Below are 230,686 nucleotides of genomic sequence, written 5' to 3'. Positions count from 1 at the left end.
GAGGCGGTATGAACCGTGGACGCAAGGATTGGATGATGGATCTGTTCCGTGGGCGCATTCAGGTCATGATTGCCACCGAAGCGGGTGGTGAAGGCATTAACCTGCAATTTTGTCACCATATGATTAACTTCGATTTACCGTGGAACCCCATGCGCGTGGAGCAGCGGATCGGACGGGTGCATCGACTTGGACAGACGCATGATGTTAATATTTTCAACTTGTCCACAACCGGAACGATTGAGGAGCATATCCTACATCTGCTGCATGAAAAAATAAATATGTTTGAGATGGTCATTGGCGGATTGGACGTTATTCTGGAGAAGTTTGAGAAGAAAGAATCCATTGAAAAAAGTTTGTATAAAATCATGCTTGAATCCAGTAGCGATGATGAAATTCGCAAAAAAATGCAAAAGCTGGGCCACTCGCTGGATTCCATCAAACAGGAAATGGAACAACTGCGCACAGACCAGCCAAACACCGAGAACTTATTAGGCTTAGCAGGCAATACGGTTCCTCCGGGTAAAGCTCGACGCAGTGTGAAGGGAGGTCGCTAGTTTGACCATGGATGCACAGCAAGTCCAGCGTTTTGTCCACACCTATCTGGAAGCTACCGGATGCAGTGTCATTGAGAGGTCACCCCACCATGTAACCGTCAAGCTTTCTCCAGAAGCGGATAAAGCCTTAACAAACCGGCCCTACTATTGGGGATACGTAGAGCGTACTGGCGTTCCAGCGCAGACAATGTCCTTCACCTTCATCTTTGATGGGGAAGCCTATCGCACAGAACAGGAACGTTTAGCAGACCATACACCCCCAACTCCAGCATCAGGCAACGCAGCACAAGATCAGGTCATGGGGCGTTTCTTCGGTCATGTACCGACGTTACCACAATTGGGACCTGGACGTATTTTGCAGGAGGAGCTTCGATATGGGAGCCGTCGGCTGCACCAAATTTTTGAAGCCGCACGGGATGGAGGAAAATATGTTTATTTGTTTGAGCAGCCTGATGCCCGTCAATTGTCTGCCCGCTCTCCCGTAGTCTATGAAGCTTGGCTCAGCATCTGCTATAAAATTGAATTCGCTTGCGATTTGAAGCGTGAGGAACTTCATTGGCTAGGTATTTCGCTCAAAAGCGGCACCATTGTAACCGATTTTGGCGCCATGCTCGAAACTCGGCAGCTCAGCCCGCTGCTGGCGGGCAATATGCATGTACAGCCTGCCAAGCTATCTGTCCCGGAAGCTTCCACCTCGCTTGAAAGCTACCTCACTGAACAACTCCGTCAGCAAGACTATGGTTGGGCTGAGCAGGCGAAGGAACGATTGCGCGAGGAATTGGAGGTCATTGACCACTACTACGAAGATCTAATCAAGGAGCAGAAAGAGGAAGAGGAAAAAAAAGAAGCCATATCCGAGCAGCATCAAGCCCGCCGTAAAGAAATGGTATGGCAATATGAGCCAAAGGTACTCGTATCCGCCATTAACTGCGGGATATTTCATCTGCGGTAACCGATATCTCTCGCTCCTTCGCAGGAAAGTTGCAGAGATATCGTCAGCTTGTAACATCTTGCTTCAGCCTACATCAGTTTCCGCTGCTGTAACCACAAGTTTGGTTAAACATGTCCCCTATGTATCGACAGCAAAAAGCGAACCTGGATATGACATTTACGCCGACAAGGTGCAGCAGTCTTTTTATGGGACAGGCTGTATGCTGGATAAAAAAGAATGCCTCCGTCGGGCAATCAAGCCGACAGAAAGGTGGATACCATTGAAGAAGAGTCATTCCGGGCACTATAGCATAGGTATGATCGCAGCTGTTCTGATCGGCCTGTCCGCAGTCTGTCCGCTCACTTCCATTCATGCGGCTCCCTCAGTCGCTCAAGACAACAATTTAAACTCGGAGTCTCTTTACAACGATAGCTCGCGGGTTCCTCCATTGGAATCCGCGAGTCCTGCTACTCCTTCCCCGGGTGACGTTTCTGCAAGTTTTCCTACTGAGGAGCAAGGCGTGCCCGCAGACGTAAAACAGGCTGCAAACAACACAGTACAATCCCTATCGTCGCAGCCCCCTTTTGCCTCGTGGAAAGATGCAGAGCTTAGCTATCATCCGCTCGGACCTGGAACCCATAGTTGGCTCGTTCAAGTAAACCGCGCAGGAGAATACATCGGCTACCTGATTATCGGATCAGACTCAAATGGCGCATATCAACTCAACGAATATGGGAATGGTCCAGGTGGACCTTATAGTATGGATGTACTTCGCCAATCTCTGGTGTCGCTCACAGAAACCGATCTTTCATCTATCGACAAGCTGCAAATCACACCTATGTATGAGGAACCGCTACTAGCCTACTGGCTGGTGCGTTCCTCTACAGGCAGCCAAATATGTATTGATGCTCTAACTGGCGATCCGTTACCTGTAGAAGTGGCAGATGGGAGTTGGAAACATAAGCTCCAAAACAACGCATTCTCTTCATCTGTACCCTTTTTGAAAACACAGGCGCAGGCGGTTACGGTCTTGTCTGCTCCTTTCGATCCCTATGACGACCTGGGGTGGCTTCAACCCAAACAAAAGCTTTTCGTCCGTAACACAGGCCAATTTATGGATACACTGAGTATTTCGCCGCGTATTATATTTTCTGCCACAGGTATCAATTTTGCCTTTGGGGGTCCCTTATCTATTAGTGGGTATCAGTCCTGGATATCCCCAGATCATCCGTCCCAATCCAATTTATATGCGTTAACCTACCATCATGGACTTTCCCGATTTGTACCATTAAAAAAGTTATTATCAGCTGGCGAATTCTATCGTTTGGACTCCTAGTTATAAAGAAACATGATAATGATTCGGAATGATCTCTACAACATAAAAAGAGACCTCAAAATGGCATACCCTATGCCTCTTGTGGTCTCTTTGGCGAGTTTAATGTCGCTCCCTTCGCCCTCTGCGTGTGGATTTCATCCACATTTTCAGAGCGAGAGGCAACATGCCAAACCATTTGCTCCCCCACGGCTCTCTGGCTTGTTTTTGACTGCGCCGAACATCACGCGGCGTTTCCATATAGCGAACAATCCGCTGCGTAATATACGTCACCAGTTCGTCACTCTTCGCCATCCTCCATGACCTCCTTCAATCTGCGCCCATCCTTTCCATTTACGTTGCTTGGAAATATCGGATTTACACGTTAGGTGCAGATACAACTAGCTTGCTCATTTTCCAAAAGGTCTAACCCCTGTGGGAATAACTATGCATGGTTTCCCTTAAATGGAACATACTATCTTCAATCAGTAAATAATTAATTCGTCCACTGGAGGAATAGAACGTGCGGAATAAAAAGTTAAACAAGATAGGGCTGACAAGGCTGGGATTGAGTCTATGCATCCTTTGCAGTGCTGTATTTGCCCCATTTACCTATATAGCTGCTCAGCCCGACGATAAAAGTAACGAACCGAACAAGTATACAGATGTTCCGCCCAACGTACATTCGTCCTATCACGCTTTTGCCAAGCCCGTTGTCCTGATTGATGTAGGCCATGGTGGTGTGGATGGTGGAACAAGTCACAAAGGAATTTTGGAAAAAGACATCAATCTCGCCATTGCTCAAAAGCTGTACTTGATTTTACGATCCCAGGGATATCCTGCTGTTCTGAATCGGGACAAGGATTACGCACTGAGTGACGACAACCGTTGGCTACAGTCCAAATCCCGGCATCTTAAAGACCTCGCCCAACGTAAAAGCCTAACAGAACAACTGCCCACCGCTTTGGTTGTAAGCCTGCATGTCAATTGGACCAAACGTGCCGAAAAACGGGGACCCATTGTGCTGTATCAGGATGAAGGCAGCAGCTATCTGTTAGCTGAACGAATTCAGCATTCATTAAACCGCTTATTTTGCATGAATAGAAAAACAGTGTACGGAAAACCCTTTTATCTTTTGAATAAAATCCAGCACCCTGCTGTCATTGTGGAAACCGGATTTATAAGTAACGAACAGGACAGAGCTATGCTTTCCGAGGATCGTGGTCAAAAAAGCATTGCAGGAGCTATTGCCGAAGGCATTATTGCGCATCTGACGGCCTGGTAGTGTTGGTGGCTGGGTCTCCCGTCCATCCCCATACAGCTCGCACCAAATCGCTAATACCCACAAATTTGGCCTGCTCCTTTAGCTTGGGAACCGACGAATGAAGAGCGGAGGACGTGTACATGCCCGACACGCCGACATGCCCAATTGTTACGCAGGTGTTGTGCTCATCCAGCCATTCAACCACTTTTGTAAGTTGCCGATTCACATGGGCGAGGGTATGAACATCATCCAGAAAAACATTATTGCGTACCGGAGGCATTCCCTTTTTAGCGGCAAGCTCAGGCACCACTGACCAATAATTAGTACGGCTATCGACAAAAAATAGTCCATGCTCCTTACAAACATCAAGAACTATGGACATAATACGCTTATCTGAAGTAATCTTGGAACCCATGTGGTTGTTCATCCCTATCGCATAAGGAACATCCTTAATTGCTGCTGTCACCTTAGCGCGTACTTCATCATCCGTCATATTAGCCTTAATTGCTCCGGGTCCGAGCCATTCGGGCTTTCCCTGTCTTGGCTCCATTGGAAGATGAACAATGACGTCATGACCACGCTTGTGCGCTTCCATAGCGTCCTGTTTGGTTGTAGGCAGGAAAGGCATCACAGCAACGGTAATCTTAACGGGTAAATTTAAAATTCGCTCAGTCCCTTTCATATTGTTTCCCAGATCGTCAATAATGACAGCAACCATCCTTTGCGACTCGTCCTGTTTGTCTATTGCTTCTGCAACACCAGTACTACAGACCATGAATAACATGCATACCGAAATACAGAGTACTACGGTTCTTCGCATTTTGGAGCTTGAATGGAATACAGGTACATAAGCTGGCTCTTTCCGACCGCGAGATGCCTTTAAAGCCTTTTTTATTATATTTCTCATGTGCAGCTTCCGTCGTGTACTCATTGCGGGTCAGCCTCCTTCTCTGTCCCTTCATTGTGTGAGTAACCTCGTCTAAATATGTATAAGGCAGACCATGGAATACTCCCTAATCTGCCTTATCGTGCGTAAAAACGTATGTTAAAGCCGCTTACCAGTTCTTATCAATAAATTCATCACGGCCCGATTGAGCCCGATCTTCCTTATAGTGCTTCACGTTTTTCTTGTGGTAATCCTGATGATAATCCTCTGCTGGATAAAAAATCGAAGCCGGAAGGATCTCCGTTGCAATTGGCTTATCAAAGCGTCCACTTTGTGCCAACTGCTCCTTGGACTGTTGCGCTAGCTCACGTTGCTGCTCTGTATGATAAAAAATTGCGGGTTTATACTGTGTGCCCCGGTCCTGAAATTGACCTTCCCCGTCGGTAGGGTCTGTTTGTGGCCAATATAATTCGAGCAGCTTTTCATAAGGAAACAGCTCAGGCTCAAACGTAATCTGCACCACCTCGTAGTGACCTGTAGTTCCTGTTTTAACCTGCTCATAGGTGGGATTGGGAATCGTTCCTCCAGTGTATCCTGACACAATGCCATGAATGCCCGGCTGCTCTTCAAACGGAGTCACCATACACCAGAAGCACCCACCTGCAAAAGTTGCTTTCTCCATCTTACATCCAACCTTTCAATAACTTCATCATAAAATTTTCTATCATATCTGGAAATCCATAGTTTGCGTGAAGACAAGAAACGTGTTCAGCTTAAACTATGAGCAAATCCCCAGAAATATAAGAAAAAGGTCTCTAAAACTGCTACGAGAGCAATTCTATAGACCTTTTCTAATGGATGCGGTCGAGAGGACTCGAACCTCCACGGGGGGTTAGCCCACACGGACCTGAACCGTGCGCGTCTGCCAATTCCGCCACGACCGCATATAAATTATCGTTTATCCTCGAAAGATCAATCTTTCTTAGCGACAAGATAGATCATACCATGCATATATCAAGATGTCAAACCTTTTATGTTCGTTAATTTCCTCTTGATAAAAAAGGAATAATAAACTAAAATAAGAACATAGGTTCTAGGGAATGAATGTTCCTTTTCTTCAATCGTTTATGAATTATCATCACATTTTCCTAAGGCGGTGAATGGTAATGACCTCTTTAGATACTACTCAGCATGAATGGTCTCTTGTGAAAAGTTATCTGCTCCTTACCTTTATTCAAAAAGTATTTGAGCGGGACAGCCTAATTCTTGAAGAAAGCGGTATGCTGAAAACCCCTGATCTTTATGTCGAAATGGTTAACGCAGGTGTAGATCGTACCGGAATCCTACTGTCTGAAGTAAAACATGAATTTAATAAATATCACATTCATGTTCTGGACATACAACAAAACCACTCCGGCGTTCACGCCACCTATATAAGTAAAGGCAATAAAGAGCAGTTCAGTATGGCAATGCCAGCATTCCGCAAAGAAATGTATGAGCGGATGCGAGCATATCTGGGGCTCTCAACCTCTATGCCCCATACAGCTGCCCTTCCTTTACTAGAGAAACATCGCCCCGAATTACCAAACAATTCAACTTCCAACCCCCTACGCATCGTTGATCGAAGTTTGGTTACATCCTCTTTGGCTTATAAGCGTAAAACGTCTCGCCCTGCTGCTGTTGCCGCAAGCAGAAGAGCATAATTCCCGCACAATAAACACGCAAAAAAAAAGCTTCCGCAGACACCAACTGTGCTCGGAAGCTCCTTTCCATATCCATCATATCTCCAAATCGATCTATAACCACTAAGATGAAGCATAAGCATATCTATTAATGATTCGCTTTATTGCAACGCCTTCTGTACACGCGTAACCCCTTGACTTAGAGCATGTCCTCCACCTACCGCTGCGGCTACAGCAATGGTCTCCATAATTTCCTGATCACTAGCTCCTTTGGACCGCGCCTCGTCTACGTGATAAAACGTGCATACTTCATTGTTGGCAAATAAGCCAATGCCTAGTGCAATCAGTTGCTTGGTTTTCTCATCTAAGCTTCCGGCTTCAAAGCACTCTCCGGTAAAGCGATGATATGCATGAACTACCTCGGGCAACTGATCTTCCAAATGGCTGATTTGATCCTTATATGCATGTACTTTTTCGTCCATAACCGTCATTGACACAGCACGTCCTCTCTGTTGGATTTTCCTTCATTACTGTGTCCGATTTAGAGTTTCTGTATGCCTAATGAATCACCCAGTTATTTTTATCCAACACCCATTTGGAACCCATTCCTAATCCAGATCTATCGGATTGTGACGTGGCTCGCTGAACGGCTGATATGTATAGCTGCGATCCAATTTGACCACACGTCGATTCTGGCGCCGAATAAGCACCTGTTCATCATCCCATGCCAGTACAATGCCAACAACATCGTTGGTCTCCAATCCATCGCGTACGACACGCACCTTTTCACCGGAGAGTCGATAAGCATCCAATTCTTCGTCCATAATCATCCTTGTCCCCTCCTTATACACTTTTTTTAATAACACAGCGACCATGATTCTATGCATGAAAAAGTTTAAAAAGAGACCTAAATGAATCATTTAGGTCTCTTCTCACTTACTACTTATATGGATTGCCAACAGAACGACAAATTATCCCGACTGATTTACACTGTGATCATGTTCTTTTGTATCGTTCTTCTCGTACCAGAAGTCCAGCACTTGTGCAGACAACACTCGCTGATCTACATACTCCACTTGGTGAGCAGTAAATTCTTCTTTCCAAGAGAAGGACAATTCTTCGCATAGGTTAACCAACGTCAACAACTCAGACCAGGCCACATAGCGTTTATACCAAAAAAACTGAGGATGTTCAATCATATAGGGATACAAATCGTCAAATTCCGTATGCTTACAATCCAAGGCACGCTCAAAGTGTACTTTAGCCGCTGCCAGTTTTTCCAGAAAAAACTGTTCGGTCAATTGTTCTTTCCCCATGTTGCTGCCTCCTCTCCAAAACCTTAACTATATTATAAGCGAAATTGAAGCTCATGCAAAGGTTATTATTAGAAATAAGGAACAGGAGTTTTGAATTGTTACTATTCAGCAAACTCAATCTTACCGTCCGCTAACGACGAAATTTTGACCAATGACTCTACACGAATACCCTGCTCACGGATGGTTCTCGCTCCGGCCTGAAAGCTTTTTTCCACCGCGACACCGAATCCAACCAACTCAGCTCCGGAGCGTTGAATGATTTTAACCATGCCTCGCGCCGCATCACCATTAGCGATAATATCATCAATGAAAAGAACACGATCATCTTCGTGAATAAATTGACGAGACAGCATAATATCCGTAACAATACCTTTAGTAAACGAAGGTACGCGTTCACACAGCGCGTCTGGATCAGCTAGTAGGGTCTTTTTACGACGAGCGAATACCAACGGGACACCCAATTCCAAAGCTGTCGCAAACCCGATGGCAATGCCTGAGGACTCCACGGTCACTACTCTGGTAATCTTCTCTTCTCGGAAACGTGCTGCGAACTCTCGTCCCATTGCCATTGTCAATTCCGGATCAACTTGGTGATTAAGCAAACCATCCAGCTTCAGTACCTGATCTGATGCAATCACGCCTTCATTTATAATTCGTTCCTTTAATACTTCCATTACATGACCTCCCACGGCATTCCTATGCGGTAAAAGTACCATACTTCACCCGCCGCTTTCAAGCTATAGCTGCTTTCCATGCGGTCATGTGACATTTTTTTTACGCTTATTCCAGAACCATACGGTGATTCCTCCCACAACAATTAAAAGAATAACGACCAGCCCTACCCGATGCGTCACCTTCTCCATTAGCTTCGCCACCTGCTCCCAATGCATGCCCACCGCATGTCCAATCCCCAAAAATGTACCGCACCACAGCAAAGCTCCTGCTGATGCATAACAGATATAGCGAAAAACGCTTAGACGGGTTGTACCTGCCAGATATGAGGATACATGTCTCAAGCCGGGGACAAAATATCCGAACAGGATTCCCCAGGTACCATAGCGCCCAAACCAATTTTCAGAAGAGGCAATCCTAGAAGGCGTAAGCCTCACCCATTTTCCGTATCGATGCAAAAGTGGTTTTCCCAGCAGACGCCCTAGTGTGTAGCTAAGCATCATACCCGTCATACTACCGAAAAATGTGACTGCCAGTGCAGCAATGAAGTTGTAGTGCCCTTGAGACACGAGTCCGCCGAAGGCGATCATTAGCACTTCGTCGGGTATCGGCATACCCGCTACTCCAAGTGCAAGTAAGCCGAACATTGCCAAATATCCGTATTCTAGTATCCATGCAAGGATTTGACCCATAAATTACGCTCCCGTCAAGCTATTCATTAAATTCACTTTAATTATTTTCAGTCTCATCCAGTCATGTCCTATTTCAGTTGAACATAGTTTGTATTATATGCTCGCTGCAGCGTTATTCAAGCAGGCAAGGAGGGACTGGGGATGAAACGTAATATTCATGTTTTTCAGATTGCTTTTACATACATCGGCACAATCGTCGGTGCCGGATTTGCTACCGGACAAGAAATTCTGCAATTTTTTACGCAGTACGGTCGTTGGGCTACTCTCACTATTATGCTGTCCACAATCATATTTGTATGGTTGGGTACGAAAATGATGCTGATCGCTCATGATATTTCAGCCAAATCTTACGAGGACCTGAACAAACATCTTTTTGGCGCCAATGCCGGGAAATGGATTAGCTGGTTCACGCTCATCGTGCTGATTGGCGTAAACAGCGTCATGTTGGCAGGAGCCGGCTCTGTTTTTGTAGAGCACCTTCACCTGCATTACCAAACCGGACTGCTTATTACACTGATTGGTACTTATTTGCTGCTAAGTAAAGGCATTAAAGCAATCTTACACATGAACACCGTGGTTGTCCCTCTGATGATCATCATGTCTCTTCTGCTCGTTCACAGCACGCTCTCCATGCCCAATCCTCAGAGTTTTATTACGAATACGACAGATCACAGTACATTTCGAACCTTGCTCTCTCCACTGCTGTACACGTCCTTCAACCTAACTATGGCCCAAGCCGTGCTTGTACCACTTGGCAGCCAAACCTTTTCCCGAAGAACCATCCGCTGGGGCGGAGTTTTGGGCGGAGTTGGTGTCGGGTTTATGCTGATGGCTGCACACTTTGCCATGTCAGCACATATGCCGGGTATTCAGCAATTTGAAATCCCTATGGGAAGCATTGCTTATCGTCTGGGTGCCTTCGTCGAAATCATATACATTCTACTCATTTTCATGGAAATCTTCAGTACCTTTGTGGCCGACATTTACGGAGTCAGTCTGCAAATTCGTCAACATGTCCAAATTTCGCCCAAGCTCATCACACTATTCATTATGCTCACCTGTTTTTTAATCAGTCAGTTCGGCTTTAGCTCACTGTTATCTGTTCTTTATCCTATTTTCGGGATGCTCAGTCTGATGTGGGTTAGTAAACTGATCATGGCAGGACGCGGGAGACCTTTCCGTTCCTCACGTCCTCACTCCAGCCTTCGGCATTCTGATCCCAAATCAGGTGATACTCGTCATGGTTAGTGTGGAAATTTCAAATACATTTTCTTCAACTCGTTAACCGCTCGACTCAAAGAATAGCTTGATTTAGCCTTATCGCAGGCAGATCTAGCCAACTCATAACGATAGGCAGGATCAGCGATGACCTTTTCTAATGCGTCTGCTAGTGCCTTCGGATGGTCGGGTGGCACGAGCAGACCATTGACCCCATCCTCAATCTGTTCCGGTATTCCTCCCACTTCTGTGCCTACCAATGCCAGACAACTCAACGCTGCTTCCGCAAATACCGAACCAAAGGCCTCCGCTCGAGAAGGCAAAACAAATACATCAAAGAAAGGCATAAACTCTTCTGGATGAAGGGTATATCCATAAAAAATCGTCTCATGGTATATATCAAGCTCTCGCGCCATCTCTTCCAGCTCAGGGCGAACCGGGCCATCTCCAATAATATGAAGCACAAATTCCATATTTCTTTTTTTAAGTTCAGCACAGGCCCGCAATAAAATATCCAATCCTTTCGCCGGAACAAGGCGGCAAACGGTTATGAGCTGTGTCACTTCATTTTCGTGTGGAATGGGCTTGAAGCGCTTCTCATCATATCCATTCGGAATGACTGCAATGTCTTGCGGATTCTGAACGTAAGGAGTTAAATAATGCTGAAAAGAATGAGATACCGCTATCAGGCGATCCGCCTTCTGCTCCATTTCCCCGTACAGTGATACCAAGAATTGGTGTTCAGGCCCGTTCTCCTCTATTTTCCCGTTTAGGATTAACTCCTTCTCATAGGAAGAGTGAATCGTCTGTACAAGCGGAATGTCAGGAAAAACAGTTTTCATGGCGATTCCGGCAATCGGATGATGAGCATGAATGAGGTCATAGGGCTTCTGAATACGAAGCCGGGTCCACCACAAATAGTCACGGTACGTCTGAATATATTTTTGAACGATTGGATATTGTTCATATCTCGTCCAGTCAAAGGTATCAAAAATTACTTCGTCCCTACCCTTGTTACGAATCCGTTTAGGGATTGAAAATAGCTCCATTTCCCAACGGGGGGATGTAAATCGCTCTTGCAGATATGGAATCATGGATGAAACACCTCCCGGTTGCTCGGGTGGGAAAAAGAGAGCCTGTAGCAATTTCATGACGTGCTTCCCCTTTCAAGCATTAAACTGCCCGGACCACAGATGTATGTATAGGTTTCCGGATTTTCTGAAAGATGATATATTGAGAATAAATGTTAGTCACAAAAGAAAATTATAACATTTTAAATGGGATAAATCCTGTCTATTGTATCGGAACGATATCAACCGTTCAATAGATTGACTATTTTTGCAAATGGAGTCGGTGATGTTGACGTTGTTGTCCTTATCGGGAACCTTGGGTCCCCCATCTCTGGCCGAGGCCGTAAGTGCAGCCTGCGGTTTGTATATTATACTCATGATGGCACTGATGTGCGTGATCATATATAGCAGACAACGAAAAAAAGCCTATATCCTTTTTTCAGTTGCCGCTATTATTATTATGACATATGAAGCCATGAATCTCTATTCAGCAGGCGGAGGCAAGATGCAACTCCAAGGAATCGTGTGGAAAAATGTACTGGAGGCGTCTGCCTTCGTACTCATCAATGCCGCCGTATTTCAACTATACCGGAAGCTGAAACGTGTGCAGACATGGACCTTGCTACTGCTGGGTGCGTTATTGATATTGCCGGTTACTGCCTGGACAGCAGGTTTGTTGCCCGCTTGGATCAGCGCAGCGAAACTGGTTGGGTTCACTCTATTTTATCGAGTACTGGTGCTTATACTGAGCCTTGTGTTTATCACCCCACGAATCGGACAGCCAAAGAAGTATGTAGCGGGCTTATTCATGTATTTGCTCTGGCTCGGCTATTTGTGGCTGGGAAATGACATCCCTGAAGAAGCTGGCAGGTCAAACACAGTCCTATATATGTCATTTTTACCATTGCTGTACTACACTACGTTATTCCTCATCCTGTTTGAACGGATTGTGGAGCTGCTCCAAAGGATTTACCGTTCTTCCATCACCGATGGTCTGACCGGGCTATATAACCGTAAATATTTTTCAGGACGACTACGGCGATATATGGATCAAGGAATCCGCGTGTCGGTCATTTTTTGCGATATTGACAATTTCAAAAAGTTGAATGATACGCAGGGCCATGCTCGTGCGGATGAAGTACTCAAACAGGTGGCACAGATTATGGAGGATGAACTGGATGAAATCGGACTGACCGGACGATACGGTGGCGAGGAACTGGTCGCAATGGTTGTGGATCGACGTGCCAAGGTTGGACATGTCGCAGAACGTATCCGCGAGCGGGTCGCGGAGGAAAGCATTGTCACAATCAGTGTCGGACACAGTACAGTGAAGAAGGAAATGAACCCGGATGAACTGGTCAAACAGGCCGATCAAGCGATGTACATATCCAAAACTACAGGTAAAAACAAGGTTACAGCTTATAAAGCAGCCGAAGTGAAAAAAAGTCGGGCAGCACGCGCACAATAAATTGTAAACTGCGATTCGTTGTTAAAAGTTGAGTTTGAATAATTCTCTGTCTGGTTGTCTATACCCTAAAATGACGCACAGGAATCTTATAAGAGCCTGTGCGTCATTTAAATTTAATCTGCCCATCAAACTTCTGACGTTGTAGATGCTATATCCCGGCCGATCCATGCCAGTTCTTCACTAGTCAGCTCTCGATAGCTGCCCAGTGGAAGCTGTTCATCCAGCTTCAATGGTCCCATGGCCGTTCTTTTCAAATAGGTCACCTTTTTACCAACCGCCTCGAACATACGCTTCACTTGATGAAATTTACCCTCATGGATGACAAGCGAAATATAGGAAATGACTTCTTCATCATCTGCCTGGTACGGATGTTCGTGGCGAAGAATGGTCAACTGCGCGGGAAGGGTAACATACCCATCATCCAGTTCCACTCCTGCTGTAAATTGATGAATATCCTCCTCCGTGACATGACCCGACACGGTAGCTTCATACGTTTTAGGGACATGCCGCCGTGGAGAAAGTAGTTCGTGCGCTAGCTTACCGTCGTTGGTCAATAACAATAGTCCTTCTGTATCTTTATCTAAACGTCCTACTGGAAAAGGCTCAAAATGTCGTTCCTCCGCACTCAGTAAATCCAGTACCGTCCGCTCCCTTGTATCTTCAGTTGCAGAGATGACACCCGGTGGCTTGTGCAGCATGATATAAATATACTCCCGAAAAATAACACGTTCCCCGTTCACTTCAATCTGATCCTGGTATGGATGAACCTGTAAGCCGCTATCCTTGGTGGTCTTCCCGTTTACCGTGATTATCCCTTGCTTCACCTGTCGCTTGATATCACTACGGGTGCCATATCCCATATGGGTTAAAACTTTATCCAAACGTTGCGTTTGTCTCCCTTTTCCACTCATACCGATGTCCACCTCCAGCCTGTAGGGTATTCATTTTTGAGCATGCCATCCTGCCATTTGCCCCACCCAGCCGAATAACCATCAATGCACACGAGAGTATGGCCTTTGGGCTGGACTTCGTTCCGCAGTGCCATTCTCTCAACGGGGATGGACAAGGTCTCCCCTTTCAAATACCGGATGGCCTCAGCATCTGAACTGGAGAGATTGATGCTTCTAACCGCCTCTGAAGAGCGTAATGCCACCGCCAGCGGGTGTGAAGGCACAAAGCGACCATTCTTGTCAGTACCCATAAACCAGCCTGGTCGCACCACTTTAAGGCCGTCCAAACGATGTGATGCCAGTGGCGACTGATAAATGCGATCTCCATAAACCACCGTATAGCCTGTAAAAGACACTTCCAGCTGCTCCTTCACAAATTGGTGATAGGATTCCAGCACATCCTGTGGGGAGCGTACAGCGGATTTTACATTCTCTTTGCCAGATCGGGACTTAATGCCACCCAAGCCGCGCGCGGACTTTCCTTTACCGGATTTCCCGTCCATTCCTCTTCCACTTCGTTTAGGCTCACCAGTTCCATGTCTTCCTTGACGGCTTGGCGTCTGCGCTTCCCTGACGGACAAAAACGGCTTCTTCCGTGGATACGCTGCATCTATGTTCAATGCCCTAACATCTTTGTCCTCAAATGGAGTCAAATCCTCCGATTCAGTGTGATCTTCTATCGCAGCGGCATGCCCCCCCTGATGCTGCAATACAGCGATAAAATGGCCTTCTCCCTCTACGAGATGCGGCCAAAGGCGTGCTGTTCCCCGCAGCTCGGGGTATGCTGACGCGACCTCTTCACTCATCCATTCCGGGTGGCCTGGTGCAAAGCCTGCTTCTGATGAAACAGGGACTACGTCAAAATCGGGGTGAGCCTCCAGAAATTCTGCGATCATTCCTTCATTTTCTTCTGGCGCAAAGGTGCAGGTCGAATAGACAATTCTCCCTCCTGCGCTCAGCATTGAGGCCGCTACACGCAAAATGTCCCGTTGCATGACTACACATTTATCTACCGAATGCGTTTCCCATTGTTTTGCCATGTCCTCATCCTTGCGGAACATACCTTCTCCCGAGCAAGGTGCATCAATTAGTATCTTGTCAAAAAAATGTGGAAAGGCATCGGCGATTCGATCCGGGCTTTCATTCAGTACCACGGCATTACGCACACCGTACAATTCCACATTTTTAGCCAACGCTTTGGTTCGGTCCGCGCTAATATCATTTGTCACCAATACGCCGCTTCCTTGTAATTTAGCAGCTATTTGGGTTGATTTCCCGCCCGGTGCAGCACATAAGTCCAATACAGCTTCGTCCTGAGCTACATTGAGCAGCTCAACCGGAGACATTGCACTCGGTTCCTGTACATAGTACAGCCCCGCATGGTAGTAAGGGTGTAATCCCGGCTTTGTACCGTGCGGAATATAAAAACCCGTGGCACACCACGGAATCGGCCGCAGTTCGAACGGAGAACGTTTCTTAAAGTCCTCTACCGGAATTTTTAATGTATTGACGCGAATCCCGGCATGGGGCGTGTGGTCATAGGCAGTCATAAATGCTTCAAATTCTTCGCCGAGCAATTGCTCCATGCGCTTTACAAATGCTGTGGGGAGCTGTACACCCATAATCGTAATCATCCTGTCCTTTTAAAATAAATTTTATTGTACCATATTCAACCTGTTATCCCGCAATATCCGTGTGATTTACAAACTTTCACTACAAGATGTAATGTTGTATAATAATAAGATTCATAGCTGCATATTTTGAATTTTGATAGGAGAGATTGCATTGAACGCACAAAAATCCAACAAAAAAAAGCTTATACCTGTCATCGGCTTTTTTGTTGTGCTGGTCATTTTGATTGGTGTGCTGCTCGCTTTAAATTCAGGCACTAAAAACAAGCTGTATGGCGTTTCCACAGCCTCGTTAAATCCTGCTACTCAAGAGCTGCTGAATGACCCGAACTATCAGCAAATTATTAAGCCGGAAGATTTACAGAGCAAAATTGACAAAAAGGAAAACTTTTTCGTCTATCATTTCGCCTCCGACTGTGTGCATTGCCGCGCCACTACTCCCAAGCTCTTGCCTTTGAGCAAGCAGGAGAACATCACGATGCACGAATTTAACCTGCGTGAGTATGAGGATGGCTGGGACAAGTATAAGATTGAGTATACCCCTACGCTCATTTATTACGAAAAAGGCGTGGAAAAGGAACGTATGGTAGGCGGGTTGAAGGAAAATCCTTCGGACAATGGATACACACTCGACGATTTCAAAGCCTTCTTTGAGAAATATAAAAAGAACGTAACCTCCTAGGCAAACCTTCACACACCTGAAAACGATAAAGCAGCCCGATCCTCATGAAACGGATCGGGCTGCTTGCTTATCATGCGCTTCAAACTCAAGGTGCATCCTTCGTTTCCGCTGAGACAGAACCTGAGCCGCCAGCGGCCTGTCTTCGCCTAATAGAAGCTTCCAGCGCCTGCTGACGCTGCTCATGCTTTTCCCCACGCCGAGGACCTCTTTGCTGCGGAATGTTGACCGGAATAGACGACGATGCCTTCTCCACGGCCCGGCGCAACCCGGGCTCGACGATTTCAATCGTCATATCCCGATAAACCGGCGGTTCTTGCTGAAGCTCTTCCGTGCCGGTCATAACAGCTTCAGCAAGCTGACGAGCGCAAATGCTCGCCTCTTCCACCAGCTTCACCATATTAATGCCCAGCGCCTGCGAAGGAGCATGCTCCAACCGGTGGACCGCACTATCCAGCATCATATGTCCACCACGATAGTTACCATTCCGAAAATGATACAGCCCTACAGCAACTTGCAGCAAACCTTTATATACAGGGTCACGGTCCAGCTTAAGCCACAGCTCTTCCAGTACCTCATGACATTCAAAGTAATCCCGATCCCGATTGAAGTATACCAAATAAGTCACGTACAGCGGTTCGTAGGAAAGGTGTGCCATTTAATACTCATCCCTGTCTTCTTCCTTGGTAGAGGCTTCTAGCATCTCCTTGACCTCATCGTGAAGCAGCTTGATTCCTTCCATGTCGTGCCGTTCCCACAGTTCATTGAATCTGCGCTGCGCATCAATCGTTTCACTGATCTTATGGTAGAAATACAGCCGATGCATGCCTGTTAGCACTTTGGAAACGATATTGGCTTCATCCTCGAATTTTTTCTGCGCTTCCAATATTTCAAGACGCATGGAAGACATCTCATTATCCAATACAAAGGCTGCCTCAGCTGCCTTTTTCAACCGTGTACGCATATTATCAGGCAAGCTTTCACGATACTTATAGCTAAGAGAATGCTCTATGGTTGCCCAAAAATTCATAGCCAAAGTACGAATTTGAATTTCTGCCAGCACGATTTTCAGCCCGACTGCTGTCTGAACCGGATACTCCACAATCATATGAAAGCTGCGATAGCCACTGTCTTTATAATTGGTGATATAGTCCTTTTCATACAGTACGGTCAAATCCTTACGTCTTCTGATATATTCGGCCACCCGCCGAATATCCTCTACAAATTGACACATAATGCGAATACCTGCAATATCCTCGATTCCCGTCTCCAGCTGATCAGAAGGAACCTGTAATCTCTTCGCCTTATCGAGGATGCTTGATATTTTTTTAACCCGTCCGGTTACGAATTCGATAGGAGCGTATTCCTCGCGCTTTTTCAGCTCCGCACGCATTGTTTTGAACTTGACCTTAAGCTCTTCCACCGCCTGATCGTATGGCAGTAAAAATGTTCCCCAGTCTCTTCCGTCCATCCCCGTACCTCCTGTCTCTTCCGACAACACTTTTTTATCTGTGATCTGCACCAACAGCCTCGGTAATGTGTCTAAAGCCGTCCTTTCGAAGCAGCTCACGCAGGCCAGCATGTATAGCTCTATTTACTTCCGGCCCTTCGTAGATCAATGCTGTATAAATTTCAATCAGACTTGCGCCTGCTTTAATTTTGTCATAGGCATCACGGCTCGTGAATATACCGCCTGATCCGATAATAGGAAGCTTACCTTCCGTCTGGCGATACACCCGTCCGATGACCTCTGTGGAACGGTCACGCAGCGGCTTACCACTCAGCCCTCCTGTTTCACTCGCATTTCGGTGCGTTAAACCAGCTCTGGATATCGTTGTATTGGTCGCAATAATGCCGTCTACTCCACTGGCAGCAATCGCATCTGTCATATATTCCAATTCCTCATCCGATACATCTGGCGCAATTTTAACCAGTACAGACTTGGCATTGCCATACTTTTTCGCCTGGACTCCCATCTCTGCCCGAACCGCTTCCAATAACGACTTCAGTTCATCACCATGCTGGAGCTTTCGTAAATCCGGCGTATTCGGCGAGCTAATATTCACTACAAAGAAGTCCGCATACGGATACAGTGCGGAAATACACTTTTCATAGTCCTTATGAGCATCCTCATTGGGCGTGATTTTATTTTTGCCGATATTAACTGCGACCGGAACAGGTCGATGTTTGAGTGCAGCCAGACGCTTGGCCATGCTCTCAGCACCCAGATTGTTAAAGCCCATCCGATTGACTAATGCCTCATCGGGAGGCAGTCGGAACAAACGTGGCCGATCGTTACCGGGCTGTCCCACAGGTGTCACCGTTCCCACTTCCATAAATCCAAACCCGATGGAAGAAAAACCAGTAACCGCTTCTGCATTTTTATCCAGTCCTGCAGCCAGTCCAATCGGGTTGGGAAAATGAATGCCAAACAGATCAACGGCAAGATCCTCCGTTTCCTTGACTCCGTACATTCCTCGCAGTGTCGCTGCTCCACCAGGAAGTGAGCCCGCATGTTTTAAACCGTCAATGACTACATGATGGGCCGTCTCTGGACTCATTTTAAAAAAAACAGGTTTCGCAATCCTTCGATACAACACGATTCATCCACTCCGTTCTATGCCCTTGCACAATCCTAAAAAAACATCTCTACAAAATAGTTTAGCTTTTTCCATACCAAAAAGAAAGTAATTTGCGAGGTCCAACATCAGAACAATTCAGTTGTCATGGAGATGTCATTGAAAATGTATAATCAAACCATTTACAATGGACATAGTAAGACAAGACCTTAGCTCGTTAGAAAAGAGGGATTGCTGATATGAAGACCAAGCGCAAGCCGCCCAGTCTGCAAAAGAAAAAGGATGAGGTGAACAAGAAAGCGATTGTATGGACCGCCGTCAGCTTTGTTCTCCTCATCATTGTAATTATTCTGGTCATTGTTTTAGCACAAGCAGGAAATCGTTAAACACCAAGTAGCAATAGCATCAAAATTTTAATTTAGCCAGTGATAGGTTTTGCGGGGATTCGTCTGGTCATGCTGCGGCTCACTTGTAAATCGAGAACCAGGCACAAGCACTTGATCAGGCAATCCCCCGTTACCAATGACTACCTCCGTACCCGAAGGTACGAGTGCAAACAATTCCTCCACATCCTCTTTACCCATTCGGACGCAACCCAAAGACTCATTTTTGCCAATGCTGTCCGGCTCGTTCGTGCCATGAATGGCATAATTCGTTGCAGACAGTTGCATTCCACGGCTGCCAAACTCACCGTTGGATTTGCCGTTCGGATTTACTACTTTATCGGTAATCACAAATTTCCCTTCTGGTGTTCTTTCTCCACCCAAACCGATAGGATAATTACGAATAAGTACATTGCCACTTACCAGGGCAAGCCTATGCTTGGATTTGTCCACCACAATTCGCAGCGGTTGCCCCAAAAAAGGCCGTCCGTGCAATGACGATGCCAGTAATGGACTGGTTCCGGCCGACGAGTCAGCGTCTAAATCTACTGCCTTCCCTGTTCCCTTTCCTGGTGAAGCAAGTAAATTACGCATAGGTGTAAAAGCCTTCTTCATCCCGTCTGTCGTACCATACATCGTGTTAGCGGGAAAGTCTCGAGTCAGTTCATCAAGACTCTGGGGAAGACGTTGATGCTGTGAGCGAAAAGCACGCATGGAGCTATTCAGCACAGCTAATTCCTCCTGTCCAGCAGCCCATTTTAGACCTGCTTTGCGAAGATTTTCACTGTCTGACGGCTTACAAGCACACGCAGCTGCGTCGTAAGACTGAACAGCTAATCCGCCGTTTCCTTTGTTCTGTACACTAAGTAATGGTTTCATGCCCTCTCTCCAGAGCAGCCACGAGCCCCCTTGCTCCATGCCCATTACCGTAGTCTTGGATGGCAGTCGGCTAGTCTTAGCCAACATATCAGTAAGCCCCGTTCCAGCTTCACTCCCTTTTCGAGCTTGAGCCGTAAACACACCACCAACCACACCGATCTGGGCCATCTCCTTCGGATCAGCAGTGGCCACTTTCGTAACTTCAATATTATCAATTGCTGCCTGCTCAGTTCCGGATGGATCAATTGTATTCTCATTTGAAGGTCTCGGTGAATTAGCTGAAGGAACCCATATGAGCAGTAGTACCATTAACGCAGTTAACAGGTGACGTGTTCGAGCCGTTCTTCGCTCCTTCTCCTTGGACATCTGAACCAGTTTATCCTGATATTCCATCCATACGTCTGCCGGAATCTGTTTATGCTCGAAGGCTTCGAACACTTCTCCTGCGCGATTAAAGCAATAATTTGCTTTGCCCTCCTGACCGCTGCTCTCATACTCTTTGCCGAGTAAATACCAGGCCATTTTATTATCAGGGTGTTTTTTCACATACGATTTAAGATGAGGCGAATGGTTCATCGGATCCTCCTGATCGTGTAATCTTGCATACTTCCTATTATGTATATCGGCAAAAATAGACTTGATGGACAGCACATAGGAAAAACGTCTATCGGCGTACTTTCACAGAAGCCAGACCGCGCTTGCAGAAGTTTTTCTTGCGGTTATAGAATGGTTCAGCTCCGCTGAACCATTCTATAACCTAAAAAAACAGCACCGACAGCTTACTTTCACCGTTATACGGCGAAGGGAGCTGTCGGTGCTGTGCCTATCAAAGAAGCCTACGCTTAACCTTCTTTATTGAACGGCTCGTCTGCTACTTTAATGGAATCCGTAGGGCAACCATCACAAGCATCCTGCATATCATCAAACAGATCTTCTGAGATCGCCTTGATGCCTTGGTTTGCATCCCCTTCAAAGATCACTTCAGCCAAACCTTCATCATCATAATCATAAATGTCTGGTGCTGTAGCGCCACAGGCTCCGCAAGCAATGCATGTATCTTTTTCTACCCAAGTGTATTTAGCCATAACTTTTCTCTTCCTCCTATACAATCAAACAAACCAGCTTTTGCATTCTATTCACATATTAATACAAACCCAATATTATTACAAATTATTTTCCTTTATCCTTCATGTAAAAAATGCTTATAACGTAAGCTTCTGCTTGCACTAATCTATCCAAAAGTTCACTCCGGAGTTGGTAGATTGTCTTTTTGCAGCGAAGTTCCGCGCAACTTGGAGTTGCGAAGAAGTACCGAAGGATCATCTCCCAGCATCCCAGCGGTCAAAATTGCATTTTCGCCAAACTTGTCGCGAAGTGCATCCATCGTCTTCAATAAGCTTTCTTTCTTGGGCTGATCCTGGTATTCAAATAGATCCATTTGAACGGCCGCTTCCTCCTTTGGAATAAGCTGCTGTAGCGTAATCCCCAGCAAGCGCACAGGCTTATCTTCTCCCCAATGGCGACGATATAACGCACAAGCTTCCTTATATATATCCTCTGCACTTTCCGTAGGAGTGCTCCTGACTTGAGAACGCGTAAAGGTCTTCATATCCGGCGTCCGAATCGTCAATTGTATACCTCCTGCCAGCATACCGTGTCGTCGAAGCCGCCGGGCTACCTGATCACTAATGTTAAGAAGTACCCGTTGGGCTTCTTCCAGTTTGACCACATCCATAGGTAAGGTGGTCGTGTGGCCGATAGACTTGTTTGGCTCCCGCTCAGTGCTGACTGGAGAATGATTAATCCCGTTAGCAGCCAATTTTAACCACGAACCCGTCACACCAAATACCCCAACCAGCATATGTTCATCAGCCTTAGCCAGTTGCCCAATGGTGCGAATGTTCATTTGTAGAAGCTTATCTGCCGTTTTGCGGCCCACACCAAACAATTGACCACAAGGTAGGTTCCACAAAATGTTGGGTACATCACGCAAACGTAGAACAGAAATCCCGCGCGGTTTTTTCAGATCGGAGGCCATTTTGGCCAGCAACTTGTTGGGAGCAACTCCAATGGAACAGGGCAGGCCTAGTTCGTCTTCTACTCTGCGCTGGATTTCCTCAGCAATTTCCATAGGTGTTCCAAACTGTTTGGATCCAGAAATATCCAGATAACACTCATCAATTGAAGTTGCTTCCAGCATAGGCGTATACGAATATGCAATGCTCATAAACGCTTTGGAATAACGACGATACAAGTGAAAATCAGGCTGTATTACGATGAGCTGTGGACAGATCCGACGAGCCTGCTGAACGACCATTCCTGTTGAAATGCCCAATCGTCGGGCTTCATAAGAGCAGGTTACAATTACACCTTTGCGCAACTCACTACTGCCTGCCACCGCGGTAGGTAGTCCCTCATATTTCTCCGGCTCCTCCGCGGCATGAACGGAACAATAAAATGCGTTCATATCCACATGCAGAATAACTCGCCCGCCAACCGGATAATAAGCACTGACATCTTTCATGCTCAACCCTTCTTTTAACTGTAAATTCACCCGTCATCGCGGGAATATGTGTTTTGATTTTACACTTGAGATACCCTTAAGTACCATTTCTATTTTACATAAAAAATAAAGGTTTTGCGGCTAAAAATGATAATTATATATTACAATTGAAGTCATAAGTTGATATAATCGACTAACATACGAACACGACAAACTAACGCTTTCCTGTTTTTAAGCGTTAAACAACTAAATTAATGTGCTTAAAAAAGCAGAGCATCACCAATCTGAGCAATCCGCAAAGGAGGAGTCCCTCATGTCCACCGCTATTTCTATCTTTGACACAACGCTGCGAGACGGCACTCAAGGAGAAGGAATTAGCTTGTCTGCTGATGACAAATTGAAAATCGCCAAAAAACTCGATGATCTCGGTGTTCATTATATTGAAGGCGGGATTCCCGGAAGCAACAGCAAGGATATCGAATTTTTCAAACGGGTACAAGAGCTAGGCCTTCAGGCAAAGATTGTCGCCTTCGGCAGCACGCGCCGCAAAGATAGCATCGCAGCACAGGATGTCAATCTACAACGAATTCTGGAATCCGGCGCTCAGGCTGCTACACTTGTCGGTAAATCTTGGGATTTTCATGTATACACAGCCCTACAGACGACACTGGAGGAAAATCTGTCTATGATTTACGACTCCATCGCCTTTTTAAAGCAAGGGGGCATGGAGGTTATTTTTGATGCTGAACATTTTTTTGACGGATATAAAAACAATCCCGAGTATGCAATGGCCGTTATGAAAAAAGCAGAAGAAGCAGGCGCGGATTGGCTCGTGATGTGCGATACAAACGGCGGTACCCTACCGCATGAGATTCAGGAAATTGTCACTATGCTGCAGAGCCAAATAACGAGGTCGCAGTTGGGTATTCATACACACAATGACTGCGAATTGGCTGTAGCGAACTCTTTAAGTGCTGTACAAGCAGGCGCAAGGCAGGTTCAGGGTACCATCAACGGCTACGGTGAACGGTGTGGTAACGCTAACCTATGCTCCGTCATTCCTAATTTGCAGCTCAAGCTGGGTTACGACTGTCTAGATACCGAGAAGTTAAGTCAACTCCACAATACAGCCCGCTTTGTGAGTGAAGTCGCCAACGTCAATATGCCTGTGAACCAGCCTTATGTTGGCAATGCAGCTTTTGCCCATAAGGGGGGCATTCATGTGTCAGCCATTCTGCGCGACTCGCGAACTTATGAGCACATCGCTCCTGAACTTGTGGGGAACAAGCAGCGGGTCTTGGTCTCCGAACTGGCCGGGCAAAGCAACGTGGTATCCAAAGCGCAAGAGCTGGGCATCACCCTTGACCCATCCAGTGATGAGGCACGTGGCGTAATTAGCCGCATCAAGGAACTGGAGCATCAGGGATACCAGTTTGAAGGCGCGGACGCTTCGCTGGAACTGCTCATTCGTGAAGCAGGTGGTGAAGTGAAGGAAATGTTCTCTTTTGAATCCTTCAAAGTGCTGGTAGAGAAAACAGCCGGCCGCCCGGTCGTATCCGAGGCATTCTTGAAACTGAATGTCGCAGGGACGAGTGTCTATACTGCAGCTGAAGGCAACGGTCCTGTCAACGCGCTCGATAACGCACTCCGCAAGGCTCTTTCTCAATATTTCCCTGCTTTGCGGGACATGCATTTGGCCGACTACAAGGTACGTGTGCTTGACGAAAAGGATGCCACCGCCGCCAAGGTACGTGTGCTCATTGAGTCTAAAAATTACGAGGACGTCTGGAGTAACGTAGGCGTATCCGAAAATGTAATTGAAGCCAGCTGGGAAGCTCTCTTGGACAGCTTCCGTTACGCATTGTTGGAAGCACCAACTCCAACAAACGATCAGTCAGAGCTTACTCATCATGGATTAGTTAATCATTAATCAGTTGCTCGCATGAGCTTATAAGGTGCCTTTGGCGGTCTACTCGGCTCCCAAAGACACCTTCTTTTTTTGAAGAGTTTCTATTTTGCGTTCCAACTCCTGCTCACTGAGCATGCCGATGATGATTTCGCTGACCTGTCCATGAGGATCAACCATTACATGAGTTGGAAAAGCCACCCCTCCAACTCGTTCAAACAATGCTCCTTGCTCATCAAGTAAAATGGGAAACTGGAGATCCAAAGAGCGGGAAAACTTCTGTACATCCTCCAATCGATCATAACGAGTTACATTGATACCATACACATCTACATCATCTTTGTACTTACTATACAACTCATTCAGCATAGGCGCTTCTAATCGGCACGGATCGCACCATGAAGCCCAAAAGCTAATAACCAAAGCTTTATTGCGCGGGGCCCCTACATCGTAGGTCTTGCCGTTTAACCCCTTTAAAATCATAGAAGGAAGCCGTTGACCAGGCTTTAGCTTTTTCAATACCTCTACCGCATGTGTTTCAGCCTCTACCTCTTTCTTAGCTTCAAGTTTTTCTCTACCATTCCCCTCTTTTAAGGGTGCATTTTTCATGGACAGGGTTGCTGCATAAGTTGTGTTTGCAATAACTCCCCATGAAGCCCCAACCACAACCAGTATAACCATCGCTCTGATGAAAAGAATTTTTTTCACAGTCTTATCACCTGTCTTTCGTCTAAATGACCCTTACCTTCTCCATAGGATGCCCATACTGTCCCCACCTCTAACCTTCTAAATCTGAATAGGACGCAAAAAAACAGCAAACCCACGAAATCGCGAACTTGCTGTTTTGATGTGTATATGAATGCTATGCCTTGTACTGAATCAGGCATGACTTAAATGCGCGTAGACATCTGCCAAATTGGTCACATTACGCTTCAACATTTCCTGAACATAAGCAACCCACAGCTTAGCCGTCATTTTCGCATCCTCTAACGCATGGTGCCGCCCTTCAATCGGAATGGATTGATAGGTCAACAATTCATCCAAACTGTAGGTTTGATGTTGCTGTGGCTCAAGCCATTTGGCAAGCATCATCGTATCCAGAACACGATGAGTCAATTGAACTTTAGATGTTTTCCATAACGCAGCATTCAAAAAGGCCTTATCATGAGCGCTAGCATGTGCTACAAGTACTCGCCCACCTACAAAGGACATAAAGTCGTGCAGTCCATTCATAAGTGGTGGAGCTTCATCCGTCATTTCCCGGGTAATCCCAGTTAGTTCGGTAATGTACTCAGGAATCACAGTCCGTGGATTAACAAGCGTATAAAACTGCTCTTTTTCCATAATCATGTCCCCGACAACCCGAATCGCCCCGAACGATAAAATCTCATCTCCATGCTGTGCTGAAAATCCCGTTGTCTCCAGATCAAAAACTACCGTCTCCAAACGATCCAGCGGGGTCCGCAATACTTCAGAACGCCGTTGCTCCCGGGTTAAGGAGCGAATAAACGCCATCTGTTGAGCCGTAGGAGCCCCCATTACAGATGCGATCGCAGACGGCACTCCTCCTCTGCGGAGAGCGCTCCAGAAGCCACTTCCCTGCGCTGGTTCCTTCATGACCTTCTCCCTTCCATAAATCGCAACTGCCTTTGCAACGCACGATGCAACCGTCGTACCGTCGAAAGCGCCTCGCGCAACTCATGCCAGCCTTTACCTTGTTTCAGCGGCTTTACAGCCAGGTAGCCATTGCTGACCAGCAATCCATCATTCTCCTTCACTGGTGTAGCCATTCGTAGCTGAAGCGCAATCCGAAAGGCACGCTCGCAAGCATCGAGTAAAGGCAACGGTGCCGCTTCCAGTGATGCGAGACGACTGAGCCTTTTGAAGGTGGAGGTTTCCTCTACACCATGTTGCAACGCCAAAAAACGGACTGCGTTCACCAGCGGAATGTACAACCCGTATTTCACATCAAAATCGCCCGCATGCTCACCGAAGCGCTCGGTAACAACCTGACCTAAAATGTTAAGTGTCGCTTTATGCCTCACCGTGTTCCTAAGTACCGCCGAGGGTAAATCAGGATGTATTCGGAACAACTCATAAAAACTTCGTTTCCAGTTTGCAGATAGTCGTTCATCTCCAGCGATATGCCTCATATCAGACGAGATAATCAGATAACGGATCGGCTCCCAAGCAAAATCGTCCGACCATTTTGTTAGCTGTTTTTGCCATTCAGATAATGTTTGACGCCACAACGGCTCCGAGCACATTACTTTCCCCTCACATTTGGGATATCCCAAATACTCTAACATCGCAGACACTTTGCGACCAAACTCTCTAAAATATAATTCTTTGTCGGCAGATATCGTGTCACTGATAATCATACCGTTATCCTGGTCACTCCACAGCGTTGATTCCGAGCGCCCCATGCTTCCGAAGGCTATAAATGCGTAAGGGACGGGAGGAGGGCCGAAGCCATCCTCAACCATCCCTTTTTCGCACATTTGTACAGCTCTGGCCGCGATGCGGTCATGCATTTCATTCGCCGTTTGTAACCAGTCTGATAACGGAGCGGAGGCTTGAGAAGCCAGCAACCATTTTTGAGAGTCGACCCTGGCCCGCCTTAGCGATTCAGGTGTATCTGCATGATCAATCGCTTCGGCGGAACTCACCCAAGGGGCCATATTTTGCAGTTCCATACTTCCATCTCCTCCGCTCATCCATACTGGTTCTTTATATTTTACATATTAGTTCACAATTCCAGAACGCTTTTCAGCCTCAGCAACCAACTTCATTTGCTCAGGATAGCCGTACGTACCGTGTTCACTGATATCCAATCCCATTGTTTCTTCCTCTTCTGTAACGCGAATACCCATAATCGCTTTCATCGCACCCAGAATAATGAAGGAAATGACAAACACGAAAGCCAAAGTGCCAATCAGTCCAAGCAGCTGTACTCCTAATTGGGTAAATCCACCACCATAGAACAGACCCGCTTGACCTACACCAGTTATTTTTACAAGCTCAGGAGTAGCGAAGAACCCTGTGGACACTGCGCCCCACATCCCTGCAACACCGTGCACGGAGAAAGCATATACCGGGTCGTCTACTCTTGCACGCTCGAACCATTGCGCTGTGAAGAAAGTAACGATCCCTGCAACTGCACCAATGACCAATGCCGCCCAAGGTGCTACAAAGGCACAAGAACCAGTAATAGCAACCAAAGCCGCCAGCACACCGTTTAGCATAGCAGGAATATCTGCTTTTCCATATACCATCCAGGATACGAGCAAAGCGAAAACCCCACCTGCCGCAGCAGCAATATTGGTAGTCAAGGCCACATATCCAAAGAATCCGTCGTTCATAGCTGATACAGCACTACCCGGGTTAAACCCAAACCAACCAAACCAGAGAATAATAACACCCAAGATAGAGTACACCTGGTTATGACCAGGGATAATGTTCGGCTTGCCATCTTTATTAAACTTGCCCAGACGCGGTTTGAGCAGCAGGGTAGCGACGAGTGCTGCCGTAGCGCCTGTCAAATGGACTACCGTCGAACCGGCATAATCCTGCATCCCCAACTTACCAAGCCATCCACCGCCCCACACCCAGTGAGCTACAACCGGATAGATCACGATGGAGAACAAAATACCGAAAATAATGTATACACTTAATTTTGCACGCTCTGCCATCCCTCCACATGCGATAGAAAGTGATACCGCAGCGAAAGCAAAGTGGAACAAAAACATAATTGTAATCGGAACATCCAAACCTGAGAGAGCATCAAACGATGCAGCCGCATCCGTACCACTCATGAAGAAACCCGTCAGTCCCATAAATCCGTTTCCGCCATCATTACCAAAGCCGAATCCAAATCCAAGTGCCCAGAAGGACAAAGCCGCAACACCCGTGGTGAGAATCGTTTTACCAGCGACATGACCCGCATTCTTCATTCGAGTCGAGCCTGCCTCCAGCAATGCAAATCCCGCTTGCATAAAAAATACAAGTATAAATGCCAAGAACGTAAAGGCCGTGTTTAGCCCGGCTTGAAGTTGAATATTTGTCGGACCGTCAGCAGCAAACGCACCTACCGGAAAAGCTAATACTGTCAGCATGGCCAATAATACAACTAACCACTTTTTTCTCATGAAGCCCACTCCCTCGAATGTTAAGTTTCTTTACATTTCATGAAATTCTTATTGTCATTATAATCAGAATACATGAAAGTTGACAAGATTTTATTTATTATGTTAAAAAAATATGGTTTCAAACACTCCATGTCATATTTACTAACTATAAAAGTAGCTTGTTTCTGTTCAAAAAAAGCATAACGTTTGACTGTATGGTTGGGAATCATGTAAAATATTCTTTATAAATACTCCGTTTGCAAATGCTAATATTGAAGGTTGAACGAAGAGCGCGAGGTGAAGACAGATGGGGATATGAAGCTGTATCGAATTGGTGAGCTAGCCAAGACGGCTGGTGTCAGCGAACGAACTATTGATTATTACACAAAGCTTGGTTTGATCACACCTGAAGAACGATCATTGAAAAATTATCGGCTCTATAATGATGAAACCTTAAACAGGCTTGAACGTATTAACCAAATGAAACAAGAGAAGTATAGCCTAGAGGAAATCAGACAGACACTGATTAAATGGAACTCGGTTGCGGGGGAAGAGCACGTCACTGACAAACTAACGAGTCTGGAGATGCACATGCAGCGTCTAGAACGTGAAGTCAATGAACTACAACCTCTCTTGGGGCAGCTCAAGCCCGTTCAAGCGCGCAAGTTGCTTACTGGTCTACTACCACAAAGCGCCGCTTGTATCGAAGCTCTGAAGTATCTGCTGGAGCATAGTTCTATGATGTAGATACCCGGGCTAGTATGATGAACAATATTGGAGGGTTGCTTTATGATGGGTATGTATATATTGATTATTCTTGCGTTCGGATTATCCTTATGGGCGCAATTCCGTGTAAAAGGTACTTTTAATAAATGGTCTGATGTCCCAAATGAAAATGGGTTGACCGGTTATGATGCAGCTCGGCATATGCTAGATCGCAATGGTTTGCATGATGTGCCTATTGAACCAGTACCTGGTGCGTTATCTGACCATTATGATCCAATGCAAAGAGTCGTACGGCTGTCCGAGCCCGTTTATTATGAAAAATCCATTTCCGCAGTTGCCGTAGCTTGTCACGAGGTTGGTCATGCCATTCAGCATAAAGAGCATTACCCCATGCTGGCACTCCGTCACCGGATCTTTCCAATCGTAAACTTCGCTTCCGGGATTGCACCGTTTCTGCTGATTGCCGGTTTCTTATTCAGCTACACGAACCTGATTGGCTTGGGTATTATCTTTTTCTCGGCTACTGTTGCTTTTCAATTAATTACATTACCGGTTGAATTTAATGCTTCCAACCGGGCCCGAGAAATTATGGTTTCCGAAGGGTTTATCCGTAGTGATGAAGAACGGGGTATAGCCAAAGTATTAAATGCTGCTGCATTAACTTATGTGGCTGCAGCTCTTGTCTCCTTGTTGGAACTAATCCGCTTAATCGGTATCTTTAACAGCCGGGATTAATTGCTTGTGTTGCAAAAAAGGTTGTTCCTCTACCAAGTTAACGGTAGGGAACAACCTTTTTCTTTATCTAAAACCAATCAGCTATACTCACTGTCCTAAATCCGCTTTTGCACTTCCACTCGGAGTAGCAACACTACCTTTAAGGCCAAAATATTGCAACAAAAAAGTCCGGAATGACTTTGCAACTAATGGTAGCTTGTCATCTTTGCGATGAATCAAGCCTATAGTTCTAGTGACTTCTGGATCAACAATTGACACTCTTGCAGGTTGAAGCGGGTTGGTCTGAAACAACGCCATTTCAGGCAAAAGGCTAACGCCCATACCAGCCGCAACTAATCCGCGTATCGTATCTGTCTCTTCACCTTCAAAAGCAATATCTGGGGTAAATCCTGCCTCCAGACAAGCCTGCCAGACAATCGGGCGTAACGAATATCCATCTCTGAACAGAATAAATTTTTCTCCTTTAAGCTGACTCAGCGTGATATGTTTGGCCGTAGCTAAAGGATGATTGGGCGGGAGAACAGCAAACAACTCCTCGGTCAGCACCACATCCCCCTCCACATGATCATGACGATCCGGAAAAGGAGATACAAAAGCCAAGTCCACCTCACCCGCTAACACATCACGAATTAAACTCGGATACATCCCCTGTTTAAATCTAAATTTAACATTGGGATACCGCTTTCGGAATTCAGCCACTACCGTAGGAATAAGATGAATCCCCAAACTGTGCGGAAAACCGATGCGGATTTCGCCCCCCTCAGGATCCAAAAACTCATGAACCTCCAAAACAGCTCGCTCCAGATCTTTTATTATCGTCTCAACCCGTTTGCAAAATAGCTGTCCCACTGGCGTAAGCTGCAAATTGCGACCCTTTTGCATAAAAAGATTAACTCCCAGCTCCTCTTCAAGCTGATGAATTTGCCGACTTACCGCAGATTGCGCCACATGTAGCTCCTCGGCTGCCTGAGTGACATGTTCTTTCTGCGCTACCTTCATGAAGTATTGCAACTGTCGTAATTCCACTCCGATATTCGCTCCAATCTGTTTTTCAACATCCGGAAGAAGACGTCAATCGAACATCATCCTCTTTCTTCCCTGCTAACTTACGGTAAAACTGTCTTTAGTGGCGTTTGCGCTGGCCAGTCAATCTAATTAATAATCCATACATGAAAAATCCACTGAGTAATCCCCCAAAGTGAGCGGTCCAATTAATGTTCGCTACAGCAAAAGAAAACAGAATGCCAAACCCAAGCAGCGTGTACAGCGTTTTGCGCGAAGCATCATCCATCAAGGAACGTTGGAACAAGGCAACGTACAGAAACGCCCCATAGATGCCATAAATCGCTCCTGAGGCTCCTACAGAGACTGTCGTTTCCGCCACCATGTTGTAATGGGCAATGGACAGTATGTTCCCTACAATACCCGTGATCAGATACAATAGCACATAGCGGAAGGACCCCAGCAAACGCTCCAGCGGAGGAGCGAAGACGAGTATGGCAAAGGAATTGAACAGAAGATGATCAAACCCTGCATGTAAAAACATGGCTGATACATATCGCCACAGTTGATCGGTGAATGGCGCCTCATTAATCAAAGCTCCATATCGGATCAGCGTCAAACTATTTTCCGATCCACCCTGTACGGTGAGTACAATAAACATCACAATATTGATGAGCAAAATCAGACAGGTTACTGGGTAAAACCGCAAATAACTTTTCCAGTTCTCATAACGTAAAAAAATCAAGGCAATCCTTCCTTCATGGGTGTCTCCACCTTATTCAAATTGGACAATGTCTTTTATAAAAGATTATAATAGATTTCGGCAACGATAACCAATGCTAAAAACCAAGGAGGCTATTACATATGGCACAAGAACGTACAGGAGCTGCTACTTTTAAAGGCAATCCTTTGACTCTCTTAGGTCCTGAACTGAAAATTGGAGATCAGGCACCTGATTTCAAATTACAGAAAAACCTGTTAGAAGCAGCTACGCTCCAAGACTTTGCAGGCAAAGTCAAACTGATCAGTGTTGTTCCTTCTTTGGATACAGGTGTGTGTGACGCACAGACTCGACGTTTTAACCAGGAAGCTGATTCCCTTGGGGATCAAGTCGTGGTGCTAACTGTCAGCGTCGATCTGCCTTTCGCTCAAGCTCGTTGGTGCGGTGCTGCCGGTATTGACCGCGTATTAACACTGTCCGACTATAAGGATCATTCCTTTGGCGAAGCTTATGGTGTGTTCATTAAGGAATTCCATTTGGATCATAGAGCTATTTTTGTGATTGATCAAAATGACAAAATTGCTTACGTAGAATACTTGAGCGAAATGTCCGAACACCCTGACTATGACCAAGCGATTGCAGCAGTGAAAAAACTCGTCTAAATCAAGACTGCATATTAAAAAAGCGAGTGAAGGGTTGCCTTCCTCGCTTTTTTTGACGTTTGTCTGCCACATCACTGCTCACACATCTACAATCACTGCACAACCTTATGAGCAGACAGCTTCTTGTCAATCACAGCGAACAGTTGCAAAATGATGCGGTAATTCGCGCCCAAGTCCCCTAGCGATCCGCGTGAAGCAGAATAAATATCCACCGCACTCCGAACTGGTGAGACAGACAATATGGAAACGGTAATGTCGACGGTTCTACCGAACGCCGTTCGCTTCTCTAACGTAATTTCACCTACGGATGCTACCTCATGAAGAACCTTGTAGCCAGGAATTTTTTTTAGAATAGATGATACTTCTTCCCAAGCCTTGTCTCTCGATAAGTTATAATAGCGTGTCTTCATTTGGGGGTCCTTGACCCGGTCGCTTGTACCTTCTTGGCTGCGCACAATCCCTACCAGAGTCCTCTTCAACGACAAGACATTTCCTCCTTCACGATAATCGTTGCCATAATGCAGCACATCGGTTTTTTTGCTGCAAGCGCTTTATAAAACGTTAAACAACAAAAAGTTAACCGACCATACCTGTGGTATGCGACCTTAGTACCTCATGTCTTAGTTTAACATTGTTGCATACAAAAAACACCCTGTTTCTGCAAGAAGCATGAACAGAGTGTATTCATTATCTTTGGAGTACCCGCCGATGCCGTCCGACCATAGCGTCTTCTGAACCTGCTTTAGCAGGTGGGTGACCGCAGAATAAACTTTTGAAGTCCCCTTGTCAGGAATTGACAGGGCTTTTCAGCTATTCATCCGTATAGATCTCCCTAGACATTGTCATTGGTTCAAAACAACAAATGACCGTAACGTGCATCGCAGGATATGACCTTATTATAGCGCTTCTCACTCAGAAAGTAAATGCTAGGAGAAATATGTTTTATTTTTAGAGGTTATCACTTTTCTTGTCTTCAATGCTTGCCGTATCTTCATCTTTCTGCTTCATCTTTTCCATTTGATCCTGCATTTTAAGGAATGTTCCATAAAAATTAAAGAAAGCGAACCAGGCAACTACACTACCGATGAAGAATAAGAAAAGCACAGGATATTTGACTCCGATAAATATAACAACGGCGCTACCGAGCATGGTAGAAAATACACGGAATGGTCGAATCAGCGTCAGTAAAACCGCATTTTTGATAATTTGTCCGGTAGACATATGATAATGAGCCACCATCGAAAAGAAGTTAAACATAGACACAAGCAAAATAATGATAAGAATGAGCATAATTACGCCCACGATTTGCAAGTTGCTGAGTTGTGTCATATATACGGTATAATCCACATACATGATGACAAACAGTAACGTGTAAAAGATACCCCCGATCAGACTCTGCTTATAGTTCTCTTTGTACCCTTTAAAAAAGGTACGAAACACGCCTGTATCGGTATCCCCCATTACCCATTTGCGAACCACTGTGAACATAGCCGATGTGGCTGGAAATAAAGTAAGCGGTGCCAAAACAGCCATCGCCCAATTCATTTGTAAAGATTCATTAGCCAAATTCTGATTCATTACAAGTAGTTTCAGTATGAGGCAGAACACAAAAGGCGACGAACATAACACCCATAACAAATTTGTAGCCGCCAGTCGGGTAATCCACTCGGTCAGGCGGTAAATACCACCCATAGCTCCTTTAAACTCCAATGTCAGTCTCTCCCTCCGCAAGCCTTGGCAGTTCCAAGACTCATGTTGCTATGCCTATAAATTCCGGCTCTTGGCTATATCATACCGTATTTCAGCCCTAATGCGCCAGTGAAATCAATAAGTGCCTCATTAAAGCAGATTGCTAAAAGGTTCATACATACTGATTCAATCATAACAAAAAAGCCGAAGCTTCATCTGCTTCGACTTTTCATTATTTCATCTCTTATTCGGAAGAGGAATCTTCACGTCTTGCAGGACGACGAGTTTCCCCATTGCTGCTCGGGCGTGGTTTGCGATCTCCACTGTAACGGCTTCCGGAATCACGGTTGTAGCCACCGCCTTCTTTGCCACGGTTGTAACCGCCATATCCACCTTTGCTGCCACTACCGCCGCTACCACCGGAACGGTTGGAATTGTAACCACCGTTGCTGCGACCGCTGTAGTTGGAAGGCTTGCGACCGCCAGAACGCACGTCAGGTTTACGACGTTTTGCACGGATCGGATCTTCTGGAGTCAGCTCAATCGATGCTTCTCTCTTCTCACCAGTCATTAGTTTCAGAGCTGCGGAGAGAAGTTGTACAGAATCATATTGCTCCAGCATTTGAATAGCCAAACCTTTGTACTCGTTCAGCTCACCGCTTTCTACAGCCTCTAGGAGACGTTCAGCAATGATACGTTGTTTGCCTTCCAGAGCTTCAGCCAACGTTGGAAGCGGCTTGCGTGGAATGCGATGACGAGTTACACGTTCGATAAAGTGCAAATGGTCAATTTCACGAGGCGTTACGAAAGACCAAGCTTCCCCTTCTTTACCTGCACGTCCAGTACGTCCAATACGGTGAACATAGCTTTCTGGATCTTGCGGAAGGTCAAAGTTCACAACGTGAGTTACACCGGAAACGTCCAAGCCACGGGCAGCTACATCAGTCGCTACGAGCACATCGATGCTTCCGTCACGGAATTTACGCATTACAGCATCACGTTGGTTTTGAGACAAGTCACCATGCAAACCGTCTGCAGAATATCCGCGTTTTTGCAGAGCTTCAGCCAACTCGTCTACCCGACGCTTGGTACGGCCAAATACGATAGCAAGTTCTGGGGATTCCATGTCGATCAAACGGCTCAATGCTTCGAATTTTTGACGCTCAGGAACTTCGATATAGGCCTGATCAATCAGTGGAGCACTAACTTGTTTAGGAATAACTGAAACATGCTCAGGATTTTTGAGGAATTGTTCAGCCAATCTTTTAATATTAGGAGGCATTGTAGCCGAGAAAAGCATCGTTTGACGCTCGTCTGGAACTTGCTTCAGAATGGATTGAATATCTTCCATAAAACCCATATCCAACATTTCATCTGCTTCATCCAAAACAACTGTGTTTACATCTTCCAGCTTGATGGTTTTACGATTAATATGGTCAAGCAAGCGTCCTGGCGTACCAATAATAATTTGAGGTTTCTTTTTCAAAGCGCGAATCTGGCGTACGATATCTTGTCCACCATAGATTGGCAAAGTACGAAGACCTTTGAAACGGGAGAGTTTTTCGATTTCTTCAGCTACCTGGATAGCAAGCTCACGTGTTGGTGCCATGATCAGAGCTCTGATTTTTTCGTCGCTTCTAGAAATTTTGTTGATCAGCGGAATACCAAACGCAGCAGTTTTACCAGTACCTGTTTGGGCTTGGCCAATCATGTCTCTGCCTTGTAGTGCAATCGGGATGGATTGCGATTGAATTGGTGTTGCTTCTTCAAAACCCAGTTCTGTAATCGCCTGAATTACTTTCGGTTCAAGATCAAATTCTGCAAATGTCGTCAAATTTATTCAAACTCCTTCTTAATGGTGGATGTGGTGGACAATCCACAATGTTGTCTGTATTCTTAAGTAGCGATATTATTGTATAAGTTTTCCCCAATACAGTGACAGTTTATTTAGACCTATAACTGCATCTTTCTGTAATGAATTTGGGGAACCTATCCGATACATCTTAAACGAATTTATCCTTTTTAAAACAGTTTAAATTTTAAGTGTTTCTCTGGACATAGGTCCCTACTCAAGAATATCCACATCGCATTATAGCACAGAACAATTCATGAATACCAGCAAGTTGCTTCCCGTATAATTTAAATGAGGTGAAAATAAGTTGTTAAAAATGGTGTTAAACTGCTTAACTGTCATTCTTGGAGCCGCTGCCATTGCATGCGGTTTTAATCTGTTTCTCGTGCCACACCACTTGCTGAGCGGAGGAGTAGCTGGGCTTTCCATGTTAATCGGCTACTTCACAAAATTTGATATCAGCGCGATGTATTTTATTATCAATATCCCGATGCTTATTACAGGCTGGTTTATTTTAGGCAAGCGTTTTATTAGCCTGAGCATTTTATCCGTTGTCGTTACAACATGGATTTTGGCCTTGGTGCCGGTGCGATCTGTCGTGTCGGACCCCCTGCTAGCCTCCGTTTTTGGAGGAGTGATGATCGGCGTTGGAGCAGGAATTTCCTTTCGGGTAGGGGGGTCTACGGGCGGTTTTGACATTATCGGTTCCATCGTCACTCGTTATCGTGACTTCCCCGTAGGAACTGTACTTGTTGGCATGAATGGACTGGTCATTCTTGCAGCAGGATATTTGAACGATGATTGGAATATTGCACTTGCGTCGATGCTATCTATTTTTGTGACTGGCAAAGTGTTAGATCAAATCTATGTCAGTCACACGAAGATTACCGTCTACATTATTACAGAACACACCGACAAGCTACTGGAGCGGATGTTAACCACACCACGCGGTGTTAGCAAAATAAAAATTGAAGGCGCATTTTCACATACTGAAAAAGACATGCTGATGACTGTCACGACACGCTACGAGCTAGTTGAATTAAAACGGATCATTAAAGAAGTGGACCCTTCTGCTTTTGTCAATATTGTGGAAACGGTTGGGGTGATGGGTTCATTTCGCCGAAGATAAGCACAAACCCAAGTGTCAAAATACAGTTTCTGTGGTACACTATATGTGCGCTGTTCCCATAGTATATAAAGACCAGCTTTACCTGCTATTTCACAGGCACTTTGCTTTTCCGAATCGTATTGAATGATTCTTTTGGAATGATTCCGAGCAGGAAAGGGTGATTTTTGTGGAAATGGAAACGGTAAAACTGTCCGACATTGTCTTAAGATGGTATCCGGAAATGCTCCCTTCTCTCAAAAAGGATGAGCTGAACTCGATGATTGTGCTTCGGGACGGGATGTCCATACTCAAGCCAACGGATGCGCTAGAAATTATTCAGTACAGTATTTGCGAGCATCAAGACAATAATTATCTTCAATAAATTTCTTTACCAAGTGCCGCTTCTTCCGGTTGCATCTACAACTGCGAAGAGAGCGGCATTATTTATGCATTTTTATGGATTCAATAAACATAAGTTGGGTTAATCATGTAAGACTGTGCCTGATGATTCCAGTATTGGTTACAAGCGTGTTTTTTTTCGATACATAACTTTACGTATAATCAGGTAAGCGACATCCATAAGGGAGAGAGTTAGGAAATGAATATGATTTGGGCAATTATGCTATTGGCGATGGGGATAGGCGGAAACGGGGACCAGTCAGCCAACACTCCAAATGTAAAAGATACGGTGGCAACAACAATTAGCAGCGCCATGATTCAGGCTCAGCACAATAAGATGAAGGTGGATGCCTCCAATCCTCCGGTTAAAATTGACCCACAACCGACGACTCCTGCTATCAAGGGCATCTATGTCACAGCTTATAGCGCAGGCGGTTCGCGTATGACCCAGCTGCTTGAACTGCTTGATAAGACAGAGCTCAATTCCATGGTTATTGATATTAAAGACGATGCAGGTTATATCACTTATCCAACGTCCAATCCCGAGCTGCTCAAATTGGGCAAGCCGCAAAAATTCATTCGGGATATTTCCGGTTTGATGGACCGATTGAAAAAGCATAATGTTTACCCGATTGCTCGTATTGTCGTATTTAAAGATACGGTACTGGCCAACAAAAATCCCGAGATGTCTTTCCGTAATCCTGACGGCTCTGTCTGGAAAAACGGCAAGGGAGACGGGTTCGTCAATCCCTATAATAAAGAAGTATGGGATTATAATATAGCCATCGCTAAGGAAGCAGCCAAACTTGGTTTTAAGGAAATTCAATTTGACTATGTACGTTTCCCCGAAGGCTTTGAGAAAAGAGCAGACAAGCTGAAATATACCAAATCAGATCAATCCCGCTCGGATGCAGTCGCTGAATTCGTACAATATGCCCGCAGAGAGCTTGCTCCATTAGGTGTACGAGTATCCGTAGATATTTTTGGATATGCCGCATCCGTTCCTGCTGCGGAGGGAATCGGACAGGATTTCACTAAAATTTCCGAAAATGTGGATGTCATTTCACCCATGGTTTATCCAAGTCACTACACCACAGGCTGGTTCGGTGTAAAAGACCCTGATAAGAATCCCTACCAGACGATTAAAGGCTCCATGGCCGATACACACAAAAAGCTAGATCCGACAGGCAAGCTAAAGCCAATTATTCGTCCTTGGATCCAGGATTTTACTGCAAGTTGGTTAGGAAGCGGACATTATGCTAAGTATGGAAAAACTCAAGTAGAGGACCAAATTCGAGCGCTTAAGGATATGAAAGTGGATGAATATTTACTCTGGAATGCCACAAACCGCTATTCAAGCGGAGTAACTTACAAATAATTTATCCCTCCGGACTTCTCGTTATCTAATACGAAATTTAGAAATTATATAATTTTTTTCGAAGGCTGTCCCGTTGTTTGGCGAACGGGTGCAGTCTTTTTTATTACTGTTCAAATGTGGCGGTATCCCTTACAATAAATACTTACATGTTATGATACATACGAATATTCAATCCCTAGTAAATGAGGAAAACAAAAATGCAATTGACTTCAACAACGGGGCAGAAATGGAAGCAGCTTTTATACATTTTGCTCCCTATCCTGATTACCCAGCTTGCACTATCTGCCATGACTTTTTTCGATACGAATATGTCGGGACACTTTTCCCCTGCCGATCTGGCTGGAGTAGCCATCGGAGTAAGTCTGTGGATTCCTGTACAAACAGGCCTTAACGGAATACTTATGGCTATCACACCTATTGTATCTCAATTAGTGGGAGCACAGCGCAAAGATAAAGTCTCCTACTATGTCATTCAAGCACTTTGGCTCTCTCTTGCCCTATCCATGGTCGTTTTGATTGCTGGCATCATTTTGGTCAAGCCTGTTCTAAATGGTATGAATCTGGAATTGAGAGTTCATAATGTGGCCCTGTACTATCTTTGTGCGATGGCCTTCGGTATTGTTCCTCTATTTGCCTACACGGTGCTCCGAAGCTTTATGGATGCATTGGGACAAACCCGCTTTACGATGTTAATCACGCTCATGTCGTTACCCATCAATGTCTTGTTGAACTATCTACTTATTTATGGGAACTGGGGTTTTCCGCGTCTGGGAGGTGTAGGCTCCGGGGTGGCGACGGCAACCACCTACTGGATCATTATGCTGGTCGCTGGTATCACTGCGCATCGGGGAAAAATATTTGCCGAATACCGAATCTTCAGCAAAATATACGGGATTGCTGCTAGTGCTTTGAAAGAGCTCATCAAGATTGGAGTACCGATTGGATTTGCAATATTTTTTGAGACTGCCGTCTTTTCAGCCGTCACTCTCTTCATGAGTAGCTATAATACAGCTACCATAGCCGCACATCAGGCAGCGATGAACTTTGCATCTACGTTGTATATGATTCCACTCAGCATTTGTATGGCACTTACGATTCTGGTTGGCTATGAAACAGGAGCTACTCGGCCGCGGGATGCCAAAGCTTATAGTGTAATGGGCATCAGCAGCGCAGTAGGTCTATCACTGATTACAGCTATTGTACTGCTTATCTGGAGTGAACAGGTCGCTCGACTTTACTCCACCGATCTGCAGGTCATTCAGTTGGCACAGCATTTTCTAATCTATGCGATTTTCTTTCAGATATCTGATGCTGTCGCTACACCTACACAAGGAGCGCTACGCGGGTATAAAGACGTCAATCCAGCCTTTTTGCTCACATTCCTCTCCTATTGGGTCATTGGGCTTCCTGTAGGATATATACTGGCACGCTGGACTTCATTGGGGCCCTACGGCTACTGGATCGGTTTGATTACAGGGTTGGCGGTAGGCGCTATTTTACTTCTCTGGCGTCTGGTGAAAGTACAACGTCGTTTCTCCGAAAAAAAACAACACGCAGAGGTTATTTAGCCTTTGCGTGTCTCGATTACATATGCTGCGCCTAAAGTTATTCGTTTTTTCTCCACAATAGCCACTTCGTTCAGCTTGGGAGGATATAGAAAGTGTCTCTCCACATGTTGTTCAATCTCTTCAAATGCCTGTTCTTCATTTTCAGCAGCGAGAATGACAGTCAGCGCTCCTTCCGAACTATCCACTTCGATTTTGAATAGGTACATGTATGACTACCTCCTGATAGGACTCAAAGCTAAAAAATAGCGGATGACTCGGGTCATCCGCATAATTTTGATCTTTTCCAATATCAGAACCGATCTACTGTACGTAGAAGGCTCTTATTATTGGGACAAACGCAAAGCAAGCTCATAAAGCTCCATGTTGAAATCTTTTTTAGTATTTACAACCTTGTCAATATCTGTAGCTACCAACTTACCGTCGATCGTTCCGCAAGCCTTATCAGATATGCCCTCGATCAATTGGCGAACAGCAAAGTCACCCAAACGGCTCGCCAGGTTGCGGTCAAACGCGGTTGGTGTGCCTCCACGTTGGATGTGTCCAAGCACTGTAACACGAGGCTCATAATCCGGACAGTTTTCTTGGATTACCTTTGCTACATCTTCACCTTTGCCTACGCCTTCCGCAACGATAATAATACTGTGGCGCTTGCCATGCTTGAAATTTTGTTTCATACGATCAGATACTTCGTTCAGGTCAAATTCTACCTCAGGCACCAAAATTGTTTCTGCGCCAGAAGCCAGACCCGCATGCAAAGCAATATCACCACAATGACGTCCCATAACTTCAACAATGGAAGAACGTTCATGAGATGACATTGTATCACGCAGCTTGTTGATTGCGTCCACTACGATACTAACCGCTGTATCAAAACCAATCGTGTAGTCCGTGAAGGAAATGTCATTGTCAATCGTACCCGGAAGACACATGGTTTTAATGCCTTGCTTGGTCAGTTTGTTAGCTCCTTGGTAGGAACCGTCTCCACCAATCACGACTACGCCGTCAATCCCACGGTCACGCAAAATTTGCGCGCCTTTTTTCTGCCCTTCTTCAGTCGTAAATTCCAGGCATCTTGCAGATTGAAGTACAGTACCCCCACGTTGGATAATATCTCCGACGCTTCTCAGATCCATTGGAAAAATATCGTCGTTCAAAAGGCCTTGATAACCACGTTGAATCCCGAATACTTCCAGTCCGAAATACAATCCGCTACGTACGACGGCGCGAACTGCCGCGTTCATCCCTTGTGAATCTCCACCACTTGTTAATACTGCAATTTTCTTAACTGCTGTCATGGTTTATGACCTCCTCAAAATAATCATATAAGCCTTCTTATCCATCGACTGTTTAATAAGAAAAACAAACGCATGAGCGGACTATTTTTCATTAAACGTCTCGAAACAGCGCGAACGTCTTGCTGCTCGCTAACTTTAGGGTCGGATAAATATAAAGCCAGCAATCCCTCGATAATCATCCGGTGAAAGGAGCTGGCAGGGACATCTGCAATATCAGCCCGCGCCCGATTCACAACGTAGGCGATCCGGTTTAGCATCATGTCGGTATCTTCATAATAATTGCAAAAGTTAAGATCTCCGCCCTTCCGGTCTTCGTCTTGATCGATTAGATAATCCAGCAAAATATGAAGACTGCACACATGTGGAAAATACGATGCATGTATTGAGGCAGCCCCCGCATCTGTCAGATGCTGGTCGCTGGCAGCAAGAAACAGCATAAAGACCCCCAGAGTTGAACCGGTAGCCGCAGCAAACTCATTCCAGCGCAACTCTGGTGTACGGTCTTTATGAAGCGACCACCAGTCCAAAAGCGCTTGTTCCCGCAGCTCGGGTTTAATATGCTTGTATACTTGCAAATCCGTGTATAATCGCGCCAAATCCTGAACGTAAGGCATTGCCGCCTCATAGCCCGGAAGCCTGCTTACACAAGACTGACAGGTTGTCACCAGCCCAGTCAAATAACCGCCATCCTCCTGCTCACGACGCAACTCATAATAATTCACTGGCCTAGCCGTCGGATTAATCGCATCCAGCATAGCCTGATGCAACAGCCTAAAATCATCCGGGTCCATGGATGTACTGCGATCACACAGGTTGTCCAGATAATCACTAATGGTCTGATACGCTACGATCAGCGGAATTAACGTCTGCCGGGCAGACATATTAGCTGCGGCATAAACCGCTCCACCCACGCAGTGAAATGTCTTATCCGCTATGCTCGCAAGCGCCTGGCTTCGCAGTTCAGGGTCCGGAATTTGTTCGGCCTTGCTCTTCCAGTAACTCAATTCTTGTTTCGTTTCAGGGAGAATGTGCTTGTACATTCGGCTCATTAGACCTATGGGGCCTCTCGGTACTTGATAACGTCCTTGCTCAACATAACTCAAATGACGGTGCCTCCACATTGTTGTCTACGTAATTATACCTATCCAAACCATATCCATTATAATATGATCGTCCTTTTAGCACAAATGAACAACCTCACTTTTTTCTTTAAAATTCAAGAAAAATGAGCTGTTCTCATTAAAAGACTTTATACCTGTAATGTTTTATTAGTCGAAAATAGTATAAAGGGCCTACCTCTCCTTGTCCTCTGCTGGCTTCACGCCTTGGATTCCCTCTCCCATACTTGCCTGCTTCCATTCCCCGAAAGCATAATAGAAAATGACTGCTACGGCAGAGATAGCAAAACCAACAGGAAAGCTCCACCATACAGCATCTAGACCATACTCATCAATAAATACATAGGCCAAAGGTATACGAATGCCCCATAATGAAATAATGGTAATTAAAAGCGGTATCATTACGGAACCCGTTGATCGAACAACCCCTGTAATGACATTGGTAACACCGAATATAACAAAAGACCACAAGGTGATCATATTAATCCGCATTCCCAATTCCAATGCACCCCCTGTAGAAGGAAGAAACATGAGCAAGGCCTGACGGTTAAACACGTAAATTAATACCACAGCTCCACCAGTCAATACAAAATTATACACAATCCCAATCCAGGTTGTCGTGCGCACTCGATCCCAACGTCCGGCTCCAATATTTTGAGCGGCAAAGGAAGATACAGCTGCACCTAACGCCATTGCCGGCATCTGTACATAGCTGGACAAATTATTAGCTGCTGTATAAGCTGCAGCTGCAACTGTCCCGTAGCCGTTAATCAGATTCATTAAAGCAATCGCGCTGGTAGAGACAGCAATCATTTGCAACCCCATCGGCACTCCCTTACGGACTAGGGTCCAAATAATCTTCCAATCAAATCTAAGTAAGTGAAGCTCTGAAGATGTAATGCGCAAAAAATATTTTACACGATATAGATAAATGAGAATCAACACAAAGCTGATCCCTTGAGCAATCAGGGTAGCAGTAGCGGAACCTCCAATGCCCATAGCAGGAATCGGTCCCCATCCGAATATGAACAGCGGGTTGAGTAGTACATCCAGTACGACGGAAACGATCAGAAAATAAAATGGTGTTTTGGAATCTCCAGCCCCTCTCATTACAGTCATGATGTAATTATAGCCGTACAAAAAGGGCATGCCTGCGAAAATAATACGCGTATACGTGATCGCCATATCTACCGATTCAGCAGGGGTATTGAGTACATGAAGTATCCAAGGCGCACTCAAAAATCCGATAATACCTATAGCAAAAGCGAGCACCAGAAAAAAGACTGCACTTGTACCTACTACACGCTTGGTTTCAGCTACGTCTCCTGCTCCGATATTTTGTCCAATCATAATAGTGGCAGCCATAGTGACACCAAAAATGGAACTGATAAGAAAAAACATTATAATATTTCCGTTGGAAGCGGCAGTCAAGGCGGCCTCTCCCAGAAATTTCCCAACCCATATCGAATTAATCGTTCCATTCAGGGACTGCAGAATATTGCCGAACAGCATCGGCAAAGAGAACATAAACAACGTTTTAGCAATAGGACCTTCAATCAAGGAAGGCTTACGACTAGCCTCTGCTGCACTCATTTTCTCAACTCCTTCAATCTATAACGTCTTCTGCCTAGTTTTATTACGTATAATACCCTATTCCTGCTCAATCTTCTCATATCATAAACGTATTTACGCAAAAAAGCGCAGTCCCTTAAAATAAAGGAACTGCGCTCTCAATTCATAGTTTAACCGTAATATATAAGACATCCGTAGAAACGGAACCATTCTTACAATTCAGTTACACTTACAGTTTGATTACGTTAGCTGCTTGGGGTCCACGGTTACCTTCAGTAATTTCGAATTCAACCGCTTGACCTTCTTCCAAAGTTTTAAAGCCGTCGCCTTGGATTGCGGAGAAATGTACGAATACGTCCTCGCCACCATCCATTTGAATGAAGCCATAACCTTTTTCTGCGTTAAACCATTTAACTGTACCTTTCAAGTGAACAACCTCCTAAAAATACCGCCATCTATGGCGAATATCCATATTATACTTCATGCTTTTTCACAATGCAATTGATGTTTTTCCGGGTTTTTTGGGCTGGAATGATTTGCTTTTGCGGCGGAAACTGCGGTATCATGAACCAAAACATCTATAAAATCGGAGACATGCATATGATGAAAAAACACGAAATATACAAAAAAGACAATTGGAACATGATGACTGTCGAGGTGCAGGGCCGTTACATCGTTCTACGGGAAATATCCGATGATTGGGGCGAGGAAGCCCACACGTTTTTAAGCCGCCCGGCGCTGATGCATTGGGCTCAAAATCGGTTTCCCAAGCAGTCCTTTCAAGATAATGAGGAAGAATGGCAGCGGATCATGAACGCTTTCAAACAGGTCTAGCCTATTCATGGTGTCCAACAGCTATCTCATCTTCATTATTCTGGCCTTCACGCTGGGCGGAGTGCTGATCATGAAGCGTGATACGATACCGACTCCTCTCAAAAAGTGGATGGCCCTCACTGCTGTAATCATGGTTTGCTTTGCCTTTTATCTCATTGTATACAGCTTATTAAATATAGGTTCCAACCCACAGTAAGGAAAATTATACTTTCGGGCGTAAGAGGTCATACTATGGCATAACAAGCCATGGTATAAGGAGGATCTGCCGTTACATGCATCCTGTAAAACCTCTTGCCCTGCTGCTTACGGTAAGCGTGGCGGTTTCTTCGTTTTGGCCGTCCCTTACTGCCGCAGCCCTACCCCACATTACGTTCGATCAGAGGAGGCTCTCCATGAGTGAAATTGTAAAACGCGCTGATGCGCCAGTGGAAAATACATGGAAATTGGAAGATCTGTTTCCCAACCGCAAAGCATGGGATCAAGAATACGAAGAAGTCAAACAACTAGCCAAAAAGGCTGAACAATTCCAAGGCAAGCTCAATTCAGCAGAATCGATTGGCAACTGCTTTAAATTGGAAGATGAATTGTCGCTCAAAACCGAGCGTGTATATGTGTACGCACATCTGCATCATGATGAGGATACAGCTGAACCTACATACCAGGGTCTTTCGCAAAAAGCCAAAAAATTAGGCGTTGAGGTTAGCGAGTCTCTTTCTTTTGTGACACCTGAAATTTTGGCACTGCCAGATCATCAGCTCGATGCCTTCATTGAAGATCCGAAGCTTGCAGATTATCGGTTCACCCTTCAAGAAATGAAGCGGGAAAAAGCACATATTTTGGGCAAGACAGAAGAAGCGCTGCTCGCTCAGGTTGGCAATCTGGCTCAAGCCCCGCAAACGATTTTCGGCATGCTCAACAATGCTGATCTGAAGTTTCCAAAAATTAAGGATGAGAACGGCAAAGAGGTTGAGCTGACTCATGGCAGCTACATTCAATTCCTCGAAAGTCCACACCGCGAAGTACGCGAACGTGCTTTTAAAGCGGTGTATGACACGTATGCCAAAAATAAAAATACAATTGCTTCTACACTAAGTGCCAATGTGAACAAAAATATTTTTTATTCTCGTGTTCGCAAATACCCTTCTGTACTGGAAATGTCACTATACGGTGACAATATTCCGAAGGAAGTGTATACGAATCTCATTGACACCATTCATGAAAGCTTGCCCCTGCTCCATCGTTACATGAAGTTGCGTAAGAAGTTGTTAGGTGTGGATGAGCTCCATATGTATGATTTGTTCGCTCCACTTGTGGACGAATACAAGATGGACATTACGTATGAAGACGCCAAAAAACAAACAAAGGAAGGCCTTAAGCCACTGGGCGCGGACTATCTGGCTTCGTTGCAAAAAGGCTATGATGAGCGCTGGATCGACGTATACGAGAATGAAAACAAACGTACGGGTGCATACAGTTGGGGAGCTTATGGTACCCACCCCTATGTGTTGCTGAATCATAAAAATAACCTGAACAGCATGTTCACACTTGCTCATGAAATGGGGCATGCGTTGCATTCGTACTATTCAGACAACGCATTGAAGTATAGAGATGCACAGTACACCATTTTCCTGGCTGAAGTGGCATCCACAACCAATGAAGCGTTGCTAATGGACTACCTGCTGAACAAATCAACCGATCCAAAAGAGAAAATGTACCTTCTCACCTATTATGCAGATCAATTCCGCACAACGGTATTCCGTCAAACCATGTTTGCGGAATTTGAGAAAATTGTACATGAACGCGCTGAACAGGGGGAATCCCTCACACCGCAGCTTTTATCAGAGATTTACTATGATCTGAATGTGAAATACCACGGACCAGGCATGAAGGTAGATAAAGACATTGAAATGGAATGGGCACGAATCCCCCATTTTTATAACAGTTTTTATGTCTACAAATATGCTACTGGCTTCTCGGCAGCAACCAGTTTCTCGAAACAGATTCTGGAAGAAGGCCAGCCAGCCGTTGACCGTTACTTGGGCTTCTTGAAGAGTGGCGGCAGTGATTATTCAATCAATATTTTGAAAAAAGCTGGCGTTGACATGTCCTCTCCGCAGCCGATTCGCGAAGCGATGAGCGTATTCGAAGAAGTCATTACAGAAATGGAAAAGCTAACTGAAGGAAAGTAAAACCGTGCGCACTTAAAATCCAGCATTGAAATGATGCACGGATAAATCCCTTGTCCATGGCGGGCAAGGGATTTTATAATGTAACGGGAGGAGGTGGCATTTTGAAAACACAATGGTCTTTGATCGCAGCTCTTGTTATTGCTTTGTTAACAGCTGTATTTGCTGTTATTAATGTGAATTCGGTTCAAGTGAACCTTCTATTCAGTATGGTCAGCATTCCTTTGATTCTGCTTATTCTCGGTTGCACTCTTCTAGGTGGACTTATTGTCGGTTCTTTCGGTATTTTCCGCCAATATAGGCTTCAGAGGGAGATTAAACGTCTGACGACTCAGCTTCATACACTACAAGAAGAGCACACATCCACGGTAGAAGCAAACGCGGATGTGACCTATGACACGACTGGTTCTTCCAGCACAGGGTCTACATCCGACCAAGATATAGAGCAACCGTCCTCTAACTCTGATCGGTTGTCCAAATGAGGAGGAGCAACAAATGACGATTCAATTAAATGAGAATTATATGATGAACTTTTTAAATCAGCTACTGAACACACCCAGTCCCAGTGGATATACACACCATGTGATGGAGCTGATTCGTCAAGAAGCGGAAAGCCTCGGGGTACAAATCGAATGGAATGCAAAAGGCGGTGCCATCTTGACTCTGGAAGGTCAGGAAACGGACCATACGGTGGCGCTGAGCGCACATGTGGATACATTGGGCGCAATGGTGCGTTCCATTACAGCACAAGGCACCCTACGTCTGACATCCGTCGGCGGCTTCATGATGAACAGTATTGAGAATGAATACTGCCTTATTCATACCAGAAGCGGACAAACGTATACAGGCACTATTCTGTCCAGCCATCCATCTGTGCACGTCTATGATGATGCACGGAGCTTTGAGCGCAAGGAGAGCCATATGGAGGTACGGATTGACGAGCTTGTCGAGTCAAAAGAAGACGTGCTTCAGCTCGGTATTGCAGTGGGCGATTTTATTTCGTTCGATGCGCGTCCAGTCGTAACACCAAGTGGATTTATCAAGTCACGGCATCTGGATGATAAAGCTAGTGTAGCTGCGCTGTTTGGTTTACTGGAATCTGCTGTACATGGAAACTGGAAGCCTCGACATACCGTTAAATTGCTCATTTCTAACTACGAGGAAGTGGGGCACGGAGCGGCTTACATACCTGAAGGAATCAGTGAGATGATAGCTGTCGATATGGGCTGCATGGGTGAAGATCTGAGCTGCAAGGAAACGGATGTTTCTATCTGTGCCAAAGATTCCTCCGGGCCTTACGACTATACTATGACAACCCGTCTAATTAAGCTGGCCAAAGAGCTGAATATTCCGCATGCGGTAGATATTTATCCACACTACGGTTCGGACGCTTCGGCTGCACTACGAGCAGGTAATAACATCCGTGCTGCGTTGATCGGCCCTGGCGTACACGCCTCCCATGCTATGGAGCGCACGCACAAGCAGGCCGTGGTGAACACTGCCCATCTGCTTGCAGCTTATGTGACAGTTTAATTCGAATAACGACAATCAGCCTGTTACATCGTCGAATAGATCAGTAAATAAAAAAGCAAGTCTTCCGGTTTTTCGGATACTTGCTTTTTTAGTCTGAGCAACATGAAGAAATAGCTCTGGCAGAATGCTATTAATGTGGCTTTATCATTGCTTAAGATTTACTTTGTTCAATCTGCTCGGCCAGCTCATTAAGGTAGGTCCAGCGTTCCATTTGGTGCTCCAAATGCTGTTCTGCCTTCGCTTGCTCAGCCATGAGCTCCTGTAGTCGTGCTGAATCACTAAAAGACTCTTCCATCTGCCGCTGAATGTCGGCCAACTTCTGTTCGGCTTGTTCAATCAGCTCATCAATTTGCTCATATTCCCGCTGTTCCTTAAAGGTGAATTTAAGCTTGGTTTTACTTGTCTCCTTGACTGACTCGGAAGGACCCGCAGACTTAGGCGTGGAAGAGCGATTCGAGGAATCCGTACTCGTCGAGACAGACGTATTCACAGAAGATTGAGCATTTTTACTAATCCATTCTGCATACTCGCTATAGTCGCCCACATGTACACGTACCTGTCCATCCCCTTCAAACGCCAGTATTTTGTCCACTGTTCGATCCAGGAAATAGCGATCATGAGAAACAATAAACACCACGCCCGGGAATTCATCCAGATAGTCTTCCAAAACGGAAAGGGTTTGAATATCCAGATCATTTGTTGGTTCATCCAGCAATAGCACATTCGGTGCCGACATCAGAATACGAAGCAGATACAAGCGCCGTTTTTCACCCCCGGACAGCCTGGAAATAACCGTCCATTGCGCGCTTGGTGCGAACAGGAAACGCTCCAGCATTTGTGCAGCTGTAATCGTCGAACCGTCTGCTGTACGAATCACTTCGGCTTCTTCCTTAATATATTCAATAACACGTAAAGACTCGTTCATTTCCTGATGTTCCTGAGTAAAATAGCCAAGCTTCACCGTCGGTCCCAGCACAACGTTGCCGGAATCCGGTTCTATATGCTGGGCAATTATTTGGAGCAAAGTGGATTTCCCACTACCGTTAGGACCTAGGATACCAACACGATCACCAGGAACCGCAATGTAGCTCAAATCCTGTATCAGCTTACGAGAATCTACCGATTTGGACAGATGCTCGATCTCCAATATTTTTTTACCCAGACGTGTGGAGGCGACGGACATATCTACAGATCCAGAACGAGCTTCCGGTTGCTGGTCCCTAAGCTGCTCATATCGGTCAATACGCGCTTTCTGCTTGGTGGAACGAGCCTTTGCTCCACGGCGAATCCAAGCCAGCTCATTACGCAGCAGGTTCTTCCTTTTTTGTTCCGTAGACGCTTCCCGCTCCTCGCGTTCTGCCTTCAGCTCCAGAAAACGGGTATAGTTAGCCTCATAACGGAAAAGGCGACCATGATCCAGCTCCAGCATGACATTTGCAACTCTATCCAGAAAATAGCGATCATGCGTGATCATTAACAACGCACCACGTCTTTTTTGCAAATACTGCTCCAACCATTCAACGGACTCATTATCAATATGGTTTGTGGGCTCGTCCAGAATGAGCAGCTCGCAGGGTTGGATCAAAGCCGCCGCCAAAGCCACCCGCTTACGTTGCCCACCGGATAGAACGCCCATACGAGACTCAAACTGGGTGATCCCCAGTCGGGTAAGTATATTTTTGGCCTCACTCTCCAGCTGCCATGCCTGGAACGTATCCATTTGCTGACTTGCTCGCAATAGACGTTTTTGAAGCTCCTCGCTACCCGGATTTAATTCCAACAACTCCATGGTTTCTGTGTATTCACGGACCGCTTTCATCTCAGGCTGACTGCCATGAAAAATATGCTGGAGTACCTTCATTTCAGGATCAAACTCCGGATTTTGTGCTAGATACTGAATTCGCACATCGTTGTTCACTGCAATATTGCCATCATCCGGCGGCTCTAAGCCGGAAATCACGCGTAAAAATGTTGATTTACCGGTGCCATTTACACCAACGACTCCTATTTTGTCACGTTCATCCATACCAAAGGAAGCATCCTCAAACAACATTTTCTCGCCATAGCTTTTCGTTATATGTTCAACGGTCATAATATTCATACGGATTCCCTACTCTTCCCCAATTTTGTGATGCATCCTGTTTATTTTAACACAGACACAGCCAATGATTAAAAAAACCGTTATCTGAATGAATTCAGTACGGTTTCTTAGCAATAAGATGTCAGGATTTTTGTATTCCGGCTTTACAGCCATGCATAAATAAGTTCGCTGCTAGTTCAGCCGTCTGATCCACGTCACATTCTCGGAAATCTTTATTTAATAAAATATCCATTTTTAGGCGCTCCAACATCCCAATGAATGCCTTCGCATGAAACTCGGACTGCTGTACACCCTCTGACGCCAGTTTATTTTTGACCAAATCAGTATAGTCCTGAATAAATCCCCGCATAAACTCCATTAGATCGGGGTCACTGTTGGGGGTCATAAAAAATAATTTCGTATGCTGCTTGCGCTTGAAATAGTAGTGCAGATGCAAATTTGCCATCCGCAGCAGACCTTCTCCCAAAGTACGATTGATTAATGCGCCTTGCATTTCGGCTAGGTATTGCTCGCAATCTCTACGTGTGACTGCTGTAAATAGCTGCTCTTTGCTTTTAAAGTACAAGTATACTGTGCCTTTGGCAACTCCCGCTTGTTCTGCAATCTCGGAAATTTTGCTTTCATAAAAGCCTTTGGTGCCAAAGACTGTGTAAGCGGCGTCCAAAATGGCTTCATATTTATCTCCGTGTATATCGCCCATCTTAGCACCTCCTTATACAAGGATCGAAACACCGTCAATTCTTATAATAATTATTCCCTTGTAACGATCCCCAGCTCCGTGTTCAGAGTATAAGAAAAATACCTGCAAGAGCGACCAATCCTCCGAAAATAGAACTAATGCTATTCACCCGATCATTACTCATCCAACGCCAGCCTCGTACATAGACCGTCGTTTGTCCACAATGTGAGTCTACTTCTACTTCCCGTCCACAAACCGTGCAGGAACGCATCATTTGCACCGTAGCACCAAGATAGGAATCAGCAAAGGCTCCAGCACTACCGGATATACCTCCAACCAGTGCCCACAGCCATAACGGCAAACTCTGCGTTCCTATGGCGTGTCCAAAGCCCCATGCACCTATGCCAATCAGTAGACCCCCAGCCAAGGCCGCAGCCGTTCCCAATACAGATACTCCTCCTGAGGTTCCAGGTGCCAGCACCTTCCCGTTAAGCACTGAACGGGGTGGCTTACGACTCAGACTGCCAAATTCCGTTGCCCACGTATCGGAAGTGACCGTAGCCATGACACCGACAAAAGCCAGCTGCCACGTAACATGGGGCCATATCGCATAACCCAGGCATAACAGCATACCTAATCCCCCATTAGCCCATACTTGGCCTGCATCCCGGTTGCCGGTTTTGGCATACGACTTTTCCAGCTCAGCCTTGCGCTCCTTTTTGAACCTCGACAGGAGGGTTGACGTGATAAAGAACAAGAGCAATGTGCCGAACCAGAACAGGTTACCCGCCCCATAATATACGGTTCCCATCAGTACAGCCGCAGCAAAGCCAGATAAGGTTAAGGATTTTTTATAAAATGCAGCTCCCGCCACCACAGCAGCACAAAGCAATCCGATGATCCAGTCCATGATATACCCCCGCTTTTGAAATGAATCTCCGTTTTTCTTTATTCGTTCTGTATATTATTGTACAACGCTCCACGCTTATATAAAAGCCGTGTCCCATGCTTTGGCACAGGACACGGCCTTCAAAACATTCCCTTTTTTAATCCTCTTCTGTGGATTCCGTTCACAAATTTATGCGATGGTGAAGCTTCCCTGACGCTCACTCCCCCAGAAAAGCTCAAAGCGATCCCCGCTTGCTGTAGGCCCTACTCCTGCTGGAGTACCTGTAAAAATAATATCTCCCTCGCCCAGTCCATAATGAGTAGCTATATATTCAACGATGTGCTGGATAGAAAAAATCATATTTTTGACATGTCCACGCTGCACTTCCTGTCCATTTTTGAGCAAGGAAAAATCCTGCAGCTCCAGCATGTCCAATTGTTCTAAAGGCAGGAATGGTGTCACGGGAGCAGACGATTTAAAGCCTTTGGCGGCGGTCCATGGATGGCCTTTTTTCTTGAGAACACTTTGTACATCACGCAGGGTAAAATCGATGCCGAATGCAAATGCGTTCAGACACGTATCTGCGGACATGCCCGGTTCGTATTTACGTCCTACAGCTACAACCAGCTCAGTCTCAAAATGAATATCTCCCTGCCCCTGCGGAAGCTCCAGCGTGGCGCCATCCAGCGGCACAACCGCATGAGACGGCTTCAAAAAAATCATTGGTTCTGCGGGAACCTCATTACCCAGCTCCTCCGCATGCAGTTTATAATTGCGCCCAACACAATAAACATTACGAATTTCCACGTTCATTACGACCCTTCACCCTTCCCGCGTATGTAGTCCAATTATTAACGTATAAGTTTACGTATATAGTGCCACATCCGATGCTTGGAAAGCAAAAAAACCCGTTCCCAGCGATCCGGCCAATTGGTGCAAATCATCAATTCAGGATGCAATGAGGCCAATTTCCGCATTATACGGCGGTCATCCACCGTCCACGCCATGACAGTAATACCGCGTCCAGTGAGATCTTTCATCAAGTTTCGATCCAAACGCGGATAGCCTATAGATAAAAAAGTGCATTGTAGCTGTTCCAGTTGCTTTGCCAAGTCATCTGGACGCGCGTCAATAATCAATCCGGTACGGATCTCAGGACACAGCTCCTTAGCCCGGCGTAATGCAGCACGCTCAAAAGAGGTTAATACCACCTCTCCCTCCATCCCTCTCATCGCAATTTCACGGAGTACGGCTTTCTCCAGTCCTGGATACATATCTCCCGCTGTTTTAAGCTCAATATTGAGCGATACGCGGCCACGACATAAATCCAGCACCTGTGCGAGGGAGGGGATTATTTCTCCACGGTATTCTGCACTTTTCCAGCTACCAGCATCAAGTTGTTGCAATGCTTTCCAGTCCGAATCCTTTACTCTCCCTGTACCATTCGTCGTTCGCTCCAGTGTAAAATCATGAATTACCACCGGAACACCGTCCTTTGACAGCTGTACATCCAGCTCAATCCAGTGTACAAATGGTTGCTCCAACGCAAGCTGAAAGGCTGCCATCGTGTTCTCAGGAGCAATCCCCGAAAAACCGCGGTGAGCCACACACAAATTATTCATCTTGTTATGACCTCCATCCACAAAGGAGTCCCTCATACGCTCATTCCGTCAATTCCTATATTAACAATTTCTTTCGAAATTCTATTGAGCACTTACTGTACCATCCGTCCCAATCGAGACATTTCCCGGTGACAGTGCCGCCACTCTCTGCAAAATTTTGCTGGCCTCCGTATCCTTCAATGGGATCGGCTGACCCAGCTCCGCCCGATAAGGAGTCAGCTTCATCTCGCAAGCCCCTTTACGGGTACATGTTGCCTGAAATATCGCTGTATCCCAAGTGGCTGGCACCGTTGATTTAGAAAAAATAAAATTGCCTGTGCTGTATGCAATCCATTTACCTTTATATTGCTCCATCCCTTGAAGCACATGTGGATGACCGCCAATGACAAGATCAGCTCCAGCATCAATAAAAGCGTGCGATAACTCGGTTTGATGGGGCTCAAGTGCAGTTGCGCGCTCCTTCCCCCAATGGGTAATGACAATCACCAGATCGGCCTGCATTCGTGCCTCACGGATAGACTTTACGATAGCGGTCGAATCATAGGCTCCTGCTACACCGGGCTGTTTGGCGCCCGCATTCCAGTTGGCTTCAGGCATAACACGTGTAGTCCCCAACAAGGCAATTTTGATCCCTTTACGTTCAAAATAATGCGGTGCATATGCTTCTTTTGCATTACGTCCGGCTCCAGCATGGGCTATACCCTTTTCATCCAGGTATTTCAGTGTATCCAGTAATCCGCCTGTGCCCTGATCCAAAATGTGATTGTTGGCCAAATTGACAGCGTCTATCCCTGCCGCAGCCAACGCAGTTAACGCTTTGGGCGAAGATTTATACACATACGTTTTATTTAACGCACCCACACCATTCGTTGTCACGGGCGTTTCCAGATTGGCAATCGTCAAATCGTCTTTATGAAACAAGTTTCCGAGATATTGATACGGAAAATCAAACCCATTCTGCTCCAAACGCTGCTCAACTTTACCGGAAAACTGCACATCCCCTACAAAGTGAAGCGTGACTGTCGGAGAGTCTGCACCGTCTGTTTTGGATTTCTTTATATCCTCCGTTCCTCCCTTATCGGTGGATGGATTACCGTCGTATATATCCTTATTGGACGTATCGTTCTGTGCTTGCCCGTCTTTCCCCGAGGACAATTTTGCTCCTGTGGAACTGCCTTCGGGAGCATTTGTGTCAGACGTTGTCGCGGGACGATTGCTTGTGTCTGAAGCAGCAGATTGCTTTGTTTCATCGTCGACAAATTTATTTTCTGCATGGGGGCCTTCATCCAGCTGTTTATTTGACAAGGCTGTAACATTTTCACTGACCGAGGAAGTAGACCGATCTGCACTAGCAGATCCTGTTTGGATTTTCTTCTCCGTTTGCGAATACCCGGCATTTTCCGCAAGAGAGCCACTGTTGTCGTGTTCAAATATGTAATAATAACCGAAAAGACCTACAATCATAAGCAGTAGGACCAGATTTGTAATGATCCAAGCCTTGCCTATTTTTGGTTTTCTTGCTTTTTTGCGACCTTCATTTCGCTGTGATCTGGGAGGGTACATTCTTCACTCCTTCTATGCTATTGCATTTGCATAACTTCTTTATTAGCTGGCGAACTTTACACCTTCTCCATTATATATCAAATTTCAATATAAATAGAACCCCTCGCCTGGATCGCGAAGGGTTCATTATCGAACATTTACACCTGTACCTTGACTGCTTCCTGTTGTGTCGTTTGGACGGCATTGGAGGCCCATTCCTTAGCCTGACGGATGCAATCCGGTAAGCCAATTGCATCATAGCCAGCGCCCAACACATACACTCCCGGCATCTCAGTGCGTAACTCTTCACGCAAATCAGCTATAGCCTGCGGGTGCCCTACCGGATATTGCGGCATGGAATTGCGAAGACGTGTAATTTCCGTGAACAACGGAGTCGCTGTAACTCCCATCATCTCTTTCAGATCCTTACGTACCAGTCCAATCAACTCATCATCCGGTAACTCTACAGTGTCTTCAGCTCCTGCTCGCCCTACATAACAGCGCAACAGCACCTTATCATCTGGGCTGGTATGAAGCCACTTGGCAGACGTCCATGTACAAGCGGTCACGCTGCGTCCTTCTTTACGAGGAACCAGAAAACCAGAACCGTCAAAGACGTTCTCAATATCTGTTTTATCGAAGGCTAGGACCACGTTTGCTACGGAGACGTAATTAACAGCTTCCAGTGCAGCCACATTGACATGATCTCGCAATAGCGGCGCAGCAGCAAAGTTGGGAGTCGTTACAAAAATATCATCCGCCTCCAGCATCTCTCCATTGTCCAGCATAACGCGATATGGGCTGCCTTCACTTGGCGGTGTCTTTGTGAATTTTGTAACAGCAATACCGGTGCGTAAATCACAGTCATACAAATCATTCAGTAACGCATGCACCAAACTTTGCAAGCCTTGACGGAAGGTCAAAAAGGCGCTTTTTTTCGTACCCGTATGTGTTTCAGCTGGTTTTCGACCTGTCATCATTCCGTGAATGAGACTTCCGTATTGCTTCTCTACCTCAGCAAATTGTGGGAAGGTCGCTTGCAAACTTAGTGTCTTCATGTTGGCAGCATAAATCCCTGCCAGTAGTGGTTCGGTTACATTTTCTAGCACTTCTTTGCCAAGTCGGCGTTCAATAAAATCACCCAACGCCTCATCTCCCGGTACACGGCGAGGCGGAATGACAAAATCCATCATAGCCCGCATTTTCCCGCCTAAAGAGATCAAGCCGCTGCGCAAAAAGGGTTTCAGCTCCGTTGGAATCCCCAGCACCAGTCCAGGGGGCATCGGATGAAGCTGTCCTTCATGCAAAATGTATGTCTTTTTAGCCTCAGGATTCGTGCTCACCAGTTCATGATCCAACTCCAGCTCTTTTGCCAGGTCTATCATGGCCGTTTTACGGGCCAGAAAGGAATCTGGCCCCTTTTCAATCACAAAACCATCTTTATGCAGTGTTTCAATTTTTCCGCCCAGCACGGATGCTTTCTCCACCAGCGTAATTCGAGGTGTGTAGCCAGCTTCTTTGTACATTTTTCGTGTATAAAAAGCAGTGCTAAGCCCGGTCAAGCCTCCGCCTACAATTACAATATTACGTAACCTTTGCTCCATTATGTCCTCATCCCTTTTTCCATTGGTCTATGATGACATCACTAAGCGTCTCCATATACAGTGGATCACTGTTGAGTGAATCAATACGCTGAAAACGCATATCCAATTCCTTCGCCAAAGCCTGTGCTTCAATATCCAGATCGTATAACACCTCTAAGTGATCAGAAACAAAGCCAACTGGTGCAGCCAGCACATACTCCACTTGCTCCTCTTTAAGACTGTGCATGGTATCCAAAATGTCTGGCCCCAGCCATGGTTCTGCTGTACGACCGGCGCTTTGCCACGTAAACTGCCAGTTGGTAATCCCCGCCTTGTCCGCAACAGCCTGCGAAGTAGCCATTAATTGCTCTACATAAGGATCACCCATAGCCAAAATCCGCTCAGGCAAGCTGTGCGCACTAAATAGAACACGAACCTCATCCCGCTTGGCTCCAGCTTCTTCAAAAAGCGCCAGCTTGGCGTTCACACGCTCAGTTAGCGTCTTAATCAACTTTGGATGAAGATAATAGCTCTCCACAAATGATATGGCCAGATCCAGTTCCTGTGCCTTAGCCTGTGCGCGCTTAATATAAGTGCCTACACTCATAACGGAATAATGCGGAGCCAGCACGACACCCACCGCAGCACGAATGCCATCTTGCACCATGGCTTCCACACCGTCCTCAATAAACGGTTTCGCATGTTTGAGTCCCTGATAACAGGCAAATTCAATGTCCGGGTTGCGATTTTCCCGATTTAGGGTTTCCTGCAGGTTTTGAACCTGCCGATCCGTATTCTGACGCAGCGGAAACACACCGCCCACAATAGTTTCATAACGATCCTTTAATTCCTTTAGCTGCTCCGGCGAGGGAGCATTACCGCGACGGATATGTGTATAGTAGGCTTCCACCTGATCCAGACTTTCTGGCGTCCCGTAGGACATAACCAGTACACCCACTTTGGTTTTCATTAGCAGATCACCTCTTAACATTTCTAATGGTTTAATTCTTTGACAAAATCGAGTGGGAATACTCATGTACATAATCAGTAAGCTCTCTTAGCTTATCTAGCGAGGCTTCAGGAAATAAACCGTGACCGAGATTGAAAATGTAACCCGGCTCCAAGATACCTTCATCTACAATGGTTTTCGCATACTGCTTGATAACATCGATTGGCGCAGTAAGCACATAAGGATCCAGATTTCCCTGTACACCAAAACCGTTGCCCAAGCGACGACGTCCTTCAGGTATACTTACCCGCCAGTCCAGTCCAATCACATCGGCTTTTAACCCATTCAAGTGTGGGAGCAATTCACCAGAGCTTACGCCCGGAAAATAAATTTTAGGTACATCCAGATCAGATAATTCATGAAAAATACGTGTGATAGTCGGCAGCACAAAAGTTTGAAAATCATAGGGCGAGAGCGCACCTACCCAACTATCAAACAATTGAAAAGCCTTACCGCCATTAGCGATATGAGCTCGCACGTATGTAATAACCATGTCCCCTAGCTTATCCATCAGGCGATGCCACAACTCAGGCTCTCCATACATCATCGCTTTGGTGCGAATATATCCTTTGGAGGGTCTTCCTTCTATTAAATAGCTTGCAATGGTAAAAGGCGCTCCAGCGAACGTAATCAATGGCACGTTCAGTTCACGGTCCAAAATGCGGATCGTTTCCAAAATATGACCCAAATCGCGTTCCACATCAATTGGACGCAACTTGTCTACGTCTGCAGCTGACCGGATCGGATTATCAATAACCGGTCCAATATTTTTGACAATATCAAAATCAACCCCTAGCGAGGCCACCGGATTCATAATATCAGAATATAAAATTGCAGCGTCCACCCCGAGCTTGCGCACGGGCATTAAAGTCACTTCTGCGGCCAACTCGGGCTGGCGGCATATCTCAAGCAACGTGTATTTTTCTTTAATTTTGCGATACTCAGGGTCATACCTTCCGGCCTGCCGCATGTACCATACGGGAATATGATCCACAGCTTGCTTGCGGCAAGCGCGGATAAAAGTATCATTGTAGGTCATGACTTCAGCCTCCAGTTCGAATCATAAATACTATATTTTAATTATGCCCTTTTTCAAGAGTCGTAACAACCGTAGCTCTCGAACAAACCATGACAAACCCATGACATTTGGATAAAGTTTCAATGAAGTGTGCTATACTAGAGAAATGGCTTTTTTTAAAGCTCCGGAGAAGTTATGCGTTGATACGTAGGATTTACAACAGGATGAGAATGGGCAGAAAGGAAGTGAAAGCACATTGAAAACGTGGGAGACGTGGAAAATCAATCTCATTGTGCTTTGGTTCGGTCAGTTTCTGGTCAATGCGGGTATTACGATGATTACTCCGTTCCTCGCCCTGTATCTGGCTCAGGACCTTCATGTGAAGGGAGAGCACGATATTGGTCTATGGGCTGGAGTTATTTTTGCCGCTAACTTTTTGACCTCATTTATGTTCCAGCCTTTGTGGGGCAAGCTGGCTGACCGATATGGACGTAAAGTCATGCTGCTTCGCTCAGGCTTTGGTATGGCTTTGGTCATCGGATGTATGGGTTTGGTCACCCATCCGTGGCAACTGCTGGCGCTTCGCCTGCTGAACGGTACGATTTCGGGTTTCAATCCGGCATCGATTTCCCTAGTATCGGGTACCACTCCCAAAGAGCGAACCGGATTCGCTATGGGGATTATGCAATCCGGTCAGATGGCCGGCACGATTCTCGGTCCTCTGCTAGGCGGATTTTTGGCTGATTGGGTCGGATTCAGACCGATTTTTTATATTACAGGCGCTCTGATTTTTATAGCCTCACTCATTGCAATGTTTCTGGTTAAAGAAAATTTCAGTAAAGCGGAAGCCGCACGCACACCGCAAATTTCGGTTCTTGCCGGATTAAAGGAGCTAAGCCATACGCCCCAGCTTCCGGCTTTGTTCACCGTAACGTTTCTGCTCCAATTTGCCATGATCAGTACGGTATCTCTGCTGCCGTTATATGTGCAAAAACTGTATGGGTCGGCAGAAGGAATTGCGCTGATTGCCGGGTTCGTTACAGCTATAACAGGCGTATCCAATATGATTGCTGCACCGCTCCTTGGAAGATTGAGTGACAAGATAGGAGCGCACAAGATCTTGACCATTGCACTGCTCGGAACGGCGGTTATGCTCATTCCGCAGGCTTTTGTCAATGAAGTGTGGCAACTTGTCATTATCCGTTTTTTCATGGGTGTATTTATGGGCGGTCTGCTACCAAGCGTAAATGCGCTGATTCGCACGTATACACCGGAAGGAATGGAAAGTCGTTCTTTCGGCTTCAATACCAGCTCGCTCGCGCTTGGGAATATGCTGGGTGCTGTCATTGGCGGGGTGCTATCCGGGTTTATCGGCATCGAAGGACTGTTTATCATGTCAGGTGTCCTGTTAATCGTCAACATATTCTGGGTACGCATGAAGCTTTTTGATCGTAAGGCTACGCCTGATTTCAGGTAAGAAACCTTCAGGTAAGACAAGCCCACCTTAACAGACAAGAACCTCCTTGCCCACGCTATAGTGGACAAGGAGGTTCTTTTTTGTATAGATAGCTATACATGGGGAATGAACGCTATTTAACTCGAGCTAGCGCCAATCCATCGTAAGCTGGCAAAAGCGTGCTGACCAGCCGCGGATCTGTTGCTATCGTTTCGTTAAAACGTCTCACGGCCTGAACGGCAGGGCCGTTCTTATCCGTATTCAGCGTCCGTCCGCGAAGGAAACAGTTGTCTCCCGCAATAATGGCACCTGGATTCGCCAGAGCAATCGCATATTCCAGATATACTGGGTAATTTTCCTTATCTGCATCAATGAAGAAAAAATCGAAAGTTCTTCCCTCTTCCTGAAGTTCTTTCAAGCTGTCCGCTGCGGGTCCAATACGATATTCGACACGGTCACCGTAGCCATTGTTTTCCATATGTCGATGTGCCAGCGCTGCGTACGCTTCTTTCAGCTCCAGTGACACAATACGGCCCTTTTCTCCCAGCCCACGGGCCAGACATAATCCACTGTAGCCGCCTAATGCGCCGATTTCCAGTACATGCTGTGCGCCAGATACTTCAATTAGAAAGGTCAACAGTTTTCCATAAGGATGGGCAACGGATACTTCCGGCATACCTTCTTTAACGATAGCCTCCCTAATACTGCGAAGTGCTTCATCCTCTTGTACCAGCTGGTCTACATATTGTTCAGGCGTCATATTGGGTGTAATTTCCACGGTTCATCTCTCCTTATTGCTTAATCATAACGCAGGTAGGACGTGGTGTCCTTCGTAAATTTTTTACCTTAATGATTTGTCTCTTCGAGTACAATGACCTATACTATAGGGATTGAACCAAGCTTACATGATTATGGGGACGGAGTGAATACGTTTAATGACTCAACTGCAACTAATTGCGACTGCGCCAATGGGACTTGAAGCCGTCGTGGCCCGAGAACTCAGAGAACTCGGGTACGAAGATCTAACCGTTGAAAACGGCCGCGTCGTTTTTACCGGAGATTATATGGATATATGCCGGTGTAACCTGTGGCTTCGCACATCAGACCGCGTACTTATTAAAATGGGTGAATTTGCTGCAACAACCTTCGATGAGCTGTTCGAGGGTACCAAAGCATTACCCTGGCAGGATTGGATTCCTGTAGATGGTGAATTCCCCGTAGAGGGACGTTCGCACAAATCACAGCTTAGTAGCGTACCAGCCAGTCAAGGAATCGTCAAGAAGGCGATTGTAGAGAAGCTCAAGGAAACCTACCACACAGATTGGTTTGCTGAAGATGGCCCTCGTTACGTCATTGAGGTCATTCTATTGAATGATCGTGCGTTGCTGACGCTTGATACAACCGGTCCAGGACTGCACAAACGCGGCTACCGTAAGCTCGTTACAGAGGCGCCCCTCAAAGAAACGATGGCTTCTGCTCTTATTCAGCTTAGTCGCTGGAGCCCGGACCGCCCCTTCTATGACCCATGCTGCGGTTCCGGTACTTTATTGGTCGAAGCTGCCATGCAAGCCTGGAATATTGCGCCAGGACTGAGACGTACCTTTAACTCGGAAGACTGGCCTGTCATTGGCAGAGAATTATGGGATCAGGCTCGCGACGAGGCGATGGATTTGACCCGCGATGACATTCCTTTTGAAATTGCAGGTAGCGATATCGATCCAAATGCCATACAAGTTGCTGAGGCAGCTGTAAAAGCAGCAGGCTTTGCTAAAGACATCCCTCTTAAGGTGATGCCTGTAACTAAAGTCAGACTCGAAGGACAATATGGTGTGATGATTACAAACCCACCTTATGGCGAGAGACTGAGCGAACAATCCGAGGTGGAAAAGCTGATCCGTTCACTCGCACGCACGGCAGCCGAAATGAAGACCTGGTCCTTCTTTGCCATCAGCTCCACCAAGCAATTTGAGCATTATTGGGGCCGTAAAGCAGACAAGCGCCGGAAGTTGTTTAACGGCCGGATCGAATGCCAATACTATCAGTATCTAGGCCCTCTGCCTCCGCGCCGCAAAGATACTTCGCCGTTGCAGCCTTAAATAAGATGAAGCCTAGGCCAGGAAACGAACTCTCCGTTCGTTGTTCTGGCCTGATTTGTGCTGTATTTTCTTTACTTAATCATTGAAATGCGCGAGATGAGCGCTATAATAATTAAAGGCATTTCGGTTTTAACATTACGTTAATATGTAATTTATACTAGCCGAACATTTCTGCCAGAGGGGGTAAAGTGTTGGTTATTCGCACGTCCAGTGCAAGTCGCACTGGTAACACGTTCAGCAGAATGCTGCTGTCTCGATATTTTGGACTAGGTCTGTTTTTTGTGCTTATGATCGGCAAGCTCGTACTGATTCACTATAACTTGCATGCCCAAAATATTGACATGAATCCGCTGGATTATGTCATCGCTATTGGTTCGCTTTTACTTGTGAGCTTCTGGACCTTATGGCTGCCACGTCGCGGACGTTTGATTGCTCTTGTGGTGCTCGATATGTTGCTCACCGCGCTCATTTATTCCGACATGGTTTATTATCGGTATTTCCAGGATTTCATTACGATTCCCGTCTTACTTCAAGCTGGACAAGTTGATTCTCTGGGCGGAAGTATCGCATCCCTTATGTACTGGGGGGACATTCTCTTTTTTGCAGACTGGATTCTATTCATTCCGTATGTCATATTTGTGGCTTCCTTACGACGTCGATTTACCACGAATGATACTTATTTAAAAGCATCCCGAAGCTCCTACACAAAGAGGTTCCTGCTTCGCTTCTCTAAAGGAGCATTGGCCTTCCTGATTGGCTATGTATTAACATTTGGGCCGATCAAATATTATACCTCCACGTGGGCAACTGGCATATTTGTCGGCAACTGGTGGTCGATGGCCTTGTACAATGTAACAGGGTTGATCGGATTTCATGGATATGACATCTACCGCTATGGTCAGGATCACCTTGGTCCTCAGCCTACATTGGCTCAAGCGGAATCCGATAAGGATAAGGAATGGTTTAATCAGCACCAAAAGTTGCTTCAGGTAAAAAATGATCTATCTGGCAAGTATAAGGGCAAAAACGTGATGGTCATTCAAGCTGAAGCGTTCATGAACTTTTTTATCGGCAAACAGATCAACGGTGCAGCGATTACGCCTAACTTTGACAAACTGACGAAGGAAAGCATGTATTTCAACAATTATTTTCACCAGACTGCGCAGGGCCGTACTTCGGACGCGGACTTCTCTACACATGCTTCGCTGCATCCGCTCCCTACAGGCTCCGTATTTATCCGTTATGCGGACCATAAATTCGATACGCTCCCTTCCATTTTGAAGGATACTGGATATAGTCCCAATGCGTTTCACGTGTATGACAGCAGCTTCTGGAACCGCTACACTATGTATAAGGCAATGAACTATGACAAGTTCTACAGTAAAAAAGATTTTAAAATTGATGAGCCATTGGGCTGGTCCCTGGGAGACAAATCCTTTTTCCGTCAAACGCTCAATGATCTCACTACCGAAGTTAAGCAGCCGTTCTACGCCTATATGGTCGGTATTTCGAGCCATCATCCGTACAACCTGTCACCTGACGCGGTAGATTTAGACGTTGGCGAGTTTGAAGGTACCATGTTCGGAGACTATCTAAAATCTGTCCATTATGTAGATGAAGCACTAGGCGAATTGGTAGATCAGATGAAGAAAGACGGACTGTGGGATGATACGATCCTGATGTTTTATGGGGATCATGATAATTCTATTAAAGACAAAGCACTGTATGAGAAATTTTTAGGCAAGCCACTTACGGATCTGGACATGCAGAAAATCATGAATCAGGTGCCATTGCTTGTGCATCTTCCTGACGGAAGTCAGGCGGGCACGTATACAGAACCGGCAGGTCAGTTGGATCTGACTCCTTCCGTAATGCACCTGCTTGGGATTTCTACAAAACCATATCATTTTATGGGAAACGATCTGTTTAGCGGGAAGCCTCGTATGGTTGTGCTACGTACTGGTGCTTTCACGGATGGACGAGTGTACTACATTCCATCTGAGGACGGTACATTCTCCAAAGGGACCTGTTACAACCTGAGTACAGGCCAGCCTACAGACGTAAACGCCTGCGGACCGGGATATACCGAAGCTCTCAATCGGTTGAACATATCCGATCAGGTTATCACATACGATCTTATTCGCGAATGGGAACCACAAACAAAGAAGTAACTCCTTCTGTATCTGTATCTAATAGACTTTATGTGGGAGGTTGCTGATACAGCATCTTCCCAAACCCCTTTAACGATGTCGCCGCATAACTACTCTGTATATAACAAAAAAGCACGATCCATCGGCTTGTAAGTGCTGTGGATCGTGCTTTTTTATGGATTGTCACTCGACTGCGCTCGTTGTTACCAGTCACAAATGCTTAGGAACGCAACGTTTTTTTGGCCTGTTCAAGCCGTTGTACCTCTTCACCAAGCATATCCTCCGCAACTTCTACTGAGTCGTCACCAAGGCTATCCTTCGCCTGCTGTATGGCATGTTCAGCATGAGTGCGAGACTGCTCCGCCTGTTCAATCAGTTGCTCAGCTGGATGTGACAATGCCTGAGAGACGGCATTGTGGAGCCTGTCCACTGAGTTTTGTGTTTGAGCCTCAACACTGTGATTGTCGAGATTGGAATCATATTGGGCCATGAGTCACTCCTCCTTCTGGGCAGTGGTCTACATCCATTAGCATGGATCAGAAGAAGGGGAACTATTCAAAAATTGCGAATGCTGCGTACTGGAACTATTTGATAAAGCGCGCAGCCTTCTCCAATACTTCATCCTCCGTGGCCGCACTCACATAACGTCCGTTCACATACACAAACGCCCGTTTCCCACAAGGACCGCAATACGATTTGCAGCCGATTTTGATCTCGGCATCTGGTGCCATCTTTTGCAACTTGGGCAAGATTGTTTTCAAGCGAATATGATTGCATTCATCACATACGCGAATATCGTTGGCCATCTGTCATCCCTCCGAGCTCCGGCTTAGTGGTCGCCGTGATTACCTTGGGAAGGGTTAGTAATGACAAATCCTTCTTCGGGGAAGTACAAGTAATCAATTTTCACACCATCCAGCAGCGGCTGGCCGCTTTCCAAAATTACGTCAATGCCTTTATCTGTAGATACGACAGTATCTGTTTCTTTAGGCGTGTCCAAATCCAGCCCGTAATGAGCATGATCTCCATGAGCATGAGTAATAACAACGCGCAGGCTCTTCCCTTGGTTCTCTTCCTTATCCAGTTCAAGTTTCAATACTTTAGCTGCGTTACGAGTAATTTTGCAGTTCATCAAACTTCATCTCCTTCATATTCATTAAATGAAATGTGGTTTATTGGATAAATCACAATTATGTTTAGCATAGCAAAAGGCAATATTCCTATTGTAAAGAAAATCGCGAAAAATCGCAATCACGAAATTCATAAGCTTATCTACCGAACACGTACATGTTGCTTTTCAAGCACATCTGGATATTTTCGTTCGGCACGGGTGACAAACCAATTCATAAGCAATAGCGTAACACCAATATCGTCGATGGGCATAAATGGCATGACATCAGGTAATACCCAATAGAGCAACACAGGCACCGCAAAGAGTAATTTTTCTCCCAGCGGAATCCTTGATGAAGTAATCAATCGGGGCATACGACGAAATACATGTGACCATTGACGGAGAGATAGTAATCTTTTCCACTTCATAGGTTGTTCACTCCATTTCCAATGCTCCTAAGTATATATACCCCATTGAAGGGACATGTAAAGAGGAACACTTATAAAAAACGTGTTCCTCCTAATACGTGCAAATGATTCGATACGTTTCAGTAGGCCGAATTTTTTACCATGACAGCACTGTTGCCATTAACATGCCCACTTCTGCTGCAATATCATCGTAATCACGCATGGGCAGCGGATTTACGCCTAGACCGACTTCAACGGTAAACCCCGGTTTACCAAATCGCTGTATAAACCAATCCTTGTACCCTGCATCGCTCCCACCCAGCTTTACCGCCCGGTAACCTGTTGCGGCAGCTAGCCGTAAGGCCCAATCTCGGCTCTCCTTAGGCTCTAGATCCCGATAATTCCAATAGATCTCCTGTCCCTGACTGTGTATGGATAACACCATGTCGAACTGTTCGCGCTCCGTTAGATCGGCAAGCGCCTTAGACTCTGGTTCAGACAAAGGTGCAGGCCCTGCATAGTCTCGTCGAGACGGACCTGTTTTACCGCGTCTGCGCACCTCTTCTTCCCAATATGCCGGAAATTGATCGTTGAGGTCGACACCACGAATATTGGCCTTCCAACCGCGATAATCAGCACGTCCTTCATTCCACTTTTTGAGGTCATGATACAACGGATGAGTTGGGAGTATACCTTGTTGCACCAGCTCTACCCCATCCGGGTTGACCATCGGAACCACCCATAAGGATGTATGCTCCAGCAAATCCCGCGGAGAACCTCCATACACCCATTGAGTGGCCCCTACATGTTCTTCAGTCCCACCGATCCCTTGTGCATATTGCTCTATAAAACGCAGCAAACAAGGCGTCGTCAGCCATTCATTAGCATGAACTGAAGCATTGGCGTGAATTTTACGCGTTCCCTGCCCAATACGTACATAAGGAATATCCTTCCCCATGACACTGGTTCCAATGCTACCAACTTCAATAAACGGATATCTGCGGGCCAAGGCCGCTAGGTCTTCCTTTAAATCTTCGTATCCATATTCTCCACGTAATCGTACAATCTGATCCTGATGGTCCTCAGGAATAACAATAGTTTTTCCTTCCATAAAATCATGCTCCGCAAGTCCGGGGTTGGCTAGCCGTAACTCATCAAGCTCCACACCAAACTGCTTGGCAATCTGTCTTGCATACTCACCAGGCTGAATAACGTATTTACGATCCGTAGACGGACGAATATATAACACTTGACCACTAATCAGATAGGGTTGTGTGGCGGCCCACGGATTATCCACGATCAAAGTATCCGCCGATAGTTTAAAAGCCGAGGCGACCCGGTGCAATGTATCTCCTTTTTGAACGATATATTCCCTCATCTTCTACGCCCCTTCCATCTGCCTTACTGCATGTTATGCAAACGCGGCGTGTCTTGATGTAGCGAAAAGCAAAACAGCCGACTTCTTTTGTCCAATGACAAAAAGTCGGCTGTCTCGTTAATCCAAATTGGTGACTTGCCAGACGACAGGCGTTTGGCGAATTTGCTCCCCGAGCCACTGTGCGGCAATGCGCTGGAACAATTCAGGATCGCCGGAACAAAAAAGCTGATGTACCGGCGTTTCGTCCCCAGCTTCCAACTTGTCTTTGTTATACAAAATGGTACTCGTCTCACGCGCCGTTTCATCTGCCGAGCTAATGAGCTTTACTGCAGGCCCCATGACTTCTTGAATCGTTTCCTTCAAAAAAGGATAATGCGTACAACCAAGAATCAGACAATCAATCGGATACGTTTGAATAGGCCTCAATGTCTCCTCCACAACCTGCGATGTCGTCTTAGAGCGAAATAACCCTTGCTCCACCAATGGAACAAGCGCAGGACAAGCATGGCTCACCACGTCTACGTAAGGAGACAATTGCTTGAGCGCAGCTGTATACGCTCCGCTTCGAATCGTACCGACAGTCCCAATCACCCCGACATGCCCGGTAGCAGTCGCGCTAATCGCAGCACGAGCCCCGGGGTGAATGACTCCGATCACCGGAATGGATACCTTTTGGCTTATATAGTCCAATGCCGCGGCAGTAGCCGTGTTACAAGCAATAATAATGACTTTCGGATCAAATTGAATCAGAAAATCAACCATTTGCTCTGTAAATTTTTTAACCTCTTCCGATGGTCGGGGGCCATACGGAGTGCGCGCAGTGTCTCCAAAATAAATGATTTTTTCCCGTGGAAGCTGACGCATGACTTCTTTTACAACCGTCAAACCTCCTACACCGGAATCCAATATTGCAATCGCTTGCTGCACGTACACACCGCTTCCTTTTTTGTTCAAATATGAGTTATTTCATCTCGGAAAGCTATCCGTTGCTACATACCTTATGTCGTATCAGTGTAAAAGGTACCCCAAAAGATTACCCTAAAACGAGGAAGTGATCAATAAAAAGGCTCCATCCCAACGGGAGAAGCCACGAATTCAAACTGTATTCAGTGTTTCACCTATTTTTTACAGACCGTTACAGCGTATCTTTTTCCGTATCTTCTTGAGCAGTCGCTGATGAAATACTAACCTCAGGAATCATTTCACCTTTTTTACGCCATTGCCCAATTTCATGAATGACGGCTGAGGCTGTCTCCTTAATTTTGTCAGTATACTCAATTGAGGTGTCTGAAATTTTCCCCGCTAGCTCCTGTCCCTTATCACTTACGTTGCGCGCCTGATCTGTAATATTCTGACGCAGCTCACGACCTGACTTAGGGGCAAATAATAAAGCAGCAACCGAACCAACAATGCTGCCTGCCAACGCGCCTCGGATAAAACTTTTGCAGTTCTCCTTCATCATCATCTCTCCCTTGTGCCCGGGCGAATGCCCATCTGTTAGTGCATTATAAGCATGGGGAGCTTGTCATGATACAGAAAACAAGCCTGAAAAGTTTTACTTTTTTTTAGAGCGGATACGATACAGGCAGCAACGGCCCCCATCTGCCAAACAATCCTCACGAACAACCTCGGCATCAAGTAGCTCCTCAAACATTTGCTGCTCGCATTCACAAGCCTTGCGGTAACGGCCTGCAATTTGAGAGATAGGACAATTGTATTCCACAATAGAGTAGCTACCATCCTCTTCCTCGCGCCACTCTGCCATATATCCGGAAGCATTCTGGATGCCCGAAAGCTTTTCCACACGTGAAGCCAGTGTAGTCTCCCCCTCTATATGAGGGGCGTAACGCTTCATCATTTTACGTTTTCTACCATCAAACAGCGAGTAAACAGCTTCCATTCCCTGTTCTTCATCGAGTTCCTCTAACAGTTCCAGTAACAAATGATCATAATTACGTGGAAACTGCTCGCTTCCCTGCTCGCTCAGGCTGTACAAAAACGTCGGGCGTCCCATCGCCTGTCTCACGATTGTAGCCACGATCAGGCCATCCTGCTCCATCAATTTGAGATGCCTACGCACTCCCATTTCGGTAATGCCTAATTGAGCTGCCAAGCTTCCGACGCCCACAGGTCCCTGGGTTTTCAATAGTGTCATGATCATGCGCCTAGTGGGCATTTCGGGTACGATATACTTATCCGTCACTTTTGCCTTTACACTCCCTCGGGCTGGGGACCCAATTCCTTATTTAAATAATCATGCACGTTAGATGCAAAAAGCTCCAGCAACCCAGGCAGCTTTGTTGTAAGCGGGTGAAGGCTTGTCCGGTCCCAATGGAAATACTCCTGCACTAAGGGTTTACGTAAGCCTACCAGCTCTACTAGCGAATGAAATACGGTATCATCCAGTACACCTTCCTCATGAATGATACCGATAATATCCTCATAGCTACTGGCGTCACGCATAATAAATCCGTCGATGATATAGCTTCCTACGTCCGTTACCGTCTCAATGGCCAGATGAAGACAGCGCTCCTGCACTAGCCCCTGCAACAGATCGCCGTTCCAGGAAGCAGAAGTCTGGCGAAGTCCGGCGACAATGTCGGGAACAGCCCCTAGTCGAAGCTCAATTTGTTCCCGGTTGACATAATACAAGGTCCTGCACCTCCAGTACCGCTTTAGATTTCATAATCAACTGCGATAGATACATCCTTCACTTCATTCATGTGTACAATAATTTCCTGGTGCACAGGGTGTACCTGATACGTTTGCAAATCCTCCAGTGTTTCGACAACAGCGGTAAGGGAAATATCATAAGAACGTTCCGAACGAATCACATCCGTACCTACTTCGAGTGACAGCAGCTCTTTGATTTTGCCGTTCATGCTGCGCAAAATGGATGCTGTGTGCTCAATGCTTTCGGGGGAGCGGTCTTTCAATTTGAACAAAACAATATGTTTAATCATGCGTATAGGCTCCTTATCTTAAAATGTTCTCTTGAAAATTTTATCATAACGCCCCACATACGGAAAGAAACTTTGTAATTCTAGCGATCTTTTCCACCATTTTTTCCATCAGACTCCTTGTCCTTTAATAGGGCAAAAAAATTCTTGAGCTTCGGTGGGAGCGGTAAACCCATTCGTGAACAGTTTTCCGTAATAGAGATCAATTCATTGGATAAATAAAAGTACGTTGCCGCCCCTTTCATGATTTCGGTACCCATCAGGAGGTCCACATGATGCGCCAAAGAAATTACCATTAGCATTAAAGCCTTTCTCGCCAACCCCCAAAAGCCGGCTTTACTGCTTAAACCTTGCCCAGTCTTAATTGCTGCGGCGACTCCAGTCACATAATCGACAGCCATTGCAACCGTGAATAGCACCATTAGCTGATTCCAGCCGCCAAAGGCAAACGTAATAAAGGCTCCTGCGGTAGCACAAATCATACTAAACATACTCGGATTAATATTCATACCTTCCTCCTCTCGGGACGGTTACTGTAATATATGCAGCGACATGATAACCCGTAAAGTCATATGACCTGTGCATAGACATGAATTCATAGATTCATATAAACCATGCTGCAAACTTCACATTTTCGAGCAAATACAACAAAAAGACACCTTCCAAACCACTATACAAATGGTTGAAAAGGTGCCTTTTCTTTCATGCTATTCAATTAACGATGATCATTCCAAAAATTAAGCGGAGTCAGGTTATCATTCAACGGCTCGAACGAATATCCTTCTTTCTGCAAGGCCGCCATGATTTGTGGAAGCACCTTGATCGTAGATGGCTTATCATGCATAAGAACGACTGGTGTTCTGCCTTGCTTTTTCAGTCTCTTAATATCACTGAGGACTGTCTGTACAAAATGCTGCGGATTTTTAGTATAACGCCAATCATTCGAATCGATGTTCCAGTCCCAAATATGATAGCCTGCACCCGTCAGTTGATCACGATATGCTTTCTTCAAATACGGTTTGCTGCCATAAGGTGTACGAATCAAAGAAGTGCGTTTCCCTGTGGCCTTAAATAAAATGTCGTTATCCTGATTCATCTCTGCCAATGCTGCTGCCGGGGATGCATAGATCTTTTTCACCTGGTGTGTCATCCCATGGAGGCCCAAACCATGCCCTGCGTCTACCATTCTCTTCATCACTGCGCTATGTTGGCGAATTTCAGGTCCCAGCATGAAGAAAGTAGCCTTCGCATTATATTTATCTAAAATATCCAGCAGCTGCGACGTATGCGCCGTAGGACCATCATCGAAGCTCAAATAAATCGTACGGCTGGATGATGAGGCAGTTCCCTTGTTGCCTGTATTGCTGGCTTTGCCCGGTTCGACAGCTGCATACTGTTTAATTTCTGCCGCGAATGTATTCAAAAACTGAGCATCAGACAAACTAGCGTTTGCATTCTGAATTCGATACAGATTACTTGTAGGAACCGTAATAGTGAAGCCGAATGCATTGGTCAAAGTGCGAATTGGCACCATCGTGCGTCCTCCACGCTCGAACACATCCCCCTTGTTCAAATCCAGCGTAAAGCTGCGATTATGTCCAGTCAGCACCAATGTATTTCCATTGGCAGAAGTAGAAATGCCCATCTTTTGCCCCAATGTAACGATGGGTACATACAACTTATCATTTTCCATTACAGGTTTAATCGTATTCGAATCTAGCAACACATCATTGACCCCCAGCAAAGGAGCCTTCGCTTGTGCACTTGCTGTATTCGTATGTATACCTAGCAAACCCAAACAACAGATTACCATCAAGCATACAGCCATCCATTTTACTTTTAAAAGCTTCATTCATTACACCATCCTGTGCTGTATTTTATAATGTGCGGGAGCTATCTCTAGCTTGTCTATGAAGTTATACAGACATGACGATATAGACATGGCAATATAGACATTCACTCAACATATAGAACATAAACGCATATAAACCGACTGAACCGGACGTCTTTTCGTTCCCCCTATATATATTAATAGATTACCAGACTATAGTAGGTAAATATAGTAAAACAATTTGAAAACAATCTCGCAACCCCCCTGCCAGAGAAAGTTACAAAGTTGTGAATAAATTAGTAGGAGTTAAGAAGGGTACAAGCGGGTAGTAGATTCTTTTGGCGGAACTAGAACCTACCGGAAGAAAATGAAGATGAGGTACTTTTGAGCAAGATACAGTGGTATCTGAAGATTTTGGGTTTCTAATTGACTATGGGATTGTCATTCAACCATTTACTTGGTACTAGGTATTAATATAAAGAAAGACCTTGAGGATTGCAGCCCTCAAGATCATTCAAGAAAATATTTCATCGATTTTATTTCGGTCATAATCCAATATCCAATGATTATACTGCTCATAAACAATCCTTAGAGTCTCCTTGTTTTCCGCTACAATATCCAAGCCTCTATCGTCATAAAGATGAAAAATTGTTTTGTTCGTGTCATTTATTAAATATATGTCACCATCTACACTAGGTTCTAAACCAAGTGTTCGATTGGCAATCGCCTCTATCAGACTATCAATCTTCAAATCTTGGGATTTCACATTTATACAATATCTAATAGTTACTATATCATCAGTTTCGTCGGAATCTTTATATCGGTACTCCTGTTCTTGTTTAAATACATGTCCAAAATCTATCTTACTAATATAATTATTGAATTCTTTAAAGACATCATTCTCAATGGCATTAATTGACTCATTACTCCATTTATCTACGAATAGTACAAAGTAAACATCGTCATCATAACTATTTAATGCGTCAAATAAAGCAACCGCTCTCTGTTTCACCTGCTCTACTCTTTTTCCAGGCGTATCTGTCCCTCCCCCCATTTCAAACCTAATAGCAATTGAAGCATTATAAAACAAAGGTTTCTTTAAATAAATTCCTTCAAAGTATCGCAACAAAAAATCATTTAAATTTTGATTATGTTCCATTCAATCATCCCCATCATGTAGCCGTAAAGGGAAATCTATGTTCCCTTTACGGCGTTTTTTTAACTATATTTATTTTAGCTTTATGACTGTACCTGTTGTACTCTTGTGTTTCCCTGTTATGAAATTTCCATATTCATCTGCATCAGTAATCCAATGAAGTGAATTTCCTTTCTTTTCAAATACCTTATACGCTGAACCGCCGTGTCCAGTTGTGTCTTTCGCCCACCAATAACCTTTCTTTGTGTTATCTTGGTAAGCTGTAATTGTATCTCCGTGGAATTTGTAAGTGACTTTTCCTTTTGCATTCATTTTTATATCCCATTTTGTTGTTTTATTCGGGATATCGCAAGCGTTATGAGTCCACACACCCAAATTTGATACAAAATAAGTATGAAAATCTTTGACCTTAAAATTGTATACAGTGTCATGTCCCTTTTTAACTTCAATCTTCTCAATGGCTAATTCCTTACCATCCGAAGTTGTCAGAACATCTCCCACCTCGAGGTCTTTAGACTTGACCCAACCTTTGCCGACAATCCAAAACGGATGCTCATCAGTTGTCGTTATGACTTCTCCACCAACAGTAATATTATACGTTTCTTCCACATCACGTTGGTAGAGCCATTCGACTTCCTTATAAGCCATCTCACCTGTCTCATCGTCTTTGGCTAGAACCTTGTCACCTACCTCGACTTCCTCGATAGGTTTCTCCCCTTCGTCTGTTTGAACCTTAGTCCCCGCCGTAAAGCAATTACAAGGGAGTGCCTTGGCTGATTTTAGATTTTTTTCTGTCAATTCAACAGAACGTTCAACATATCTTCCCTCCTTACTCGTCAGCTGTATGATCAATTTTCCACCTTTAACAAACTTACCAACAGGTATAAATCCTGCTAGAGCAAGTGTTTTGTCATATGCGGACGATTTGGGATCAAGTATCGTGTTTATATCATCTACAATCAAGAAATTGGCTACAGCCGTGGATGCCTGAATAGTTCCTGCTTTAAACTCATTCCAGCATGTCCCCATGCCTACTCTTTGATAATGAATAATCGTCTTCTGGTTAGTATAAAATATTCCGCCTTTAGTCGTAGGCATAAGTTCATGCCCGCTAGGGTCTACATATCCGAGTGGATTATTGGCCACATACGCATACCAGTTCAAACTCTGCGGATCACTAATCTCGCCCTGATACGTATCCTCGCCCATAAAACGGGCTGTGCCTGGATCGTACCAGCGAGCCCGCAGGTACTGGAGCCCCGTCGTATCATCCCAATACTCGCCAGCATAACGCAGCACGTTCGGAACGGTCTCTTTGACCGTCTCCGGGCCGCCCCAGATATCGTAACTATAGCTATTCAGTTCCTTGCCCGAACTATCACTTAGGACCACCACATCACCGTGACCGTTGAGCTGATAATATTGTAGCTGTCCGCTTGCCTTGTCTTGTCTGGCCCACAGTTGACCGGACAAGTCATACAACACGTAAGCGTATGTAATCTTCACTGCCCTACCTTCGAAGCTTCGGTTTCCTTTTGAAACGTAGTTGTAAGTCTTATCCTTTGTACCTGCAGATTCAGTAACCAGCCCGTGTAGCACAGTATCGAGAATATTTAGCTATTTATTATTAGTTCAGAACTAATAATAAATAAAGACCACAATACGAAACTATCTCGTATTGTGGTTAAATAATTCAAATTCTACTTCAATACTTGTGCAGTTCCAGCTTTTACATCAATTAAAAAAACTCTCGGATCCATGCCATACATACCGTTGTTATACTCATCCAATGTAGACAACTCGTATTGATTTGGTACTTTTGTTGGTTTTAAAATACCCCAAGCCCAATTATCTCCATCACCACCTGAGTAGCCACTATTTTCCTTTCTAATTGAAATAGGGATATTCTTTTCTTCTCCTGTTGAAATATTTTTCAAGTGCAATTGTTCTCTACTATTCCTCTGGAAAGGATTAATTAAATCTATACGGTATTCATATTTTTGATCTGAAGTTAACCGTACAGGATCACTATCAACGTTATCATACAACCATCCACGTGTAGGAGTCCCGTCAACCAAATAATAAGAACAAAATAATAAAGATCCCATCAATATTGCTGATACTAAATATTTCACACCATTAAATGGTGGCCATCCTTGCCATATATATGTTAATGATATTAATACAATAATAATAGACGGGACTCCAAATATGACTAATGTAGCAGTTGCCAAGATATCATGTCCACGTTGAAAGCCCCCTGTTGAGCCTAAAATAAACCATATGAACGCCGCTATATTAATAACAATAGGAATCATCCATATGATTTTAAACCAAATGGGCATTTTCATTTTCTTCCCTCCAGTCTCACTGAAATGTTTACTCACATTTCAAAAACTGATACTTCACTATTTCGAATACTAACTTTATCCTAAAATACATAATAAACCAATTATTTCTAGTGATTAGTACCTACTCTGATTCTTTTTATAACTTTCATATCTGGCTTTAGAAAAGTTGTGCCACAGCACTCGTGGTTTTACGTATTTATCCAAAATATTGGGATTATTGTGCATTACAGAATGAGCTTCAATTGGATGTTTAAAATAATATGGGGATAATTTAACTTCAACATTCTCAGCACCAGGGTATTTGCGTTTTGCTTCTCCTAAACCCCAAAACCCTCCGTTAACTTGAATAATATCATTATGGTTGTATACATTGATATGTTGACCGACCTTCGTTTTCAGTCTATATTCCCTTACTGGTGTTGCAATAGTGATAAGAGTATCTACATGTACCCCACGTTTAGCCAACATATTAGTTGCCATGATGGAAACATTACCTCCGTGACTATGCCCCATGATTCGTATCGGTTCTGTTGGATGAGCTTTGTGATAATTATAAATTTGATTCGCTACAATTTCTGCACCTTCAACTCGGGCTCCATCATTATTCTTACCGCTCCATCGCGGAGTATCAGTCGGTTCATTAAAAAGCTCATTTTTAATATACGTTTTACTATTATCCCATGTACTTGGATCAACAAAAGTACCGTGAACTAGCCAAACTTTATGCCCACTTGGATCAATATACTTTAACGGATTATTATTTGCATACGTATACCAGTTCAAGCTTTGCGGATCGCTGATCTCGCCCTGGTACGTATCCTCGCCCATAAAACGGGCTGTGCCCGGATCATACCAGCGAGCCCGCAAGTACTGGAGTCCAGCCGTGTCATCCCAATACTCGCCAGCATAACGCAGCACGTTCGGAACGTTCTCTTTGACCTTCTCCGGGCCGCCCCAGATATCGTAGCTGTAGCTATTCAGTTCCTTGCCCGAACTATCACTTAGTCCTACCACATCACCGTGGCCATTCAACTGATAGTATTGCAACTGTCCGCTTGCCTTGTCCTGTCTAGCCCACAGTTGACCGGATAAGTCATATACGTAAGCGTACGTGATCTTCGCTGTTCCACCTTGGACCTCGGCTTCCGCAATCAGCTTCGCTTCTTCGTCATAGTAATACCGAGTCGTTTTTCCGCCCTCTGTACGCTCGTACAGTAGACCGTCTCCGTTATAGCTGTACCCGACCTCTTTGCCTTCACCGCTCACCTTTGTCAGACGGCTGACAGAATCATACGTATATTCAGCGTTCTTCATACCGAACACTTTGCCACTGCCTTCGGCGCTTCGGTTTCCATTCGGATCGTAGCCATAGGTCTTATTCTTCTCACTTGCGGTTGCGCTGGCAATTCGGTTTGACGGGTCATATCCAAACTGGTCTGTTGTTCCGTTTTGTGTACGTCCGATGATGTTTTTATTCCCATCCCGTTCATACCCAAATTGATGTAGCGACGTACCACCGTGCTCCACCGTAACCCCGGATAAATCCAGTCCGTTGTAGCTGAATCGCGTACTCAGCCCTCTGCTCGAAGACTGGCTTTTCAGCAAACCATTAGGAGCATAATCGAACGTCATTCGATCCAATGATCCGCCCCCAGCAGCACTCGCTTCTCCCAAGCTCTGTACATTTGCCGCACCTGTCCCAGCGCTAATGTCCATTTGGGTAACTCGGCCCACACTGTCCAGCTTGGATTGAACGTGCATAGACGTGCCAGCAGCATCTGTTAGCACATAGCCTGTACGAGACTGCTTGTTGTATTCATAGCTGATGTGCGTACCATCAGGGTACTTCAGCCCAGTCAACGACCCATCTGATGGATCATAGGCATAGGTGGTCGTTCCCTGACCATCTGTCATGCTGGTTCGGCGTCCCGCAAGGTCATAGGTATAATTGGTTTTAAAATCCGGTCCCGCCGCTTCGGTAACCAGCCCGTACGAGTTATATTGAAAGGTAATCGCTTGCGATTTTCCTGTCAGCATACGAGTGATGGTTCCATCCGTATCATAAATATTGAGCGTTGTTCCTCCGCTTGATTTTTCCAGTAACATACGTCTGCCCAGCTCATCATAGGAATACATATTCTTTTGCCCATCAGGATACTGAACGGTCTTCAAATTTCCGGCCAGATCATACATATAGCTGGTCTTTTGTCCAGATGGATCTGTGACGGAGGTCATTTGTCCCAGTGCATCGTAATCATAGGTCATACGTTGGCCGTTACCGTCTGTACGGCTAGTAACCATATCCGCATAATTATAAGCTAACGATTCCAGCGGCTGAAATGATCCATTTTTAGCCTCTTGTGTAGAGGTCACACGACCTAAAGCATCCGATACTTCACGTATACGGTAGCCAGAGGCATCCGTCTGAGTAACGGTACGATCCACCGCGTTATACGCCACTGTATCTGTTGTTCCATCCGCATAGGTCGTCTTCACAGGTCGTCCAAAGGCATCATAGGCATAGCGAGTGGTTGCTTGTTCGGCATCCGTGCTTTCTACCAAATCCCCATGATCATCATAACTATAACCATAGATTGCATCACCCACTTGCTGCTGGAGCATCTGTCCGAACGGATTATACAATCTTTCGGCGCTGACACCATCGGGTCCGGTAACAGTGACATCATTCGTATCATCCTTGTACACCACGACAGTTTGAGTTCCATTTGGATAAGTAACCTTCGTTACACGTCCCAAAGCGTCATATACATAGGACTCTGTTTTGCGCTTGGCATCTGTTTGGGACTTGATTTCTCCAGTCGGATAATAATCATACGTGTACTCAACACCTTTAGGCAAAAGCTGCCTTGTTGGGAGCTGTGAACCATATGGCGATTTATAATCAATAGAAACATCTGTATAGTTTCTGTCATCAATAAGAACTTTCTGACCACTTACATTCCCTTTTGCATTGTAAAAAGTATAGGTATGTGATAAAAGCTTCCCTTGCTCTGTACCTTCATAGTTTTTCAGTTCATACAATGTACCCTCTGCTTTATAAGTTCGAACTGTCGTTCCAGTTTTTCCTTCACTTATTTTAGTAACCGTCTGGGTAGGTTGAATCCAGAAAAAAGGCTCACTAGAGGTTTTATACGTATGAACAGTCTCCAATCCAGTACTTTGGGATACTTTTAGTGGAAGACCATATTCATTGTAGTCATAGGAGGTGGTTACAGGTTCTGACGAAGAACCTCCCTCCGTATACGACTCTTGCATTTGCACAGGCAAATTCCAGTCCATGGCAACATTATACTTGTAATCTATATGATAGCCGGTAGAATCACCCTCTTGATCATAGCTGTTTAGAACAAGCTTGTCCGGTGCGTTATCTCCTCTAAAGACTTTACCAAAATGGAAGGTTTCCGCTGTACGTGTCCCTTTGGCAACTACCGTCCATTCAGCGTTTTTCCCATAGTTGGCTAGATCTTCTCCGGAATAGGTGAAATCAATTTTATTTAAAAAACGATTGCCTGCGGTTGTACTGTACATATCAGCGCGTGAAACCACCTTAAACACGCCTTGTGTACCGTATACACCTATCTGCTTGTTAAATGCTTCATAACGAATGTCTGTGATCGATGAAGTAGGTCGTACAATTCGTGTAAGCAACGCCGATGCATTTTGCTGTAGGGCTCCAGTCTTTCCTTCACCATCTACGACCACATTAAAAGGAGCGTCCATGAATGTATACGCATAGCTTGTGCTTCTGGAAAGAGAATCCAACACTTCTGACAGCACCTTGCTGCTTCCCTCGCCACTTTGGCGATAGGTGTACTGATGGTCCGTGCCCTGCTCTTTAACAACAATTTGCCCGGCATTGTAAGTGAAGTCAAGCTCTTTGCCATCACTGTTTCGAATCGATCGAATAAGCTTTACTCCACCAGAACTTGTATAATCAAACTCCACCCGATTCTTATACGCATCCTGGATTAAAATCAAATAACCGTCCTGATCGATATAATAGTCATTTCCATTCAACACTGCTATTTTGTATGCACTGCTTACTCCCTGCACACTTGCGCTTTGATCTGCACTGATCTTCAGATCTTTGTATGCATATCCTTCTAGCTGCAAATCATCTCTCAGTTCATAGGAGCCTGTTCCCGGAATATACAAATACCGTTTACCATCCTGTTTCTGCATATGAGGAAGATCCCATTTCCAGCCTCTCCCCAGACCAGAAGCTGCTTCTTCCTCGCGGATCGCACTTGTGTTTGTATACAACCCTTCATTTTGCTGCACACCAAGCTGGTTACTTGCCAATGAACTGTTATACACACGAGTAAGTGCAAAGGGCAATGACCCCGGCAGTACCAAATCCGTATTTTGAACAACGAGCTGTCCTGAAGCGGTGGACACACTGTTGTCACCATAATCCATTCCATAACGCGACGTATCATCACTCAACCTGCTTTGTGCAATCGCCACCTGATCAAAAGGAGCATAGACATCTGTTGTAGCAGATACCTGCAATAAACTTTGTTTAAGTAAATCCTGCCCGATCAGTCCATTTTCTCCTAGAGTCGGAGCATATACGGAATCATTTACTCGGGGTATAGATGGGATATCCATCTCAGTCGTGTTTGGAGCCGGCTCTTTACCCTCTTCCTTATCTAGTGGATGTTGAGTTGCCTTTTCATCCTGGGTAGCCTGAGCGGGCTTTTCACCCTCCTTCAGCGCAGCCGACTCATCGGAAGGCTCCACCTTTGCATTTATGCCCAATGTCAGTTCATTCTGCTGTACCCACAAGCTTGGACTTTGTTCTGGTAATGAATTTTCTCCACCATCTTTTTGCCATGCTTTATAAATATCATATAAGGTATAGCCTTTGGATAACTGTGCATTGACCCAAGCCTGATCCTTACCTGTTTGCTGTGCAAGCCATGCTCTGGTAATAATCTGCGGAGTAGAAGACGAAGAAGATTGAGAAGCTGCTGCCTCTCCGTGTCCTTCTTCTCCATATGCCCATGTGCTCCATGGACCCAGCAACATCAGCACACATAGTAGACTACAAATATAACGTTTAAACACTCGCTCACCCCTATTAATAATGCCTATACATCTAATGATCTGTTATATTTTTTCGAAGCCAAGACATCCTTTTAATCTGTAAAAGGAAATACCTTTTTTGTCCGTTTAATGACGTTTCCGTTTAAATCATAATCCAATTGAATTTGATCACCGGTGAATAAAATAACTTTATTCAGTCGGTTTCCTTTGCCGTATTCGTATGAAGTATCTTTGCCAAGCGCCATATGGGCTGCCTTAATTACAGTTTGTAATGCACCGCTATTAATTTCTGACAGCTTCACATAAACCGTTTGACCTGCCTTCATCTCATACTCTAAGACCGTGTAATCCCAACCATATATTTGTGCTTGCTCAGTTGAGGAGACAAGCTGACTACTAAAATCAGGGTCCGTAAACAAGGCTAGAATTGGCTGCTGCGCAGCAAAGTTGGATTTCTCCTTCACCGCAAAACGGTAAATCCCGTCTTCTTTGGGTGTAAACCGATATTTCCCTTGTTGGCCTACCGTAAAGTCAGCTTCCTTATCTATAAGCTCAATTAGCTCGTCCAGCTTGCTGTCATCGTTATTTTTTACAGCAAACACACGATAAGGCGCTCCAAAGTTAACAGCAGGAGTAGTTGCAGCTACGGAAAGATGAATATTTGCGTTAGCTGGCACTTGCTGTTGAGTATCTGTCGCCTCTTTATGTTCTCTAATCACTTTTCCAGCACGATCTGCAACAGTGAACTGATATGTTCCACCCGTTGCTTTCGCATTCGTCAAAACAGGTGCTTCCTGGCTCCCGCGATTGATCCATACTTCCTGCTTGCCGCCAGACAAAGACGTTTTTAATAATGCTGGTTCTGTGCTTGGATCTGCTTTAATGTCATTGTTGAAATGAATGGTTACAGCTTGCGGCGAAGTGACGGTTACAACAAGCGTACCTCCTGCTCCAAGTGAGATTTCAGGTAGAGAAGCATCCATACCTGCCCTATCCACCTTGGAATTCACACCGCTACCTTCTCCATACATGGCATAGTCATAGAGACGGCTTTCGTTTGAAGCATCTGTGGTTAATGAGGAAGCCTGTGAGCCAACATTATGGAATACATAGCTTTCTCCCTGCTTGATGGTAACCTGATTGCCTGTTGGCACCTCGGCATCCTCAACGTCGAATATTCCTAACACAGCTCCATAAGTCACGGGTACATCCGAGACCGTCGTTACAATGGCATAACCTCCAGCCTGTACCAACGGCAATTGAGTCGTATCACTGGCCTGACTGTATACCGTCCCGTCTGCCTTGTAATTCATGTAATTCCACTTCATACCGCTGACTGAAATGACGTCTAGGGCCTTGTCCAAAGTGCTTACATTTATAAATTTCCGGCTTTCACCGCGTTTTAGTGTAATTCGATGGAAGGCAGCCTGCCCGCTAAGCAAAGCCTCCACCTTATTGCTATAGGTAAAGGTAATTGGCCGATCGGATACATTGGTGACAATGGCTTTACCGCCAGCGACAATCTCTGGGTCCACTGTATTGTTGAAATGATCTGATGTCAGTAATCGAAGTACTTTATAACTTGCAGCATCAAAGTGTGCATTGCCACTGCTTTTGTCATGCCGCAATGAATTCGATTGACTATCATGATTACGAAACTCATACGAATCTCCCGGCTCCAGCGTCGTTTGCCCGATACCATTATCATCTTCGCTGGCCTTAAAGCTCCGATAGATACCCCCAAACGTGATTGGCGTGTCACTGGTTACCGTCACACTAGCCTTTTTACCTGCACCAACCAAAAAGGTTGAGTTCCCGGTATTGCGCCTGGATTGCTCTGTATCATCTGCTTTATACAGGACCACATCAAATTTTCCTTTAACAGTTTTGGCTGTGCTGTGCAGATTCCTCAAATGATCACTAATATTGGTAAAAGCATAACTTTCACCTTTCGAAAGTGTTACCCGCAAGAAAGCAGGATGGCTACTCGTTTCCCAGGAAAAATCATCTGTATAATCAAAGATAATAGGATTCGGACCGATCACAGTCACAATGGCATATCCCGAAGGCGGGATCATGGGACCAGACTGGCTGTTAAAACCAGAGGAATTTACCGTTCCATCCGGCTTGTAAATAGCATAGTCGAACAAGCTTCCTACCTTTTTGGAGTTATTGTAGATCGGATTCATCAGCGTACCATTGTTGTGGAAAACGTAGCTCTTGCCTACCTCAAGCTCCACACGGCTGATTGCATCTCCACCCACTGGACGGGCAATAAAATTGCGATATGGAGCCCCATATGTCACCGGGTTTGCAGTGACCTGGGTAATTACCGCGTATCTGTCCACAGCAATCTGCGGCTTCGCCGTAGTGCCACTGCCGCGGGAGGCCTCTGTTCCGTTTGCCAAATAAACAACATAGTCAAGTTTGTCTTTAGATGTACCGTCACTTTCCACCGTATCCAATCGGGTTCCCACATTGATAAATTGGTAGCTTTCCCCCTGATTTAGGGTAACCCGCGCATAAGCCGGCTCGCCGGTGCTTTCTATACTGTATTTGCCGTATGGAAATCCGAAGGTCACCGCATTGGTAGTGGAACCTGTAATAATCAGTTCCTCGCCATCACCCAAAGTGGGATGAGCAATACTATTAAGGGCGGAAGCGGATAAAGTTCCGTCTGCCTTGTATTTTGCATAATCAAAACGACGATTGTCTGCATTTGACCCATCATGCTGAATGGAACGGGCTGTCCATCCTTCATTCACAATCCGGTAGCTTTCATTCTTAGAGACCGTAACTCGCTCTAGTGCCGGGTCCTCTGATGTACTGTAGGTGAAGACGTCCGTTACTTTTACGGTTAATGCTGCTGTTCCTGTATTCGTAATAAAAGCTGTGCCTCCTCCAGGAACACCAATGGGGCTAATGCCGTAGTCCATATGGACAGTACTGATGTCTCCATCCTCTTTGTAACTTACACTATCATACAGAATGCCTTTAGATTGAGAAGCGTTACTGTATATAGATTTGCTAACTGTATCTGTATTCTGAAATTCATAACTTTCCCCAGGATCAATAATGATCGACGTATACTCCACTACTGCCAAACTCATCATAAGTGCGTCATAAACACTGTTTGTCGCAGAAGTGGGCGGTTTGAAAGAAACCGTTCCATCAGAAAGCTGTTCCTCCTGTACCAAACCTGCATGGTCTTGTTGTATCCCGCCCGTTGCATCTTGTTTTTCTGCCCTTGCTACAACAGGCAGACACAGCAAGGTGTTAATCGCTAAAATCGCCGTCAGAAACCATACCACTACCTTTTTACAAATCATCTAGCTGTATAACCTCCTTTTTTCTCGTCAAAAAAATCCATGTCGGGCTGCAAGGACCCACTTTTATCTCTGTACATCCTTACAATTGTAAGAGAAGAACATATTACCTCCATTTCCATTAATAATACTACAATTTAATATATCGACACCTTAAACTTCCATTTTTATAGGCCAAATGGACCTTATTTTCCATAAACCGGTTAAGCCCATGGGATTAAAAGAAAATCAGGAGAGGAGCCACTTGCAAACCCCCCTTCGGGTATAGTAGTATGTGTTTAAAAAAATCGGAGGGTATATGCCTAAACAACAAGATAAACATTCCATTCAGGCGTGGTCTCTGATCAATCGCAAATATTTGGGAAAAGGCGTGCGTGTCAAACGTTTTCGTAAACCAACACGCTGTCAGGTGCGCAATCGCGTTTTGCTTGCCGTTTTGATGGCTAATGACATTAAACTGTCCCAACTTGCCGAGGAGCTTTCCATTTCCTCCCGTAGTGTCAGTGCGTGGGTATATGAAGGTCGCATTCCCGGCAACACTAATCTGGAAAAGACGTGTAATACACTTGGTTATCCGCACCATATCCTATTTAATGAAGAGGTTGTCCGGCGTTCACCACTCATCTGTCAACCAGCGCCGTCCCGTTTTATGAAACGGACTGTGACTCGTTCTCCGGTTAAAAATCGGATTTTGGCGGGTCTATGCATGGTACATGATATTTCGGTGACCGATGTGAGTCATTGGATTGGAGTTCACCCCGGTACATTTCGGAAATGGTTGCATCAGGGTACCGTTCCTTCGCAAACTTTCCAGGATCAGGCGGAACAGTTTTTCCGTATTCCAAAATCCATTTTGTTTGCTGATGCCATGCTGAAAAAGTAAAAATGTCCGTAAAAGAGAAATGATTGTAATTTTCATGAAAGTCTTTGAAAGGAACGCATTACCATCTTTCATTCGCTGAGACTTTCACATCATGTAATTTCACAGAATATAAAATGCAAAAAGCACAGTCTACCGATTCCTCGGTGTACTGTGCTTTTTAGATAACAGAGCATTTAAATATTTCTTGCTTATATTTTATCAGTATCTTAAGAATGAATGCTTACCGCTTCAGTTGAACGTCCCGCTTCTTCCTTAATGGACTTTAGCTTTTTCATCACAGGGTTGCTCCACGTCCAAAGTAGTCATGAAGACGGCAGTATTCCTCGTACAGCTTATCATACACGGCCGCGTTCTCAGGGATCGGTTTGAAGCTCTCGTCCCGTACACGTGCCATATGACGCGCTGCTTCGATGATATCATTGTATCCTCCAGTTTCAGCTCCCGCAGCCACTGCTGCGAACATGGCCGCACCCAGCGCAGGAGTTTGGGTGGAAGCTGCAACCTTAAATAAATTCCCGTCCGGTTACGTCAGCAACGTATACCCGACAATAAGCCCTGTCAGGTTAGTGTCGACCAACAGAGAACGGTTACAGACCGATTGCATTGACCCTTTATTCTTGGTTCTGCTTTCATTATATAGTTGTACGTACAACTTAGCTAACCTTTTTATGTTTTTTCGATAGATTTATGTACTTATTTTCAGAAAAGATATAACAATAACAGTCTATTTCTGCAATCCAGAAAACAGACTGTTCGGTATGGCGAGAACCATGCCCATCAAATATGAAGCGTTACAGCTGTATACTTACTAACCTGTCCTTACATGTTAAGTAATAAAAGTGACTGATCTCCCAGCCTAGTGTTCTCCAGGCATGACCTGGACAGGCCCTGTAGATTCACGAACGATGAGCTCAGGCGGTAGAATTAACTGACGATCTTCTTCATGGTACCCCTTCTCTTCAATCATCGACAGCATGGTATCGGCAGCACGTAACCCCAATTCTTCCTTTGGATGCCGAATTGTCGTTAGCTTGATTTCTGTTGCTGTCGCCAAAAACGAATCATCAAACCCAACCAGCGATAGATCATTGGGTATATTCAGACCCGCCGAACGTACAATATCCAGGAGTCGAACAGCCAACTCATCATTATAGGTCATCCATCCAGTAGGACGCTCCCCCGCCTCCATCGCCAGCAGCCTCGACGCACGTTGTAGCGGAATCTCATTTTTTTCTTCTGTCCGGTAAGTCGTTACTGCGTTCGGGTGTAATGTCACTCCGTATTTGCGGTGAGCGGCAACAAATCCCTTCATACGAAGAATCCCCTGCATATCATCGGTTTTGAAAAATCCGGCCAAGCGTCGATGTCCCAGCTTAATCAGATGCTCGGCCGCCAAAAAACCACCCTTTTCATCATCTACTCGCAGACATGGCGCATCCATTTCTTCATAACGCGCATTGATCATCAAATAAGGGATTTGGCGATTTTCCACGGTTAAATAATAGTTCAGATTGGGGTTACGCTCTCCACTTTTGGTCGGTTCAATAATAATTCCGCTCAGCGGTTGACTTAACAGCATTTCCAGGCACTGACTTTCTTGCTCAGGGTCATTACCTGTACTTGACAGCAGCATCTTGTAGCCCTGGCGACTCAATTTGGATTCAATTCCCTGTACAATGGATGGGAAAATATAATCCGAAATATAGGTTGTAATGACTCCAATAATCTTTGGATCTTCGGGCTGTTTACTGTCACGTGTCGCAACAAAGGTTCCCTTGCCCTGCATCCGAAACAGCCAGCCTTCCTGCACCAGCTCACCCAGCGCCTGACGCACCGTTTGCCGACTAACGGCAAAACGTTCAGACATTTCATGCTCAGATGGAAGCTGACTTTGCGGCTCAAGTCTGGATGAATGAATCCAGGACAAAATTTCCTGTTTAACTTGTATATATTTTGGCGCCATAATTTCCTCCGTACTCGCAATATCGTGTACCTGTTTATATTCCACGATTATAGCATACCGTTCATTTGTACATACAAATGTCACAGGAGCAGGATATCCTCGTATTGCTGCCGGAGGTGTAAACCCATTCGCTTATCCCTTCCTTGCCACACAAGATTGGCTGAATATCTAAGGACAATTTACGTAGATGTTGCACATTACGAACGAAGCAATTGATGTTCGTTCATATACTTGAGCCCAGTATAGCGATCACGCAAGGTATGAGCCGTGCGCAATGCACGAGCGAGCTGTTCCTCCGTAACTCCTAGCTCGGCAATGGTAGATGGGCCTCCGACCTGAGCCAGCCATGCACGCATCTGCTCCGACGTAGGCAAAGCCTGATACACCTTAAAAGCCTCTACATCTTGACTGGATGCTAAATCCCTGTACAGGTCAGACAGCAATGCGGATGCTACGCCTACTTTAGCACCATGCAAAACTTGCTTGCGTCCCTCTGCAATAAAATCCATTTCAATTCGATGGGAAATATGGTGCTCTCCCCCTGACGCTGGACGGGAATGATCTATCATCAGCATCGAAATACCGGATGCAATCAGCGCATTCATCAATACCTCGACACCAGCCTTGCTGCCTGCTGCAATCTCATCGACATGCTCTACACAGGCACGCAAAGCCTCCTCGGTAATGCGATTAGCCACAGGCGAATACGGCTCGTTTCCCAAATCTCTGGAAACATGCCAGTCCGCTAGTGAGGTGAACTTACCAAGCATATCGCCAAAACCTGCGGCAGTCATCGTCTGTGGCGCATTTGCCAGCACGGACAAATCAGCAAAGATCGCCTCTGGCGGAACTGCTTGGAATGTCTGCTTGCTACCGTCCACAATCAGTGGTGCGCCTGCGGAGGTAAAACCATCCACCGAAGCAGCCGTCGGTACTGACAAGAAGGGACGATTCATTTTATAACATACGAAGCGAACCAGATCATGAATCGTGCCAGAACCTACAGCAAGTACAGCCTGACTCTTATCCGCCACACCCAGCAGCACCTTCATAATGTAGGTTTCATCAGCGATGACATCCCCTACAGCATTCGGAGGTAAACGGACTACATCAACTGTCAAACCTGCCTCACGGATCAGCTCAGCCACTCTTTTTCCTGCCGCAACCGAAGTATGCTCATCTTCTACCAGAGTTACATGACGATAATCCTGTTGGTTCAAATAAGGAACAACAGCCTCCAATGCTCCATCTCGTACCTCGATAAACAATTCAACCTTTCGGTGAGGATGATCAGCGTTACTAGCCTGCGCCTCTTCGTTCCACAGCTTGATCTGTTCATTCATATTCATTTCATCAGCCTCCTGAAAAAGGAATAATTTGCACAAGAATGATACATAATGATTAATAGACTCCGTTTGAAAACGATTACTATTTAATTGTACGCACAAGTGTGTGTCTAAGTCCAGAGAAAAAGTACAAGTTACTTTTTAATTTATACATTTGAAAGGAACATGTTTATGAAATTTGGAACGGATATTGCCTGCGCACTTGGGTTACTGGCAGGTACAACGTTTGGCAGTGGTATTGCATTTTTGTTCGGCTGGCAAGCTTACCGGGCCCTGACTTCTGTTGCAATCTTTGGCATTGCGGGGATTATCATTACCATTGCCGTTTTTCGCTTGCTGCACCGTAAGTCGCTTTCCACGTCTAATTCTCGATAAATGCTGTTAGTGAAACGAGTGCAACTTGTATTTTGCTAGAATATAAAAAAACGGCCTCTTAAGCCAATTGCATCGCTTGAGAGTACCCGTTTTTATTTTACACATATTCACTTATGAAGTCGTGTCTACCTCTGGGTTAACATCTAATTCATAATCAATTTCATCAAACCCGAATCCAAATAATTGGAGGAAATCCAGACGGTATTGTTCGAGATCGCCCAATTCAGATACATTTTCTGTAGTGATTTCAGACCAAGCTACTTTGACAGCCTGCTGCACATCGTCTCTCATTTCCCAGTTATCCAGACGGATGCGTCCTTCTTCATCCGTTTCCACAGTGGACCCACTGTATAGCGTCTCGAACAGACGTTGTGCCTGCTCAATACATCCCTCGTGCAGTCCCTTTTCCTTCATGACCTTAAACAGCAAAGAAATATACAATGGTACGACTGGAATAGCCGAACTGGATTGTGTAACCAAAGCTTTATTCACAGAAACGTAGGCTTTTCCATGATAACGTTCCAGTTGCTTTGTTAGAGTATGTGCTGTAGCTTCCAAATCATTTTTAGCTTGGCCAATGGTTCCTTTACGATAGATAGCCTCCGTAATTTCGGGACCAATATACGAGTAAGCCAGTGTGGTTACCCCTTCAGCCAGCAGATCAGCTTCTTCCAACGCTTTTAGCCACAAGGACCAATCTTCGCCACCCATTACCGTAATGGTGTTCTCAATTTCCTCCTGCGTAGCCGGTTCCAGCGTAATTTCTGATACGACACCTGTATTCGTATTCACTGTTTTATTAGAAAAAGACTGTCCGATAGGCTTGAGAACGGAATTAAAGGTTTCACCCGTATCGGGATGTGTCCGTCGCGGTGAAGCGACACTATACACAATCAGGTCTACCTTGCCCAGCTTTTCCTTTACCAGCTTCAATGTCTCCTGCTTAATTTCATGAGAAAAAGCATCTCCATTAATGCTTTCTGCTATGTAGCCAGCTGCTCTGGCCGCTCTTTCAAAGGCTACTGTATTATACCAGCCTGCTGAAGCCGTGCGCCCCTCTGATGCGGGACGTTCATAGGATACCCCTACGGTATCCGCTCCCAGCCCAAAGCTCGCAGCAATACGAGAAGCCAGCCCATATCCAGTAGATGCTCCGATCACAAGTACCTTTTTAGCTCCTTGTATTGATGTACTGTCTTTGATGTAGTTGATCTGACGATTAACATGAGCCGCACATCCTGCAGGATGTGCAGTCGTACATATGAAACCACGAATTTTCGGTTTAATAATCATTGTAAATGGTCCCCCTACTTTGGCATTCATTTAATATGGATGGAATGGTTGTCCAGTCATTACTATATAGCAAATCAGCTTGTGGCTCAACATATAACATAGTCTTGAAGGTAACCGTTCATATACTACGACAACAGACATCCCCGAACTACCGACTCTATGAAAAAAAAGAAAATCGCCGTAAACATCATAGTCTACAGCGCTCTTTCACTCCACTATTCATTTTGGCTCACTTTCTAGCAACATTACATCTTCTCCTTGCTGTTGTCTTTTTTTGATATTCGCTCTTCCCCAGGTACACATTAAATCAATTATTTCATTTGCTGTTATACCATATTCCGTTATATAATACTCCACTTTTGGAGGCATCTGATTATACACATGTCTGCCAATGATGCCATCCTTCTCAAGTTCACGGAGCTGCTGTATAAGAACCTTTTGAGAAACGCCTGGAATACTGCGCTGTAATTCACTCGTCCTTTTTTTACCAGACATTAATAAACATATGATTAATGATTTCCATTTACCTCCGATGATCTCAAGTGTTGCTTCTATGCCTAAATTATATTGTTTCATAGTACCACCTTTTCAACGCTAAAAATAACAAAGTTTATCTAATCTATAATTGTATATCATCACTCTAAGTCCAATGCACACTTTCAAGTAACTATCTTACTTTATTGTGTGTATTTACTTTTTTTGAAGCATACAGAATAATAATAGAGATCTACAAAGGCAAATATGTTACGTAAGAAAGGTGATTTATGATGAAGACTCTCGTGATTTTAGCACATCCGAATATTGAAGATTCCAGAGTAAATCAAAGATGGAAACAAGAATCACTTCAGTATACCAATGAAATTACAATTCATGAGATTTATAAAGAGTATCCAAACTGGAGCATTGATGTTTTGAGAGAGCAAAAGTTACTTGAAACACATAGTAATATCATATTTCAATTCCCTTTATATTGGTATAGTTACCCACCTTTATTAAAAAAGTGGTTTGATGATGTTTTTACTCACGGATGGGCTTATGGTTCACAAGGTGATAAGTTAAAAGGAAAGAAGCTAGGGATAGCCATGTCCATCGGCGATAAAAAAGAAAATTACTTACCTACTGGTTCCGTTTCTTTCACTGTTGATGAAGTTATAGCACCTTTTAAAGCAAGCGCAGTCCATGTTGGCGCCATAACATTACCCTATTTCGCTGTCTTTGGAGCCTCGTTTCAAGCAAGCGACGAAGACATTAATCAGAGTGCAAAGGATTATATTAAATATATATTTCAGTATAAATAAAATAGTTATAATAGTACACGCATCTTAACCATATAAAAACAGGCTCTTGGTGGCATCCAGCCAATCCAAGAACCTGTAAATGTTAGGCAATGATGCGGTCGAGAGGACTCGAACCTCCACGGGGGGTTAGCCCACACGGACCTGAACCGTGCGCGTCTGCCAATTCCGCCACGACCGCATATTATGTATTCACACCGATGTTTTTCAATCACGGTAATTTAGATTATATCTTCCATAGAACATAAAATCAAGCTATTTTTATCTTATATTTTCTATGAATCATTCCCGTCAATATAAGAAAATCACTGGATATCACAAACCAGATATGGTAAAATGGGTTCATCAGGAAAGGAGGTGCGTCAACATCAATAATCACATGTTGAACGTATCCCTTACCCGGTCCGTTATTCTCTAATTTACAGAGTTAACGGAGGCGCGGGATACGGATCAAAGCTTTAATTAAGCGCCACGGGTAAAAAGACCGTCCTCGGACGGTCTTTTTTATTTCAACATCATCTATAAGATTACATACTGTACTGTGAAGAGGTGACACGATGTCGATTAGACCCGCAAATGTGGAAGAGCTCAACGAGTTGGCAGCCATCTGGCTAGATGCTTCCATAGAAGCCCATCATTTTATTGCTCCGCAATATTGGACATCTCAAGTTACCGAGATGGAAAACAGGTACCTTCCTCTCGCTCAAAACTACGTTATCATACAAGATGATCATAGCATTGGCGGCTTCGTTTCCATGTTGGATGAATACTTGGCGGCTCTGTTTATACGTGTTGATTCTCAAAGGAAAGGCTATGGCAAGCTGCTATTAGATTGGGTGAAGAAGCAGCATGACGAAATTCAATTAAAGGTGTATCAGTCAAACACGAAAGCATTTAACTTTTATACTAAAAATGGATTTACCGTTCAAGCAGAATCTGTGGATGCCGAAACTGACGAGAAAGAATTTGTAATGGTATGGACAAAACATGAACGATAATGAAGTACCTTTAGCTATATAGTCTTCTTATTTAACCCATAGACCTCGGTATATAAAATCTCTTTACACGGAGCAAAATCCTGTTCAGCCAACGTACCCGGATAGCTCATAATTTGAAGCCGCAGATCAGCCTGTCCTTTTCTTAAAGGGGGCTGTACATAGTCAAAATGGTTCAGATGAAACCCCAAACGTTCATAAAAACCAATTCTTCTCCGAGTCCATTCATCCACTGGTGGCTCAACCTCCAGCACTACCGGTTTACCAGACTGTAAAATAAACTTGCTCATAAGCTCTTTACCTAACCCGCCACCTCGTATAGCCGAATCTACGGCAATATGCTCTACAAACCGAAAATCTGTAAACTCCCAGCCCGCCAAAAAAGCTATTGTTTGCCCTTGTTCGTCTTTTTTGGTAAGTAAACGATAACACGGATGATGAAGAAGAGCCCTCTGTGACTCGAATGTCCTGCATTCCGTTTCGGGAAAAGAAGCCTCCATAATCGCATATACTTGAGAGAATTCAAGTTCATTCATTTATACTTTCAACTCCTCTAACGTTAACTTGTTGGTCTACTAATGTGATTTACATTACGGTCCTAACCCTTTAGACCTTGTTTAATTCCATAAGCGTCAGCAATATGTGTTCCAACAGCTCTGGAATGTCTTCCATCTGGTCTTCGTTAATTTGTCTGGAAAATCGGAGTTCAATCCTGTTTTGGTATGTAGATGTCCTCTCTCCGTAAATCTGACTAAGCGTTTGTACCGGTCGAAGATCGGGCTTCCAAATTTCGGTCAGTATATTTTCAATCCGGCTGCATTGTGACTCAATATCACGAATTTCCATGTAAAAACTCAACAACAAGACACATCCCGGAATTTGATCTTTGATTTCCAAAATTTCCGCAGCCAAGTTGTTTAAATCCGCCTTTAGTTGAACCTCTGCTGTCACACTCGGGTGTTCTCTCAGTCTGAATTGGACAGCAAATTCACGTGACATCACAGACATTTCCAATCTGTCGATCCGCTGTGTAATGTCAATACGTGAATCCAAATTATCCAGATCGTAAACAGCATTTTCTATAGCCACTTTTAAATTATCAAAAACGGTCGGGTCGAACATGTGCAATTCACCTCTGCCTATCGTTACAATTTATTTCCCAAGTCATGTCCAAGTTTGTTCCTAATCTAAAGAGTATACCATATATATTTTCCTCCAAGAAATGTGACCTTTAAACGGAACTCCTGGGACAAACTTGTGAACATGCAAAATGAAATTCTGTAACAAAATATTCTATTATATTTACTTTATTGATAAATATTCCTTTTTATTATTCCAATTTCCTGGTGATTGATATACAATTAACTCAGAAACAGTTACTAATATATTCATATAAATGAATATAAATCCCAAAAAAGAGAGGGCTCTTATTCATGAAAAAAGCGTTGTTGGCTTCATTAGGTTTTGCACTTATGCTAAGTACTTCTGCTGGTGTCGCATTAGCGGAAGAAACAAATTCCGTACCAGCCGCAAAGGAATCAACTCTCACCTCTGCACTTGAATATCATGAACAGGAACCAAATGATAGTTTTGAACAGGCTAACTACTATTTTATAGGTGATGCTGTTATCGGAAGACTTGGTGCAGAGGGAGTGCCTGGAGTCTGGGAAGCCTACGATGTATATAAAATCAAGGCTTTTGAATCACAAAAAGCTCATTTTACAATTCAGGGAGACAGATATTCAGATTCCTGGTTGCAGATGACTGTTTACGATAATACTGGTAGTAAAATGAAACGTTCAAGAGATGGTCAATATTCTTTAGATGTAGAACTTGAAAAAGGTAAAGAATACTACCTAGCCGTCGAGGTTTTTCCAGGACTTCAACCTGGAGGACATATATTTGACTATAAAGTCTCTTCTGAAGCTGTAAGGTAGACTAATTAAATTTATGTAACTTTTCAAGTAGTGAATCATTATTTAATGCCCGTTGTCGTATTGGATACATGCAACAGGCACATATAAAAACTAAAAAATCCTAACTACACCAAAAAGCCTCACCCCTTTCTCAAGGGGCGAGGCTTTTGTAGTTCATTCATTCTTCGGTACAGTCATTTAGATCACATCTATTTCTTACGACAAACGAGAACTAAAGTCCTCGTAGGAGAACTGACGGATTACCTTAATGCCTTCTTCGTCGTTGTAGCTGGCGATGGCTGGCAGGTTGACTCCGTTGAACATGTGGTTTTTGACCATCGTGTAATGGGCCATGTCGCAGAATACAAGCTTGTCTCCCGGCTTCAATGGCTCTTTAAAGGAATAGTCTCCAATTACATCTCCGGCCAAGCACGTAAGCCCACCAAGTCTATAAGTATGTGCATACTCACCAGGTTTGCCTGCATCAATGATATTCGGGCGGTAAGGCATAGCCAGCACATCAGGCATATGACATTCAGCCGAAGTATCCAGAATGGCAATATCCATTCCGTTCTTCATCGTATCCAATACAGTAGCCACCAGATATCCAGTATTCAAAGCAATAGCTTCGCCCGGCTCCAGATAAACCTGCACACCATATTTATCCTGAAAATATTGAATACAGCGTACCAGCGTGTCCAGATCATAGTCTTCTCTGGTAATATGGTGACCGCCGCCGAAATTGAGCCATTTCATGTTCTTAATGTATGGCCCGAATTTCTCATCCACGACTTTAATGGTGCGCTCTAGCGTATCTGAATTCTGTTCACACATCGTATGAAAATGAATACCGTCCACGCCATCCAGATCCTCAGGTCTAAAGTTAGCCAGAGTCACACCCATTCTGGAGTTGTTGTAGCAAGGATCATACAACGGCGTTTCGATTTCCGAATATTCCGGATTCACCCGAATGCCGATGTCGATTTTTTTGGAAGTTACGCCTTGCACTCTGCTTTTGTAGCGTTTCAGTTGATCAAAGGAGTTGAAAACAATATGGTCAACATACTCCAATAGCTCATCAAATTCACTGTCAACATAAGCAGGTGCGTATACGTGAACTTCCTTGTCCATTTTTTCGCGACCAAGTCTAGCCTCAAACAACGAACTGGAGGTTACCCCTTTTAAGTATTTGCCAACCAGAGGAAAGGTCGAAAACATCGAAAATCCCTTAAGAGCGAGCAAAATACTGCAGCCTGTCCGTTCTTGAACGGAATTTAAAACCTCAAGGTTTTTGACAAGAAGTCTTTCGTCAACAAGATAACAAGGTGATGGAAGTCCTGTAATATCAATATTCATCGCAGACCTCAATCAAGCAACGTTGGCGTAAAGTTCTCTTGCCATGGCAATCCGTGTTTATTTAGGGCTTCCATAAATGGATCTGGATCAAATTCCTCAACGTTGTAAACGCCTGGCTTTTTCCAGAGACCTTTGATGATAAGCATGGCGCCGATCATGGCAGGAACACCAGTTGTGTAAGAAATGGCTTGGGAGCCAACCTCTGCATAACATTCCTCATGATCACAAACATTGTAAACATAATACGTTTTTGGTTTTCCATCTTTCACACCTTGGATGATGCAACCAATGTTTGTTTTGCCTTTTGTTCTTGGACCCAGAGAAGCCGGATCTGGCAAAATAGCCTTCAGGAATTGCAGTGGAATGATTTGTTGTCCTTCGTAATCAATAGGCTCGATCGAAGTCATGCCTACGTTTTGAAGTACATTCAAATGATTCAGATAATTGTCCGAGAACGTCATCCAGAAGCGGATTTTTTTCACGCCTTTAATATTCACTGCAAGAGATTCCAGTTCTTCATGGTACAAAAGATATATATTTTTCGGTCCAATTTCAGGAAGGTCGTATACCTTTTTCTCAGAAAGTGGCTCAGTTTCAATCCATTCTCCGTTTTCAAAGTAACGGCCCTTCGCCGTAATTTCACGAATATTGATTTCCGGATTAAAATTAGTTGCAAAAGGATATCCGTGGTCCCCTGCATTCGCATCCACAATATCAATCGTATGAATTTCATCAAAGTAGTGCTTTTGAGCATAAGCCGTAAATACTCCAGTCACGCCTGGATCAAAACCGCTGCCCAGCAGAGCTGTAATTCCTGCTTTTTCGAATCTTTCTTTGTAGGCCCATTGCCAGCTGTATTCAAACTTCGGCGTATCCGGCGGTTCATAGTTCGCCGTATCAACGTAATGAACACCTGTCTCAAGGCAAGCATCCATTATCGTCAAATCCTGATAAGGGAGAGCCACATTGATAACTACATCCGGTTGAAAGCTTCGAATCAAGTCAATGACCATGTCGGTGTTGTCAGCATCAAGCTGAGCCGTTTGAATCTTCGTACGACCTCCACCCAGCTTCTCTTTAAGCGCATCGCATTTCTCAACAGTTCTGCTTGCGATACAAATTTCTTCAAATACATCTGGGTTTTGGCAACATTTATGCACCACAACGCTGGCCACGCCACCGGCGCCAATAATCAATGCTTTTCCCAAAATAAATAACCTCCTTATTCCATACGCTAATCGCTAATCATTCTTGCAAACAAAATGATTATAAAGACATCCCACCAAATAATCAAGAAAAACGATAATTTGCTGTGTCAAAATTCACAGGAGCATGTCACAAAAACTTTACAAAACCCAAAATTAGGCATAAAACTCCGTAAAGTGAACAGAAAACAACTATTACCCCATACACCCCAGGGAAGTCAGCACACGTTTAACGGAAGTTTTTTTGAATATAATGCGCATAGCCCTAAAGAATTAATACTATCTTATTTCTAAACAAAAGACCACCCCTCCACATCCTATGGAGAAGATTCATGGGGTGGTAAAATGATGGGCTGATAGCGTAATGCCTCATCTACGATCTCTGCCGCACTCAAATCACGATCATCCCAGTAGATCAAATTACTGATCCCCGGATGGGGCGTATTTTGCTTCACTATGGTCAGCATACTGTCGATTTCCTCTTCTGTTCCCTCATCTCTGATGATTTTTTCCACTAACTCTATAAGCTCACTTCGTTCTAAACGGTCTAAATTTTGGAGTTCCTGGTTGGCTTGATCCAGACTCATATAATTGCCCTCCTTTGTATTGAGTATGATCGGCAATGTGTGGGCCCATCCCTTCTTCTGTAAGCGCTATATGGTCTATCATGAAGCTTTAGGAAACGTTTATGATAAATAAAGCCGCTCCCAGTACGGGAACGGCTCTATATAGTAATAAAGCTTGTTAAACCATGATTTTGCAAATATCGTTCGTGAATTCAACCGGATCTTGCAGCGGCAAGCCTTCGATCAGCAAAGCCTGATTATACAGTAATGCCGTATAGAGGTTTACTTTCTCCTTATCCTCGGCAAAAGCTTCTTTCAAAGAGTTGAACACCGCATGGTTTACGTTAATTTCCAGCACTTTATTCGCTTTGACATCAGCGTTATTAGGCATGGCGTTCAAGATTTTTTCCATCTCAATCGTCACTTCGCCGTCTGCGGATAGACATACCGGATGTGTCTTCAAGCGCTTAGAGGCTTTAACACTGGATACCTTGCCTTCCAGCAAGCCCTTCATGTACTCGAACAGCTCTTTGTTGTCGTTTTGTTCTGCTTCTGTTTCTTTCTCGGTTTCGTCAGGCTCAATGCCCAGATCACCGCTTGATACAGATTTGAATTCTTTCTCTTTGTAGCTTAAGAGCATTTTAATAGCGAACTCATCAATATCATCAGTGAAGTACAGAATTTCGTAGCCTTTGTCGGCCACCATTTCGGTTTGCGGCAGTTTTTCAATACGCTCGTTGGACTCGCCGGAAGCATAATAGATATACTTTTGATCTTCTGGCATACGTGATACGTATTCGTCCAAAGTAACCTGCTTTTTCTCTGTAGAAGAGTAGAACATGAGCAGATCCTGCAGAGTTTCTTTATGTCTGCCGTAATCGTTGTAGACACCAAATTTCAATTGTCTGCCAAATGATTTGTAGAATTGATCATATTTCTCCCGGTCATTTTTGAGCAAGGTCAGCAATTGGCCTTTGATTTTGCTTTCGATATTTTTGGCAATCAGCTTCAGCTGACGGTCATGCTGCAGCATTTCTCTGGAAATGTTGAGTGACAGGCTTTCGGAGTCAACCATACCTTTGACAAAGCTAAAATAATCCGGCAGCAGATCAGGGGATTTTTCCATAATCAGCACACCGTTGGCATACAACTCCAGCCCTTTTTCATATTCCTTGGAGTAGAAATCAAACGGGATATTCTCAGGAATAAACAGAATAGCTTGGTACACTACCGCGCCGTCCGCGCTGACATGGATATGCTGGAGCGGCTTGTCGTAGCCATAGCGTTTTTCCGCATAGAAATTTTGATAATCCTCGTCGGTCAGCTCGCTTTTGTTTTTTCTCCAGATCGGAACCATGCTGTTGATACGCTGTTCTTCCTCGTAATCCTCAAACTCGTTGTCGCTTCCCTCTTTCAACCGCTTGCCTGTAATATCCATTTTAATCGGATAGCGGATAAAGTCGGAGTATTTTTTAATCAGTGCTTTTAAACGATACTCGTCCAAATATTCGTCGTAGGACTCATCTTCGGTGTTTGCTTTGATTTTCAGAACAATCTCGGTTCCGACCTCGTCCTTCTCAGCTGCCTCAATGGTATACCCGTCCGCACCTGTGGATTCCCATTTATATGCAGTATCGCTTCCCAAAGCCTTGGTAGTCACTGTAACCACATCTGCTACCATGAAAGCTGAATAGAAGCCGACGCCGAATTGACCGATGATGTCATGACCATCCTTGGATTCATTTTCATTTTTGAATGCCAGTGAGCCGCTTTTAGCAATAACACCCAGGTTATTTTCTAGTTCTTCCTTAGTCATACCAATCCCGGTATCACGCAGGGTTAGCGTTCTATTATCCTTATTGGCAGTTACTTTGATATAATAATTTTCTTTGTCAAAGACCAGTTGATCATCCGTCAATGCTTTATAATAAATTTTGTCAATCGCATCACTTGCATTGGAGATCAGCTCTCTTAGAAAAATTTCCTTTTGCGTGTAAATCGAGTTAATCATCATTTCGAGCAGACGCTTGGACTCAGCCTGAAACTGTTTTTTCTCCATTCGGATATCTCCTTTCAGATGTAAACCTATGTAAGGCCAGCAGATATGAGCTATGCAAACGATTCTACTTTGTTAGCACTCCCATCTTTCGAGTGCTAGCCTACCTTTTTTATAACATTCCTCATTTTTTATGTCAATATCTCGGTTGGCTGAGCAGTAAAATTACATTTTAGGAAATCGCTAGTGTCTAATGTGTTTAAACATCACGTTAAACATTTCGACAGAGGAGGGAAACAGCCCTTGTACATGGGGAAGCAGATTACTCCTGATCCGCAGCTCATCCTCATCCAAATGCTGTAGGTCCTCATGAAAGAACCAAACAATAGGATAATCGCCGTCCTTATGTCTGCTGCCTACATTTAAACAAACGGGACCTTGGTCGTCCTCTGCTATTGCAAAAGGAATGTAGCCTGCTGACAGCAGAGGTGACCATTGATCGAGCAAATCATAAAATGCCTTTAAGCCTTGACCTACAGGCAGACGTGGAAACTCAACAAACGTACAATCGCTCCAGTACACTCCCGGAATGGACTCATTATCGAATTGTAAAGATACATAATGGTAGGACATGATAAAACTCCTTAGCAGGGGCGGCAGCTCAAAATGGTATTTTTCCTCCATCTCCCGAATTTCCTGTTCAGTAATCTGTGAAGGGAGAGGCTTCCACTTGATCCATCCCTCCTCGTCGACATTCCCATCACGCATTTCAATCGGTACATTTTCTTCCACATCCATAAAAAAGGCTTCATCCATCTGTGCAAATAGTTCCTTCATAGATGTACGAATATCCGCTTTCTTGTCCATGTCCTCACACCTCTTTCCTCTCTATTCGCATTTTGCATCATGGGTTTATGCCAAATGCTCTCTATATGAAAATAGCATTGTATTCATGTGTTACTGCACTTTTAAGTTCAGCTTATCAGAACTTGCTTTTATCACCATTTGCGGAATATTAGTATTACCAGCGCAACGGCTCATAGTTACGCCAGATCATCCAACGTTCTGTCTCGTGAATTAGAGCGGTGCCAATGCTATATTCGTCCTTCGTGCTGCTCTGCAAATCAATCAAATGAAGCATACCACCATACGTTCCAACCGCCAACATGCCTTCATCGGGTGTAACTGCCAGCCCGGATATCGTACTGCCGACAAAATAGCGCCAAAGTTCACGCCCCTCCCTGTCAATCAGACGGAGATAACCGTAGGCATCACCCAAAATAGATCCTTGCGTCAGTGCTGTTGCAGCGTATACTCGCATTTCTTCATTTATCATCGGCCACTCTTCCTTATTCTGAGCAAGACCCTGATCCACCTCAGCAATCGACACTTGAATGGTGGCGCCGTTGTAGAAATGACAGGCATTGTACCAGACATTCAAATCATCTTTGGAAAATACAGCATAATGCGGATAACTAGAATTTGGCTCCAATGTATGCACCGTCTTATCGGACAGATCCATAAGCATATGCTCACTCATCTGGCTACCGTAAGCGATCCAGCGTCCATCCCTCGACACAGCTCCATGGGCCATATCCACAATCGTGTCTTCCAGCTCTAGTTCTCTTCGTTCAGACGTCTTGGGATGGATCAAATCCACCTGATCACCAGCCAACAAATAAACGCCATAACCGCATACCAGCAGAACTCGCTGTCCATCGCCAAACGGAATCACTTCATCTAATATATCCTCTGGATGCTCTTCATCTCCCAAGCACTCCAAATCAGGAATGGATGCTTTTAAGCGTCCTTGTATATCCTTCCACTGAAAATGTGCTGTCTCTTCTCCTTGCAGATTTAAGTCCGGTTGACGAACAATACGAATCCCCTGTCCATCCACCAACGCAAAATAAGTCCCGTCCGGCGAACAACCTACTCGGTGCATTCCAGGGATTTGCCTGATTCCATCTTTTCCCGTCACATAGATCTGTCCGCGTTCCCGAGGATTGCCCGCATGTAGAATGACTTCATTGCCTCCATTCATAAAGGCTATCGGCCTAACGGCTTGCAAAGCCTCCTCAAACGCTGCTGTAAGCGGCCAGGATGCAGCCGGAATTTCCCGACGTAACTGCTCTGTTTCCTCTGCCTGATTTGCGTCCTGAATCATACGAAAAATATCTTCAGCCAGTTTGGAGCGTTCGTCTTGCTTTGGCTCTGGCTGCTCCTGCTGCCACTGGCTTTCCATACCGATTCTGACAAATTCATTCACATCTGCAGCATACCTTTTTCCTTCCTGTCGCCACTTTGCTGCCATTTCATGATCCAACCAACTCATTCGCTTCCCCCATCCAGTGTATGTATGCCCCGTTTGATCTACAGGCTTGTTCATTCTGCTAGGTGGTTTCTCACCTTTGTCAGCACAGACCACAGGTCTGTCACTGCCTTCACCTCTTCATAGTCCAGATAGGCATCGTGCTTGTCATAGTATTTTACCGCTATAATCACCATCTGAAGCGTCACTGGCTGTCCAGCAGCCTTAAGGACTTCCACAATACTTTCGAAGGTCGCCAACTCAAACCAGGTTTGAACCTGACGATCTGGCACCCACTTGGGAATAGACTCGTCATGTTCGTTGGTTACGGCTGTACCCTCCTCTGCACATTCCTCTAGCCAATGCTCATCCCAATAATAAATCGGTGTGTGAACAGGGTCCTGATCCAATTGATCTACATTCACATATAACCAGTTATTATGCAGTTGCCCCACGCTATGCACCAATTCCTGCAATCCTTCAAACACACGATAAGACGGGCGCTCTCTGCGACGGTAATCCTCAAGTCTCGTCTCATACCTGCTCATCCCCAGCCACCCCGCTTCCTATATCAGTTAAACACTCAACATTCGTATAACATACATTTACAACTCACAAAATCCGATATAACTACAAGCACCTCGTAAAGTGTCAAGACTACATAAGGAGATTGATCTATTCATGAAAAGAATCACCGCACTTGTTATCCTGTCCTTGCTATTACTTGTAACCCCGATCTACGCTGCTGCCCCAGCACCTATGCTGGTCTATGTGGATCAAAGTAACCACTCCTTCATCCCGCTCCGTCTCCTGAACAGCTATGAAGGGATCACACTCAACATGACTGCCGCGGACAAAAAAATAGAAATCGCGCAAGGCAATACCCGGATCACATTATTCACCGGACAATCTACCGCCAAAGTGAATGACCAGACGGTCCGTTTGCAAAACGCTCCTTTTACCGATAATGGTTCGACCTATGTACCCTTGCAGTTCGTCAGCCAATATCTAAACCTGCAAGTCTCATGGCAAAAGGAAACCTCAGCTGTACGCATTAAGCAGGGTACAACGTCCGTCACGCTTCCGGTACTTACTGGTAAGCTACCCGGAAATACTCCCCCCATTACAACGGCTCATAAAAGCTTCAAGGTCGGGTCTCGTACCTTTTCCGCTAAGGTGGTCACCATCTCTATGCTCCATCCCAAGGTAAGCCTAGACGTGGCTCTAGCAGGCGATACCATTGGTAAAGTGGAAGACTTAAGCAGTCTCGCTAAACGTAATCAAGCGGTTGTAGCCATAAACGGTACATTCTTTGATGCCTATACCAAAAGCTCCTACAAAACGCCTTACGGCTACCTGGTCAGCCATGGAAAGATGTTGAAAAAGAGCTCCGGCGACCAACGGACGGTCTTCACCTACGATGCTAACCATTTATCCGAGCTGGTGTCAGGTTCTGCCTTTGAACAACGCTTAAGTCAAGGCAGCGTCGAAGGTGCTCTTCAAGCTGGACCTCGTCTGGTTACGAACGGTCAGGTTTCCCTAAATGTCAAAGCCGAAGGCTTCAAGGACCCTAAAATATTAACAGGCGGCGGCGCCCGCAGCGCACTCGGAATGAGTCGGGATCATAAGCTGATCCTCCTGACCACAAGCGGAGCGACCATTCCGCAGCTCGCCCAAATGATGAAGCAGGCCGGCGCTTATCAGGCCATGAATCTGGACGGCGGTGCTTCCAGCGGGCTGTATTACAACGGCTCCTATCTCACCACACCCGGCCGCCAAATCAGCAATGCCATTATTGTAAAGTATCAATAGACGGATTAAGGGCTGTCTTCACGGATCTGTAAGCCGTGGGGATAGCCTTTTTCCATTTCCTCTAGCTTCGGTTGTTCCTGCTTCCACCTGTTCAAGCGGCATGTATGGCCGTCACGTATTGATCCTGCAATCTACAATCGAATCAGATCTGTAAAGCTATTGCTGCCTTCGCTTCCTTTTTTTATAGAAAGGTAAATACGGTTGTCTTCTCTGCTTGCCATGCATTCATAAAGTCCCGGTTGCAAAGAAAGGAACATCCCTCCCCATACACACTCAGGCTCCAGCCCACCACTTGTGGCTTCCTCCCCTGCTCCAATAAATAGGTTGCCTGAGGGAACCTTCAAAAACAGCCGCACAGCAGGCTTGTCGATATGATCTGTCATCACAACCTCATACGTTCCGTCCGCTCCCAGATTCAAAAAAGCTACATTTCCTTTGTTCAACTCGCCCAGCTCGTCCTCTTCAATGGACCACCAATCCGGCTCATCGTTCAAGCGATGCTTCAGAGCTTGCGTATCAAATAGGCAAAGAGTCGCCGTGTCTGTCGTAAATTGAAATGGACTGATTGCCATGTTCATCATACAATCCTCCTGATAATAGTCAGCGAATTTCCGTTTTCCCACGTCTTCCGCTATCCGTATTGCTATAGATTTGAGGGAAATTATCCCTGTATGTAAAGTATAACAATGCTTGCAGGGCCAGACAACATGTTGGACTAACACCCATTCTGCATAAAAAGCCCTCCCTCACGATGTCGTGAAAGAAGGCCGATTTGTGATTTAAGCGATGCTAACCTGCTGTTAGATCAGAAAAGACTTAGTAATAATTACCAACAAAATGAACAATACCAAAATCGCTCCTGTGGATGTCCATGCTCCACCGTAACCTACTTCACCCATGTCTGAATCCCTCCTTGCATTAAAGCTTACTCTTATCGTATGTAGAAAAGTGGATAACGACAGGGCGAATCGGCAAGTTTATTGCCATAGAAGGGCTACTCAAAAAATGTACTGATACGTTTGAGATAGATCGCTAATGACTCTGGATGACAACTGGCAGAGAATATCGTTAGTTCTGCGCAACAGCCTGCTCACATCCTTGTGCCTCATCATTTGAAGGAGCGGGGTTTCTAACTGGGATGAAAGAAATTGAGTGGTACCTATAAATACGACAACATCTAATCCAGGGTGGTTTCGGTATGTAATAAGTGCAGCAGGTCAGTCATAGACAGGAATCCGGGAGGAAAAAGGCTGTTGTTTTCTTTCATATATAGAGCTTTTAACATGGAAGTTAACGCCCAGTCACATAGGATAATGCAGCATTGGACTTGATTGTGCTTGTACAGGATTTGGGCTAGTTTCATGTGGTATTGAGATAGAGTGTGGAAATCGGTTATTGAATTATGTAGGTGTTGTGAGGGTCTGGACGGTTGAGGGGGACTTGGAATAAAGGTAGAAGGGCTTCTTTCATATCTATTCCTCCAGAGAATTTCAATATTAGTCTTATTATACTCCAAAATAATACTTATAGATATTATTATAATTTATTATATTCATTATTCAATGTTTTCGTTTGGATATCTTGTCTACACTTTTAGAATAGTGAGGTGTAGACGATGGAAGATAAAGAAGTTCTTAAATTAGTGGGTGCCAGAATACGTGCTTTGCGAAAAGAAAAAGGATTGTCTCAGGAGTCGCTTGGGGAAAAAGGTGGATTCCATTTTTCATACATAGGGCAGATTGAGCGTGGAGAAAAAAACGTATCTTTAATAAATATAGCTAAAATTGCTAATGCACTGGATGTTAATTTGATTCAGCTTTTTGCTTATGTAAATGAGGATATTAAGGTTACAAAACATGAAACTGATATACAAGAAATCGTAAAAATACTCCAAAAATCGAGTCCAGAGAAAGTACGCTTGGCGAGGAATGTGATACGGGAGATTACAAAATAAAAGGATTTTTTAGCAAAAATAAAGGAGCCACCTTTAGTTAACAAGGCAGTTCCTATTGCACTATTGTTTTACGTAAGTTCAATACCCTATCGAACATTAAAATAACATATATATATCCAGTATTATCTTAATTTCAAGTTTCTTATATAAAAGCGCGAACCGAATCGAATACGAAATTGCAAAGGATTTCCCGCCATTATGAAATTATTGGCTTCTAGGTAGTTTCTTGCGGTCATTCAATTTAAATTTTCTTTTTACCCTTTTTGTGGGCAATACCATACGAACATTTTTTAGCTTCGCTTTTCTTTGAGCACTATTTGTAATAAGGTTGACTGTAAAGTTCACGAAACCGCGTTGGATGTTAAGTGTTTTAAAACCAACTCTTCTGCAATTATTGCATAGATTACCATTAATATTCCAGATCCAACATCCACTGAAGTTATAATTAGGAACATGTATGGGGAAACTACCTGACCACACAAGATTTCTTGATACGCTCTCAGCGTAATAATATATTGTTCTATCCCCTACGTTGCCAGTAACAACTTCCCTCGTTTGACCAGGCGCCAAACGGTACCAGGTAGACAATATACCAGTTTGTCCCACAAAGACAAACCCACACCTACTCGCGTGATAGAAAATGGCTACCTGTACGGTAGAATTGGTGCTGTTTCGAAAATAAAGACTCATTTTTTTGTCACTCCCTCTTAATACCATTCTACAATCCATTGTATGCAAGAGTTGTAAATAGGAAGTGGACAAACATAAAAGAGTCTTAGCCTTTTTTAGGATACTCAGAGATTATGCTTTTTTAGAGTTTCCCGCCATCAGTTTGGCGAAACCATATGACCATGTTGTTAATGTTATAGAATTCAATCAAAAGAAAACCACCACCTAATCTTGTAAAGATCAAAAAACACGTCCATATATGACGTGTTTTTCAATAAAATATCTTTAACTAATAGAACCTTTTAAATATCCTAAACCAAACCTTACTTCCAAATCTCGTCCGCAATCTCTTTAATGAAAGCAAGCTTTTTCCACTGCTGCTCTTCTGTCAGAATATTGCCCTCTTCTGTCGAAGCAAAGCCGCATTGTGGGCTGAGGCAGATGTGGTTGATGTCGACGAATTGAGTCGCTTCCTTAATGCGATTAATGACCGTCTGCTTGTCTTCCAGTTCACCCGTTTTGGAGGAAACGAGACCCAGTACGACCTGCTTTTGATCTTTCAGATGCTTAAGCGGTGTGAAATCGCCTGCACGGTCGGTATCGAATTCGAGATAGTAGCCGTCGATGTTGTCGATGCCGAACAGGGTTTCGGCTACAGGCTCATAGCCGCCAGAAGATGCCCAGGTGGAATGGTAGTTACCACGGCATACATGGGTCGTAACGACCAAATCGGCTGGAAGATCCTTCACCGTTTCCTGATTCACACGGGCGAACAGCTTTTTGGTATCTTCCACATTTTCACCCGCATGCTGTCTAGCTTCCCAATAGTTTTTATCACAGAGCATACCCCATGTGCAATCATCCAGTTGCAAGCTGCGGCAACCCTCATTGTACAACGCTTGAATCACGGATTTGTAGGCTTTGGCGATATCCGTCACCAGTTCATCCAGATTGCTGTAATACGTATCGGTTGTTTCTTTATTCTCTCCGCGCAATAGCTCGGCCAGGAACTGTGCAGGTGCCGGGATCGTTTGGCGTGCGATCGCATCCTCACCTGCTACTTGCTTCAGGAATTTGAAATCTTCAATGAAAGGATGACGGGAATGTCCGATTTTACCGGACAAGCGTGCAGTTTCCGCTCTTGTTTCCACACCTTGGAATTGGTAGCCGTTCAAAAGCTGTACCTTTTCCACACCGTCCAGACCCCACATAAAATCAAGATGCCACCAGGAGCGTCTGAATTCACCGTCCGTCACGGCTTGAAGTCCTACGGATTTTTGCTTTTCCACTAGCTTGATAATTTCGTTATCTTCAATCTTTCTCAGCTCGTCCGCAGAGATTTCATTATTTTGAAATTGAATTCTGGCGTCTTTAATCGCTTGCGGGCGCAAAAAGCTGCCGACCATATCATGTCTAAAAGGGGTCACTTTACGTTGGGATGCATTATCAAGGATGCTGCTCATTAGGGTTATCTCCTTTTTCGCTTCTATAGTGAAGTTCTTGTAAGAAAGATAACATACATTTTCAGTTATAAGGTAACTCTAATAAACTATAGCTAGTTATAGCCTAAGGCTATACCCAATCTTTTATTCCCCTATCGCCTCATGCAGTGCTTCTACATAGACAGTGGCCAGCTTGGAGAGCGCAGCGTTTTTATGGCAAATCCATCCCACATTAATAGACTCATCACATTCCAGAGGGACGGAAATAATGTCGTTACCGTTCAGATCCGCACTGATCACCCCGGTAGAAATGGTATAGCCGTTCAAGCCAATGAGCAGATTAAAAAGGGTCGCCCGATCATGGACGCGAATGCTTTTGGGATGCGATAACGTACTGAGAATCTCCTCGGAAAAGTGAAAGGAATTGTACTCCCCTTGCTCAAAGGACAAATACGGATACGGATAAAGCTGGTCAATGGTCACGATGGACTGTTGGGATAGCGGATTATTGGCACTGATAAAAATATGTGGCTTGGCCGTAAACAGGCTGTTGAATTGTAGATTCGCATCTTTTAGCAGCTTGTTAATGACCTTGGCGTTAAATTCGTTCAGATACAGGATTCCGATCTCACTGCGCAGGCTTTTGACATCCTGTATGATTTCATGGGTTTTGGTCTCTCGCAAAGCCAATTCATACTCTTCTTGACCATATTGATTCACCAGATTCACAAATGCATTTACGGCAAAAGCGTAATGCTGCGTGGACACAGCAAAATGCTGTGGTGTAGGCTTGGCATCCAGATAGCGACTTTCCAGCAGCTCCGCCTGCTCAACGACCTGACGTGCATAACCGAGGAATTCCACGCCTTCCTTGGACAAAGAAATCCCCTTATTGGTACGCTCAAAAATGGTGATATGAATTTCTTCCTCCAGATCACGAATCGCGTTCGACAGACTGGGCTGGGAAATGAACAACCGCTTTGCCGCCTCATTCATGGAACCGCGATTGGCAACCTCAATGACATATTTTAATTGTTGTAGGGTCAATGCATGATGTCCTTTCCGTTTGTGTTTCTTCTATTATATAATACATGCCCATGCTCCTGAAAAAGGGAATTAAAAAATACCCCCTCAAAATGGTAACATCCATTTCAAGGAGGTGCTTTTCACTACTGTATTAATTAACGGACTTCGCCGTTTGTGGCAATCAGCTTTTGATACCAATAAAAGCTTTGTTTACGAATACGACGCAGATCCTTGAGATCAAACTCCTCACGATCCACATAGATAAACCCGTAACGCTTGCTGGAGCCTTGATGGGTACTCACCAGATCAATTGCAGACCACGGACAGAAGCCGAACACTTCTACACCATCTGTAATAGCCAGTTGAATCTGCTCGATATGTTTGTTGAAAAAGTCAATGCGGTAAGGATCATTCACTACATCCCCTTCTTCAAGCTTGTCAAAAGCGCCCAAGCCATTCTCTGTCACAATCAAAGGCAAGTGGTAGCGAGAATAAATTTGGCGTAACGTGGATCTAAAACCGACCGGATCAATCTCCCAACCAAACTCCGTCGTTTGCAGGTTGGGGTTGACGGAACCTCGATATGCTCCGGGTTCACCCACAATTTCATGCTGATCTCCTGTATGTGAAAAATCATTCCCGTCATCTAAACTTTCTCCTACGGTTTGAGAGGTATAATAATTAAATGCGATAAAGTCCGGGTTCCCCTTCGCTAATATATCCATATCCCCTTCTTCAATGACAGGCTCATAGCCTTTCTCGACCAAATAGCTCCAGGCAATATGGTTGTATCGGCCAAACACAGCCATATCCAGATAGAGCCAGTTGCGAATGGCTGCATAGTTGTCCGCCGCCAGCGTATCTTCAGGCTTGGAACTGGCTGGATAGATAACCCCAATATTCGGTGCTGGTCCAATTTTCGCGTCAGGCAGCATCTCGTGGCACAATACCATCGCCTTCGCCTGTGCGACTAACATATGATGATTTTGTTGGTACAGTACCTTTTGCGGATTTTCCAGACTTGTATCTAATGTGCCAATAGAACCGGGATGGAGAATCAGCATGTTCTGCTCATTAATGGTTAACCAATATTTCACCCTGTCTCCAAAGTTCTCAAACAATGTTTTGGCATACTGTTCGAAGGCATCAATCGTCTCCCTTTTCGACCAACCGCCTTGTTGTTCAAGAGCATAAGGCAGATCAAAATGATACATGGTAACAATCGGTTCAATCCCGTATTTAATTAGTTCGTCAATTAATAAGCTGTAAAACGCGATTCCCTTCTGATTCACTTCACCTGCCCCCAGGGGATAAATACGTGTCCAAGCAATCGAGAAACGATATGCTTTAAAGCCCATTTCAGCCATCAGGGCTACGTCTTCTTTGAACATATGGTAATGATCACTGGTTACCTTAAAATCAGTGACCCCTTCGACGTGATTAGCCATGTCAATGACAGAAGGTCCTTTTCCATCTTCGTCCCATGCACCCTCTACTTGATAAGCGGAAGTGGAACCTCCCCAGAAAAAATTTTCAGGAAATGCCTTCAATTGATTATGTTTCATGCTATAGTCCCTCCAGTTATCGTTATATCCTTCTGATTTTGCAATTCATGAATGTGATGATAGGCTTTCCTGTATCACACAACCAACGTTAGCAATACTTCATTTTTTTGAATTTGCTCCTGATTTGTCTCAAACACATCCACTTTATTTTTTGTAAGCGTGACGATGACAGGGGTCACGATTTCGTATCCTGCTTCAATAATCTGCTCTCTGTCAAACTGGATTAGCAAATCGCCCTGTTTCACGCTGTCGCCTTCTTTAACCACTGGATTAAAATGCTTCCCTTTCAGCGCAACGGTGTTAATTCCGATATGAATTAATATCTCCGTACCCGCCTTTGAAGTCAAGCCGATGGCGTGTCCTGTGGGAAACAGCGAGGTTACAACTCCATCTATAGGCGCTACGACCTCACCGACAGACGGCTCAATGGCTAAGCCTTTTCCCATCGCCCCTGTAGAAAATGCCGAATCATTCACTTGGCTCAATGGTATCGTCTTGCCTGTGATCGGGCTGTAGATCGTTTCTTTCTTGATGTCAACAGCCTTGGTTGCTGTAACAACAGGTTCTGGTTCTGCTGTTTTCACGGATTCAACTGTTTCTGGGGTCTCCTCCTTCACCTTGCTTTCATACCCAAAAATAAGGGTTAGTGCGGTTGCTGCCGCGAATGAGCAGGCAATGGCAATCACGTATAACAAGGTTGGCGTATACACTGGAATCGCAAAAATGTTGTGAAACACATACGCCGTCATTTTCACTCCAAAATGTCCATTGATGGCACCGCCTAGAGCACCTGCGATAATGACAATCGGAATGACACGTTTATAGCGAAGCACCAGACCATACACAATCGGCTCTGTCACACCAGCCAGCAATCCTGTAATACTCGTGGAACCGGCAAGAGTTCTAAGTATTTTATCTTTTCTCGCCTTCAGGAAGATACCAAATGCGACCCCAATTTGAGCAAATACAGCTGCTGCAGCCATCGCCTCAATCGGATCACCGCCAACACCGATATTTTGAATCGTGATCGGGGTAAAACCCCAGTGAAGTCCGAAGACGACCATAAAGGTCATAAAACCGCCAAGAACAATCCCTGACAAAATGCCACTTACACCGATTAACCATGTCACACCTGAAGAAATCCAATCTCCTACCCCTGTACCGAAAGGTCCAAAAGCCATCGCAGATAGCGGAACCATAATCATTAAAGCCAGCATCGGAACTAAAAATAGCTGTAAATCCTTAAGAATGATCTTCTTCAAAAACTTATCTACCAACGCATAGATGCTAATGGATATAAAAATCGGGAAAACACTGGCGGAGTAGTTCATCATGACCACCGGTATTCCTAAAAACGATACATCAGAGCCTTTGTCCATCAGCCCCGTAAAGTTGGGTTCCATGAGAGCCGCACCGATCACACCAGCTACATAAGGATTCGCCTTCAGCTTTATACCAAGCGTAATCCCTAGTAAAATCGGCAAGAAGTAAAACACAGCATTCCCTGCAGCAGACAGGATCATATAAGTATCACTTGTTGCAGACATCCATCCTAGCAAGGTCAAAACCGTCAGGAGTGCTTTTATCATTCCCGAGCCCGCCATCGCTGGAATCAATGGGGAGAAACTACCGGAAATGACTTCAAAGATTGTGGATATGACCGATGTTTTTTTCCCACTGGATTCACTGGCTGCAGGGGAATTCGATCCAAAATCCCTGTTTTTCATGATCTCTGCATATACATAGGCAACATGGCTGCCAATAACAACTTGGAATTGTCCTCCGCTTTCAACAACGGTAATGATTCCCTCATGCTTCTCAAGCGCTTCTCTTTCGGCTTTTCGTGAATCCTTCAGGTCAAATCGGAGTCGTGTAGCACAATGGACAAGTCCATTGATATTTTCTTCTCCTCCAACGAGACGTACGATGTCTTCGCCCATTTTCTTATGATCCATGTTCATTCTCCTCTTGGGCAGATTGCCTGGAAACAAAAAAACACCTAAACGAAAGGCCTGTATGATCAAAGAAAATGATCACTGCCATTCATTTAGGTATCGCCTGCTTAACCAGTAACAATCCTTATATTTAAGTTGTGAGCCTACTATAAATCACTTAGAAATCGTTTGCAAGCTTTTTTTCTAAGAACTAGCTATATCATTTCTGGAGGTTACACGCTGTATATGAATCGTCAAATACACTTTTTCATCAATCGACATAGCACTTTCATGCTTTAACTCTAAATATTGATTGATTAATTGGGTGCATTGAAAAGCCTTCTCGTATTTATCTTTGACTTGGTCATACAAGAAATTATCCCCTGAAGCTAGTTGTTCTTGTTCATTGCTCAGCAATCGTTGGGCAAAGTACTGCAAATGAGTAATAAAACGGGAATAATTGAACGAAGTTTCATCCAGTGTAATCTCGTAGTAATCGGTTACAATGTTGAAAATGTCATCAATAATCTCGGTAATCTCAACCGTTTGTTTCATTCCCTGACCGTCTTGTCTTGCATTTACAAAATGCATAGCAATAAAGCTTGCTTCATGCTCATCCATTTGGATGCCAAATTGAGCATGGATGATGTCCAATGCGTTCATTCCGATCATAAATTCTTTTTTGTAAAATTTTTTAATTTGCCATAACAGTGAATTTTTAAGTCCTACGGATTTTCTGTATCGAGAGATGGCAAATTGAATATGGTCAATCAGAGAAATATAGATATTGTCACTAAAAATATCTCCCATTTCCTTTTTTGCGCTGCCTACAATTTCATCCGCCACCTTTAAATACTCTACAGATGTTTCCCCAATAAGATCTATTAATTTTTGTGGAATTTTATCGGACTTTAATACAAAGGTTTTTTCTATTTTGTCTTCATCGACCCTCTGGCCATTTTTCTTTTTAAAGCCTAGACCATTCCCTATGACAACAAATTCATGACCCACCTGATTTTCGACTCGGATAACATTGTTGTTAAAAATTTGCCGGATGATCATTTATCTGCTCACCTCATTGATGTAATGACAAAGTTTGTAATAACAAAAAAAAACCAAATAACGACTAAATCAATTAGTCATTATTTGGGTATCGCCTGCTCACCAGTAACAATCCCGAAGGGCACTTCACCCCTCATTCAATTACTCTTACTATACCGCTTTCAATGCAGAATAACAATACAATCATGCCAAAAAACCGCCAAACACTCGGAATCCTTTGTGCTTAGCAGTTTTTTAGGTTCATGCTTAACTTTCTTGCTCTTTGCAAAACACCTCTTTGGCAACCTGAATGGCTGAGGCTGCCCGGGGCCATCCTACATAAAAGGCAAGCTGTGTAATGACTTCAACCAGTTCTTCCTCCGAAATCCCGTTTTCCTTGGCCAGGTTCAGATGATAAGGAAGTTGATTCACATGCTCACCCGCTACCAGAGCGGCAACTGTAATGAGACTCCGTTCCCTTAGAGATAGCTCACCTCTTCTCCATACATCTCCAAAAAGGACATCCTCCGTATAACCTACAAAAGCGGGAGCAAAATCACCGATCGTTTCCCGAACACTCGATCTAATCAATTTATGCTTCATACAATCATCTGGGCAAGTCCATTGCCAAAGGACCAATCCTCTAATTCAGTCTCTACCAGTGTCACAAAAACATCCTCCGGTCGGACTTTACATTCAATAGAGATGAGTTCGGCTAATCTTTGGTAAAAATCCTTTTTTTGTTCCGTAGTTCTACCCGATCCCATCGTAATTTGGATGTACAGCAGCTTGTCTGTTCTGGATACATTCAAATAATCGGGACTATAATAAAACTCGCTTTGCTTATGAGCATGAAAAGCCTGAAAGTAATCTTTTTCCGGAACCTGAAAATGTTCGATCAAAGCATTCATGATACAGCAGCTAATGTCAGACAGCTCTTGCTCTGTGTATTGTTGCTCCATGTAGCCAACTCGTACAAATGGCATGTTCATCTCTCCTATCCGTTGGGATAAGATGATTGTACTCCCCTTACTTTCATCTGTATAATTGAAAATAATCATAAATATATTCAATTTCATCGATGGAGATGAGCAAGCGTGGATCTGAAAGAATTAACTACATTTCGTACCATAATCGAAGAAGGAACGTTTTCAAAAGCTGCTGTCAAATTAAACTACGCTCAGTCTACAGTCACGAACCAAATCCAGAGGCTTGAAAAAGAGCTGGGATTTCAACTTTTTAAAAGGGGTTGGGATGCGGAGTTAACGTCCCCGGGCAAACTATATGCCGAGGAGATAGACGGACTTATTCAGCATTGGAATTTTGTAATGGACCAGGCGAAGTCGCTGAAAAAGGAGGAGATCGGCACGCTCCATATCGGTGTGCTTGAAACGGTAGCGGCTACCTTACTCCCCTTGGCTCTGCAGCAGTTTCGAGAGCATAAACCGAATATTACATGTCATTTTACAGTTGGAAACACGGATGCACTCGCACATGCTTTGGTGGATGGTAAGCTGGATTTTGCTATCTCTGGGGAACCTCACTCCATTCCTTCTTTACACTTTGAATCCATATTTCACGAACACATCGCCTTTATTGTGTCCCGTAATCATCCCTTCGCGGCAAAAAGTGAGCTTCAGCTCGAAGATCTGTACGCGTATCCGCTTATCGTCGGAGGTAAGAACTGCTTGTACCATATACGACTGGAGAAAGAGCTTTCACACTTCCCGTCGATGCCGTTTTTTTATACTGTCAGTCAAATCTCGTCGATCCCCACGTTCGTAAAAACGATTCCTTCAGTTGGAGTGGTTCTATCGTCAATGCCTTTGCCGGAGGAACTGGTCACCGTCCCCCTCCAGTTAACAGACCCTAATATTGCCATTGGACTATTACAAAACAACCATCACCAGCAGTATATGTCTTCGGCCCGAAAGCTATTTATACAGCTGGTTAAGGAGCTTTGCAGGCTATAGCATCTATGCAAGACTACTAATAAGTTATATCATCTTTGCATAAAGAAAAAGCCGCTAAACACTCAGAAACCTGGTGTTTAGCGGCTTTACTATTTTGAAGGCCTAAGAAAATGTGGCCCTCTCTTTATTTTTATACTCTTGTTGTCATACCTGTTATTTCGCTTCAAGCGGTTTTTTCCACAGTCCCAGAATGAGCGCGGAAATTACGGAACCAATCACCACTGCAAGCAAGAACAGCAAAGCATGATTGGCAAGAGCTGCTACAAAAATTCCGCCATGTGGAGCTGGAAGATTGATTTGCCAGAACTGCGTCAGACCACCAGCAATCGCTGAACCTACAATACAAGAGGTTAAGACACGCAGAGGATCAGCAGCTGCGAATGGAATGGCTCCTTCCGTAATGAAGGACAATCCAAGTACATAGTTCGTCAAGCCAGACTTGCGCTCTTGCTCAGTAAACTTATTTTTGAAGAACGTCGAAGCTAATGCGATTGCCAGCGGAGGTACCATGCCGCCCGCCATAACAGCCGCCATCATAGCTCCGTTCGTGTTACCACTGGAAGTAAAGACACCGATCGAAAATGCGTAAGCTGCCTTGTTGAAAGGTCCACCCATGTCAATCGACATCATTCCGCCCAGGATCAGACCCAAAATAACTGCATTACCTGTTCCTAAATTGTTCAGAACGTTGACAAGCCACGTATTAATACCACCGAAAATTGGATCAAACAGGTAGAACATAATCGCGCCTGTAATTAGGAGTCCGAATACCGGGTATAACAAGATTGGTTTTAAACCATCCAGCGTTTTTGGTAGACCTGCAAAAGCTTTACGCAGGAAGATCACCACATAACCAGCCAGAAAACCTGCTGCCAGACCGCCAAGGAAACCTGCATTGGAGTTTACAGCCATCAGACCCCCAACCATACCTGGCATCAGTGCCGGGCGGTCTCCAATACTCATCGCGATAAATCCGGCCAGTATCGGAATCAGGAAGTGGAACGCACCTGTTCCGCCGCCAATCGTTTGTAACAGTTGGAAGAATACATTATCTTCTCCCGCTACCTGTTCAATCAAGAAGGAAATGGCTAGCAAGATCCCCCCGCCTACAACGAATGGTAGCATATGAGAAATACCGTTCATTAAATCCTTGTAGATTTTGCTGCCTACGCTGCTCTTCTCCGCTTTCGACTCTTCAGCGCTGCCTTTACCTTCACTACGATAAATTGGCGCATCGCCGTTCAGCGCTTTGCGGATCAGTTCCTCAGATTTACGAATACCGTCACTTACCGGTCTTTGTAATACAGGTTTACCGTCAAATCTGGCCATTTCAACCTTCTTGTCAGCTGCGACGATTACTCCTTTGGCACGACGAATTTCATCCGCTGTCAGTACGTTTTGTGCGCCTTCCGAGCCATTCGTCTCTACACGGATATTCACACCCATTTCTTTCGCTTTCTTAATAAGAGCATCTTCAGCCATAAACGTGTGTGCAATGCCTGTAGGACAAGCGGTCACTGCAACCACAAACTCGTCAGAATTCGGATTGCCAACGATAACGTCTGGCGTTTGCTGCGCTTTGGCTGCCTCTTTCTTAGCCTCTTTTGCTTTTTTGGCAGCTTCTTCTTCCGCCTGCTTGGTATCAAACAACACAGATACTTCATCCGGTGTTTGCGTTTTCATAAGGTTCCCGATAAAATCGGTATCAATTAAGAGCCGGGAAAGGGCTGCCAGTGTGCGAAGATGCGTATTTGCTGCCCCCTCTGGAGCCGCAATCATAAAGAACACTTTTGCCGGCTCACCGTCCAACGATTCGAATTCTACGCCTTTACTGCTTTTGGCGAAAACGACAGTCGCTTCATTCACAGCTTTGGTCTTGGCATGCGGCATCGCAATGCCGCCGCCGATTCCAGTGCTGGACTCTGCTTCACGTTTGTAAATCATTTCTTTAAACAAGGCACGGTCATTAATACGTCCACTTGCTTCAAGGCTAGCAATGAGCTCCTCAATCGCCTCGTCCTTTGTCGTCGCCTGCAGGTCCATGATCATCGTTTCTTTAATCATCAGGTCTGTTATTCTCATTTTTCACACTCTCCTAAGTTCGGTCAGCGTGTCGATACACGCATAATAAGCTCATGATGCAGCCGGATTACCGTTTTGAAATCGTGACTTGCGGCCGTAATTGTTCAATTTTCTCTCTAGTAGCCAGATCATCGGAAAACGCAGTTGCGCTTCCGGATGCCACTCCTGCACGGAATGCTTCGATCGGATCGCCATGAAGAGCCAGCGTACCCACGAATCCAGCAATCATTGAATCACCTGCGCCTACAGAATTTTTAACCGTTCCTGCTGGTACATTTGCGTGATACACTTCATCTGCCGTAATGAACAAAGCCCCTTCTCCTGCCATGGAAATCAGTACATTTTTTGCACCTGCTTCCAGCAGCTTACGACCGTAAGTGACGATCTCCTCCTTTGAGTGAATAGTTACGCCAAACAACTCAGCCAACTCGTGGTGATTTGGCTTGATGAGCAGCGGTTTATGAACCAGTGCCTTCATCAGCGCCTCACCTGTGGTGTCGATGACGAATTCAGCCCCAGTTTGCTGGCATACGCTAATCAGCCGATCATAGAAGTCTCCTCCAAGTGACGGCGGGATACTTCCCGACAAGACGACAATGTCATTTTTCTGGAGTGCGGCCAGCTTTTGCACCAACGCATCGGCCTCTTGCTCACGAATCACAGGTCCCAAACCGTTAATTTCCGTTTCATCGCCATGCTTGAGTTTAATGTTAATCCGTGTGTCATCTTCGATCATTACAAAATCAGTTTTAATGGATTCTTCCCGCAATGTATCGTCGATAAACCTGCCTGTGAATCCTCCTAGAAAGCCGATCGCCGTGCTATCTGCTCCCAGCTGGTTTAGTACACGTGATACATTAATTCCTTTACCACCTGGCAATTTCAAATCACGTTTCATCCGGTTCAAATCACCAAGCTCCAAATCGTCAACTTCCACGATATAATCAATGGAAGGGTTCAGCGTTACTGTATATATCATTGTTATCCCTCGATTATCTTAGTTTTCTGAGCGATGGATCGGCGTGAGCGTTCTGGCATCGATTCGGTAATAAGTATAGCTTCCTTGAGCTCGAACAGTTTGGCGAAGGTTACTTCTCCAATTTTGCTGGAATCGGCCAACACATACGTTTTGCCTGACAACTGATGGGCTCGCCGCTTGATTAGCGCCTCTTCAGGATCAGGAGTCGTATACCCCATTTCCATATCCACCCCGTTCGTTCCTAGAAAGCACTTGTCGAATCGAAAATTGTCCAAATTTTGTAGGGCAATACTGCCAATTACGGCTTTGGTATGAATTTTCATCATCCCTCCCAGTAGATAGCTTCTGATTCTTTTACTTACCAGTGCTTCTACGTGGGATAGACCATTCGTCACGACCGTCACGTCTTTAGCTTCAATGTAAGGAATCATCGCCATCGTTGTTGTTCCCGCATCCAGATAAATACATTCGCCATCCAAAATTTCTTTGGCTGCCATGCGGGCGACTGCGTTTTTTTGTTGAACGTTTTTGAATGTTTTTTCTTCCATGCCAGGTTCCTGACTTTTCTGATTCAGTAAGGTTGCCCCACCATGAATCCGTTTTAGCAACTGACGGCCCTCAAGATCTATCAAATCGCGCCGAATTGTTGATTCAGAAGCTCCCAACAGATCAGCCAATTCCTGCAACTTTACAACACCACGTTCTTGTAAGCGCTGTATTATTAACTTGTATCTTTCCTCCGTCAGCATCTTCATTCCCCCAACTGTTTATATCGTACCACAAACCTGATAAAAAACAATCATTTTTCTCCAAAAAGATTCAAAAAAATTCATTCCAACTTCATTTTTTTACAAAATGGTGAATTCCCGCTCCAATCGACATGATTGCGTTTACATTTTAAAGAAAATTCATCTACTTTTATGTAAATTCATTCTTCTTACATAGGAATTCAGCAGTAAACGTTCAAAAACGTTCTAAAGCTTCCATCAGTACTATTTTACCATTATGCGCACAATTCGTCCCAATTTCCCTGAAACCTCATTAAGCTCATACGTAACCATTCCTGATGAGCATTAGGCACCTGTGTACACTAGCGCTGTATTTTAAAATAACAAGAGCCATGACTGCGTGCATACCGCATTCATGGCTCACCTTGTTATGATACATATTCACCCTCAATAATCTTCTCCAGATAATCTTCCGGCTGTGCAAGAAACTCAGCAAAGCTGCACACATCCGCATATTCCTGATGCTCCTCGTCATAATAACCCAGGCACTTCTGCTTTGGATTCCACACCAATATAATATCCGAGTAATTATCTACGTTTAGAGACAGACGCAATAGCTTTTGCCGATCTACCTTCATCTCAACCGTATCGATAAATGAAAAGAAATCAACAAATTGAATATTAAGATCATTTTCTGGCAGGTTCACACGGAGCTGATCCCCCATCAGAAAGGCTATTAAATCCTTCGGAAGCTTGTAGCTTTTCAAAGCATGTCGTTTATTTTCCAGATTATGGAATACCTGTGGCTCTACAGACTTTAAATACTCAGCCATTTCTACGTTTTTAATACTTAGTGCAATTGTATATGCCCGTTCTCCATCTTTTTCTGCCAGCGTCACATCAGCGCCTAGCTGAACCAAATACTTCACCATCGAAAAATCGTTGTTGCGCGCCGCCACTGTCAAAGGCGTGGCTTTATATGGATATACCATATTAGGGGCATTGAAATTAATATCTACGCCATGTTCCAATAGTAAAGCTACTGTTTTCAAGTCATGCTCACTAACTGCGTTGCGGAGTGTTGCTCCAGCATGCTGCTTCATATCGAGGCCCAGCTCATGGATAAGCAGCATATTACTTTTGTTACCGTAGTAGGCTTGCTCATAAGCACCAGATTTGACATGATTTTTACCGTCCAGCTTGGCGCCATGGGCGACCACATAACGGACAATCTCTTCGGTACCATAGCGAACAGCCGTCAGGAATGCGGGATTATCCTTCACATTAAGTTGGACCCCCTCATCGACCAGTAGCTTCAAGACTTCCATTTGCCCAGTGATGAGTGTAATATCCAGTGGACTTAATGTCGTATATTTGCTGAGTACGATCCCTTGTTCTATATCCCAGCCTTCGGTCAGCGCCTGGCGTAAAGCGGGTATATTGCCTTGAACGATATGCATCGCTATCTCAGGAAGAACCTTGAAATTGCCTACATCTTTTAATTTAATCATGGTTATTACCTCACTCTTTATGTATCTACTATTAATCATGTATATCTATTTTATACCAACCTCTCTTTTATATAAATCCAACAGATTCCCCAAAATTCATTATTCACTCTATCGCAAACAAGTGAGTAATAGAGGTCAATATACCTTATAGAAGCTATAATTGTATTATGATTCTGTATACCCTGTGCAACCGAAAAGGAGAACATATGAATAGCATTCAATATTTGTCCCAATTTAATTTGCTTCATAGTCTCTCATTAGAAGATTTAATTGAAATGGATCAAATGACCTCCATTACGACTATACCGAAAAAAAACTTTATACAAACTCCAGAGACCTTTTCCGAGGGACTTTATTTTGTGAAAAAGGGCAAAGTACGTCTATATAAGCTAAATGCTGACGGGAAGCAATTTACTTTGGATATCCTCCGCGAGGGAAATGTATTTGGTGAAATGGATATGATTTCACTAGGAACAAGGGAGATGTATATAGAAACGATAGAAGAATGCGATATCTGCCGTATGGACAAAGACCGATTCGAGCATTTTTTAATAGAACATCCCAGGTTCATGATGAACATGATCAAGGTGTTAAGTGACCGAATTTCAGGAATGAGCAGTCTGGCCCAGCATTTAGCTTTGGGAAATTTACAGGATAAAATTTTGTATATTCTTCTGAAATTGTCCGATCAGTTCCCCCTCCAAAGCCGTGATGAGTATTGCAAAATCAATTTTCCTCTCTCTCATCAAGAAATTGCGAATCTGGTCGGGGCCACCCGTGAGGCTGTAACAGCTGCTCTTCAGGAGCTTGTCAAAGAAAAGGTCATTAAAACCGGCTTTAAGACGATTTACATCCATCGCGAAAAGTTAGTGAAGTTGTAAACTACATTACATCTATACTCCAACCCAAAAAAGTATCGTATACCTATCAGACAATTTACGATATGGAGTGGATGAAATGTTACAACGAAAAGGTGCTCGCAAAGGGTCAGATATTCCTAGTGATGTGCTTCAGCTGCTACAGCAAGGGCGGCTTCAGACGGTGAATCTCACCGAATGGCTGGCTGTCGATCATGTTGTACTATTGCAAAATACTCTTGATGAATTTGGCTTGCAGCAATCATCCGATGTCTTCCTGACCGAATTGAATGAGCTGAAGGAAAAGAAGATCATGAAAATGATACCCGCAATCGCGCGAGCGTGGCTTCATGTGTTTGAGCAACAAGCGATAGAAGAACGTATTCGCATCTTTGATGCGATGGCCTCGCATCTTTCAGACAGCATTCGCTGCTGGGCTGCCTACATCATCGGGGTTGATCCCTGTTTAAGTGTAGAGGAAAAATTGGCTGGCATTCGCCCCTTTGCAGCGGATTCCCATTTCGGAGTACGTGAAATAGCCTGGATGGCCGTGAGAGAATCCATATCCTTGCAACTGCTTGAAGGGCTTGCCCTGTTAGACAGTTGGGTGCGAGATGAGGATGCTAACATACGTCGTTTTGCCATTGAATTAACCCGGCCACAAGGCGTTTGGGCCAAGCACATCCCTGAACTAAAAGAACATCCCGAGTTGGCTCTTCCGCTCTTGGAGGCTGTTCAGTCCGATCCGGTCAAATATGTCCAGGACTCCGTTGGCAATTGGTTGAATGATGCCAGCAAAACCAACCCGGAATGGGTTCTTCAAGTTTGTAATGCATGGCTGATGGCTTCGGATACTAAAGAAACGAAGCGAATAGTAACCCGGGCCCAAAGAAGCTTGAACAAAGAGAAATAATTAGAAGACTCCTCCCCATCCAATCCATATCTAGAGTATTCACATAAACTATTATATTTATCTGGAGTATTAGGAATGAGGAATTCCTATGTCTATTATTCAAATCTATCTGGAAGCAGACAGTATCGTATCTGGAAACATTGCTATCACAACAAGTATCAATGTCACTCCAGTGGTTAATCGTTACACAGCTATTGTCGTGCTTGGTAATATATTAGGTGGAGTGACCACTATCCCAGCACAAAATTTCACGAATGATAGTGGTACTTCAGTCGCGGCAAATAGTCTTGTTGTTCCGACCAGTAGCGGATACTACAATGTATTTGTAAATGGGACGTTGCAGCGAGGCGGCTTAACAACGCTTTCTGCTACAAACCTAATTATAAATACAGGCCTGATTGTTGGCGCGACAGTAGTCGTTGAAGTTATTAATTTCAACTCTAGTGCCTCCTCAACCTCTGTCAACAATGTTCAGTAACGACTACCATAAGCGACTGAGCTACGTAAAACAGGACAAACGCCTCTTTTTTATAATTTTATAAAAGGGTAAAATTTCCTTTGTAAATATGAAACAGAGGGAGTTATTTCCATGAAATTCAATTTTGCGCATTTCCGATTTTATGTTATTGCACTGATCGCAGTGCTCATGCTTACCAGCTGCACCTCAAAAAATGCTGCAACTGCAGTCCAAACAAATTCTGATGTAGACAATGCGACTCATAGTACAACAGTTGTAGACAAAGAAAGTCAGCCTGTTCTACCCGTCACAGAGTCGCTGCCTCATACCGTTACCTCGGATAAGGATCTTGTGGCTCTTACCATTCCCGCTGGCTGGCGTAAATTTAAACAGGGACAACTGGATTCGGTGCTTAGTGTTTGTGACAAAGAAAAAAAGAATGTAGGTCTGGTTTTCCGTGTCCCCAAGTCAGCTTTTGCAAATAATATGACGCTCGACGAATTCGTACAGCAACGTGAAGAAATCTCCGCATTGGGCCTAGAAAACTTTAAGGCTGTGGATACTACCCCAATCCAGATTGATTCCACAACCGCCAGAACAGCCGATTATAGCGGGAAATACAATGGCCAACAGGTCTATTACTTCAGTGCCATGTTAGAGAGTAAGCAGCACTATCTTCAAGTATTAATCTATTCAAGGGGAGGCTCTGCAGTAGAACAACATCACGAATTTGCAACTATAGCCAGCTCCTTGAAAGTCTTAAGCGACTCACAAGTTAAGCCAGACCTTCGCTCAACAACTATTTTGAAAACATTTAAAAGTGAAGATGCCACGCAACAAATTCGTCTCCCTTATATATGGAAGACTGGTTTAATTCTTAATCCAGATGCGTTAATTCAAGCTTGGTATGAAAAAAACGATGCATACATGACGATCATCAAGGATTGGAAATCCGAACTGCCGTATGAGAAATCCTCAATGATCACATTAAAAGATTACGCTGAGTTTTCAGCTCAATTAGTACTCAAAAGGTCTGGAAAAGGGATTATTTCGACGGGACCAGTAAAGGTCAATATAAACGGGAATCAAGGCTTGCAATACGAAGTATGGGTAGAGAGTGATAAAGTAAAAATTGTATATCTAATCACTTATTTGGAACATTCCGACTCATTCTCTCAAATTATTTTTTGGACGAGAGCTGATTATTACGATAATCAAAAATCTGAATTTCAAAGATACACCAAAACATACAGAGAAGAAGAAATATAGACATGATAAAATCCGCCAAACACTTAGGAATCTTTGTGTTAAGCGGATTTTGTCTATATGACTATCACAGCTTGAAATTCTAAAAGCTTCCCCTTGTTTAGATAGGAGATGTTACTTGTACATCCTTTTATTTTTTGTGGGCTAATAAGAGATTAACTATGGTATCCAGCTGAAGGCCTTTCCATAGCTCACTATGCAGAATCTGATTAGCCCCTTCATCTTCTGAACCGTATACAAAGATGTGATCTCCCATATACTCGGGTAAAACCTCAAGTGAAATATTTTCAAATCCTTCTTTCATATTCAATGCCTTCTTGGTAGGTGGCAGCTTTAGCATCTGATAAATGGTCGGACTTCCGTAATTGCCGCCTTTCGCTGCCAAAACATATATCGATTTATTGGCGACTTGTACAATTGAAACCGTCTCTCCGTCCTTAACGATACCTTGAATTTTCATTCTGGCCTCTGCAGCTTTCTTCTCGTATTCAGTAATCCACTGTTCGGCTTCTTTCTGCTTGCCAAAGATTTCACTGATTCTACGGAATTTATCCAGTGGCCCCGCTGTAGATTCGCCCTCCCAATACGGCAAGAACACGGTCGTTCCTACCTTTTGGTAGCTGTCGATGTTCTTTTCGATTGAGCCGATAATTAAATCCGGTTGCAGAACGGTCAGTTCCTCCAAATCCATAGGAAAATCACCGAGATCCTTGATTCCGGCCAACTTCTCTTTGGGATATCCCGATCGATCAATCCAAGCCTCATTCAGCATATAGCTTCTGACCCCTACCGGAATAATCCCCAGTTTCAAAAGATGACCCATATACTGATCCGATGCCACTCGTTTCGGGTTTGCAGGTACTTCCACATCACCTTTTAATGTCTTAACCGTTCTTATCTGCGCTTGTACTGCCGCTTGTCCATCGCTGTTGGATGTTGTCGCTGTATGATTAGCCTTCGTTTGCGAACTTCCATTTGTATTCGTCGGAGCCGAGCAAGCTCCCAGCATCAATGATAAACACAGCATAATCATCATGGTCGTTATTTTAACTCTTCCGTGCATGAATGAATCCCCTTCCGCATGATACCGATATTGATAATCAATATCAGTATAACGTGTGAAAGATGTCCGCTGAAGGGCATATTTAAGCATCGTTTGGGGCATATCCTGATCTTGCTTCTGGGCAGGATGCTCCCGCTCCTTTTTGAATCGTACGGGAGATAGTCCCTTATATTTCTTGAAGCTGCGACTTAACGAATGGGCATCTGGATATCCCACACGCTCTGCGATCTCCTGTAAAGTGGCGTACGTCTGCATTAGCAGTTTTGCCGCTCGTTCTGCTCTTACTTGGCCCAAGTAATGAATCGGACTGGTATGCATTTTACTTTTGAACAACCTGGATAAATGTCCGGTACTGCATTCTAGCTCCTTCGCAATGGACTCAAGTGTCATAGACTGACTGAAATGATCGCGAATATATGTTACAGCTTGCGCTATCAAGTCGGGCTTAAGAGGTTCGATGCCCTGCCAATACAACTGCTGCAACAACTCGTATACAAATTGATGAAACAAGGCTTTAACATGCAGTTTGCCAAGTCCAGAAGCTCCACGCCATTCTTGCTCCAACAGCTTCACTTTCTCGTACAGGGACAGCGGGTAATGTGGTGCGAAAGCATACTGATTCTGAAAGGGATTTTCCTTTTCCAGCAATTGTGCTATCTCTTTGCGATCAGGCAGGGCCAACGTCGCCCTGTACAAAATGATGTAATATTCAAACACATCCTCCGCCAGGATACTCAGGCACATTCCTTTTCCGCCATGCAGTACATGGAAACGCTCTATCCTGTGAATACTGTTATCCAACCGTACCCGTGCGCTTCCACGCACGGCATATAAGAACGCACTGGCAGGAAGTCGATAGGCTCGAAGCTCCTCTCCTTTTTCGATCTTCCTATGACGAACATCCATCACCTGTATAAAAACATGATTCCACAGCAAAATGTGATCGTTCAACTTCATTACTACCGCTCAGCCCCCATCCAAACCGTTCCTTCAGTTCTTATTCCGTCCTATCAGAATTAAATTTATTATAATTGATAATCATTCTCACAAGCAATCGAATATAACCAACTTCCTCTGAACAGTTTAAAACCATTAATTATGTATGTATATATCAAAATATAAGTAAAAAAGCCCTGCAAAAGGGCTATCTTTCTTGCAATTCATTCTACTGTCGATTAAAGCTCTACCTGTATGACTATGTTCCAAATCGTTTGCGGTACCCGCATTTTCGGCATAACTCTTCTACCGCTTCTCTTTTGGAGAACCCGAAGTACAGACGGTTTGCACGCTCCCCTTCCACAATGTCGGAAAAAGATTGCTCATGCACATTACCTAAATTAATGACACCTTCTCCATCCAGACAGCAAGGGACCACCGTTCCATCCACCAATATCGCTGCTTGGCTACGGAGTGCATGGCAAAAGCCTTTTCCGTCATCTTCCGGGGCACTGAGGCTCGGCCATTCAAATTCGTGGTCCTGATTCAAATAAACGTTTGGTGCGATTTTGACCCCACTACCCGGTATCACCTTTTCCTCAATCCGATAGTCCAGTCCAAACTCTTGCTCCAGTCGTTCAAGTGTTTCCCGATTGCGCTGACGCTGCACATTAGTCAAATTATCTTCAGTCAAGTTCCAGAGACGGAACGAAATAATGACATTGTGTTTCACCGCTTCTCTTACAAACGTGAAAATATTACCCAAATATCCTTCTCGATCCACGGAGCCTTCATGTCCGTCAAAACTATGGAGAGAGAAGTTCATCTGACGCAGCGCTGGTTGCCCAAGCAGCTTATGTCCGGTCTTCGGCAGCAAGGTACCATTAGTGGTAATATTGACCTTTAAGCCTTTCTCATGAGCACTTTCCAGTAAAAGATCAATTTTCGGATGGAGCAACGGCTCTCCTTTTACATGCAAATAGATATAATCTGTATGTGGTTTGACCTGATCAAGCACATTTCGAAAGACTTCCGGATCAATAAATTTTTTGACACGCTGTGTTTGAGGACAAAAGCTGCATGCGAGATTGCAAATGCTCGTTATCTCAATGTATACCTTTTTAAAAGTTTTCAACATGATTTCCCCATTCTAACCTTCATCCTGAGCATCTTGTTTATGCTCACTAATCTTATGATTATAACGGGTTATCACCGACAGGTAAACTCTCCAGTCTCCCCCTTGGTGTGGGCATCAAATGCTCGACACCTACGCCTATCCAAGATTTGTTTGATATTTTCTATTGACCCTAGGTCTGACCTAAGGTTTATAGTGGAGTTATTCAAATATCAGTAAGGAGTCCTCTCATTGAAAGAACACATTACGATCAGCCAGCTTGCTCAGCTTATGAATGTATCTATACATCAACTGCGATATTTTGAAGAAAAGGGAATCCTCTATCCATCACATACTGAAGAAAATCAATATCGGATGTACGGGCTTCATGAGATTTATCAGCTATCGCATATTTTATTACTACGTAAATTAAATGTCCCTGTCGGTCAGATTCAAGAATGTATGACTTCCTATGCTGCCGATGATTATAACCAGCTTTTAGAGCATTCGTTGCAAAAAGTACAAGCTGAAATAGCTAACTTAAAGATGCATGAACAGTTTATTCACAAAGTGTTAGAAGAATATAATAATCGGACCCAGCAGGGCGATGAGTATCAAGTCAAACGATTAGGTCCCCGTCATTTAAAGCTATGGTTTGCATTGGAGAATGGTCAAGAGTTCACTGCCGGAAACCTATTTGAACACCGCCCTGCCCCACCTCGATTATTTGAAAATGACATGCATTACTTGCCTGATGCTGGACAGTTGAAGCTGTGTTATGAAACGGCGGATGTGGCTGACTATATTCTGGAAGAAGGCAACTATCTTTATAAGCATCTTTCCGTCATTGAAGAACCTGAGATTGATTATGAGATCAAACAAATGGAACGATATGTAGCTCATCACCAATATAACTGCCAAAGCAAGATCATTCTAGTAGAAAAATCTTATCTTTCGATGTTCGACAACAACAAGCTACAATATGAAATTCAAGTCAAAGTAGAATAAATCTTGGAGGTGTTACATGAGTGCAAAATCTTTTGACATTGTTGCATACCAAAAACAAGACCATGAAGCTGTTTGCAGTCTTTTAGTCGAATCGTTTAAAGCAAAATTCCAATCTCTTGTTACACTAGAGGATCAAGCTACACAGCAGTTGTTAATGCAGGTTTGGGTTCAAAATCCTTATTCTACATCTATGAAACAATTTGTAGCCAAAGAAAACGAAGAAGTTATCGGTGTTCTTTCCCTTAAATGGAAACCCTCCTACTCTTCACTTCCTGAAACAAACCCCATTTCTTTGACTCCGCTCCTAAAACAGTTTGGTTGTTTCAATGTATTTACATTTTTGGCAGGTATGCATGCGCTAGAGTATACCCCCGCTGCAAATGAGTGTTACATTGATCATTTGGCGATTCGTTCAAGTCATCGTAATCAGGGAATAGGACGCCATCTTGTAGCTTTCGCACAGCAATTTTCGGTTGAATCTGGTTTTCATGCATTGACGCTTCACGTAGCGCATAAGAACCAAGGGGCTATCCGTTTGTATCACCAACTGGCGTTTGAAGTAAAACAATCCAAATATAATGGGTTACGGCATTTTTGGTTCAAGGAGCCTGTATGGCATCTGATGAGTTGGAAAGAGAACCTGCATTCGAGGAGAGAGCATCATTGAAAAAAACACTCAAGCTTACTTTTGGTATTGCGGCAGCTCTGGCTGCTGTCTCGGTACTCATTGTTCTATATCAAAATTCCTACAAGATGACAGAAGAAAAAATACAAATTACGACACCTAAAGGGCTGTTAACAGGTACATTAACTTTGCCTAAAAACTACTCGGGAAAGATTGGTTTGGTTGTTTTTGTCCATGGGGATGGTCCTATTAATGACACCTATGATGATGGATACAAACCACTGTGGGAAAAGTTCGCTTCCAAGGGTTATGCCTCCTTGTCACTGAATAAGCCCGGTATTAACAGCGCTCCTGGTAACTGGCTCGCCCAAAGCATGGAGGACCGCGCACAGGAGATCCGATATGCAATAGACTGGGCAAGAAGCTTACCTATGATTGATAAGCAAAAAATCGGCCTATGGGGAGCCAGTCAAGCAGGATGGGTCATTCCGAAGATCGTTAAAGAGGAGCATGATATTGCATTCAGCATCCTTGTATCGCCTGCCGTGAACTGGATTTCCCAAGGACAATTTAATACCAGAAAAGAACTGGAGCGAGAAGGAGTTACTCCGCAAGAAATTCAAAAGACATTGAACTACGATCAAGAGATTCTACAGTTACTGAAAAGACAGGCTTCTTATGAAGAATATCTAAGCATAGCCGATCCTGACGATATGATTTCCAAAGAAAGATGGAGCTTTATACGCAAAAATTTTCTGTCTGATTCCACCGAAGAATTAGGTCACTTCCATTCTCCTGTACTCTTGGTTCTGGCTGGAAAAGATATTAATGTTGATGCAAAGGATACCGAGCGAGTCTATCGCCAGAAGATACCTCCAGAACTGCTGTCCGTGATTCATTTACCTGAAGCCGACCACTCCATGATGGATGAAAAAATCGCGCGTTCAAAATCTCTAACTTTTTTAACAGCCGTATTCGCCCCAAGAAAATTGGTGAATGACGAGTATCTCGAAATCCTTGCCAATTATGTCAGTGAGCGTTAAACAATGATGTTTTTTTCATACTTCTTTTGAATATGCTAGGATCTGTTTTCTGTGCATTCAGTTACGCGCTCATTCAACTCATAACTGTTCTCGGTTAGACTGGGAATAGATCTATAAACAACAAAAAAACGGCATCTCTGCCGTTTTTTCTAAAAAGATGGACTCTCAGGGACTCGAACCCTGGACCAATTGATTAAGAGTCAACTGCTCTACCAACTGAGCTAAGAGTCCATAATAAAAGTTTGGTGGAGCCTAGGGGGATCGAACCCCTGACCTCATCGCTGCCAGCGATGCGCTCTCCCAGCTGAGCTAAGGCCCCATCATAAGCAAGTTTTATCAACGTTTCAAGCGACTTCTATATCATATAAAATATTTAACCCTGTGTCAATACTTTTATAAAAAAATATAATTTTCTCCCTTCATGGCCCAGAAAAGATACAGTCAGCGATCAGTCGCTGGCTGTATCTTTAGATAACAGTGTTTTCAGTTCCTTCATAAACATATTGATGTCTTTAAACTGACGATAGACGGACGCAAAACGTACGTAGGCGACTTCATCCACTGGGTAAAGCTGTTCCATGACCAGCTCACCAATCTGCTGGCTATCCACTTCTGTGGCTGCTGTGTTGCGGATAGCGTTCTCCACCTGGGATACGATCATATCCAGTTGCTCGACGGATACTGGACGCTTCTCGCAGGCTCGAATGAGACCGCGCAGCATTTTATCACGACTAAACTCTTCACGGCTGCCGTCTTTTTTGATGACCATGAGAGGGGTTTCCTCCACCATTTCAAAGGTGGTAAAACGCCTGGCACACTGCTCACATTCACGGCGGCGACGGATGGACTTGTTATCATTCGCAGGTCGCGAATCCAGCACTTTCGTGCCATTGTAGGCACAATACGGACATTTCATAATCTCACCACTTTCTTTTTCCAATAAATTCCCGAAGACTTTTAGTAATAATTTTGTCAAAACAGATCATAATATGTTTACCATATCGCGAGGAGGTGAACAACAATGGCACAAGGAAACAATGGCAACTCCAACAATCTGGTAGTCAGCAGATCCTCCGGCGCTCTGGAGCAAATGAAATTTGAAATCGCTCAAGAGTTGGGTATCAGCATTCCTCAAGATGGATACCAAGGTAATATGACTTCCTATGAGAACGGTTCGATCGGGGGCTACATCACAAAACGCCTCGTAACGATCGCCGAACAACAATTGGCAGGTCAATACCAATAATCGCGGTAATAATGCAAAAATAACAAGAAAAAGTGTCTGGATGGGCTGGTAAAAACAGCCTGTCCAACGCTTTTTTCATTTTAAAGCGAAAAGCTCATCATGTCATTAACTTGGATTTAAAAATCATTATAAATTTTCGTGTATTGCCTGTAGTAATAAATGACCCGCTGTACATAATGTCGTGTTTCACCAAAAGGGATTTGCTTGATGGACTCTTCTTTTCCATCCCACACTCCCTTATCCAGCCACTCTTGAACTTTACCCGGCCCTGCATTGTAAGCAGCTACGATTGCTACAGGATTATCCTGAAACTTTATGGATAGGTTATGCAAATACCAGGTTCCCAGCTCAATATTGGTGCCAGGCTCGTGCTTGACACTGTCCAGCGGAACCTTTTGAATCTGGGCGCTGTCCATAATCCAATTTGCCGTATTCGGCATAATCTGCATCAGCCCTAGCGCCCCCTTATGTGACTGCTTGCTGGTTTTAAAATTGGTTTCTACACGGATAATAGACGCCACCAAAAATGGGTCTACTTCATACGTCTGTGAATACTGCCGAATCTCATCCTTATATTGAATTGGATAGAACCAGGACATCCAATTTGAATTAAGGAATAGAATCAGGACAAACCCGACAAACAAAATGAGCAGGACTCTTTTCTTTCGCAAAATATTCATGCAAGTCCCTTCCGCTGCCAAAATTGATCAATTTGTCGCTTCGTCTCAGTCTGTGTTCCGCTATTATCAATAACGATATCGGCCAAGCTTTTCTTTTGCTCAATATCCATTTGTGCGGACAGCCGAAGTCCAGCTTGCTCCTCCGTCAGACCGTCTCTGAGCACCAGACGCTGGAGCTGAATATCACGTGGTACGTACACAACCATAATTTCCTCGTACAAGCTCTCAAGCCCCGACTCGTACAGTAACGGAATATCTGCCAAAACAAGCTTGTTCGGCTGTTCCCGTTCGAATGCTTCCATGCGCATACGCATTTCCTCACGAATAGCAGGATGTGTAATCTCGTTAAGTGCCTGCCGCTGGGCAGGGTCTCCGAATACAATCTCTCCCAGCTTTTTGCGATGCAGAGTTCCGTCACTGTTCACTATAGCTTGTCCAAAATGCTGTATGACCGCCGCCAACACCGGATGCCCCGGAAGCATCACTTCCCGGGCAATGGCATCTGCGTCGATCAGCAGCGCACCTTTGGCGACCAAAAGAGCCGACACGGTGCTTTTTCCGGTAGCAATACCTCCGGTTAATCCGATATTCATGCTCTTTCACCTCATAACAGCTTCAATATGCCCATCATAATCAGTAATAATGCCGGCAATACACCCAGCGCCTTCATAAATCGAAATGCTGATAGAAAGAAACCTGCCTTCATCCCTGCAATCAAAAATGTTCCACTGAATAACGTAATAGCCAGCGCAGTAGACAGTGGCTGAAAACCAAGCATAGCTGCCCCGAGTCCCGCTCCGAACGCATCGACCGATAATGCAATACCCAGCCAAACCGCTTCGGTAGCAGATATACTGCCGGAACGGTCCATATCCGCAGCAGACGGGCTTCGAAGAATCCGAATAACAAGCCCCCATTTGCGAAACTCCAGAGAAAATACTGTTCGTTCCTGCTGCTCCACAGAAGCTTCTGCCGACAGATCTTTTCTTGAGCTGGGGAAAGACTCGGTATCAGCATTCTCCATACCCTCCTTCTCCCCAAGAACAGATCTGCTCGCTGGATCAGTCTGTTTTGTAAGAAGCAGACCCCGAGAGGGCTCCACTGAATCCTCTGGCAAATCCTCTTTGCGGTGCAGAGCTTGAATCAAAGAGTAACAGCCAATACAGATCAGGATGACAGCACCGAAAACGGTCGTATATACAGGAGACAGGACACGAGATAGTAATGCGCCCAATTGCATGGATATGCCGATCACCAAACCTGAACATACGGAGATGATAGCAATCGACAACAGTGGAATTTTCATTTTGCGCAGACCATATGTAACACCGACTCCGAAACTGTCCAAACTTAGCGCAAATGCCAGTAACAGCAGGGCTCCCCAATGATTAGCCACTCCAATTCCCTCCCATTGCGAAGGCAGGGTCTTATAACAACCGAAATCCTCCGCAGTATTGGTACTTGGAACAATATATGAGAGGGATGGGCTTGGGGTGACTGCGCCTGTTTAGCGCAGAGGCTGGCAGACCGGACAATGATGTGTGCCCCGTCCGGCTACAACAGATTTTTCGATCAATGTACCACAGTTGATGCAAGGCTTCGCGTTACGTCCATAGATTTGCAATTGATGCTGGAAGTCGCCCGCTTTGCCCTGTCCATTCACGAACGATTTAATGGACGAGCCTCCAACCTGAATGGACGCACCTAGCGTGGAGACAATCGCCTCATGCAAGACATGAAATTGGCTATCCGTTAGGCTTTTGGCTGGCTGTGCTGGATGAATCCCCGCCTTAAACAACGATTCATCTACATAGATATTCCCGATGCCCACCACATATGACTGGTTTAACAGCGCTGCCTTGATCGAAGTCGAACGAGTTCCAACAGCGGCACGCAGCATTTCTGGTGTAAAGGCCTCGTCCATCGGTTCCAGGCCAAGTTTGTTCAGCGGCTTTTCCAGCAAATCCTGTCCTGCTGGAAATAAGTGCATCGTGCCAAACTGGCGCACATCCTGATAACGCAGCTCCGTACCATCTTTAAAATGAAAGATGACATGGGTATGCTTTTCCACAGGATCATGTTGTGAATATAATCCATATCGCCCTTCCATTCGAAGATGGGAGACCAGCACCAGCCCGTCCAGCAAAATCCGCAGAAACTTTCCGCGTCTCTCCACCCCTGTAATCCGGTGATCAGCCAATTCCATGGCAAAAGCGTGGATATCATCGGGCCGTTGAATGATCCGCGGCAGATTCACAGTGACATGATCTATATGTTTATCAACGATAAGCTCGTTTAGCGTTCGTTTAATGGTTTCTACTTCCGGTAATTCCGGCATGATGTCTTCACCTCACCCTATATTATAACGGAAGCAGCGTCAAATTGGGACTATCTACTCATTGAAATATCTTATTTGGCCTCATACCAATTGCTGCCATAGCTTACTTCGGCTTTGAGCGGCACAGCCAGCTTTAATGCAGCTTCCATGGTAGCAGGGACAAGCTCTTTCATCGTTTCCATTTCCTCAGGCGGAACCTCGAATACAAGCTCATCATGTACTTGGAGCAGCATTCTGCTACGAAGATTACGTTCACGTAGCGCTTTATCCATCTGTACCATCGCCAACTTGATAATATCGGCTGCGGTGCCTTGAATCGGCGTATTCATCGCTGTACGCTCGGCGAATGAACGCAGGTTGAAATTGCTGGCGTTAATCTCCGGCAAATAGCGTCTACGTTCCAACAGCGTTTTTACGTAGCCGTCCCGCTTCGCATCCTTTACAATATCATCCATGTAACGGCGAACGCCTTGGAACACATCAAAATACTGGTCGATAAAGCGAGCCGCTTCCTTCCGCGTAATATTCAAATTTTGTGACAGACCATAATCACTGATCCCGTAGACAATCCCAAAGTTGACTGCCTTCGCAGAACGCCGCATATTGGAGTCCACATCTTCCGCTGCTACACCGAACACATCGGATGCGGTCTTGGTGTGAATGTCCATATCGTGGACAAAGGCTTCCTTCAAACGTTCATCATCCGAAATATCAGCCAGCACCCGCAGCTCGATCTGTGAGTAGTCTGCCGCCAAAATAGACCAGCCCGGTTCGGACGGAACAAATACTTTGCGGATTTTGCGACCTTCTTCAAGACGAATCGGAATGTTTTGCAAATTCGGAAATTGACTACTCAAGCGTCCAGTTGCTGCAACCGTCTGCCGGAAATACGTATGCACCTTACCCGTTTTCTCCGAAATTTCTTTAAGCAAACCTTCAACATACGTCGATTGGAGTTTGGCAATGGTACGGTACTGCAAAATGTTTTGTACAATATCATGATAGGGGGCCAGCTTTTCCAGTACCTCCGCATCGGTCGAGTACCCCGTTTTCGTCTTTTTAATGACAGGTAAACCCAGTTTATCAAACAAAATCTCACCCAACTGCTTAGGCGAATTCAGATTGAACTCTACTCCGGCAATGCTGTAGATCTCGTTCACCAACGTTGCGATCTGGGCTTCAAATTCTTTACCCAAAGCACGCAGTTCTTCTACGTTCACCAAAATGCCCTGCTTCTCCATATCCGCCAAAATGCGGGACAACGGCATCTCCAGCTCATGAAACAGCTTGTGCATTTCCGTTTTCTCCAGCTCAGCCTGCTGCACAGGCACCAAAGCTTCAATCACCGCTGCCTTACGCGCCACATGATCAGACAGCACGTCCACGTCAGGAACTTTATATTTAGCTCCTTTGCCGAACACTTCTTCGTCAGGACGGATCGAAGACAAGCCATATTTGGCTGCCAATCCGCTCAATGTCTGGTTTGCATCAGTTGGGTCCAGCAAGTACCCTGCCAATTGCACATCAAACTCGGCACCTGCAAACTCAATTCCATGCCAGTGTAAAGCCAAATCCGTACGATGCAGATCATGACCGCGTTTTTTGCGTTCAGGGTCAGCAAGCCATTCGCGAATAGGTGTAGCTGTATCGCTTTGCAGTACATCCAGTGTCATAAAAAACTGCTGTCCCGTTGCGGCAAATATCAGACCTACGATGTCAGCATGATGCGGATTATCGCCATGCGTCTCAACATGCAGCACATCCACATGATCCAACACTTCTACCAATTCGCTAATCCGCTGCTCATCCAGCACTGTTACGTCAGCCGCGGCTTCCTCTACGTCTACCCCAGTACTGCCAACCTCACCTGAAAAAGATAAACGTTCCAGCAAGGACTTGAACTCCAGCTTCGCCAGAGCTGGCCCGGCTGTTTCTGCTTGCAGCCCGCCGAAGGCCACATCTTCCAGCTGCTTGTCCAACGTTACATCCCGATAAATGGTCGCCAAATCTTTGCTCATTCGCGCATCGTCAGCATGTGTCTCAACGCGTTCTTTCATTTTGCCCTTCAGCTCATTCGTGTGCGCCAGCACTTCTTCGACTGAACCGTATTGATGCAGCAGCTTGAGCGCTGTTTTTTCACCTACGCCGGGAATACCAGGAATATTATCCGACGTATCGCCCATCAGGCCCTTAAGGTCAATAATTTGCAGCGGCTTCAGCCCATATCGTTCCTGAATTTGCTCAGGTCCATACGTCTCCACCTCAGTAACCCCTTTGCGAGTCAAGCCGACTGTGACATGGTCTGAAGCCAATTGAAGCATATCCTTGTCCCCGGTCACGACCAGCACATTGAAGCCGGCTTCGTCCGCTGTCTTGGACAGGGTGCCTATAATATCGTCCGCCTCATAGCCATCCAATTCAAACTGGGCAATGCCGAAAGCGGTCAATAGCTCTTTCAGCAACGGAAATTGCTGGGACAGCTCTGGCGGGGTTTTCTCCCGTCCACCTTTGTAATCCTCGTATCCCTTATGGCGAAACGTTATTTTACCGGCATCGAAGGCAACCAGCATATGTGTTGGTTTGTGCTCCTCCAAGAGCCGCAATAACATCGTCGTAAATCCGTACACCGCGTTCGTCTGCTGTCCGCTCGAATTCGTTAACGGTGGCATAGCAAAAAACGCCCGGTAAATGATACTGTTACCATCTATAAGCATGAGTTTATCCATTTAGCACCTCGCAAGTTCATCAATGCATTCGTAACGTTCTTACGTTTTACGCATTCCTCTTCCTATCTTAACATACAAGACTCCTTTTTCAGAAAAAAACGGCTGCTTCCTAACCAAATTTGCCTTTTGCTCAAAGACAAGTCTGGGTCAGAAACAACCGCTATATACCTGAAAGCTCTACTGGTTCAAATCTGGTCTCTCCCCTGTCACGAGATATACAGTGCTTTCACCGATATTCGTAGCATGGTCACCAATTCGTTCAATGTATCGTCCTACAAGCAGTTGCAGCATGGCTTGTGAAGCCTCTGCCGGCTTTTCTACCATAAAGGCGTACAGATCGCTGATCATGTGGCTATACATGGAATCCACACGATCATCCTCTTTGGCCATTTTGTAGGCCAGATCTGTATTTTCATCCAAATAGGATTTGATCGCATCATCTATCATTTCTTTAACAATGGAAGCCATGTGCGGAATATCCACCAGCGGCTTAATGATCTGCTGCCCTTCCAGACGAAGGGTCACCTTGGCAATATCAAGTGCCAAATCGCCCATTCGTTCCAGATCACTGGAAATTTTAAATGCAACAATGATTCGGCGCAAATCCTTCGCTACCGGCTGCTGGGTAATAATGAGCTTGGAACCCATATCGAGAATATTCTCTTCCAGCGTATTGAGGGATGCATCATTTTTGACCACCTGCTGAGCCAATTCTGTATTTTTGGTCTGCAAACATTCAATGGCCTGATCGAGCGCCTTCGAAACGTGTGCACCCATTTCGCGCAGTACGGCTCTCAGTTCGTCTAACCCTTCATCAAAACCTTTTCTACGTATCATTTCGAAGTCACCCCTTCTGGCATATTCATCTGGTAGGCTTTAGCCAAATCGCCCTGAAATATAATCTTCCGTACGTGAATCTTGCGGCGTGGAAAACATCGTCTGTGTGTCCGCCGCTTCCACCACAACACCATTCAAAAAGAACGCAGTTCTACCAGACACACGCGCTGCCTGATGCATGTTATGCGTCACCATGACAATGGTATACGTGTCTCGCAATTCCTGAACCAGTTCTTCAATTTTCATCGTGGAGATCGGATCCAGCGCAGATGTCGCCTCGTCCATAAGCAAAATATCTGGTTGTACAGCAAGCGCCCGGGCAATGCACAACCGCTGCTGTTGTCCACCGGACAAGCTCAGAGCTGAACGCTTCAAAAAGTCCTTGACCTCTTCCCAGAGTGCCGCCTGCCGCAGGCTTTGCTCGACCAATTCGTCCAACTTGTCCTTTTGCCGAACTCCATGCAGACGCGGGCCGTAAGCCACGTTATCATAAATCGATTTGGGAAACGGGTTAGGCTGTTGAAAAACCATTCCCACCTGCTTCCGCAGAGTTTCTACTTCCATAGTATCGCCGTATATATCCTGACCTGCGATACTCACGGTGCCTTCAATACGTGTTCCCGGTATCATGTCATTCATCCGGTTTAGCGTACGCAGCAGGGTCGATTTGCCGCAGCCGGACGGGCCGATAAAGGCAGTTACCGTTTTTTCAGGAATATCGAGGTTTATATGTTTCAGCGCGTGAAATTTCTCATAATATAAATTCAGCTTATCAATCCGGATTACGGAATCATTCATGGATTTATGATCTCCTTCGTGTTGCAGTTATGATCCTCAAGCATTGCACCTGATTTGCACAATATGAAGATTATATAAGCTGTGTGTAAATTTAGTGTGGTGGATTTGTTAACGTTATGTAAAATGATCAAGAACTTAGCATGAGCTCAAGCTCCTGCGCAATTTCGGCTGCATTCAAAGCTGCTTCCTCTGCGGAACGGGACATTTCACTGTTTTTAGCTTCAATTTCATCGACAGCCTGCAGTAGTTTGGCAAAAGTTTGTGTTCCGGCAGATATATATTGAGAGCCTGTATGAATCTGCTGCATACTCGTATCCGTCAGTTCAGCGGTGTCACGCAGCATTTGCTCGATATGGGTGAGTAAGCCTGTAATCTGTGTGGAAAAAGCTTTCGTCTGGAGTGACATATTCCGCACCTCCTGAGACACAATCTGGAAGCCTCGTCCATGTTCGCCAGCATGTGCCGCTTCAATGGACGCGTTGATCGCCAGCAATCCACTGTGATCTGCCAGTGCACGAATGGATGAAGCCATGCCCGCAATGTCATTCAGCGATTGCGTCAACGCCGTCATTTGCTCATGCTGGCGTTTCATTTGCTCCGTAACCGCACGATAGGAGAGCAAAACATCCTCCAGTTCTACTTTGCCACGACGGGATAATTCACTCATTGAGCGGGTTAGCCGCACACTGTCATCGGCCTCTTTAGCTGCATCCAGCACAGTCAGCTGAATACGCTGGACTCCGTCATAGCTATGCCGAATCACATCTCCCCGCTCTTCGTCCGCTTCTCTTTGCATTCGCTGCACGACGGACAGGATATCACGAATCGTGAGTACACCGAGTAACCGTGTTCCTTCCTTAATCAACACACAGTCGTAAAAACGCTGATCTTCGCGCAGCATCGCCAGTTCCACAATGTCCGATGCCTGGCTTTTCAGATCCACAATTAATGTATCGGGGTCGGCAAATAGGGCCGCAGGCTTGTCATAGAACAACGCCGCAGCAAATCTGCCCGTAAAATGGCGATTGTACGCATCTCTCATAATAATGCCCAATGGAAGATCATTTTTATCCACAACAATGACACAAGGAATATCTTCCTGTGTTTTCATAAGGGCTAACAGTTCTTTACAAGACATGTCCGTACCAATGATCGGAACCTCCCGGCATGGCACATAGGTAGTAATCGACTTGTATGCTTCACGTTCAATCACGGCAGTGGAGCTCGGCTGGGTCTTTGGTTCCGTTATCATCGTTCTGAAGTCCCCTTTTTTAACTACTTGGAGTGACGGGAACATCATATCGGTCATTTGTTGATTCTAGCGTCTAGTTTTGTTAATGAAATGTAAAATCACAAAATGGACACAAAGGTCCCCGGACACTGCCCTGAATAAAGAAAAACGCTCCTCATTTATAATAAATGAGAAGCGCTTCTTTTTTTATTTACAACCAGCTTGTACCCCACTCCACGGATCGAATCAATATGAACCGAGTCGGGATCCAGCTCCAGCTTTTTACGTAAGGAACTGACGTGTACATCCACGGTCCGTTGCCCGCCAATGTAGTCAAAACCCCAAACAGCATTCATCAGATCATCTCGGGTTAATACCACACCCGGCTTGCGGGACAAATAAAGAAGCACCTCAAATTCCTTGGGTCTAAGGCTGATGGACTGACCTCCAAGAATGACTTCATATTTTTCAGGGTAAATCTCCAGCTCCCCCAATTGAATTTTGGAGCTATCTTTCTGATCAGACAACACTCCTTCATCCCCACCGGAAGTTCTTCGCAGCACAGCCGTCACGCGGGCCAACAGCTCAGAAACGCCAAAAGGCTTCGTGATGTAATCATCCGCACCCGACTTCAGCCCTTGGACAACCTCGGCTTCACCGTTTTTGGCCGTTAAGATAATAATAGGCGTCGTCAGCCCCTGATGGCGAAGTCTGCTCAGAATGTCCAGTCCGTTCATTCCCGGCAGCATCAAATCCAGCAGGATCAAATCGTAGGACTCTCTGGAGGCTTTCTCAAACCCGGCACTGCCATGATCCTCCGTATCCACTTCGAAGCCTTCTTGTATCAAATTGTAGGATAGCAATCTGGCAAGCGTTGGTTCATCCTCAATAACCAGTAAGCGTTGTCCCATAAATAACTTCATCTCCTGTTTACCTGTTAAAGGCGCATTGGTCAAAATCCTGAAACTTTTTCCATACTCATGCGACACCCGTTTATTTTATCACGGCATTGTTAACAGAATGTAAAAAATGGTCTAGTTCATTCTTCCTGTTGCAATAGCGGTAATTCAACTGTAAATGTGGTACCCAATCCAAGCTCACTTTCCACCGAAAGGGTGCCATGATGCAAATCGACCAAGTGTTTGACGATCGACAATCCCAGCCCCGTTCCGCCAGAGTTACGCGAGCGTCCTTTATCCACCCTGTAAAAGCGCTCAAAGATACGTGGCAGGTCCTTCTTCGGAATTCCAATACCTGTATCACTGACTGTAAATACGACCTTTTCGGTGTCATTCTCCCGCTGTATCGTTAGAACCTTAATCTTTACCTTGCCACCATCAAGTGTATAGTTGATGCCATTAGACAAAAGGTTCAGAAAAATCTGCTGAAGCTTATCTTCATCTGCCTCCATAAACAGCTCATCCGGGATATCCATGTGTAGTGAAATTCTTTTTTTGGCAGCTACATTGTTCAGTTTTTCCAGCAATGATTCTATGAACGACGAAACGTGCACCGGCGAGCATTCCAGAGGGGAACGCTTGGACTCGATTTTGGACAGCTCCAGAATATCACCGATCAACCGATTCAATCGTTCGCTTTCATCATATATAATTTGCAAAAATGAACGGGCCGTCTCCTCATCTTTAACCCCGCCACCGAGCAAGGTCTCGGCAAAACCCTTGACTGCGGCAATCGGCGTTTTTAGCTCATGAGAAACGTTAGCCACAAATTCGCTCCGCATATTTTCCAACCGTCGAATAGCCGTAATATCCTGTAAAAGGAACAGCATCCCCCGGTATCCGCCCTCATCCTCATACATCGGAACACCGTCCAGCAACACGAGTCTCTCCTCGGGATTGTACAAATGAACCTCACCATGCAGCCTTTCTCGGCTTTGTATACTGCCCTCAATTAGCTTTGTGAGCTCATAATGCTTCTTCAGCTCATGATACGGCTTGTCTGTCACCCGTTTACCCACGACACCAAGCATTCGCTCAGACTCACGGTTTACAAGCGCAATACACTCATTTGCATCAATCATTAGAATTCCGCCTGTCATATTACTCATGACACTCTGGAGCAGATCCTCATTGTCACGTATCGTTTTCATTTGGTTTTGGAGACTATCAGCCATACGATTAATGGCTTCACCCAGTTGCCCTACCTCGTCCCGGCGCTGCACACCAACTCTTGCGTCATAATCCAGTCCTGATATACGGTTGGCTACCCCAGTAATATGTTCAATGGGCGAGGTGAGACTGCGAGCAATACGATAGCTCACCAGTCCAGCAGCAATAAACAGCAACACTAGACCAATCCCGATGGCCGTCCAGCCGCGCTGCACTCCCTCCTCCACCGCTTTCAGACTCATGGACAAACGGATATATCCGTCAAAACCCTTATCCGATACAACAGGCTCTGCAACGTATAGCATGTTCCGCTGCAAGGTTTCGCTGTAACGAATCGTGCGTCCAATCTTCTCTGTTGAAGCTTGCTGAATTTCTTCACGAGATGCGTGGTTTTCCATCTTTCGCGGATCGCTTAACGAATCTCCAACCACCGTCCCGTCCTTGCGAATGAAGGTCACCCGCGATTCCGTAAGACGAGCAATTTCCTTCGCCTTTTGAGAATAATAAGAGACATAATTCGTGCTGGACAGGGCATCTGCATTAACAAAAGGGAATGTAGCTCGAAGCAGGTCGATCTCCCGTCCCATGTTCTCCTCTAGCACCTTCATATTCGAATTTTTAAAAATTTGTCCCATCGTGATTCCAGCAGCAAGGACAGATACGCCAATCAAAATCAGCATGATCAGGGTAAGCCTGAAACGAAACGATTTCATAAAATATGCCCATCCTTTATGTAAGTTAAGTCTCATTCTACAGGCTACCTTCATTATGTTCCACTGTGAAAAGAAAAAAGGCTAGGGCATAACACAGCCCTAACCTTTCCCTTGTCCTTTTATCCGTTTATAACTTCACCGCCATTGATATGAATAACCTGTCCGCTTACATATGAAGAATCATCTGAAGCAAGGTACACATAGGCTGGCGCCAATTCTTCCGGCTGACCCGGACGCTTCATTGGCTGCGCTCCTCCAAACTCGCTGACCGTCTTGGCATCAAATGTAGACGGGATTAACGGTGTCCAGATCGGCCCTGGTGCTACAGCGTTCACCCGAATGCCTTGATCTGCCAAATTGAGTGAAAGGGAACGTGTAAAGGATGTGATTGCCCCTTTGGTCGATGAATAATCAATGAGTGTCTTGTTCCCAGCATACGCGGTAATCGATGTTGTGTTGACGATCGTGCTCCCTTTTTTCAAATGCGGCAATGCTGCTTGCGTCAAGAAGAACATACCGAAAATATTCGTTCGGAACGTGCGCTCCAACTGTTCTTTGGTGATATCCTCCAGCTTTTGTTGTGGATGTTGCTCTGCCGCATTGTTCACAACGATGTCGAGCTTGCCCAGTTCGTTAACTGTCTGTTGAACCGCTTTTTTGGCAAATTGATCATCTCCGATATCGCCAGGAATCAACACGCATTTGCGTCCCTCCTGTTCCACCTGACGTTTTGTTTCTTCCGCATCCTTATGCTCATTCAAGTAGATGATGGCTACGTCCGCACCTTCTTTGGCATACGTGACAGCTACAGCCCGACCAATTCCACTGTCCCCACCAGTAATAAGTGCAACTTTACCTGTTAGCTTGCCAGCGGCTTTGTAAGTTGGTTTTTCAAATTGGGGTGCAGGCGACATTTTGGACTCAATCCCCGGTTGCTGGTCCTGATGCTGTGGGGGCAAAGTTTGCTGAGGTTGATTACTTTTAGACATTGTACATTCTCCCTTCAAAATCAGATATTTTTTAGGATGCAACATTTGCATCCACTCTACTCCTGAATTACCACACAAAGTTATTCGTTAAACGAAAAAAGAACAATGTAGTGATTTGAGCGCAAAAAAAAACGGCCTATGCTTATTCAGCACAGACCGTTTTTCAATTTAGCATTTGTCATCATTCGATTATAGACTCTCACTAAATGCATAATTAAATAATATCGCTGTATACCATTAAAAACGTAATTAAAATCAGGAAGACGGCAAGCAGCGTACTGAACATTCGCATTTTGCCAGCATATTGCGTAATAGGCTGTTGGCTACGAATCGCTTCCAGCGACAGCCGTAACGGCTTACCCATGGCTCCCGCAATACCAGAAATAGCGAGAAACAACAGCAAAACGACAACAATCCATGCTACCGAATAAGAACCCCAGGGAAAAATCATATAGATACCGCTAACAAGCACTAAGATCAGCGCAAATTGAGCCAAACGGTTCAATAGCTGAACAGCCGATATCGTTCCTTCCTGCACGCTAGGAGCCAATTTGTCGATTTTGCCCACCACGAAGGGGAGCAATAAATAAAAACCCATCGCCAGTGATCCAATAATGTGAATAAAAAACATTTTACAACCTCCACTTCTTTGTTTTCTTACAAACTTTTTTTCCATAGAACGATCATATTCCAACGAATGACTACCATCTTTTTCAGTGTTTTGGGACATGCTTTTCTATGTCAGGATTTTGCAAAGTCCTCATGTAACTATCAATGCATATGAACTCTATTATACCGGGGAAGTGAGTCAAAGCAAAGGAATAAGGAAGAAAACGAATAGATTCCCTATATTCTGTTTATGAGTAAAAGAGGTGTCCCGCGGCCATGACTATGGCTTAGGGACACCTCTTCAGGTAATAGTCACCGTTTTAGTAGAAAATTGAATCTAAACGGTAACTATTTTAATCACACTGCGGACCGACTCCGCGGATTGATCGAGCGCTGCTTTTTCTTCGGCTGTCAATTCCAACTCGAACACTTTTTCGATGCCATTGCCACCAAGAAGTGTCGGTACGCCAAGGAATAAATCCTGATAGCCGTACTCTCCCTCCAGATAGGCGATGACTGGGATAATCCGTTTTTTGTCTTTTACAATCGCTTCCGTCATCTGTGCAAGCGAAGCTGCCGGAGCATAATATGCGCTACCATTACCCAACAGGTTGACGATCTCTCCGCCACCGCCGCGTGTACGTTGTACGATCGCTTCGATACGTTCCTGCGAAATCAGAGTTTCGATAGGTATACCCCCAACACTGGAATAGCGTACCAGGGGCACCATATCATCACCGTGGCCCCCCATAACGAAGCCGCGCACGTCTTCGACGGAAACGTTAAGCTCTTGTGCAATAAAGGTACAATATCGCGCTGTATCCAGCACACCGGATTGGCCAATAACCCGATTTTTCGGGAAACCCAGCGTTTGGTAGGCAGTATAGGTCATAGCATCTACCGGATTGCTCAGAATAATAACAATAGAATCTGGCGCATACTTCTTCACGTTCTCACAAACGGATTTTACAATTCCTGCGTTCGTATTTACCAAATCATCACGGCTCATACCCGGCTTGCGTGCAATCCCAGCTGTAATAATGACGATATCTGAGTTAGCTGCATCCTCGTAATTGGAAGTGCCCGTGATCTGACTGTCAAATCCCTGTACCGGACCGGCCTCCAAAATATCAAGCGCCTTGCCTTTGGTCGGATTCTCTAGTTGCGGAATATCGATCAGTACGATATCACCTAGCTCCTTTTGAGCCAGCAGCAATGCGGTAGTGGCACCGGTAAAACCGGCGCCAACAATGGATATTTTTTTACGTTGAATGGACAAGTGGTATTCCCCTTCCTTACAGGTTACTAATAATGGTATCTGCGAACTCGGAGCATTTCACTTGTGTAGCACCATCCATCAGACGAGCAAAGTCATAAGTTACAATCTTCTTATTAATGGACGTCTCCAGCCCTTTGTAAATCAGGTCAGCCGCTTCTTTCCAACCCAAGTGTTCAAGCAACATTACGCCCGACAGAATGACGGAACCAGGGTTCACTACATCTTTGTCGGCGTATTTTGGTGCTGTACCATGTGTAGCTTCAAAGATAGCATGCCCTGTTACATAGTTAATGTTCGCACCTGGCGCAATACCAATTCCACCAACTTGGGCAGCAAGAGCATCGGACAGATAGTCCCCGTTCAGGTTGAGCGTAGCAATCACATCAAATTCAGAAGGACGAGTCAGTACTTGCTGAAGTGCGATATCAGCAATCGCATCCTTGATAATGATTTTGCCTGCATCTTCAGCTGCTTTTTGAGCTGCATTAGCCGCATCCTCACCGTCTTTTTCCTTGATTACGTCATATTGGGCCCAAGTAAATACTTTATCTGCAAATTCTTCCTCAGCCACTTCATAACCCCAGTTTTTGAAGGCACCCTCGGTAAATTTCATAATGTTACCTTTGTGTACAAGCGTTACACTCTTGCGTCCGTGGTCAACTGCATACTGAATGGCTGCCCGTACCAGACGCTTTGAACCCTCGGAAGAAACTGGCTTAATGCCAATACCAGAGGTTTCAGGGAAACGGATTTTGTTCACACCCAGCTCTTGTTGAAGGAACTGAATAACCTTTTTCACGTCTTCGGACCCTTCAGCATACTCGATCCCCGCGTAAATATCTTCTGTGTTCTCACGGAAAATAACCATATCTACCAATTCAGGACGTTTCACTGGAGAAGGAACACCGTTAAAATAACGAACAGGACGCAGACATACGTATAAATCCAGTTCCTGACGCAATGCCACATTCAACGAACGGATACCACCGCCAATAGGTGTCGTAAGCGGACCTTTAATGGCTACAATATACTCACGGATGGCTTCCAAAGTATCGTTAGGGAGCCATTCGCCGTATGTATTGAAAGCTTTCTCACCAGCGAATACTTCATACCAGGCAATCTTTTTGCTACCGTTATATGCTTTTTCTACAGCTGCGTCCAGTACGCGCTTGGAGGCTTTCCAGATATCGCGACCCGTGCCGTCACCTTCGATAAACGGAATTACCGGATGGTTCGGAACCTGTAGTTGACCGTTATCAATCGTAATTTTTTCGCCTTCAGTTGGGAGCTCAAACTTTTCAAATTTCGCCATAAGTTCCTTTTCCTCCTCAGATATGAATGGGTACAGGACGAAAGACATGATCTTTATCACAGACAAAAACGTACATCTCTCGTCGTCCCCTCTATTGTACCTTATTTTTTAAATTCAGGGTATACAACCTCAATCTTCCTTCGACAAGGGGTTAGCGCAACTCTGGTGATACGTATTTTTGATCCATTGGACCTGTATATTCGGCGCGAGGACGAATCAGGCGATTATTTTCATACTGCTCTAAAATGTGCGCTGTCCAACCGGATACACGACTCATAGCAAAAATAGGTGTAAACAGGTCTCTCTTGATACCCAGTTGGGTATAAACAGAGGCAGAATAAAAATCCACATTGGGCTTCAAGCCTTTTTGTCCTGTTACAATTTCCTCAATTCGAACTGACATATCAAACAACGTTGTGTCGCCGTTCATTTCCCCCAGCTCGCGGGACATTTTGTGCAAGTGCTTGGCACGCGGATCACCGTTTTTATAGACTCGGTGTCCAAAGCCCATAATTTTTTCGCGATTATCCAGTTTCGCCTGGATATAGGAGTCCAACTGATCCAAACCACCAATCTCCTCCAGCGTTTTGGCCACAGCCTCATTGGCCCCGCCATGCAGTGGTCCTTTTAAAGCTCCAATAGCAGACGTGATTCCGGAATAAATATCCGACAATGTGGCTACCGTTACACGCGCAGCAAAGGTAGAGGCATTTAATTCATGATCGGCGTGCAGCACGAGAGCCTGATTGAACGCTTTAATAGCCGTCTCCTCTGGATCCTTGCCAGTCAGCTGATACAAAAAGTTTTCAGCGATAGAAATACCTTTTTTAGGCGCAATCGGCTCCAAGCCCTCGCGTATACGTGCTATAGCTGCCACAATGGTAGGCAATTGCGCCTGAAGCTTGACGGTTTTGGTCACATTAGACTCTCTCGACATATCATCCGCCTCTGGGTCATACAAAGCGAGAGACGATACGGCTGATCTCAAGGCAGCCATCGTGCTCAAATCTTTCGGATATAACTTTAATTGAGTAACAATTTCATCCGGAATAGCAGCGTATTCGCTTAACTGGTTGCGAAGCTCCTGCAATTGCTCTTTATCAGGTAATTTCCCAAACCACAACAAATAAGCTACCTCTTCAAAATCGGCGTTAACAGCCAAATCATCAATGTTATAACCCCGGTACGTGAGAACGCCATCTACGATAGAGCTTATGGAGGAAGTGGTCGCTACGATCCCTTCCAGACCTTTAGTCGCTGTCATCGTTACATCTCTCCTTTGTAAAAACATTGTGAACGGACTTGCAATGTAAACATTTTCAAAAGTAAGATATGCCTTTTAAATAGCCGAGTAATGTTAACGCCATATGTCAATATTTAAACCTTCTTTCACTATACTGGATTTTGTCGTTTATGTGAACATTGAGGGCTATTCCAACACATTCAAATGTTTTATCGCTTCCATAAATAAATTTTTGAAACCCCTTACAAAAAATATTGATTCATTTGCACTTTTTTACATAGGTCTTGTCTCCCCCCTTTCCCGCATATGTATAGTAGAGCATTTATTTTATGAAATACTATCGTAAAAGAAAGGAGTCGTGAGAGCTTGAGCCGGTTAATCCTGAATCGCATATTTCGTGCTCTATGGGTGGCAATCGTGATTGTAGCTCTGTTATTGGGCATATATGTGCTTTTCCCTCTCGTCTATCCTTTCCTATTCGCCTGGCTTGTGGCTTATGCCATGAATCCATTGGTTGGTTTTCTGCGTAACAAAGCCCGTATGCCACGTTGGACGGCTGTCACGGTCTCATTATTTGTATATTTAGGTGGAATTGCAATTATCCTGTCTGCAGCAATCACCCGCATAGTCCGAGAAGTTATAAAGTTGGCCATGACTTTTGACGGGCATATTGAGCGTTTTAAAAGCCTGTTTATCGATTGGACACAAAGCGATTTGATTCAAAATGTAATTATTGAAATTAACCATTTTATCCGGGATAATCCGGATTACCAACATACCATTAACAGTAATATTGATAAAACAACTCAAACCGTCAGTTCGGCTGTCACTACGCTAGTCGCTCAATTTTTTAATGGGGTTTTGAACTTGCTGACCTCTCTGCCTAATATGGGAGCAGTTCTAATGGTTATTGTATTAGCAGCTTTTTTTATTAGTAAGGATTGGGACCGACATAGTCGGATGCTCGCAAACACGGTTCCTGATACGATTCGCAAGCCATTGTCGGATATATGGCACGATCTACGTAAAGCACTGTACGGCTATTTGCGTGCACAGTTTATTATCATCTCCATTACGGCATTAACGGTCATTGTTGGGCTGTTCATATTGCGTGTGGAATCCGCCTTTACCATCGGTTTAATGATCGGGCTGGTGGACTTGCTACCTTATTTGGGGGTTGGCATTGTGATGATTCCGTGGATACTGTATGAGTATATGTCTGGTAATTTGGCGCTAGGGGTAGGATTGTCGATCCTTTATATCATCCTGTTGATTGGACGACAGATCGTGGAGCCTAAGGTGCTGGCCAGCAGCGTGGGCTTAAACCCGCTTCCCACCCTTATCGGTATGTTCATCGGGCTCAAGCTATTTGGCGTTTTAGGACTCATTATCGGACCTGTATCACTCATTGTCGTTGATGCACTGAATCGTGCGAATGTCATTCAGGACTTGCGCAATTATATTCTCGCTGGAAGAGTCCGCTAGATCATGGATAGGAAAAACGGCAGCTCACGTCAAAACCGCCGAAACGTAATACTGCCGTTTTTCATTTTTTTCTCCAGCCACTTTAATAAAAAACGTCGGTACAACGCTCGTGTTAAAGGGAACACCAACGTAAAACCAATAATATCTGTTAAAAATCCGGGGATAAGCAGCAAACTCCCACCAAAAAAGACACATAATCCATCCAGCATTTTACGGCCGGGCATTTGTCCCCGATTCATTTCATTTTTCGCATCGGCAATCACCTTACGACCTTCAAATTGCATCATGGCAGCCCCGATTAGCGTCGTCAGAATGATGAGTAAAATCGTTTTGCCTGCTCCAATCCAGTGACTTACCCATATAAACCCGTATAGCTCCGCCAAAGGAATGAGCAGCAGCAACAGCCACAGACGTTTACGCATCATCATGACTTCTGTCCCTCCCCGCCTGTAAAAGCAAACCTTAATGCAGTGTACAGCTCAGGTAGCGCCTGGTCCAGTCGAACGGGCTTCCATTCGGTGTTCACCCATACGTGACGTGTCATCCCAGTGACGAGCAGCTCTCCCGGTAGCGTGTCTGCCTGGGTCCATACCTTTCCCAGATACCTTTGATGCTCATCATCCGTTACCCGCCGAACCTCATAGATATAGTTTAGACGCAGTCTGGAGAAGTCGGTAATTGCGGTATAAACGGTAATTAAATCATCATATCGAGCAGGACTCGCATATTTCGCATTGATTTCAATAACTGGCAGCAAAACTCCACGTCCCTCCATACTCCGATAGTTAAAACCCGCCTGTCGGATCATTTCGGTACGCCCGATCTCAAACCAGTTCAAATAATTTGCATGATATACGACCCCCATCTGGTCGCTTTCCTGATAACGGACACGTAGCGGTGCGCCATACCAGCGTAATTCCGTTTGATTCTCCTCTTGAGTCATACAAGCTCTCCTATCTTTGTGCATCTTTATCTCTATTTTGCCCTCTCTCCATTAAACCATATTTACAGCCCGGGAACAAAAAGAGGGCAGACCGACCGGTCCACCCTCGCAAATCATATATAATAATGCCTTTATTATTGTGGCAACGGCTTGGACAGTTTATAATATCCGCTATCCGAAGCCAGCTTGAGCAAGTTCTTAGCTTGGCTTCCCGCCCAGGCGTAACCGAGTCGTCTTTCCTCACTAATTTTCATGATGTCGGTATACTTTTTGCCATCCCGATCTGAGAAGAAATACTTATTGTCTTCCACATTATAGAACCGATACCACATTACGCTCGATGCGTCCTTTTGGAAAAACTCCGGACCTTGACGATTGTATTTGATACCGTCGATTCGGTTCGCGTCAAACCATTTCAAAGCACTTTGAGCCGCTTTTTTCACTTCAGCGGTTTGCGGTTGGGACATGAGAAAAGCAGTAATGCCTACTGATTCCGTAGTTGTTTTGGAAGGTAGCTCAAATGCCCGAGCCGCAACCGATGCATAAGTAGCCGGATCATGCTGTGCACCCCAGATTGTCGGTGTACCATTATTTACAATTTGAGACTTGATTGTATACTGGATACCTTTGTTTAGCGCTTGCTGAAGTCTGGAGCGATAAGCGTTATCCAGAATATCGCTATCAAACGGCTGTTTCTTGTTCACAATATCGTCAGCCAAGACCATAACTCTAACCATCGCATCATCATTATAAGTTACAGCATCGGAATAATTACCACGTTTAGGGTATACCTGAGGCCAGCCACCGGAGGAATATTGAGAAGTTAGTACAAAGTCTACTGCTTTTTGTACACTGTTCTTAATGTCTTTATTTTTGGTTTTTTTGTATACATCCGCCAAAAACCGAATCTCGGTTGTCGTGGCCTCGTTATCGAACGTTCCGAGTTCAACACCATCCTTGCTCTTCCATGTGGAGCGTGCAGCTTTGCCATCCCATTTGGATTTATAATTCTTTTCCATCGCTTTGAAGAATCCGCCATGTGGCAATTGCCAGGATACAATATTTAAGGCAAGTGTAGTATCCTTGGATGTATTCCCCGTAGAAAACTTACTGAAATCGCGCATCTTGTTTAGGATGCTGTCTGTATTGACAACAGTGGTTGGCTTCGCCACAGCCGACAGCCCAAATAATTGCTCACGATCCAACACACCTGAATTTACATCGTCACCATAAACGTCCCGTCCCACAGCTGAATCTGTGGTAAGCTCATAAGAAGCAGTAGCCGATTCACGTACCGAATCATATGTAGCCGGCACAATCTCCTGTGCCGCAGCCCATGAGGGACTTAGGAGCCCTGACGTTACTGTAATCGCCAAACTTGAAAGCGCTATCATCTTTACAGTTGGACACATCTTCTTCTTCATTTGAACCTCTCCCTTATTTTAAGTTGGGTCATTGCGTTCAGTTTAACCTATACATTCTTGCTGAGGATTCTTTTGGATAGTGAGAGGGACTGAACCACTATTATGCATGATAAATAGTTAGTTGTATTATATGAAAATATATCCAAACGATCAATATATTTTAATTTACTAATAGATTAAAAAAGTTAAAAAACTTTGAAAACAATAAAAATCCTCTTACTAATGCCGGATTAGTAAGAGGATTTTACGTAAAGCTAATATAAAGTAGGTCGATGAGCAACATCGCTTAACCAAATCGACCCATGATGTACTCCTGAGTCAGCTCATTTTCAGGATTCGTGAAAATATCGTTCGTTTTCCCATGTTCAACCAGACTTCCGATATAAAAATAAGCAGTATAATCGGAAATTCGTGCAGCCTGCTGCATATTGTGCGTCACAATAACGATGCGCAATTCTTTTTTCAATTCGGTAATAAGCTCTTCTACCTTGCCTGTAGACACAGGGTCCAGCGCTGAAGCTGGCTCGTCAAGTAACAGAATTTTCGGTTGAACGGATAGAGCACGTGCAATGCAAAGCCGCTGCTGTTGCCCGCCAGACAGCGCTAGAGCGGAGTCGTGAAGGCGATCCTTGACCTCATCCCATAATGCTGCTTTACGCAGGCTGCTTTCGACGATTTCATCAAGCTGTTTCTTCTTGCGCACCCCACGGTATTTGGGACCGAAGGCGATATTATTGTAAATGGATTTGTAAAAAGGGTTGGGACGCTGCCACACCATGCCAATTTGCTGACGCAGCTTGATCACGTCCGTTTCCGGTGCCGTCAAATCCTGTCCATCCATCCAGATGTGTCCCGTTGTAGAGGAAGATGCAATCTCATCATTCATCCGATTAAGGGAGCGCAAAAAGGTCGATTTACCGCAGCCGGAAGGCCCGATCAGGGCAGTCACTGTCTGCTCGGGAAAGGCTAGATTCACTTTTTTCACAGCCTCAAAGCTACCATAATAAATACTCAAATCCTCAGTACTGAACGGATGCGGCGGTTGTCCCACAAGCTGTTCCGAACGCGTAGACTGAACGGATGTTGCTGGTGCGGCGGTTTTTGCCGTTCGCGTAATCACATGTTCCATTGTTCTCCATCCCCTTTCTAATCCATACGTTTGGCAGCTGTCAGACGGCGGTATACAACTCTTCCGAACCATCTTGCACTCAAGTTGAATGCAAGCACAAGCAGCACCAGTACGGCAGAAGCGCCTGCAGCAATATCTTTGGAGTCAGGAGCAATCCCCTCACTATTGACCTTCCAAATATGAACAGCCAATGTCTCAGCAGGTCGCATCGGGTTAATAGGCGATCTAGCATGCAATGGATTCCAATCAGTAAAATCAAGCGGCGGCGTACTCATCCCTGCTGTAAACAGCAATGCTGCGGCTTCCCCGAAAATACGGCCTGCGGCCAAAATGGTACCCGTAATCAAGCTTGGCAGCGCAGCTGGCAACAAAATGGAGGTAATGATTTTCCACTTGGACAATCCAAGCGCAAGTCCAGCTTCCTTTTGCTCCTTCGGCACAGCTCGGAAAGCCTGCTCCGTTGTGCGAACCATCAGCGGCAGGTTAAATACGGCCAAAGCCAAGGCTCCTGATAAGAGGGAAAAGCCAAAATCAAACGTATTTACGATAAGTAGTAGTCCAAACAATCCGATGACGATCGACGGGAAGGAGGACAATACTTCGACGACAAGTCGTATAAAGTCCGTAATTTTCCCCGGCTTTGCATATTGCGCCATGTAAATACCTGCGCCCCAGCCAATCGGAATGGTGATAATCAAAGTTAAGATTAACAAAAATACGGAATTAAACAGTTGTGGGCCAATACCACCGCCTGCACGTAATGTTTGGGGAGCACTGGTTAAAAAGTCAAAAGAAATATGACTGACTCCGCGGGCCAAAATGAAGCCCAGTAATCCCACCAAAAGTGCAACAATGAACAAAGCGAAGAAACAGATTACAAATGTAGCGATCTTGTCGGTCGTTTTAGCTTTCATCAAACCCGGTTTCTCCTTTCAAGCAGCCTTACCAGCAGCACGAAAATGAATGTCATGAGCAGAAGAACAAGCGCCATGCTCCAGAGAGCATTGTTATGAACGGAGCCCATCGCTGTATTCCCCATGCTAAGTGTAATGACGCTGGTCAAGGTCGAAGCGGATTCCAGCAAGGAATGCGGTATGTGCGGAGCATTCCCGATTACCATCTGTACAGCCAACGCTTCTCCGAAGGCACGAGCCATACCGAGAATAATTCCTGTTAAAAGAGCAGGCAACAACGTCGGAATAATAACACGAGCAATTGTCTGCCAGCGGGTAGCACCCAAAGCATAAGAGGATTCACGTAGCCCCCCCGGCAAGGAAGACAACGCATCCGCCATAATACTCGTAATCGTCGGCAAAATCATGACTGACAACACTAGGCAGCCTGCCAGAATGCCGATGCCTTGTCCTCCAAACACGTTCCGTAGCAGCGGGACGATTACGGTCAAGCCGACAAAGCCATATACAACAGACGGAATACCGGATAATAATTCAATCGCGGGTTGAAGGATACGCTTACCCGATTTCGGCACAATTTCCGTCATAAATAAAGCCGCACATAAGCTGAGCGGACTGGCAATTAAAGCCGCCAGTATGGTTACTGCAAAAGAACCCGTAATAAACGGAAGTGCGCCGAAGGACTTAGGCTCGCCATCCGGACTCCATTTGGTTCCAAAGAAAAACTCTCGCAGACTGACTCCATTCACCGCAAATGTAGCTACACCTTTGGAGGCAACAAAATATACGATGGAGACAATAACCGCAACTAAAAAAACGACACAAACCGACGTATATATGCGGCCGGTCCATTCTTCCCAGTAATGTCTTTCTTTCATAACTCGGGATCGTTTATTCTGTTCCATGTATGCCTTCCCTTCAATTGGTCCCATACTGTAACTCCTTTAACCGAAGAATAGAGGCCGGACGCTAGTCCGCCTCTTCTTCGTGAATATACTCGCGTTAGCTGCGTTCATCGAACAGGAGGTGTGACTCTCCTTATTTCGTGATATTACCGTCAGCATCACGTTTCACTTGCATACCTGATACTGGAATGTATCCCAAGTCTACGACATCCGTTTTTTGGATTTCATCTGACAGAATGTAGTCCAGGAATGCTTTCACATGCTCTTTTGGCTCACCTTTAGTGTACATATGCTCGTAAGCCCATACTGGATATTTACCTTGTTCTACATTTTCAACGTTAGCTTCAACGCCATCGTATTTCAAAGCAGTTACTGTGTTGTCGATGTAGGACAGAGCCAGATAACCAATCGCACCCGGTGTTTCAGCAATCAGCTTTTTCACAGTACCGGAGGAATCTTCTTGAATGGAGCCCGGCAGATCTTCTGTTTTTTGTCCCAATGCGTATTTTTCAAATGTTGCACGAGTACCGGAGCTGCTTGGACGGTTTACAATAACGATTTTTTGATCCGCACCGCCAACTTCTTTCCAGTTTGTGATTTTACCTGTGAAGATTTGTACCAATTGATCTTTTTTCAGGTCTGTAACGCCTACTTTAGGATTCGCTACCGCTGACATGGCTACAACAGCTACTTGGTGATCGACCAGCTCATCTGCACCGCTCTCCAGTTTTTCTTTTGCAAACACGTCGGAGTTACCGATGTCCGCTTGTCCGCCGGAAACCTGAGTCAAGCCAGTACCGCTACCGCCGCCCTGTACTTGAACTGCAATGCCTTTATATTTATCGACAGCCATAAATTTTTGTCCCGCTTGCTCTACCAATGGTTGAAGTGCAGTGGAGCCCACAGCCAGAATGTTTCCTGTCAGTTCAGCAGCTGCTTTATTGTCTGTTCCTGTAGCAGCTTCTCCTTGTGGTGCAGCATTGTTACCTGATCCACAAGCTGCAAGTGCAAATACCATGGTGAGAGTCATCAGAATGAACGGCCATTTTTTCAACATTTTTTATTGTCCTCCCCTTAGTTAAGTGACGGTTTTTTATTTATGACCATCAACACTTTTACATTGTAGGCCTGGAATGTTAGACGAACGACGTGGTTTTGTAAAACAAATATAAAATATTGATAGATAAATTATTTTTCGGTATATAATTAATCTATAGTTTGAAATTCATATATGAATGGACATATAAGGAGAGCTGTTGGATTCCATGAATATTCTAAAATTGCGTATCTTGATGCTGATCGACAAATTCCATAAGGCGACGGATGTGGCCGAAGCTTTGCAAGTCAAACAACCTACCGTCAGCTTTCATATGAAAAGCTTGGAAAAGGAAATGGGTGTTTCCCTATTCTCTCTTCAACAAGGCAGGATTATGCTAACGGAAGCTGGAAAAAAATTATTACCTTACGCAAAGCAAATCATCTCTCTGGAGCAAGAAGCTAGACAAGCTGTAGATGAACTGACAGAAGAGTCACAGGGTCAATTACATCTAGGTGCTGAGTCGATATCAGGTACGTATCTCCTCCCCACTTTGATGGCTAAGTTTGCTGAGCAGTATCCAGATTGTCGTATTCAGTTGGAGATTCAATCCCCGGATGCAATTAGGCAGCTACTAAAACAGGGGGAAATTGATTTTGCTTTTCTCGACGATAGAGGATCTCTTCCAGAGTATACGGTGGCAGAGCCAGTGGCTTCAGATCAAGTAGGAGTTATCCGTTCTGCACGTGCACCTGAAGTCAAATTAGAGGAGTTCGATGGAACCGATATGCTGGACAAGCACACATGGGTAAAATATAGCGGTTCATCCGTTGTAGATCTGTACTCCTCGCTAGTTAAGCCCCATCTGGAAATCAACTCTTGGGAAGCGGTAAAGCAAGTCGTAAGCGGCGGAGAGGCGCTTGCCTTCTTTCCTGCAAGCGGAGTCGATAATCATGAAAATGCTGCTTCCTCGGTGGAGTGGCTTCCTTATCCCGAGGCTGATTATCAAATAAACATCGTGTATCAACAAGATACACACATGAACTTAATGCAACAGGCATTCCTTGATTTCATACGACAAGAAGGACTAGAAATAAAAAGCTAGAGAACAAGCAAAAGAGCATCCAAGTCTTATTGACTTGAATGCTCTTTTGCTTGTTGTAACGATACATACAGCCTCGGTATTATTTCACGGAGGCTTTAATTACGCTTGTGCTGGAACGCAGCTAATTTTGATCAGGTTCGTAGAACCGGAATCACCAAGAGGTACGCCCGCAGTAATCACAACCAAATCGCCCTCTTTAACGAGGCCAGATTTGCGACCACCTTCCAGCGCGTTGTCAAACAGACTGTCTGTTGTGTCAACGATTGGTCTGCCTTGTACTGCATGTACGCCCCAGATCAGAGCCAAACGGCGAACTGTTCTTTCCTGTGTTGTCACAGCAATAATCGGAGCTTCTGGACGGTATTTAGAAATCATACGCGCCGTTGTTCCGCTTTGTGTGGACGTCAGAATCGCTTTAGCATGCAGGTCAAGTGCAGAAATAGAAACGGATTGGCTGATTGCTTCTGTGATACTAATCTCTTGAGCCGTTCTTTGTTTTTTGAACAAATCACGGTAGTTCAGAGAGGACTCAGCTTTTTCTGCAATACGTGACATTGTCAATACGGATTCTACTGGATATTTACCCGCAGCTGTTTCGCCGGACAGCATAATTGCATCTGTTCCGTCAAAAATAGCATTCGCCACGTCACTTGCTTCCGCACGAGTCGGACGCGGGTTACGTTGCATGGAATCCAGCATTTGTGTTGCCGTAATAACAGGCTTGCCAGCTACATTACATTTGTTAATCATCAATTTTTGCGCCAGAGGTACTTCTTCAGCAGGAATTTCCACACCAAGGTCACCACGGGCAACCATCAGGCCATCCGAAGCTTCCAAAATTTCGTCCAGGTTGTCCACACCTTGCTGATTTTCGATTTTGGAAATGATTTGAATATGACTTGCGTTGTGTTTCGCCAGCAATTCACGAATTTCCAGTACATCACTTGCTTTACGAACAAAAGAAGCCGCGATGAAATCAATGTCCTGCTCAATGCCGAAAATGATATCATTAGCATCTTTCTCCGTAATACCAGGCAAAGAAATTGCAACGCCTGGAACGTTAACGCCCTTCTTGCTTTTGATCGTTCCGCCATTGACAATGCGGCATTTGATTTCAGTGCCTGATACTTCAATAACGGTGAGTCCGATCAGACCATCGTCGATCAGAATGGTGGAGCCGGGCTCCACGTCCGAGGGAAGATCTTTGTACGTAATAGAAATACGATCTTGCGTACCGAGAATTTCTTCCGTTGTCAGCGTAATGAACTCGTCCTGAACAAGCTCAATAGGTTCAACTTCGAGCTTTCCTGTCCGGATTTCCGGCCCCTTCGTATCGAGCAAAATAGCAACATTTTTGTTAAGCTCCTTACAAGCTTGACGGATGTTTTTAATCCGGTTGCCATGCTCCTCGAAATCACCGTGAGAGAAATTCAGGCGGGCTACGTTCATACCAGCCAAAATCAGTTTCTTCACATTTTCCAATGACTCACTGGAAGGACCGATGGTACATACAATCTTAGTTTTGCGCATTTGGGTTTTTCCTCCGTTTTCAAAGGTGCTACTCTTTATATCTTTTTCCAACAATTAAATCTACTACACTTTTTCCTATTTGTATAGGAAGTTCGTCATATTTATTGTTACCCGTTTACAGCGTATTACAACATAGGTTCAGTTTCCGAAGACTTCAAGAAGGTGTATTGACCTATTTTTCGGAATTTCTGATACCGATCTTCCCTCAATTCATCGCAGCTCATATTGGTAAGTTCCGCCAAATGACGTTCCAATAGCTCCTTGATTGCGGCAGCGGTCACTTCATAGTTACGATGCGCGCCCCCTTTCGGCTCCGGCACAATATCCTCGATAATTTCCATGCGAAGGAGGTCATTAGCCGTAATCTTCATGGCTTCAGCTGCCTGATCGGCCTTGGAAGCATCTTTCCATAGAATCGAGGCTGCACCGTTTGGAGAAATGGCCGAATAAATGGCATGTTCCAGCATCAGCACACGGTTACCGACTGCAAACGCAAGCGCACCGCCGCTTCCACCCTCGCCGATGACCACACAAATAACAGGCACCGAAAGCTTTGCCATCTCCCGCAAGTTGCGGGCAATCGCTTCCGATTGACCTCTCTCCTCTGCTGTATTACCCGGATAAGCGCCCTTCGTATCAATGAATGTAATAATAGGGCGTTTAAATTTCTCAGCCTGCTGCATCAGACGCAAGCCTTTACGGAATCCTTCCGGATGGGCACTACCAAAAAAACGTGCAATGTTATCTTTCGTATCCTTACCACGCTGCTGGCCAATGACGGTCACCGGAATACCATTCAGCTTGGCAATCCCGCCTACAACCGCCAAATCATCTCCAAACAAGCGGTCGCCGTGTAATTCAATAAAATCCGTAAACACCTGCTCTATCAAATCAAGAGACGTTGGTCTTTGATGATGACGAGCCAAATGCATTTTTTGTGGTGCTGTAATGTTCGAATATATTTCTTCTTCCATCTCGAGATAACGTTCCTCGAGACGGTTGATTTCATCTGTAAAATCAATTTGCTTATCCTGTCCGAATTGCTTGAGTTCTTCGATCTTCTGTCGCATCTCGACCAGGGGCTTTTCATAAGGCAATTCGCCAGCCATCTATTCCTCCCCTTTCACACTGTGTAGATCAAGCAGTTGCCCAAGGGTATCGCGCAGTTCCTTGCGATGTACAACCATATCCAATTGTCCGTGCTGCAAATTAAATTCGGAAGTTTGAAAATCATCCGGCAGCTTCTGTCTGATTGTTTGTTCAATTACAATACGCCCTGCAAAACCGAATACAGCTCCTGGCTCTGCGATATTAATATCTCCAAGCGTAGCAAAGCTAGCGGATACTCCACCTGTAGTCGGGTCGGTGATAACAGAAATATAGAGCAATCCCTGCTCATCCAGACGAGCAAGAGCAGCACTTGTTTTTGCCATCTGCATCAAGCTTAAAATACTTTCCTGCATACGTGCTCCGCCGGAAGTTGAGAAAATAATTAGCGGCAGACGCTTGTCTATTGCTTGCTCAATGGCGCGCGTAATTTTCTCTCCTACGACCGAACCCATACTACCAGTAAAGAAGTCAAAGCTCATCACAGCAACGACAACAGGATGTCCATAAATAAGGCCGTCGCCCGTAACGACAGCCTCTCGCAAGCCAGATTTCAGGGTCTGTTGCTCCAGCTTGCTCGCATATCCCGGAAAGTCCAGCGGGTCAACCGAAATCATATCGGCATCATATTCCGTAAACGTGTCTTCGTCGAGCACCATGCGAATGCGATCCATTGCATTCAAACGCATATGGTATCCGCACACCGGACACACTTTCAAATTTTTCTCTAGTTCTTTGCTGTATTGAATACTTCCGCACTTGCCACATTTGGTCATAAGACCTTCGGGAATTTCCCGTTTGGGACGATCCGGCATGTCCGCTTGATCGCCGCTCAGCGCCCGTTCCGAAGGGATGGTCGCGTATTTACGCTTCTTTTGGAATAAATCTTTAAACACAACTACACCTCTCCAGCCGTTTATTTGTCAGCCGTAACCGATACAAGGTCCTCTGCCGTCTATGCGGCACCTCTAAGCATTATGTTCATACACACGTCAACGCCTGTTCCTAAAACATTACCGCCGATCGTGCATCCTTTGTTCCACTCATGCTGCTGTATCACTTCCGCCGTTCCGGACTCAAGGGCGCAAAATCGAATTAAGCACTTCCTGAATTTCTTCGACTTCACCCGAAGGCACAAGTATCTCAAACTGTTGCTTGGATGCGCTGATGGCCCGGGCCTGCACCATAAAACCTTCTTCAGACAGTTTGAGCTTAATCATGTCAGCCAGTCTGGCCGTCGGTGCAATATAAATCACCGTCCACATGCCTTGTTTCTACCCCCTAAGCCTCAAGTTTTGAGCCCATATAATAGACTCATGATAACATACCTTACTTTTTTCCCGCAACAAAAGCCCTCCTGATCATTTAAGTTCCGTCGGAGGGCCTAGAAAATCATCAACTCTGTTTACACAGGTCAACTAAGCATCCAATGATGCAGGATAATGCTTGGCATGGAGACTCCGATGTGCAATTCGCGAAGAAGCAGCGGCAGCCAGTCCGGCGACAAGATCGTCTAAAAACACATGAATACCACTGCCTTTTTGGTTCAGCTGTTCGATAATCCCCGTCTTTTCCTTATCCAGATAACCAAAACTGGTTAAGCCAATCATGCCGTACACACTCGTAATTCCAAGAGCTAGTGTCTCGTCCACTCCGTACAGCGGTTCGTCTGCCTCCATAATGGCTTGCAGCGGCTGAGGGAGAAGTTTTTTTTCAGCCAATTCATCGAGCGCAATGCCTGTGAGCAAGGTATATTGAACCTCGCGCTTTTGCAAAACCGCTTTGACACTGTCTATACATTCTTCCATCGTCAAATGAGGATAATATTTTAGCTGAAGCTGAAAAACAATGTCCGCAATGGACTCGATACGAATGCCTCTGCGATTTAGCAAAGTTTCTGCATATTCATAGGACATAATTTCCCTCCCGCTTTCACCGTGCAGTTCTATTCTTTCACCGTGCGGGACCTTATGGTGCAGGGTGCGTGTTGAACCCCTGTTCCGCCAGTTTTCCAAGTGTATGCGGGAGGGAAGGAAAATGTTCATTAAACCGTTACAATAAGGGCGGGTTACTGTGTACCTATTATTTGACTTTCACCGTGCCTTCACCCAACATCGACTCCATTTGATCAAAAAGCTGAGGAGAGGGCTTAATGCTGTAAGCATCGCTCAACGCCAGCAGACGCTGGTTGCTCTCATAAAAAAGTACGGTAGGCATAGCACCGGGATGCTCCTGTAGCAGCGCCTTGAGACTGACCAACAAGCTGGCGTCTTCCTCAGCCTGGCGGGTGATTTTGACAAACACCCGCTGACGAGTGGTCGGCTCCGCGCTGCGCGGGACCGGCACCTGCTCACCGCGAGCCGCTTCGACTCCGCGCGGTGAAGCCGCCGCCACGGGGGGAGCCACCTTCGTTTGAGGCGAAGCAGATGCAGTGGCTGCCGAAGGCGGGGACGACACACGCGACGCGCTCCCGCCTGGGCCGCCAGCGGCAGAACCAGCAGCTAGTACGGATGCTCCAGCTGCTGCGGACGAGCGCGTACTGGCACGTCGGCGCTGGAGGAGCCGTGCCAGCGAGTCTTCCGCTAGCGGGGCGACCTCATCCGCAAGGAGCTTGAAGTGCTCATCCTGCTGCTGCATCTTGGCTCGAAGCGTAAGCAAAGCTCCCTTTTCAATCCACTGCTGGCTTCGCTTCCATACCTCAGGAAACAGCACAACCTCACAGCGCTCAATCTGATCCTCCAGCTCAATGAAGGCCATAGCCTTACCCTGCTTGGTCGTAATCGTTTTGAGTGACACTACCATGCCTGCGGTCACAACAACCGTTTCATCTGGGACATCGCCCAGCTCCATCAGACGATCCGCCTCGCTGCTTTCCAACAGCGACTCAAAATCATCCAACGGATGCCCGGATAAATACAGTCCCAGCAGTTCACGTTCCAGTTCTAACTGCTGGCTGGCACTGAATTTGGGTACATTGGGATATTCGATATCCCAATTGGGCATTTCCACAAAACCAAACATATCAATTTGCAAGTCATCCCGTTCCTTGCGCCACTTGACGGCTGCATCCACCGTTTCATCCAGCATGGCAAGCAACTGTGCCCGATGACCCGTCAACGAATCAAAGGCCCCTGCCTGAATAAGCGATTCAATTACTCTCTTATTACATACCCGCAAATCGACACGTCGACAAAAATCGAGCAGGCTGTCGAAAGGCCGTTCCTTGCGAACAGCGAGAATGCTCTCCATCGCCTGTGTGCCAACATTTTTAATTGCAGCTAGGCCGAAGCGGATGCCTCCTTGCTGTAATGGAGTAAACAGCACCCCGCTTTCATTCACATCAGGTGGCAACACTGCGATATCCATACGACGGCATTCGACGACATATTCAGCCACTTTCCGATGACTTCCCATCACCGCCGTCAGCATTGAAGCCATGAATTGTACTGGATAATGTGCCTTTAGATAAGCCGTCTGAAATGCTAGCACACCATAAGCAGCTGCATGAGCACGCGGGAAGCCGTAGTCAGCAAAACGAACAATCATATCGTAAACCCTGCCGGCCTCCTCCTCCGTGTATCCCTGCTTCATACTGCCTTCAACAAAATGTCCGCGCTCCAGATCCAGTACTTCGCGCTTTTTCTTGGACACAGCCCGGCGCAACAGATCGGCTTCTCCCAGGGAAAAGCCCGCCATGCGCGAAGCAATCTGCATGATTTGCTCCTGATACACAATAATACCGTACGTATCCTTTAAGATCGGTTCCAAGTCAGGATGCGGATAAGAAATCTCAATCTGACCATGCTTGGCCTGTATAAAGTTAGGAATAAAACCCATCGGGCCCGGACGATACAAAGCCAGGACAGAAATGATATCCTCAAATACACTCGGCTTCAAATCCTTGAGTACCCGGCGTACACCGGCCGACTCCAGCTGGAATACGCCTCCTGTATCTCCTTTGCCCAACAAGTCATAGGTATGCGGATCGTTATCGGGAATACGGGTAAAATCAGGCGTTTCTCCATGCTCTTCCGCAATCCAGTGTATGCACCGTTCAATAATGGAGAGCGTACGCAGCCCAAGGAAATCCATTTTAAGCAAACCAATGCGCTCTAGATTTTCCATCGAGTACTGCGTCAAAGGTACTCCTTCGCTCCCCTCTTGAAGCGGAACCGCATCGGTCAATGGAGTCCGCGAAATGACAACACCCGCTGCATGTGTCGAAGCATGACGAGGCATTCCTTCAACCTTGATCGCCATATCCAACAGTTCACGTGTCTTGGGCTTCGTTTCATATAGCGTTTTCAGCTCCGGGGTAATTTCCAGCGCATGACGGATATTAATGCCTAGCTGCGCCGGAATCAGCTTGGCTGCCTTGTCCACCTCGCCATATGGCACGTTCAATACACGACCGACGTCACGGACAGCGGCTCTTGCCGCCAGCGTTCCAAAGGTAATAATTTGCGCTACATGCTCATTTCCGTACTTCTGTACTACATAGTCGATAACCTCGTCACGCCGCTCATCACTAAAGTCAATATCTATATCCGGCATACTAATTCGTTCAGGATTCAGAAATCGTTCAAAGAGAAGGTTGTATTTCATCGGATCGACATTCGTGATGTTAAGCACATAGGCAACCAAACTGCCTGCTGAGGAACCACGCCCCGGTCCCGTTGCAATCTTATGCTTATGTGCAAAGGCAATAAAATCCCATACAATCAGGAAATAATCGCTGAAACCCATACTGTCAATGGTATTCAACTCATAGTTTAGCCGTTGGTTCAGCCTTTCCCGTTCCTCCGGCTGCTTCCATCCGGAATCGCTTCCATAGCGACGCTCCAGCCCTTGCACGCACAGATTGCGTAAATAGGACGAAGAGGTCATTCCTTCCGGCAGCGGGCGATATTCAGGTAAAATGGATTGACCGAATTCCAGCTCCAGTTCGCATTTTTCAGCAATACGCACCGTGTTGGCGATGGCTTCTGCCACATGCGGGAATAAACGAGCCATATCCTCCTGACTTTTCAGATACAACTGACGTGTTGGTATACGCAAACGCTCCTCATCGTCAACTGTCTTTCCTGTCCCGATACAGATCAGAACATCCTGCACGTCCGCATCTGGCTCAGTCAAGTAATGCACGTCATTCGTCGCGACCAGTGGAATATCCAGTTCCTTCGCCAGTGCGATCAAGAGAGGATTTACACGTTTTTGCTCCGAAAGACCATGATCCTGGAGTTCCAGATAAAAATCATCGCCAAAAATGTTACGATATCGTTCCGCTGCTCGTCGTGCCTCGGCTTCCCGACCATGCAGTAAATGCTGCGGCACTTCACCGCCCAAACAAGCGCTCAGGCATATGATGCCTTCGTGATGGGCAACCAAAGCCTCCATGTCGATGCGCGGCTTATAGTGAAAGCCCTCCAAATGGCCGATGGAGCACAGCTTCATCAGATTTTGATAGCCTGTTTTATTTTTGGCGAGCAAAATTAAATGATATATGGGCTGATCCTTGCGGCTGCCACGCTCCTTGCGCGATCCTGCCGTCATATAGGCCTCACACCCAATAATCGGCTTAATGCCGTTCTCTACACACGCTCTATAAAAAGGAATGGCACCGTACATGACCCCGTGATCTGTAAGGGCCAGCGCCTTCATTCCATAAGCTGATGCCTGTTTGACCAACTCCGCGGTACGAGCCGCGCCGTCCAGCAGGCTGTACTCGCTATGAACATGCAAATGCACAAATGAACTCATGCGCTTCTCTTCCTTTCACCGCTTGATTTTCTTCAAACTATTTTATCATATCCGCGTTAGTAGCGCCCATAGAATAAAAGTACAGACCTCGGCGGACAAGCGCGGTCTTGATTCGTATACCTAAGGAGGAAAAGAGCATGAGCACTTTTATATCCAAAGCGATTCTCGACTTCTTCATTGCCTTCGGCATCGTGCTCGGGGGAGCCATGCTCGGCGGAATGGGAGCTGTGGTATCGCTTCAGCCGCCCACCCAGACGATGCTAGAGGTTGCCGGAAGAATTAAAATATGGGCGCTTGCTGCCGCTGTGGGGGGAACGATGGACCCGATCCGGGTCATTGAAAGCAATATGTTGGATGGTAATTTGTCACCTGCCATTAAGCAGATATTGTATTTGATTTTCGCCTTTTTAGGCGCTCATATGGGTGCAGAGCTGGTCAAGTGGGTATGCGGCAACGGACGACCGTGAGGTGAAACGACTATGAGAGTTCCCCCTTTTGAGCGCCTGCGTCCTTTTATGCAATTGTCCTCCGTCTTTGTACTCGGTATGATTACGGGAGGCATGATCTACAACGTCATCTGGCATGCCAGCTTCAATCAGCTATGGACGAACAACCAGGATCTTCAATTCCAGCTCCAGCAAGCCGAGGAGGACAACAAAACATTGCGCAAATACAGCAAGCGCCAAACCGTTGTCAAAGAAATCAAGCTGATCGCGGAGGAAGCTTCGGCCGAAAAAATTGATTCTATCAACCTGAAGGAACTTCTTCGCCGTGTCAGTCGTGATCTGGAGGTGCTGCGTGGCAGAGATATGTTCGAGATTGACTCTGACAGCAAGCTGGTACGTATGTTGCTGCACCAAAAAAAATACACCGTTCGTGACAAGGAGTATACGATCCAGGTCAAAACGATGCTTGTAATGGAAGGCGTGCTGCAAATTTGGCTGGAAGCAAAAGAAAGATTGCCTGAAAGCCACTAGTCGATCTATTCGACTTCACACCTTACTCCGATCCATTGTAAACTAACCATGTTCAATGGAATGAAGCGTCATCACTGCTTTACATACCAAATGATTTTCCCGTGAAATTGCAATTTCTAGCTTGCAGGTGCGGCGACTCATCTCGAGCAGCATCGGACGAAGAACGACAGCATCTTCTATCTGTACGGGTCTAATAAAATATGTCGTCAAATTGTCCAGCACATAATCCTTGCCGCTCATGTCTCTAGCTGCCCGGTAGCCCGCTTGTGTCATCACGTTGACCAGTACGCCTTCCGAGATCGTACCTAAATTGGTCGCCATTTGCGGAATGATAAACCCGCGAAAAAATAACGATCCGTCCTCATTACGCTCCTCAGCAAACCCGTTCCAGATCAGCTGGTCGAACGTCTCGCCAAGTTGCGGCTGCTTTTGGGCGTTACGCAGCGCCTCCAGCACCTCACGCCGTGTAACGGACCCGAGCAGCTTGCGGTTGCGGTCCACGACCGGCAAATAATCCACACCTTCCCACGCCATCATTTGCGCGGCTGAAGCCAGCGAGGTCTGGTAGGTGACCGTTATCGGATTGCGGATCAGACATTTATCCATCGTATGCTCAGGTTGAAGCCCCTCCACATCTTTGCGGCTGACGATACCAATTAAACGATTCCATTCATCCACGATTGCAAAATGATGATGTCCGGTCGTCACCGAAAGTTCTTCAAACTCGGTAAGTGTGCTGTTGATTTTCAAAGTCAACGTTTTCGGTTTGCCTGCCGCAATATCTTCAATCAGCATAATTTTCTTTTTGATCAAGCGGTCAAATATGGCTCTATTAATCATAGATGCCACTGTAAAAGTATCATGGCGTGAGGAAATAATCGGCAGACTGATCTTGTCTGCGAGCTGCTTAACCTCTCGGCTCGTACCGAAGCCCCCTGTAATCAGCACACCTGCCCCCTGCTCCAATGCAAGTGAATGCGCATCCTCACGGTTACCTACGATCAGCAAACTACCTGCGTCAATATAACGAGCCATAGCTTCCTCGCGCATCGCTCCGATCACATACTTGTGCAAAGGCTTCTCCAGCCCCTCACTTCCGCCCAGCACATGTCCCTCTACAATATTCACGACATCTGCAAAGGTCAGCTGCTCGGACAAGCCGCGCGGGCGCTTCTCCACTCGTACTGTTCCGATCCGTTCCTTGGTAATGACAATTCCTAGGTTTTCAGCTTCCTTCACGGCCCGATAGGCCGTTCCTTCGCTGACACTCATTTCTTTAGCCAACCTGCGCACAGAAATTTTGGAGCCTATTTTCAACTGCTCGATATGTCGCAATAGCTGCTCATGTTTCGTAACTGTTTCATCTAGCCCGTCCAATCTGTTACACCCCCAACGTTCAATCTGTATCATTCTGTATCTATTATAGCACAAAAACCCTTTATTTTAGACCTTTGTTCATTTTGAGTTCTCTGCTTCGGAAATAGCAAAAAAGCGATCCCCTCTTCACAAGGACCGCTTCTTACTATGATTGATTTGTAATCTGGGAGGCCAGCCCAAGACAAGCTGAAAAAAACTCACTGCATGCTGCCTTTGTCAGCTTTTTTATCCCATTTCATCTGCCACTGCTGCATTTTGGCCCGCCGTACACGCTCCAGCGTTTTGCGCTTTTCCTCATCTACACCCAGCAAAAAATGCATGTTTGCTCCGATGACTAGCAGCGCAAAAAGTACCCATACTATCCCAAATCCGTTGACCCAGTTCAAACCGCCTGCAAGCGAGATGCGTGGTAACGCGACCAAGACCATAGCCAGCGCAATCAGTGTATACAAACCATGTTTCCATTTTTTAAAAGAACCCAATCGTATCCCTTCCTCTCCCTGTGACTCTATGTATCTAGTCTATGAGAGGACAGGAAGGAATATGAGACAATCTTACAGAGATGAACCGTACAAATCTTGAAGGCTGTCTGCAATAATTTTGTTAACGTCCTCAATAATCACGCTCAGGCGACGTTCAGCGTCGAACAGGCGACGGATGTTGAGGTTCAAACTTAACACCTCGAACAGCTTCTCCATCTTTTCCATCTCTTCCTGTGCTGGCATATCGCCGCTCATCATGCGTTGTTGTACTTCCATTTGGCGTTCACGGAAATCGTCGAGCATTTTCTTGGCTTCTGGATCGGTTTCGATCAGCTTCATCGCTGACGTAATTTCCTCTACCTCTTTGCTTTCCTTCAATGCTTTCGCTAAATCATGGGCTTTGTCGTAGATGTTCATGATTGTTTATTCCTCCAATACAAGTTTAGTGTCAACATTTCACATTGTCCGTCAATCACCAAGGGATATATGTCCTCATATGATGAATCAGTGCTATTACAGCCCATTCACGTTTCCCGTTACTTTCAAGACATCAAGTTGCTGCCCGGAAGGAGATCCACGATGTCCATCAAAAAAACAACGATTCAAATCATCGGATCGGGCATCTTGCAGGATGACGTACTCATGGTCGGCGAGTCCTTGCTTCGCAAATGGAAAATATCCGCTGGCCACCCCGTTCAGCTCGCCTTCGGTTCGTTCCGCCAAGAGGTTACCGTCATATCGGTGCCCCGCTATAGCGGCCTACGTGTGGGAAGCGTGCTAGCCCGAAAAATGGGGCTTCATGCCAATTGTGATCTGCGAGTAACCTACAGCCGAGGTCGCCGGACACTTCGAGTGGGCCCACTTATTAGCGTGCTGGTCAGTCGGGACTATCCCGAACAGCCCGACAAGCCTTTCGGGTCGATCACCCTGTTCTGCCGTGAACTAGTCGGGGAATGCCGCAGACAAGGAGCATATGTGTATTTCTTCACCCCGGAGCATATCGGAAGTCAGCCCGGGCGAGTTCAGGGATGGGTGTATGACGGAGGCTGGAAAAAGACGGTCATGCCCGCCGGCGATGTCGTCAATAATCGTCTTACCTCCCGTAAACTCGAGAACAGAACTAGCGTACAGCATTTCATGAAAGAAGTAAAATCGCAGTACGGCACGACCATTTTTAACGAAAAGTTTTTGGATAAGAATGAAGTATTTGATGCGCTTAAATCAAATTCTTCCCTGCGCAAGTATTTACCCGAGTCCCACTTGCTGCAAACTTTTGTTGTTTTCAAAAAAATGTGCAACCAGTATCCCGCTGTTTTTCTCAAGCCAGTGCGCGGAAGCCTGGGTAAAGGCATAATGCGCATTAACAAGCAAACCGATGGCACCTTTTCGGTGCTATCCACAACAGCAGGCACACCCCGCAAGCAAACGTATGCCAACGTCGATAAGCTGTACAAAAGCTTGGCGGGAAAAATGAAAACAACACGCTTTCAACTCCAACAGGGACTTACCTTGATTGATCACGGTAAGCGTCCGGTCGACTTTCGTGCGCTTGTACAGAAAAATTCGTCCGGAACCTGGACCGTAACATCCATTGTCGCCCGGATCGCCGGAGGAAGCCACTTTGTGTCCAATCTGGCAAGAGGCGGCACGCTGAGTACTGTCAAGGAAGCACTTGCCAAGACCACGCTGCCCGCAACCGTTAAATCGAATGGGCATACCTCTCTCAAAACAGCAGCACTGGATATCGCAAGCGGAGTGGAAAAAGCAATTCCCGCCCATTTCGCAGAATTTGGTATTGATCTGGCAATAGACAGCACGGGGCGCATCTGGTTGCTGGAGGTCAATTCGAAGCCATCGAAGAATGACAACACGCCGTTAAATGATCAGAAAACTCGCCCGTCCGTTAAAAAAATGATTGAATACTGCTGTTATTCAGCCGGCTTCAAATGAATTCATCTCTTCCAGAGTCTGGCTGCCAAAGGAGCTGTTGTCGGTGTCTCTTGTTGTGCCAGGCACGCTGGGCGTGCTTGTTAGCCGGAATCAGGCCGCCACTCCCCCTATTACCGAAGCCGATTTTTGCCGCAGGCTAAGTCTGTTGGGCAGGCGCTCTGATCTTAGCGTAATGGCGTTTACCGTCGAAGAAGTTTCACCTGAAGATCACTCCATACGAGGTTATGTTTATCGTAACGGAGTATGGACATCCGGCCGCTTTCCGTTGCCGGATATTGTGTATAACCGCTGTCTCCATGTCCACGAGAGCCAGAATGTCAGGCGCACACTGGAAGACATGGCGGAGCAAAATTCGCGCAAGCTCATCTACTGGTCGCGTAACTTACCTGGCAAATGGCAGGTGTATCGCGCTTTGCATGCGGTAGATAAAGTACGTCCTTTTGTGCCGCCTACGGCGCCTTACCGGGACACGGCCCAGCTTGTGGAATGGCTAGGACGCCATTCGGAGCTGTTTATGAAGCCACAGACCGGAACACATGGCAAGAGCACACTGTATCTCCGGCTGGCAGAAGGAGGCCAGGGACTACTTGTACAGGGTAGAGACTCCCGTAACCGTCCGTTCCGGCGTTTGTTTCCCGAATTGGATGCAGGATTGTCATGGATCCACGGAATTGCACACAAACGCGCTTATATCGTGCAGCCTTATTTGAAATTAACGAGCCAAAGCAATCATCCCTTTGATGTTCGCGCACTCATGCAAAAGGATGGCAACGGCCATTGGCGCCTGACGGGCTTTGCTGTAAGAGAAGGAAGAAAAGGAACTCTGACTTCTAATCTGCACGGTGGGGGCGAAGCCCATCCGGCTGAGCCATACCTTCGTGAACAATTTCGCGCGGACACCACGCGTCTCATCATCGGGCAGATGAGGGCGCTGTCCTCGACCATTACCAGGGCGCTTGAGGAACGTTATGGCCGCCTTGGCGAGTTGGGAATTGATTACGGTATTGACCAGAGCGGGAACATCTGGCTATTGGAGGTTAATTCCCGACCTGGTCGGGCCGCCTTTTTTCAGACCCGTCAGCCGGAGTGCGCTTTCCAGTCGGTCAACCGCCCGCTCGAATATGCTCGATATTTAATGACCCATTCCAAAGCGACAGGGCCAAAGGGCGCGGGCGCCTCCCTTGAACATACGGTATAGGAGGATAAACAGATGAGTTTAACGCATTGCAATGTGCATTTCTCACAGCAGCCCGACAAGGTGGCGTATATATCCACTGCCTTGTTGAAAAGCCTTAAATTATCCGGAGCCAAGTCCGTTCGTCTGCGGCTCGGTAAGGATCAGATTCCCGCTACTGTAAAACCAATTCAGAAGGCGGGACGCCATCTATACTTGACCTCCGGCTTACGTAATGCAATCCGTGTTCCCAAAAGCGGGGCCATCTATTTGCGGAATCTGGATGGTGATATACAGCTAGGGCCGTTGATTGGCGTGCTGTCTGACGGTACCACCTCCACCACTCGCCCTTTCGGATCGCGCACAGGCTTTATTAAGCAACTGCTGAGGGAAGGCAGCAAAAAATCTTATATTTTTGCCTTCACCCCTCGGGATATCAACTGGCAAAATGATACGATTAACGGCTATTTTCTGTCATCCAACGGGGAATTCACACGTAAACTTGTACCTTTGCCGGACGTGATCTATAACCGTTTGCCGAGCCGTCGCTCTGATTTTTCCCCGGCGATCAATCAACTACGCGAACGCTTTTCCCGCAAACGAATTCCCTTTTTTAACTGGAGCTTTTTCAATAAGTCCGATATCTATAATCTGCTGGAGAATAACCCAGATGTTAACCGCTATGTCCCTGAATCATATATGAATCCCAGCTCTGAACGTATCCGAGGTATGCTGGAGCGACATCAATTTGCTTATTACAAGCCAAGTGGAGGCAGTCTCGGTAAAGGAATCTATCGTCTGTCCCATGTTCCCAAGCAAGGATATTATGTGAGGTACCGTAAGAAAAGTAGCAATGTATTGCTAAAATTCGCCTCTTTTAATTCCATGCTCAGGATGCTTCACTCCAATCAGGGACAGATGTTAAAGGGTTATGTCATTCAACAGGGTATCCAGCTGATCGAGATTGACAATTGCCCGATTGATTTCCGGTTTCACATGCATAAAAATGGAAATAATCAGTGGGTCGTCGTCGGCATTGGAGCCAAAAAAGCCGGACGTGGCAGTGTCACAACCCATATCAAAAATGGCGGCTCCCTTATGACACCTGAACAGGCGTTGAACCGGGTATTCGGAGACCGGGCGGGCGAAGTGCTTCAACGTGCCAAGAACGTAGCAGTTACGCTCGCTGAAGCCATTGAACACCATCACCAGCATCTATTGGGTGAAATCGGCTTTGATCTGGGCATTGATCAGGATGAAAAGGTATGGATGTTTGAAGCCAACTCCAAGCCAGGCCGATCCATTTTTCAGCATCCATCGTTGCGTGCGGAGGGTAAAGCATCCGTGGAGCATATTTTGGACCACTGTCTTTACCTCAGTAAATTCCGCAGAAAAGAGGAACTATGAATACCCGGGCGGAGCATAAGCCAGTCGTTGCTGTATTGACAGTGCACGACGAAGGGCAATTTTTCAAGGGAAATCAGCGCAATTTCAGGGATATTCTTGAAACGGGAACACGGATGGGATATCAGGTGTACATTGTTACCGTCAGGGACCTGAAACTGGCAGATGAGACGATTAAGGGCTATGTCTTCAACAAGAGCTTACAGACGTGGGAGGAACAGAATTTTCCACCTCCACAGGTCATTTATAATCGCATCCCCAACCGTAATTATGAACTTAAAACCTCTGTGCGCACAAAGTTGGATGAAATTTCACATGCCTCAGGCATTGAGCTGTACAATCCAGGCTTTTTTAACAAATGGGAACTGTTCAAGTGGTTGCGCACCTCAGAAACGACTCGTCAGCTTGTTCCGGCAACCAAACGGTTAAGCAACCTGTCTTCCTTAGGAAAAATGCTGTCTACGTATCCATACCTGTATCTCAAGCCGGAAAACGGTAAGGCCGGAAAGGGAATTATGATTCTTAAATTCCTCCCAGACCATCTAATGGCTTACAGACTGACCATTCAGCATGACAAAAAAAGTGTAACCTACAGATCTGTATCGCTATCCCGGCTGTGGGGACGTATCCGACGGGAAGCAGGCAACTCACCTTATATCATTCAACAGGGTATCGATCTGGCAACCCATCAGAAAAAACCCTTCGACCTGCGTATCCTGGTACAAAAAAATATCCGTGGCTCCTGGAGTATCACCGGAGTCGGTGCCAGACTGGCCGGTAAGGGGAGCATTACCACACATGTCCCGCGTGGCGGGAGTGTAGAGGACCCTTTCAAGCTACTGTCCTCACTGTTTGGGCCTGAGGACAGCACGGATCTACTGAACAAAGTTAAAAGTACGGCCATACAGATTGCACGTCAAATTGAACGCGCATCCGGTCTTTCTCATGGCGAAATGTCCATGGATCTGGGCGTGGATACGCTCGGAACCCTCTGGTTTTTTGAGGCCAATGCCAAACCAATGAAATTTGACGAGCCGGAAATCCGCCAAAAGTCGCTTAGACGCATATTCCAGTACAGCTCCTTTTTGGCCGGACGAATGAAATCATGATCAAGGAAGTGGAATCATGCCGCAAATTAGCGATGTTCAACATTTGCCTGCCCGGAGCTGGCTGCTGAGACGACGACAGTTGCTGTTTTTGGCCCGCAGCTCAGGGGGCATGCGCATTACTCGTAATGCTCTGCGGCAGTTGGCCGTTTTAACGCCCGAGCAATTGAACACCCCTGGCTCCTCCCTCCTGTGCGCATTTGTGCGCACGGAGAAGGGGCTGCGGATTGCCGGATTTTCCCTCGCTCTGAATTACGGGGAGGATGCTTGCATCGTAATTGTTCGTCCGCTTTACCGGGGCCGCAGACTGGGCGCTAGACTGCTGTCCGCCCAGCTCCAACAGCTGCGCCGTCTAACGTGCAGCGTAGCCGCCGACAATATGTCCAGTCTCAAAACCTGTTTCCGCGCTGGGCTTGTTGCGCATGAAATGACGACTGGACCAACCGGGAAACCCACGCTGATATTTCACGGAGAGTTATCCCAAGATAAGCAGACGGCAGAGGAAGGTGGAATGCTGTGCCAAAACCTGTCCTAGGCATCATGACTTTGTATTTGAACAACAAGAAGCAATTAGAGGAACGCGACATATATGAGCGCATGATTGCAGAAGGGAAACGGCTGGGACTGGATATGTATGTATTCACTCCTGCGGATGTCCATAAGGATCGCAGGATGCTCCTTGCCCAAATCTATGATCCACACAGCGGAAAATGGAGCCGAAAGTGGCGAGAGTTCCCAGACATGATTTTCGACCGTTGTCGGGTACAGCGCAGTGAGCGATATCGTCAGTTGAAGCAGTTCCGATTGCAATACACAGACCTTGTATATTTAAACCGACCCCTGAGTAACAAATGGGTCATTCATCAGCAGCTTGCGAGAAGGTCTGCCTTTCGCCCCCATTTGCCTGCAACAGAGCTGTTCAGTGGATTTCATAGTGTCAAACGGATGCTCAAACAGAATTCACTAGTGTACCTCAAACCGATTAACGGTACGGGAGGCCGAGGTATTTTACGTATTGAACCTGTTAACAAGCAAGGAGGCCTGTATCTGATTGAGGGCCGCAATCGCAAACGCCATATCATTCCCCAGCAGCGGGTACGTCTAGACCGTCTGGAGCCGCGTCTGAGCAGCTGGAACATGGATAACTACATTGTTCAGGAAGGCATTCCTGTGCAGTTGCCGAATGGCAGAGTCCATGATTACCGTATGCTGGTACAGAAAAATGGCCAAGGAGTATGGGAGCTAACCGGATGCGCGGGGCGCATCGGGGCGCATCGGAGTGTCACTTCCAACCTGCATGGTGGAGGCAAGGCAGTACCGATGAGCCAATTGCTTACGCAATGGATTCGTGATGAAAGCCATAGAGAGAAAATCATCAAGCAAGGGGAAAAACTCGGACTGGACATCGCTGCGTATCTGGAAGAAAGCTACGGGGCATTGTGTGAGCTTGCACTCGATTTGGCAATTAATAAGCACGGTCATATATATGTGCTGGAAGTCAACCCGAAGCCAGCCCGTGAGGTCTTTTCGCGTATTGGTGAAAAAGAAACCTATCGCCGCTCCATCGCCAAGCCCATGGAATATGCCTTGTGGGTCTACCACACACAAATTAATCCAAAGCCTCTGGCTGACCACAAAGCAGAAGATAAAACAGAAGATAAAGCAGAAAATAAAGCAGAAAATAAGACAGAAAATAAGACAGAGAATAAGACAAAGGAAGGCTCCGCGTAAAGTGGCTGCCTTCCTTTCTTTTTTTCATCTGTCCGACAGTACCAGCATGTTTAATTATATGGTGCGTCGAGCCTATTTATAACCAATAACCTGTGTTCCACAGTTACTCAGCGTTTTTATAAAGTGTAAGCAGTTGCGTAAAGTCTGTAATAATCGCATCGGACCCCTTCAACTCATCGTCCACACCAAATCCCGCATAAGCGCAACCGATCACCGTCTGTCCGTTCTTTTTGCCTGCTTCCACATCTGAGGAACGATCTCCTACCATCCATACGTTCGAAATATCGTGCTTGCTCAATAGAATTTCCAGCAAATTCACTTTGGAAAGCGTGCTGTACTCCCCAGCGCTGTACAGTCCTTCAAAAATGGGAACCATTTCATACGCAGCAGCGATCCCCTTTACATAGTCCTCCAGACCGTTACTAGCTACGAACAATCGGACACCTTGCTCATGAAGGGCCTGGAGTGTTTCTTTTACATGTGGATACAGGGCATGACTTCCGCTCTTCAATCCCTCCAGTTCCAGCTGAAGCAGCAGCTCGTCCGCTCTTCTATGGGCCGCTTCGCTGGCTTCCGGCATCACTCTTCTCCAGATTTCATCCAGCAGCATGCCCAAACTATTCAAAATAAGCTCCTCGGGAGGAGTCTCTCCTTCATAAAGCCCTTCGGCGCGCAGCGTATCAAACAGCTTGTGGTACGCAGGAAGCAATAGCGTCTCCGTCTGAAAAAGTGTACCGTCCATATCAAATACCATAGCCTCAGGTTTCTTCAACACAGGTGCATTGTTCATGTAGTTATCAGTCATTCCTTTCCTATGTAGGTTTACAACTCTAACCCCTCTCATGATAAGCAATAAGAGAGGTCCGTGTAAACCTCATTGCGCATACCGCTAACTCTTATATTTTTTTAAAACAGTCCTGAAACAATGCAAACCACCCCACATATCCGTGTGTAAGGCACCCCTTGGAAGGTTGAGATCCACACCATTCCAATACGAAAATCCCGCCTGCTCTATCCATTGCTCCATCGCTGATAGATCCACTGTAGGGTAATCAAACGTCAGCAGAAGCATTCCGTCATCGCGTATGGTCCGGTGAAATTCATGTAAGGCTGCCAAAGACTCCTCAGGTGTTAAATGTTCCAGCACTGAAATACATACAATTTTGTCAAAACTGGCATCCTCATAAGGCAGAGCTGTCAGATTGGCATGTGCGGAGTGGAGCCGAACCGGTAAAATCTCCTGAATGCGCTCGGCAGCCTCCTCTCCGATATCCCGCCGCACCTCGGCCAAAATGGCATCCACGGAAACGATCCGTATATCCAGATCGCAAGCATAGACCTGAGCGCAACGGCGGGCCAACTCAAATTTGAATGGATGTGGAATTCCACACGCTGCATCCAGCACCGAATCTTGACCGGACATAAATTGAAGACACCACTCATACTCATAGGGGCGACTCCACCAGCTTTGGGGGAGTCTGTAAATCATGCTGGAGGAGTTGGGGTCAGAATATACAAAAAAGCGAGACAGATACGGGTCAGACATGTTCATGGATGCTGCCTCCTTTTGGAGAGATTTAAATTACTCTTGCAACACAGCACAGTTCATGACCCCGTTTCTCGCCTTGAAGTTTGGCCAACAATCCCATTTGCTCCGTAAAGGCAAGATCACCGTACAAAGGATGGGCTTGCAGCAAGGCATCCAAACCAGAGGGAAGCTGGCGGGTAAACATAGCCACCGAGCACAATCCAGACTTTTCCAGTAAGAGCGCCAGCGTATGCTCAGAATAATGATATAAATGATCTTCCTCGGTAAATAAAGGTGAATAAACACCATAAGCCTCATTGGTGAACGAGTTTTTGTTGGGCACTGTAATATATAACGTCCCGTCAGGTTGAAGCTGTTCGCGTAAATCTGTCAAAAATGCAACAGGGTCCGCAATATGCTCCAGCACATGCCAGCATGCTACGGCCTCGTATTTGTGATCCAGTGGTAATTCAGTATCTTCTTCTACTTCTTGTATTTCTTGTGCTTCATTCAATTCCTGCATATCACATGCTTCATCGGTTTGAGTATCTTCTTCGGTTTCACCGTTCCAGTAACCCGGCAATAAATCCACGTCATATTTGTGTTTGGCGTAAGCACGCGAGTCTATGGAAGGTTCAATACCCACTGCATCCCAGCCGGCTTGAAGGGCAGCATGGATAAATTCTCCGGTACCTGATCCAATCTCAAGCAATTTTCCTTTACCGGAGCTGAACATATCCAGTAGCATGAGTCCAAAAAGGGCATGATCCCCATAAGTTGACGCTGCTGCACTATCCCGCATAGCAACCCAATCGGCATTATAAATCTCTGCAATCATATCCTCCGGCTGTATATGATCCACATCATTACGAAAAACCAAGCCACAGGAGCCGCACCCCATCAAGGTAAAGCGTTCATAGTTATGAAATACTCCCGTGTCAGACGAACCACACAGTTTGCATTTACTATAAAATACGTTCTTTGTTTCACTTTTAATTTGTAGACCGGAATTATTCATAACCTGGACACTTGAAATCTCGGCAACATCCATGGCGTTCACATCATGGGTAGCTTCATACTCTGGTGTAGTTTCTTTTTCTCCATTTATGTTGTCCTGATCTACCCAAAGCGTGAGTCGGGGGTTCGGGTCCAAAATAGATTCATATTGCTCTTTCCAGCCATAACGAACACTTGGATCAAGCAACTGATATCGCTGAAATTTGGCCATGCGAATAGCAGGTGTACACCATCCCCAATGCTGGATGCGGTAGTTGCTGATTTCACTGGGAAGGTCAAGCACATTTTCTGGAAATCTCCCACAGTGCAAGGACTGCTCCTTCCATTTATAAGAGAACCCTTCCTTATATCGAATTAAAAAAGGACGGTAATATTGATGAGCCTGCCAATAATCATCATCGCGGTAATGCGTGGAATTCCACATATCAAACAACCTGAAACAAATCGTATCTGCTTTCGTTCCCGCTAACAAAGAATGTACCCCTTGAGCAAAACGGGATTCGAACATTTCGTCAGCATCCATATTTAATATCCATTCCGGAAAAGAAGCCAACGTCTCTCTCCACTGTTGCTTACGTAGTTCCAATTCATTGGTAAAAGAAGCTGTTTCATTGCGTATTAAACGTAATGGGATTCCCTTTAGGATCTCACGGCACAACTCTCCGCTATCATCCTGACTGCCATCATCAATAATGACCGCTTCATCAATATATTCTCGATGACTCCGCAGCACGTCAATGAGCTTGCGATCTGCCTCATTGTATACCGTCATGGTCAGCGTCAATTTGGGTTTGGAGACAGGCGGCGTATGAAGTTCACTTTGTCGTGGACCAGGGAACGTTTGTGGTATAACAAAAGAATCTGCCGTGTACTTGGCAAAGACAGCTGACTCACGGAGGTCATACGGTATAACAGGAGGTTCAGGGAACTTAGATGGACTTGATGATGCAGAAGGATTGAAGGCAGGAGAGTTAGTAGAAGTATCGGAGTGATTTAGATATGCTAAATGTTCTGATTGGTCCGTATGAACAGCGCTCGTTGTAAAATAATTTAGGGTGAATAGTAGCTGCTCTGCCTTCATTCTGTCCGCTTCCCGGTACAGATGCATCGCCGGATAGTGTGTATCCACAAAAAGTGGAAATCCAAATGCAGCTGCCCGAATACAGAAATGTCGATCTTCTCCCCAATAGGAAACGTTTTTGATTTTACCAAAGTGAATCCCTGCTTCCAGTGCACGTCTGCGGATTAGGGTGCAAGCACCTAGACCCCCCACTTCGTACAAACCAGGAACATGCATTTGGTGTATGAAATGCAACTCGCGTTGCGCTCGCTCCTCTGCCGACAACACTTCGCCTTCTTCACGATGGAACAAATTATATTCATCACTAACCCACACCTGAGGCAATAGAGGCCCCTCCGGCTGCCAGCGTGTCCAGAAAATCTCAGATACAATATCCTTCTCCGCCTCCACCAGCTTACATAAGGTACGGGAATGGAGAATCAGGTCTGAGTCGACTAAAAACAGCGCGTCATAATTATGCTGAAGTGCATAATCGATAAGACGATTTTTGAAGTCGGCCACTTTCCAGACGAGGGCTGGCGGCCAATAATGAGTGTGCTCATCACTTCGGTTCTCCACTTGCTGTGGACCTTTTAACAAGGGCAAAACCCTGCCCGGCAGCCGATTGGAAAAATCGGCAAGCCATTGGCTTGAAGTCGGATTGTCATTATCATCGACAAATAAATAATCGGGCAGCACATCAGGTGCCTCCAGTCGCTCTAAAGCTTGAAGAAATAAAGACAATATTTCCGGTTTCTGGTGCACCGGGCTACCGATTAGTATACGCATGATTCAACGCCTCCATCAGGCAGAAGCCTCATAACCGTTCCCCCCTCCATATCCTAAGGCATACCATAATTGCAACCGAGCGATATGGGAGTGAGCGTAGTATGAATGGACTTGCACCTGGAAATATCAATGAAAACGACATCCATACAAAAATACAATCTTACCATCCAAACAACTACTCTTTTTCAGTTTTCTACCCGTTTTCTAACTACATTTAGCCATCAAATTTATTTCCCGGTCGCTTGATAATATCGAATTTCGCACAATCTCCTCCCCCTCATATCAGACTTTGATTTTCTAATTTATTAGAGCAAGATTGAATTTATGATCATCGCACATCCTCTAAACGATCCATAGGAATTACTACATAATGAGCAAGCTATCCTAATAAAATGGAGATTATACCAAGTTTTTGGGAGGGACAAAGAGCATGGTAACTGTCAGCTTATGTATGATTGTCAAAAATGAAGAAGAAGCCCTTCATACCTGTCTGAAATCAGTCCATGACCTGGTAGATGAAATCATTATCGTAGATACTGGTTCCACTGACAGTACCCAAGAGGTCGCTGCATCGTTCAATGCTCGGGTATACCATTTTGAATGGTGCGATGATTTCTCTGCAGCCCGCAATTATGCGTTTAATCAGGCAACGCAAGAATATCAATTTTGGCTGGACGCTGATGACATACTGGAAGAAAAAGACCGAATATCATTTCTCAACTGGAAGAAACAAGCCACCCTCTCCTATGACAGCATTACGATGGATTATGTGCTGTCTGTAGATGAACAAGGACAGCCGTTGTATAAGCTCAAAAGAAACCGAATTGTGCGGCGTGATCGAAGATTCAGATGGATCGGCTTTGTGCACGAATTCCTGCATGTGACTGGCAGCACCTTTCACAGTAATATAGCGGTGACTCATAAAAAGACACGTGCCTACACTGATCGTAATTTGCATATATATCTCAAGCATCGGGAGCAAGGCACTGCATTTTCTGAGCGAGATCACTACTACTTCGCGAATGAACTATATGATAACGGACGCATACTAGAAGCCATCCAGCAGTACGAGCACTATCTGGGACTCGATCAAGGATGGATTGAGGATCGGATTGCTGCTTGCTTTAAGCTAGCGGATTGCTACGCCCACCAGGGTCAAAAACAGGAGCAGCGTATGGCTCTGCTTCGCACACTTAACCTTGATGTACCACGCGCCCAGTTCTGCTGTGTCTTTGGCAATTTGTTGATTGAAGACGAACAGTATACTCAAGCCATTTACTGGTTTCACCAGGCAACGTTGATAGAGCCTCCACAAGATGTGATGGCCCTAACCAATTCGTCGTACTATACCTGGTTTCCACACTTGCAATTATGCCTGTGTTACGACCGAATCGGTGACATCGAAAAGGCAAAATCGCATCATCGCATAGCTCAGTTGCACCACCCTACTCATCCAAGTGTTTTATATAACGAGAAGTATTTCGCACAACTGAAGCAATAGGGATGAGAAAGACGCGCCGGGGAAAGGTCGTTCAATGTAGCCGACCTTAGTCATCATGCCGATATGTGCTCGGCACGATACCCGGCGGACAGCCTGCAATTTTTCGGGGCTTTTATTTTTACCCCCTCTTATATATAAATGCCCATTGCTGCTCCTCGGGAAGGACCATTTCATTAGCTTAGATTACCTCAAAAGAAAAAAAGTCTCCTGCAAGCTTAAGCTCACCAAGAGACCTCGTATATCATTTTATCAGAACACTTTCTTCCGGTCTCTTTCCCCCTTCAAAATTTCCACTGACTCACGGAAACGGAGCGAATGGATTATTTCACGTTCACGTAGAAACTTCAGACTATCTTGCAAATCCACATCGTCTGTCAGATCAATCAGCCACTGATATGTAGCTCGTGCCTTTTCCTCTGCCGCTATGTCCTCATATAGATCGGCAATAGGATCGCCTTTGGCTTGAATATAAGCCGCTGTAAAAGGAACTCCGGCAGCGTTTTGATAATATAGCGCATGGTCGTGTGCCGCATAATATTCACCCAGACCGGCAGCCTTCATTTGCTCTACGCTCGCATCCTTGGTCAGCTTATAAATCATAGTCGCAATCATCTCGAGATGCGCAAATTCCTCCGTGCCTATGTCGTTCAGTACACCAATCACCTTATCGGGAATCGTATATCGCTGATTCAGATAGCGCAATGCCGCTGCCAGCTCGCCATCCGCTCCACCATACTGCTCCATAAGCAGTTTGGCCATATGAGGATCACATTTGCTGACACGTACGGGATATTGCAGTTTCTTCTCATATACCCACATTCATGTCCCCTCCTTTATAAAAGGTTGTTAAAAGGTTGTACCTGCCTAGACCTGCCACGGCCAAGGGGATTGACTCCACTCCCAAGGATACTTGGAATAGGCACGACCAAAATTTTGTAAAGGCCCATATAGCATCTGATACTCGTTAGCAATCGCCGTTCTTTCCTGCGTCAGCTTATTGAACTGCTCGATGGCCTGTAAATCATCTGGGTGCGTATTCAGATACAAATTCAGCTCCACCAACACAAAATCCACCGCTTGGAGCTTCTCCAGCAACGCATAAAACTGGGCATCCCCCGGCTTGGTTTGGGACGTGCAGCCTTGGGTCGGGTTTCCGGCTTGACTATAGCCCTGAGTTTGGTTCTGATACTGGTTCTGGTATGGATACGGATTTGAATAAGGGCTTTGATATGGATTCGGCTGTTGCTGTCCACTCTCATGCTGATTTTGCTGCTGGAATTGGAATGGGGACTGACCCTGATTTGGATTCTCCATTCTATTCGCCTCCCCCCTGGTTTCTTCTAGGCTCATAAGGGCTGTAAAGCAAAGGCCATAGCGTTCCCTTCGTCAGCGCCTCATCTGGACTGAATTGCGGTAGACCAGGGGGCTGAAATTGCACAAACAAGTTTGGCGGAAGCACATAAGTCTTGCACAGAACGGGCGGACACGGATCGAACGGGCCGACAAACGGGGCATACTCACCTTGCTGTGGAAATTTCACGGGCCGGGACCTCCTTTGGTTGATCCATCTGCTTTACTATTCAACATATGCCGCATCGCCCAAGTCTCGAACAAAAAATCACAGATAAAAATAATTGTTCAAAAAAAATAACTATAGAACTATTTCTAATCAAAAAGAACCTTTAAAACCACGGTAACGTGGATCTAAAGGTTCTTGCTTCAGCACACTATAATAACTTACATACCTGAACTGATCTTACCTATCTCTGTGGATCAGGACTCAATCGGTAGAAAGCTCATCTTCAATCACAGGCTCAGGCTTGCGGTGAATCTTCACTCTCATTATGCGAAGCCTTGTTGCTTCCTCCACCTCGAAGGTAAGGTTATAAAACTCAATTTTCTTCCCTTTCACCGGAATGCCTTCCAATTCCTTAAACAGCCATCCTCCGATGGAATCTACCTCGTCGTCTTCGATGTTTACTCCAGTCAAATCATTGACATCCTCAATGAGCATACGACCGTCCACAGAGATGAAGTTCTCCTTGATTTCCACGCTTGGGCGTTCATCCTCAAACTCATCATAGAGATCCCCGACGATTTCCTCCAAAATTTCCTCCGCTGTCAGCAGCCCGGCCGTTCCGCCGTATTCATCTACCACGAGAGTCATTTGGGAATGTTTTTTCTGCATAAGGCGTAGCACGTGACTCACTTCCATAGACTCCGGCACATTCAAAATAGGACGTACCACCGAAGCCAGATCCAGTTGTTCCCCCTGCTCAGCTAGCAGAAGATCCGTGATATGGACAAAACCGATAATCTGGTCTTTATCCTCAACCGCTACCGGGTAGCGGGAATGCTTGGTCTCGCTGATAATCTTGAGATTTTCCTTAAACGACAAATTCGTATACAAACAATCCATATCTGTACGCGGCAGCATGATTTCACGTGCAAGCAAGTCGGAAAAATCAAAAATATTATCCATCAGCTTAATTTCGTCCTTATCAATCACACCGCTTTTGGCGCTCTGATTCATCAATATACGAATCTCTTCCTCCGAATGAGCCGCTTCGGCTTCACTCGCCGGCTGAATCCCGAATGCACGCAACAGCAAGTTTGCCGCAGCATTCAATACCCAGATCACAGGTAGAAAGACCTTATAAAAAAGCAGCAAAGGCGCCGATAAAAACAACGCCACACCTTCAGTCTTCTGAATCGCTAAAGACTTGGGAGCCAATTCCCCCAATACAATATGCAAAAAGGTAATTACGCAAAATCCGACGACAACGGATATCGTTGTAATCAGGGTGCCGTCAGTTACACCGAGTTTGTGCATGAGTGGCTCTATCAGGTAGCCGGATATTGCTGGCTCTCCAATCCAACCCAAACCCAATGAAGCCAGCGTAATGCCCAATTGGGTGGCGGACAGATAAGCATCCAACCTTTGGTTCACCTTCAGCGCATAGCCTGCCAGGCGATGACCCTCGCTTTGGAGCTGCGTCAATCGGGATTGGCGCATTTTGACCAACGAAAATTCTGCGGCCACAAATACACCATTTAGAAAGACAAGCAGCAGTACCAAGAGGAGATTCACAGCTAGCAATCCCCAATGAAACTCGGTATGACCATCCAATACGAACTCCCCATTTCTATAGTTGTAATGCTTTTCTTGATTTAAAGTCTATTCCTTTGTAGTACATATCCGCTACGAGCAGGTTCGGTCCACAACAGGCAGCGGCATCACAATGACAGTTCACAGTCTGATTCAACGGATGCTCATTCAGCCATTCACCAAAAATATCGTCCAGACTGTCTTCCTGAATGTTGCCGAAAGCCGGAATGTCTGCAAAATCCGTCACATACACGCTACCCGTGAACATATTCACATTCACACGGTTTCTTCCGTCTGGATCATTACGCACCGTAATATTCGGTTCCTGACGCAAGCGGCGAAGCAGTTTGCGGTCTTCTTCCCGGTCCGAACAAGCAAAGAACGGTAATGTGCCAAACAACATCCACATGTCCTGATTACGTACATCCAGCAGCTTATGGATAGAGTTCCGCATGTCGTCGAGTGAAAGCACAGGCAAAGCAGAGGCAAAATTTGACGCATACATTGGATGAACCTCATGCCGTCGGCATCCCATTTCGTTGATCAACTGATGAATGCCCTCCAGCTTCGTGTGTGTCCGATAATTAATCATGGATTCAGCTGAAATGAACATTCCCATTTCACTTAATCTGCAGGCATTCTCGATCATTTTTTCATACAGGCGAACAGCACCCGCACGTGGGGTCGGCCGGCCTGTATTTGCAAAACCCACTTCATAAAAATCGTCCGCATTCAAATAGTTAAACGAAATATGCATCACATCTAGATAAGGAAGCATCTTCTCATATCTGCGAATATCTAACGTCAGATTGGAGTTGATTTGCGAGCGAATACCGCGCTCTTTGGCGTATTTCAACAGTGGAACGATCACTTCATCCACTGTTTTATCGAGCAAAGCAGGTTCCCCGCCTGTAATACTGATGGTCTCCAGATGCTCGACTTCATCCAGACGCTTCAGCATTAGGTCTAACGGAAGGAAAGGGGCCTCCTTCATAACCAGCATGTCGCCAACAGCGCAATGCTCACAGCGCATATTACACAGATGCGTTACGGTCATTTCCACACTCGTAAGCAAATGACGACCATGTGTACGCAATGAGACAATCGGGTCCCACGGATCATAGGTTGGCGATATTTGGGGTAGCGTGTTATTTTGTAGAACTGTCATTATGTTTTCACCTTATTTCTGTTATTAACCTCAAAAGACGTATAATTATCATATCATGATGTGTAAAGTGTCTGCATGCTTTCTTCCACATCATCTGCTAATCTACGTGTACTCCTCCGAAAGGGGCCACAGTAGCACCCAATGTATTTGTAATCATAACCGAGAGGGATATGGACAAATCCACATCATAAGGTGCTTTCACTTCCTGCCCATCCCGGTCCCTTACAATGCGAATGACGGGTCTTTGCGGGATTTTGGAATGTATACGCACCACGACCCCCTCTTCCCCCGTGTTGAGCACCACAGAGAGTCCCAAGGGGTAAATAGCCACACAGTCACGAAAGGCTTCTAGCATTCGCTGCTCATATAACGTTCCTGCCCCGGCGTACAGCACTTCCATCGCCTCATAAGGCAACAAAGCCTGCTTATATATCCGACTTGCTGTCATTGCGTCGTACGAGTCTGCCAGGCCGATCCATTTCGCATATTCGTGGATCTGGTCCTTTTTCCAACCGTGTGGGTATCCGCTGCCGTCAATACGCTCATGATGCTGTAATGCACAGTGAGCCGACAACAAGGGAATTCCAGGTTCGTCTTTAAGCAGCTTGTAGCCGATCACCGTGTGTGTTTTCATATGCTCATATTCCTCGTCGGTCAATTTACCCGGCTTATAGAGTACTTGAGGTGAAATTTTCATTTTACCGATATCGTGCAGTAGTGAACCTATTCCCAACTCCATCAGCTGATTGTTATCGTAGCCGTTGGAAATTCCCAGTACAAGTGAATATAGACATACGTTCAAAGAATGATGATACAAATCCTGATCTGCGGCCCCAATATCCATCAACATAATGACGGCGTCCTGCCGGCCTCCAATATCGTCCAGAATAGATTCCATCACCTTATAAAATGACTTGCCAAAATATTTGTGCTTATGATCTACGGAGTAGGATGACAACCCTTGAAATTGCTTTTTGATTTCCTGTAGCGCCGCCGCCCTTGTCTGTTCATGGATCATCTCAGGAATGACGATATCTTCTGTCACAGCATCCTCAATGTATACATATCCAATACCGACTTGGCCTAGACGTTCAATCAATCGCGAAGTAAGCTCAACACCTTCCGAGAGCAGCACCATTCCATTTTCATTGTATATTTTTTTGCCCAGCTTCATGCCGGCTCTCAATAATGTAACAGGTACCAGTCGCAGCTTAATCCTCTCCCGATTGTTTTGATACCTGAAGCCACCTAGCTGCAAAACATTCTTCCATCGCGCCCGGACGCTTCAACTCCATTTCAATCAAATCCCGTAAAAATTCTGGAAGCATAAATCGGAGATCTGTTCCGTTCGCAAGCACCTCATAACCTGCTTTGAAAGTGAACATATCCAACGTGCCCACTGTGTATTCTTCATGCTCTTCCAAAGGTTGACCTGCTACACGAATGTCCGTTACTTTTTCATAAGGAGCACGGCCAGGGTCATACTGAATAGCCAAGCCTTCCACACACATCGTACCAAGCACTTTGCCTCTGAAGCCAAAGCCCGTCATAGGCTTGTCCGCAAATTCAGGCAGCAAGGACTGCTCCAGCGCCAACCGAATATCGCTCCCCCGCAACTTCATAACACAGGCATTAATCGGTGAAGGGCATAAGGAATGCAGGATTCCTTTACTGATATCCCCTTGAGGTAATGGGCCGAGCAGTTGTCCCGCATTGACGAGGGCAATTTCTGTTCCTGTAAAATGGGACACTGATTGTGCCAGCATATTCCCGAAAGGGGATTCCTGATCATATGCGATCTCCAGTTTCCGATCCGTCACAGCAACCGTGCTCTCCATGGCGCGCTCTGCTTGTCTGCGATGCACCACAATGGCCGATGCCACTTTTTCGTCCAGTATTGTCAGATCCACAGGAACTACACCGCCTGACGTGACTCGAAACGGTTCGAGGCTATTGTTACGACTTAGCGTCACTTCACCCAGCAGCGTTCCGAACTTACCCGCCCCACATAAAGCTGTTTTCCCGATCCAAAGCGGTTCCTCCAGCACATGATGGGTGTGACCTCCAAGGATAACGTCAATCTCAGGAAATTGCGACGCTAACTTTTTATCGGAAGGTAGGCCCAGGTGCGACATCACGACCAAAACATCAACCTGCTTTCTCAGTGCCGCGATCTGCTTCCCCAGCACATCAAACGGATTGAGCACATCCCAGCCCAGCAATTGATAATACTCTACAAAAGGAGCCGTCACACCAAGTAAACCGACCTTGATTCCTGCTTTGTCTACAATAAGGGATTCCTTCATCCACGCAGGACTCATCCCTGTGGCACACTCAGTCATATTGCCACATATGACCGGACAATGAATGCCCGCATATGCCTGTTCAATCATATCCGGGGTAAAAGTCAGTCCCTCATTATTACCGATCGTAATGGCATCATATCCTGTTAGATTCATCACATCCACATTTGCCCCACCTAGCGTTCCTTCCGTTTCGGGGGCCATCCGGTCCATGTGGTCTCCTATGTCAAGCACAAGTAGCGCATCCCCTAATGCAGCTCTTCGTTCATTAATCATCGCGGCTATCGAAGGCATACTGCCAAAATGACTATGGATATCATTGGTATGCAAAATGGTCAACGTTTGCCGAGTCGTCATCTCCATAACCGCCCTCCTCTATATTTTATATATCGACTTTGGAGCTTCTAATGTTTAAGCATATCATGTTATTTAGCAATATGGTACATATGGGTGGACATAGTCCTTAAGCTTCGCTGTAGTCTCTGGGCAATCTCATATTACAAACATAGTGAAAAGTATTGACGTTATCTATTGTAGGTATCTGATAGGAATTGGGTTCCTGGGACCTATTTTACAGCTTGGAATAATAGTAAATTAGTCGTTGTCATCCCATATAATTCTTGATATATTAAGTTTGTTTCGTATTTTCGACAAATTTACGACAATAAGGAGGTTAGCGCATGAGAGTACACGTTACCGATGCCAAGCCAGGAGATCGCCTCAAATCCGATACATACAATGGGCACGGTGTGCCTGTCATGGTTCAGGGCACCGAGCTACAGCATGACGATATTTCCAAGCTCATTATGCACGGTGTCGATTATATCGACATTGATGCCGGTTCTGCGAGCATTCCGGTTGACTTTGCCCCCGATGTTCCAGCTTCCCCCGAGTCCCTCAAACGTGCCGTTCCTCTCATGGAGCAGACGATCAGTGGCTTTGAAAGTATGTTTCTCGAAGCTTCCTCAACTGGCAAATTTGATGAATATCGAGTTGATGAGCTGTTCGGCCCTCTCGTTTCAGAGCTAGCTCGTCAAAAAGATGTCGTATCTCTGCTGTTAATTATGGAACGGGGAGATCACTATACCTATAATCATTCTCTCCAAGTAGGCGTACTGTCATATTACATTGCCACATGGCTTGGGTATACGGAAGAAGAAGCATATGCCGCCGGTAAAGCTGGATATTTACATGATATAGGCAAGTCCATGATACCCGATGAAATTTTGAACAAACCGGATAAACTGACACCTGAAGAATTTCATGAAATGAAGAAACATTCGCTATATGGCTATGATATTATTCGCAATTCAACCAGCGATGAGATTTCTGCAATTGTCGCCTTACAGCATCATGAGCGTGAAGATGGAAGTGGATATCCCCATGGTCTGTTCAAGGAAGAAATTCATCCTTTTGCCAGCATAACAGCTATTGCCGACGTGTATAGCGCGATGATTTCCAATCGTGTGTATCAGACGAAGCAGGAGCTACTCACCGTATTACGCGAGCTGCACAGCATGAGTTTTGGACATCTAAACCCAGAAGCTACCCAAGTGTTCATCAGACACATGCTTCCTAATTTCATTAATAAGCAGGTTCTGTTGACTACAGGTCAGACAGGAACGATCATTCTGAACAATCCTGCTGATTACTTCAGACCCTTAGTAAGAATTAACGATGATGAATATGTAGATTTGTCTAGGGAACGCCATGTATCCATTGATGAAATTTATTTGGAATCCTGATCCGCTACTGCCTCCCGGCGTTACTTCGGTGGAACGAAATGTTTTGCCGAAGCACAGACTACGCGAATAAAAAGAGACTGTCCTTGATTCGTAGGTTCTTCTACGAAGGACAGCCTCTTTTTAAGTTACGGATATTAACCTTGTTACTATCTTTATTTATGGTTTAATCCTAAGTGGTAAGATCGTGTAGCCCTGGACTATGTTCATTAGGCAATTCGGGCATATACGGAAGAGGAAAACCCTCAGGAGGATCTATTACACTCAAATCCCCACCGTTTCTACTTGGAGTTTGCCCATTGAATATTTCCCCAATACGGGTAGAATCCAATCGAAAATTAAACTGCGCATTGTGAAAGCCCATCTCAACATACTTCCGGCATTCTGGATACTTGTTAATATCGTAATTTGGAACCGGGAACAATTTTCCCCAATCAACTCCAAGTGTCTCTAACGCTTTGGCAAACGCGTTTTGATGAGCATTATCCCTCACAATCAAAAAAGCCAACGTTTCCCGGAATGTTTTGTTCGAGCTCATTTCGTAAATTCGGGATTTTTGCAGAACCCCTGTAGATTCGAGTACGAGATTATCAAGCAAATCACTAACCAGATTCCCGTGGGAATAAACATAACTACCTAGCCAAGGATTCCCACTTGCATCAACAGGTAAGGAACTTTGGGCTCCCAATAATAAAATGATGAGGATTTGCGTGTTTTATCGCCTCATCTAAAGGAGCATGATCCATTCCCGCATCGCCGGCTTGGTCTGCGCCTGAGCCAGTCAGAAGTTGATTTATAGTATGTTGGACCAGTTCAACATGACTAAGCTCCTCTAGAAAAACTCCTCGTATCAAAACTGCACAGCATTACCACGAAAATTATTACTTTGAAAGAAAAACTGCATCATAGTACGCATTTCTCCGAATCGACCACCTAACACTTCTTGAATCACTTTAGCAGCAGGATCGGGCTTATCGGGTACTATTAAGTTAATTAAATCTTCTTTATAAAAATACAATTCAAATACCCTCCTTAGACTCTTCATTTTAAAGTGAAACATAGGCTTCCCTCTTTAATAATTTATATACAAACCAAACAAACAGAAAGTTAAATATAAAGACCCGTATCGATTTTTGTGATGCTGCTCCTCGTTTTATTACATCTTGAAAAGGTTAAATACAGTTAGAATTCACTAAGCTGCTTTAGCTATAGGAGGAGTAAATATGTTTAGACATCAAAAAGAGTTGCAGTTTGAAGTGAAAGTAGAGCGCCCTGATCCTCTTTTTGCCCGGCAGGTACAAGAAGTTTTGGGAGGGCAATTTGGAGAAATGACCGTAATGATGCAATATTTATTTCAAGGGTTTAACTGTCGCGGTGATGAAAAATATAAAGATATGCTGATGGATATTGGAACTGAAGAAGTAGGGCATGTGGAGATGCTGTGTGCTTTAATTAGTCAACTACTTGATGGAGCTAAACCAGAAGATCAAGAACAAGCTGCAAAAGACCCTGTTACAGCTGCCATAATGGGGGGAATTAACCCGCAGCACTTGCTAGTCAGCGGTCTAGGCGGATTGCCTACTAATTCAAATGGAGTTCCATGGAACGGCTCTTATATCGTCGCAAGTGGCAACCTTTTGGCGGATATGCGATCCAATTTGCACGCAGAGAGTCAGGGTCGATTGCAGGTAGCAAGGCTATATCATATGACACAAGATGAAAGCGTCAGAGCTACACTACGGAAAATGCTAGCACGTGACCGCTATCACCAGTATCAATGGATGGCGGCAATCCAAGAATTAGAAGAGAAAAACGGTGTTGTGGTTCCGGCTTCTTTTCCCCCTGAGGCAGAACAAGAGTCTCAGCCTGAAGCTTATGAGTTTTGGAATTTGTCTGAGGGCGAAGAATCTAGTGAAGGTTTGTGGGCAACAGGGAGTGCGCCGGATGGAACCGGGAGCTATGTATACATCTCAAAACCAGTTGCCAAAGGACAAATCTATAATGCCAAAATACCAGCAACCGAGTTACATCATGACTTAGACCATAAAACTTCAGATAAATAAACAAGTGGCAGACAAGCTGTCCCAACATTAAAGAATTGCTTATTGGTGACACTGACCATAAAAATGTTACAAAAAATATATACTTAATATTCGAATAAGGCGGCTTATCATAAGGTATAAAATCATAGCCGATCATAAATCATGAAGTACAGAATTAATGTAAGTCTAAAAGCCCTGCCGACCAATTATGGTTAGCAGAGCTTTTTGATTTCAAAGACGATGCTCTCATTCTGTATGAGCAGATGTCTATAACCATCATTTGTGTTACCTCAGCTTCGGATCAAACCACCGTTCATTAAATAAGAGGTGCCTGAATCAATGTTGCAAAATTAAACTGGTGTACATGACCATCATTTAATGTAGTTTGGCCCGTAACAAAATGTACATGCTTACCATTTCCGACTGGAATAGCGGGCCCTGTTCTAATCCTTCTCAGATTATGAAAATGGTTCACGAAATCAGTTTTGGTAAGATCAATTTCATGGACATGACTTCTTCCAACTCGAATCGCTTGCCCAGTAACACCTGCAAAGCGGTGGTTATGTCGGTCTGCACCTTCTTCGGCCAGTTTGGTGCTACCTTCAAATTCATGTACATGTCTCTGTGTCTGCTTAGAAGAGAGGGTTTTCTTCTTCACTCCAGCTCTGTTCTTCTGCATCTGTTGGCATGCCTCCTTATGTTTATGTCACTCACAACATCCTATTAAGCAAACATACATAAGTGCTAGGCAACTATCTGCAGTCCTAAGCATAATTTTTTTTTTGTAGTAGAAAGAAGGCTTATGGACTTAGGTATCACAGAAAAAACAAAAGAAGACGAACTTAAAAAGTTCGTCTCCTATACTAGCAGGAAATCCGAGTCGGCATAAAATCGGCATGACTCGGATTTAACAAGCTTAAGATTACTTCAAAAACTCGTGACACCAAGGGTTAATGGATTTTAACCGATACTGCCTTCCATCTCGATTTGGATTAGGTGCAAACGAAACGAGAATCCGCTTAATTACAGGATGTATGTATTTGTGCGCACAGCTAAATTAACGATTTTTCTTTAGTCTTCAAAGCTTTCGGTATCATGGATGGTATCACATTTTACCGAAAGCCTAAATTTTTTCTTCTATTATATATGATGTTTCTTTGGCGATTAACATTCGCCTTTCTTTTCCTCATCCAATACCTCCTTTAGGACAACTGTTAGACTTGCCCCCCACCCAGAACCAAAGCAGCTCGTCGGCCTGTAGTCATTTCTACTATGTATTTACGCAAACTACTTTCCGAATTCACAAGGGCGGTTAAAACAACCTCCTTTCAATATTGATCACCTGACTCTAGAAATAAGCTATTTTCATACTCCAGTAGCCATTATTGTTTTACTAAGAATGTCTCTAAGAAATTCCCTAAAAATCATTATCAAGTATTTTGTAACATCATCATTGGTCAGCAATTTCAAACGATGATCTTTCCAGATGATCTTGCACGTCTGTTCTTCCGTTGAAATTCTTACATAACGCCTGTCACGCTGTACACTTCCATATTTTTTATAATTATACTCATAACAAGCGGCTCGTAATATCAGTAGAATCAGATGTAATAAATTCAATATGCATCTATGCATCACCTCGTTAGATTTATTTATAGACAGGTTATCCGAATTCTTCTCATGTAATTAGACCTAGAAAAATATTCCTATGTTTGATAGACTACTTTTTATGAAGCAGCAGAGTTCCAGGAAAGGCAGGAGTAAAAAAGAATGCTCTGTGATAAATGTGGGAAAGAAATACCCAAAGGAAGCGCCTTCTGTAATTATTGCGGAAGGGAAGTAACTATCAATACAGCACCGCAAGAAAAAACATCCGAAATTAGGAATGATGGTCCGATTCCTAAAGAGATCAGCTATAGAAAGAAAATTATTATCTCAATTGCTCCATTTCTTATTTTATGCCTTATTATCGTAGGCTTTTTAATCGCAGCTCCCTATATCAGTTATATTCAGGCCAAGTCATTAATGAATAACGGTGAATTTGACAAAGCAACTCAAGCCACCTTCACCAATTTGGATGGGTACAAAGATTCCGATGAGTTGATTAATGAAACAAATTATCTAAAGGCACAACACCTTCTAAAAAATAAAGAATACGAAAAGGCTATTGAATTGTTTATCAATTTAGTCAACTACAAAGATAGTGTCAAGCTAAAAACAGAATCAATATACTTACTGGCAAAGCAAAATTCCTCCCAAGGTAACTACGCTTCGGCAATTGAATTACTTGAACCAATCCAAGATTATAAAGATTCCTCTAATTTACTGAGAGAAGCGAATTATCGGGAAGGAGTTAAACAATTTAGGGCGTATAACTTTCGTGAAGCAAAAGAATTATTCATGCAAGTAAAGACTATCAGGACTCAATACAATATTTGACTCAAGCTTCTTTGTATAATAGCTTTCAAGGCATTTGGGAAGATGAATCAGGTTACGAGAAACTGACTTTTAAAAATGGAGAAGTAACCAAGGTACTCTCCTTTAATTCTCAAGATGAAAGCACTTATACCTGGCCTGTTATCCTAATTGGTACAGAATTACATGCTGATAACGGCACAATTTATTACCTAAAGAATGACAAGCTTATTTCAAAGGATGAAAGCCTTGGAGTCAACACCTTCACCAAGATTGGATATTACGAGGATATCCCGCCCGAAAAACTCGCTCCCCAAATTGGTATGTCTGAACAGGAAGTAACTTATTCAAAATGGGGACTACCCAAACATATTAATAAGAACACTACTACTTACGGTGTAAACGAACAATGGGTCTATGATCATTACAAGTACATCTATTTCGAAAATGGAGTCGTAACAGCAATTCAAGATTAGTCCACATGCGGAGTCTTCGGGAGAAATCGAAGGCTCTTTTTACTGCTCAAAAATCCATTGTTCGAAGAAGGCTCAGTGAGCCCGTTCCTTTTTAGGGGACTATACAATAGCTGATATAATATCCTCTAGCTTAATCCAACTAAAATCATCCTCATCACGAAATAGTTTTACTTCACGTCTAGCGGTGTTTATTGATGTAACCACACCTGTTAACTCCGCATCGTCAAACGGACTGAAAACAACCACTGTCACAGGCTGACGTGAATTGTAAGACTCTATTAGAGCATGCTCGATTAATTGTACCTCTTGGTCATCCAACTCCGGTTTACCGCGCCGCTGACGGTCTTTCATTAGCTTCAGATAAGCCTCTTTATGCTCTGGTATGATAATGCGACTGCTTTCCCATAATCCGTTATCTTCTAGTTTTTTAGACATGTATGTAGCCTCCTGATGTAATATGTTCAAATTATATCCCGAACGTATGTTCCTTACAAGGGCTTTTGTTTTCTACTTCTAAGACTTTTGTTCTAGAAAATTATTCCTAGGTCATATATACTAATTTTACTATAACATTACCAATAGATAGGGGTTATGTAATGACTGCAATTGCTGTGATTGCTTTGCTGGCTTTTTTTGTGTTTTTTGTTTTGTGGGCTATAGCTTTAATAAAAAAGAACGGCAAGGCTAAGAAAATGTTTCTCTTTGGTTTAGGTGCTTTCCTAGTATTTATTATTGGAATATCAGTCGCTGACACTCAGAAACCAACCGAAACTAATTCCAAACCGGTAGCTACCACACCTGTTAAAGGGAACGAAGTTACTACTGAACCAGTTCAAAAGGGACAGACTGATGCTAAAAAAACATTGATTGACACATCGCTTCCTTTTGATAAGTTTTCATCTGCTCTCTTTGCATTGCCAGTATCCAAGCAAGGGGAAGCATTCGACAGTGTAAGAAATCAAGTTGTTTCATGGTCAGGCGTTGTTATTGAAGCTGGATCAAGCAGCCTTTATGTCTATGGTAAACCAGCAGATTACAACGGTGAATCATGGTCAGATATTAGCGCTGAAAAGAAAAAACTCGGGGATGTTATTGTTGTAAAAGTTTCAGATCGTTCAGAATTAAATGGTCTTAACCAGGGGGATATAGTTACCTTTAAGGGTGAACTTGGTTCCCGTGGTGTTAAGGGAGAAGCCCATTGGAAACTATATAACGGAAAAATAGAGGGTCGGACAGTAGCAGAATCGCCAAACCTCGGAATTATTACCAAAGCTAAATATAACAACATTAAAAATGGAATGACTTATGAGGAAGTTGCGAAAATTATCGGTGGTCCCGGTGAGGCTGTTTCAGAGGTTGGTGAAAAAGGAGACGAATTTTATACTGTAATGTATTCGTATAAAGGTGAAGTCGGACCTGGTGCAAATGCCGTTTTCACATTCCAAGGCAACAAACTACAAGCAAAAGCACAATTTGGTCTCGAATAAAACAACCCCGGAGCAATCCGGGGTTGTTTTATTCTGTATAGTACCTATTTGCAGCCAGGAGGCGTAACGATCTTTTGATCGCGATCCCAGCCCTCTATTATCATGATGTGGCGGGTATCGCTCTTGTTATCCCATGCAATATTGTTGTCTTGTTCCAAAGCCAGTAGCCCCGCCTTTATGTCCTCTGTGCGCCTTCCTGTCTTTATCTCAGGGTTCTATGCTGTTGGCAGAAAAAAGGTACAGACTCCTCATTTTTCATGAGTAACTTTACCTTTTGCAACAAAGGGACTTTTTCAATCGCCTCTGATATGTTCCACGAGGTATTTCATAGTTAAAGAAACTTTTCACATACTTAAAAATCAATAAGTAAGATATCCATTTCCCCATAAAGGACTTAGTTCTCCCACATTACCGATTCTTAACTTATATGTTCCTGGCTTAACATTGTAAAAAGTTCTTGTTGTATTCAGATTAGTAAATGTCCCTGGAACTGAAATTATTTGCTCATGACTATTATTTCCCCACCCCACTAATTGGTAGCTAACAACAGGATTGTAACGACTATCTTCTAAATATTGAACTAATGTAATATTTACATTTCCTCCGGAAATATTGAATGCCTCATCTGATATAGTATAGCTGTTCACACCATTTAACGTGTAATAGTAAATTGATTGAAGCGATGCTTTTGATTCTGCTTCTCTGTAGACATCTTTGTTACCGGCTCAGCAAATGGAGTTACAGATTTTATGTTGTATGTTGCGTCTGTTGAGGCTGGAACTACAGCATGACTAACTTCAGAAGCAAAAGCTGGGGTCACCATGGTGACAGCTAGAATAGACGTAACGGCAACAGATAATAATTTTTTCATAATAAATCCCTCCAATTAATTGAATTTATGTAACACACGAATCGTATCATAAATATAGTATGTAATGGGGTTTTAGACAAAAGAACAGATAACTTTTCAATTTTTTGTAAAATTATACATATAATAAACCCCCGTTTTATGATAACAACAACCACTATATTAATAGAGGACCATTCAGCAACCGTTAAGACTATATACCTTTAAGATTGGAATAAAATAATAAACAACAAAGGACTCCATACTAGTTACATACCAGCGGAGTCCTTTGTCACATCTACTCTAAATTCAAACTGATCAACGAAAAAAGCTCTGCCGACCAATTAAGGTTAGCAGAGCTTTTCAATTTATCTAGAGTATTCACTTACTTCAAACGTTAAGGATTTTTTAATATTTAATTATAGCTGATCCTGCTTTAGCCCACTCTTTTGATTCTAATTGAATCCATCCATATACTTTTGAATCAGAGGTGATTTTTTGTTTTATCAGAGAAAGGTTCTCATAGCTGGAGGAACCGTAAAGACTCCCTGTTTTTGGGGCAATTTTTACTGATAACGTATTTTCTATACTCGGTGTATTTTCATCACTTGTCCAGGCCAAACGATTATAATAATTAGCATTAAAAGGATTTTCTAAACCATTAATTGAAAATTTCACTCTTTTCCCTATAATAGATACATCTGTATATGCCGTGTCATCTTTAAAAATTACCGATTGTGATAAAACTAATTCTTGATTTGAAGATTTTTTGTAAGTGTCAAGCGTTACAGTTGCTGCATCTGCAGAAGCTGACAGCGGAGCGATAACTGAAAACAAGAGAGCGATTGTGGAAAAACATAAAGTAGCTTTCCTTCCTAATTTCATACTCATTTTTCTGTCCCCTCCTTCTTTTAATCTTCATCAATAAACATACAGCTTAATAACTGTCAAAGTAAGGGGAGTTTTGTCTGACATGAAAAATACACATTTGATTAAGTGCCTTTTTCGCGTCACTCTAAATTCAAACTGATCAACGAAAAAGGCTCTGCTGACCAATTAAGGTTAGCAGAGCTTTTTACTATATATAGATAAATCAAACTATCCCCCCAGTTGATTCACATAACAACATCATTTAATGGTACTTAGTGACTATGTACACAGATGTGCAGATTAATTATAATTATTTTTGTAGTTAAATTATAGAAAGAAGTGATTTAATTTGAAAAGATTAATGAGTTTTGGTATCGCCACATCATTGCTTCTGTCACTAAGCCCTGCTGCTTTTGCACAGGATTCAATTTCAGCAAATCAAACTGATAATGGTTTCATTAAAGTGATTGAAAATACTGAGAATCAGGACGGGCATGTTATTACTCCTTTTGATGTTCAATTGATTAATCCGATACATCACACTGGAAAAGGAGCATTTGAGAAAACCTTCACCATGATCCCTGAGAATGGAGAAGACGCCAATGTGTTCGTTAAAGATAATGGAAGTTCAACAGTTTATGTAGAGATTAAGAAAGCAGGTTCTAGCACCTCTATAGACACTTCGGTTTCACCTGGTAGTCAAAAGACCTTGCAAATTTATTCCCAAAGTAAAAACTCATATAGTGTATACATTTACACCCAAGACGGTTCCCAGATGGACCTCAATATAAGCGCAAGACAGTTCTAATTAATGTACAGAAATTACTAAGTGGCTTCATATACATCCGCCTCACATAAAACAGAGAAGGACTCTATCGGCTATATACCGTTGGAATCCTCTTTCACATCTACTCTAAGTTCAAACTGGTTCCGTATGTAATAAGCTCGGCAATCTTAACCGAATCAGTCGAAAACTTTTCTATAGTGCCACCATAGTCTATAACCGATATCAAATCCTCTCCCAATGACTGAACAACGTACACCTTTACCTGGCTTAATGCAGCTGCAAATAATTCTATATCCGACTTTAACACTTTATATGTTTGGTTCATGCTGATCACCTCATGTTGTAATACGTTCCACCTTTTCTGAAGTACCTTAGGTTATTACTTTAACCTCATCTCCAACGATTAAAATGCCATATTCATTTTCCTGTACTCTGACTTCTTTCCGATCCGATCCTTCAAATTGGCATGTAATAAAATATTTTTTTGTTGAAGAATTCTCCACCCAGTCTACTCGTTTATCAATTATTTTTGCGATTCGTTCAATTTTGGGTTGTTTTAAATTTCTAGCATGTTCTCGGTTTGAAGATATTATAATAGGCACAAAAACAACTAATATTAAACCGATCATGGTAAGAAAAATTTGAAACGCTTCGAGCATATTTTATTCACTCCTCAAAATTATATAGTATTCCATAACATAAAAACACCCCACCAACTTAGCCAATAGGGTGCCACGGCGCTTCAAGATGTGTTGTTATCAGTACGCAAGTAGAACCTCAATGCTTATTAATTGCCAACAACTCTCTCGACCTTTGAAAATGTACCTTGCTGAAGTACAATAACTCTATCTCCAACAATAGTTACTCCGTATTCAGATTCAGGTGCTTCAAATTCTCCTCTTTCTCCATCTTCAAATTCACAGGTAAAATAGTAGTATCTAATCGAACTGTCTTCCTTTTGGTACATTCGCTTATCAAGTACCTTAGCCACACGGGTCACAATAGGTTTCTTTTTGTTGTCGATGTCTTCCCATGTTTGCATTATAATCGGTATTATACAAAAAACAGAAAAAGCACCGATAACAAAAATCCACAAAATAGCTTGTTCTCCCATATATAAACACTTCCTCCTAACATACTCAAGATCTAAATGTTATATTATTCCTTTACATTATTACAGTTTATAAGTTTCATATTTAAAATCCCTGTATGATTTATAAAATTATACACTGCATTACTAAATATAATATCGGAAATTGAACTGTTTAATTTGATATCCTTCCAACGGCAAACAGAAAAACCCCCCACCAGCGTATGCCAGCAGGGTATCACCGATGCTTTCGGATTTATATGGAGAGTATAATCGATTTGGGTTATTTTGCAAATATCTTATATGTATGTTTCATGCTGTTAACCTCAAATAATGATTCGGTGAATGTTTAGACAATCCTTCAACGAGATACTCAATAACTACTTATCTGACATAATATCTCAATTACATCTTATTTTGATACTTCAACAAAAAATTGAAGTAAGAAACCCAGAAATATAAATAACAATCCTACAATTGCAAATTTTCTACTTTTATATGCCTTCTTCTTTCCATCTGTTAAATCAGCGTATGTTCCTGCTTGCGGATCTACACATAACACATCAATTGCCATTATCACAGTACCTAACATATTTAAAATTAACCCAGCTATATTCATAAACAATTCCACTTCCTCTTCCTCATATTCCTTATTTGGATTCAGCTTCTTCTTTTACTATCTGTTTGAAATCTCTTATATTCCCTATTTTATTCTTTGCAGTATACCAAAAAAAATCGTTTTTACGTGAAAATATAAACCTATCACAAAACATACCTGTGTAGCTATTTAAAATTGCGAGCGTTCTTCTTGAAGGAATAATTCCAGAAGCAGGATGGACTTGCTCGAAGCGTCCTAAAAGCATCACTCTGCTACTTAATGGAATGCTCACTTCTGTTCCCATAAGTCCATACCCTGGAGAAGAATATATCCCTCGATCTTTATCTTCTACCCAATGTAAGCTGACAGGATTATCAGAACAGATAAAATCCCCTAATGTTGGAGGACAGTAAACAACACTCCAGTTTCTATCAATTAGAAAAGGTATGATAGCATCAATCGCAGTAAGTAAGTATTTCATATGTGTATTATTATCAAGCCTAATGGAATGCTCATCTTCAAATGTAACCTTACGTCGTTCTTTATTGGTGATATTATCCATGTATGTTTCTTCCATCATGGTTTTATGATATTCAGAAGCGGAAGAATCCATTTCAACAAATAGTTTCTGTAACTCTTTCATAGGTTTTGAAATCACTTCGCGTCGAGCAGGTGTTCTTTCAGCCAACAAAGCTATATAATTCATTAACCATATGTATTCATCGCCCATCGGCATAAGTAGTTTTTCACATACACCTCTTATTATAGGGCCTACCTTGTCTTCAATTTCTCCAAATATATCCTCAAAAATATCAGGCTTGACTTCTGGATAATGAACCCTATATAAATCTCTTTTGTGGGCAACTTCACGGATTTTTGACTCCCACTGACCACTATTTAGAGAGTCAAAAACCCACAATCGGCTATTTATAGTTCCATCCTTAGTAAAATTAGCAAGATGAGTTTGTGGAATAAAATGATGTTTTCTTTTCAATTTAGTGTTATACAAAAATTATCATCCCTTGTTAGACAGAATTATTCTAATGGAGCCCCTTTATAGCTATAAAGAGGCTCTTGCTAATTATGAAAACGCTACTGTATAGTTAGAAGGAAAAATCATCCTTTCTGTCGAATCGTTTGTAAAATAAATCTTAATTTAATTCATTTTTAATCAATGTGAGGGGTTCATAATAATGATTTTTTCAAATTTAGGGACAATAGTTAAAGCAGCAAACTTTTTAGATACTAATATAAGTATGATTGAAAAAATGGAGAATAGATATAAGCTAAAAAGAAAAGTAAGTAATTGGACAGTAATTCCCATTTCAATGGTATTGATAATTGCAGTATCGTTCTTTTTATCAAAATACGTAAATGGTTATTTAGCAACAGTATCAGCTTTTCTCATTTATATTACTTTTACAATAATTTCTACAAGGAAAATTAAAAAAGAGAATATAGAAATGCCTAGAAGATACATATTTATCATTATAACTTTATGGCTAATAATGGTCTATTTTTATATAATAAATTTTTCATTGGAATTTTATCGAAACCAAAAATCTATTTTCTCCCAATCATTTTTGTTATTTCTTATGGTAATTTTCATAGGGTATGTTCTTTCATACTCATTTATTGTTATGTTAAACGAACTACTTGAAAAAACACTTAGTTCATTTTTTAAAAATGTTTACTTAAACATTGAGATGATAAATGGAGAATTATTAAATGCTAGATTAATTACCATTACGAAAAAAGGTGACTTTATAGTAAATATGAGCACGATTTAATAATAGCGAAATATTATTAAATCGTGCTCATATAGTAAAAATAACTTACTTTATAGAAGAACGCCCTTCTGTTAATTAGGACGTTCTTCTTGCACCTATTTGCTTACTGTAGCTGTATTAGTTTTGTCGTTCCAATTCACTGTAGCGCCCCACGCCTCGCCCACGGCACGTAGCTGAACATAGGTTTTGCCATCGATCATCTTAACGTCAGCGATACCCTTACCGTTTACAACCACGTTAACCTTGTCCACTGTCTTATAATCTCTAGTGTCTGCGACAGTATTTTTGAACAGAGCCCACTCTGCAATTCTACGGCGTGTCAGACCAGCCAACACCTTCCCGCCAGCCTTGTTATATTTCGTGATGTTGGCGGCAATCTGCGCCACCGCGCGTCCTTTACAGAGTGTTCTCAGACTTCCGGCCCCGCAGTTGTAACAGAGTGAGCGCGTTGAACTGGCTTTGCGTGAGCTGGTCGGTTACCGGGACATAGGCCGGGTTGTTTACATACGCCTCGCATTTGGATAAATCCTCCACCAGCATAGCATCGGCCTTGGCTTGTGTTATGGTCATACCTGCTTTAACGTCCGGTCCGTAATGCCCCCAACCTATGGTCCAGTACGTTTCGGTCGGAACAGCTTTATAAGCTGTCAAGCGGCAACCCTCGAAGTTCTTAATTAAACTAAGGCCCGCTTTCGATATTTTCCGCATTACTTGTCAGCCCCCTTTTTCATTTGCTTGACCAACTGATTCCCGTACACGGCGAATGCTCCAGCAAGCACGCCCTGAATGACTGCCTGCGGCCCCCAATCTTGAATCCAGACCGTTAGGATCACAGCAACACCCGTGACGATATATACAATGCTCCAGTTCGGCACTTTAGGCGTTTGCTTGATCCCTATACCAATAACCCAACAAACAGCTACAACGATTAACAATTCAGGGCCGATTAACGACCATACTGTATTCCAATCCATTGTTAAATTCCTCCCGTTTCTTCTTTTCGATCAAGTCGTTTATGAGCCTGTTTCGCTGATTCTTCAACCCGCGTAACCCGTTCGGATAAGGCATCAATCCTTTGCCCCTGCACCCGCTGTTCGAGCCGAATGTCGTCCACGCCGCGCTTGATGTAATCAACATCCGCACGCTGCAAAGCTTCCGCTCCCGCCTCTTGAATGATGTCTTGCCACATTGACCTGCTGCGCCCGGCCCAACCTAAAATAATCCCACTAATCGCAGCAATTAACGAAAAAATAACTGTAATATCCATCGTGTCCCCCCCGTCTCTGCGTTCAGGAAACTTTTCCTGAACTATCATCATCTGTTTTCTGATCCTTTTCCTCTTGAGCCTGTATCTCTGCTAGTGCATTTCCTACAGCTATATCCAATCCTTTAAGTATTTCCTTCCGGCGCGCTGGTTGCGAAGCAATGACAGCAGAAATTACCTCCGTCAATTCTTCAACCGGCCTTGTTAGATCCAGTTGTATATCCAATGCAGATTTTATTTTTGTCACTTTTATAATCACCTCCTTGGGACGCCAAATAAGCCCCTGAGTTATCAGAGGCTTTCATACTCATATCTTAAATTACTTCTGTTGCTATAACGCTGCGGATTTTAAAGGGAAACATTGTTCTATTTATCCCCAATAAACGCGAATCTAAAATCACTACAGATATTAGAGTTACAGAATAATTTATGGTAATATTAAACCATCAGCTGAAATTTATTAAAGGAAACAATAAAATGACTAAAAGTAAACTTATTCTCTTTATATTGTTTTTTTACATAGGCTGGACAATTAAGGAACTAACATTCCATCCAAAAATATCTGATTTGAATCTTTATTTGATATCATTCTTAATAAAACTGATTTTTTGGATCGGGCTGGTATTCATTTATTTCGTATATATCGATCGAGTAAGGTTGCAACAAATCATTGACTACATAAAATTAAAACAAAATATTATCAAGGGAGTATTTACTGGCGGAATTATTGGATTATTATTGGTAGTAATCGAGGTTACTATCTTTAATGGTTTTAGATTTGACATAGGAATCAGATGGATCATTACACCATTAGCGGCATTTTCTGAAGAAGTGGTGTTCCGGGGATTCGTTATGAATAAACTAAGAGACCATCGGGTAAAAGGATATAGCTTTATACAAGCGATACTTTTTATGGGGATACACTTTCCAATAGGTATTATTTCAGGATATTCACTTCTTAACTATGTGACCATATTTCTCGTAGGATACATTCTTGGATTTATATATAAAAAGACTTCTTCGATATGGGCTCCAACGATTGCACATAGTGTCTATAATATTCTTATTTATTTAAGGCAGTGAAGGTACCTATTCCTTTTAGTGCGTCAATCCTTTATGTTTTTGTACGTTGATAAATATTTATATAAAGCTAACGGGACACAATAACTCAATAAACATGAAGAGACGGCAGCCGATAAAGTGGCTGCCGTTTTCTGAACTAATAGGCTTAAATCTAAACTCTAATCGGAATCCTAAGACGATAAAATAATTAAAAAGAGTTGGCACTGAATTAAGTAAGAAAGCCTATAAAACAATTATTTACCAAGCCTTCTTAGAATAAAGAACGGTGGGTACTAGGCGCCAATTTGACTATTTTAAAAATTGATTTGTTTCTAATTTTAAAGCATTATATGATGGTTTCAGACATCGATGTACTATAAAAAGAAAGAGAAGAAAAAATGAAAGCTGAAATTGAAAAAATACCTTCTTGTAGAATTGTATACATGAGACAGATTGGTCCTTATGGAATTGCAAATTCACAACTAATGGAGAAATTTAAATACTGGGTAGAATCTAATAAATTATTTAATGATAAGTCTATTATCCTTGGTATTGCCCAAGATAATCCTGCATTTGTGAAGCCGAAAAATTGTCGCTACGATACATGTTTGGTTCTTCCTGATGATTACTGTGTTAATACTGATGAAGTAAGTCTGAGCAACATTAGTGGAGGAAGATACGCTGTTTTTAAAATAAATCATACAGCAGAAGCTGTTCAAAAGGCTTGGACTGAAATATTCCTGGAGTTGGAAAATCAAAGGTTCAGCTTAGATGAAACCAGACCTATCTTGGAGCGATATACAGTTGAACTTATTAATAATCATTATTGCGAAATTTGCGTTCCGATTCAATAAACGTATTAAGGCATAGGGTTATTTCTATTATTGAAGGCAGTCTAATACTAATCCTCTTTTATAAAAGTAAAAGCCCTCTGTTTATGGTATTATCCCCTTCTAGTAGACAAGAGAAAAAACACACCTGGTAAGATGGACTTAACTTGTTGAACGGAGGGGATTTTTCATGGCTAAAAAGGGACAATCATTCCGGCAATACTCCTTAGATGTGAAGATGGAGGCAGTCCGGTTGGTGAACGAAGAACATATGAGTATTCGTGAAGTGACGAAACACTTGGACATTCGTAATAAATCCCAAGTGCAAAACTGGGTGATGAAATATCGAGCGGGGGAGAACCTCCAGCCAACGACCACAAGGCAGGGACGACCCAAAACGAAATTTTCCAGTATGGAAGAAGAGATGGCGTATCTACGGGCGGAGATTGAATATTTAAAAAAGCAGTATCCAAATCTACACAAGGAGTGACGAGGAAAGAAACAAGGTTTGAAATTATTGAGGGAATGCGAACACGATATTCGTTGAAATGGTTACTTGAATTAGCCTATGTATCTCGGGCAGGATATTATAAATGGAGAAAGACTCAGCAAACAACCCAGCAGCGTAAGCAAGAGGAAGAGCTCCTAGAATTGCATATGTTGTCGATCCACCGGATTCACCCTTATTTTGGTTATCTGCGTATGACCGTTGCTTACGTAGAGAAGGTATCTTGGTCAACCACAAAAAGGTGTACCGCCTAATGAAGGAATTAGGAATCCGTTCCGTCATTCGAAAGAAGCGGCGCTTTTTCGGCAAACAGGCATCTGTGGTAAATGCCCATCGATTAGATCGACAATGTCAGGCAGATTCTCCTTTATCCAAGCTGGTTACCGATATTACATACATACGAGCTGGAGAGCGGTTTGTATATCTCTCTGTCATTCAAGATCTGTTTAACAATGAAATTGTGGCTTGGCGTCTTTCGGAACGAAATGACCTTGCTCTAGTTAGCGAGACGCTAGACGTTCTAAGTAAGAACGTGAACATGGAGGGTGTCATTCTCCATTCAGACCAGGGGTTTCAGTATACCTCCAAGCCGTTTAACCGCAAACTTAAGCGGCTTGGAATGCTTGGAAGCCATTTAAGGCGTGGAAATTGCCTAGACAATGCCTGTATAGAATCCTTCTTTTCCCATCTTAAAACAGAGAAGATTTATTTAACGAAACCCGGAACCCTAGCGGAGGTAGAACAACACGTACGGGAGTACATTTCATTTTATAATGAAAATAGATTTCAGAAAAAATTAAACAACCGTTCCCCAATTGAATACCGAGAAACGGTTGCCGCTTAAAGATGTCTTTTTAGTTCTGTCTACTTGACAGGGGTATGACCAGCATCGGGTGGCTTAAAAAAACTTTATATGACTGATCGTTACTATTTAATAGTAGGGTTAATAAAATCTACGATGCCAAAACCGTCTCCTGTTATTTCAATGTCAAGTTTATGAACCCCTGTTAAATTAACAGTTAGATTTTCTTGGACACTTCCTCCACCCAAGGAAACTTGCTTTAAAACTTTCCCATTTTCATTTTTAAAAGAAATATTCCTTAGTAATCCAGATTTACTGTTGACAATCCAATCATCATAAGTATCGAGTTAAAACTTTGTCTCTCATATTGTCTATAACTTCATTTAACATATTGTTCACCTCAATTAAATCTGATAAAATTAAATTCAAAAAATCAGGAGAGAAACATGAACTTTTTAACAGTACTTCTTATGTGTATTCCGCTTTATGCTGCATTCAGAGCTTTTATAATCACTCGTGATCCAGAAGCAAAAAAAAGAATCCCAAAAACGACACTAAAAGCTCTAACCTTTTTTGCTTACTTTATATTTATCGTTTTGGGATTTTTTATAGTTACAGAAGGTATAGAATACCTCTCTCAGTTATAATTGAATTGGTAGTTGCAAGTAGTTTTATAAATCTGAAGGGTTTTAGAGTACGGGGGTAAAGGCTGTTATGCCTCAACCCTCTTCAAATATTCCGTAGCAAATCCTCCGTTGTACCCTTCAAGCCGCACAACCTCCGAACCACACAAGTCCCAAGTCCCAAGGCTCAGATTCTACTGTCCATACCTTATCCTTGTACTTCTCCTTACTGGCTTCATAGCAACCGTGTATTACAACCTGATCGCCCTTTTATAGCTTATATGTCCGTTCACTCACCTTTACCTCCTCCTTGAAAAGCAGAATAACTTTGGTAGGGATCAGGGATTTCAACCTTTACAGGCGGTCGATCATATACAGCCAGGGTCAATCCTTCGTCGTGGAAATAGTTCGGGTTAAAGTTGATCCCACTCTGGCGGCCGGTTCAATTCAGCGAGTGCGACCGAATATTAATTTCATAAGACGTGAGGATTTTGACCATCGGGTTAAGGGTCTTGAGCATCTACACTACCAGGAGTTGGCTAGATTACTGTTTTACACGGGTTTACGAGTAGGAGAAGGACTTGCAGTAAAGTGGTCAGATATGGACTTTGAAAAGAATCTGCTCCACGTAAACAAAACACTTGATATAATCACACGCAAAATCACTACGACCAAAACTAAGGGCAGTGTAGGTTATGTTCCGTTTCCTGCCTTTATAGGCGAAATGCTGGAACGCATAAAAAAAGAATCCGCAGAGAAAAACTACGGATTCAATAATGATATGTTTGTATTCGGTATAGTGGCCCCATACCACTATTCACACTTTCGCAAACATTTTAAACGCGTTTTTCCTGAACTGCGAATTCATGACTTACGTCACAGCTACGCATCTTACCTGATTAACAAAGGTGTATATATCTATCTCGTAAAGGAACTGATGCGACACGACGACATCAAGCAAACAGCCAACACCTACGGGCACCTTTACGTCGAAAGAAAGCGTGAAGCAATGAGCGTATTCGACTAATCGGTATCATGACCAATAAATAAAACCAAGAATAGCCGATACGCTTAGCTGTTCCGTTAACCAATACTACCTTCCATTTCGAACTTGATCAAACGATTCATCTCAACCGCATATTCCATCGGCAGTTCTTTTGTGAATGGCTCAATAAAGCCCATAACGATCATTTGCGTTGCCTCTGCTTCAGTCAAACCACGGCTCATCAGATAGAACAGCTGATCTTCCGATACCTTGGAAACCGTTGCTTCGTGCTCAAGCGTGATGTCATCATTCATGATTTCATTATAAGGAATAGTATCTGAGGTTGATTGATTATCCAAAATCAACGTATCACACTTGATATTGGATTTTGCACCTTGAGCCTGACGACCGAATGAAGCTAATCCGCGATACGTTACTTTACCGCCGTGCTTACTGATCGACTTGGATACAATGGTGGACGTGGTGTCTGGTGCTAAGTGGATCATTTTCGCACCTGCATCCTGATGCTGGCCTTTGCCTGCAACAGCGATGGACAGGACCATCCCTTTCGCTCCACGGCCTTTCAATACAACGGCTGGATACTTCATCGTCAACTTGGAACCGATGTTACCATCGACCCATTCCATCGTTGCGTTTTCTTCTGCAACCGCACGTTTGGTTACCAGGTTATAGATGTTTGGTGCCCAGTTCTGGATCGTTGTATAACGAACGCGTGCGTTCTTCTTACAAATAATTTCGACCACGGCACTATGCAGCGAGTTCGTGCTGTAAATCGGAGCCGTACAGCCTTCTACATAATGCACAAAGCTGTCTTCGTCAGCAATTATGAGCGTACGCTCAAATTGACCCATGTTTTCCGAGTTGATACGGAAGTAAGCCTGCAATGGAACTTCACATTTCACACCTTTTGGTACATAGATGAAGCTCCCGCCTGACCATACCGCACTGTTCAGTGCTGCGAACTTATTGTCCGCAGGAGGTACAACTGTTGCAAAATACTCTTTCAGAATCTCAGGATGCTCACGCAACGCCGTATCGGTATCCATGAAAATAACGCCCTGATCTTCCAGTTCCTTTTGCATACTGTGGTAGACAACCTCGGATTCATACTGTGCGGATACACCAGCCAAAAACTTTTGCTCCGCCTCAGGAATACCCAGTTTATCAAAGGTTTCTTTAATTTCCGTAGGAACCTCTTCCCACGTCTTTCCTTGTTTCTCGGAAGGTCTTACATAGTACTGGATATCGTTGAAATCCAGTTCATCCATATCTCCGCCCCAGTTTGGCATTGGCATTTTTTCAAACTGCTTCAGTGCCTTCAGACGAAACTCCAGCATCCACTCTGGCTCATCCTTAATTTTGGAGATTTCCTTTACGATTTCCGGAGTGAGACCCTTACCTGTTTGGAAAATGGACTTGTGCTCGTCACGAAAGCCGTATTTATACTCTTCCATTTCCGGTGCTTTCTTGGCCATGTTTCTCAAACCTCCTCTGTTCTATTTAAATTATTTATCTTCATCAATCCCTTTGCGCAGCGCGTTCCAAGCCAGTGTCGCACATTTGATGCGGGCCGGGAACTTATTTACGCCTGACAAAGCTTCCAGTTCTTCATAATCATCAAATTCGACGGCTTCCCCCTTCATTAAAGAAGAGAAGCGGCTTGCCATATCCAATGCCTGATCAATCGTTTTTCCTTTGACCGCTTCTGTCATCATTGAAGCTGAGGACATACTAATCGAGCAGCCTTCACCAGTAAAACGGGCATCTTCGACCACGCCATCTTTCGTTTTGAGTTGAAGGGAAATCCGGTCACCACACGTAGGATTATTCAAATCCACCGTAACGGCATCATCCTCAAAACGTCCGCGATTGCGCGGATTTTTATAATGATCCATAATCACGCGTCGGTACAAGTCATCAAGTTGCATCGCCAAAATACTCCTTTGTTTGGATTAAGGCGCTAACCAGAGCGTCGACTTCTTCTTCCGTGTTATAGAGATAAAAGCTAGCACGTGCAGTTGCACTGGCTTTCAGCCAGCGCATCAATGGCTGGCAGCAATGATGTCCCGCACGTACAGCCACCCCTTTGCTATCCAGTACAGTAGCTACATCATGCGGATGCACATCATCCAGGTTGAATGTTACGAGCCCAACATGACGTTCTGCCGGTCCGTATATCGTCAACCCCTCCACTTCACGGAGACGTTTGAGGGCATAGTTGGACAAACGGCTCTCATGCTGTGCAATGGCGTCCATTCCGATGCTTTCCAGAAAATCAATAGCAGCTCCCAAACCAACAGCTCCAGCGATAATCGGAGTTCCACCTTCGAATTTCCAAGGCAGCTCCTTCCATGTGGATTCATACAATCCCACATCGTCGATCATTTCCCCGCCGAACTCAATGGGCTCCATATTTTCCAGCAGCGCCTTCTTGCCGTACAGTGCCCCGATCCCAGTAGGCGCACACATTTTGTGACCCGAAAAGGCATAAAAGTCAGCATCGATGTCTTGCACGTCTACTTTCATATGTGGTGTGCTTTGTGCACCGTCTATAACGATAACTGCGCCTTTGCGATGCGCAATAGCTGCAATCTCTTTGACAGGGTTCACAACACCAAGCACATTGGAGACATGCGCAATCGCTACAATTTTGGTGTTTTCTGTAATAGTATTCTCCACATCAGCAAGATCAACGCTACCATCCTCTTGAAGTGGAATATATTTTAAAGTTGCGCCTGTGGCTTTGGCTACCTGTTGCCACGGAATCAGATTACTGTGATGCTCCATTTGTGTGATGACAATTTCATCACCCTCCTTACAGTTAGCTCTACCATAAGAAGAAGCCACCAGATTTAGCGCCGTTGTTGTTCCGCGTGTAAAAATAATTTCCTGACTGCGCTTGGCATTCAGAAAGCGAGCTACCTTCTCCCGCGCACCTTCATAAGCATCCGTCGCCCGGCTACCCAAGGTATGCACACCACGGTGAACATTTGAGTTATCATATTCGTAGTAGTGCTTGATCGCCTCGATGACCGCCAGCGGTTTTTGCGAAGTAGCCGCATTATCCAAATAAACCAGCGGATGACCGTTAATCTCCTGATGTAAAATCGGGAATTGTTCACGGATCAATGCAGTATTCATTGGCCTAACTTCCTTTCAACAAGGCTTTGCAGCTGATGTTGAAGTCCTTCGAGCGGAATCTCAGATACGACAGGTGCCAAGAAGCCATAAATAATCAGACGCTCAGCTTCTGCACGGCTAATCCCGCGGGACATCAAGTAATACACTTGTTCACGGTTAACCTGACCAACCGATGCTGCGTGACCTGCTGTTACATCATCTTCATCAATCAGCAGGATTGGGTTAGCGTCACCACGAGCTTTCGGGCTGAGCATCAGAACACGTTCTGTTTGCTGACCATCTGCTTTGGTAGCACCTTTTTCAATTTTTGTAATTCCGTTAATGATGGAAGACGCTTCTTCACGCATCACTGCGCGCGTAATCATCTGACTGGCGGAATTTTTGCCGAAATGCTGTGCTTGTGTCGTATAGTTCAGCTTTTGTGAGCCGGAACCTACAGCAATGATCTTGGCATCCGAATTGGAGCCATTGCCTTTGAGCACGGACATGGTATTGCTTGCTGTATTGCCGTTGTTCATTTCGCCCACAATCCATTCGATAGCTGCGTCATTTCCCAACGTGGCACGACGAATTGAAATATCCGTTACTTGCTCTCCAAACTGATGGACTGTCGCATAGCGAACTTTAGCCCCAGCATTTGCAACAACTTCTACCGCACCGTTATGAAGAACAGGTGCCGCCAAATCCGCAGATACATAGTTGTCTACGTACGTCACGGAACTATGACTTTCGACAATAAGCAGCACATGCGGCGCAAACGTTGCAGTCGCATCGTCTGTCAGGAATACAGCTTGAAGCGGAACGTTCAGTTCTACATTTTTAGGCACATAAGCAAATACTCCACCGTTCCAGAGTGCTGCGTGCAATGCAGATAATGAATTCTCTTCTGCCTTAATCACTGTGTTCAGATGAGCTTTAACCAAATCAGCATGCTCTTTAACCGCTGTTTGTAAATCCGTGAAAATGACGCCTTGCGCCGCCAATTCCTCGCTCAGCTTCACGTATACCGCGCCGGAGTTGCGCTGAATAATCAGACCGCCCTCCTGTTGCTCTTTGACCAGATCAGCAATGGCTGCAGGAACCTGCCCTACCGATGCAATGACCTCGCTCTGTTTATGTTGACCGTAATCGTTTAATTTCCAACGTTCGATTTTTGTTTTTTCAAATACCGGAAGCTCCAGTTTGCCTGCAAGCTCAAGTGCTTTTTGTCTGTCTTCAGCCAGCCAAGATGGCTCGCCGTTACGTTCGGACAGAACACGCAGTTGCTCGGAATCTACCGGAAGGATTGTTTGTGTTGTCATCAGTTTTCCTCCTCGCTTCCGGCTTACGCCTCTTGTCCTACAGTTTCATCAACGATACCCAGCTCTTCCTTGATCCAGTCATAACCGTCTGCTTCCAGACGCTCAGCAAGCTCAGGACCCCCGGATTTAACGATACGTCCTTGCATCATTACATGTACATAATCTGGTTTAACGTAGTTTAACAGACGTTGGTAGTGAGTAATCACGAGGAAACCACGATCTTCGGAACGCATGGCGTTCACACCGTTAGCCACGATTCTCAAAGCATCGATATCCAGACCGGAGTCGATTTCATCAAGAATGACAATTTTCGGATCAATCATCATCATTTGCAAAATTTCATTCCGTTTTTTCTCACCACCAGAGAAGCCTTCGTTCAGGTACCGGTGAGCAAACTCAGGGTTCATTTCAAGCTCTTTCATTTTGCTTTCCATTTGACGGATAAACTTAATCAAGGAGATTTCTTGTCCTTCTTCACGGCGCGCGTTGATCGCACTACGCAAAAAGTCGGAGTTCGTTACCCCTGCAATTTCACTCGGGTACTGCATCGCCAAGAACAATCCTGCACGTGCACGCTCATCCACTTCCATATCCAGCACGTCTTCTCCATCCAAAGTTACTTTACCATCTGTGACTTCATATTTTGGATGACCCATCAAAGCAGACGCAAGTGTACTTTTACCCGTACCGTTAGGACCCATGATGGCATGGATTTCTCCGCCCTTCATTTCGAGGTTAATACCTTTCAAAATTTCCTTGCCTTCAATGGTCGCTTTGAGACCTTCAATCTTAAAGTTTGTAGCCATATTCGCAATACCCTCCAAAAAATGTAGTGTGGTGTCGAAATCAGAAAGTATATTTAAACAGGGGAGCCCCCTGATTTCAAGTAATATTTAAAAATTTATTTATAATCATTCTAAACTGATTCTCAATGATTCTCAAGTTATTTTATAATAAATATCTTGAAGGGTGCAACCAACAGACACACGTTATCCAACTTTCTTCATAAAATGTTCACCCTACCAAGCACACAAATGGCAAAATACATCCTGCGAATGTTTATATAATTATAAATTTGTACAAAAAACATGAGATGCATGATCTCTTTTCAGCCACAAAAACGCTACTGACAGCATGACGTCAGTAGCGTTTTACATGTAAAAAGTTTATTTCAAAGCGTAATCCCATCACTACAATTAGCCCAAATAAGAGCGAAGCATCCACATATGTTTCTCCAGATCCGCTTTATAGCCGATCAGCAAATCTGCAGTTGGCTGGTCGGAATTGCTTTCCGCCAGTTCAATACCTTCCTGAAACTCCTCGCATACCGTTGCAAAATCCTCGATCAAGGTTTGTACCATCTTGGGAGCATCTTCGTTGCCGGTTGCTTCCTGAATCGACGACAGCTCCAGGTATTCCTTCAACGTTGCGGAAGGTGAACCTTTCAACGCGAGCAAACGCTCGGCGATCTCATCCATTTTCAATGTCACTTCATTGTATAACTCTTCAAATTTAACATGGAGTGTGTAGAAACTGGAGCCTTTCACATACCAGTGATAGTTATGAATTTTTACATATAACACATTGAGGTTAGCGACTTGACGGTTTAAAAGTTCCTCCACCGATTTGGTTTGCGTATTTTTCGAGTTACTTGTTGTTTTAGCCATCATAAATCCCTTCCTTTTTCATCAAATTGATTTTCAGGAACGTTTACGTATCCATCACCGTCATTGCTGGCGGTAAGACGCCAGCGGCCATCCTAATCACCTGCCGGACGTCTGTTTCATACTTACCCTCTCTATACGGAAACGAAACAAAAAGAAGAGTTCTCCTTTCTCCCTCTTTCGATCCTCCATAAAAAAAATGTACAAAACTTCAATGATTTTCGTTATACTTTCTCTATCCTATCAAAATACTTGGTTTAATATTGTGATATTTCCAGACTATTTACATGTGCACAATTTATGGAGGTGACTTCGTTGTCCCAATATCATCCTTTAACGACTGAAGAAGCAATCGAATTCGTGAAGAACATCCCCGGATTTTTTAGTCAGGAAGCTCGTCTGGAATGCCGGGAAATCGGTGATGGTAACCTAAATCTGGTTTTTCATATTACGGATTCTGAATCTAACAAGAGTATCATTGCCAAGCAGGCACTTCCTTATGTAAAAATTGTGGGTGAATCCTGGCCGCTCTCACTGGATCGTGCCCGTATTGAACGCGAGGCACTTCAGCAGGAGCACCACATTTGCCCCGAATTGGTTCCTGCGATACTGGCGTATGACGATGAGCTTGCATTGACCGTAATGGAGGATCTTAGCTCCCACACCATCATGCGCAAGGGACTAATAGAAGGAAACACATATCCATATTTCGCTAATCATATTGGGGAGTTTCTGGCACGCACGCTCTTCTTCACCTCAGATTTGGGCATGAATCAGCAGGATAAAAAAGACCTAGTCAAACGTTTTATCAACCCGGATCTCTGCAAAATAACTGAGGATCTGATTCTGGATGAACCGTATCGGTTCTCAGATAATAACAACTATGGTGCGTACATCGAAGACGAAGCAGAGGCACTCCGTACAGATCAAGCGCTTCATCTGGAAGTGGCTTTGCTGCGAGAAAAGTTTTTGACACGAACCGAAGCGCTTCTGCACGGTGACCTTCATACTGGTAGCATTTTTGTAACGACCGAATCAACTAAAGTCATTGATCCTGAATTTTCCTACTACGGACCCATGGGCTTTGATATCGGAGCGGTGATCGCCAATCTGCTGTTGAACTACGCTGCACAGCCCGGATGGACCTCTGGTGAGAAGGCTCTAAAAGAAAGGCGCGACTGGGTTCTGGAGACTGCCATTCAGGTATGGGAGCAGTTTGAGCGTAGGTTCCGCAAACTGTGGGACGAGCATGTCACCGATCATATGGCACGTACAGCGGGATATCAGGACTTGTATCTCCAGAAAGTACTGCAAGATACGATTGGTTTTGCAGGGTGCAAAGTGATCCGCCGTATCATCAGCCTGTCGCATGTGGCAGATATCGAGACAATAGCCGATCCTGACCTCAAGGAAGCTGCGGAACGTCTGGCGTTATCTATCGGTAAATCCTTGGTTCTTCGCAATCGCGGGCTTCATTCGATTCGGGAACTGGGAGACATTGTTCGGACAGCAACAGCTGCCCAAACTAAAGGAGCTTAATGAATATGAGTGAACAGAAAGAAGCGGCCCCCGTAACCTCCGGAAAAGCTACAGTGTCCGGTCAGGCTCTATCTTCGCTGGTGTGGAAAGGCAACCGCTTGTCCATATTGGATCAGCGTCTGCTACCCGAAACGATTGTCATGCTAGATTTATTCACGGTCGAGGAAGTATGGGATGGCATACATGCCATGAAGGTACGCGGTGCGCCCGCCATCGGGATGGCTGCGGCCTACGGCGTTGTGCTAGGAGCTACCGCCTACGACGACACCGACGCTGCTGGGTGGCTGCAGCATGTACACGACGTGTGCGGACATTTGGCTACTTCACGGCCAACTGCCGTAAATCTGTTCTGGGCGTTGGATCGCATGAAGAAGCGAGCCGGGGAACTCATCGTTGAAGCTAGCGGAAGTCAGGTCGAAGACTGGAATGCCGGGCTGGAGCGTGAAGCCATAGCCATTCAGGCAGAGGATGAGGAAGTATGCCGCCAGATCGGCATCCATGCTTTACCTCTGTTCGAGGACGGGATGGGCGTACTTACTCACTGCAATGCAGGCGGATTGGCGACAGCCAAATACGGAACAGCGCTCGCGCCGATGTACCTTGCGCAGGAGAACGGCATCCAACTCAAAGTATTTGCCGACGAAACCCGTCCCGTGCTGCAGGGAGCGCGCCTGACCGCTTTCGAGCTTCAGCAGGCAGGCATTGATGTCACCCTGCTCTGTGACAATATGGCGGGCATGGTGATGTCCAAAGGATGGGTACAGGCTGTTATTGTCGGCACAGATAGAGTCGCTGCTAATGGCGATGTCGCCAACAAAATCGGCACCTATAGCCTAGCCGTGTTAGCGAAGGCGCATGGCATTCCTTTTTATGTCGCTTCGCCACTATCTACCATTGATTTGCAGACCGCAACAGGCGCAGATATTCCGATTGAGGAGCGTTCTGCGGAGGAAGTTACCGAAAGCTTTGGTAAAAGGACTGCCCCGCAGGGCATCAAGGTCTACAACCCGGCTTTCGACGTTACACCTCATGAGTACATTACCGCCATCATTACCGAAAAAGGAATTGTCCAAGCACCCTTTAGCGACAACCTCCCCGCTTTGTTTGCCGATTAATCGTTCTTGCAGATCATACCGTTCGTATAAAGCCGAATAGTCTGCTCGATAGAGTGTAACTTTTCATAGAAAAAAACCGGAGCCAAAAAGTCCGGTTTTTTTCGGTTCTTGTTCCTCTACTTTTATGCAACATTGCACATTAGGCTTCACTACACCAGTTTCAATAGTGCTTCATAGCCTGGCATCCCTGGTTTAATCCCCAGTTGCTCGGCTTCTGCCGTCACTGACTCCATCGGCGCTTCCAACAGTTCCTTTAGTGTTTTTACCCCCACAGCTCGTGCGGCCAGGATTTTCCGATCCGCCAGCCGTTCATTGAGCAATCCAACATCCAGCGCACCACACATGATGTAGCCACGGGAGTTAGAAATCGTTAACAGCGTTGTTTTAGGCAGTTTGACCTCGACTCCGATAAATGTATGCTCACCCACTTGAATAGGTTCCATGTGTATCATGGTGATTTCATGCACCTCCTCTTTGTTCATCCGGGATATTTTATGCGGCATTTGCGGGTAAGTGTGGACACTCGTGGATACATTCAAAATATTAGGAGGGGAATGTATGTACAGCAAAATAGACGATATCAAAAAGACCAGACGAATTTTTTCTCATCTAGTCTCGGTGATCATCATTAACGGTCTGGGTTACGCTTTATTCAAACTTTTTTAAGTACTGTGGCGGCACAAGGTCGGCAAGCCAAACACCGTGGTTGGCTTTATAAAACTTCACTTGATTAGCCAATGCCTTTTCTGTATCTACTTCAAGGATCACCAGTTCCCCACGTCTTTTACCTGCCAGAATTGCAAACTCAAGGGCTTCAGACAGATGTACATACTTTCTGCCCATTGGCTTAATTCCTTCAGTAAAAATGTTATGGATTACCTTTGTGTTTGTACCGTGATAGAGAATGGTTGGTGGAGTGGCCTCCTTATAATCCAATCTGCCTGCACTGTGCCCATAATTAGCTCTTATGTACCCATTAACAATCTCATATCTTTGTTTTGGACAATGGCTTACTACTTGCTTGATATCCGACTCGCTTACGTCAGACCATCTATTCTCTGATCTTATTCCTTGAATCAGTTCTTGAATGTCACAATAACCCTCATGGTCTAGCTCAAGACCAAACTGTTCTGGTGTATGCCTAAGAATCTTACTCATAAATTTACTAAGGCTCTCTTCTTGTTTTGACGTTAACATGATATGCTCCTTCTAAAATCGTCTCTTAATTCTAGGGTGGATAAAAATTTTCCTCTTTAATCAGATAGATTGCAATGAAAAAAGCTTACTCTCATTTTATTATCAATGGAGCAAGCTCGGTTCGTATTCCTGAAGCTACTTTATGATTCAAATGTCATCTTGTCAGGAAATATACCACCTTCTTTAACGAAGCAACGTGCCATCCGCTGTGCAGCCCTATCAAAATAAAATTTGTTTGAATGATTCGAATCTGGTAAAGGTTCAATTTCAGAGAACAGCTTAGTATCCTTGTTTAATTGAATTTTCCCCATAGTGTGTTCGTTTGGACCATATTTATAAATAACTACTGTATCATCTTCATGTTCTTTAAAAAGTAAAACAAATGCTCCCATTATAAAATCTCCTCTATTCTATTTCCCATGGACGACCCGACCTTACCGCAGCGTTATGAGCAGTCTCATAGTCTGTTTTAAATATACCCTCAAATCTAGATTCAAACAATTCATGGTTAAGCAAATCCATATCTTTTTCTGTTTGTATCCCTTTTTGTAATCTATCCCATGCTTGAGCTATTTCGTAATCAGAATGAAATCTGCCATAACCACTTGATTTTATGTGTTCTTTTATGAAAACGTGTTCTTTGATTCTTTGAATCCTACTTTCCTTCATTCCAGAATTCTCAGCTATTGCTCTTACATCACTATCTGAAGCTCTGATTTGATCATACATCTCATCTGCTTCAGCTTCTCTACGAAAATATTCATCAATTGAAAGATCGTTTCTCCCACCTGTTTGTACTTCTGTTTTAGATTCAGATTCTATTGAATTCCGTAAGCTGGAACTCGTATTATTCTTCGGAATCTCATACTGAATAGATGGTTTCAAACCAATTTTAGGCTTAATAACTGAGCTGACTCCTCCAAACAATCCTGCTGTACCAATCATATTAGCCCAATGTTCCTTTGACCACGCATTGGTAGGATTAAATGCGCCCTGAATCATACCCGTTATTCCAAATGTACTGAAATTGAGCATGTCATTCCACGAATCGTTTTGTTTAGCTGCTCGTTCCATGTACCCTTGATACATTCCTTTTGGAATACCATACGACATATAATCTAAGAAGCTCCAAACCGAATCAAACTTTTTCTCATAACGTACTGAATTAGCATCTACAAAATCCTGACCTAGTTCAGTTAAGCTATCTACCGATTTCTGGAATGCATTTCGTGTATCTGGAGCAGGAACAGCACATGAATTCGGTGGAGGTGGTAAACAACTTGCATCAATGTTACCTGTTTCCATCAGATCTGCTAATCTGAATTTATCTGCATGGTGACGTAACTCCCTAGCAATAGAATCCATCAGGGTAACAAAGTCATTCATATTCTTCTGAGAGGTCTGGAAGGAATAGTAAAAGTGCTCTTTAGTCAGTCCTTCCCACAATTGTCCCATAGATGAAATTTGTTTTACTAAATTGCTATTCACTTGAGTTGCCGTTTGCTGTGCTAACTCAAACTGCTTGGAGATAGTCATAAGTTGCTCAGGCGTCACTTTAATAGTTGTCATAGGTTAGTTACCTCTAGTCATGAATTCGTTATGACATAGTAACACTATTCCGATTTATGGAAAATGAACTTAATTCCTAATTGTTATATGAAGGATTAACCTTTCTACCTACGTCTAAAGACTTAAAACGTGCCATGATCTTCAACCATATCTTGCAACCCAGGGATAAGCGTAAGGAGTTTTTTGTAGTTTCTTAGTTGCTGAGTTGTTATATTTAACTCATGTGCAATATCAGCCTGTGTTTTTTGCTGACCAAAATTATTTTGCTCAGCACTTTCATATGTATGCTGATTATTCCCTTCTAGATTGGCGCTCCCATCCCTCACTCCAGATTCTTTCCAACTCAACACAAATCAAAAAGGCTAGACGGAATATCCATCTAGCCACCTACAACACTTCATTATCTGAGTTGAATTTAAATAGATAATTCCAGCCCGCCAAGCCGTCTAATTATATCAAAACTATTACACAGTTTATTGTATACAAGATTAATCTATAACTTTTTTCTTCTTTTAATTACGAAAAAAATGCCACCAATAATTGCTAACCCGGCAATAGAAAATAGTGACACTTTTTCTGTGCTGATTTTGCTTGTAATGAGCTGCGAAGTAGTCGAGTTTAGATTAGATGGACTCCCCCCAGAGATCAGTTCATCTGAATCATTTTTTTCAGAAGCTTCTTGCCGAGCCTTCTCATTGGCAGATAGAAACTCTACAAACTCCTGTAAATTGTATACTTTCAATGGCTTAAATTCCATGTATACGCTCTCTCTAAGAGGAACCACAACTTCCTTCCCATCTATATCAGAAATTAGAGCAACCGTAGCCAGTCGATCATCATATATCAGTTTGCTGCTTTCATCGTAGCCAATCAATTTCTTTGCTTCTTCGAATTGACTCGGAAACTCAAGATCACTATAAGCTGATCGTATTCTTTTCCCATCTTCTGAAAAAACAATACCATTATTTTGTTGTCCACTTTTTATGGAAAATAAGTACCCTTTAGATTTTAAAATGTCATTAGCTCTATCTGTATTCCCTGATCTAACAGCTTTAGAATTAACAGTGTAAACCTTAAAACCTTCATCAAGAGTTAAATTTTCCGCTTCTTTAGTAGTTGTTATTTTAAATCCTGTATTCTTTCTAATATCATCTTTGAAATTCCCCAAATCCTTTTCAATAGATTGCTCAACTTCTTTCGGAACCTCATTTGCCGCTAAGACGGTTATAGGTAACAATAAGATACAAGAAAACGCAATACCAATTATTTTTTTATACATTTTATCAGTCCTCCTTAGTCTCGTTTTAATTAACATAAATTTCGTTTATAGTGCTGTACCAACTAAAATCTCTATTATTAACAAATCCATCATAGTAATCTATTTTATCCATCTTCTCACCAACGGCAGGGTCTTTGTAATATACTTTTTGAAATCCTAAATTTGTATTATCGGAATATCCATTTATTAGATACATATGTCCAAGATCAGAGTCGTCCTTCCACACGATATGTGCTAATTGCGGTTGATTTCTTTTTATTTGAGAGATAATAGTTCCAAAGGGTATCGGCTCTTTATCAATTGTAGAGTTCAACCCCCCATATGCTAACGCGCTTTTTACTTCCTTATCCGTGCCTCCCTTATTTACGAGGCTACCTTTAATATATTTTACAATTTGAGATTGAGTTTTATTTCCACCTAAATGTTCTATAGCCATCTGTGAAGTAGCAGCCCAGCACCAATTAGATTTCTCTTGTTTATGCGAAGGCACAGGAAGAGATTTGTAATCTATGTAACTAGGTGTGATTTTGTCTGAATTGATCTCTTGGGCTGATGTTAATGGAGCGATAGCACTAAGTGCTAATACCCCCATAAGCACAAATGCTGTCATTTTTATTTTTTTCATGTAATGACACTTCCTTTTTTCTTATTTGGAATACAATACAATAATAATACATAAAATACAATAATATAACATTTTATTCAACATTATTGCAAAAATAGTAAGTCAGCACTATATTAATCATTTTCCTGTAAGTGTTAAAATATCAACAATTTTAATAAAACAGTATCCTGCTACTTCCTTAATTACGCACAACGTTGAAGGTATCCCATCCTTTGACGTAAACCGTCGTCCCTTTTCATAATGCACCTCCTTCTTCAAATCCTCGTCTTGGTTAATAATGGATTAGTTCACAAAAAAAGTTTGAACAAATCATAAAGAAGACCTACTTTAGTTGTAGGTCTTGGAATAGAACATTATTTAATAATAGAATTTTTGAGGTTCCCCTGCGTTGGCCTATTGGGTTCCGTAATTAAACCTATTTCAGGGGTGCAGTTTTAACGAATTTTCAAATCAATTCGTATTTAAGCTCCTCCATGTGTTGCAAAAACTTGAAATCCTCCATCATGACTATCCAGATAAATAGGTACAGCTAAGGTGAACAAAAAGCTACTAACAACGATCAACATTACCACTTTTTTCAACATTGTTTAACCACACCTTTTCAATGAGATTGTAAAACTCTGTTTTGGTTTCAGATACCGCATGGGCTTTGAAACGCACAAACAACCCCATACAATTTATAAAATATGTCTCCTTATTTAGTATATGCGCTTTTACCATTGCACAAAACAAATGATTAAAGCCATCATTGTGCATCCCATGATCTAAATAATAATAAGCCAATTCATATCCACAAAGTGCAGAGTATTCCGGTATTACTTGCTGGGTATACATATCATCTGATGATGGTCGCTGAGATAAAGACGCAATCTCTGTTTCAAATCGTTTAAGTATATCGTTTAAATCAAGTTCATAACGGTTAGCCGCCGTCATTATGTTAAGTAGTTGAGTTACCCTATCTTCTTGAATCGTATCTGATGAGTCATCAATAAAGTTTAGATATTCATGAAGCACACTCACATCACCAGATAAAAGCCTATATGCAAGTATATTAGCTTGTGACCAATGTTTAAACAAACCAATCCAGTGCTGGGTATCCTCATCGGTCTCTCTAACCCAATCTAAATTGGAGTAGGCATATGTATAGTGTAATGCCTGCTCATAATTACCCTGCTCTTCACATGCATTAGCACAGAGCAAGTCTGCATAAGCAATGTACACAAACAAGGGACGACTTAGCTTGTCGCTAGATTCGATCTGTTCTCGGCTGTTCTGTTGATGGTTCAGTGTACATTGTATTTCGGCTTTAGCTCTCATTTTCCTCGCCATCTCATCAACCTTATCCCATTTACGCAATGATCTGTACACGTTAGCCAAATCCTTCAATGCGTCAAGCTGGTCTATTTCATCTAGTCTTTCGACAAAAGCTTCAAATACGGCTGCCGCCCCAACATTTTGATTTTGATCGTCATTAATCTGAATTTTAAAAATACGATATTGGCAGATTGCCAGGCGTTCAGAATGTTGATATCTCTCCGCTTCAGCTACCCCCTCATAAAGTATCAATGCCGCTTCTAGTCGTCCCTGCGACAACAATTCTTCCGCTATTTCAAATAGCTTGGGTGAATAGAGTAGATTGTCCATGATGGCTCCCACTACTCGACGGATCGCATCCAACTTGTCCAACTCCGCACAGCGATACAAAAACGGCTCGATTCGCCTCATATTTGGAGGATGATCAATGATGTAATTTTCTATAAACAATTCATAAAAGTGACCCTCTGGTAAGCCCATAGCTTCAGTAATACGATCGAGCTGGTTAATAGACATAGATTTATTACCTGTTACAATGCTACTTATTATTCCCCTATTCATCCCTGTAATTTGTCCAAATTCCGATAGGTTTAAGCCTTCTTGTTTAAGATATTGTTCCAATTCTGCTCTAATCGTGGGTGTAATTTTCATCGATAAACCACCCTTTCAATGTAGACTCACAATACGATGCATAGTAAAAATTATTATGTAGTTGTGAAACAAGTAGTAAAATGCTCTAACGATCTTGATTGTACCATCTTTTGGTATAAAATCATATACCTTTCATATAGTACTCAAGATACCTTTTGGGATAGTTACGTATGATTTCATGATTAAGGATATCGTCTTTATGTTGATGTATAGTTTATTTAAAAAATTAGAACACAACTCATCCAATACAAAGTACCAGATTAATAGTCAGGTTCGCATTCCCTTGTGTTTTAATCTATGAATTGAGCCTTGATTGGATGTATGGCATACAAGCAACCTTAATGATATTAGGGACGGTATCGAGTCAAAAAATAACTTGAGTGTGAAAGTGAATGTGTTAGGGGCAATTTTGGAAATTAAATAGACGTTTATGATGTAAAATACCCCCCGTCCTTTTTATTGTACCTGCTAGTATTTGATCAGCAGACATAACAAAGAAACCTAGACATAATCATCTAGGCTCCATACACATGAACAATTTATCCTACTTGTTTCTGTTGCTCATATTCCTTTACCCTGCGATAGAACGTGTTAGGCTTCATTTCTACGCGCTTCATTGCTTCGACTGCTGTTATTCCACCTTGCTTCCATTCCTCATATGCTGTAATAAACTCATCACTTATTGCCTTTTTAGGCCGACCAAATACCACACCATTATTTTTGGCTGCTGCTATATCTTCAGATTGTCTACCGTTTATCTTCTCACGTTCACGTTCTGACATGTAGCTGAGTAATTCAAGCACGATACTAGATATAACCTTTTCCAAACCATTTTGATATTGTCTAGTGTCAAGGATAGGCATACAAGGATAACAATGTGTGCACCTATCTCATACGTTATATCTTGCCATTCACGTTTGATTTCTTTAGCATTCCGTCCAAGTCTGTCAAGTTCCTTAATGAACAGAATGTCTCCGTGTCTAAGTACGCTCTTTAATGTTTGATATTGTGGTCTGTCAAAATTCTTGCCACTTTGCTTATCAATGAAGTAATCACGTTCCATAATACCTAAGTCCTTCATCGATTCTAATTGTCTAGCTTCATTCTGATCTTTACTCGATACTCTTATGTAACCATAGCGTCTAATCTCACTCATATGGATCATCCTCTACTATGTCATTAATTGCATTTAGCAAAGTATGTCAAAACGTATACTATATGACAAAGTGTTAGAAAAAGACTTGGCTAAATTGAGCATAATAAAAAGGGCAACCGAAGTCGCCCTAGATATTCCATTATACAACTTAACTTTTCAAATACTTTAGTACACAAATCTATTTACTGTCTTCTTCCTTGATGTAAATAGCGTCATATTGAATGATTGCTTTAGTTTCATCAGTAGTCTTTGAAACGTCGTAGACTACTTCATCTTGACTGAACTTATCTTCATCATGGAGAGAATGCGGTTTTTTTATAAATAATCCAACTTTAGTATAAATTTTATCAGGATGATTAAGTTCTTCTAATACACTGTCAGGGACTATTGCTTTTGTAACGCCCTTCATTTCTTCAGAAGTATCGTCACTAGCAAAAACATTATTACCAATAACTACAGCAAACGTAACAGTAAGGGCAGCCAACCCCAAAAATTTCAATTTAGCCTTCACTTCTTCCCTAACCCTTCATTAATTAATTTGCATATCCATTCTCAGAAATTTTAATCGGGTAACCAGACCCATCATTTCCGGAATGATTTCCAATTAGCAAATAAACTGGATTGAACTCAAAAGATGCATCGTCGCCTGTTATACCTAAGTTAGTGTGCGAAAATTTGATCGTGGTGACTATTGATAATAGTGTAAAAAAATTAACTCGATTTTCCTAACTGTGAAAACGCCATCTTATAAGCCACAAACGTAATAATTGCGTAGATAAAACCATATAGAAGCCAAGCATCTATATTAACTGCAATGGTTTCTAAATTGGTGGCAATAAATATAAGAGGCAGTAGCAAGGCTAGTATTAATCCTAAGTAGATGTTTCCTTTGAAATAGGCGAAACATACTCCGATCAAGATTGCCAGAATGGGGCAAAATATAAAAGTAGGGAAGAGGGGATTAAGTTTTGGAAATAACCAGTAAATCATAATAATCACTCCTTAAAGTTAATTAGTCAGAAAAAAACGAATCATTTCCTTGTTTGATTTAAATGCTAGAGGAATGACATGTAATTCTTTGCCTGTCAATAAGTCATATTCTCTTATTTCCCTTATTCTATCAACAGGAGAATTTTTGACATAATCATATAGGACAAAAACAGATCCTGCAAAATACTGTACTCCAGATATTACTCCTTTCTCATTTTGTATTTTTTCGGAGACGGAATTGCTTTGTTTTAATCTCAACTTTTTAGGCTTTTTGTTGAGGTCATTGAAAATAGTATAATTTAAGTCTTCAGAGAGAATATATAATTTATCGTTGTAAATTTGGCTGTCATAAAACAAAAATGAAGTATCTGACAAAGATGTTTCATTTTCCAACTTACCATTTTTAGGGTCAATTATCTGCATTATAGGATGAAATTGTGTATCAGATGTATTGCCATCAAGAAATACAATAAGCTTGCCTTTAAATATTTGTAGTGATGCTCCATTTTGGCCTACCGGAAAGTATTCTTTTAAACCATGTAAACGATTTTCTATAGTGAATTGTTTGATCTTCTTTGATGTTTTTAAATCAATGACATAAATACCTACAGAATTATCATTATTGTTCACATATAAAGTGTATGCCATATTATTGTATTCAACGGTTGATAATAAATATCCATTCAAAAGAATATTTCTATATTTCAAATTTTTTTTATCGAAATAAACCAATTCATTGGTGTACTGTGTGGGAGAATAACTCGGATTAATACCCACGTTCATGGAGAAAAATAGATGATTGTCGCTTTCTTTCAAAAATGAAGTTCCGATATTCCTATCTTTTCCATATTTATTAGGTCCAAAAAATGGTTGAAGAATTCCATTTTGATTAAGTATGTAATGTCTATTTTTTCGTTCAGACATTAAATAATAGTCATTCTTTACTTTGGCAAAATAATAAAGTGACTGGGCATTAACTAAGTTTTTTTTGTCTAAAATCTCGCCTTTATTACTGTATTTCACAATTTCTGCACCGTCATCCATTGCATTTGAATAAACAACAGTAAATGTCTCGGATTTTGTTATATTTTTCAATGAATGATGTGTTGTAGTAAACCAAAACGTTGAAACTGCCAATCCAAGTAAAAATAAAGTTGCAAAAATAATTCTTATTCTTTTTTTAAAGAGCATAATGTCCCCCCTTAGTGAAATCACTCACAGGAAAAAATATATATTCCTGTGAGTGATTAGGTTTGTTAGTTACTATAGTAAATTGAAGTATTACCGGATTTAGCTATTTCCATTGGGGTAACAATAGGATCAATTGTTATATAATCAACATCAATCCCCTGAGTTTTCCAAGCCTTCCACACCAATTGTGAACAATAAAATTTAGCTTCTGTCCATGGATTAACAAAATTCCAGTTATAGGGTTTTCCAATTTGATTAGCTGCATATTGTGCAGCTGCCCTATATTGGGAACCCGAAGCCCCTTTAACGCTCATTCCATAAACATTTGAGCGACCTCTCCAATCATTTGTGTGATATTGAACTCCATCAGCTGGGAACGATTCTACTGTTTTACCACTTAGTAAGGAAACAATAGCAGCATGTCCTGGATATCCGAAATCAATACCCCACGAACTTGCGTTATAGGCAACCAAAATATCACCGACTGTTCCTAAACTTGATGCTGCTAGCCTAGGATTCTCCGAGCTATCAGTGAGCGATTGGCTAGTTTTTTGGTCATTCAATGCCTTCTCTTCCAATTCCCCGCTTTTTAGGATCTGAAGATCATTTTCATTATGTTTACGGAGTAACTCAATATCATTATCACTCATTCCAGCATCTTTCATTTTCTGATAAGAATTGTCATTAACACTGAAAGAAGGCGATGTTTCATCGGCGGCAAAAATGTTTGCACTGGGAAGAAGAAGGATACTTAGAGCAAGACTAGCGGAAAAAGCTAAACTAAGAACATTTTTCATGATTATACCTCCAAATGGGATTTAATTGATATAAGAGAGTACTTGTTCAAAGTTTGTCTACATGTTTATCCATACTTCATTTTTTGTCCCTCCATATAACAAAGTCTCGTATGTCTATTTTTTGGAGGATGATGTATGTTAAATTTAGTTAGTTAGCTCCATAAGTCAAATAGAAATACGAGCTTACGCAATCACCTTCTAAGTAAGAAGTAGCAATTGCGAATATATTGTTTATGTCCGGCAGGATAACCGTCCAATAACAATCAATTTTTTTAAACAGAGATTTATGTAAAAAAGTATGTACCAGTAAATATAGATTTGGGCGATCTATACATGTGCTATAATCTCTAATTTTGATTAAAAATGTATATTCTAAGCTACTGGATAAAAATTCCTATCCAATATATTCAAATTATATACATAGATTCAATAAAAGTCAAATTGATCCATTTTTTAAGCTATTTGTAATCATAGTTTGAAAGTAATATTTTGATGTTCTCAGTAAAGTGGATAGGAAGTTGACGCTGTGTCAACCATATGAGGGTATCACCAATTTTGGAGGCACTGTAGAGATAGTCTGTAACTACACCCGTATCGAAGCTCAATCGTAAAAATTGATCTTATGTGCATAAAACACTTATTTCATATGGTTTTTTGAGTCATTGTGGTTCAAAATTGTGCCAGAATATATTTAAATTGTTGCCGTACCGAAAAATAGCTAAAACATAGATAAATAAAGGGATTTGTGAAGAATTGCTTTACATCGTGGTTTCAATCGTAGGTATCGAGGAGTAATGTGTAAAAAAGCTTGATGCATCAAGTGAATTTTAAGTTATTATAAATTAAATTGTGCGAAATCAAAAATTAGAAAATCCTTTATTTATCTACATTTTTAAACACAGCAAACACGTATCGTAAATCGTAACAAGAATCGCGGAGTGGGAGTGTTATAATAGTCATTCCGATATTATCAATAAGAAAATCGATTCAAACACTCTATCATACTTACTCAACTCATATGTAATAGCTGAAGCCTAAGACAAATTGTCTCAGCGTTGAATCATACCGCAGCTCACGCACAGTCATTTCATCCACTGTTTTCTGTTCACCAGTTGAGGGGATGGTGTGTTCCTGATCAATAAACTCTAAGCGGTCTACAGATTCAGGCAAAGATAGCATTTCAAATATTTTACTGTTTGCCAAAAGCGACGACGTCGTCGCATTTCCGAATTGTTCAAATGCTTTAATCATTCTTTGTGCTGTTCTGGGAGTAAAATCGACTGTCTTTAGCCACTTCTCCCACTCACCATGAACTAAGTCATTCTCTTTCACATGCTTCAATTGTCGTGCCCAATCTCAAATAGCGACTGTCCAGCTATTTGTTTCTCGTGAATTGCGATTAAGCCTCCTATTTTAAATGTAATCATTATGTTAACCACGCTTCCACTTTAATAATACAAAAAGCCTTCCCAATAAAGGAAGGCTTAATATCTTTGGACACATTGTAGTTATTGAGCAGGAACATGCAGATTATTAATCGCCCATAAGTTAAAAAGGAAAAAGACGATAAAAATTGCTAAAACGACTCCGATAATGATAAAAATAGTTTTCTTTTTCATAGGCTTTAGTTGAATACCCAACTATCAAGCTGACCCTTGACATTTCCATATATTTTTTTTATTCCAAACTTTGCTATTGTTATAGAGTTTGATTATACTTTAGCCACTATTAGAATTGCGTGTTTCTAGCGAGGAGGGATCAAATTCCAATGAATTTAGCCGTCAAGTTGATGCAAAAATTCAAAGACCGCGATACTCAGAATAAGCTGAAAGGCTATCGGGACAAAGCGGAGCTCATTAGGAAACGGAATTTGAAAGCATGGGACGATCAGCGGCTGAAAGCGGAATCTCTCCGGCTGAAAAAGGAAGCAGAATCGGGTACGCCTTTGGACGAACTGCTTGTCGATGCCTATGCACTAGTCTGCGAGGCAGCGAAGCGAAAGCTCGGATTACAGCCTTACGATGTTCAGATTATGGCTGCCATCGCTCTGCACGAGAGATTTGTGATCGAGCAACATACCGGCGAAGGAAAAACGCTCTCTGCTGTTATGCCTGCTTATCTAAATGCGCTGACCGGCGAAGGCGTTCATGTGCTCACTTTTAACGATTATTTGGCAAATCGGGATGCGGAGTGGATGGGTCCGATCTATCGTTTCCTCGGGTTAACGGTAAAATCGGTTCAAGCGGGCATGAGCTTGTCCGAGAAACGAGAAGCGTACGCCGCGGATATAACCTATGTGACGGCCAAAGAAGCGGGATTCGATTATTTGCGCGACACGATCACACTAAGCGAAGCCGATACCGTGCATCGTCCTTTCCACTACGTCATCGTCGACGAAGCGGATTCACTGCTTCTCGACGAAGCTCGGGTGCCGCTAGTCATCGCTGGCGAGCCGGATTCT

The 230,686-nt window shown here is 44.2% G+C and carries 227 protein-coding genes, 4 tRNA genes, 1 other RNA gene and 6 pseudogenes (2 of these 238 only partly in view); 67 read left to right on the top strand and 171 right to left on the bottom strand.

Annotated elements, in window-relative coordinates:
- The 3 genes in view from NSS94_RS09525 to NSS94_RS09515 are tightly spaced (at most 58 nt apart) and all read left to right on the top strand, a layout consistent with a single transcriptional unit that may run on beyond the window.
- Positions 1-554, top strand: the 3' portion of a protein-coding gene (locus NSS94_RS09525; RefSeq protein ID WP_069011346.1) for a DEAD/DEAH box helicase. 1,261 nt of this gene lie to the left of the window's left edge; only the last 554 of its 1,815 coding nucleotides appear in the window; the start codon falls outside the window, past its left edge; it ends in the stop codon at positions 552-554.
- Between the two features lies 1 nt (position 555).
- Positions 556-1,506 carry a YqhG family protein gene (locus tag NSS94_RS09520; RefSeq protein ID WP_341039206.1) on the top strand — a complete coding sequence of 317 codons (951 nt, stop codon included), beginning with the start codon at positions 556-558 and terminating at the stop codon, positions 1,504-1,506.
- Positions 1,507-1,564: 58 nt separating this feature from the next.
- The gene (locus NSS94_RS09515; RefSeq protein ID WP_341039205.1) at positions 1,565-2,821 is read left to right on the top strand and encodes a hypothetical protein; all 1,257 of its coding nucleotides are present in this window, start codon (positions 1,565-1,567) and stop codon (positions 2,819-2,821) included.
- A gap of 99 nt (positions 2,822-2,920) precedes the next feature.
- Here the strand turns inward: NSS94_RS09515 and NSS94_RS09510 are convergent, their stop codons facing one another.
- Positions 2,921-3,112, bottom strand: coding sequence for a YqzE family protein (locus tag NSS94_RS09510; protein ID WP_029516735.1), 192 nt, complete (start codon positions 3,110-3,112; stop codon positions 2,921-2,923).
- 208 nt (positions 3,113-3,320) lie between these two features.
- On the opposite strand from NSS94_RS09510, the gene NSS94_RS09505 reads away from it, so the two are divergent.
- A complete protein-coding gene (locus NSS94_RS09505; RefSeq protein ID WP_069011345.1) occupies positions 3,321-4,082 on the top strand; it encodes an N-acetylmuramoyl-L-alanine amidase in 762 nt (253 codons plus the stop codon).
- Here NSS94_RS09505 and NSS94_RS09500 read toward each other — a convergent pair.
- The 3 genes from NSS94_RS09500 to NSS94_RS09490 all read right to left on the bottom strand — a co-directional run bounded on the left by NSS94_RS09500 (position 4,057) and on the right by NSS94_RS09490 (position 5,891).
- Positions 4,057-4,992, bottom strand: coding sequence for a divergent polysaccharide deacetylase family protein (locus NSS94_RS09500; protein WP_340885017.1), 936 nt, complete (start codon positions 4,990-4,992; stop codon positions 4,057-4,059). The two genes, NSS94_RS09505 and NSS94_RS09500, sit on opposite strands and share 26 nt — an antisense overlap.
- A gap of 124 nt (positions 4,993-5,116) precedes the next feature.
- Complete coding sequence (gene msrA, locus NSS94_RS09495) at positions 5,117-5,629, bottom strand: peptide-methionine (S)-S-oxide reductase MsrA (RefSeq protein WP_039270036.1); 513 nt, start codon at positions 5,627-5,629, stop codon at positions 5,117-5,119.
- A 177-nt stretch (positions 5,630-5,806) separates the two neighbouring features.
- A tRNA-Leu gene (locus NSS94_RS09490) sits at positions 5,807-5,891 on the bottom strand.
- A 222-nt stretch (positions 5,892-6,113) separates the two neighbouring features.
- On the opposite strand from NSS94_RS09490, the gene NSS94_RS09485 reads away from it, so the two are divergent.
- Positions 6,114-6,650, top strand: a complete 537-nt coding sequence (locus tag NSS94_RS09485) for a hypothetical protein (protein WP_029516732.1) — start codon at positions 6,114-6,116, stop codon at positions 6,648-6,650.
- A gap of 140 nt (positions 6,651-6,790) precedes the next feature.
- On the opposite strand, the gene NSS94_RS09480 is transcribed toward NSS94_RS09485, so the two are convergent.
- The 5 genes from NSS94_RS09480 to NSS94_RS09460 all read right to left on the bottom strand — a co-directional run bounded on the left by NSS94_RS09480 (position 6,791) and on the right by NSS94_RS09460 (position 9,309).
- Positions 6,791-7,120: a carboxymuconolactone decarboxylase family protein gene (locus NSS94_RS09480; protein WP_341040403.1), complete on the bottom strand. Its 330-nt coding sequence runs from the start codon at positions 7,118-7,120 to the stop codon at positions 6,791-6,793.
- Positions 7,121-7,237: 117 nt separating this feature from the next.
- Complete coding sequence (locus NSS94_RS09475; protein WP_029516731.1) at positions 7,238-7,459, bottom strand: hypothetical protein; 222 nt, start codon at positions 7,457-7,459, stop codon at positions 7,238-7,240.
- 141 nt (positions 7,460-7,600) lie between these two features.
- On the bottom strand, positions 7,601-7,945 hold the full coding sequence (locus NSS94_RS09470; protein WP_007429850.1) for a hypothetical protein: 345 nt from the start codon (positions 7,943-7,945) through the stop codon (positions 7,601-7,603).
- 101 nt (positions 7,946-8,046) lie between these two features.
- A complete protein-coding gene (locus NSS94_RS09465) occupies positions 8,047-8,619 on the bottom strand; it encodes a xanthine phosphoribosyltransferase (RefSeq protein WP_039270032.1) in 573 nt (190 codons plus the stop codon).
- Between the two features lie 84 nt (positions 8,620-8,703).
- Positions 8,704-9,309 carry a DedA family protein gene (locus tag NSS94_RS09460; RefSeq protein WP_341039204.1) on the bottom strand — a complete coding sequence of 202 codons (606 nt, stop codon included), beginning with the start codon at positions 9,307-9,309 and terminating at the stop codon, positions 8,704-8,706.
- Between the two features lie 141 nt (positions 9,310-9,450).
- Between NSS94_RS09460 and NSS94_RS09455 the strand changes: the two genes are divergently transcribed.
- Positions 9,451-10,557: a YkvI family membrane protein gene (locus tag NSS94_RS09455; RefSeq protein WP_165147779.1), complete on the top strand. Its 1,107-nt coding sequence runs from the start codon at positions 9,451-9,453 to the stop codon at positions 10,555-10,557.
- Here NSS94_RS09455 and NSS94_RS09450 read toward each other — a convergent pair.
- A complete protein-coding gene (locus tag NSS94_RS09450) occupies positions 10,554-11,678 on the bottom strand; it encodes a glycosyltransferase family 4 protein (RefSeq protein ID WP_029516727.1) in 1,125 nt (374 codons plus the stop codon). The two genes, NSS94_RS09455 and NSS94_RS09450, sit on opposite strands and share 4 nt — an antisense overlap.
- 205 nt (positions 11,679-11,883) lie before the next feature.
- Here NSS94_RS09450 and NSS94_RS09445 point away from each other — a divergent pair, with 205 nt between their 5' ends.
- Positions 11,884-13,065, top strand: a complete 1,182-nt coding sequence (locus tag NSS94_RS09445; protein WP_341039203.1) for a GGDEF domain-containing protein — start codon at positions 11,884-11,886, stop codon at positions 13,063-13,065.
- Between the two features lie 125 nt (positions 13,066-13,190).
- Here the strand turns inward: NSS94_RS09445 and NSS94_RS09440 are convergent, their stop codons facing one another.
- Complete coding sequence (locus NSS94_RS09440) at positions 13,191-13,976, bottom strand: pseudouridine synthase (protein ID WP_341039202.1); 786 nt, start codon at positions 13,974-13,976, stop codon at positions 13,191-13,193.
- Complete coding sequence (locus tag NSS94_RS09435) at positions 13,973-15,637, bottom strand: RsmB/NOP family class I SAM-dependent RNA methyltransferase (protein ID WP_341039201.1); 1,665 nt, start codon at positions 15,635-15,637, stop codon at positions 13,973-13,975. The genes NSS94_RS09440 and NSS94_RS09435 overlap by 4 nt, the downstream gene beginning before the upstream one ends.
- 163 nt (positions 15,638-15,800) lie before the next feature.
- Here NSS94_RS09435 and NSS94_RS09430 point away from each other — a divergent pair, with 163 nt between their 5' ends.
- Positions 15,801-16,328: a thioredoxin family protein gene (locus NSS94_RS09430; RefSeq protein ID WP_039270024.1), complete on the top strand. Its 528-nt coding sequence runs from the start codon at positions 15,801-15,803 to the stop codon at positions 16,326-16,328.
- An 85-nt stretch (positions 16,329-16,413) separates the two neighbouring features.
- Here the strand turns inward: NSS94_RS09430 and NSS94_RS09425 are convergent, their stop codons facing one another.
- The 3 genes from NSS94_RS09425 to NSS94_RS09415 are packed head-to-tail and all read right to left on the bottom strand — an operon-like array spanning position 16,414 to position 18,925.
- Positions 16,414-16,983 (bottom strand): DUF309 domain-containing protein, encoded by a 570-nt coding sequence (locus NSS94_RS09425; protein WP_341039200.1) that lies wholly within the window; start codon positions 16,981-16,983, stop codon positions 16,414-16,416.
- Positions 16,984-17,796: a GTP pyrophosphokinase gene (locus NSS94_RS09420; RefSeq protein ID WP_023988035.1), complete on the bottom strand. Its 813-nt coding sequence runs from the start codon at positions 17,794-17,796 to the stop codon at positions 16,984-16,986.
- 34 nt (positions 17,797-17,830) lie between these two features.
- Positions 17,831-18,925 (bottom strand): quinone-dependent dihydroorotate dehydrogenase, encoded by a 1,095-nt coding sequence (locus NSS94_RS09415; RefSeq protein ID WP_029516721.1) that lies wholly within the window; start codon positions 18,923-18,925, stop codon positions 17,831-17,833.
- Between the two features lie 218 nt (positions 18,926-19,143).
- Here NSS94_RS09415 and NSS94_RS09410 point away from each other — a divergent pair, with 218 nt between their 5' ends.
- On the top strand, positions 19,144-19,290 hold the full coding sequence (locus tag NSS94_RS09410; RefSeq protein WP_023988033.1) for a hypothetical protein: 147 nt from the start codon (positions 19,144-19,146) through the stop codon (positions 19,288-19,290).
- A 27-nt stretch (positions 19,291-19,317) separates the two neighbouring features.
- Here NSS94_RS09410 and NSS94_RS09405 read toward each other — a convergent pair whose 3' ends face one another.
- The 3 genes from NSS94_RS09405 to NSS94_RS09395 form a co-directional block, all read right to left on the bottom strand.
- The gene (locus NSS94_RS09405; protein ID WP_341039199.1) at positions 19,318-20,742 is read right to left on the bottom strand and encodes a L,D-transpeptidase; all 1,425 of its coding nucleotides are present in this window, start codon (positions 20,740-20,742) and stop codon (positions 19,318-19,320) included.
- A 266-nt stretch (positions 20,743-21,008) separates the two neighbouring features.
- Positions 21,009-21,251 carry a ferredoxin gene (locus NSS94_RS09400; RefSeq protein ID WP_013309730.1) on the bottom strand — a complete coding sequence of 81 codons (243 nt, stop codon included), beginning with the start codon at positions 21,249-21,251 and terminating at the stop codon, positions 21,009-21,011.
- A gap of 158 nt (positions 21,252-21,409) precedes the next feature.
- Positions 21,410-22,690 (bottom strand): DNA polymerase IV, encoded by a 1,281-nt coding sequence (locus tag NSS94_RS09395; RefSeq protein ID WP_029516719.1) that lies wholly within the window; start codon positions 22,688-22,690, stop codon positions 21,410-21,412.
- A 292-nt stretch (positions 22,691-22,982) separates the two neighbouring features.
- Between NSS94_RS09395 and cimA the strand changes: the two genes are divergently transcribed.
- Positions 22,983-24,599 carry a citramalate synthase gene (gene cimA, locus NSS94_RS09390; protein WP_341039198.1) on the top strand — a complete coding sequence of 539 codons (1,617 nt, stop codon included), beginning with the start codon at positions 22,983-22,985 and terminating at the stop codon, positions 24,597-24,599.
- Positions 24,600-24,638: 39 nt separating this feature from the next.
- On the opposite strand, the gene NSS94_RS09385 is transcribed toward cimA, so the two are convergent.
- The 4 genes from NSS94_RS09385 to NSS94_RS09370 all read right to left on the bottom strand — a co-directional run bounded on the left by NSS94_RS09385 (position 24,639) and on the right by NSS94_RS09370 (position 28,723).
- A complete protein-coding gene (locus NSS94_RS09385) occupies positions 24,639-25,283 on the bottom strand; it encodes a TlpA family protein disulfide reductase (RefSeq protein ID WP_029516717.1) in 645 nt (214 codons plus the stop codon).
- Between the two features lie 171 nt (positions 25,284-25,454).
- Entirely contained in the window at positions 25,455-26,192 is a 738-nt protein-coding gene (locus NSS94_RS09380) for an exonuclease domain-containing protein (protein WP_029516716.1), read from the bottom strand.
- The gene (locus tag NSS94_RS09375; RefSeq protein WP_029516715.1) at positions 26,189-27,271 is read right to left on the bottom strand and encodes a DUF294 nucleotidyltransferase-like domain-containing protein; all 1,083 of its coding nucleotides are present in this window, start codon (positions 27,269-27,271) and stop codon (positions 26,189-26,191) included. Before NSS94_RS09375 ends, NSS94_RS09380 begins: the two co-directional genes overlap by 4 nt.
- Positions 27,272-27,319: 48 nt before the next feature.
- The gene (locus NSS94_RS09370; protein WP_029516714.1) at positions 27,320-28,723 is read right to left on the bottom strand and encodes an ammonium transporter; all 1,404 of its coding nucleotides are present in this window, start codon (positions 28,721-28,723) and stop codon (positions 27,320-27,322) included.
- Positions 28,724-29,017: 294 nt separating this feature from the next.
- Between NSS94_RS09370 and NSS94_RS09365 the strand changes: the two genes are divergently transcribed.
- Positions 29,018-29,449 (top strand): MerR family transcriptional regulator, encoded by a 432-nt coding sequence (locus tag NSS94_RS09365; RefSeq protein WP_049816952.1) that lies wholly within the window; start codon positions 29,018-29,020, stop codon positions 29,447-29,449.
- Positions 29,450-29,491: 42 nt separating this feature from the next.
- Positions 29,492-30,163 carry a zinc metallopeptidase gene (locus NSS94_RS09360; protein ID WP_023988023.1) on the top strand — a complete coding sequence of 224 codons (672 nt, stop codon included), beginning with the start codon at positions 29,492-29,494 and terminating at the stop codon, positions 30,161-30,163.
- Positions 30,164-30,250: 87 nt separating this feature from the next.
- Here the strand turns inward: NSS94_RS09360 and NSS94_RS09355 are convergent, their stop codons facing one another.
- Together NSS94_RS09355 and NSS94_RS09350 are read right to left on the bottom strand one after the other, a co-directional pair.
- A complete protein-coding gene (locus NSS94_RS09355) occupies positions 30,251-31,189 on the bottom strand; it encodes a LysR family transcriptional regulator (RefSeq protein WP_340955079.1) in 939 nt (312 codons plus the stop codon).
- A gap of 97 nt (positions 31,190-31,286) precedes the next feature.
- Complete coding sequence (locus tag NSS94_RS09350) at positions 31,287-31,910, bottom strand: rhomboid family intramembrane serine protease (protein WP_165147797.1); 624 nt, start codon at positions 31,908-31,910, stop codon at positions 31,287-31,289.
- A 119-nt stretch (positions 31,911-32,029) separates the two neighbouring features.
- Here NSS94_RS09350 and tpx point away from each other — a divergent pair, with 119 nt between their 5' ends.
- Positions 32,030-32,548, top strand: a complete 519-nt coding sequence (gene tpx / locus NSS94_RS09345) for a thiol peroxidase (protein ID WP_007429822.1) — start codon at positions 32,030-32,032, stop codon at positions 32,546-32,548.
- A 92-nt stretch (positions 32,549-32,640) separates the two neighbouring features.
- Here the strand turns inward: tpx and NSS94_RS09340 are convergent, their stop codons facing one another.
- From NSS94_RS09340 to NSS94_RS09325, 4 genes are all read right to left on the bottom strand, one after another.
- On the bottom strand, positions 32,641-33,033 hold the full coding sequence (locus NSS94_RS09340; protein ID WP_013309718.1) for a DUF1499 domain-containing protein: 393 nt from the start codon (positions 33,031-33,033) through the stop codon (positions 32,641-32,643).
- 210 nt (positions 33,034-33,243) lie between these two features.
- A non-coding RNA gene (ssrS, locus tag NSS94_RS09335) (6S RNA) lies at positions 33,244-33,438 on the bottom strand.
- Between the two features lie 58 nt (positions 33,439-33,496).
- Entirely contained in the window at positions 33,497-34,258 is a 762-nt protein-coding gene (locus tag NSS94_RS09330) for a YesL family protein (RefSeq protein ID WP_029516710.1), read from the bottom strand.
- Positions 34,259-34,481: 223 nt separating this feature from the next.
- Positions 34,482-36,071 (bottom strand): DEAD/DEAH box helicase, encoded by a 1,590-nt coding sequence (locus tag NSS94_RS09325; protein WP_029516709.1) that lies wholly within the window; start codon positions 36,069-36,071, stop codon positions 34,482-34,484.
- Positions 36,072-36,396: 325 nt separating this feature from the next.
- Here NSS94_RS09325 and NSS94_RS09320 point away from each other — a divergent pair, with 325 nt between their 5' ends.
- From NSS94_RS09320 to NSS94_RS09305, 4 genes are all read left to right on the top strand, one after another.
- Complete coding sequence (locus NSS94_RS09320) at positions 36,397-37,218, top strand: YitT family protein (protein ID WP_029516708.1); 822 nt, start codon at positions 36,397-36,399, stop codon at positions 37,216-37,218.
- Positions 37,219-37,390: 172 nt separating this feature from the next.
- Positions 37,391-37,579, top strand: coding sequence for a hypothetical protein (locus NSS94_RS09315; protein ID WP_080658605.1), 189 nt, complete (start codon positions 37,391-37,393; stop codon positions 37,577-37,579).
- Positions 37,580-37,795: 216 nt separating this feature from the next.
- The gene (locus NSS94_RS09310; RefSeq protein ID WP_341039197.1) at positions 37,796-38,974 is read left to right on the top strand and encodes a putative glycoside hydrolase; all 1,179 of its coding nucleotides are present in this window, start codon (positions 37,796-37,798) and stop codon (positions 38,972-38,974) included.
- 197 nt (positions 38,975-39,171) lie between these two features.
- Complete coding sequence (locus NSS94_RS09305; protein ID WP_341039196.1) at positions 39,172-40,542, top strand: MATE family efflux transporter; 1,371 nt, start codon at positions 39,172-39,174, stop codon at positions 40,540-40,542.
- Here the strand turns inward: NSS94_RS09305 and NSS94_RS09300 are convergent.
- From NSS94_RS09300 to NSS94_RS09280, 5 genes are all read right to left on the bottom strand, one after another.
- Positions 40,539-40,748 (bottom strand): DUF3906 family protein, encoded by a 210-nt coding sequence (locus NSS94_RS09300; protein ID WP_013309710.1) that lies wholly within the window; start codon positions 40,746-40,748, stop codon positions 40,539-40,541. The genes NSS94_RS09305 and NSS94_RS09300 overlap by 4 nt on opposite strands.
- Positions 40,749-40,865: 117 nt before the next feature.
- Complete coding sequence (gene pfkA / locus NSS94_RS09295; protein WP_039269999.1) at positions 40,866-41,837, bottom strand: 6-phosphofructokinase; 972 nt, start codon at positions 41,835-41,837, stop codon at positions 40,866-40,868.
- 23 nt (positions 41,838-41,860) lie between these two features.
- Positions 41,861-42,940, bottom strand: a complete 1,080-nt coding sequence (locus NSS94_RS09290; RefSeq protein WP_341039195.1) for a tetraprenyl-beta-curcumene synthase family protein — start codon at positions 42,938-42,940, stop codon at positions 41,861-41,863.
- 189 nt (positions 42,941-43,129) lie between these two features.
- Positions 43,130-44,548, bottom strand: a complete 1,419-nt coding sequence (locus tag NSS94_RS09285; protein WP_341039194.1) for an MATE family efflux transporter — start codon at positions 44,546-44,548, stop codon at positions 43,130-43,132.
- A 208-nt stretch (positions 44,549-44,756) separates the two neighbouring features.
- Entirely contained in the window at positions 44,757-44,954 is a 198-nt protein-coding gene (locus tag NSS94_RS09280) for a cold shock domain-containing protein (protein WP_013309706.1), read from the bottom strand.
- Positions 44,955-45,127: 173 nt separating this feature from the next.
- Here NSS94_RS09280 and NSS94_RS09275 point away from each other — a divergent pair, with 173 nt between their 5' ends.
- From NSS94_RS09275 to NSS94_RS09255, 5 genes are all read left to right on the top strand, one after another.
- Positions 45,128-45,361, top strand: a complete 234-nt coding sequence (locus NSS94_RS09275) for a hypothetical protein (RefSeq protein WP_013309704.1) — start codon at positions 45,128-45,130, stop codon at positions 45,359-45,361.
- A gap of 7 nt (positions 45,362-45,368) precedes the next feature.
- Positions 45,369-45,557 carry a hypothetical protein gene (locus tag NSS94_RS09270; protein ID WP_029516701.1) on the top strand — a complete coding sequence of 63 codons (189 nt, stop codon included), beginning with the start codon at positions 45,369-45,371 and terminating at the stop codon, positions 45,555-45,557.
- A 196-nt stretch (positions 45,558-45,753) separates the two neighbouring features.
- A complete protein-coding gene (gene pepF / locus NSS94_RS09265; protein WP_029516700.1) occupies positions 45,754-47,550 on the top strand; it encodes an oligoendopeptidase F in 1,797 nt (598 codons plus the stop codon).
- Positions 47,551-47,606: 56 nt separating this feature from the next.
- Positions 47,607-48,029, top strand: a complete 423-nt coding sequence (locus NSS94_RS09260; protein ID WP_039269994.1) for a LapA family protein — start codon at positions 47,607-47,609, stop codon at positions 48,027-48,029.
- A gap of 13 nt (positions 48,030-48,042) precedes the next feature.
- Entirely contained in the window at positions 48,043-49,080 is a 1,038-nt protein-coding gene (locus NSS94_RS09255) for a M42 family metallopeptidase (protein WP_341039193.1), read from the top strand.
- A 151-nt stretch (positions 49,081-49,231) separates the two neighbouring features.
- Here NSS94_RS09255 and NSS94_RS09250 read toward each other — a convergent pair whose 3' ends face one another.
- From NSS94_RS09250 to hemE, 9 genes are all read right to left on the bottom strand, one after another.
- Entirely contained in the window at positions 49,232-51,181 is a 1,950-nt protein-coding gene (locus tag NSS94_RS09250; protein WP_341039192.1) for an ABC-F family ATP-binding cassette domain-containing protein, read from the bottom strand.
- Positions 51,182-51,302: 121 nt separating this feature from the next.
- A complete protein-coding gene (locus NSS94_RS09245) occupies positions 51,303-51,881 on the bottom strand; it encodes a TetR/AcrR family transcriptional regulator (RefSeq protein WP_029516696.1) in 579 nt (192 codons plus the stop codon).
- Between the two features lie 82 nt (positions 51,882-51,963).
- Complete coding sequence (locus tag NSS94_RS09240) at positions 51,964-52,770, bottom strand: DUF92 domain-containing protein (protein ID WP_069011076.1); 807 nt, start codon at positions 52,768-52,770, stop codon at positions 51,964-51,966.
- Positions 52,771-52,938: 168 nt separating this feature from the next.
- A complete protein-coding gene (locus NSS94_RS09235; protein ID WP_029516694.1) occupies positions 52,939-53,562 on the bottom strand; it encodes a fumarylacetoacetate hydrolase family protein in 624 nt (207 codons plus the stop codon).
- Positions 53,563-53,600: 38 nt separating this feature from the next.
- Positions 53,601-54,371, bottom strand: a complete 771-nt coding sequence (locus tag NSS94_RS09230; RefSeq protein ID WP_029516693.1) for a glycerophosphodiester phosphodiesterase — start codon at positions 54,369-54,371, stop codon at positions 53,601-53,603.
- A gap of 81 nt (positions 54,372-54,452) precedes the next feature.
- Complete coding sequence (locus NSS94_RS09225; protein ID WP_340884999.1) at positions 54,453-55,934, bottom strand: CapA family protein; 1,482 nt, start codon at positions 55,932-55,934, stop codon at positions 54,453-54,455.
- Positions 55,935-56,071: 137 nt separating this feature from the next.
- Entirely contained in the window at positions 56,072-57,517 is a 1,446-nt protein-coding gene (gene hemG / locus NSS94_RS09220; RefSeq protein WP_029516691.1) for a protoporphyrinogen oxidase, read from the bottom strand.
- Between the two features lie 7 nt (positions 57,518-57,524).
- Complete coding sequence (hemH, locus tag NSS94_RS09215) at positions 57,525-58,466, bottom strand: ferrochelatase (protein WP_341039191.1); 942 nt, start codon at positions 58,464-58,466, stop codon at positions 57,525-57,527.
- A 31-nt stretch (positions 58,467-58,497) separates the two neighbouring features.
- Entirely contained in the window at positions 58,498-59,544 is a 1,047-nt protein-coding gene (gene hemE, locus NSS94_RS09210) for a uroporphyrinogen decarboxylase (protein WP_029516689.1), read from the bottom strand.
- Between the two features lie 235 nt (positions 59,545-59,779).
- Here hemE and NSS94_RS09205 point away from each other — a divergent pair, with 235 nt between their 5' ends.
- Complete coding sequence (locus NSS94_RS09205; protein ID WP_029516688.1) at positions 59,780-61,000, top strand: MFS transporter; 1,221 nt, start codon at positions 59,780-59,782, stop codon at positions 60,998-61,000.
- 112 nt (positions 61,001-61,112) lie between these two features.
- Here the strand turns inward: NSS94_RS09205 and NSS94_RS09200 are convergent, their stop codons facing one another.
- The gene (locus NSS94_RS09200; protein WP_023987995.1) at positions 61,113-61,757 is read right to left on the bottom strand and encodes an O-methyltransferase; all 645 of its coding nucleotides are present in this window, start codon (positions 61,755-61,757) and stop codon (positions 61,113-61,115) included.
- Between the two features lie 157 nt (positions 61,758-61,914).
- Between NSS94_RS09200 and NSS94_RS09195 the strand changes: the two genes are divergently transcribed.
- Together NSS94_RS09195 and NSS94_RS09190 are read left to right on the top strand one after the other, a co-directional pair.
- Positions 61,915-63,075 (top strand): THUMP domain-containing class I SAM-dependent RNA methyltransferase, encoded by a 1,161-nt coding sequence (locus NSS94_RS09195; RefSeq protein ID WP_023987994.1) that lies wholly within the window; start codon positions 61,915-61,917, stop codon positions 63,073-63,075.
- Between the two features lie 188 nt (positions 63,076-63,263).
- Positions 63,264-65,246: an LTA synthase family protein gene (locus NSS94_RS09190; protein ID WP_069011070.1), complete on the top strand. Its 1,983-nt coding sequence runs from the start codon at positions 63,264-63,266 to the stop codon at positions 65,244-65,246.
- A 199-nt stretch (positions 65,247-65,445) separates the two neighbouring features.
- On the opposite strand, the gene NSS94_RS09185 is transcribed toward NSS94_RS09190, so the two are convergent.
- The 17 genes from NSS94_RS09185 to NSS94_RS09105 all read right to left on the bottom strand — a co-directional run bounded on the left by NSS94_RS09185 (position 65,446) and on the right by NSS94_RS09105 (position 84,818).
- Complete coding sequence (locus tag NSS94_RS09185; protein ID WP_023987992.1) at positions 65,446-65,715, bottom strand: hypothetical protein; 270 nt, start codon at positions 65,713-65,715, stop codon at positions 65,446-65,448.
- 94 nt (positions 65,716-65,809) lie between these two features.
- Complete coding sequence (locus NSS94_RS09180) at positions 65,810-66,031, bottom strand: DUF1450 domain-containing protein (protein ID WP_007429791.1); 222 nt, start codon at positions 66,029-66,031, stop codon at positions 65,810-65,812.
- 23 nt (positions 66,032-66,054) lie between these two features.
- Positions 66,055-66,357, bottom strand: a complete 303-nt coding sequence (locus NSS94_RS09175) for a heme biosynthesis protein HemY (RefSeq protein WP_013370462.1) — start codon at positions 66,355-66,357, stop codon at positions 66,055-66,057.
- A gap of 140 nt (positions 66,358-66,497) precedes the next feature.
- Positions 66,498-66,764: a hypothetical protein gene (locus NSS94_RS09170; protein WP_029516685.1), complete on the bottom strand. Its 267-nt coding sequence runs from the start codon at positions 66,762-66,764 to the stop codon at positions 66,498-66,500.
- A 136-nt stretch (positions 66,765-66,900) separates the two neighbouring features.
- On the bottom strand, positions 66,901-68,121 hold the full coding sequence (locus tag NSS94_RS09165; RefSeq protein ID WP_209947943.1) for a M14 family metallopeptidase: 1,221 nt from the start codon (positions 68,119-68,121) through the stop codon (positions 66,901-66,903).
- Positions 68,122-68,238: 117 nt separating this feature from the next.
- Positions 68,239-69,048 (bottom strand): glutamate racemase, encoded by an 810-nt coding sequence (gene racE, locus NSS94_RS09160; protein ID WP_069011068.1) that lies wholly within the window; start codon positions 69,046-69,048, stop codon positions 68,239-68,241.
- Between the two features lie 208 nt (positions 69,049-69,256).
- Positions 69,257-69,580, bottom strand: a complete 324-nt coding sequence (locus NSS94_RS09155) for a YtxH domain-containing protein (RefSeq protein ID WP_318626741.1) — start codon at positions 69,578-69,580, stop codon at positions 69,257-69,259.
- A gap of 96 nt (positions 69,581-69,676) precedes the next feature.
- On the bottom strand, positions 69,677-70,324 hold the full coding sequence (locus NSS94_RS09150) for a helix-turn-helix transcriptional regulator (protein WP_029516682.1): 648 nt from the start codon (positions 70,322-70,324) through the stop codon (positions 69,677-69,679).
- A gap of 8 nt (positions 70,325-70,332) precedes the next feature.
- Positions 70,333-70,773, bottom strand: a complete 441-nt coding sequence (locus NSS94_RS09145; protein WP_069011066.1) for a DUF86 domain-containing protein — start codon at positions 70,771-70,773, stop codon at positions 70,333-70,335.
- A gap of 23 nt (positions 70,774-70,796) precedes the next feature.
- On the bottom strand, positions 70,797-71,084 hold the full coding sequence (locus NSS94_RS09140) for a Dabb family protein (RefSeq protein ID WP_013309679.1): 288 nt from the start codon (positions 71,082-71,084) through the stop codon (positions 70,797-70,799).
- An 80-nt stretch (positions 71,085-71,164) separates the two neighbouring features.
- Positions 71,165-71,590 carry a phage holin family protein gene (locus NSS94_RS09135; RefSeq protein ID WP_029516680.1) on the bottom strand — a complete coding sequence of 142 codons (426 nt, stop codon included), beginning with the start codon at positions 71,588-71,590 and terminating at the stop codon, positions 71,165-71,167.
- Positions 71,591-71,796: 206 nt separating this feature from the next.
- Entirely contained in the window at positions 71,797-72,933 is a 1,137-nt protein-coding gene (locus NSS94_RS09130; protein ID WP_069011065.1) for a polysaccharide deacetylase, read from the bottom strand.
- A gap of 493 nt (positions 72,934-73,426) precedes the next feature.
- Positions 73,427-74,071, bottom strand: coding sequence for a DUF3885 domain-containing protein (locus tag NSS94_RS09125; RefSeq protein WP_069011064.1), 645 nt, complete (start codon positions 74,069-74,071; stop codon positions 73,427-73,429).
- A 69-nt stretch (positions 74,072-74,140) separates the two neighbouring features.
- Entirely contained in the window at positions 74,141-75,574 is a 1,434-nt protein-coding gene (locus NSS94_RS09120; RefSeq protein ID WP_069011063.1) for a polymorphic toxin-type HINT domain-containing protein, read from the bottom strand.
- Between the two features lie 194 nt (positions 75,575-75,768).
- Positions 75,769-76,419 carry a hypothetical protein gene (locus NSS94_RS09115; RefSeq protein ID WP_069011062.1) on the bottom strand — a complete coding sequence of 217 codons (651 nt, stop codon included), beginning with the start codon at positions 76,417-76,419 and terminating at the stop codon, positions 75,769-75,771.
- Positions 76,420-76,533: 114 nt separating this feature from the next.
- Positions 76,534-81,510 carry an RHS repeat-associated core domain-containing protein gene (locus NSS94_RS09110; RefSeq protein ID WP_341039190.1) on the bottom strand — a complete coding sequence of 1,659 codons (4,977 nt, stop codon included), beginning with the start codon at positions 81,508-81,510 and terminating at the stop codon, positions 76,534-76,536.
- 71 nt (positions 81,511-81,581) lie between these two features.
- The gene (locus NSS94_RS09105; protein WP_341039189.1) at positions 81,582-84,818 is read right to left on the bottom strand and encodes a hypothetical protein; all 3,237 of its coding nucleotides are present in this window, start codon (positions 84,816-84,818) and stop codon (positions 81,582-81,584) included.
- Positions 84,819-85,113: 295 nt separating this feature from the next.
- Here NSS94_RS09105 and NSS94_RS09100 point away from each other — a divergent pair, with 295 nt between their 5' ends.
- Entirely contained in the window at positions 85,114-85,698 is a 585-nt protein-coding gene (locus NSS94_RS09100) for a helix-turn-helix domain-containing protein (protein ID WP_007429779.1), read from the top strand.
- A 206-nt stretch (positions 85,699-85,904) separates the two neighbouring features.
- Here the strand turns inward: NSS94_RS09100 and NSS94_RS09095 are convergent.
- The 3 genes and pseudogenes from NSS94_RS09095 to NSS94_RS09085 form a co-directional block, all read right to left on the bottom strand.
- Positions 85,905-86,287 (bottom strand): annotated as a pseudogene (locus tag NSS94_RS09095) (ribulokinase); the annotation flags it as partial.
- 267 nt (positions 86,288-86,554) lie between these two features.
- Positions 86,555-87,661 carry a GntR family transcriptional regulator gene (locus tag NSS94_RS09090; RefSeq protein WP_039270176.1) on the bottom strand — a complete coding sequence of 369 codons (1,107 nt, stop codon included), beginning with the start codon at positions 87,659-87,661 and terminating at the stop codon, positions 86,555-86,557.
- 197 nt (positions 87,662-87,858) lie between these two features.
- Complete coding sequence (locus tag NSS94_RS09085; RefSeq protein WP_341039188.1) at positions 87,859-89,010, bottom strand: sn-glycerol-1-phosphate dehydrogenase; 1,152 nt, start codon at positions 89,008-89,010, stop codon at positions 87,859-87,861.
- Positions 89,011-89,178: 168 nt separating this feature from the next.
- Here NSS94_RS09085 and NSS94_RS09080 point away from each other — a divergent pair, with 168 nt between their 5' ends.
- Positions 89,179-89,382 carry a hypothetical protein gene (locus NSS94_RS09080; RefSeq protein ID WP_069011059.1) on the top strand — a complete coding sequence of 68 codons (204 nt, stop codon included), beginning with the start codon at positions 89,179-89,181 and terminating at the stop codon, positions 89,380-89,382.
- 111 nt (positions 89,383-89,493) lie between these two features.
- On the opposite strand, the gene fabV is transcribed toward NSS94_RS09080, so the two are convergent.
- Complete coding sequence (gene fabV, locus NSS94_RS09075) at positions 89,494-90,675, bottom strand: enoyl-ACP reductase FabV (RefSeq protein ID WP_069011058.1); 1,182 nt, start codon at positions 90,673-90,675, stop codon at positions 89,494-89,496.
- A 219-nt stretch (positions 90,676-90,894) separates the two neighbouring features.
- Positions 90,895-91,251, bottom strand: coding sequence for a winged helix-turn-helix transcriptional regulator (locus NSS94_RS09070; protein ID WP_341039187.1), 357 nt, complete (start codon positions 91,249-91,251; stop codon positions 90,895-90,897).
- A 191-nt stretch (positions 91,252-91,442) separates the two neighbouring features.
- Here NSS94_RS09070 and NSS94_RS09065 point away from each other — a divergent pair, with 191 nt between their 5' ends.
- The gene (locus NSS94_RS09065) at positions 91,443-91,973 is read left to right on the top strand and encodes an NAD(P)H-dependent oxidoreductase (RefSeq protein ID WP_341039186.1); all 531 of its coding nucleotides are present in this window, start codon (positions 91,443-91,445) and stop codon (positions 91,971-91,973) included.
- A 93-nt stretch (positions 91,974-92,066) separates the two neighbouring features.
- Here NSS94_RS09065 and NSS94_RS09060 read toward each other — a convergent pair.
- Positions 92,067-92,151, bottom strand: a tRNA-Leu gene (locus tag NSS94_RS09060).
- A gap of 376 nt (positions 92,152-92,527) precedes the next feature.
- Here NSS94_RS09060 and NSS94_RS09055 point away from each other — a divergent pair.
- Entirely contained in the window at positions 92,528-92,968 is a 441-nt protein-coding gene (locus tag NSS94_RS09055; protein ID WP_341039185.1) for an N-acetyltransferase, read from the top strand.
- A 14-nt stretch (positions 92,969-92,982) separates the two neighbouring features.
- Here the strand turns inward: NSS94_RS09055 and NSS94_RS09050 are convergent, their stop codons facing one another.
- Together NSS94_RS09050 and NSS94_RS09045 are read right to left on the bottom strand one after the other, a co-directional pair.
- Entirely contained in the window at positions 92,983-93,501 is a 519-nt protein-coding gene (locus tag NSS94_RS09050; protein WP_341039183.1) for a GNAT family N-acetyltransferase, read from the bottom strand.
- A 70-nt stretch (positions 93,502-93,571) separates the two neighbouring features.
- Positions 93,572-94,087: a hypothetical protein gene (locus NSS94_RS09045; protein ID WP_341039182.1), complete on the bottom strand. Its 516-nt coding sequence runs from the start codon at positions 94,085-94,087 to the stop codon at positions 93,572-93,574.
- A 311-nt stretch (positions 94,088-94,398) separates the two neighbouring features.
- Here NSS94_RS09045 and NSS94_RS09040 point away from each other — a divergent pair, with 311 nt between their 5' ends.
- Positions 94,399-94,902, top strand: coding sequence for a hypothetical protein (locus NSS94_RS09040; protein WP_341039181.1), 504 nt, complete (start codon positions 94,399-94,401; stop codon positions 94,900-94,902).
- 195 nt (positions 94,903-95,097) lie between these two features.
- Here the strand turns inward: NSS94_RS09040 and nspC are convergent, their stop codons facing one another.
- From nspC to NSS94_RS09005, 7 genes are all read right to left on the bottom strand, one after another.
- Entirely contained in the window at positions 95,098-96,237 is a 1,140-nt protein-coding gene (gene nspC / locus NSS94_RS09035) for a carboxynorspermidine decarboxylase (RefSeq protein ID WP_029516665.1), read from the bottom strand.
- Between the two features lie 8 nt (positions 96,238-96,245).
- On the bottom strand, positions 96,246-97,445 hold the full coding sequence (locus NSS94_RS09030) for a saccharopine dehydrogenase family protein (protein WP_016819676.1): 1,200 nt from the start codon (positions 97,443-97,445) through the stop codon (positions 96,246-96,248).
- A 314-nt stretch (positions 97,446-97,759) separates the two neighbouring features.
- The gene (locus NSS94_RS09025) at positions 97,760-98,029 is read right to left on the bottom strand and encodes a bacteriocin immunity protein (protein WP_069012172.1); all 270 of its coding nucleotides are present in this window, start codon (positions 98,027-98,029) and stop codon (positions 97,760-97,762) included.
- Between the two features lie 157 nt (positions 98,030-98,186).
- Positions 98,187-100,067, bottom strand: a complete 1,881-nt coding sequence (gene htpG, locus NSS94_RS09020) for a molecular chaperone HtpG (protein ID WP_029516662.1) — start codon at positions 100,065-100,067, stop codon at positions 98,187-98,189.
- Positions 100,068-100,247: 180 nt separating this feature from the next.
- Complete coding sequence (locus NSS94_RS09015; protein WP_029516661.1) at positions 100,248-100,871, bottom strand: SMI1/KNR4 family protein; 624 nt, start codon at positions 100,869-100,871, stop codon at positions 100,248-100,250.
- Between the two features lie 154 nt (positions 100,872-101,025).
- Positions 101,026-102,339: a hypothetical protein gene (locus NSS94_RS09010; RefSeq protein ID WP_341039180.1), complete on the bottom strand. Its 1,314-nt coding sequence runs from the start codon at positions 102,337-102,339 to the stop codon at positions 101,026-101,028.
- A gap of 50 nt (positions 102,340-102,389) precedes the next feature.
- Positions 102,390-102,863 carry a DUF7716 domain-containing protein gene (locus NSS94_RS09005; protein WP_069012175.1) on the bottom strand — a complete coding sequence of 158 codons (474 nt, stop codon included), beginning with the start codon at positions 102,861-102,863 and terminating at the stop codon, positions 102,390-102,392.
- 133 nt (positions 102,864-102,996) lie between these two features.
- Here NSS94_RS09005 and NSS94_RS09000 point away from each other — a divergent pair, with 133 nt between their 5' ends.
- Positions 102,997-104,127 carry a phosphodiester glycosidase family protein gene (locus tag NSS94_RS09000; RefSeq protein WP_069012176.1) on the top strand — a complete coding sequence of 377 codons (1,131 nt, stop codon included), beginning with the start codon at positions 102,997-102,999 and terminating at the stop codon, positions 104,125-104,127.
- Positions 104,128-104,258: 131 nt separating this feature from the next.
- Here NSS94_RS09000 and NSS94_RS08995 read toward each other — a convergent pair whose 3' ends face one another.
- Together NSS94_RS08995 and NSS94_RS08990 are read right to left on the bottom strand one after the other, a co-directional pair.
- Positions 104,259-104,705 carry a DUF6386 family protein gene (locus NSS94_RS08995; protein WP_341039179.1) on the bottom strand — a complete coding sequence of 149 codons (447 nt, stop codon included), beginning with the start codon at positions 104,703-104,705 and terminating at the stop codon, positions 104,259-104,261.
- 222 nt (positions 104,706-104,927) lie between these two features.
- Complete coding sequence (locus NSS94_RS08990) at positions 104,928-105,026, bottom strand: hypothetical protein (protein ID WP_014599622.1); 99 nt, start codon at positions 105,024-105,026, stop codon at positions 104,928-104,930.
- A gap of 716 nt (positions 105,027-105,742) precedes the next feature.
- Between NSS94_RS08990 and NSS94_RS08985 the strand changes: the two genes are divergently transcribed.
- On the top strand, positions 105,743-106,081 hold the full coding sequence (locus NSS94_RS08985) for a helix-turn-helix domain-containing protein (protein ID WP_029516656.1): 339 nt from the start codon (positions 105,743-105,745) through the stop codon (positions 106,079-106,081).
- Positions 106,082-106,285: 204 nt separating this feature from the next.
- Here NSS94_RS08985 and NSS94_RS26215 read toward each other — a convergent pair whose 3' ends face one another.
- From NSS94_RS26215 to NSS94_RS08950, 8 genes are all read right to left on the bottom strand, one after another.
- Positions 106,286-106,771, bottom strand: a complete 486-nt coding sequence (locus NSS94_RS26215) for a DUF1036 domain-containing protein (protein WP_029516655.1) — start codon at positions 106,769-106,771, stop codon at positions 106,286-106,288.
- 302 nt (positions 106,772-107,073) lie between these two features.
- The gene (locus NSS94_RS08980) at positions 107,074-108,213 is read right to left on the bottom strand and encodes a 5-methyltetrahydropteroyltriglutamate--homocysteine S-methyltransferase (RefSeq protein ID WP_029516654.1); all 1,140 of its coding nucleotides are present in this window, start codon (positions 108,211-108,213) and stop codon (positions 107,074-107,076) included.
- Positions 108,214-108,336: 123 nt separating this feature from the next.
- On the bottom strand, positions 108,337-109,239 hold the full coding sequence (locus NSS94_RS08975; RefSeq protein ID WP_029516653.1) for a LysR family transcriptional regulator: 903 nt from the start codon (positions 109,237-109,239) through the stop codon (positions 108,337-108,339).
- Between the two features lie 134 nt (positions 109,240-109,373).
- A complete protein-coding gene (locus tag NSS94_RS08970) occupies positions 109,374-110,783 on the bottom strand; it encodes a glycoside hydrolase family 1 protein (protein ID WP_340931854.1) in 1,410 nt (469 codons plus the stop codon).
- Between the two features lie 74 nt (positions 110,784-110,857).
- Positions 110,858-112,738: a beta-glucoside-specific PTS transporter subunit IIABC gene (locus NSS94_RS08965; protein WP_341039178.1), complete on the bottom strand. Its 1,881-nt coding sequence runs from the start codon at positions 112,736-112,738 to the stop codon at positions 110,858-110,860.
- Between the two features lie 183 nt (positions 112,739-112,921).
- Positions 112,922-113,779: a BglG family transcription antiterminator LicT gene (licT, locus tag NSS94_RS08960; RefSeq protein WP_029516650.1), complete on the bottom strand. Its 858-nt coding sequence runs from the start codon at positions 113,777-113,779 to the stop codon at positions 112,922-112,924.
- A 246-nt stretch (positions 113,780-114,025) separates the two neighbouring features.
- Positions 114,026-114,361, bottom strand: a complete 336-nt coding sequence (locus tag NSS94_RS08955) for a carboxymuconolactone decarboxylase family protein (RefSeq protein WP_029516649.1) — start codon at positions 114,359-114,361, stop codon at positions 114,026-114,028.
- Positions 114,358-114,744, bottom strand: a complete 387-nt coding sequence (locus NSS94_RS08950; RefSeq protein ID WP_029516648.1) for a tautomerase family protein — start codon at positions 114,742-114,744, stop codon at positions 114,358-114,360. The genes NSS94_RS08955 and NSS94_RS08950 overlap by 4 nt, the downstream gene beginning before the upstream one ends.
- Positions 114,745-114,855: 111 nt before the next feature.
- Between NSS94_RS08950 and NSS94_RS08945 the strand changes: the two genes are divergently transcribed.
- The gene (locus NSS94_RS08945; RefSeq protein ID WP_341039177.1) at positions 114,856-115,731 is read left to right on the top strand and encodes a LysR family transcriptional regulator; all 876 of its coding nucleotides are present in this window, start codon (positions 114,856-114,858) and stop codon (positions 115,729-115,731) included.
- Positions 115,732-115,884: 153 nt separating this feature from the next.
- On the opposite strand, the gene NSS94_RS08940 is transcribed toward NSS94_RS08945, so the two are convergent.
- The 4 genes from NSS94_RS08940 to NSS94_RS08925 form a co-directional block, all read right to left on the bottom strand.
- Positions 115,885-117,813: a PTS fructose transporter subunit IIABC gene (locus NSS94_RS08940; protein WP_029516646.1), complete on the bottom strand. Its 1,929-nt coding sequence runs from the start codon at positions 117,811-117,813 to the stop codon at positions 115,885-115,887.
- Positions 117,814-117,880: 67 nt separating this feature from the next.
- Complete coding sequence (gene pfkB / locus NSS94_RS08935) at positions 117,881-118,792, bottom strand: 1-phosphofructokinase (protein ID WP_341039176.1); 912 nt, start codon at positions 118,790-118,792, stop codon at positions 117,881-117,883.
- 2 nt (positions 118,793-118,794) lie between these two features.
- Positions 118,795-119,541 carry a DeoR/GlpR family DNA-binding transcription regulator gene (locus tag NSS94_RS08930; protein WP_029516644.1) on the bottom strand — a complete coding sequence of 249 codons (747 nt, stop codon included), beginning with the start codon at positions 119,539-119,541 and terminating at the stop codon, positions 118,795-118,797.
- Positions 119,542-119,948: 407 nt separating this feature from the next.
- Positions 119,949-121,031, bottom strand: a complete 1,083-nt coding sequence (locus tag NSS94_RS08925) for an ankyrin repeat domain-containing protein (protein ID WP_341039175.1) — start codon at positions 121,029-121,031, stop codon at positions 119,949-119,951.
- 206 nt (positions 121,032-121,237) lie between these two features.
- Between NSS94_RS08925 and NSS94_RS08920 the strand changes: the two genes are divergently transcribed.
- The 4 genes from NSS94_RS08920 to NSS94_RS08905 all read left to right on the top strand — a co-directional run bounded on the left by NSS94_RS08920 (position 121,238) and on the right by NSS94_RS08905 (position 124,527).
- Positions 121,238-121,912, top strand: coding sequence for a Crp/Fnr family transcriptional regulator (locus tag NSS94_RS08920; RefSeq protein WP_341039173.1), 675 nt, complete (start codon positions 121,238-121,240; stop codon positions 121,910-121,912).
- Positions 121,913-121,988: 76 nt separating this feature from the next.
- Positions 121,989-122,801, top strand: coding sequence for a DNA alkylation repair protein (locus tag NSS94_RS08915; protein ID WP_341039172.1), 813 nt, complete (start codon positions 121,989-121,991; stop codon positions 122,799-122,801).
- A gap of 88 nt (positions 122,802-122,889) precedes the next feature.
- Positions 122,890-123,279, top strand: a complete 390-nt coding sequence (locus NSS94_RS08910; protein ID WP_341039171.1) for a DUF4183 domain-containing protein — start codon at positions 122,890-122,892, stop codon at positions 123,277-123,279.
- A 111-nt stretch (positions 123,280-123,390) separates the two neighbouring features.
- Positions 123,391-124,527: a hypothetical protein gene (locus NSS94_RS08905; protein ID WP_069012187.1), complete on the top strand. Its 1,137-nt coding sequence runs from the start codon at positions 123,391-123,393 to the stop codon at positions 124,525-124,527.
- A 127-nt stretch (positions 124,528-124,654) separates the two neighbouring features.
- Here the strand turns inward: NSS94_RS08905 and NSS94_RS08900 are convergent, their stop codons facing one another.
- Complete coding sequence (locus tag NSS94_RS08900; RefSeq protein WP_341039170.1) at positions 124,655-126,544, bottom strand: AraC family transcriptional regulator; 1,890 nt, start codon at positions 126,542-126,544, stop codon at positions 124,655-124,657.
- Positions 126,545-126,782: 238 nt separating this feature from the next.
- On the bottom strand, positions 126,783-127,661 hold the full coding sequence (locus NSS94_RS08895; protein WP_039269916.1) for a radical SAM/SPASM domain-containing protein: 879 nt from the start codon (positions 127,659-127,661) through the stop codon (positions 126,783-126,785).
- Positions 127,662-127,889: 228 nt separating this feature from the next.
- On the opposite strand from NSS94_RS08895, the gene NSS94_RS08890 reads away from it, so the two are divergent.
- The 3 genes from NSS94_RS08890 to NSS94_RS08880 are packed head-to-tail and all read left to right on the top strand — an operon-like array spanning position 127,890 to position 130,313.
- Complete coding sequence (locus tag NSS94_RS08890) at positions 127,890-128,645, top strand: helix-turn-helix domain-containing protein (protein ID WP_341039169.1); 756 nt, start codon at positions 127,890-127,892, stop codon at positions 128,643-128,645.
- Between the two features lie 16 nt (positions 128,646-128,661).
- Positions 128,662-129,312, top strand: a complete 651-nt coding sequence (locus tag NSS94_RS08885) for a GNAT family N-acetyltransferase (RefSeq protein ID WP_341039168.1) — start codon at positions 128,662-128,664, stop codon at positions 129,310-129,312.
- The gene (locus NSS94_RS08880) at positions 129,309-130,313 is read left to right on the top strand and encodes an alpha/beta hydrolase family protein (protein ID WP_341039167.1); all 1,005 of its coding nucleotides are present in this window, start codon (positions 129,309-129,311) and stop codon (positions 130,311-130,313) included. The genes NSS94_RS08885 and NSS94_RS08880 overlap by 4 nt, the downstream gene beginning before the upstream one ends.
- Before the next feature lie 158 nt (positions 130,314-130,471).
- On the opposite strand, the gene NSS94_RS08875 is transcribed toward NSS94_RS08880, so the two are convergent.
- The 3 genes from NSS94_RS08875 to nrdR form a co-directional block, all read right to left on the bottom strand.
- Positions 130,472-130,544, bottom strand: a tRNA-Lys gene (locus NSS94_RS08875).
- 12 nt (positions 130,545-130,556) lie between these two features.
- A tRNA-Ala gene (locus tag NSS94_RS08870) sits at positions 130,557-130,632 on the bottom strand.
- 129 nt (positions 130,633-130,761) lie between these two features.
- The gene (gene nrdR / locus NSS94_RS08865; RefSeq protein ID WP_013309614.1) at positions 130,762-131,229 is read right to left on the bottom strand and encodes a transcriptional regulator NrdR; all 468 of its coding nucleotides are present in this window, start codon (positions 131,227-131,229) and stop codon (positions 130,762-130,764) included.
- Positions 131,230-131,334: 105 nt separating this feature from the next.
- Between nrdR and NSS94_RS08860 the strand changes: the two genes are divergently transcribed.
- Positions 131,335-131,559, top strand: a complete 225-nt coding sequence (locus tag NSS94_RS08860) for an alpha/beta-type small acid-soluble spore protein (protein WP_025685069.1) — start codon at positions 131,335-131,337, stop codon at positions 131,557-131,559.
- Between the two features lie 116 nt (positions 131,560-131,675).
- Here the strand turns inward: NSS94_RS08860 and NSS94_RS08855 are convergent, their stop codons facing one another.
- The 15 genes from NSS94_RS08855 to citZ all read right to left on the bottom strand — a co-directional run bounded on the left by NSS94_RS08855 (position 131,676) and on the right by citZ (position 148,464).
- Positions 131,676-132,239 carry a lytic transglycosylase domain-containing protein gene (locus NSS94_RS08855; protein ID WP_029516633.1) on the bottom strand — a complete coding sequence of 188 codons (564 nt, stop codon included), beginning with the start codon at positions 132,237-132,239 and terminating at the stop codon, positions 131,676-131,678.
- Positions 132,236-132,832, bottom strand: coding sequence for a dephospho-CoA kinase (coaE, locus tag NSS94_RS08850; RefSeq protein ID WP_341039166.1), 597 nt, complete (start codon positions 132,830-132,832; stop codon positions 132,236-132,238). Before coaE ends, NSS94_RS08855 begins: the two co-directional genes overlap by 4 nt.
- 11 nt (positions 132,833-132,843) lie before the next feature.
- Positions 132,844-133,635, bottom strand: coding sequence for an MntP/YtaF family protein (locus NSS94_RS08845; RefSeq protein ID WP_029516631.1), 792 nt, complete (start codon positions 133,633-133,635; stop codon positions 132,844-132,846).
- Between the two features lie 111 nt (positions 133,636-133,746).
- Entirely contained in the window at positions 133,747-134,577 is an 831-nt protein-coding gene (mutM, locus tag NSS94_RS08840; protein ID WP_029516630.1) for a DNA-formamidopyrimidine glycosylase, read from the bottom strand.
- A 71-nt stretch (positions 134,578-134,648) separates the two neighbouring features.
- Positions 134,649-137,303: a DNA polymerase I gene (polA, locus tag NSS94_RS08835; protein ID WP_318626765.1), complete on the bottom strand. Its 2,655-nt coding sequence runs from the start codon at positions 137,301-137,303 to the stop codon at positions 134,649-134,651.
- A gap of 177 nt (positions 137,304-137,480) precedes the next feature.
- Positions 137,481-138,140, bottom strand: coding sequence for a phosphate signaling complex protein PhoU (gene phoU / locus NSS94_RS08830; RefSeq protein ID WP_025721993.1), 660 nt, complete (start codon positions 138,138-138,140; stop codon positions 137,481-137,483).
- A 39-nt stretch (positions 138,141-138,179) separates the two neighbouring features.
- Entirely contained in the window at positions 138,180-138,938 is a 759-nt protein-coding gene (gene pstB, locus NSS94_RS08825; protein ID WP_029516628.1) for a phosphate ABC transporter ATP-binding protein PstB, read from the bottom strand.
- A gap of 127 nt (positions 138,939-139,065) precedes the next feature.
- The gene (locus NSS94_RS08820) at positions 139,066-140,190 is read right to left on the bottom strand and encodes a methyl-accepting chemotaxis protein (protein ID WP_029516627.1); all 1,125 of its coding nucleotides are present in this window, start codon (positions 140,188-140,190) and stop codon (positions 139,066-139,068) included.
- Positions 140,191-140,348: 158 nt separating this feature from the next.
- Complete coding sequence (locus NSS94_RS08815) at positions 140,349-141,080, bottom strand: response regulator transcription factor (protein ID WP_013309604.1); 732 nt, start codon at positions 141,078-141,080, stop codon at positions 140,349-140,351.
- 128 nt (positions 141,081-141,208) lie between these two features.
- Positions 141,209-143,011: a two-component system histidine kinase PnpS gene (pnpS, locus tag NSS94_RS08810; RefSeq protein ID WP_341039165.1), complete on the bottom strand. Its 1,803-nt coding sequence runs from the start codon at positions 143,009-143,011 to the stop codon at positions 141,209-141,211.
- A 119-nt stretch (positions 143,012-143,130) separates the two neighbouring features.
- Entirely contained in the window at positions 143,131-144,000 is an 870-nt protein-coding gene (locus tag NSS94_RS08805; RefSeq protein ID WP_029516625.1) for an SDR family oxidoreductase, read from the bottom strand.
- A 214-nt stretch (positions 144,001-144,214) separates the two neighbouring features.
- The gene (locus tag NSS94_RS08800; protein ID WP_069011198.1) at positions 144,215-144,631 is read right to left on the bottom strand and encodes a hypothetical protein; all 417 of its coding nucleotides are present in this window, start codon (positions 144,629-144,631) and stop codon (positions 144,215-144,217) included.
- 315 nt (positions 144,632-144,946) lie between these two features.
- On the bottom strand, positions 144,947-145,888 hold the full coding sequence (gene mdh, locus NSS94_RS08795) for a malate dehydrogenase (RefSeq protein WP_028542892.1): 942 nt from the start codon (positions 145,886-145,888) through the stop codon (positions 144,947-144,949).
- Positions 145,889-145,904: 16 nt separating this feature from the next.
- Entirely contained in the window at positions 145,905-147,200 is a 1,296-nt protein-coding gene (icd, locus tag NSS94_RS08790; RefSeq protein ID WP_029516624.1) for an NADP-dependent isocitrate dehydrogenase, read from the bottom strand.
- A 151-nt stretch (positions 147,201-147,351) separates the two neighbouring features.
- A complete protein-coding gene (gene citZ / locus NSS94_RS08785) occupies positions 147,352-148,464 on the bottom strand; it encodes a citrate synthase (protein ID WP_029516623.1) in 1,113 nt (370 codons plus the stop codon).
- A 345-nt stretch (positions 148,465-148,809) separates the two neighbouring features.
- On the opposite strand from citZ, the gene ytvI reads away from it, so the two are divergent.
- Positions 148,810-149,928: a sporulation integral membrane protein YtvI gene (gene ytvI, locus NSS94_RS08780; RefSeq protein WP_340884931.1), complete on the top strand. Its 1,119-nt coding sequence runs from the start codon at positions 148,810-148,812 to the stop codon at positions 149,926-149,928.
- 29 nt (positions 149,929-149,957) lie between these two features.
- Here ytvI and NSS94_RS08775 read toward each other — a convergent pair whose 3' ends face one another.
- From NSS94_RS08775 to NSS94_RS08745, 7 genes are all read right to left on the bottom strand, one after another.
- Positions 149,958-150,356: an FxsA family protein gene (locus NSS94_RS08775; protein ID WP_013309596.1), complete on the bottom strand. Its 399-nt coding sequence runs from the start codon at positions 150,354-150,356 to the stop codon at positions 149,958-149,960.
- On the bottom strand, positions 150,353-150,871 hold the full coding sequence (locus NSS94_RS08770) for an acyl-CoA thioesterase (protein ID WP_341039164.1): 519 nt from the start codon (positions 150,869-150,871) through the stop codon (positions 150,353-150,355). Before NSS94_RS08770 ends, NSS94_RS08775 begins: the two co-directional genes overlap by 4 nt.
- 134 nt (positions 150,872-151,005) lie before the next feature.
- Positions 151,006-152,295, bottom strand: coding sequence for a pectate lyase (pelA, locus tag NSS94_RS08765; RefSeq protein WP_341039163.1), 1,290 nt, complete (start codon positions 152,293-152,295; stop codon positions 151,006-151,008).
- A 286-nt stretch (positions 152,296-152,581) separates the two neighbouring features.
- Positions 152,582-153,424, bottom strand: coding sequence for a phosphate ABC transporter ATP-binding protein PstB (gene pstB, locus NSS94_RS08760; RefSeq protein ID WP_039269891.1), 843 nt, complete (start codon positions 153,422-153,424; stop codon positions 152,582-152,584).
- A gap of 17 nt (positions 153,425-153,441) precedes the next feature.
- Positions 153,442-154,338, bottom strand: a complete 897-nt coding sequence (pstA, locus tag NSS94_RS08755) for a phosphate ABC transporter permease PstA (protein WP_023987910.1) — start codon at positions 154,336-154,338, stop codon at positions 153,442-153,444.
- A complete protein-coding gene (pstC, locus tag NSS94_RS08750) occupies positions 154,338-155,270 on the bottom strand; it encodes a phosphate ABC transporter permease subunit PstC (RefSeq protein WP_029516617.1) in 933 nt (310 codons plus the stop codon). The genes pstA and pstC overlap by 1 nt, the downstream gene beginning before the upstream one ends.
- Before the next feature lie 106 nt (positions 155,271-155,376).
- Positions 155,377-156,300: a phosphate ABC transporter substrate-binding protein gene (locus NSS94_RS08745; RefSeq protein ID WP_029516616.1), complete on the bottom strand. Its 924-nt coding sequence runs from the start codon at positions 156,298-156,300 to the stop codon at positions 155,377-155,379.
- Positions 156,301-156,508: 208 nt separating this feature from the next.
- On the opposite strand from NSS94_RS08745, the gene NSS94_RS08740 reads away from it, so the two are divergent.
- Positions 156,509-157,384, top strand: a complete 876-nt coding sequence (locus NSS94_RS08740) for a LysR family transcriptional regulator (protein WP_341039162.1) — start codon at positions 156,509-156,511, stop codon at positions 157,382-157,384.
- A gap of 99 nt (positions 157,385-157,483) precedes the next feature.
- On the opposite strand, the gene pyk is transcribed toward NSS94_RS08740, so the two are convergent.
- The 6 genes from pyk to NSS94_RS08710 form a co-directional block, all read right to left on the bottom strand.
- Positions 157,484-158,914, bottom strand: a complete 1,431-nt coding sequence (pyk, locus tag NSS94_RS08735) for a pyruvate kinase (protein ID WP_165145285.1) — start codon at positions 158,912-158,914, stop codon at positions 157,484-157,486.
- 125 nt (positions 158,915-159,039) lie between these two features.
- Positions 159,040-160,023, bottom strand: coding sequence for an acetyl-CoA carboxylase carboxyltransferase subunit alpha (locus tag NSS94_RS08730; protein WP_039269886.1), 984 nt, complete (start codon positions 160,021-160,023; stop codon positions 159,040-159,042).
- Positions 160,024-160,917, bottom strand: coding sequence for an acetyl-CoA carboxylase, carboxyltransferase subunit beta (accD, locus tag NSS94_RS08725; RefSeq protein WP_029516612.1), 894 nt, complete (start codon positions 160,915-160,917; stop codon positions 160,024-160,026). It abuts the gene before it with no gap.
- 180 nt (positions 160,918-161,097) lie between these two features.
- Positions 161,098-161,286, bottom strand: coding sequence for a hypothetical protein (locus tag NSS94_RS08720; RefSeq protein WP_013309585.1), 189 nt, complete (start codon positions 161,284-161,286; stop codon positions 161,098-161,100).
- 153 nt (positions 161,287-161,439) lie between these two features.
- The gene (locus NSS94_RS08715) at positions 161,440-161,937 is read right to left on the bottom strand and encodes a phosphatidylglycerophosphatase A family protein (protein ID WP_023987905.1); all 498 of its coding nucleotides are present in this window, start codon (positions 161,935-161,937) and stop codon (positions 161,440-161,442) included.
- 166 nt (positions 161,938-162,103) lie between these two features.
- The gene (locus NSS94_RS08710; RefSeq protein WP_341039161.1) at positions 162,104-165,781 is read right to left on the bottom strand and encodes a DNA polymerase III subunit alpha; all 3,678 of its coding nucleotides are present in this window, start codon (positions 165,779-165,781) and stop codon (positions 162,104-162,106) included.
- Positions 165,782-165,918: 137 nt separating this feature from the next.
- On the opposite strand from NSS94_RS08710, the gene NSS94_RS08705 reads away from it, so the two are divergent.
- Entirely contained in the window at positions 165,919-166,248 is a 330-nt protein-coding gene (locus tag NSS94_RS08705) for a YtrH family sporulation protein (protein WP_013309582.1), read from the top strand.
- Positions 166,249-166,260: 12 nt separating this feature from the next.
- Positions 166,261-166,758 carry a hypothetical protein gene (locus tag NSS94_RS08700; RefSeq protein ID WP_039269883.1) on the top strand — a complete coding sequence of 166 codons (498 nt, stop codon included), beginning with the start codon at positions 166,261-166,263 and terminating at the stop codon, positions 166,756-166,758.
- A 42-nt stretch (positions 166,759-166,800) separates the two neighbouring features.
- On the opposite strand, the gene NSS94_RS08695 is transcribed toward NSS94_RS08700, so the two are convergent.
- The 3 genes from NSS94_RS08695 to NSS94_RS08685 form a co-directional block, all read right to left on the bottom strand.
- Entirely contained in the window at positions 166,801-168,135 is a 1,335-nt protein-coding gene (locus NSS94_RS08695) for a DRTGG domain-containing protein (protein WP_029516609.1), read from the bottom strand.
- Between the two features lie 197 nt (positions 168,136-168,332).
- Complete coding sequence (locus NSS94_RS08690; RefSeq protein WP_013309579.1) at positions 168,333-168,617, bottom strand: hypothetical protein; 285 nt, start codon at positions 168,615-168,617, stop codon at positions 168,333-168,335.
- Positions 168,618-168,689: 72 nt separating this feature from the next.
- The gene (locus NSS94_RS08685) at positions 168,690-169,034 is read right to left on the bottom strand and encodes a YlbF family regulator (protein WP_013309578.1); all 345 of its coding nucleotides are present in this window, start codon (positions 169,032-169,034) and stop codon (positions 168,690-168,692) included.
- Positions 169,035-169,196: 162 nt separating this feature from the next.
- Here NSS94_RS08685 and NSS94_RS08680 point away from each other — a divergent pair, with 162 nt between their 5' ends.
- Genes NSS94_RS08680 through NSS94_RS08655 form a run of 6 tightly spaced genes read left to right on the top strand, consistent with a single transcriptional unit; the run spans position 169,197 to position 175,982 of the window.
- The gene (locus NSS94_RS08680; protein WP_029516607.1) at positions 169,197-170,567 is read left to right on the top strand and encodes a YheC/YheD family endospore coat-associated protein; all 1,371 of its coding nucleotides are present in this window, start codon (positions 169,197-169,199) and stop codon (positions 170,565-170,567) included.
- A gap of 43 nt (positions 170,568-170,610) precedes the next feature.
- Entirely contained in the window at positions 170,611-171,765 is a 1,155-nt protein-coding gene (locus tag NSS94_RS08675) for a YheC/YheD family endospore coat-associated protein (protein ID WP_341039160.1), read from the top strand.
- 12 nt (positions 171,766-171,777) lie between these two features.
- The gene (locus NSS94_RS08670; protein ID WP_341039159.1) at positions 171,778-173,148 is read left to right on the top strand and encodes a YheC/YheD family endospore coat-associated protein; all 1,371 of its coding nucleotides are present in this window, start codon (positions 171,778-171,780) and stop codon (positions 173,146-173,148) included.
- Complete coding sequence (locus NSS94_RS08665) at positions 173,145-174,254, top strand: YheC/YheD family endospore coat-associated protein (RefSeq protein ID WP_340884923.1); 1,110 nt, start codon at positions 173,145-173,147, stop codon at positions 174,252-174,254. The genes NSS94_RS08670 and NSS94_RS08665 overlap by 4 nt, the downstream gene beginning before the upstream one ends.
- A 16-nt stretch (positions 174,255-174,270) precedes the next feature.
- Entirely contained in the window at positions 174,271-174,786 is a 516-nt protein-coding gene (locus NSS94_RS08660; RefSeq protein ID WP_039269878.1) for a GNAT family N-acetyltransferase, read from the top strand.
- The gene (locus tag NSS94_RS08655; RefSeq protein WP_341039158.1) at positions 174,768-175,982 is read left to right on the top strand and encodes a YheC/YheD family endospore coat-associated protein; all 1,215 of its coding nucleotides are present in this window, start codon (positions 174,768-174,770) and stop codon (positions 175,980-175,982) included. Before NSS94_RS08660 ends, NSS94_RS08655 begins: the two co-directional genes overlap by 19 nt.
- A gap of 103 nt (positions 175,983-176,085) precedes the next feature.
- Here NSS94_RS08655 and NSS94_RS08650 read toward each other — a convergent pair whose 3' ends face one another.
- From NSS94_RS08650 to NSS94_RS08640, 3 genes are all read right to left on the bottom strand, one after another.
- Positions 176,086-176,787 (bottom strand): HAD family hydrolase, encoded by a 702-nt coding sequence (locus NSS94_RS08650; protein WP_340884918.1) that lies wholly within the window; start codon positions 176,785-176,787, stop codon positions 176,086-176,088.
- A gap of 84 nt (positions 176,788-176,871) precedes the next feature.
- Positions 176,872-177,534 (bottom strand): class I SAM-dependent methyltransferase, encoded by a 663-nt coding sequence (locus tag NSS94_RS08645; RefSeq protein ID WP_069011210.1) that lies wholly within the window; start codon positions 177,532-177,534, stop codon positions 176,872-176,874.
- A 25-nt stretch (positions 177,535-177,559) separates the two neighbouring features.
- A complete protein-coding gene (locus NSS94_RS08640) occupies positions 177,560-180,376 on the bottom strand; it encodes a bifunctional glycosyltransferase/class I SAM-dependent methyltransferase (protein ID WP_341039157.1) in 2,817 nt (938 codons plus the stop codon).
- Between the two features lie 430 nt (positions 180,377-180,806).
- Here NSS94_RS08640 and NSS94_RS08635 point away from each other — a divergent pair, with 430 nt between their 5' ends.
- A complete protein-coding gene (locus NSS94_RS08635) occupies positions 180,807-181,877 on the top strand; it encodes a glycosyltransferase family 2 protein (protein WP_340884914.1) in 1,071 nt (356 codons plus the stop codon).
- A 249-nt stretch (positions 181,878-182,126) separates the two neighbouring features.
- Here NSS94_RS08635 and NSS94_RS08630 read toward each other — a convergent pair whose 3' ends face one another.
- The 7 genes from NSS94_RS08630 to NSS94_RS08600 all read right to left on the bottom strand — a co-directional run bounded on the left by NSS94_RS08630 (position 182,127) and on the right by NSS94_RS08600 (position 188,820).
- On the bottom strand, positions 182,127-182,696 hold the full coding sequence (locus NSS94_RS08630; protein ID WP_029516597.1) for a manganese catalase family protein: 570 nt from the start codon (positions 182,694-182,696) through the stop codon (positions 182,127-182,129).
- A gap of 45 nt (positions 182,697-182,741) precedes the next feature.
- Complete coding sequence (locus NSS94_RS08625; protein WP_081317561.1) at positions 182,742-183,191, bottom strand: spore coat protein CotJB; 450 nt, start codon at positions 183,189-183,191, stop codon at positions 182,742-182,744.
- 1 nt (position 183,192) lies between these two features.
- On the bottom strand, positions 183,193-183,417 hold the full coding sequence (locus tag NSS94_RS08620; RefSeq protein WP_029516595.1) for a spore coat associated protein CotJA: 225 nt from the start codon (positions 183,415-183,417) through the stop codon (positions 183,193-183,195).
- Between the two features lie 240 nt (positions 183,418-183,657).
- Positions 183,658-185,007 carry a hemolysin family protein gene (locus tag NSS94_RS08615; RefSeq protein WP_029516594.1) on the bottom strand — a complete coding sequence of 450 codons (1,350 nt, stop codon included), beginning with the start codon at positions 185,005-185,007 and terminating at the stop codon, positions 183,658-183,660.
- Positions 185,008-185,023: 16 nt separating this feature from the next.
- Entirely contained in the window at positions 185,024-186,154 is a 1,131-nt protein-coding gene (gene yfkAB / locus NSS94_RS08610; protein WP_340884910.1) for a radical SAM/CxCxxxxC motif protein YfkAB, read from the bottom strand.
- Between the two features lie 97 nt (positions 186,155-186,251).
- The gene (locus tag NSS94_RS08605) at positions 186,252-187,412 is read right to left on the bottom strand and encodes an HD-GYP domain-containing protein (RefSeq protein ID WP_069011214.1); all 1,161 of its coding nucleotides are present in this window, start codon (positions 187,410-187,412) and stop codon (positions 186,252-186,254) included.
- A complete protein-coding gene (locus tag NSS94_RS08600) occupies positions 187,366-188,820 on the bottom strand; it encodes a bifunctional metallophosphatase/5'-nucleotidase (RefSeq protein WP_069011215.1) in 1,455 nt (484 codons plus the stop codon). The genes NSS94_RS08605 and NSS94_RS08600 overlap by 47 nt, the downstream gene beginning before the upstream one ends.
- A 317-nt stretch (positions 188,821-189,137) precedes the next feature.
- On the opposite strand from NSS94_RS08600, the gene NSS94_RS08595 reads away from it, so the two are divergent.
- The gene (locus NSS94_RS08595) at positions 189,138-190,202 is read left to right on the top strand and encodes an HD-GYP domain-containing protein (RefSeq protein ID WP_029516590.1); all 1,065 of its coding nucleotides are present in this window, start codon (positions 189,138-189,140) and stop codon (positions 190,200-190,202) included.
- A 169-nt stretch (positions 190,203-190,371) separates the two neighbouring features.
- Here the strand turns inward: NSS94_RS08595 and NSS94_RS08590 are convergent.
- Positions 190,372-191,217: pseudogene (locus NSS94_RS08590) on the bottom strand (manganese catalase family protein).
- Between the two features lie 205 nt (positions 191,218-191,422).
- Between NSS94_RS08590 and NSS94_RS08585 the strand changes: the two are divergent.
- A complete protein-coding gene (locus tag NSS94_RS08585) occupies positions 191,423-192,262 on the top strand; it encodes a manganese catalase family protein (protein ID WP_029516588.1) in 840 nt (279 codons plus the stop codon).
- Positions 192,263-192,557: 295 nt separating this feature from the next.
- Here the strand turns inward: NSS94_RS08585 and NSS94_RS08580 are convergent, their stop codons facing one another.
- Complete coding sequence (locus tag NSS94_RS08580; RefSeq protein WP_069011216.1) at positions 192,558-192,920, bottom strand: YmaF family protein; 363 nt, start codon at positions 192,918-192,920, stop codon at positions 192,558-192,560.
- 1,091 nt (positions 192,921-194,011) lie between these two features.
- Between NSS94_RS08580 and NSS94_RS08575 the strand changes: the two genes are divergently transcribed.
- Positions 194,012-194,680, top strand: a complete 669-nt coding sequence (locus NSS94_RS08575; protein WP_069011217.1) for a zinc-ribbon domain-containing protein — start codon at positions 194,012-194,014, stop codon at positions 194,678-194,680.
- Positions 194,677-195,132 (top strand): hypothetical protein, encoded by a 456-nt coding sequence (locus tag NSS94_RS08570; protein WP_069011218.1) that lies wholly within the window; start codon positions 194,677-194,679, stop codon positions 195,130-195,132. Before NSS94_RS08575 ends, NSS94_RS08570 begins: the two co-directional genes overlap by 4 nt.
- Positions 195,133-195,231: 99 nt before the next feature.
- On the opposite strand, the gene NSS94_RS08565 is transcribed toward NSS94_RS08570, so the two are convergent.
- Complete coding sequence (locus NSS94_RS08565; RefSeq protein ID WP_069011219.1) at positions 195,232-195,567, bottom strand: YolD-like family protein; 336 nt, start codon at positions 195,565-195,567, stop codon at positions 195,232-195,234.
- A 161-nt stretch (positions 195,568-195,728) separates the two neighbouring features.
- Here NSS94_RS08565 and NSS94_RS08560 point away from each other — a divergent pair, with 161 nt between their 5' ends.
- Complete coding sequence (locus tag NSS94_RS08560; protein WP_245231554.1) at positions 195,729-196,619, top strand: hypothetical protein; 891 nt, start codon at positions 195,729-195,731, stop codon at positions 196,617-196,619.
- Between the two features lie 359 nt (positions 196,620-196,978).
- On the opposite strand, the gene NSS94_RS08555 is transcribed toward NSS94_RS08560, so the two are convergent.
- From NSS94_RS08555 to NSS94_RS08545, 3 genes are all read right to left on the bottom strand, one after another.
- A complete protein-coding gene (locus tag NSS94_RS08555) occupies positions 196,979-197,266 on the bottom strand; it encodes a hypothetical protein (protein WP_141695482.1) in 288 nt (95 codons plus the stop codon).
- A 5-nt stretch (positions 197,267-197,271) separates the two neighbouring features.
- Positions 197,272-197,490 carry a hypothetical protein gene (locus NSS94_RS08550; RefSeq protein ID WP_069011220.1) on the bottom strand — a complete coding sequence of 73 codons (219 nt, stop codon included), beginning with the start codon at positions 197,488-197,490 and terminating at the stop codon, positions 197,272-197,274.
- Between the two features lie 384 nt (positions 197,491-197,874).
- On the bottom strand, positions 197,875-198,357 hold the full coding sequence (locus NSS94_RS08545) for a hypothetical protein (protein WP_069011221.1): 483 nt from the start codon (positions 198,355-198,357) through the stop codon (positions 197,875-197,877).
- Positions 198,358-198,697: 340 nt separating this feature from the next.
- Here NSS94_RS08545 and NSS94_RS08540 point away from each other — a divergent pair, with 340 nt between their 5' ends.
- Positions 198,698-199,144: a hypothetical protein gene (locus NSS94_RS08540; RefSeq protein ID WP_341039156.1), complete on the top strand. Its 447-nt coding sequence runs from the start codon at positions 198,698-198,700 to the stop codon at positions 199,142-199,144.
- A gap of 71 nt (positions 199,145-199,215) precedes the next feature.
- Here the strand turns inward: NSS94_RS08540 and NSS94_RS08535 are convergent.
- The 5 genes and pseudogenes from NSS94_RS08535 to NSS94_RS08515 form a co-directional block, all read right to left on the bottom strand.
- A pseudogene (locus tag NSS94_RS08535) lies at positions 199,216-199,448 on the bottom strand (hypothetical protein).
- 46 nt (positions 199,449-199,494) lie between these two features.
- Positions 199,495-199,782: a DUF2500 family protein gene (locus NSS94_RS08530; protein ID WP_069011224.1), complete on the bottom strand. Its 288-nt coding sequence runs from the start codon at positions 199,780-199,782 to the stop codon at positions 199,495-199,497.
- A 128-nt stretch (positions 199,783-199,910) separates the two neighbouring features.
- Positions 199,911-200,237, bottom strand: a complete 327-nt coding sequence (locus NSS94_RS08525) for a DUF2500 family protein (RefSeq protein WP_069011225.1) — start codon at positions 200,235-200,237, stop codon at positions 199,911-199,913.
- A gap of 388 nt (positions 200,238-200,625) precedes the next feature.
- The gene (locus tag NSS94_RS08520) at positions 200,626-200,844 is read right to left on the bottom strand and encodes a hypothetical protein (protein WP_141695483.1); all 219 of its coding nucleotides are present in this window, start codon (positions 200,842-200,844) and stop codon (positions 200,626-200,628) included.
- A 19-nt stretch (positions 200,845-200,863) separates the two neighbouring features.
- Positions 200,864-201,805 (bottom strand): DUF4238 domain-containing protein, encoded by a 942-nt coding sequence (locus tag NSS94_RS08515; protein WP_208332478.1) that lies wholly within the window; start codon positions 201,803-201,805, stop codon positions 200,864-200,866.
- A gap of 199 nt (positions 201,806-202,004) precedes the next feature.
- On the opposite strand from NSS94_RS08515, the gene NSS94_RS08510 reads away from it, so the two are divergent.
- Complete coding sequence (locus NSS94_RS08510) at positions 202,005-202,601, top strand: hypothetical protein (RefSeq protein WP_208332475.1); 597 nt, start codon at positions 202,005-202,007, stop codon at positions 202,599-202,601.
- Positions 202,602-202,696: 95 nt separating this feature from the next.
- Here NSS94_RS08510 and NSS94_RS26210 read toward each other — a convergent pair whose 3' ends face one another.
- The 5 genes and pseudogenes from NSS94_RS26210 to NSS94_RS08485 all read right to left on the bottom strand — a co-directional run bounded on the left by NSS94_RS26210 (position 202,697) and on the right by NSS94_RS08485 (position 204,112).
- On the bottom strand, positions 202,697-202,837 hold the full coding sequence (locus NSS94_RS26210; RefSeq protein WP_432420082.1) for a stalk domain-containing protein: 141 nt from the start codon (positions 202,835-202,837) through the stop codon (positions 202,697-202,699).
- A gap of 123 nt (positions 202,838-202,960) precedes the next feature.
- Positions 202,961-203,309, bottom strand: a pseudogene (locus NSS94_RS08500) (lysozyme); the annotation flags it as partial.
- Positions 203,309-203,575, bottom strand: a complete 267-nt coding sequence (locus NSS94_RS08495; RefSeq protein ID WP_069012762.1) for a phage holin family protein — start codon at positions 203,573-203,575, stop codon at positions 203,309-203,311. The gene NSS94_RS08495 and the pseudogene NSS94_RS08500, both read right to left, overlap by 1 nt.
- Before the next feature lie 2 nt (positions 203,576-203,577).
- Positions 203,578-203,868 carry a hypothetical protein gene (locus NSS94_RS08490; RefSeq protein ID WP_069012763.1) on the bottom strand — a complete coding sequence of 97 codons (291 nt, stop codon included), beginning with the start codon at positions 203,866-203,868 and terminating at the stop codon, positions 203,578-203,580.
- 22 nt (positions 203,869-203,890) lie between these two features.
- A complete protein-coding gene (locus tag NSS94_RS08485; RefSeq protein WP_208332473.1) occupies positions 203,891-204,112 on the bottom strand; it encodes a hypothetical protein in 222 nt (73 codons plus the stop codon).
- Between the two features lie 230 nt (positions 204,113-204,342).
- Here NSS94_RS08485 and NSS94_RS08480 point away from each other — a divergent pair, with 230 nt between their 5' ends.
- The 5 genes and pseudogenes from NSS94_RS08480 to NSS94_RS08460 all read left to right on the top strand — a co-directional run bounded on the left by NSS94_RS08480 (position 204,343) and on the right by NSS94_RS08460 (position 208,717).
- Positions 204,343-204,948: a CPBP family intramembrane glutamic endopeptidase gene (locus NSS94_RS08480; protein WP_069012764.1), complete on the top strand. Its 606-nt coding sequence runs from the start codon at positions 204,343-204,345 to the stop codon at positions 204,946-204,948.
- A gap of 377 nt (positions 204,949-205,325) precedes the next feature.
- Positions 205,326-205,781 (top strand): AraC family transcriptional regulator, encoded by a 456-nt coding sequence (locus NSS94_RS08475; RefSeq protein ID WP_341039154.1) that lies wholly within the window; start codon positions 205,326-205,328, stop codon positions 205,779-205,781.
- A gap of 166 nt (positions 205,782-205,947) precedes the next feature.
- Positions 205,948-207,109 (top strand): annotated as a pseudogene (locus NSS94_RS08470) (IS3 family transposase).
- 404 nt (positions 207,110-207,513) lie between these two features.
- Positions 207,514-207,714 (top strand): hypothetical protein, encoded by a 201-nt coding sequence (locus NSS94_RS08465; protein WP_069012767.1) that lies wholly within the window; start codon positions 207,514-207,516, stop codon positions 207,712-207,714.
- 373 nt (positions 207,715-208,087) lie between these two features.
- On the top strand, positions 208,088-208,717 hold the full coding sequence (locus tag NSS94_RS08460; RefSeq protein WP_256026147.1) for a site-specific integrase: 630 nt from the start codon (positions 208,088-208,090) through the stop codon (positions 208,715-208,717).
- Between the two features lie 56 nt (positions 208,718-208,773).
- Here the strand turns inward: NSS94_RS08460 and sufB are convergent, their stop codons facing one another.
- The 6 genes from sufB to NSS94_RS08430 form a co-directional block, all read right to left on the bottom strand.
- Positions 208,774-210,171, bottom strand: a complete 1,398-nt coding sequence (gene sufB, locus NSS94_RS08455) for a Fe-S cluster assembly protein SufB (RefSeq protein WP_013309556.1) — start codon at positions 210,169-210,171, stop codon at positions 208,774-208,776.
- A gap of 30 nt (positions 210,172-210,201) precedes the next feature.
- Positions 210,202-210,624, bottom strand: coding sequence for a Fe-S cluster assembly sulfur transfer protein SufU (gene sufU / locus NSS94_RS08450; protein WP_013309555.1), 423 nt, complete (start codon positions 210,622-210,624; stop codon positions 210,202-210,204).
- Entirely contained in the window at positions 210,614-211,837 is a 1,224-nt protein-coding gene (locus tag NSS94_RS08445) for a cysteine desulfurase (RefSeq protein ID WP_029516586.1), read from the bottom strand. The genes sufU and NSS94_RS08445 overlap by 11 nt, the downstream gene beginning before the upstream one ends.
- On the bottom strand, positions 211,834-213,138 hold the full coding sequence (sufD, locus tag NSS94_RS08440; RefSeq protein ID WP_025719242.1) for a Fe-S cluster assembly protein SufD: 1,305 nt from the start codon (positions 213,136-213,138) through the stop codon (positions 211,834-211,836). Before sufD ends, NSS94_RS08445 begins: the two co-directional genes overlap by 4 nt.
- A gap of 23 nt (positions 213,139-213,161) precedes the next feature.
- Positions 213,162-213,944 carry a Fe-S cluster assembly ATPase SufC gene (gene sufC / locus NSS94_RS08435; protein WP_029516585.1) on the bottom strand — a complete coding sequence of 261 codons (783 nt, stop codon included), beginning with the start codon at positions 213,942-213,944 and terminating at the stop codon, positions 213,162-213,164.
- Positions 213,945-214,334: 390 nt separating this feature from the next.
- Positions 214,335-214,805 (bottom strand): Dps family protein, encoded by a 471-nt coding sequence (locus NSS94_RS08430; protein WP_013309551.1) that lies wholly within the window; start codon positions 214,803-214,805, stop codon positions 214,335-214,337.
- Between the two features lie 312 nt (positions 214,806-215,117).
- Between NSS94_RS08430 and mtnK the strand changes: the two genes are divergently transcribed.
- Positions 215,118-216,341, top strand: a complete 1,224-nt coding sequence (gene mtnK, locus NSS94_RS08425) for an S-methyl-5-thioribose kinase (protein WP_341039153.1) — start codon at positions 215,118-215,120, stop codon at positions 216,339-216,341.
- A 5-nt stretch (positions 216,342-216,346) separates the two neighbouring features.
- Positions 216,347-217,456, top strand: a complete 1,110-nt coding sequence (mtnA, locus tag NSS94_RS08420) for an S-methyl-5-thioribose-1-phosphate isomerase (protein WP_341039152.1) — start codon at positions 216,347-216,349, stop codon at positions 217,454-217,456.
- 149 nt (positions 217,457-217,605) lie between these two features.
- Here mtnA and NSS94_RS08415 read toward each other — a convergent pair whose 3' ends face one another.
- The 14 genes and pseudogenes from NSS94_RS08415 to NSS94_RS08350 all read right to left on the bottom strand — a co-directional run bounded on the left by NSS94_RS08415 (position 217,606) and on the right by NSS94_RS08350 (position 229,557).
- Complete coding sequence (locus NSS94_RS08415; protein WP_318626791.1) at positions 217,606-217,908, bottom strand: YunC family protein; 303 nt, start codon at positions 217,906-217,908, stop codon at positions 217,606-217,608.
- Positions 217,909-218,104: 196 nt separating this feature from the next.
- The gene (locus tag NSS94_RS08410; RefSeq protein ID WP_029516581.1) at positions 218,105-218,653 is read right to left on the bottom strand and encodes an RNA 2'-phosphotransferase; all 549 of its coding nucleotides are present in this window, start codon (positions 218,651-218,653) and stop codon (positions 218,105-218,107) included.
- Between the two features lie 140 nt (positions 218,654-218,793).
- Positions 218,794-219,045 (bottom strand): hypothetical protein, encoded by a 252-nt coding sequence (locus NSS94_RS08405; protein WP_029516580.1) that lies wholly within the window; start codon positions 219,043-219,045, stop codon positions 218,794-218,796.
- 13 nt (positions 219,046-219,058) lie between these two features.
- Positions 219,059-220,222, bottom strand: coding sequence for a WXG100 family type VII secretion target (locus NSS94_RS08400; RefSeq protein ID WP_165145185.1), 1,164 nt, complete (start codon positions 220,220-220,222; stop codon positions 219,059-219,061).
- Positions 220,223-220,344: 122 nt separating this feature from the next.
- A complete protein-coding gene (locus NSS94_RS08395) occupies positions 220,345-220,569 on the bottom strand; it encodes a hypothetical protein (RefSeq protein WP_196245333.1) in 225 nt (74 codons plus the stop codon).
- A gap of 146 nt (positions 220,570-220,715) precedes the next feature.
- The gene (locus NSS94_RS08390) at positions 220,716-221,501 is read right to left on the bottom strand and encodes an LPXTG cell wall anchor domain-containing protein (protein ID WP_230584968.1); all 786 of its coding nucleotides are present in this window, start codon (positions 221,499-221,501) and stop codon (positions 220,716-220,718) included.
- 25 nt (positions 221,502-221,526) lie between these two features.
- Positions 221,527-222,126 (bottom strand): C39 family peptidase, encoded by a 600-nt coding sequence (locus NSS94_RS08385; protein ID WP_029516577.1) that lies wholly within the window; start codon positions 222,124-222,126, stop codon positions 221,527-221,529.
- Positions 222,127-222,675: 549 nt separating this feature from the next.
- Positions 222,676-224,091 (bottom strand): tetratricopeptide repeat protein, encoded by a 1,416-nt coding sequence (locus NSS94_RS08380; RefSeq protein ID WP_039269864.1) that lies wholly within the window; start codon positions 224,089-224,091, stop codon positions 222,676-222,678.
- Between the two features lie 539 nt (positions 224,092-224,630).
- Positions 224,631-225,247 (bottom strand): annotated as a pseudogene (locus NSS94_RS08375) (recombinase family protein).
- A gap of 178 nt (positions 225,248-225,425) precedes the next feature.
- Entirely contained in the window at positions 225,426-225,758 is a 333-nt protein-coding gene (locus tag NSS94_RS08370; RefSeq protein ID WP_029516575.1) for a hypothetical protein, read from the bottom strand.
- A gap of 200 nt (positions 225,759-225,958) precedes the next feature.
- Positions 225,959-226,237: a hypothetical protein gene (locus tag NSS94_RS08365; protein WP_029516574.1), complete on the bottom strand. Its 279-nt coding sequence runs from the start codon at positions 226,235-226,237 to the stop codon at positions 225,959-225,961.
- 18 nt (positions 226,238-226,255) lie between these two features.
- The gene (locus NSS94_RS08360) at positions 226,256-227,428 is read right to left on the bottom strand and encodes a YncE family protein (protein WP_340931807.1); all 1,173 of its coding nucleotides are present in this window, start codon (positions 227,426-227,428) and stop codon (positions 226,256-226,258) included.
- Positions 227,429-227,493: 65 nt separating this feature from the next.
- On the bottom strand, positions 227,494-228,225 hold the full coding sequence (locus tag NSS94_RS08355) for a YiiX/YebB-like N1pC/P60 family cysteine hydrolase (protein ID WP_340931806.1): 732 nt from the start codon (positions 228,223-228,225) through the stop codon (positions 227,494-227,496).
- Between the two features lie 1,014 nt (positions 228,226-229,239).
- Positions 229,240-229,557, bottom strand: a complete 318-nt coding sequence (locus NSS94_RS08350; protein ID WP_230584987.1) for a DUF3102 domain-containing protein — start codon at positions 229,555-229,557, stop codon at positions 229,240-229,242.
- A gap of 436 nt (positions 229,558-229,993) precedes the next feature.
- Between NSS94_RS08350 and NSS94_RS08345 the strand changes: the two genes are divergently transcribed.
- On the top strand, positions 229,994-230,686 hold the beginning of the coding sequence (locus NSS94_RS08345; protein WP_341039151.1) for a preprotein translocase subunit SecA. Its footprint extends 1,584 nt past the window's final position; only the first 693 of its 2,277 coding nucleotides appear in the window; the start codon lies at positions 229,994-229,996; its stop codon lies off the right edge, out of view.

Source organism: Paenibacillus sp. FSL L8-0644 (assembly GCF_038008165.1).
GTDB lineage: Bacteria > Bacillota > Bacilli > Paenibacillales > Paenibacillaceae > Paenibacillus > Paenibacillus polymyxa_D.
Note: the sequence above shows the minus strand (reverse complement) of the source record. Positions and strands in the feature narration are given on the sequence as shown.

Excerpts from the sequence above, each read along its gene's own strand:
- NSS94_RS08355 (WP_340931806.1), bottom strand. The coding sequence starts at position 228,225 with ATGAAAAATGTTCTTAGTTTAGCTTTTTCCGCTAGTCTTGCTCTAAGT.
- sufU (WP_013309555.1), bottom strand. The coding sequence starts at position 210,624 with ATGCAACTTGATGACTTGTACCGACGCGTGATTATGGATCATTATAAA.
- NSS94_RS08805 (WP_029516625.1), bottom strand. The coding sequence starts at position 144,000 with ATGTCTAAAAGTAATCAACCTCAGCAAACTTTGCCCCCACAGCATCAG.
- NSS94_RS08595 (WP_029516590.1), top strand. The coding sequence starts at position 189,138 with ATGAGAGTACACGTTACCGATGCCAAGCCAGGAGATCGCCTCAAATCC.
- polA (WP_318626765.1), bottom strand. The coding sequence starts at position 137,303 with ATGGATAAACTCATGCTTATAGATGGTAACAGTATCATTTACCGGGCG.
- sufC (WP_029516585.1), bottom strand. The coding sequence starts at position 213,944 with ATGGCTACAAACTTTAAGATTGAAGGTCTCAAAGCGACCATTGAAGGC.
- pstB (WP_039269891.1), bottom strand. The coding sequence starts at position 153,424 with ATGGAACATGTGATTACGCGAACGGCAAAAACCGCCGCACCAGCAACA.
- NSS94_RS08645 (WP_069011210.1), bottom strand. The coding sequence starts at position 177,534 with ATGAACATGTCTGACCCGTATCTGTCTCGCTTTTTTGTATATTCTGAC.
- NSS94_RS08630 (WP_029516597.1), bottom strand. The coding sequence starts at position 182,696 with ATGTGGGTATATGAGAAGAAACTGCAATATCCCGTACGTGTCAGCAAA.
- NSS94_RS09310 (WP_341039197.1), top strand. The coding sequence starts at position 37,796 with ATGAATATGATTTGGGCAATTATGCTATTGGCGATGGGGATAGGCGGA.
- NSS94_RS09470 (WP_007429850.1), bottom strand. The coding sequence starts at position 7,945 with ATGGGGAAAGAACAATTGACCGAACAGTTTTTTCTGGAAAAACTGGCA.
- NSS94_RS08895 (WP_039269916.1), bottom strand. The coding sequence starts at position 127,661 with ATGTTGAAAACTTTTAAAAAGGTATACATTGAGATAACGAGCATTTGC.
- NSS94_RS09180 (WP_007429791.1), bottom strand. The coding sequence starts at position 66,031 with ATGGCCAACGATATTCGCGTATGTGATGAATGCAATCATATTCGCTTG.
- NSS94_RS08445 (WP_029516586.1), bottom strand. The coding sequence starts at position 211,837 with ATGAATACTGCATTGATCCGTGAACAATTCCCGATTTTACATCAGGAG.
- NSS94_RS08490 (WP_069012763.1), bottom strand. The coding sequence starts at position 203,868 with ATGGATATTACAGTTATTTTTTCGTTAATTGCTGCGATTAGTGGGATT.
- pelA (WP_341039163.1), bottom strand. The coding sequence starts at position 152,295 with ATGAAGAAGAAGATGTGTCCAACTGTAAAGATGATAGCGCTTTCAAGT.
- NSS94_RS08995 (WP_341039179.1), bottom strand. The coding sequence starts at position 104,705 with ATGAACATGGCAATCAGTCCATTTCAATTTACGACAGACACGGCGACT.
- NSS94_RS09375 (WP_029516715.1), bottom strand. The coding sequence starts at position 27,271 with ATGGAACTGCAAAATATGGCCCCTTGGGTGAGTTCCGCCGAAGCGATT.
- NSS94_RS09055 (WP_341039185.1), top strand. The coding sequence starts at position 92,528 with ATGTCGATTAGACCCGCAAATGTGGAAGAGCTCAACGAGTTGGCAGCC.
- NSS94_RS08475 (WP_341039154.1), top strand. The coding sequence starts at position 205,326 with ATGAAAGCTGAAATTGAAAAAATACCTTCTTGTAGAATTGTATACATG.
- NSS94_RS08410 (WP_029516581.1), bottom strand. The coding sequence starts at position 218,653 with ATGTTAACGTCAAAACAAGAAGAGAGCCTTAGTAAATTTATGAGTAAG.
- NSS94_RS09500 (WP_340885017.1), bottom strand. The coding sequence starts at position 4,992 with ATGAGTACACGACGGAAGCTGCACATGAGAAATATAATAAAAAAGGCT.
- NSS94_RS09305 (WP_341039196.1), top strand. The coding sequence starts at position 39,172 with ATGCAATTGACTTCAACAACGGGGCAGAAATGGAAGCAGCTTTTATAC.
- yfkAB (WP_340884910.1), bottom strand. The coding sequence starts at position 186,154 with ATGACAGTTCTACAAAATAACACGCTACCCCAAATATCGCCAACCTAT.
- NSS94_RS08990 (WP_014599622.1), bottom strand. The coding sequence starts at position 105,026 with ATGGGTGAAGTAGGTTACGGTGGAGCATGGACATCCACAGGAGCGATT.
- NSS94_RS08815 (WP_013309604.1), bottom strand. The coding sequence starts at position 141,080 with ATGGGACAACGCTTACTGGTTATTGAGGATGAACCAACGCTTGCCAGA.
- NSS94_RS09175 (WP_013370462.1), bottom strand. The coding sequence starts at position 66,357 with ATGAACTGCAAAATTACTCGTAACGCAGCTAAAGTATTGAAACTTGAA.
- pfkA (WP_039269999.1), bottom strand. The coding sequence starts at position 41,837 with ATGACAGCAGTTAAGAAAATTGCAGTATTAACAAGTGGTGGAGATTCA.
- NSS94_RS08905 (WP_069012187.1), top strand. The coding sequence starts at position 123,391 with ATGAAATTCAATTTTGCGCATTTCCGATTTTATGTTATTGCACTGATC.
- NSS94_RS08920 (WP_341039173.1), top strand. The coding sequence starts at position 121,238 with ATGAATAGCATTCAATATTTGTCCCAATTTAATTTGCTTCATAGTCTC.
- NSS94_RS09050 (WP_341039183.1), bottom strand. The coding sequence starts at position 93,501 with ATGAATGAACTTGAATTCTCTCAAGTATATGCGATTATGGAGGCTTCT.
- NSS94_RS08575 (WP_069011217.1), top strand. The coding sequence starts at position 194,012 with ATGCTCTGTGATAAATGTGGGAAAGAAATACCCAAAGGAAGCGCCTTC.
- NSS94_RS09255 (WP_341039193.1), top strand. The coding sequence starts at position 48,043 with ATGACGATTCAATTAAATGAGAATTATATGATGAACTTTTTAAATCAG.
- NSS94_RS08510 (WP_208332475.1), top strand. The coding sequence starts at position 202,005 with ATGATTTTTTCAAATTTAGGGACAATAGTTAAAGCAGCAAACTTTTTA.
- NSS94_RS09300 (WP_013309710.1), bottom strand. The coding sequence starts at position 40,748 with ATGTACCTATTCAAAATCGAAGTGGATAGTTCGGAAGGAGCGCTGACT.
- NSS94_RS09065 (WP_341039186.1), top strand. The coding sequence starts at position 91,443 with ATGAAGACTCTCGTGATTTTAGCACATCCGAATATTGAAGATTCCAGA.
- NSS94_RS08730 (WP_039269886.1), bottom strand. The coding sequence starts at position 160,023 with ATGGCTGGCGAATTGCCTTATGAAAAGCCCCTGGTCGAGATGCGACAG.
- licT (WP_029516650.1), bottom strand. The coding sequence starts at position 113,779 with ATGATCATCCGGCAAATTTTTAACAACAATGTTATCCGAGTCGAAAAT.
- NSS94_RS09225 (WP_340884999.1), bottom strand. The coding sequence starts at position 55,934 with ATGTACCCTCCCAGATCACAGCGAAATGAAGGTCGCAAAAAAGCAAGA.
- NSS94_RS08900 (WP_341039170.1), bottom strand. The coding sequence starts at position 126,544 with ATGAAGTTGAACGATCACATTTTGCTGTGGAATCATGTTTTTATACAG.
- NSS94_RS08465 (WP_069012767.1), top strand. The coding sequence starts at position 207,514 with ATGAACTTTTTAACAGTACTTCTTATGTGTATTCCGCTTTATGCTGCA.
- NSS94_RS08365 (WP_029516574.1), bottom strand. The coding sequence starts at position 226,237 with ATGATTTACTGGTTATTTCCAAAACTTAATCCCCTCTTCCCTACTTTT.
- pstC (WP_029516617.1), bottom strand. The coding sequence starts at position 155,270 with ATGGGACCAATTGAAGGGAAGGCATACATGGAACAGAATAAACGATCC.
- NSS94_RS08885 (WP_341039168.1), top strand. The coding sequence starts at position 128,662 with ATGAGTGCAAAATCTTTTGACATTGTTGCATACCAAAAACAAGACCAT.
- mutM (WP_029516630.1), bottom strand. The coding sequence starts at position 134,577 with ATGCCGGAATTACCGGAAGTAGAAACCATTAAACGAACGCTAAACGAG.
- NSS94_RS08550 (WP_069011220.1), bottom strand. The coding sequence starts at position 197,490 with ATGAAAAAATTATTATCTGTTGCCGTTACGTCTATTCTAGCTGTCACC.
- NSS94_RS09400 (WP_013309730.1), bottom strand. The coding sequence starts at position 21,251 with ATGGCTAAATACACTTGGGTAGAAAAAGATACATGCATTGCTTGCGGA.
- NSS94_RS08680 (WP_029516607.1), top strand. The coding sequence starts at position 169,197 with ATGTCCATCAAAAAAACAACGATTCAAATCATCGGATCGGGCATCTTG.
- pyk (WP_165145285.1), bottom strand. The coding sequence starts at position 158,914 with ATGCGCAAAACTAAGATTGTATGTACCATCGGTCCTTCCAGTGAGTCA.
- NSS94_RS08800 (WP_069011198.1), bottom strand. The coding sequence starts at position 144,631 with ATGTTTTTTATTCACATTATTGGATCACTGGCGATGGGTTTTTATTTA.
- NSS94_RS09155 (WP_318626741.1), bottom strand. The coding sequence starts at position 69,580 with ATGAAGGAGAACTGCAAAAGTTTTATCCGAGGCGCGTTGGCAGGCAGC.
- NSS94_RS09000 (WP_069012176.1), top strand. The coding sequence starts at position 102,997 with ATGAAAAGAATCACCGCACTTGTTATCCTGTCCTTGCTATTACTTGTA.
- NSS94_RS09380 (WP_029516716.1), bottom strand. The coding sequence starts at position 26,192 with ATGAAGGAACCAGCGCAGGGAAGTGGCTTCTGGAGCGCTCTCCGCAGA.
- icd (WP_029516624.1), bottom strand. The coding sequence starts at position 147,200 with ATGGCGAAATTTGAAAAGTTTGAGCTCCCAACTGAAGGCGAAAAAATT.
- NSS94_RS08820 (WP_029516627.1), bottom strand. The coding sequence starts at position 140,190 with ATGATAACGGAACCAAAGACCCAGCCGAGCTCCACTGCCGTGATTGAA.
- NSS94_RS08360 (WP_340931807.1), bottom strand. The coding sequence starts at position 227,428 with ATGCTCTTTAAAAAAAGAATAAGAATTATTTTTGCAACTTTATTTTTA.
- NSS94_RS08540 (WP_341039156.1), top strand. The coding sequence starts at position 198,698 with ATGAGTTTTGGTATCGCCACATCATTGCTTCTGTCACTAAGCCCTGCT.
- NSS94_RS08530 (WP_069011224.1), bottom strand. The coding sequence starts at position 199,782 with ATGCTCGAAGCGTTTCAAATTTTTCTTACCATGATCGGTTTAATATTA.
- NSS94_RS09025 (WP_069012172.1), bottom strand. The coding sequence starts at position 98,029 with ATGAGTCTGGATCAAGCCAACCAGGAACTCCAAAATTTAGACCGTTTA.
- NSS94_RS08405 (WP_029516580.1), bottom strand. The coding sequence starts at position 219,045 with ATGGGAGCATTTGTTTTACTTTTTAAAGAACATGAAGATGATACAGTA.
- mtnA (WP_341039152.1), top strand. The coding sequence starts at position 216,347 with ATGAGTGAACAGAAAGAAGCGGCCCCCGTAACCTCCGGAAAAGCTACA.
- NSS94_RS08930 (WP_029516644.1), bottom strand. The coding sequence starts at position 119,541 with ATGCTGACGGAGGAAAGATACAAGTTAATAATACAGCGCTTACAAGAA.
- NSS94_RS09100 (WP_007429779.1), top strand. The coding sequence starts at position 85,114 with ATGCCTAAACAACAAGATAAACATTCCATTCAGGCGTGGTCTCTGATC.
- NSS94_RS08965 (WP_341039178.1), bottom strand. The coding sequence starts at position 112,738 with ATGGATCATAAGAAAATGGGCGAAGACATCGTACGTCTCGTTGGAGGA.
- cimA (WP_341039198.1), top strand. The coding sequence starts at position 22,983 with ATGTCCACCGCTATTTCTATCTTTGACACAACGCTGCGAGACGGCACT.
- fabV (WP_069011058.1), bottom strand. The coding sequence starts at position 90,675 with ATGATTATTAAACCGAAAATTCGTGGTTTCATATGTACGACTGCACAT.
- NSS94_RS08560 (WP_245231554.1), top strand. The coding sequence starts at position 195,729 with ATGACTGCAATTGCTGTGATTGCTTTGCTGGCTTTTTTTGTGTTTTTT.
- NSS94_RS09185 (WP_023987992.1), bottom strand. The coding sequence starts at position 65,715 with ATGGCCCAATATGATTCCAATCTCGACAATCACAGTGTTGAGGCTCAA.
- NSS94_RS09125 (WP_069011064.1), bottom strand. The coding sequence starts at position 74,071 with ATGGAACATAATCAAAATTTAAATGATTTTTTGTTGCGATACTTTGAA.
- coaE (WP_341039166.1), bottom strand. The coding sequence starts at position 132,832 with ATGAATATCGGATTAACCGGAGGTATTGCTACCGGAAAAAGCACCGTG.
- NSS94_RS08625 (WP_081317561.1), bottom strand. The coding sequence starts at position 183,191 with ATGGAGAATCCAAATCAGGGTCAGTCCCCATTCCAATTCCAGCAGCAA.
- pstB (WP_029516628.1), bottom strand. The coding sequence starts at position 138,938 with ATGAATGATTCCGTAATCCGGATTGATAAGCTGAATTTATATTATGAG.
- NSS94_RS08775 (WP_013309596.1), bottom strand. The coding sequence starts at position 150,356 with ATGATGATGCGTAAACGTCTGTGGCTGTTGCTGCTGCTCATTCCTTTG.
- NSS94_RS09010 (WP_341039180.1), bottom strand. The coding sequence starts at position 102,339 with ATGAGTTGGTTGGATCATGAAATGGCAGCAAAGTGGCGACAGGAAGGA.
- NSS94_RS09480 (WP_341040403.1), bottom strand. The coding sequence starts at position 7,120 with ATGACGGTTATGGACGAAAAAGTACATGCATATAAGGATCAAATCAGC.
- NSS94_RS09510 (WP_029516735.1), bottom strand. The coding sequence starts at position 3,112 with ATGGCGAAGAGTGACGAACTGGTGACGTATATTACGCAGCGGATTGTT.
- NSS94_RS08650 (WP_340884918.1), bottom strand. The coding sequence starts at position 176,787 with ATGACTGATAACTACATGAACAATGCACCTGTGTTGAAGAAACCTGAG.
- NSS94_RS09410 (WP_023988033.1), top strand. The coding sequence starts at position 19,144 with ATGAAGACCAAGCGCAAGCCGCCCAGTCTGCAAAAGAAAAAGGATGAG.
- NSS94_RS08985 (WP_029516656.1), top strand. The coding sequence starts at position 105,743 with ATGGAAGATAAAGAAGTTCTTAAATTAGTGGGTGCCAGAATACGTGCT.
- NSS94_RS08770 (WP_341039164.1), bottom strand. The coding sequence starts at position 150,871 with ATGACTCAAGAGGAGAATCAAACGGAATTACGCTGGTATGGCGCACCG.
- NSS94_RS09090 (WP_039270176.1), bottom strand. The coding sequence starts at position 87,661 with ATGGCGCCAAAATATATACAAGTTAAACAGGAAATTTTGTCCTGGATT.
- NSS94_RS08860 (WP_025685069.1), top strand. The coding sequence starts at position 131,335 with ATGGCACAAGGAAACAATGGCAACTCCAACAATCTGGTAGTCAGCAGA.
- NSS94_RS09275 (WP_013309704.1), top strand. The coding sequence starts at position 45,128 with ATGATGAAAAAACACGAAATATACAAAAAAGACAATTGGAACATGATG.
- hemH (WP_341039191.1), bottom strand. The coding sequence starts at position 58,466 with ATGAAAACCAAAGTGGGTGTACTGGTTATGTCCTACGGGACGCCAGAA.
- NSS94_RS09435 (WP_341039201.1), bottom strand. The coding sequence starts at position 15,637 with ATGGGTGTACAGCTCCCCACAGCATTTGTAAAGCGCATGGAGCAATTG.
- NSS94_RS09315 (WP_080658605.1), top strand. The coding sequence starts at position 37,391 with ATGGAAACGGTAAAACTGTCCGACATTGTCTTAAGATGGTATCCGGAA.
- NSS94_RS09285 (WP_341039194.1), bottom strand. The coding sequence starts at position 44,548 with ATGAGTGCAGCAGAGGCTAGTCGTAAGCCTTCCTTGATTGAAGGTCCT.
- NSS94_RS09260 (WP_039269994.1), top strand. The coding sequence starts at position 47,607 with ATGGCGGGCAAGGGATTTTATAATGTAACGGGAGGAGGTGGCATTTTG.
- NSS94_RS08925 (WP_341039175.1), bottom strand. The coding sequence starts at position 121,031 with ATGATTAAATTAAAAGATGTAGGCAATTTCAAGGTTCTTCCTGAGATA.
- NSS94_RS09080 (WP_069011059.1), top strand. The coding sequence starts at position 89,179 with ATGAAATTTGGAACGGATATTGCCTGCGCACTTGGGTTACTGGCAGGT.
- NSS94_RS08380 (WP_039269864.1), bottom strand. The coding sequence starts at position 224,091 with ATGAAAATTACACCCACGATTAGAGCAGAATTGGAACAATATCTTAAA.
- NSS94_RS09270 (WP_029516701.1), top strand. The coding sequence starts at position 45,369 with ATGGTGTCCAACAGCTATCTCATCTTCATTATTCTGGCCTTCACGCTG.
- NSS94_RS08525 (WP_069011225.1), bottom strand. The coding sequence starts at position 200,237 with ATGGGAGAACAAGCTATTTTGTGGATTTTTGTTATCGGTGCTTTTTCT.
- NSS94_RS08745 (WP_029516616.1), bottom strand. The coding sequence starts at position 156,300 with ATGTTGAAAAAATGGCCGTTCATTCTGATGACTCTCACCATGGTATTT.
- hemE (WP_029516689.1), bottom strand. The coding sequence starts at position 59,544 with ATGACCTACAATGATACTTTTATCCGCGCTTGCCGCAAGCAAGCTGTG.
- NSS94_RS09135 (WP_029516680.1), bottom strand. The coding sequence starts at position 71,590 with ATGAATATTAATCCGAGTATGTTTAGTATGATTTGTGCTACCGCAGGA.
- NSS94_RS08855 (WP_029516633.1), bottom strand. The coding sequence starts at position 132,239 with ATGAATATTTTGCGAAAGAAAAGAGTCCTGCTCATTTTGTTTGTCGGG.
- NSS94_RS08955 (WP_029516649.1), bottom strand. The coding sequence starts at position 114,361 with ATGAAGCATAAATTGATTAGATCGAGTGTTCGGGAAACGATCGGTGAT.
- NSS94_RS09130 (WP_069011065.1), bottom strand. The coding sequence starts at position 72,933 with ATGAAGCTTTTAAAAGTAAAATGGATGGCTGTATGCTTGATGGTAATC.
- pnpS (WP_341039165.1), bottom strand. The coding sequence starts at position 143,011 with ATGAAATCGTTTCGTTTCAGGCTTACCCTGATCATGCTGATTTTGATT.
- NSS94_RS08390 (WP_230584968.1), bottom strand. The coding sequence starts at position 221,501 with ATGTATAAAAAAATAATTGGTATTGCGTTTTCTTGTATCTTATTGTTA.
- NSS94_RS08740 (WP_341039162.1), top strand. The coding sequence starts at position 156,509 with ATGAATATTCTAAAATTGCGTATCTTGATGCTGATCGACAAATTCCAT.
- sufB (WP_013309556.1), bottom strand. The coding sequence starts at position 210,171 with ATGGCCAAGAAAGCACCGGAAATGGAAGAGTATAAATACGGCTTTCGT.
- NSS94_RS08660 (WP_039269878.1), top strand. The coding sequence starts at position 174,271 with ATGCCGCAAATTAGCGATGTTCAACATTTGCCTGCCCGGAGCTGGCTG.
- NSS94_RS08685 (WP_013309578.1), bottom strand. The coding sequence starts at position 169,034 with ATGAACATCTACGACAAAGCCCATGATTTAGCGAAAGCATTGAAGGAA.
- phoU (WP_025721993.1), bottom strand. The coding sequence starts at position 138,140 with ATGATACGTAGAAAAGGTTTTGATGAAGGGTTAGACGAACTGAGAGCC.
- NSS94_RS08580 (WP_069011216.1), bottom strand. The coding sequence starts at position 192,920 with ATGCAGAAGAACAGAGCTGGAGTGAAGAAGAAAACCCTCTCTTCTAAG.
- NSS94_RS09460 (WP_341039204.1), bottom strand. The coding sequence starts at position 9,309 with ATGGGTCAAATCCTTGCATGGATACTAGAATACGGATATTTGGCAATG.
- htpG (WP_029516662.1), bottom strand. The coding sequence starts at position 100,067 with ATGGAGAAAAAACAGTTTCAGGCTGAGTCCAAGCGTCTGCTCGAAATG.
- citZ (WP_029516623.1), bottom strand. The coding sequence starts at position 148,464 with ATGACAGCGACTAAAGGTCTGGAAGGGATCGTAGCGACCACTTCCTCC.
- NSS94_RS09045 (WP_341039182.1), bottom strand. The coding sequence starts at position 94,087 with ATGTTCGACCCGACCGTTTTTGATAATTTAAAAGTGGCTATAGAAAAT.
- NSS94_RS09070 (WP_341039187.1), bottom strand. The coding sequence starts at position 91,251 with ATGAAACAATATAATTTAGGCATAGAAGCAACACTTGAGATCATCGGA.
- NSS94_RS08665 (WP_340884923.1), top strand. The coding sequence starts at position 173,145 with ATGAATACCCGGGCGGAGCATAAGCCAGTCGTTGCTGTATTGACAGTG.
- NSS94_RS09240 (WP_069011076.1), bottom strand. The coding sequence starts at position 52,770 with ATGGACTGGATCATCGGATTGCTTTGTGCTGCTGTGGTGGCGGGAGCT.
- NSS94_RS09360 (WP_023988023.1), top strand. The coding sequence starts at position 29,492 with ATGATGGGTATGTATATATTGATTATTCTTGCGTTCGGATTATCCTTA.
- NSS94_RS08495 (WP_069012762.1), bottom strand. The coding sequence starts at position 203,575 with ATGGATTGGAATACAGTATGGTCGTTAATCGGCCCTGAATTGTTAATC.
- nrdR (WP_013309614.1), bottom strand. The coding sequence starts at position 131,229 with ATGAAATGTCCGTATTGTGCCTACAATGGCACGAAAGTGCTGGATTCG.
- NSS94_RS08715 (WP_023987905.1), bottom strand. The coding sequence starts at position 161,937 with ATGTCCTATGAATATGCAGAAACTTTGCTAAATCGCAGAGGCATTCGT.
- NSS94_RS09005 (WP_069012175.1), bottom strand. The coding sequence starts at position 102,863 with ATGAGCAGGTATGAGACGAGACTTGAGGATTACCGTCGCAGAGAGCGC.
- NSS94_RS09115 (WP_069011062.1), bottom strand. The coding sequence starts at position 76,419 with ATGAAAATGCCCATTTGGTTTAAAATCATATGGATGATTCCTATTGTT.
- NSS94_RS09445 (WP_341039203.1), top strand. The coding sequence starts at position 11,884 with ATGTTGACGTTGTTGTCCTTATCGGGAACCTTGGGTCCCCCATCTCTG.
- NSS94_RS08635 (WP_340884914.1), top strand. The coding sequence starts at position 180,807 with ATGGTAACTGTCAGCTTATGTATGATTGTCAAAAATGAAGAAGAAGCC.
- NSS94_RS09450 (WP_029516727.1), bottom strand. The coding sequence starts at position 11,678 with ATGAAATTGCTACAGGCTCTCTTTTTCCCACCCGAGCAACCGGGAGGT.
- NSS94_RS08940 (WP_029516646.1), bottom strand. The coding sequence starts at position 117,813 with ATGAGAATAACAGACCTGATGATTAAAGAAACGATGATCATGGACCTG.
- NSS94_RS08705 (WP_013309582.1), top strand. The coding sequence starts at position 165,919 with ATGAGCACTTTTATATCCAAAGCGATTCTCGACTTCTTCATTGCCTTC.
- NSS94_RS09405 (WP_341039199.1), bottom strand. The coding sequence starts at position 20,742 with ATGAACCATTCGCCTCATCTTAAATCGTATGTGAAAAAACACCCTGAT.
- NSS94_RS08950 (WP_029516648.1), bottom strand. The coding sequence starts at position 114,744 with ATGCCATTTGTACGAGTTGGCTACATGGAGCAACAATACACAGAGCAA.
- NSS94_RS08565 (WP_069011219.1), bottom strand. The coding sequence starts at position 195,567 with ATGTCTAAAAAACTAGAAGATAACGGATTATGGGAAAGCAGTCGCATT.
- NSS94_RS08710 (WP_341039161.1), bottom strand. The coding sequence starts at position 165,781 with ATGAGTTCATTTGTGCATTTGCATGTTCATAGCGAGTACAGCCTGCTG.
- NSS94_RS09040 (WP_341039181.1), top strand. The coding sequence starts at position 94,399 with ATGAAAAAAGCGTTGTTGGCTTCATTAGGTTTTGCACTTATGCTAAGT.
- NSS94_RS09140 (WP_013309679.1), bottom strand. The coding sequence starts at position 71,084 with ATGATTAAACATATTGTTTTGTTCAAATTGAAAGACCGCTCCCCCGAA.
- NSS94_RS09475 (WP_029516731.1), bottom strand. The coding sequence starts at position 7,459 with ATGATTATGGACGAAGAATTGGATGCTTATCGACTCTCCGGTGAAAAG.
- NSS94_RS08600 (WP_069011215.1), bottom strand. The coding sequence starts at position 188,820 with ATGGAGATGACGACTCGGCAAACGTTGACCATTTTGCATACCAATGAT.
- NSS94_RS08970 (WP_340931854.1), bottom strand. The coding sequence starts at position 110,783 with ATGAAACATAATCAATTGAAGGCATTTCCTGAAAATTTTTTCTGGGGA.
- NSS94_RS08670 (WP_341039159.1), top strand. The coding sequence starts at position 171,778 with ATGAGTTTAACGCATTGCAATGTGCATTTCTCACAGCAGCCCGACAAG.
- NSS94_RS09425 (WP_341039200.1), bottom strand. The coding sequence starts at position 16,983 with ATGGCACACCTTTCCTACGAACCGCTGTACGTGACTTATTTGGTATAC.
- NSS94_RS08415 (WP_318626791.1), bottom strand. The coding sequence starts at position 217,908 with ATGATACACATGGAACCTATTCAAGTGGGTGAGCATACATTTATCGGA.
- NSS94_RS09395 (WP_029516719.1), bottom strand. The coding sequence starts at position 22,690 with ATGAAAGATGTCAGTGCTTATTATCCGGTTGGCGGGCGAGTTATTCTG.
- sufD (WP_025719242.1), bottom strand. The coding sequence starts at position 213,138 with ATGACAACACAAACAATCCTTCCGGTAGATTCCGAGCAACTGCGTGTT.
- NSS94_RS09015 (WP_029516661.1), bottom strand. The coding sequence starts at position 100,871 with ATGGACAAGAAAGCGGATATTCGTACATCTATGAAGGAACTATTTGCA.
- pfkB (WP_341039176.1), bottom strand. The coding sequence starts at position 118,792 with ATGATATATACAGTAACGCTGAACCCTTCCATTGATTATATCGTGGAA.
- NSS94_RS09365 (WP_049816952.1), top strand. The coding sequence starts at position 29,018 with ATGAAGCTGTATCGAATTGGTGAGCTAGCCAAGACGGCTGGTGTCAGC.
- NSS94_RS08700 (WP_039269883.1), top strand. The coding sequence starts at position 166,261 with ATGAGAGTTCCCCCTTTTGAGCGCCTGCGTCCTTTTATGCAATTGTCC.
- NSS94_RS09420 (WP_023988035.1), bottom strand. The coding sequence starts at position 17,796 with ATGGACGGAAGAGACTGGGGAACATTTTTACTGCCATACGATCAGGCG.
- NSS94_RS08720 (WP_013309585.1), bottom strand. The coding sequence starts at position 161,286 with ATGTGGACGGTGATTTATATTGCACCGACGGCCAGACTGGCTGACATG.
- NSS94_RS09465 (WP_039270032.1), bottom strand. The coding sequence starts at position 8,619 with ATGGAAGTATTAAAGGAACGAATTATAAATGAAGGCGTGATTGCATCA.
- NSS94_RS08640 (WP_341039157.1), bottom strand. The coding sequence starts at position 180,376 with ATGCGTATACTAATCGGTAGCCCGGTGCACCAGAAACCGGAAATATTG.
- NSS94_RS08430 (WP_013309551.1), bottom strand. The coding sequence starts at position 214,805 with ATGGCTAAAACAACAAGTAACTCGAAAAATACGCAAACCAAATCGGTG.
- NSS94_RS09440 (WP_341039202.1), bottom strand. The coding sequence starts at position 13,976 with ATGAGTGGAAAAGGGAGACAAACGCAACGTTTGGATAAAGTTTTAACC.
- NSS94_RS09230 (WP_029516693.1), bottom strand. The coding sequence starts at position 54,371 with ATGAATAATTTGTGTGTGGCTCACCGCGGTTTTTCGGGGATTGCTCCT.
- NSS94_RS08545 (WP_069011221.1), bottom strand. The coding sequence starts at position 198,357 with ATGAGTATGAAATTAGGAAGGAAAGCTACTTTATGTTTTTCCACAATC.
- NSS94_RS26215 (WP_029516655.1), bottom strand. The coding sequence starts at position 106,771 with ATGAGTCTTTATTTTCGAAACAGCACCAATTCTACCGTACAGGTAGCC.
- tpx (WP_007429822.1), top strand. The coding sequence starts at position 32,030 with ATGGCACAAGAACGTACAGGAGCTGCTACTTTTAAAGGCAATCCTTTG.
- NSS94_RS09485 (WP_029516732.1), top strand. The coding sequence starts at position 6,114 with ATGACCTCTTTAGATACTACTCAGCATGAATGGTCTCTTGTGAAAAGT.
- NSS94_RS09195 (WP_023987994.1), top strand. The coding sequence starts at position 61,915 with ATGACTCAACTGCAACTAATTGCGACTGCGCCAATGGGACTTGAAGCC.
- nspC (WP_029516665.1), bottom strand. The coding sequence starts at position 96,237 with ATGAATATTGATATTACAGGACTTCCATCACCTTGTTATCTTGTTGAC.
- NSS94_RS09170 (WP_029516685.1), bottom strand. The coding sequence starts at position 66,764 with ATGAAGTGGAAAAGATTACTATCTCTCCGTCAATGGTCACATGTATTT.
- pepF (WP_029516700.1), top strand. The coding sequence starts at position 45,754 with ATGAGTGAAATTGTAAAACGCGCTGATGCGCCAGTGGAAAATACATGG.
- pstA (WP_023987910.1), bottom strand. The coding sequence starts at position 154,338 with ATGAAAGCTAAAACGACCGACAAGATCGCTACATTTGTAATCTGTTTC.
- NSS94_RS09455 (WP_165147779.1), top strand. The coding sequence starts at position 9,451 with ATGAAACGTAATATTCATGTTTTTCAGATTGCTTTTACATACATCGGC.
- NSS94_RS08980 (WP_029516654.1), bottom strand. The coding sequence starts at position 108,213 with ATGAGCAGCATCCTTGATAATGCATCCCAACGTAAAGTGACCCCTTTT.
- NSS94_RS08910 (WP_341039171.1), top strand. The coding sequence starts at position 122,890 with ATGTCTATTATTCAAATCTATCTGGAAGCAGACAGTATCGTATCTGGA.
- NSS94_RS09370 (WP_029516714.1), bottom strand. The coding sequence starts at position 28,723 with ATGAGAAAAAAGTGGTTAGTTGTATTATTGGCCATGCTGACAGTATTA.
- NSS94_RS09250 (WP_341039192.1), bottom strand. The coding sequence starts at position 51,181 with ATGAATATTATGACCGTTGAACATATAACGAAAAGCTATGGCGAGAAA.
- msrA (WP_039270036.1), bottom strand. The coding sequence starts at position 5,629 with ATGGAGAAAGCAACTTTTGCAGGTGGGTGCTTCTGGTGTATGGTGACT.
- NSS94_RS09245 (WP_029516696.1), bottom strand. The coding sequence starts at position 51,881 with ATGGGCGATATACACGGAGATAAATATGAAGCCATTTTGGACGCCGCT.
- NSS94_RS08385 (WP_029516577.1), bottom strand. The coding sequence starts at position 222,126 with ATGAAAAAAATAAAAATGACAGCATTTGTGCTTATGGGGGTATTAGCA.
- NSS94_RS09105 (WP_341039189.1), bottom strand. The coding sequence starts at position 84,818 with ATGATTTGTAAAAAGGTAGTGGTATGGTTTCTGACGGCGATTTTAGCG.
- NSS94_RS08915 (WP_341039172.1), top strand. The coding sequence starts at position 121,989 with ATGTTACAACGAAAAGGTGCTCGCAAAGGGTCAGATATTCCTAGTGAT.
- NSS94_RS08480 (WP_069012764.1), top strand. The coding sequence starts at position 204,343 with ATGACTAAAAGTAAACTTATTCTCTTTATATTGTTTTTTTACATAGGC.
- NSS94_RS09165 (WP_209947943.1), bottom strand. The coding sequence starts at position 68,121 with ATGAGGGAATATATCGTTCAAAAAGGAGATACATTGCACCGGGTCGCC.
- NSS94_RS09235 (WP_029516694.1), bottom strand. The coding sequence starts at position 53,562 with ATGAACGTGGAAATTCGTAATGTTTATTGTGTTGGGCGCAATTATAAA.
- NSS94_RS09085 (WP_341039188.1), bottom strand. The coding sequence starts at position 89,010 with ATGAATATGAATGAACAGATCAAGCTGTGGAACGAAGAGGCGCAGGCT.
- NSS94_RS08585 (WP_029516588.1), top strand. The coding sequence starts at position 191,423 with ATGTTTAGACATCAAAAAGAGTTGCAGTTTGAAGTGAAAGTAGAGCGC.
- hemG (WP_029516691.1), bottom strand. The coding sequence starts at position 57,517 with ATGGAGCAAAGGTTACGTAATATTGTAATTGTAGGCGGAGGCTTGACC.
- NSS94_RS08400 (WP_165145185.1), bottom strand. The coding sequence starts at position 220,222 with ATGACAACTATTAAAGTGACGCCTGAGCAACTTATGACTATCTCCAAG.